We start from the raw sequence: 228543 nt of genomic DNA, 5'->3' as shown, positions 1-228543 counted from the left end.
CTTATCCCCCAGCACCAGTTTGTCGAAGTACAACGCCGTGAACGTGTTCTGCCACGGGCTGATATCCACGAAGCGCGCCGGAGTCGGGGCGGAGCTGCCCAGGGGGCTGCCGAGCAGTTGGTATTGCGCGCCGACCAGCGGGTCCTGGCCGTTGCCGATGTAGGTACTGGCCTGCAGTTCGCCACCGATGACGGTCGAGGTGGTTTTCCCGTAGTTCACCAGACCGCAACCGTTGTCGCCGAACAGATCCCACTCGGCGGGCATGTACGGGTCATGATTCGGATCGAAATTGCCTGGCACCTGCTGTACGTAGAGCGGCATTCCAGCCATGTACTGCGTCGATATGGCCCATGGCATCAGTCTGTCGGGGGCGTTGTGGGGGTCGACGTTGAAGTGCTTCATGAACGGCCAGTTGATGTCCGCCTTCACCGCGTCATACAGCGGGAACTTGTCATTGTTATTGGCCGTCGGCGGGTTCCAGAACATTTCGCCGTTGAGGTAGATGCGGGGAAAATTCAATATGCTCATGTCGTGCTCTCCTTAGCGTTTCCACTGGGCGTGTTTCAACGACCAGACAAAATCCAGTTTTTTGTAGCCGACGAAGGCCTTGTCCGGCAGCGGTGTAGTGGGGTAAGTGAGACCGCCTGAGCCCGGGATGGCGAAACTGAAGTAACCGTTATTCTTCGAGTAGGCGGCGGTGCCGTGGCAGGCCAGGCAGGACGATGTGTCCTGGAATGCCGACTCTAACTGCGAGTTCGCCAGGACCTGGGTCTTGGGTTGGAATTCCACGCCGATCAACTCGTATTTCGACAGCGTCGGATTATTAGCCTGGAACTGTGCGTTGACCGGTATGGCGTCCGCTGTCGGCCCGGTGCTATTTGTCATCGGCTTAGGCGGATAGTCCTTGGTCACGGTGTACTTGGGGTTGTTGAGGTTTTCGAAGGTGGTCCAGACCCAGTCGGCGTTCAGTTTGTTGACCACATGCAAGCCGCTCAACGCCGCATAGCCGACCCTGTACCCGGTGCCCACGGCGTAGTAGGCCTGGGCCACGTAGTAGCCATCTTTTTCCAGCTGCTTCTTGTAGGTAGCGTCCGTGCCGATCCACAGCCAGGCGGCTTTCAACTCCCAGGCCGTGGCCGGAAAGTTCAGGTTGCTCGTCAGCGCCTCTTGACCATCCACGTTGTAGACATTGGTTTTTACGATGTAGTCGTAGGTGTCCCGGCCCATCAGCAGTTGAAAGCGCACGACGTGACCTTGTTGTGCGGCAGGCACGGCGGTGCCGCCCATGGCCAGGCTCAGGCCGTCGACCTGCTGCACGGCGTTGATGTTATGCAAGACACGGTTCGGGTCCAGCCCCAGGGCTTTGGCTTGCCTGAGCACTTCGGCCGGCGGCGTCACGCGGCTGTCATACGAACCGGGGTTGGCGCCATTGGCCAGATAGACCTGATCGGAAGGCTTGAACAGCTCCCACTGACGGTTGTAGCCCCTGGCGTCGGACTGGTTCAAACAGACGAACCAGTTCCAGGCCATGGTCTCCGGGCTCTTGTTGAACGCGGTCCGGGTCTGCTCTGCGTTGTATCCGAATTGCAGGAAGTTACCGCAATCGAAGTTGTTGGTGTCCTGTGCCTGGGCCAATCCGGCCAGGGCACTTAGAACAGTGATGGAAATGGTTCGCCGCATGGAAGCTCCTTGGCATTCGCCGTATCGGCATGAGGGTGCCCCTGGAAGTGTTCCAGGAGCAGTTGCTTCACCGCCGTGGCCGCAAGGTGCTGTGGCAACGACAGATCACAATTGGTGATGAGCAGCGGGCCGGTCTCCGCGCTCGTCGGCAGCCGGCCGTGGCTGCCGCGGACCAGGCGGGTGTCCAGCGGAATCAGGTCCATGTAGTAGCGAAAGCCGAGCTTTTTCTGGAGCAGGCGGCGCGCCACTTTCAGTTTCGGGAAACGAATGGCCGGGTCGATGAACAGCTCGAGCGGGTCGTAGCCCGGCTTGCGATGGATGTCCACGGTGCGGGCGAAGTCGGGGGCCTTGCGATCGTCGAACCAGTAGTAGTAATCGAACCAGCAGCCGGCGGCGGCCACGGCCACCAGCTCGCCGCTGCGGGGATGATCCAGTTGCCAGGCCCGCTGTTCGGTTTTATCCAGCACCTGCTCGATGCCGGCCTGGCGTTGCAACAGCGCCTTGACCCGAGGGACGTCGCGCGCCTGCTTCACGTAGATGTGCGCGACCTGATGGTCGGCCACGGCGAACGCTGCACTGGCACCGGGATCGAGCAATTCCCAGGTCAGCGATTGGCGTACCTGCAACAGGCCTTCGGCACGTAACAAGCGGTTGATGGAAACCGATTGCGTGACGGCTTCGATCCCGTATTCGGACAGCAGCATCACCGCCGCGCCTTGCGCTTGGGCAAAGTCCAGCAGACGTCCCACTTCGCTGTCGATGGCCCGTACCTCGTCGGCAATCGACGGGTGATCGGGCCCGAGGCGTTGCAGGCTGTAGTCGAGATGGGGCAGGTAGATCAATTGCAGGTCGGGTCGGTCGAGCTGGAATTCGGCGATGGCACAATCGACGATCCAGCGGCTCGAGGCGATGCCGGCCGCCGGCCCCCAAAAGCCCGGAAAGGGAAATTCGCCGATCTGCTGCTCGATACGCTCATGCAACGAGGCGGGCGTCGAGTACAGGCCGAACACCTTGCGCCCATCGGCCGGGTAATGCGGCCGTGGGGTAATGGCGGCGTCCACGTCCGCGTACATGTTGTACCACCAGAACAACTGGCTGCAGCGAAACCCGGGGTGCTGGCGCTTGAGTGCCTGCCAGACCTTTTCCCCCTGGATCAGTGCATTGGGTTGCAGCCAGAAACGCACTTCGGCCTGGTCGCGAAAATACCAGCCGTTGCCGACGATGCCGTGTTCCGACGGTGCCAGCCCCGTGAGGATCGAGGCTTGCACGGTGGAGGTGACCGCCGGGAATACCGGTTGCAACGTGGCCATCTTGGCCGTTTTCAACAGGGCATTGATGCAGGGGGTAGCGGCACCCAGCAGCGCGGGGGTCAGGCCGACCACATTGATCAGCAGCAGCGGCTGACGCGCAGGATCAGAGGGCATCGGCGCAGGCCTCCAGTGCTTGGGGTTGCAACAACTGGCGCTGCCGCAACTGCTCCTCGACCCAATGCAGCTCCGCCGCGATGCCCTGGAGCTGGGCGTGCTCGGTGGTGGGCCGCAACTGGCTGGGCAGGACGCCCCAGCTGTAGGTTTCCACTTCCAGTACGGGGCGAAAATCCCCATGGTCGGCCAGGAAGTCGAAGGTTTGCGCCAGGGCGACCTGGCTGCCGCTGAGTTCGGGCAACAGCAGGTGTTCGCTGAATAGCGGAATGTGGAAGTGAATCCTCAGTTCGGAAGGGAAGGTGCCGTTCTGCTCAACATCGTCCAGGGCCGCAGGGAGGTCGGCCCAGGCCGATAACCGCTCCTGCCCATCGCGGGCTTTCACTTGATGCAGGTAGGTGGGTTCGGCAAATCCGCCCAAGGTCTTGAGCACCTGTTCGCGCCGAGCGCCGTCCTCAGGTAGCCGACAAATCAGCGCATTGGATAACTGGATCTTGCCAATGGGGACCTGGGCCCGACGCAATCGGTCCAGTGACTGATAGCAGTCTTCGAACATCACGGCCTGGTGGCAAACGTCAAAACACAGCGCCAGGTGTTCATGGTGTGGGTCGGTGGCTTGCCAGTGGCGGAAGAAGGCGATGGCCTGATCGGTGTTTTCCAGCACGCAATCGGGCTCCATCTCCAGGCAGACCACGATCTTCTTGCCCGTCTCCCGTTGCAGTTGGGCCAGCGCGGCGGTGAGTTCGCGCAATTGGTGCTCGGCACGTTGCTGTAGCGTTGGGTTCCAGTGGGCGGCATAGCCCAGCGGCACGCTGGAGATCACCCCCTGGGAACAGTCGGCTGGCAGGGCCTGGGCGAGAAACCGCGCCAGGTCGAGGCTGTACGCCAGCCGCTGCGGGTCGGCCCAACTGGGCAGGTAGACCTCGGCTTTCACCGCACCGTGGTGAAATTGGCCGTAGGGAAAGCCATTGAGCGAGGTCAGGCGTAACCCACTGCGTTGCAGCAGGTCGAGCAAATCCTCACGGGCCGACGCCTGTTGGAGTTCAGCGACGGCGAGGGCGCTGATCCACAGGCCGCTATCCTGCGTGTCCAGCCCGCGCAGTGCCCGTACGCTCTGGAAATGCCGCTCGATGGATGCGCGCAGCCCGTCCAGGTCACGGGTCGGGTGCACGTTGCTGCAATAGCCGATCTGCGTGGCCGTCCAACCCGTGCGGGCACTCATTTGATCACCGGCTCCTGGCCCCGCAAGGCCGAGTTGTCCTGCCACTGCCGCCGCTGATCGATGGGCAGTGGCGTGCCGACCAGGGCTTTGTCCAGCTGGCCGCTCTGGGCAAAAAAGTCTACCGGGTTGTGGAACAGCACCTGTTCGACCTGGGCTTCACTGAAGCCGGCGGCCAGCATCGCCTGACCGGTCTTGGGTACCTTGAGCGGGTCGCTGATGCCCCAGTCGGCGGCGCTGTTGACGACCATTTTTTCTGTGCCGTACTGCTGCAGCAGGGCGACCATGCGCTGCTCCGACATCTTGGTGTTGGGGTAGATGGAATGGCCGCGCCAGCAGTCGCTGTCCAGCACCAGGGGCAGGGTCAGTTCGTTGAGGTGGTCGATGATCACCAGGTGTTCGGCGATGCCGACCTCGCGAATGACGGCGAGCGTGCGTTTGGTGCCACCGATCTTGTCGCGGTGCGGGGTGTGCACCAGCACCGGCAGATTGAATTGCTTGGCCAGCTCCAATTGGGCGGCGAGAAAGCGATCTTCTTCCGGGGTGATGTCGTCGTAGCCGATTTCACCCACCGCCACCACCCCGTCTTTCACCAGGTAGCGCGGCAGAATCTCCAGCACCTCGTTGGCCACCGACAGGTCATTGGCTTCCTTGGGGTTCAGGCCGATGGTGCAGAAGTGGTGGATGCCAAACATGCTGGCGCGAAAACGCTCCCAGCCCAACAACGTGTCGAAGTAGTCGATGAAGCTACCGACGCTGGTCCTGGCCTGGCCCTGCCAGAAGGCCGGCTCGATCACCCCGGTGATGCCGGCGGCCGCCATGTTCTGGTAGTCGTCAGTGGTGCGGCTGACCATGTGGATATGCGGGTCGAAGTACTTGAGCATGGTGAATCCTCGTCAAAAAAACAGGGGGACGGTTGGGCATCAGTTCGGCGAAGCGTCGCCCAGGCGCTCGAGCCATGGCGGCGGCAAGCGTTGTTGCTGGCCCAGGCCGGCCAGGCGCTGGCGTTGCGCCGGGCTCAGCAGGTCGAAGGCAATCACTTGGGGCAGGCCGGCGGACACCGTTCGTTCGGCGGCGAGTTGTTCGTCCAACAGGTCGAGGGCCAACTGATTGAGGGTGACGCTTTGGCGTTGCGTCAGGCCGATCAGGCGTCGCACATCGAGGCCCATGCCCAGCGCTTTCAGCACCAGTTGGTTGAAGGCCTGTTCGTTGTAGTGACGGGACGGGTAGGCGGTGTCCAGGGCGAGGGCGGCGAATACCTGGCTGTTGCTGGTGCGCCCGGCCTGGCGTGCGAGTTCCACGCACTGCCCACGGCTATCGAGCCAGTCGAGGGCTTTCAGGATGGCAATCTTTTCCTGGTCATCGCCCCACCGGAACAACTGGTGCAGCAGGGGGACTTGCCCGGCGAGGGGCTGCAGTTCCAAGGCCTGGGCCAGCAGCAATGCCCGCGCCAGTTGGACGTTGCTCCAGCCGTCGGTGTCGGGCTGCGCGCGCTCCTTGAGGTGGCGCTTGCACTGGCTGCTCAGCAGCGCCGCGGTGCTGGCGTCCGGGCGCAGGGCAAGCTGCGCCTGGGCTTGGTGCCACCACTGCCGTTCGGTTTCATCGAGAGACTGGACGAAATTCCGGCGTTGTTCGTTCAGGCAGTCGTGGCGCATGTCGAGGTGCGCCGAGGTCGGTGCAGTAACGTCCGTGTTCATGTTGGTTTGATCCAGCGCTGGAAATGAGGAAGCAGGAAAAACACCAGGACACACAGCAGGCTGCCCAATGGCTGGTCAGCCACGGCCAGCACCAGGGCATCGAACAATGGCAGGGCTGCCAGGCCAGCGCCGATAAAGGCGCGGACCTGCCGTTGCCGGGGGGTGGCCAGGTTGCGCCAGTAGTGCCAGCCCAACCAGCCAAGCCATAACAGCAACACTGGCCAAAACCAGGCGTTGCCTGCATAAATCGCCAAGGCCAGCGGGCTCAGCATCAGCAGCAGGGGGAGGCGGCTGATCAGGTGGTTGCGGTGTTCCTGGCGAGCCAGGTAAGTCAGGCCGCTGATGTAGACACCCAGTAAAATCGCGCAGAGCCAGATCGGTTCTGGTGGCATCGCCAGGCTGGCCGCTGCGGTGAGGTAGAGCGTCGAGCGGCACGCTCCCATCAGCCAGACGCTGTGGGCGTATTTCTTGTGCAGCAGGTTGTAACCGAGGATGCAGCCTACCAATAGGGTGGCGCTGCCCAGCAGCCAGTGCGGTTGTTCGATCAGCCGACTCAGGCCCAGCAGCGAGGCCGCTGCCAGCACCAGCAACAACGCAGTGGCCAGCCGTACTTGCTGGCGGCTGACCAGGCCCAGGGTAATGGGGCGGGGATTATGGTGTTGTTGGTCCCAGTCGGCGTCCAACAGGTCGTTCAGCAGCATGCCGGCCAGATACAGCAGCGACAGTGCCGCCAGCAGCAGGATCCATACCAGGGAGGACGGCGGCGTCAAGGCTCCGGCGCTGCTGGCCAGCAGGGCGGCGGCGAGCGTGTTGGTCCACACCGTGGGCAGGTTGGACACCCGGCCGAGGGTCATCCAGGTCTTGAGGTTCAACGATGCCTGGCTCATTGCGCACAGCTCTCGTTCAGGGTGAGCGCAAGGTCGACCTGGGTGGACAGCCGCTGCAATGCCTGCTCCATTCGCGCGGTATCGATCTCATGCAAATCCACCGACTCGCCGATTCGGCTGAGCATGGGGATGGAGAGTTGCCCGCCCAAATGCTGGCGGAACTCCTCCAGGCCCAGCAAAACCTGGGAGCGCCCCAGTGCATCTTTCAAGGCCAGTTCCGGCGGGTTCAGGCAGAAGCCGAGCTTGAGCAGCAGGTGCAGCACCCGTTCGGTGTCGCCATCGCTCAACAACCCCAGGGCATTGGCATAGAGTCCATCCAGAGCCATGCCCACCGCGACGGCTTCACCGTGGCGCAGTCGGTGCTGGCTGAGATTTTCCAGTTTGTGAGCGGCCCAGTGGCCGTAGTCCAATGGCCGTCCATTGCCGCGCTCGAACGGGTCTCCGGCACCGGTGATGTGCGCCAGGTGTAATTCGGCGCAGCGGCGGATCGCATAGCGGCTGGCCGCGTGGTCGAAGTGGGCGAGAGCGTCGGCCTGTTGCTCCATCCACTGGAAAAACGCCTGGTCCTTGATCAGCGCCACCTTGACCGCCTCGGCCAGCCCGGCGATCTGGTCGCGTCGGGTCAGGCTGGTCAGCAATTGAAAGTCGTTGATGACCGCAGTGGCGGGGTAGAAGGCGCCCAGCAGGTTCTTCTGCCCAAAGGCGTTGATGCCGTTTTTCACACCGATACCGGCGTCGTTCTGGGCAAGCACTGTGCTTGGGATACGAATCAGGCGAATGCCGCGGTGGAAGGTGGCGCAGGCGTAGCCCACCGCATCGAGCACCGCGCCGCCGCCGAGGGCCAACACGTAGCAATGCCGGTCCAGGCCATGTTGCAGCATGTCGCTGTACAGCTGCTGCAATACCTGTGAATCCTTGCTCGCCTCGCCGGCTGGGACCGCGATGGGGGGCGCCTGCAGATGCAGGTCGGGAAAATGGTTGGCGAAGTAGGCATTGATCTGTTCCAGCAGTTGCGGGGCGCTTTGCAGCAACTGCTCATCGGCGAAGATCAACACCGTTACCGGACCCCTGTGCCCGGCCATGAGCTGGCGGTGCAGGCAGGGATTGAGTGGATCGAACAAATGGTCGGTGAACACCACCGGGTAGTCGTAGCTGACCTTGAAGCGCCCATGCAAAGGTTGCCCGGTGTCGTGCCGGCGAACGCTCTTGAACAGGCTGTATCCGGCGATGAACACCCCGGGCAATACCATGCTGGCGAGCAGGGTCACCAACAGCGCGTTCTGTTCGACGAGAAAGCTGCCAATGGCGCTGTAGGCCAATGCGAGGCCAGCATTGGCCAGGGTGGTGACCAGGATGAACGCACGCAGCGGATAGCGTTGCATGCCGGCGGCGACGACCGAAGTTTCGGCCAATACCGGGACGCCGCGCAGGCAGATCAGCGACAGCGTGCCCAACCGGTAGGCCAGTTGCCCCGGCTGGCGCTGATGCAGGCCCAGGCGGCCGGATAACAGACGCAAATAGCCGGCCCCCAGTGCATAGCCCAACCCGGCCCCCAGGCACAACCCGATGAAAATCGTCAGATAACCTCCCAGGCTGCCAAGCATGGCCACGGCCAGCAGCGCGACCATGCTCGATGGCACCGGCAGCACCACGTCCAGTGCCAACAGGACGATCAGCAGCAACGCCAGGTAGAGCTTCTGCGAAGGCGTGGAGGGCAAATACAGGTTGAGATGGGTCAGGAAGTCCTGGATCTGTTGTTCGAACAACAAGAAGCTGGCGATCACCAGGCCTGAAAAGCACACCAATGACAGCCAGAAATATCCGGCTGGTGCTTTTTGCGAGCGCAAACGATACCCACGGCTGTGCTTCATCAAGCATCCCTCTTGTCGTTATGACTGATTCCGTGTCAGTAATTGAAAGCAACGCCAACTATGTGTTTTAGGCCAATAGACGCTCTCGCCCGAGGGGCTGTTGTTTGCGGTTGATGATGTGGTTTGAGACAAATTTGAATCTAGACGGCCCGGATGTTTTTGCAAGGCCATTTGATGGCAATCTGCTTGGGGCGCGACTTCGCGCTTCAGGGCCTTGAATACCCGCGCAACTGCGCCGGGCTGACGCCTAGGCGTTGCTTGAACAGCGTGGTCATATGCGCCTGGGAGTTGAAGCCGCAGGTGTGCGCGATGTCGGTCAGCCGGGCGGTGGAATCACGCATCAACGCCCGTGCCTTGGCGAGGCGCCGGTCGATCAGGTAACTGTGTGGGCTTTTGCCGGTCGCCTGTTTGAATGCCCGCATGAAATACCCCTCGGACAAGCCAAGCAGTGCCGCCATTTCCTTTATCCCCAGCGGACCGTCGAGACCGGCGTCGATGAACTCGTCGAGCAAGCGCATACGGCCCCCCGTGATGGAGCCGTTGGAGTGTGCCGAAAATGCCTTGTGATCCTTCACGCGCTCAGCCAAACCGAGCGCCCAGGCCTCCCAGTCGTGTTCGGCGGTGGCGCGCAGTAATGCACTGCGCATCCTCAGCGCGAGGGTGGTGGCCAGCGGGTCAATACGATTGTTGAACGCATGTTCCCCCGACAACGCCATGCCGTCGGTGCGCACCACCCGCAGGTATTCACCGCCCCTGGGGGATTCGGAGAACACGTCGCATTCGGCGGGGACAAATGCCAGGCCGTTGGGTATCGCCTCGAAGGGCTGCACTCGATCGCTGCCGATAGCGTGCAGGCCGCGCTGGCTGTCGAAGGCAAAGCCGATCGCCGACTGAGTCGCGACATAACGGGTGGCGTAGGCGCAGCCGGGCAGCAATTCGATCGCCCAGGGTCCAGCCTCGATACGACGGACCGGTTCGGGCGGAGGCGGTTGTTGGCGGTTTCGACGGTTCATGAATCGCATAGTAGTGAAGAGCGGGCCTGAAAGTCAGGTCAGTTTTCTGAAAGCCCGCCGCAGTCGGGCCGATTAGGCTGGGTAAAAACCTGGAGGCCAATCATGTATACACTGACCCGCGACGCGATCGAACAAGCTGCCCGCCATCTCTACCAAGTCATGCCTGCCACCGCCCAGTATGCCTGGCCCTTGCTGGCTGAGCGGTTGGGTTGCACGGTGTGGGTCAAGCACGAGAATCACACGCCGATCGGGGCCTTCAAGGTGCGCGGCGGCGTGACCTTCGTGCATTGGCTCAAGCGCGAGCACCCCGAGGCGAAAGGCATCGTCACGGCAACCCGCGGCAACCATGGCCAGAGTCTGGCGTTGGCGGCCACTGCATTGGGTTTGAAAGCGTTGATCGTCGTGCCGCAAGGTAACTCGGTGGAAAAGAACAATGCCATGCGCGGTTTTGGCGGCGAGGTGGTCGAGTATGGCCGCGATTTCGACGAGGCCCGTGAAGAAGCCGAGCGCCTGGCCCAAGCGCATGGCCTCTACCTGGTGCCACCGTTCCATCCCGAGTTGGTCAAGGGCGTGGCGACTTATGGGCTGGAGCTGTTCAACGCCGTGCCGGAGCTGGACACCGTCTACGTGCCGATAGGCTGTGGCTCGGGGATTTGCGGGGTCATCGCCGCGCGCGATGCCTTGGGCTTGAAAACCCAGGTGGTGGGCGTGGTCTCCACCGAGGCTACGGCGGCGAAGTTATCGTTCGAGTCTGGAACGCTCTGTGAAACCGCTTCGGCGAATACCTTTGCCGACGGCCTGGCCGTGCGTAGGCCCATCCCCGAGGCCTTTGCCATCTACGGGGCCGCAGCGGCGCGAATCGTATCGGTCAGCGACGCTGAAATTGCCGCGGCCATGGGGGTGTATTACACCGACACCCACAACCTTGCTGAGGGCGCTGGCGCCGCAGCCTTGGCGGCGCTGATGCAGGAGCGTGAAACGATGCGAGGGAAAAGGGTGGCGGTGATTCTGTCCGGTGGGAATATCGACCGCTCGGTGTATGCGAAATTGATTGACTGAGCCAGGGTTTGCCACCGTGGCCCAAGATGCAGGAGCGAATTTAGATCGATTATTTCTTACGGTTATTTATATAGCTTTGTAAGGCATATCCATGACCGGAGAATCGATGCTGTCGTGGGTGACGCATCTGCAATGAAAGCATAGGGCATGCAGTAGCAGACGACTTTGTGCGCGTCGCTCCGGTAAGCCTGCTTGAACGTTCATTCCTGCTGTTCGATCGCCATCTTGTCGGGCCCGGACCAATCCTTAGAATCCGCCCCATCAACTTCGTCCGACTCTCGAACCTACAGGGAACCACACCATGATGAACGCCATGCAGATGCAAATGCCGATGAACGCCAACATGCCGATGATGCCGATGATGGGCATGCCGATGATGATGGCGACCATGACCTGCGAAATGATGGATGACGGCATGCTGTGCAAAATGATGCCCGCTGCCGGCATGGACATGGCCATGTTCAAGAACAGCGCCGACATGATGCAGATGATGATGAACTGCGGCATGCCGATGATGATGCACTGCGGCAACATGAGCATGATGTGCATGTCCCAGGCGAGCATGGCCATGCCGATGGCGAGCATGATGATGCCAATGCCGATGATGGGCATGCCGATGCCGTCGATGAAGTGCGTGATGGAATGCACGGTGATGGCTGACTGCATGATGTGCAAAGTCATGCCGATGGCCGGCATGAACATGGACATGATGAAGAACTGCTGCGCCTTGATGATGAAGATGATGAACGACTGCAGCATGCCAATGATGATGAGCTGCAACGGCATGCCGATGATGTGCTGCACCTGCTGATTCGTCGCGACTGGCACTATCCATTGTGGCGAAGGCAAATCCCCTCGCCACAATGCGGTGTATTCAGTCCAGGCGTTCCGGGTAGGTGACCACCAGATACGCCACCGCCTCACTGTCCGCCGGGTTGCGATAGCGGTGAGGCTGGTCAGCGTAGAACAGAATCGAATCGCCCGTGGAGAGCAGGTAGCGCTCGTCGTTGACGCTGATCTCCAGCACACCTTGGGACACCACCAGGTTTTCCTGGACGCCAGGCCCGTGCCCTTCGGACTGGTCTTCGCCCAAGGGGCTCAAGCGCAACTCGTAGAATTCCGACTGGCGTGCCACATCGAACGGGAACAGGGCGCGGCTGACGAACGCGCCATTGGCGCTGACCAGGCGTTTGCTCTGGCTGGCCGACAGCACCGCCACACCTTCGAAAGCCCGGTGTTCAAGGAACGCGGCGACCGACACCTTAAGGCCCTTGGCGATTTTGCACAGCACCTTGATCGACGGCACGCTGCGTCCGGACTCGATCTGCGCCAGCATGGCCCGGCTGACTCCGCATTGGCGGGCGAGGGCGTCGAGGGACAGGTGGCGCTTGCCGCGCAGGCGTTGCAGGTTCTGCGCGACCCGTTCGCAGATCGGATCTTCATCCAGGGCTTCGAGGTTGTTCAGGTCCACTTCGGGCTCGTCGGTACTCGCCAGAAAGCGCGAGGGTTCCTGGGCGTTCACGCGTGGTACGTCCTGGTCGATTGGGACGCCTGGACCCAATGGAACGCCTGGTAACCGGCATTACGCGCGTACATTTCCCACATGGTCCGGGCCAGTTGCTGGGCCTGCTTGCGTTTGCGCATTTGGACGAAGTCGATAACGTTGTCAGTCGGTTTCATAAGGCACTTCACTGTCGTGACCAATGGGACGGGATGAGCTGAGAGTACGTGGTTCTGTTTATAACCATAAATACTGATTGTTTATTTATTAATGTCTTTGTGTTCTTAGTGGCGCGTCTGATCAAATCACATGGGCGCGATGCAGTTCCGTCAGGGCCAGCGCCTTGAGTCGGGCCAGCAACGGGTCGCGCCGGTCGCGTGGGTGGTCCAGTTGCACCGCCAGCTCTTGGCGAATACTGCTGGGGCGGTTATCCATCACCAATACCCGGTCGCTCAGATACAGCGCCTCATCGACATCGTGCGTCACCAGCAACAGGGCGATGGCGTGTCGCTCGGCCAGTTGCAGCAACAGGTCCTGCAGTTTCATGCGGGTGAAGGCGTCCACCGCACTGAAGGGCTCGTCCAGCAACAGCACCCGCGGTCGCGAATACAAGCCGCGTGCAATCGCCACCCGTTGCGCCATGCCGCCGGACAACGCCTTGGGCAAGGCGTCGGCAAAACCGCTGAGGCCCACTTCCTCGATTAACTGCGCGACCCAGGCCTTGTCGTAATCGTTGTCATCACTGAAGCCGATGTTCTGTTGCACTGTCAGCCAGGGCATCAACCGCGGTTCCTGGAACACAAAGGCCAGTTGCTCGGTATGGCTGAGCAGTTGCCCTTCAAAGTCCTTCTCCAGGCCGGCGACGATGCGCAGCAAAGTGCTTTTGCCGCAGCCACTGGGGCCCAGCAGGCTCACGGTTTCGCGGGGTTGCAGTTGCAGGTGGATGTGATTGAGCACAGTGGTGGTGGCGAAGGTCTTGCGCTCGACGTGGATCTCCAGCAGGGCTTGGCTCATGGCTCACTCCTCGGTGCCGTTAAAGGTGTCGCGCCAGGCCAGGAAGCGTTTTTCCAGACCGGCCAGCAGGCCGTCGCTGAGCTTGCCCAGCAGGGCGAGCACGATGATTGCCGCCAGCACGATGTCCGGGCGCGAGGTTTCGCGGCCATCGCTGAGCAGATAGCCCAGGCCTTTGGTCGCGGCGATCAGTTCGGCGGCCACCAGGAACATCCAGGCCAGGCTCATGCCGCTGCGCAACCCGGTGAACAGGCCGGGCAGGGCGGCCGGCAGAAGAATCCGGCGCACCAGACGGCGGCGGTTGAAACCATACATATGGCCGACCTCCACCAGTTTGCGGTCGATGTTGCGAATCGCTGCCACGCCATTGAGGTAGACGGGGAAGAACGCACCGATGGCGATCAGCACCACTTTCGAGGTTTCGTCGATGCCCAGCCACAGCAGGAGCAACGGCACCCAGGCCAGGCTGGGGATCGAGCGCAGGCCGGCGAAGGTCGGTTCCAGATAGGCTTCGGCTTCGCGGCTCAAGCCAACCCAGGCGGCGAAGACCAAGGCCAGGCCGGCGCCGATGGCAAAGCCCAGCAGTACTCGCAACAGGCTGGCGCTGATGTGTTTCCACAGCGCACCTTCGGCCAGGTCGCCGAGGGTCAGGGCGATCTCGCTGGGGGCCGGCATCTGGTAGGCGGGCAACCAACCGATACGTACGATGATCTCCAGGAACACGATGATCAGCACCGGCAGGGCCAAGCCCTTGAGGCGCAGCCGCCAGCGGTCGGAGTTGAACAGAGGCGTTTTGCCCGCTGCGGGCAGGGCCAGGCGCGGGCTGGAGAGGTCTTTGCTGTTGCTGCTCATGGCGGTTCTCCGGCAACGCCGAATCCGCGCCAGGCGCGGATTGGTTGTCACCTGGGCAAGGGGTTATTGACGGGCCACGGCCTGCTGGCGGCCGGTGTCGAGCAGTTGATCGATCACCTGGTCCACATTCACCCCGCGGCGGACCAACTCCTCGGAAACGAGGATCGGTGCGGCAGCCTTGGAGGCCAGCACATCCTTGGCACTCAATTGCGGGCTGCCCAGGTCGGTGCGTGACAATTGCAGCCGGGCAACTTCCAATGGCAGTCCGGATGCGTCGGCCAACAATTTGGCCAATTCTTGCGGATGCTCCAGCGACCACGCCCGGGCCTGTTCGTAGGCGGAGAGCACGGTGTCGATGGTCTGCGGATGCTCCTGGGCATATTTCTCCGTGACGCTGACCACGCCGTAACTGTTGAAGGCGGGGTTGCGATACAGCAGGCGCGACCCGGCCTGTACTTCGCTGGCGGCCATGTGCGGGTCGAGGCCGGCCCAGGCGTCGACGTCGCCTTTTTCCAGGGCGGCGCGACCGTCCGGGTGTTGCAGGTGCACCAACTCCACATCGTCTTTTTTCAGCCCTGCCTGTTGCAGGCTGCGCAGGGTGAACAGATAAGGGTCGGTGCCCTTGGTGGCGGCGATCTTCTTGCCCTTGAGGTCGGCGATGGTCTTGATCGGTGAATCCTTGCGCACCACCAGGGCCGTCCATTCGGCGCGGCTGTAGACATACACCGATTTGATCGGACTGCCGTTGGCCCGGCTCAGCACGGCGGCAAGGCTGGCGGACGAAGCGAAGTCGACGCCGCCGCTGTTGAGGTATTCCAGGGAGCGGTTACTGCCCTGGCTCAGCACCCAGCTGACCTTGGTCTGGGGCAGGGCCTTTTCCAGATAACCGAAGTGCTTGAGCACCAGGCTGACCGGCGAGTAATAGGCGTAATCCAGATGCACTTCGGCCGGAGGGCTTTCTGCGGCCAGGGTCATGGACGGCAGGCCCAGCGCCAGGACGCAGGCGCTGATCAGGTATCTGGCGCGGGCCAGGGAGAAGCGGACGTCGGGTTTCATGGAAAAGCTCCAGACAAGGCGGCGAGAAGGCAATGTTCTTATTTCCGAAAGATCGGACCGCGAGAGAAATCCCGCTTGAAAGGAATATTGCAGGCTCTGTGCCACAGCCCGGGAAAGGGTGGTTTACGGGCGTTGCCATGGAATAAGGGCTTCAGGGAAATGTTGCCCAGCCAACAGTCTGTTGCCGCGCTGTTGCGCCATCAACATCGGCTGCCTGTGATCATGAGCTTATGCGATAAAAGAATTTAGAATGTGAATTACAAGGACGTTATGTTCTATGAAACTCACTCAGGAAAGTCTTCATGAAGGTCTCCCGATCCCTGCGCCGTCTGCTCCTCAGCACCTTGTTCGCCGCACCTTTGGTCCAGGCCGCCGAGCCGTTGGTACTGCACGTTGGCGACCAGAACTATTACAACGTACGGGCTTCGGTGGAGGCCTCGGGCGTGCTTGAAGGCGCTGCCTACCGTGTCGACTGGAAACATTTCCAGGCTGCCGCGCCGCTGGCCGAGGCGCTGAATACCGGCGACCTGGACCTGGGTTTTCTTGGCGATTCAGGTTTTCTGTTTTTGGCGGCCAAGCAGGCGCCAGTGAAGTTGATCGGGGTTTCGCGCCAGAACCCGGACACTATCGCGTTGCTGGTGCCCAAGGACTCGCCGGTCAAGACCATCGCCGACCTCAAGGGCAAGAAAGTCGCCTATTGGCCCGGTGCCTGGAGCCAGCAACTGACCTTGCGCGCCCTGGAGCAGGCCGGCCTGCCGGAGAATCATGTCGAATTCATCAAGCTGATGCCGATCGATGCGGCTGCGGCGTTGCCCCAGGGCAGCATCGATGCCTTTCCGGTGTGGGAACCCTATATCTCGCAACAGATCCTGTTTTCCGGCGCCCGGCCAATCCTGACGGCGAAAAACCTCATGCCCGGCCTCAGCGCCATTGCCGCTTCGACGTCGGCCATCGACAGTAAGCGCGAAGCCATCGCCGATTTCCTCGGGCGCGTGAAGCAAGCCCGCGCCTGGGTCGACAACCACACGGATGCATACGCCGACCTATGGGCGCAAAAAGCCAATCTCGACCAGAACGTCTCACGCCATTGGTTGCGCCGGGCCCACATGAGCGTCGGCCCGGTGGACCAACAGGCGGCCGCCGACCTGCAAAGCACGGCGGACTTCCTGTTCAAGGTCAAGGCGCTGCCGGCTCCGCTGGCTACCGCCGGGATTATCGACACGTCCTTCAGCCAGGCCTTGAGCGAATAAACCGGGTCATTCCGGATCAGGGCACCAGTACGGCTTTTGTGCTGCTGCCATGGGCGATCAGTGCGTACTGGGCCTTGCCGTCTGCCAGGGGGATTTCAAGGATATCCGTGGGGGCGTCGATGACGCCTGCCTCGAAGTGGCGGCCAAATTCTTCAAGCATCCGGGCGCAATCGGTATTGTCGTAGAGCAGCGAGTTCACGCCGATCAAGACGCCGCCTTTGCGATAGAGCGCCAGGGCAGGGAAGTGCACCATTCCATCTGGCGGGGCGGCAATGATCGCGATGCGACCGAAGTTGGCCAATGCCGATACCGCTTCTTGCAGCCAGAAACCGGTGGTGTCGAAGATGACCTGCGCGCCTGCGGGAAACACGGCTTTGACCTGCTCCGCAAGGTTGCCGGCTGCACTGGTCACGATGCTTTTTAGCACAAGTGCGCAGGTGTTGGAGCCTGACTGGGTCAGCCCGTCAGAGCTTGCTTGGGGCGATTGTGCCGCCGCCATCGCGAGCAGGCTCGCTCCCACAGTTTTCCGGGGTGATAGTGAGATTCGAGAGACACCCTCGATCCCCTGTGGGAGCGAGCCTGCTCGCGATCGCGGCGGCTCAGGTCGTAGGATTGAATGTTGCGCCGATGACTATGCCGCTTCCGCCGCCATCGCCGCCTTAACGCTGGGGCGTGCGGCTATTCGCGCCATGAACGAGGCCAGCACCGGCCAGTCCCCGATCTGGATATTGAATGACGGCAACCAGTTCAAGACGGTGAACAGATAGCCGTCGGCCAGGCCGAAGGTGCCCATCAGGTAATCCTGTTGTTCAAGCGCCTGGCTGAGGTAGTCCAGGCGCCTGAACAGTCTTGCCCTGAAGATGGCTTTGGTCGGCTCGGCGATATCGGCGTTGAATAGAGGGGCACATCCGCTGTGGATCTCGGAACTGATGAAGTTCAACCACTCCTGCAGGCGAACCCGCTCCCAGGTGCCATTGGCTGGTGCCAGCGTGTTTGCGGGGACCAGGTCGGCCAGGTACTGGACGATGGCGGGCCCCTCGGTCAGGACATTCCCGTTATCCAGCACCAAGGCGGCCACGTAGCCCTTGGGGTTGATGTCCAGGAAATCGAGGCCGTCGGCGGTTCGCTTGGTCTTGTTGTCGACTCGAATCAATTCAAAGGGCAAGCCCAATTCGCGCAGCACGATGTGTGGGGACAATGAGCAGGTCATGGGGGCAAAGTACAGTTTCATCATTTTCTCGAGGACGGGGGACGTGCCGCCAGAATCCATGAGGGAAGGAACATTTTCAAAGGACATCTTCAGTGCTAGCGTATGACAAAATCTCATGAGCAAGACGATCCTCCATGGCCAACCAAATCCCTTCCCTCAATGGCCTGAAAGCTTTCGAATCAGCCGCCAGGTACATGAGCTTTACCAAAGCCGCGCAAGAGCTGAATGTCACTCAAACAGCCATAAGCCACCAAATTCGCCGGCTCGAAGATGAGTTGGGCGTGCGCCTGTTCTTGCGGCTCAAGGATGGCCTGGCCCTGACAAACGAAGGTCATGCCTATTTTCCTGGCGTTCGTGCGGCGTTCCAGGAGTTGCGCTATTGCACGCAGACGTTGCTGGAGAGTCGCAATAACAGCGTGTTGACGATCAGTACCCTGGTTTCATTTGCCTCCAAATGGCTGTTGCCGCGCCTGGCGTCTTTCCAGCAGGCATTCCCCACTATTGATGTGCGCGTCACGGCGTCCACCGAATGGGTGGATTTTCGTCAGGGCGGCGTCGATGCGGCCATTCGCTACGGTCATGGGGGCTGGAAGGGGATGCGGGCCGACTGGCTGATGGCCGATGAAATCTTTCCGGTGTGCAGCCCCAGGCTGCTGCAGGGGCCAACGGCTTTGAAGAACCCGGAGGATCTGGCCCAGCACACGTTGTTGCAGGTTAGCGGGGTGACCGAAGACGACTGGAGTTCATGGTTGAGTGCCGCCGGCCAACCGAAAAAACTGGCCGAAGGCAGCCGGTTGACGTTCGACCTCGCCATGATGGCCGTGCAGGCTGCCGTAGACGGACTGGGGGTCTGCATCGGACGTTCTACTTATGTCGAGGATGACCTGAAGGCAGGACGACTGGTAGCACCCTTCGATCTGCGATTGAAGTCTGATCTCGGCTTCTATTTCGTGAGCCCCCATGACATGGCCGACTCCCCGAAAGTACAGGCCTTTAGAACCTGGTTGATGGATTCCGTGGGTTTTGGTGCAGAAAAGTGATTAAAGCGTACCGTTCAGTCTCCAGCCAGCGAGCCGATATAAATTAAGAAGGTCCGGTTACTTTCAGGGTCCACCGAGGGTACGTCATGTTTAATAAGAAACTAAAAAATGAACTGGCGGCTAGGACGGCCGAATTGGCAACATACAAGGGACTGGTTGGCGCCTTGGAGCGGTCGATGGCGGTTATCGAGTTCAGCCCCGATGGCAAGGTCCTTCGGGCGAACGAGAATTTCCTGAGCACGATGGGCTACCGTGCGGATCAATTGGCGAACCTGTCCCACAGGGATTTCTGCACCCCGGCGCTGGCGGGTAGCGCCGAATACCGTGAATTCTGGAACCAATTGCGCGCTGGCCAATTCGTTTCCGGTACGTTTCAGCGCCGCAGTGCGTCAGGCCAGAATGTATGGTTGGAAGCCAGCTATAACCCGGTAATGGACGAGCAAGGCCGCGTCGTGAAGGTGGTCAAGTACGCGCTGGATGTCACTGCCAGAGTGGCCAGTGAGGCCGAAACCCGTGGCCGGCTGGCTGCACTCGATCGTGCCATGGCGGTGATCGAGTTCGACCTGGGTGGCAACATCCTGACCGCGAACGACAACTTCATGAACGTCATGAATTACACATTGGCAGAGCTCAAGGGCAAGCATCACCGGATGTTCTGCGAGCCAAGCCTGGTGGGCAGCGCGGAGTACAGTGATTTCTGGCGTCGTCTCAACGCGGGTGAGTTTTTCAGCGGTCAATTCAAGCGTCTCGGCAAAAACGGCAAGGTCGTCTGGCTGGAGGCCAGCTACAACCCGGTCTACGACGCCGAAGGCAAGTTGTGCAAGATTGTGAAGTTCGCCAGTGACATCAGCGAACGGGTGGAGAAATTCGAAGAGGACTCCCGCGGCGCTTCCCGTGCGTATCACATCTCCGCCGAAACCGAACGGGTGGCCGAACAGGGCGCCCAGGTGATCCACCAGACCGCCAAGGAGATGCGCGAGATTGCCGACAACATCGGCGCCTCCGCGCGTCTGGTTGGGCAACTGGGGGCGCGTTCGGAAGAGATCACGGCCATCGTCAACACCATTCGCGGCATTGCCGACCAGACCAACCTGCTGGCCCTCAACGCGGCCATCGAGGCTGCGCGCGCTGGCGATCAGGGAAGGGGCTTCGCGGTGGTGGCCGACGAGGTCCGGCAACTGGCCGGGCGCACCAGTCGCTCCACCTCGGAGATTGCCGAAATGATCGGCATGATCCTCTCTGAAACCCGCGACGCCGTCGCGAGCATGAACGTGACCCATGAGGGCGCCTTGCGCGGTGTCACCCTGGCGGACCAGGCCGGATCGGTCATCGTGCAGATCCGGAACGGGACCACCGATGCCCTCGATGCGGTGAGCATGTTCGCGTCCAAGCTCGACGAGTCCGAGGTGATTCCCAAGACGGCTATCGGCTGGGTGGGTTGACGTGAGCTGAGGCCTCGCCCTTGCGATCCATGCGCTTGACCAATTCAAGCAGTACCGAGCGCAGCTCTGGTGGTCGCACGGGCTTGGCCAGCACCGAGATATTCAGGCTTTGCAGTGATTGGCGGATCCGCTCGATCTCATGCCCGGTGATGACCAGCGCCGGGACCTGCCAGCCGCGCTGTTCGCGTATCGCGGCGATGCACTCGGAGCCTGAGATTCTTGTGCCCAGGTCGAAATCGGCGATGACGATGTCGCAATCACTGGCCAAGCCCTCGCCGTCGCTGTGGGCCTCGACCTCGCAGCCCCATTTTTCCAGCAGCGCCGAGGTCGCCATCAGCACGTTGGCGTCGTCTTCTACCAGGCACACCCGCAAACCGTCCAGGCGATTCTGGACGGGCACGACCTTGGGCACTGTGATACGTGGTACCGCTGGTTCCAGGCCGCTGATCGCAACCCTGGTGCCTTGTCCGACCTTGGAGCGAATGAGTATGTCGACGTCGAGCATCTGGCTGATGCGCTTGACGATGGACAACCCCAGGCCGAGACCCTCGACATCTTTGTCGCGCACATGACGCACGCGGTAGAACTCCTTGAACACTTCGGGCAAATGTTCGGCGGCAATGCCCCGTCCCTTGTCGTAGATCACCACGGCCAGGCGCTTGCCCTGGCGACGTACGCCGATCAGCACAGGTTGGCCGGGTGCGTACTTGAGGGCGTTGGACAGCAGGTTCTGGACCATCGTGGTCAGCAAGCCGGGATTGACGTTGACCCAGTGAGGACAGGCGCGCAGACGTAGTTCCACGCCGGCCCAACGGGCCGCCTCGGTGTTTTGCTTGACCACGTCTTGCAGCAATTGGCCCAGGTGTACGGTGTCGGCCTTCGGCATCAGTTGGCCGTGATCCAGGGTGTAGATATCGAGGATCGAGCGGAACAGTTGCGATACGGTGTGCAGCGAGCGGTCGATGTTGTCCACCAGCCGCAACTCTTCCAGCCCCAGCCTGGCGTCACGCAGGCAGGCGGTGAACAGGCCGATGGAGTGGATCGGTTGGCGCAGGTCATGGCTGGCCTGGGCCAGGAACCGTGACTTCTCCTGATTGGCCGAAATGGCTTCTTCGGAGGCAATGCGTGTGCGCTTGAGCAAAATGTGCGCGTAGGCTGGCACCACGATGGTGGTGACGATCAGCATCAGGAACATGTAGGGCTGTGTACGCCAGAATGGGTTCAGCCAGAAAATCAGCACCAGGGTCGACAGCGCGATAACGGTTGCCAGCGCCAGGTAGCGCGAGCCGAAGCGCATGCCATTACCCAGCGTGACCCAGAGCAGCGCTGCGTAGATCGGCAGTGCGCTTTCACCTCCCAGCACCATGGCGAACGCGATGCCCGTGTAGTCATGCAGCATCGAGAAAAGGCGTCGCCAGAAGAAGTGTCCTGGCCAGCGCTTGATGATCATGCGCAGGAATACCGAGGCGACGATAAACGTCACGATGTAGACGATGATGGGCACGTAGCTTGTGGCACCACCGGGATGGATACTGGCCAATACGGCGATATACAGCAGCGCACAGGCGCTGACGATCAGGCGCAACGTGGCCTGGTCGAGTTCACTGTTCTTTTCCACTGGCTTTCGAACCTCATGAGCGTCTGATGCCTTGAGCAAGCGTAGCGGCTAGCCCATCCGTGCTATTCAGAATTGTTGCCCGAGCCGGGATACTCCAGGGGGTATTACCACTCAGGACGTCGGGAGAGTACATGAACGGAGTCGTTCGTTTTTTCAGTGTGATCAGTGCCACGATGCTCTGCGCTTCGGTGGCCCATGGGGGGAGCCAGGCGTGCACGATGGAAGGCGAGATGACCGTCATGGGGCAACACATCGAGGCGAAGGACTGCGTGCAGGCGAGCGATAAGCAGCCGGTGGCCAAGTTCCGCTCCAGCTGTGAATCCTTCGCCAACATGCCGGTCGCGCTTGGCGGCGAGGCGGGCAAGATCACCTACTCGCAAACCTGCCCGGAGAATCCCCAGGGCATTTGCTCGAATGTGAACGGGCAGGGCGTGGACTTCTATTACTACAAGCGTACCGCTGAACTGCTGGACAGTACTCGCAAGGGTTGTGCTTTGAGCGGGGGGACCTGGAAGGGGTGAGCGATGAGGGTTGGGGGCAGGCTTGATGCTGCCCCCAACGGGCAATGCCATTGCGTTAGTAGACCCTGTAGTACTTCACGACGTCATCGACGAAATAGATGGTCAATACCGAACCCTGGGTCTGGCTTTGGCCCGTTTTCGTGCCGGTCACGCTGCTCACGTCGTTGGCCACGGTTTGTGCCTTGGACAGTTGTGCCGAGGTGTCGTACATCTTCTGGCGCGTCTCGGTCGACACGTACTTATTGGCCAGCTTCATGTATTTATCCAGACCCTCATCACTCTTTTCATAGGTCCAGTTCGACTCGTTGCTGGTACTGGTCGAATTGAGTTCTTCATTGGTCGGCGCGCCGAACATCTGTGTGATCTGGCCTTTTGTCGTCTTGCCCGGAATGATCGTTTGCTTGAGGTAAGCGACGTCGTATTTCTTGGCGCCCTGATTCAAGGAGCTCATCAAGTTACCCAAGTCACCGGTGTTTGCACAACCGTTGAGTACGCCCGCCAGCACGCACAGCGCCAATCCATTTTTAAGTGTTTTTCCATATTCGAAGGACATGATGACTTACCTTGAGTTAATGTCAGGACCATTCCATTTCAACCGGGTGACGGTGAAGTTGACCCAGCATTGCGCCGCCTACCGATTTATTTGAGTAATAGGCTTCGCACGCCAAAACGTTTCAATAGGCACAGTGATACTGCACGGCGTATGGCGCGTTGGCTTTTATGTCTGGCTGTTCGAACAGCCTTTTTATGGAGCGTCCACAGCTTAGGGGGGAGTACTGGGGCGAAGCTATAGTACAAGTGTGCTATGGCCTTGGAGGCGGGCAAAGAGGATAACGCTCAATTAATATTGCGGCGGCATATATTTAATTGTCTTGTTTTTCCGACCATCCGCCATTACTGGGGAAATTGGAAAATTGCGCCGCGGCCGCCGCGCGCGTGGGGACACCCAGGGATTTGAGCAGGCTTGAGACATGGATGCGCACCGTGAAGGGGGAAATGCCCAAGTCCCGCGCGATCTCCTTGTTGGTCTTGCCGGCGGCGATCAAGCCAAGCACTTGCCGTTGGCGCGTGGTCAGTTGGGAAAGTGCATCGTCCAGGATCGAGTTTTCGGCCTGGTACTTCACCACCACTTCGCCTTCGCGTATTGCCATGATGGCGTCGGCAATACCGGCGGGGTCGATATTCTTGCCGATGAAACCATCGGCACCCAGGGCCATCACCTGGGAAATAACCTCGATGTCATCCACCATTGAAACCACGATGATCGAGGTGCGTTTGAATTCACTGCGCAGTTGGCCTATGACTTGCAAAGATTTGATCCCAGGGAAACGTAAGTCGAGTATCAGGGAGTCCACTTCCACCCCGGAGCGTGCCAGCGCCAATACTTCGTCCAGATTGCCAGCTTGTTCTATGGTTGCAGTTGGCAGAAGTCGTTCAATGGTCCTGAGCATTCCTTCGCGAAACAAAGGATGGTCATCTGCAACAATTACTCTGCACGTCATGCTTCAGATCCTTCTGATCTTCAAGTCCGCGAATCGTAACCTAAACTACCCCCTCGGGTTTCAAGTTTGATACAACCTTTCATGTTGGAATAATCCTGTGACCATGACGGAAAAGAATAGCGAGCTTGATCAGGCTACGTTGAGATTGACGGTCGGGGCCTGTGCTTCACTCTACGTCATAGTGGTGGCCTGTCTGGCCAGTGACTTCGATACCTACGTACCGATCCTCTGGTACATGACGTTTTTCTTCGGCGTCGCGGTCCCGCTGCGCATGGCGGTCAAGCACTGGCCCGGGCACTTCTTCCTGCGTCGGCTTTTTGCCATGACGCTGGATTATGCAAGCCTCGCCTTCGCCTTGATCGTGGGTGGAGAGGGCACGCTGCCGGTGTACGCGGCAGTGCTCTGGGTCACGTTGGGCAATGGCATGCGTTTCGGCTCGCGCTACCTGGCGCTGGCAACCGCTATCGCGCTGTCGACCTTGGGGGTGATTTTCCTGCTCACGCCGTTCTGGCGTGGCCAGCCCTACCTGTTCCTGACGTTGATCGTCACCACCATCGTGGTGCCTGCCTACGCGCATATCCTGCTGACCCGTACCCGCATCGCTTCGGAAGAGGCGATTGCCGCGAACCAGGAGAAATCCCGCTTCCTGGCCCAGGCCAGCCATGACTTGCGCCAGCCGATCCACTCGATCGGCTTGTTCACCGCCTGCCTGCGCGATGCCCGGCTGGGCCAGGAAGAGCTGCGACTGGTGGACAACATCGACCGTTCGCTGCATATCGTGTCGCAGCTGTTTCGTTCGATCCTGGACATCTACACCCTCGATAACGGGCAGCTTGAACCCCAGGCCGAACCCGTGCACCTGGGCGCGTTGCTCCAGGATGTGGTCAAGCAGAACACCGAAGCAGCACGCTGGGCTGGTGTCGAGTTGCGCCTGCGGCCTTGTCGGCATTGGGTCAACGTCAACGCTGGCCTGTTGGCGACCATGGTGCAGAACCTGGTCTCCAACACGCTCAAATATGCCCCCGGCCAACCGGTGTTGATCGGCGTGCGTCCGAAAGGCAGCGGCCTGGCCATCGTCATTTATGACAAGGGCCGAGGCATTGCCGCCGAACACCTGCCCGAAGTGTTCAAGGAGTTTTATCGGGTACGCCACGTCCGTGACAAGGATGTCGAGGGGCTGGGGCTGGGGTTGTCCATCGTCAAGCGAATCAGCCTCTTGATCAATCTGGACATCCAGCTGGACTCCCGGCTCGGCCAGGGCACGCGCGCCATGATCCAAGGACTGGAAAGGGTCGCGCCGAGGGCGGCGGTGGACCGGCCGGCGCCCACGCAAAGCCGTTTGCAAGGCTTGCGGGTGTGTCTGGTGGAGGATGACGCCAACGTGCTGATGGCGACGTCCGCGCTGTTGGAGAAATGGGGATGCGAAGTGGAAACCCACAGCGACGGGGTCGGTGTGACCAGTGACTGCGACATCATCATTGCCGACTTCGACCTGGGTACGAAGGTTTCGGGTTCCGAGTGTATTGCCGCGATTCGTGAACAACGGGGCTGGGAAGTCCCCGCCATGATCATGACCGGCCATGAAATCGAGAGAATTCGCCACGCGCTGCACCACATGAACATTTCGATCCTGGCCAAGCCCGTGCGCCCCCCGGAGTTGCGGGCGACCTTGCTCGAGCTGACCAAGACTTTCGCCAGCGTCAGGGCATGACCCCACCAAGCCATGCCAAGCACTCACCAGCCGGGTTTTCCACCATTCCATTTTATGAAACGGTGGATTGCAGTTTGTGCGTATTCCTGCGCGGTCGCTTTGGGCAGAAGATGACTCCAGCCAATTGCACACCTGTGCAGACGATGGCGGAGAATCCCTAACCGTAGCGCACTGGCGCAGGCGTTCATGCTGCGAAGCGCGAGGAGTAGCTGATGGACGAAGCCTTGCAAGCAAAAAACTCGCCCTGGCATGAAGGAGAGCTGGCGTTGCAGCGCTCCGTCGGAGCAGTCGACATGATGGCCAGTGTCGGTCAGCGGCAACTGGCGCGCACCTGGATGCCGGACCAGCATCGCGAGTTCTACGCCCAACTGCCTTTCGTAGTGCTGGGGGCAGTGGACCAGCAAGGCGACGTGTGGGCGACCTTGCGCGCAGGGCAACCGGGCTTCATGAACTCGCCCGATCCGCAGACTCTTCACATCAACCTCGAGCCAGAACCGAACGACCCGGCCCAGGAGGGCATGGGCGAAGGGGATGCCATCGGCATGCTGGGCATCGAATTGCACACCCGCCGCCGCAACCGCATGAACGGTGTCGTGCGTCGTCAGCTCGAGCCAGGGCTCGAAATTTCAGTGAGCCAGGCGTATGGCAACTGCCCTCGCTACATCAACCTGCGCCAATACCATTTTGTCGACGCACAGGCCGTCGCGCCGGTTCAATTGTCTGTGTCAGACCCGCAAGTCCGGCGCCTGGTGACGGCAGCCGATTCGTTCTATATCGCCACCTACGTGGTGCGCGATGGCGAGCGGCAGGTCGATGCTTCTCACCGGGGCGGCAAGCCGGGGTTTGTGCGCATGGATGAGGACGGCTCGCTGACCATCCCGGACTTCTCCGGCAACCTGTTCTTCAACACGTTGGGCAACATTCTGCTCAATCCACGGGCCGGGTTGGTGTTCGTCGATTTCCGGACGGGCGACCTGTTGCAAATGAGTGGCTCGGCGCAAGTCCTGTTGGATGACCCCGAGATCAGCGCGTTCCAGGGCGCCGAGCGGCTGTTGCGCTTCACGCCGCAACGCATCGTTTATCGCCCGGCGGCAATCGCACTGCGCTGGAAGGATCAGGACGAGGGCGAGTCGCCCAATTCAATGATGACCGGCAGCTGGGAGCAGGCCGCCGAGCGCTTGCAGGCCGAGGCGCTGCGTAGCCGCTGGCGCGCGTTGCGGGTTGCACGGGTGGTCGATGAAAGCCCCGGCATTCGCTCGTTCTACCTGCAGGCGAGCGATGGCCTGGGTTTGCCCCGGTTCGAAGCCGGGCAACATTTGCCGGTGCGGATCTTGCTGGAGGGACAGACCACGCCAGCGATCCGGACCTATAGCGTATCCAGTGCGCCGTCGGATGATTTCTTGCGTATCAGCGTCAAGCGCGATGGCTCGGTATCGTCCCACCTGCATGAGCGGGTGCAAGCGCTGCACGAGATCGAAGCGCGGGCGCCCCAGGGCCATTTCACCGTCCAGGCCACCGAGCGGCGTCCGTTGGTATTGCTGGCAGCGGGGGTGGGCATCACGCCGCTGTTGTCGATGTTGCGCGAGGTGGTTTACCAAGGGCTGCGCATCAGTCGCATGCGCCCGGTCTGGCTGGTGCAAAGCGCCCGTACGGTGGCCGACCTGGCTTTTCGCGACGAAATCGACGAGCTGGCCGCCCGCGCCGGCGACAAGCTGCAGGTTTTGCGCATGGTCAGCCAGCCGCCCACTGAGGCCGGCGGCGCCGATGGCTACGACCTGGCCGGCAGGATCGATGTGGAACTGCTCAAGAAGCTGCTGCCGCTCAACGACTACGACTTCTATCTGTGCGGGCCGGGCAGCTTTACCCAGGCGCTGTACGACGGGCTGCGCAAACTGCGCATTCCTGACGATCGCATTCACGCGGAAACCTTCGGTCCCTCCACGCTTGTACGGGATATCGAAGTCACTGTCCCGGCGCCACAGCAGGTGCCGGCCGCGAGTGAAGCGGTGAAGGTCTTGTTCGCCAGCTCCGGCAAGGAAGCGCGTTGGGAACCCGGCAGTGGGACGTTGCTCGAACTGGCCGAGGCGCGTGGCCTGAACCCGGAATTCAGTTGCCGGGGCGGCTCCTGTGGCACCTGCAAAACCCGCTTGAGCCGCGGCCAGGTGCATTACTTGAGCATGCCGGCCGAACCGGTTGGCGAAGGTGAAGTGCTGATCTGTTGCGCGGTGCCGGCCCAAGGGAGCGAGCCGTTGGTGCTTGAGGCCTAGTGGCCTGTGTGGCTAATTCGTGCACTCAACTTCGGCGCCACTCGAATTTGAGTACTCGAATTAACCGTACAGGCCACTAGTCTGGCGAGCCGACTGTTTCACCGGGTGAAATGCTGGATTGTAAAAGCTGGTTATTCCGCTCTGCGGCACGGGAGCAGAGGATAGCGCCATCGACGCGATCACCGCTTCGAGCCAAAAACAACACGGAGTACGTCATGTCTGAGAAAGCGATCAAACTTTATCGCCATCCGTTGTCGGGTCACGCCCATCGTGTCGAGCTGATGCTCTCGCTGCTGGGCCTGCCGACCGAGCTGATATTCGTGGACTTGATGAAAGGCGAGCACAAGACCCCGGAGTTCCTCGCCATCAACAGTTTTGGCCAGGTGCCGGTGATCGATGACAACGGCACCGTCCTGGCCGACTCGAACGCGATCCTGGTCTACCTCGCGACCAAGTACGGCAAGGGGCAATGGCTGCCCGCCGATCCGCTGGCCCAGGCCCGGGTGCAGCGCTGGCTTTCGGTGGCGGCGGGGCAGATCAACCAGGGGCCGGCCAACGCCCGCCTGATTACTGTGTTTGGCGCCGGTTATGACGCCGAGGACGCGATCAAGCGTTCCCACGCCCTGTTGCAAGTGATGGAGCGGGAGTTGGGACAAAGCCGGTTCCTGGCCGGTGAGCAAGCGACCATCGCCGACGTTGCCGCGTATACCTACGTGTCCCACGCGCCGGAGGGCAATGTCGCGTTGACCGAATACCCGAACGTCCGCGCCTGGCTGGGCAGCATCGAAGCCTTGCCGAATTTCGTCGGCATGCAGCGTACCGCCAAGGGCTTGCAGCAAGCCTGATTCAAGGCAAGGGGGCTTGCCGGGCGTCATCTTCCGGCAAGCCCCCTTGCGTTACCCGACAACGACATTCAATTCACCTACCCTCAATCAAGGCTGGATCGCCCATGGATCGCTTCCAGGAAATGCAGGTTTTCATGGCGGTTGCCGAGGAGGAGGGGTTCGCCGCCGCCGCCCGTCGACTGCGCATTTCGCCTCCGAGCGTGACGCGCGCCATTGCGGCGATGGAGGAGCGGATCGGCACCCAGCTGTTATCGCGCACCACCCGCAATGTGCACCTGACCGAAGCGGGGCAACGCTACCTGGAAGATTGTCGGCGGATCCTCAGTGAACTCGATGAAGCCGAGGAGGCCGCTGCCGGCAGCTACTCGATCCCCTGCGGGTATTTGACGGTCACCGCTCCGGTGCTGTTTGGCGAGTTGTACATCGCGCCCTTGCTGACGGATTACCTGGATCAGTTCCCATCGGTGCACCTCAACGCCTTGTTGGTCGATCGCGTGGTGAATATCGCCGACGAAGGCGTTGACGTGGCGATACGCATCGGCCATTTGCAGGAAAACAACCAGCACGCCATCAAGGTAGGAGAAGTGCGCCAGGTGATTTGTGGTGCCCCGGCTTACTTTCAGCGACACGGACGACCAACGCACCCAGGTGAGTTGAGCAAGGCCAATATCGTGATGTCTTCGGCCAGTCATCTGCTGAGCCACTGGCAGTTCATGGACGAGGCCAACTCGCTGAGCTTGCGCTTCGATCCGCGCCTGGTGGTGACTGCGAATCAGGCGGCGATCAATATCGCCTGCCAGGGCTGGGGCGTTACCCGAGTGTTGTCCTATCAGGTGGCCCGACAGGTCGCCGATGGTGAACTGGAAGTAGTGCTCAAGGCGTTCGAGCCGCCGGCGTTGCCGATTCACGTGGTGTATCAGAAGAGCAATCGAGTGCCGGCCAAGGTGCGCACGTTCGTGGACTTTCTGAGCGATCGATTGGGCGGCGACGTGACGCTCAAGCCTGTCGAAAGAGGCCTCGCCTGATGGCGCGTCACCACGAAATGCTGATGTTCCACGCACTGTCGCAATGCCCCAGCCTCGCCTCGGCAGCCCTGCGCCTCAACGTATCCGGACCGACCGTGATGCGCGCCGTAGCTCGGCTGGAGGCGCGACTGGGTGTGCAGTTACTGTCGCGAAGTACCCGCGGGGTGGTGCTGACAGAGGCCGGGGTCGGCTTCATGGCCGATTGTTCACGTATCCTCGAGGCCATCGATGAGGCCGAGGCATCTGCCAAGGGCTGGCATGTCCAGGCGCAGGGCAACCTGACGGTCCTGCTGCCCCTGCTGTTCAGCCGCTATGTCATGGCCCCGGTGTTGGCGGGCTATATGGACCAGTACCCTGAGATCAAGGTATTTGCCCACTACCACGATCGTTTTCCGAACATGCATGAGGAAGGGCTGGATGTGGCAGTGCTGGTGGGGCATCTCCCCAGTTGCTCATTGATCGCACGACCTGTCGGCAGCGTTCGCTCGCTTGTCTGTGCCAGCCCTGGCTATCTGGCGCTGCATGGTGAACCGGTTGTCCCGCAGGATCTGCACCATCATCGACTGATCGCCACGCAGGCCAACCAGGACTGGGTCCAGTGGCCCTTCCAGCACCAGGGCGAGGCCAACTGCCTCAAGGCACGCACACGACTCGACTGCGCCACACTACAGGCGGCCATCGACGCCGCGGCTCATGGTGCCGGGTTGACGCGCTGCTTGAGCTATCCGTTGTACGACTATCTGAGCAGCGGACGCTTGCGCAGGGTCCTGCAACCCTATGAACCGCCCTCTATACCGGTTCATGTGGTCTACCGGGAAAGACGCAAGGCGCCGATGCGTGTGCGCAGTTTCGTGGATTACATCGTCGAGCACCTGCGCGAGCACCCAGCCCTGCGCGCTGACGCTTCTTGAGTGTCAGTGGATCCCTCGGCGCACTCGTCCCGGGGCCTCACCGTAGATTTCCTTGAATTTCTTGCTGAACGCGGCCTGGGATTGGTAGCCAACCTGTACGGCGATATCGCTCAAGCCCAGGTGTGAATGGCTGAGCAGGCTGAAGGCCAACTCCATTCGCACTTGCGTCAACAGCACCCACGGCGAGACGCCGGCCACCTTGACGAACGCGCGCATGAAGCTGGCCCGGGACATGCTCGCGATGTCCGCCAGGCCTTGAATGGTCCACTCGTACGCAGGGTCCGCCAGCATCGCTTGCCAGGCCCGGCCCAGACGTTTATCGCCCAGCAGGGCCAGCGAGCCGCTGTCCTGCCCGTGGCTGGCCAGGTGCGCACGCAGAATCAGGGTGAACAGGGCCTGGGACAGGGCATCGAGCAAGAAGCGCGCGCCAGGCTTGTTTCCATCCGCTTCGCCGCGAAGGATCTCCACCAACGCCGGCAACGGCCCGTTGGCCGGTAATGCGCCGCTGGGAATCACTAGGTATTCGGGCAAGGCGCCGAACAGCAACGAAGCCCGGTTGAAGTGAAAACCACCGCAAAGCATATCCAGCTCCGCGCTGGCACCGCCAATGCGATGAATCGGCAAGGTGCCCCCGGTCACCACCCGAGGCGAGGTCGGCGTCACCGTTTTTCCCGGGCTGTGCATGACGTGTGGGGCGCCGCGCGGCAACAACAGGATGTCACCAGCGCGCATGGGCAAACGCTGCCCGTCGGCAAACTCGACGCGACATTCGCCGGCCAGCACGATGTGATAGGGCGCCGTGCCCAGGGCTTGTTGCTCGTGATCCAGGGCCCAGTCGCCCTGGAATTGACAGCGCAGGTCGAGGCTGCCGCGAACGTTGGCCAGGCTGATGAGTTTATCGATCGCATTCATTTGAGTGTTTCGCCAAAAAAACTGAGCGCATTGAGCAAACCCGAGTGACGCCAGGGTGGAAAACTGAGGGCGTCAAAACAGTACACCCAACCCACTCAGGAGTTAATGCCATGTTCAATAACTGGTCCGAATTGTTGCCCACCATCCAGAAAGCCTTTGGCGCACTGGGGCGCAGCAACCCGAAAATGGTCAAGGCCTATATGGCCCTAGGAGAAGCCGCCAGCGAAAACAATGTGCTCGATGCCAAGACCCGCGAGCTGATCTCGATCGCCATCGCCGTGACCACCCGCTGCGACGGCTGTATCGCCGCCCACACGGATGCGGCGATCAAGGCGGGGGCGAGCCGTGAGGAAGTCGCAGCGGCCCTGGCAACGGCGATCTCGTTGAACGCGGGTGCTGCCTACATCTACTCGCTGCGGTCGCTTGAAGCCTATGACACGCTGAAAAAGCCGGCGTGATTTGCACCCGATCCCCAGCCCTGGAGCCTGAACGGTACCAGGGCTTTTTTTGTGCTGTCCGCTGCGATTGTTTCAGGTGGCGCAATTGAGTCATGAGAATCCTGGGCATTCTCTAAAAATGGTTTGCCAGTGAAACTGATCCTGTCAGTGATTGACCGCCTCAGGTCGTCGCAGCGCTCTGCACACAGCAGGAGATTCCCATGAACGACGCTACTTGCACCGACAGCCTTTGGCCGGATACCTGCGTCACGATGTACCCAGAGCACGAAAGCGGATTCCTGTTGCCCCAATTGATGGGCGCCTTGGCAAGCGAGTCCGCCGGTCCCGTTTCCAATGGCCTGTGCCGGCGCCGCTCGAACGGCACCGTGCTGGCGAAGGCGGGCGCCTTTGTGATGCGGGTGCTGATTCATCGCGCGTCATGGCGGATGTAGATGCATCGTGTACGCCTATACAATGCCTGGAAATGCTCCAGGTGGTGGTCCCGATGTTGCTACGTCACTTGCGGTATCTGCTGGCGGTCGCTGACCACGGTGGCTTCACGCGCGCCGCCGAGGTGCTGCACGTCTCGCAGCCGACCCTGTCGCAACAGATTCGGCAACTGGAGGAAACCCTCGGTGTGAGTCTGTTCGACCGCACGTCTCGCACGGTCCGGCCGACGGATGCGGGCGCGGCCTATATCGAATGTGCCCGTCGGGTGCTGGTGGAACTGGCGGCCGGAAAGCGGGCGCTGCACGACGTCAAGGACCTCTCCCGCGGCACTTTGCGGCTGGCCATGACCCCGACGTTCATGGCCTACCTGGTCGGGCCGCTGGTGCGTGACTACAGCGCGCGATACCCGAATATCCATCTGCAGATCTTCGAGCTGTCGATGGTCGACATCGAGGCGGGGCTGGCCAATGACACCTTGGACATCGCCATCGCCTTCGATCAGGCCAGGCATGCCGATATCGAATCGATCCCGGCGTTCAGCGAAAACCTGGGGCTGATGGTGGGGCGCAATCACCCGTTATACGACTGCCAGGTCGCACTGACGGCTGAGCAGGTCGGGCAACTGGAATTTGCTTTGTTGACCCCCGGCTTTGCGACCCGTACGTGCATCGACGAATACTTCGCCCAGGCCCGGATCACGCCCAAAGTGAGCATCGAGGTCAACTCGGTCAACACACTGCTGGAAGTGATCAGGCATTCGGCCGTTGCCACCATTCTTCCGGAGCCCATCGCCACCCAGGAGCGCGCACTGCGCAAGCTGGCGTTGCTGGACGCGGCCCCTCGGCGTGGGGCCGCGCTGTTGCGGCGCAAGAACAACTATCACAGCGCGGCATCCATGGCCTTCATGGACATCATGCTGCAGTCGCCGTGCGGGCCGGCACGGCACACGCCTGAGGATTTGCAGCCAGGGGCCTGAAGCTGCGATTGTCGGCGTCCAGGGCATCGATGGATCCGGTCTCGATGTCGTAGACCCAGCCGTGCAGGTTCAGCAGGCCTTTCTCCTGGGCCAGCCGCACGCTCGGGTGGGTCTGGATGTTCGCCAATTGGGCGATAACGTTTTCACGCACCATCGAACTGACTTTCGCCGCATCATCGACGTGAGGTCGTGAGCCGTTGATGACCCTGGCCGACTCGGCGTGTTGCAGCCAACCGCTTACCGCTGGCAGATGATCCATGCAGGCGCATTTGGCGACGGCCGTCATCGCGCCGCAATCGGAATGACCACAGATTACGATGTCCTTCACGCCCAGTACCGCGACGGCATATTCCACCGTGGCTGAAACACCGCCCGGGTGTGGGCTGTAGGACGGCACGATATTACCGGCATTGCGGATCACGAACAGTTCGCCGGGTTCCTGCTGGGTCAGCAGCTCAGGCACCACGCGGCTGTCGGAGCAAGTGATGAACAAGGTGCCTGGGTGTTGTGTGGTGGCCAGGTGTTTGAACAGATCGGTCCGTTGTGGGAAGACCTCTTCCTGGAACTTCAGGAAACCTTCGATGAGCGCTTTCATGATGTTCGCCTTGTAATGAAATTGGAGATGAATAAAGCGACTGGCTGCGGGGAGCAGCCAGTAGCAAGATCGTTGAGTGGTTTGGCCGCAGCCTACAGGCCAATGACCGGTCAGAACGGACGCAGCGGCAGGAACTTGCCGTCCAGTGTGATCACCGCACGGGAGCCACCTTCCGGGTCCTCGACTTTCTTGATATCGAGCTTGAAGTTGATCGCGCTGATGATGCCGTCGCCGAACTGCTCATGGACCAACGCCTTGAGGGTGGTGCCGTAGATCTGGATCATTTCGTAGAAGCGATAGATCGTTGGATCGGTTGGCACACCGGCAAGGCTGCCGCGCAGGGGAATGATTTGCAGACGGGCTACCGAGTCAGCGGTCAGGTCAAGTTTCTCGCCAATCACCTTGGCCGCATGTTCCGGCAACGGATGCTGGCCGAGCAGGGCGGCGGTGACGTAGGCGAGGCTCAGGCCGGTTTCGTCGGCCAGGTCCTGCCAGGACAGGTTCTTGCGCGCCTTGGCATCCAGCACTTCGGTGGTCAGGGCCAGGCTGGTGTCGTTGTAGGCGTGGGACTGTTGCATGGCGTAGCTCCTATCGGTTTGGGGCGGGTTGATGTCGCTTGGGTGAAGCCATCATCTGCCGCTTGAGCTATAGCGTCCAAGACCGATATGCAATGCAATGTATTGGTGTTGCCTATGGATTGGGGCCGTCCCATGCTGGGAGAACTAACCCTTCATGCCGTTGTTCCTAATTGAATGCCAGGTAACGTGCGGATCGCTTCGATGGAAATGCCCGTTTGAAAACAAGGTCAGCAAAGCAGTGTTGAGTCTTGCCGCGAATGTGTGTGGACTGAAGCGGACACACCCTGCAAGCCAGGTTTCAGGAAGCGCCGAATAAGGTTTGCGTTACGTCTTGGCCGGCGAGTCGACCAGCCGGCAAGTCCCCAGGCAATAAAACACACCTCCGGCAACAATGAACAGGGCGAGCATGTAGAAGATGTAGTGGGGCGGCTGCGTTGCCAATACGACGCCACACAGCACCGGTCCGGAGGCTGCACCGAGGTTGCCAAGATTCTGCGCGGCGTAGTACATGCCGCGCAGGTGGTCGGGCGCGATGTTGTCGATGAACATGTATTCAGCGGGGAAGACGATGATCTCTCCGACCGTGAACACCGCCATGGCGAGCACCCAGAACACCAGGGTGTCGGCCAGGGCGAAGCCGGCCAGCCCGACGACGAACAGACTCAGCCCCGCCGCCAGCCACAGGTTCAGATGATGATGGGAAATCCTGCGACCAATGGGGTATTGCAGGCTGATCACCATCAGCGCGTTGGTTGTCACAATGGCACTGATGATGCTGTAGGTGAACTGGGCTGTTGTCGTGACCACCAGGTACTGTGAGAGATAGGCCGTGAACTGGCCGAAGACCACCGCGCTGAGCAGGCCGCCAAGGGTGAAGCACACCAAGCGGTAATCCCGCAGCAGGAGCTTGCCTACGGCCAGAAAAGGCACGGGTTTGTGACTCGTATCGACGACCGCCAGGTCTCTGTCGCCCCAGACGAAATAGACCAGGCAGAACCCGGCACCGAGCATGCCGGACAACAGGAATGGCAAGCTGATGTCCAGCTTGGCCACCCCCGCGCCAAGAAACGGCCCAACGGCGTAGCCGATGTTGGTCAGCGTGTATTTGATCGAGAACGCTTCGCTGCGATCGGCGACTGCAAGCAAGCTGCCAAACCCGGCCTTGACCGCGATATCGATGACGGCATAAGCCAGGTTGATCAGCACCAGGCAGCCGTAGAACGACCAGAGATCGCGGGCCAGGAACGTTCCGAGAAACGCCGCCGTGAACAGTCCGCTGAACCCCAGGATGAGCCGATGGCTGGACATATTGTCCACCAGGAAGCCGCCGTAGAGGCTCAACAGGGACCCGATGATCAATGTGCTGCCGATCACCAGGCCGATGTCGGCCACGTTCAATCCAAAGCTGTCCGACAGGTAAATGACCAGGTAGGGCAATGTGATTGCCCGGGCCAGCGTCAGGATGAGTGACGCTGAAAGCAGCAAATTGACTGACGTGGGATAGCGTTTAAGGGTAGCGAGCATCCTTGCCTCATACGACTGCGGGTGTTTATAGGGGATAGCGTCGTCTTGCGGACGAAAACGTAGCGGCCAAGCTTACTGAGGAATTCAGTTCTGATTTATGATGATTTTTCTTGTATTGAGTGAATTCAGTTCATGAATAAAGGATGGTCATGTTTTCCTCGGAGCGATTGAAGGGGATCGATGTATTTGTCTGTGTCGCCGAATCCGGCAGCTTCAAGGCCGCCGCCGAGCGGATGAGTCTTACCGGTTCTGCTGTCAGCAAAAGCGTTGCGCGCCTGGAGAGCCGGCTCGGGGTTCGCCTGTTCGACCGTACGACTCGGCAGGTTTCGCTGACCGATGCGGGGATCGCCTTCCTTCGCACCTGCACAGGCGTGCTTGCAGACCTGGAAGAGGCTGAATTGTCTCTGCACGCCGAAAACGCCGAGCCACGTGGCAGGGTTCGGCTCGACCTTCCCGGGGCCTTCGGCCGCTCCCAGGTGCTGCCTATCGTCTTGCGATGCTTGCAGGATTACCCGCAACTGGTGCCACACATTTCGTTCTCCGACGGCTTCATCGACCCTGTGCACGAAGGGCTGGATATCCTGATCCGTTTGGGCGGCGCGGATATTTGGCCAGAAACGTGGGGGCATCGTTACCTGGGTCGCGAATGGCATATTTTCTGCGCATCGCCGGCCTATCTGGCCGGGCATGGCACGCCCCTGGTCGATTTCGATCTGGAGCAGCATCAGTGCATCGCCTACGGTTGGCCGGACGGAAACGTCAGCCCTTGGAATTTTGCCGGGCGTCACCGGGGCGAAACGGTCAGGAAACAGGTAGCGCCAACGCTGGTGATGGGCGATGGCGAGGGCCTGGTGGTTGCGGTACTGGCCGGTTGCGGTATTGCGCAATTACCCTCGTGGTTGGTCCAGCGGCAACTGGACGAAGGGACATTGGTTCAAGTGCTGCCTCAGTTGGCAACTGATGGGATGGCGATCAATCTTGCCTGGCAGAAAAGCCGTGAGAAGCTTCCCAAGGTCGCTGCTTTATTGGAGGTGCTGACGGCCAGCCTGGCTCAGACGGTTGGGGGGGCAGGGGTAACGAACTCCGGCTATCAAGACTCACGCTCAGACGCTTGACGCCTGGCCTGCCGGGCTTCGGCACCGACGACCAGCCAGATGCCGATGGCGGATAGCGCCATGCCCGACGCCATCTGCCATGAAAGCGGTTCGTTGAACATGGCCCAGGCCCAGAGCATCGTAACGGGCGGGCTGAGGTACAGGACGCTGGCGACGCGGGTGGCCGTCGCGCGACGCAGGCACAGCCAATAGAGCCCATAACCGCCCATCGTCGAAAGACCCGCGGTCCACACTACGCTCAGTGCAAAGCCTGTGCTGGGCAGCGGGGCGAGGCTGCCATGGACGCCCTCGACCAAGGCGAAGACAAGGCCCGACACGCAACATTGCAACCACAGGTTGGACAGCAGGCCCAGTGATTGTTCGGCGGTCAGATTTTTCTGCCACAGGGTCGCGACGGCGAGCGAGAGCATGCCAAGCAACGGCAGGCCATAGGCCCACAACGGCGCGTTGCCCCACGCCAGCGCGCCCTGGGTCACCAGGATGACGCCGAGCAGGCCGATGAACAGGCCGACCCAGACCTGCCAGGCCAGTCGTTGTCTGAGCACGCCTGCGGCCAGCAGTGCCAGGCCCAGAGGCAACAGGTCGGCGACCAGCGCGGCCAGGCCCGCCGGTACACCGAGGGCAATGCCTTGGGTGATACCGGCCAGGTAGCCCGCCATAGCCAGCAAGCCGATGCCGGCATTTTTCAACAGCACCACACCTGAGGTTCGGCGTAGCTCCCTGGCGACGAAGGGGAACAGGACAAGCGTGACCACCACGCAACGCCAGAACACCACCAGCAATGCTGGCGCGTAATCGATGGAAAAGCGCGCGCCGATGAAGCCGGAGCTCCATGTCAGAAGCAAGCCTGCCTCGAGTAATGGCAATGGAATCAGCCAATACCAGGCGGGCCTGGGCAGGGACGTGCATGTCATCGATTTATTCGGGTTCATGACCACAGGCTACGAAACCCGGCTAATCTAATAAATAAAAATGTAGTGCATCAGTTATTCACGAAGATTGAATCATGACAGCCATACTCGATATCGACTTGATACGGACGTTTCACGCGGTGGCGCGGATCGGGAAATTCAGTGCGGCGGCAGAACAACTGCACAAAAGCCCGGCGGCGGTCAGCGTGCATATCCAGCGCTTGGAAGCGGTCGCTGGCGGGCGGTTGCTCAACCGGGACAATCAGTCGGTATCCCTCACCGCGTTGGGCAAGCGTTTGCTCGTCACGACCACGGAGTTGCTGAGCACCCATGACCGGGTGCTGGCCGACCTGCACGGAACCCGGTTGGCCGGACGCATTACCTTGGGCGTGCCGGATGAATACGCAGACCATGTCATCCGCGACATCCTCCCGACATTCGCCGCCGCATGGCCTAACGTGGTGCTGGAGCTCAAGACCGCGCCCAGCTATGCGCTACGTGACCTGGTGCAACGCGGCAAGCTCCAGGCAGCGGTCGTCGCGCAGCCGAAGGGTACGTTGAGCGCGGAGGCACAAGTGCTGGTTTCCACCACACCGGTCTGGGTCGGTCCGGTCCACACGACAGTGGCCTCGATGGAGCCACTGCCGCTGGCCGTGCATGCGGCGCAATGCCCTTATCGGCAAGCGATGATGGAGGCCCTCAGGCAAAGCGGCCGCAGGACCCGGGTCGTGCTGGAAAGCCCCTCCAACCAGGCCGTCAGGGCGTGCGTGGAAGCCGGGCTGGCGATCAGCCTGATAGACCGTGCGCGGGTGACGGATGCCATGCGGATCCTCGAAGACCTGCCGGCCATCGCGGAGCACGAGGTGGTGTTCATGCGAGCCCAGGCTTCACTGGGCGATGAAGCCGTGAGCCTGCTTGCCCGTGCCATGCAGCAATATTTCCGCCTGTAGGAACGTTGTGAGGGGCTGCACTGCAGCCCTCCACAATAAACGGATCAAGCCGACAACGGCGGCGTCCGAGGCGGGACCAGGCGTTTGGAGCCCGTCGCTTCAAAAGCCGAAGCCAGTTGCAACAGTCTCGAATCATCATAGGCACGGCCAGCAAACGTCAGCCCGACGGGCATGCCGATGTCCGCCATGACGCCCATCGGCACGGTGACCGTGGGCACGCCCAGATGGCGGATGGCGAGGTTGCCGTTGGCGACCCAGATCCCGTTGCTCCAGGCGATATCGGCAGACGCCGGGTTGACGTCCGCGTCCGCCGGCCCGACGTCGGCCACGGTCGGGAAGATCACCGCGTCCAGGCCCAGCCGCTGCATCCACTCTTCCAGATCGATTCGACGCGTCTCTTCAAGCCCACGCAGGCCGTCGGGCAGGGTAGGGATCTGGTCCCAGGGCGTAATGCCCCGTTGGGCCATCTTCACGTATTCATCCATGCCGGCGGCCAGATCGTCTTCCCGGTTGGGCAGGGTGCCGGGGTCGTGGGGGAAGATCTTCGGTCCGTCGACGTCGGCCAGGCGATTGAGCTTGGGATCACCGTTGGCCCGCAGGAAGTCATCGAATGCCCAGGCCGACAGGTCCCACAATTCGTGGTGCAGGAATTCCTTGGAAACCAGGCCGCGAGTAAACACCGTAGGGGCGCCGGGACGATCGCCCTCGCAGTTGGACACCAGGGGGAAATCCACCTCGACCACTTCGGCGCCGCAGGCCTCGAGGGCCTTGCGCGCTTGTTCCCAGAGGTCGATCACCGAAGGCCGGGTGACGATCCGCTGCCCCGTCGGGCCGCCGATGCCGGGAGTTGGGGCCGTGCCCGCTTCAGGATCGGCGTTGATGTACATCCGAGGCACGCCGAACCGAACGCCTGCCAACGCAGCCGGGCTGCTGGCAAGGCTCGGATACGAGGCAGGACGAACCGAGGCGACGCTCGGAATCGGTACCCAGGGTTGCAGGCGCCACAGGTCGCCACGGGTGTCCGGGTCATCGGCTACCACCACATCCAGCACTTCGAGCAGGTCGGCCATGGTCCTGGCGAAGGGCACGACGACGTCCATCGTCGGCGTCAGCGGCCAGTTGCCACGCACCGAGATCACGCCGCGCGACGGTGTATACGCACACAAGCCATTGTTCGACGCCGGACCGCGTCCGCTCGACCAGGTTTCTTCAGCCAGGCCGAAGGCCGCGAAACTGGCAGCGGTTGCCGTACCTGCGCCGTTGGAGGAGCCCGAGGCAAAGGGCGCGGTGAGGTAGTCGCCGTTGTACGGGCTCTCGGCCCGGCCATACACCCCGCGCTGCATGCCGCCGTTCGCCATGGGTGGCATGTTGGTCTTGCCCAGGCAGATGGCCCCGGCGGCGCGCAGCCGCTCGATGGTGAACGCATCGCGATAGGCGACCAGGTCCTTGAACGCCGGGCTACCGGACGCCGCGGTGAGCCCCTTGACCAAATAACTGTCCTTGGCCGTATAGGGAATGCCGTCAAGCGGACCCAGGGTCTGGCCGCTGGCGCGACGGGCATCGCTGGCCTGGGCCTCTTTCAATGCATCGGGGTTGCGAACCACCACCGCGTTGAGGGCCGTGGGCGTGTCGGGGCCGTCATAGGCATCGATCCTGGCGAGGTAGGCCTGGACAAGCGCCACCGCCGTCGTCTGGCCCGATTCCAGCGCAGCGCGCAATTGGGCAATGGAGGCTTCGGTGATTTCGATCATGTTGTTAGCGCCGCGGCAGAGGGATGGCGGGGTGGTCGGGTCCATTGAAGTTGCTCCTGACTCTTCAGGTCATCTCAAAGTGGATATTTATCGGTCTTTGCCACTGTACACCGGAATAGCGATAAGGGGCAGCTCAGATTTGGCAGGCTGTTTCTTGAGCGGGCGCAAATTTGCCACCTTCAGACTTCGTTAAGAAACGGCCCCGATACTTCCTCCCAATAGCCCGAGGGAGAACCTTGACCCATGTCCGATTTCGACTGGAACATCCATTTGCCGCTGGCCTTTGGCGACGCGGCTCCGCCGGCGCGCCATTTGCACCGGGCCCTGCCGGGACAACCTCGGCGAGCTGAATTCGAAGCGTTCATCCAGCAGCGCTTTCGCCAGGTCCATGGCGCCGATATTCGTCACTTCATGCCGGAGCTGTTCGGCCTCGACGATGTCCACGGCACGCTCTGCGCAGCGGCTGGCGTGCGCCGCGCCGCACAGGAGCCGCTGTTTCTCGAACATTACCTGGACGGTCCCATCGAGCCTTTGATCAGCGCCGCTGCCGAGCGTCCGGTGGACCGCGCCGGCATCGTCGAGGTGGGCAACCTGGCCGCCAGCGACACCGGTAGCGCCCGGCTGAGCATCATCGCGATCACTTATCTGTTGGCCATGGGCGGCCTGGAGTGGGTCGCGTTCACCGGCAACATCGGCCTGGTCAACAGCTTCCATCGCCTGGGGCTCAAGCCTGTGACCCTGTGCCCGGCCGACCCGCAGCGCCTCGGTGAGGACCGCCATCTCTGGGGCCGCTACTACGAGAGCCAACCGTGGGTTCATGTCGGCAACATTCGCGCCGGTTTCATTCATCTGCGCAATACCGGCCTGTTCAATCGCCTGGGACTGCCGACGGACCTTGGAGAAACCAGCCATGTCGCCTGAAATGGAACAGTTCAAGCGCACCCTGCGCGGTCACGCTGAACGCAGGGGCCATGTCGTGGCACTGTGGGGCGACGGCTCGCAGCTCGACTACGCAACGCTTTATTCCGAAGTGGTGTACCGCCAGCAACGCCTGCGCGACGAACACATCAGCGTTGTCGCCCTGGCCCTGGACAACGGTATCGAACTGATGCTCTGGGACCTTGCCGCACTGTTCGAAGGGCTGACCTGCGTCATCCTGCCTGGTTTTTTCAGCCAGGCTCAACGTCGACACTGCCTGGAACAAAGTCAGGCCGAGCGGGTGATTGCCGAGCCTGCGTTCGAAGCGGAGCTGCAAGCCGCCGGATACCAGCACGGCGGTGAATTCTGGCGGCGGCACTTCGATGGACCGAGCCGTCTGCCGGCGGGCACCGCCAAGCTGACGTTCACCTCCGGAACCACCGGCACCCCGAAAGGCGTCTGCCTGAGCGCCGACAGCCTGTTGCGGGTGGCCCGTGAACTGGAGCAGGCCAGCCAACCGGTCGAGGCCCGGCATCACTTGGCGTTGCTGCCCCTGGCGATTCTGCTGGAGAACCTTGGCTGCTACGCGGCGCTGTATGCCGGAGCCATGCTGAGCCTGCCCAGCCAGAAGACCCTTGGCATCCACGGCGCCAGTGGGGTCGATGCCACGCGCCTGCTGGGGTGCCTGGCCGAGCGTCGGGCGCACAGCCTGATCCTGGTTCCACAGCTGCTGTTGATGCTGGTCACGGCCGCCGAACAGAAGATGTTCAACCCGCACATCGTGCGATTCGCCGCCGTTGGCGGGGCGCGGGTGTCCCACGATCTGTTGCAACGGGCCCAGCGGGTTGGCCTGCCGGTGTTTGAAGGCTATGGGCTGTCGGAGTGCGCCTCGGTGGTCTGTCTCAATCGGCCCCAGGCTCATCGCGCTGGCAGTGTCGGCCAGCCGCTGCCCCATGTGGAGGTTCGCCTGGCCGATGACGGCGAAGTCATGATCAAGGGCTCGACCCTGCTGGGTTACCTGGGTGAGCCCCTGCACACCAGCGAGTGGTGGCCCAGCGGTGACCTGGGTGAATTCGACGAAGACGGTTTTCTTTACCTGCGCGGTCGCAAGAAGCACCAGTTCGTGACCAGTTTCGGTCGCAACGTGAACCCCGAATGGGTTGAAGCCGAACTCACCCAGGGCGGTGACATCGCCCAGGCCTTCGTTTATGGCGAAGCCTTGCCCCATAACCATGCGCTGCTCTGGCCCGTCCGCGCCGATTGCACTGATCAAACCCTGGAACTGGCCGTGGCCAAGGCCAACGACACGTTGCCCGATTACGCCCGGGTCCATCGCTGGACACGCCTGGATCAACCCTTCAGCGCTGCCAACGGCATGCTCACCGCCAATGGCCGGCCACGCCGGGACGCCATTGTCGAGCACTACCGGGCGCAGCTCACTTCATCTGTCTTGTCCGAGGAGTCCCCATCATGAGTTTTTTTGACACGTTGCAAGAAGCCACCCAGCAAGAGCGCCAGACCCTGTTCAATCTGCCGATCATCCGAGATGCCCTCGACGGCCAGGTCAGCCTGGCCAGTTACCGGGGGTTCCTGATCCAGGCGTACTACCATGTACGCCATACGGTGCCGTTGATGATGGCCTGCGGTGCGCGCCTGCCAACGCGCCTGGAATGGCTGCGCAAGGCCGTGTGCGAATACATTGACGAAGAGTACGGCCACGAGCAGTGGGTGCTGGATGACATCGCCGTGTGCGGTGGCGACAAGGATGCGGTGCGCAACGGTCAGCCATCGTTGCCTATCGAGCTGATGGTCAGTTACCTCTATGACTTGATCGCCCGAGGCAACCCGGTGGGCCTGTTCGGCATGGTCAATGTGCTCGAGGGCACCAGTATCGCCCTGGCGACCCATGCCGCCGACAGCATCCGCCAGCGCCTGGAATTGCCGCCCACGGCGTTCAGCTACCTCAGCTCCCATGGATCGCTCGACATCGAGCATATGCAGACCTATCGCGGCTTGATGAACCGATTGGACGATCCGGCGGACCAGGCTGCGGTGATCCATGCCTCCAAGGTGGTGTACCGGTTGTACACCGACATGTTCCGGGGCTTGCCTCGTGGCGGGGAGCATGAACATGCGCCTGTGTGATGCGCGTGTCGTGCTGACGGGGGCCAGCGGCGGAATCGGCCAGGCCATCGCCGCCGCCCTGTGCGCCAGTGGTGCGCGGGTGCTGGCTGTGGCCCGGCATCGTGAAGCCTTGCAGCCTTTGCTGGAGCGCTACCCGCAGCATTTGTTTTGGGTCGGTGCCGACCTGACCTTCCTGGCCGACCGACGCAAGGTGCTGGTCGCCGCCGAGGCCCAGGGTGGCATCAACCTGCTGATCAATGCCGCTGGCGTGAACCACTTCGCCATGCTCGAACAACTCGACGACAGTGAGATCAACGCCATGCTGGCGTTGAACATCAGCGCGCCGATCTGCCTGACCAAACTGTTTTTGCCGCTGCTCAAGCAGGCCGACAGCGCGATGGTCGTCAATGTCGGTTCGACCTATGGATCAATCGGCTACCCGGGCTATGCCAGCTACTGCGCGAGCAAGTTTGCCTTGCGCGGTTTTTCCGAAGCCTTGCGCCGAGAACTGGCCGACACCCGTGTCGGGGTGCTCTACGTGGCGCCCCGGGCCACCCGTACCGCGATGAACAGCCCGGCGGCCGATGCGCTCAACCAGGCGCTCAAGGCCAACGTCGACGACCCGCAAACCGTGGCGACCGCAGTGGTCCACGCCATCGTCGGTGACCGTCGCGAACTCTACCTGGGTTGGCCCGAACGTTTTTTCGTCGGCCTCAACAGCCTGCTGCCCAACCTGGTGGACCGAGGCCTGCGCAAGCAGTTGCCGCTGATCCGTCGCCTCAGTCACAAACCCGAAAACGAGCACCTCAAGCCATGAAAAAAATCCTCGCTTGCCTATTGATCGGCACCTTGAGCCAAAGCGTCTGGGCGTTGGAGGCTGCCGACCAGCAACGCCTGGGCGACATCCAGCAGAACTGGGCACACATTCAATACGAGTTGCCCGAGGGCCAACGGGCCGAGGCGTTCGAAAAACTCGCGACCCAGGCCGCGGCGTTCAAGCAGGAGCGTCAATCGCTGGCCGAAGCCTGGATCTGGTCCGGCATCGTCAACAGCAGTTGGGCCGGGGCCAAGGGCGGGCTCGGTGCGCTGGGCAAGGTCAAGGAAGCCAAGGGCGACCTGGAAAAAGCCCTGGCCCTGGACCCCAAGGCCTTGCAAGGGTCGGCCTACACCAGCCTAGGTGCACTCTACGATCGGGTGCCGGGTTGGCCCCTGGGTTTTGGCGATTCGGACAAGGCCGAGCAGTTGCTCAAGCAGGCCTTGCAACTCAACCCGAACGGCATCGACAGCCTGTACTTTTGGGGCGATCACCTCTACCGTCAAAAGCGTTACAGCGAAGCCAGGGCGGCGTTGCAAAAAGCCTTGCAGGCAGCGCCGCGGCCGGGTCGGGAAACGGCTGATGCTGGGCGCCGCAAGGAGATCGACGCTTTGCTGGTGGATGTGAACAAGCAACTGAACTGACAGGAGCGGGTGTGCGTTTATTACTGATCGAGGATGACGTGGCCTTGGGCGAAGGCATCCACCAGGCCCTGAGCCGTGAAGGCTATACCGTCGACTGGTTGCAGGACGGCAGCAGCGCCTTGCATTCGCTGCTCAGTGAAACCTTCGACCTGGCGGTACTCGACCTGGGTCTGCCACGGATGGACGGCCTGCAAGTGTTGCGGCGCTTGCGTGACAGTGGCTCCAACCTGCCGGTGCTGATTCTTACCGCCCGGGATGCCACCGAGGATCGGATTGCCGGGTTGGACGCCGGGGCCGACGATTATCTGGTCAAGCCCTTCGACCTGGCGGAACTCAAGGCCCGGCTAAGGGCCTTGTTGCGCCGTAGCGCCGGCCGCGCCCAGGCGTTGATCGAACATGCCGGCATCAGCCTGAACCCCGGCACCCAGCAAGTCAGCTACCAGGGCAAACCGGTGGCCCTGACGCCCAAGGAGTATCAGTTGCTCCATGAACTGCTCTCGCCGCCGGGCCGCGTCATGACCCGCGATCATCTGATGCAGTTGCTCTACGGTTGGAACGAGGAGGCCGAGAGCAATACGCTGGAAGTGCACATCCACCACCTGCGCAAGAAATTCTCCACCGACCTGATCCGTACCATTCGCGGTGTCGGTTACCTGGTGGAGGAGCATCGATGAGTTCGATCCGACGTCGCACCCTCACGTTGATCCTCGGCCTGCTGTTCCTTGGCCTGTTGATCATCACCGTGTTCAACCTGCATGACAGCAACCATGAAATCGCCGAGGTCTACGATGCCCAGTTGGCGCAGAATGCCCGGTTGTTGCAGGGCGTGATGCGCATGCCGATGGCGAGCAAGGAGCATGCCGAGCTGTATCAGGCGTTCAATTCGGCGTTGGGGCAGGCGGTGCCGAAAGTCGACGGCCATCCCTATGAGAGCAAGATCGCCTTTCAAGTCTGGAACTCACAAGGTTCGGTGCTGGTGCATACGTCCAGTGCGCCGTCTTTCACCTCGCCGCCGAGTGCGCCCGGTTTCAGTGAGATCGTGGACCAGAAGAACCGTAAGTGGCGGGCATTTGTCCTGGACGATGCGCAATATGGCTTGAAGATCTGGGTGGGTGAGCGCGACGACGTGCGCGCCGACCTGGTCGACCGGATTGTCCGTCACACCGTCGTGCCCAACCTGATCGGCAGCGTGCTGCTGGCCGCGGTGATCTGGCTGGCCATCGGTTGGGGGCTCAAGCCCCTGGTCGATATGGCGGCCAAGTTGCGCGCCAGGCATCCCGGCTCACTTGAACCCCTGCAAATGATGCCGCTTCCTACCGAGCTTGAGCCCATGCAGGCGGCACTCAACCGTGTATTGGCGCAGATCCAGGAGGTGATGGGCCGTGAGCGGCGTTTCATCGCCGATGCCGCCCACGAGATGCGCACGCCCTTGGCGGTGCTGCGGGTGCATGCGCAGAACCTGATGGAGGCGGGGAGCGAGCAAAGCCGTCGCGAGTCCCTGGAACACCTGATCGCCGGGGTCGATCGCACCACGCGCCTGGTCAATCAACTGCTCACCATGGCGCGGCTTGAACCGCAGACAGGCGTTCCGACGCCTGCGGTCATCGACCTGCCGGCCACGGTTCGTGCGAGCCTGGTTCAACTGACCCCCTGGTTGCTGAGCAAGGGACTCGAGCCGGTGCTGGATGTCAGCGATGATATCGGCCCGGTTCGCATCGACCCGGTGGCCATCGACATCGCCTTGAACAACCTGGTGACCAACGCGGCCAATTTTTCTCCGGCCAACGGCACGATTACCGTACGGCTGGCCAGGAAGGGCGACCACTACGAGCTGTCAGTCGAAGACCAGGGGCCGGGTATCGACGAGGCCGAGCGTGAGCGGCTTTTCGAACGGTTCTACAGCCGTGGCAACGACCAGGGGGCCGGGTTGGGGCTGACGATCGTACGCACTATCGCCGATCGCCTCGGTGGCCAGATTCGGCTGGAGAATCGGGCCGAAGGCGGGCTGTGCGCGACGTTGGAAATAGGGCGCTTTTAAACGATTTCCCGGTGCCATGACCGGTTGTCGCCCGGTTGGCCATTCAAGCAGGTGTATCGGCCGTAGATTGGTCGGCGAGAAAGGCGACTATCTCGCTGACGGTGCTGCGTGCAGTACGGGTAACGCCGATCAGAGTGGCGGAAGCCGACCCCGTCCACTCGCCGTAGCCGACCAGCCACAGCCTTGGCTCTTGTATCGAGTGGGTGCCCACGACCTCCACGCGGCCCTCGTTGTTGAGCACCCCAAGCGCATCAAGGTGCTGCAGGGCGGGCCTGAATCCGGTGCACCAGATCACCACGTCCACGACCGATTCGTGGCCGTCGGCCCAGATCACACCGTTGCGGGTAAAGCGTTCGAAAGGCCTGACGGACTGAAGCACGTTGCGTTCACGGGCTTCGATAACCGGCGGCACCATGACAATGTCGCCCAACCCTCCCACAGGCTGATCGATGACGCGACCTTCCTGCTGGGCCTTCCAGCGCTCGGTGGCACGCTCGAATAACACGCGCCCATCCACATCGTCGCCAAGGAACAGCGGCTCGACGGGCGTGACCCAAGTGGTCTCGGCGATTTTCGACACCTCGGCCAGAATCTGCGCCCCTGAATTACCGCCACCTACCACCAGGACTTTCTTGCCGGCGAAAGGGGACGCCTCGACATAGTCCGCCGAATGCAATTGCTGGCCGGCGAACAAGGCCGCATCAGGGTAGCGAGGGATGTAGGGGTTGCTCCAGGTGCCCGTTGCGCTGACCACGACCCGGGCGTCCCATTGCCTGTCCGATGCGTATACGCGCATGCCTGTTTCTGTGCGTTGCACACGGGTGACCTGTACCGGCCGCTCCACGGGAAATCGATAGCGCTGTTCGTACTGCTTGAGATAGTCGATCACATGGTCTCGCGACGGATAGCCATCCTGTGTGGGGGGCATCATCCAGCCAGGGATCGAACTCCAGGTAGCCGGGGAAAAGAGTCGCAGCGAGTTCCAGCCATGCCGCCAGGCGCCACCGGGTTCTTCCTGGGCATCGAGGATGACGAACGAGAGAGGCGTGCGCCGCAGGAAATAGGCCACCGCCAAGGCCGATTGGCCTCCACCGATGATGACAACGTCAAATGTATCGGGCTGTTCGCGGGGCATGACGCTGAGTCCTTTGGTTAAGGCTGAAAGAGAGTCCGTTGCAGAACTCAAAGGGTTCCAATGTCAGCTTTCATGGCAATTTCCCGATCAATGGACGCGCCGGGTTTCCAGCACGCCGAACAACAACATGCCCGCCAACATAGCCAGCATGAACACAAAGGCTTGCCAGTGTCCGGTCAGCAGGATGGCCACGGCGGGGCCAGGACAGATGCCGGCAATGCCCCAGCCGATGCCGAACACCAGGCTGCCACCGATCAGGCGCCGGTCCAGTTCTCGCTTGACCGGCAGCTGCATGGGGCTGCCCAGCAGCGCGTGCGTCTGTTGGCGCGCCCAGGCCAGCGGGACGATAGCGGTGCCAATCGCCCCGATCATCACCAACGCCAGGGACGGATCCCAGGTGCCGGCCAAGTCCAGGAAACCCAACACTTTCTTCGGGTTGGTCATGCCTGCCAGGAGCAGCCCCAAGCCGAAGAGCAGGCCGGCGATGAATGCAGTCAGTTTGCGCATGTTCACCCCCCCATCACATGACGCAGGACAAATACCGTGACGAAACCGCTGAGCATGAAACACGCCGTGGCAACCATCGAACGCGGCGAGAGGCGCGATATACCGCACACACCATGGCCACTGGTGCAACCCGAACCGTAACGAGTGCCGATACCCACCAACAGGCCGGCGACAGTGAGGCCGAGCCAGCCATTCTGGAACTCGAGCGGCGGCAGCGTCGCAAACACGCCCCATAACAGCGGCGCGACGAGCAGCCCCAGGAGAAACAGGGCTTTCTCGCCCAGCCCTTCGCTGCCACGCTGCAAAAGGCTGCCGATCAGCCCGCTGACGCCGGCGATCCTGCCATTGGCGACCACGAACAGGCTGGCCGCCAGGCCGATCAACATCCCGCCGGCAAGGGCTGACCAAGGCGTAAAGTTGAGCCAGTCAAGATTCATCAGCGTTCTCCAGCACACAAGTTCTGATATTCCAGTACGCGCTTCAACCCAGGACTCTTACCAGCAGGGCGGCCCTCTGCCAGCGTAGACAAAGGGCGAAGCCTCCTTGCAGATAGGGGGACGGCAACCTGGCAGCGACCAGGCGCTGCCCTGGGCATCGGGAGACAGGTCTAGCGAGAGGGCATGCCCATGTGTTCCTGATGCTGCATCATCTGCTCCATCATCATCTGTTGCATGCCCATGTACCTGTCCATCATGTACTGGTGCTGCTTCATCTGCTCGGGCGTCATCCGGGAATAGTGGCTGCCCATTTGTTTCCAACCCATCATCGGGCCGTTACCCTTCATGTGGCCGCCGCCCATCATGCCGCCCCCGCAGCACCCCATCATCCCATTCATCATCTGCATGCCTTGCTGCATCATCGCCTGGTGATCTTGCATGAGTTTCTGGCGTTGTGCCGGGTCGGTGGTGTTCTGGATCTGGCTCATTTGCTCCTGCATCTTCTTCAGGTTTTCCTGGGCCGTCGCCATCTGCTGATCAAATTGCTCAACGCTCATCGAAGGCTGAGTCGCCTTGGCGGCGTCCGTGTCTTGCTGGGCGAAGGTTAGCGTGGGAAAAAGCACTGCGGTCAGAGCGAGGGCGGCGAGTCTGGATGCGTTCATGATTCAGGTCCTTGCGGGGTCGGTGGGCAGGGGAGTGATCGTCACGGTTGACGATCGGACTCGGTTAAACGCAGTCGAAGCTGTTTTTCAATTTCGATGACGGCAAACAGCGCAATGCCCACCGCGATGATCAGCAGTCCGTCCTTGAACGGGACGGCTTGGGTCGCGAATACGGCTTGCAGCGGCGGGGCGTAGGTGATGGCGAACTGGGCGACGGTTACCACCGCGATGGTTGCCCATACAACCTTCGTACCTCGAAAGCCCTTCCAGGTCAGCGACGTGCCGTAGAGATTGCGGATAAAGAACAGATGGAAAATTTCCATCACGACCAAGGTGTTCACTGCCAGGGTGCGGGCCAGTTCGACCGGGTAGCCTCGGTCCAGGGCATAGGTAAAAATGCCGTAGACGCCGCACAGGAACAGAATGGAAACGAGCACCATATGCCAGACCAATGCGCCGCTGATCAACGGCTCCTGCCTTGAGCGCGGCGGCCTGCGCATGGTGTTGTCTTCGGTCGGCTCGAACGCCAGCGCGATACCCAGCGTGATGGCGGTAATCAGATTGATCCACAGGATCTGTATCGCCGTGACTGGCAATGTAAGGCCAAACAGCAGCGCGACAATCAAGGTCATTGTCTCGCCCGCATTGGTGGGCAACGTCCAGCTCAGTACTTTCTTGATGTTGTCATAGACCGTGCGTCCTTCACGCACAGCGGCCATGATGGAGGCGAAGTTATCGTCCGCCAATACCAGGTCCGCGGCTTCTTTCGCGGCTTCGCTGCCTTTGTCACCCATGGCGATACCGGCATCCGCGCGTTTGAGCGCTGGCGCGTCATTGACGCCGTCGCCGGTCATGGCCACGGTCATGCCATTGAGTTGCAGCGACGTTACCAGCCTGAGCTTATGTTCGGGGCTGGTGCGCGCGAAGATGTTCACCTGCTTGAGCGATTCCCTGAGGGTCGCATCATTCATGGCGTCCAGATCGTTGCCGGTCAGCACCTTGTCGGGGTTGTGCAGGCCGATCTGATAACCGATGGCGGAGGCGGTGCCGGCGTGGTCCCCGGTGATCATTTTCACCACTATGCCGGCCGCCTGGCATTGCTCGATCGCCTGGATCGTTTCCGGCCGGGGCGGGTCGATCATTCCCACCAGGCCAAGCAAGGTCAGTGTCCCCTGCACATCGGCAAACTCCAGGATGGCATGTTCGGGTGGGACTGACCTGACGGCGAGCGCCAATACCCGCTGGCCTTTGCGGGCAATGACATTGGCCTGTGCGTGCCAGTAGTCGGCATCGAGGGGTTCTGTTGTTCCCGTGCTGCTACGTTGGCGCGCGCACATGGTCAAAATCTGCTCCGGCGCGCCTTTGACATAAATCGCCGCTTGTCGGTCATGATTGTGATGCAGCGTCGCCATGAAGCGGTGTTTGGCGTCGAATGGAATGGCATCGGTGCGGGCCCAGGTACTTCGCTCCTCTTCGCCGTTGATGCCGGCTTTGGCGCCAAACACCAGCAATGCGCCCTCCATGGGATCCCCTTCGACCTTCCAGGTATCTTCGTGCTGCCTCAACCTTGCGTCATTGCACAGGCTGGTCGCGCGCCCCAGTTCGGCCAGCACCGGGTGGTGGGAAGTGTCGATCAACTGATCGGCAAGGTTCATGTTACCGGAGGGCTGGTAGCCGACGCCGTCGACCGTGAAGGTCAGGTCGCTGGTGACAACGGATGCCACCATCATTTCGTTACGGGTGAGGGTGCCGGTCTTGTCCGTGCAGATGACCGATACCGAGCCCAGCGTCTCGATGGCTGGCAGGCGCCGGACGATGGCGTTGCGACGGGCCATCGCCCGCACCCCCACCGCCAGCGTAATGGTAAGTACCGCCGGCAATCCTTCGGGGATGGCCGCGACCGACATTCCCACCACGACCATGAATATTTCGGTGAAAACGTAGTGCCCGACAAAGTGGCCATAAGCGAGTAACAGGCCGGCGATCAGTAAAATCAATATCGTCAGCCAGCGAGAGAAGACATCCATTTGCTGGATCAGGGGCGTCGTCAGGGGCTCCACTTGCGCGAGCAGGTTGCTGATGCGTCCGATTTCGGTCGATGTCGCGGTGGCGACAACGACCCCCGAGGCTTGTCCGCAGGTCACCAGGGTGCCACTGAATGCCATGCAGGCACGGTCGCCCAGGGCCGCCTCGATGCGCACCGGTTCGGTATTCTTTTCAGCCGGTGCGGATTCTCCCGTCAGAATGGCTTCCTGGACCTGGAGCCGATTGGCATGCAGCAGGCGCAGATCCGCCGGGACTTTGTCGCCGGCTTCCAGCAAGACGATGTCGCCGGGTACCAGTTCTTCGCCTGCGATGCCCAAGCGTTCGCCGGCACGGATCACCGTTGCACGTGGCGCCAGCATGTCGCGGATGGCGTCCATGGCCTTTTCGGCCTTGCCTTCCTGGACATAGCCAATGATCGCGTTGACCACCACGACGGCGAGAATGACCACCGTATCCCACAGGTGTTGCAGCGTTGCGGTGATGACGGCAGAACCGAGCAGTACATAAATCAGGATGTTGTGAAATTGCAGCAGAAACCGCCGCCACGCGGGCCGCCGGCCTGATGCGGACAACCGGTTGAAACCCGCGCGCTCAAGCCGGGCCTGGACTTCGGCAGTCTCCAGCCCGGCTTGCTCATCGACATCCAGGTGTTTGAGCACCTGTTCGGCGGGCAGCGAGTACCAGGCCAGGGCCTGTGGTGGCGTTGACGGGGGCAGCACTGGCGCATCGCTGGGTCGGTTCATCAGCCGCGTTCCTGTGGGCACGGAGCGGTTGTTCTACAGGCCATCGGCACGGGTCTGTCTTAGCCAACCTGCTGCGGCGCGATCACCCACACGCTGCATGGCATCTTGTACAGCAGGCCTTCCACGGTGCTGCCGATCAGCTTGTCCAAGCTGCCGTAGCGCACGCGCCCCATGACAATGACATCAATGTCATGGGACGTGGCGTAGCTGGCCAATACCTTGGCCGGGTCACCCATGATCATGCGCCGTTGGTCCGGGGCGATGCCATTGCGTTCGGCCAGTGCATCGAAGGCCGCGCCCTGGGATTCGTAGAGCTGGCGCGCCAGGGTCGAGGAGAAGAACATCGAGCCGTTGCCATAACCGTACTCAGCGGCGGTAATGGACGAAAGGTCATAGGCGTAGATGACTTCAAGCGTTGCGTCGCAGCTGGTGGCCAGCTTGTTGGCTTCGCTGAGGATCCGGTCATTGAGGCCTTCGTAGCGTCCGTCCTGATGAAACGGATCGACAGCCGCCAGGATCTTGCGCGGACGAGCGTGGACGACCTTGTTGACGAAGTGCAGGGGAACTTCGCATTCGCGCAGCAGATGCACGTCCAGCGGTGTGAACATCAATCGGGAAAACCAGGACTCAGGGTCTACCGACTTGATCAGCGCATCCATGGGCGCTTCCCTGAGGTGGACCAGGATCTCCTGCAAGGGGCGCTCGACCCACATCACTTCTGTCGTGACCTCGATACCGAGTTTGCGCAGCGGCCTGGCCTGTTCCTCCAGCCAGTGCCGATGGCGCTCAATGTAGCCCAGGCGCATCTGTTCCAGTGCCTGTTCGTTGACCAGGCCGGCCGTGGCCAGGCCTTCGAGGTAATCAAACGCTACAATATGCAGCGCGGCGCCTTCGGCCTTGGCCAGCGCGGCCGCCCGGTCGAACGCCGGGCTGTGTTCCATCAGGGGCGAGACGACCAGCATCAAGCGTGATTGCGTAGACATGACAAACCTCCCGGGCAAGGACCTGTTGGCACCGGGCGATTGTTCGCTCGGCGTGGTGTCTGAGCCTGATATTGATCGTCCAGCCCCACGGTAACTTTGATTTGCATCAAACTCGCCCCACAAGGGGGCGATAGCGCCGATATGTCGAGGCAACAGCGCGATGTTTGATCATGATCAATCCGCCCGACGCCAGAGCGGCGCAGGCTCGATTCTCACCCTGGTACCCAGGCTCATCACACAACGGGATCATTCGTCATGACCAAGATGAAAGCCGCAGTTTTCGTGGAAAAGAACCGAATCGTGCTGGAAGACAAACCCATCCCCGAGGTCGGGCCGCTGGATGCGCTGGTGCGCATTACCACCACGACCATCTGTGGCACCGATGTGCACATCTTGCGCGGTGAATACCCGGTGGCCAGGGGGCTGACGGTAGGTCATGAGCCTGTCGGCATCATCGAACGGCTGGGTTCCCAGGTGCGTGGTTTTGTCGAAGGCCAACGGGTGATCGCCGGCGCCATTACCCCCAGTGGCCAGAGCTATGCTTGTCTGTGTGGCTGTGGTTCCCAGGACGGCCCGGACACCCGCCACGGCTTTCGTGCCATCGGTGGCTGGAAGTTCGGCAACACCATCGATGGCTGCCAGGCCGAGTACGTACTGGTACCCGATGCGCTGGCTAATCTTTGCCCGATTCCCGACGGGCTCAGTGACGAGCAGGTACTGATGTGCCCGGACATCATGTCCACCGGGTTTTCCGGTGCCGAGCGCGGCGAAGTGAGCATCGGGGACACGGTCGCGGTGTTTGCCCTGGGCCCTATCGGCTTGTGTGCGGTGGCCGGTGCCCGGCTCAAGGGCGCGAGCACCATCATCGGGGTCGACGCAGTGGCCGAACGCATGAGCGTGGCCCGGCGACTGGGGGCCACCCATGTCGTCAACTTCAAGGACGGCGATGTGGTGGAGCAGATCATGGCCTTGACCGATGGGCGTGGTGTGGACGTTGCCATCGAAGCCCTGGGCACCCAGGGCACGTTCGAGTCGGCACTGCGAGTGCTGCGTCCTGGCGGGCGCTTGTCGAGTCTTGGGGTGTATTCCAGCGATCTGAAAATTCCCCTCGCCGCTTTCGCGGCGGGGCTGGGAGACTACAGCATCGTCACCACGCTTTGCCCTGGCGGAAAAGAGCGTATGCGTCGGTTGCTGGCGGTTGTAGCCAGCGGCTCGGTGGACCTGTCGCCGTTGGTCACGCATCGCTTCAAGCTTGACGACATCGAAGCGGCCTACGACCTGTTCGCCCACCAGCGCGATGGTGTGATGAAAGTTGCCATCACGCCTTGAACGGGATCAGGCCAGCTACAACGAGTTGTTCACTCTCGCCATCATTCGGCGTCGGGAGGCAGGTCATGATTATTCGGATAGAAGAGCAACAGCCAGGGACACTTTGGGTGGTGCATCTGGATGCCTGCCAGGTGGGTTTCAGCCGTCTGGGGGATGCTCAAGCATTTGTAAATAGATTGCAGGCTCGAATCGACGCGCCACATGCCTGGCCCTCGGTTGACAACCTTTCGCGACCAGGGGCGAGAGGTGGCGCCCGCGTAACGCCAGACAAAGTACCTGCTCAAGTTTGCCAGTAGAGTCATCATCATGATCGAGACCCTGGCCTTTGCTAACGCTGCTGCGGCATTGGGCATCGGCCTGTTGGTAGGGCTCGAACGCGAGCGACGCAAAGGTGAGGGCGACAGGCGCGATTTCGCCGGCCTGCGTACCTTTGCCGTCACCTCTTTGCTGGGGTATGTCACGTTCCGGGTCGGCGGCCCATTGTTGCTTGGGCTTGTCGCGCTTGCGCTGGGTGCCTTGGTGACTGCGGCGTATTGGCGAAACCTCGACAAGGACCCTGGTATCACCAGCGAGGTGGCGTTGTTTGCGGTGTTGGCATTGGGTGCGCTCTGCGTGAGCGTACCGGCGCTGGCAATAGCGATTGGCGTAGTGATGGCCGGCCTGCTTGCCAGCCGCCAGACGTTGCACCATTTCGCCCGCAGCCAATTGACCGCCGACGAGCTGCGCGACGGCCTGATACTGCTGATTGCCGTGCTGGTCGTGCTACCGCTGGCGCCGGACCGCTACCTTGGGCCATACAACGCAATCAACCTGCGCACCATCTGTGCCCTGACTGTCATGCTCATGGCCGTCGGGGCGCTGGGGCATGTCGCGGTGCGCACCCTCGGCACCCGCTACGGCTACCCCCTCGGCGCGATTGCCTCGGGGTTCGCCTCCGCCACGGCAACTGTTGCGTCCATGGGAAACATCGCCGCGAAACAGCCGTCCCATCTCAAGGGGTTGAGCGCCGCTGCGTTGTTATCCAACCTGGCGACCCTGGCTCAAATGGCGCTGATCCTCGGCGCTGTGGAACCCGCCTTGGTGCGTTGGATGTGGGGACCATTGCTCTGTGGCACGCTGATGACATTGCTCTGTGGCGGTGTGCTGATGTTTCCTCGCCCCAAGGGACGTGCCGATGAACCGATCAAGGCGGGTGGGGCGTTCAGCCTGAGATTGGCGTTGATGGTGACGCTCATGATGACCGGGATCACTGTCTTGTCGTCGGCGATGCTCGACCTGTTCGGACAGACCGGTGTGGTCGTGACTGCGATTTTCAGCGGGCTGGCCGATGCCCATGCTTCGACAGCCTCCATCGCTTCCCTGGCGAAGGCCGGGTTGTTGCCCTTCGACGGCATCGCCGTGCCGGTCTTAATGGCACTGAGCAGCAACTCCCTGAGTAAATGCGCGGTGGCCTGGTTCAGTGGCGGGCGCGGTTTCGCCGCCTATGTCATTTCCGGTCAGGTGCTGGTGACGCTGGCGATGTGGGCCGGGCTTGTGCTCCAACGCTTGTGAGCCCGACGTTCGACCTGAGTGATGGCAGTTTGATGAAGATCAAGTCCCGCGCCTGGCATGCGTTCATTCTGGAACCCTCAATCCCTTAAGTGGCAGCCGCCACGTGCCGAGGTGTTCCATGTCCCAGACTCAACGTTTGTTGCTATTGGCGCCTGATGCCATGATCCGTACGCCGGCGTTCGACCGCGCCACCGAACTGGCCCTGGCCCTGGATTTACCCCTGCATATCGTCGCGATCGATTACCTGGACTTGCTTTCGGTGGCCGGTCTTTTTGCGCCGGAGCAGGTCAAGCAAGCGCGCGAGGGCTACCTGGAAACCCATCGGCACTGGCTCTGGCAACAGGCTGAGCTGGCGCGTCGACACGGGGCGGAGGTGACCTGCGAGGTGGTTTGGGGCAAAGATCCCTATCAAGCCTTGCAGCACTACATCAAAGAGATGCCATTGGCATTGATCATCAAGGACGCCCAGCCGGAGCCGGCGATGAAGCGGATCTTTTTCACGCCGCTGGACTGGCGCTTGCTGCGTGATTGTCCGGTGCCGGTGCATCTGGTCACGGACGCCCGCCACCCCCGGCCCCGGCGGATCCTGGCGATTGTCGATGTGCTGCGCAGTGAAGACCAGGACCTGGTGTTCAACGACCGGATCGTCGACGCCGCCGTCAAACTGGCTGAACAGTGCAACGCCCAGGTCGAGTTGCTGCACGCTTTCGACTGGACGGCGGTGTACGCCTCGGACATGGGCATCGGCGCGCTGCCCCTGGCCACCGGGCTTTACGAAGCGCTGGGCGAGGCGCAGCACGAGGTATTCGAGTCCCTGGCCGAGCGCCATGGTGTCGAGCCGCGGCAACGTCATTTCATTGAAGGCACGCCATTGAACAGCATCTGCACGTTCGCCGCCGATCATCAGATCGATGTCATCGTCATGGGCACCACTGAGCATCGTGGCCTGGACCGGCGTTTGGGCACCACCGCCGAACTTATCTTGCAACGGGCGCCCTGCAGCGTGTTGGCGATCAAGCCGCAGGAGTAAGGAGATCAACTTCGCGCGGGGCCTCGATACGTGGCCCCGCGCCAATGTTGTAACTAGAGATAGAGACGGTGGATGACCTGGCGGGTGTCGTCGGGATCGGAACGGGTTTCAAAGCCCAGGCTGTGGGCCAAGTCGCGCATGGGAGCGTTGCTGGCGGCGTCGACGGAGTACATCTGGCGATAGCCGTTTTTCCGCGCGGTCTCGATCAAGTGCTCCATCAACAACGTCCCTAAGCCTAGGTGCTGCCAGGGATCGGCGACGGTCACGGCGCACTCGCATTCGTGCTCGCCGGTCGCGCAATAGCGGCTGACACCGATCTCGATCAACTCGCCGTTGTCATGGACCAAGGCGATGTAGGCCATGCGGGTCTTGCAATCGATATCCATCAACTGGTCGAGCATGGCCGTGCCTGGCTCATTTATTTGCGCCAGGAAACGCATGTGCCGGGACTCCGGTGACAGGCGCTTGATGAAGTCATATTCGCGCTGGCGGTCTTCATCGCGCAATGGCCTGATCAATACGTGACGGCCGTCCTTGAGTGCCTGGATCCAGTGCTTGCCGCTGATGCTGGCATACAGGGCGGCAGCGCGTTCGTTGTGGTCTTTGACAGTGAGCATGATGTGCTCCTCCTTCGGATGTGAACCTGTGGTGCGGCAAAAAAGCTACGCGTCCGATAGTGTTCTACGCCCGCGGCGGCAATTGATTCTGATCTGGATCAGTCCCCGCGTAGCCAACTGTCGATTGCCCCGCATTTGATTCAGATCAAACCGCTCGGGGCATCGATGAGCGCACGCTGCAGATCGCGCCGCAACGCGTCGGCGCGTGGTTTGCGACTCGAGGTGAACAACCCGATGGAGGTGTGTGATGGGGCAATACCAGCGCCTGCTCTTGATCGTCGAACCCGATCTGCATCCTTCTGCGGCGATGCGACGGGCCTGTGCCCTGGCCCGGGCCAGTGGTGCCGAGCTGCATTTATGCGCCTTCGTTCAGCCACCACCGCGTACCCATTTGTGGGGTGAGAAAATCGACCAGGCGACGATCCAGCGCTATTTGCACCGTTATCGTCGCTGGATGGCGGAGGAGGCCTCGCTGCTCAAGGAGGAAGGGCTGGATGTGACGACGCACGTGGTGTGGACCATTCATCCGCTGCTCGATATCCTGCGCTACGTCGAACAGTTCCAGCCCGACCTGTTGATCAAGGACGTCACTCTCGAACCTTTGCTCAAGCGTGTTTTCGCCACGCCGCTGGATTGTCATCTATTGCGCGACTGCCCGGTCCCCGTGCATTTGGTCAACCAGGCAGTACACGGCTTGCCGCGTCGGGTGGTGGCCGCGGTGGACCCCTCGGATCCCGAGGCCAATGCCTTGAACGAACGCATCGTCCACACGGCCGCTGAGTTGGCCCGGCACTGCGATGCTTCATTGCACCTACTTTATGCCTGTGACCTGTCGCCGGCCTTCAATGGGGAAACCTCGTTGCTGGCCGGGGCCTGGGATGACGACTTTGCCGACGCCTTGCGCGAATCGCTGCACGCGGCATTCATCAACCTCGCCGAGCGTTGCGAGGTACCGGCCGAGCGCCGGCACTTCGTTATCGGCCTGCCCGTGCCGGTGATTCATGAATTCCTCGAGGAATTCGAGGTGGACGTGGTGGTGATGGGGACCGTGCACCGCGCCGGGCTTGAGCGCATGATCGGCAGCACGACGGAGCGGGCCCTGTATTCGGTGCCGGGCAGCCTGCTGGCGGTCAAGGGATGAGCACGATAGCCCCGTTGAGCTGTCCGCTGCGCAGGTGCTCCAGGGCTTGGTTGGCTTGGATCAGCGGGTAGCAGGTGACCTTGCAGTGCACGGGCGTGCGCTGGATCTGCTGGAAAAACGCCACGCCGTCGGCGCGGGTCAGGTTGGCCACTGAACGCACGCTGCGCTCCTGCCACAACAGGCGATAGGGGAAGGCTGGGATGTCGCTCATGTGAATGCCGGCACACACCACGCAGCCGCCTTTGGCGGTGGCTTGCAAGGCCAGCGGCACCAGGGCGCCGACGGGGGCGAATATCAGGCTGGCGTCCAGCAAGTGTGGCGGCGCCTGGTCCGATGCCCCAGCCCAGGTCGCGCCCAGCGAACGGGCATACTCCTGGCCGCTGTCATCACCGGGGCGGGTGAAGGCATAGACTTGCTGGCCCCGGCCCACGGCGACCTGGATCGCCAGGTGGGCAGCGGCGCCGAATCCATAAAGACCGAGGTGAGGGGCGTTTTGCGCCATTTGCAAGGCCCGGAAACCGATCAGCCCGGCGCACAGCAGGGGCGCCGCTTCGGCGGCCTCCAGCGTATCGGGGACGGGGAAGCAGAACCGCGCGTCGGCGACGGTGTAATCGGCATAACCACCGTCCAACTGACAGCCGGTGAACAGCGCCTGGTCGCAGAGGTTCTCCCGGCCCGAGCGGCAGAATTCACACTCTCCGCAGGTCCACCCCAGCCACGGCACGCCTACCCGCTGGCCGACCCAGTCCGAGGCCACCTGCGCGCCAACGGCGATCACCTCACCGACAATCTCGTGTCCCGGCACTCGAGGCAATCGCGCCTGGGGCAGTTCGCCGTCAAACAGATGCAAGTCGGTGCGGCAGACACCGCAGGCTTGCACCTTGATCAGCATTTGCCCGGCGGCCGGCGTCGGTCGCGGACGTTCCTCCAGTAACAAGGGCTGGCCGGGTGTATGCAGGACCATGGCGCGCATGAGCATTCTCCTGTGTGAACGGGCCTGAGCATCGAGCAGGAACCTTGTATGACCTTAGCGTCCCTGGTTCTGATGTAAATCAAGTCGCGTTCATTGCGACGTTCCAGAATCAGGCATGGCAAGCCGTTCGAGAACGGTTCAAGCGATCAGGGTCAGCCGCCAACCCTGTTTTTTGCGGAGGACGTGATGAGCGAATTTCTCAGCCCCGATCAATTGGAAGGCATCGACGCCTACTGGCGTGCGTCCAATTACCTGGCCGTGGGACAGATCTACCTCAAGGACAACCCCTTGCTGCGCAGACCGCTGCAACAGGCTCACGTCAAACCTCGCTTGCTGGGGCACTGGGGCACGACGCCGGGGCTGAATCTGATTTACGTGCACCTCAATCACCTGATCAAGACCCATGACCTGAACATGATCCTGATCACCGGCCCCGGGCATGGTGGCCCGGCCATCGTCGCCCAGAGCTACCTGGAGGGCAGTTTCACCCAGTGTTATCCGTCGGTTGAGCAAAACGAAAACGGGATGCTGCGCCTGTTCCGGCAATTTTCCTGGCCTTATGGGTTGTCCAGCCATGTCTCGGCGCAGATTCCCGGATCCATCCACGAAGGTGGGGAGTTGGGTTATTCGCTAGCCCATGCCTATGGGGCGGCGTTCGATAACCCGGACCTGATCGTGGCCTGCGTCATCGGCGATGGCGAGGCCGAAACCGGTACGTTGGCGGCGAGCTGGCACTCCAACAAATTCCTCAACCCCAGGCGTGACGGTGCCGTACTGCCGATTCTTCATCTCAACGGTTTCAAGATCGCCAACCCCACGCTGCTTTCGCGCATCAGTGAGGACGAGCTGTCGGCCTTGATGTATGGCTACGGCTACGATCCCTATTTTGTCGACGGCGACGACCCGCAAGCGGTGCACCAGCAGTTGGCCAGGACCCTGGAGGGCATGTTGCTCAAGATTCGTAAAATCCAGCGCATGGCCCGCGTGGATTCGTCGGGACGTACGCCGGAGCGCCAGCTTTGGCCGATGCTGGTGTTGCGTACGCCCAAGGGCTGGACCGGTCCGAAGTTCGTCGATGGCCAGCCGGTCGAAGGCACCTGGCGCGCCCACCAGGTGCCGCTCAGCCACTTCGAGCAGCCCGTGCATCTGACGCAACTGGAACAGTGGCTGCAGAGTTACCGACCGCAGGAACTGTTCGACGACAACGGTGCGTTGCTACCGGACATTGCCGCATTGGCACCGACCGGTCATCGGCGCCTGGGCGCCAACCCCCACGCCAATGGTGGCGTGCTCCTCAAACCTTTGGAACTGCCCAGGTTTACCGATTACGCCGTGCCATTCAGTGCCGCCGGCAGCGTGCAGGCAGAGGCCACCCGGGTGTTGGGCGGCTTTGTGCGCGATGTGATGAAGCACAACCTGCGGGCAGGCAACTTCCGCCTGTTCGGCCCCGACGAAACGGCCTCCAATCGCCTCGATGCGGTGTATGAGGTCAGCGGCAAGACCTGGATGGCAGAGCTGGAGGCGGGCGATACGAACCTGGCGTGCGACGGCCGGGTGATGGAAATCCTCAGTGAGCAAGTGTGTGAAGGCTGGTTGGAAGGCTATCTGTTGACCGGCCGTCACGGGTTGTTTTCCTGCTATGAGGCGTTCATTCACATCGTCGATTCGATGTTCAATCAGCACGCCAAGTGGCTCAAGACCGCCGCCCAGATCCCATGGCGTGCGCCGATCGCTTCGCTCAATTACCTGCTCACGTCCCATGTCTGGCGGCAGGACCACAACGGTTTTTCCCATCAGGATCCGGGGTTCATCGACCTGGTGGCGAACAAGAGCGCCGGCGTGGTGCGCATCTACCTGCCGGCAGACGCCAATTGCCTGTTGTCGGTTGCCGATCACTGCCTCAAGAGCCGCGATTACATCAATGTGATCGTGGCTGGCAAGCAGCCGGAATGGCAGTGGCTGGACATCGATTCGGCTATCCGGCATTGCTCGATCGGGATCGGTCGCTGGGCCTTTGCCTGTCATGACGACGAGGACCCGGACGTAGTGATGGCCTGTGCCGGTGATGTGCCAACCCTGGAAACCCTGGCCGCTGTCACGCTACTGCGTGAATACGTGCCCGACCTGCGCGTGCGGGTGGTGAACGTCGTCGACCTGATGGCCCTGCAACCGCCGCAGCAACATGCCCACGGGCTCCCGGACGCCGAGTTCGATGAGTTGTTTACCGTGGATAAGCCAGTGATCTTCGCCTTCCACGGCTATCCGTCGTTGATCCATCGATTGGTCTACAAACGCCACAACCACGATAACTTCCATGTCCGCGGTTTCATGGAGGAGGGCGCTACCACTACGCCGTTCGACATGGCGGTGCTCAACCACCTGGATCGCTACCAACTGGCGCTCGATGTCATCCAGCGTGTGCCACGGTTGCAGGCGCTGGTTGACAGCGCCCGGGATCGCTACTGGGCAACCATGGAAAAGCACCAGCTGTACCTCATCGAGCATGGGCAAGACATGCCCGAAGTCTTGAACTGGCGCTGGACGCCGCCGCAATGACCACCTACACGCCTGACGGCATCGACGCTGTCGCGTAGCGTTCGAGCCTGATTTTGGAGAGCCATCATGAGCCAGTATCAACGTCTGCTGCTGATCCTCAATCCGGCACAGCGCCATTCGCCGGCCCTGCATCATGCCGCGGCCCTGGCGGCGGCCAGTGGGGCGCACTTGCATGTCACGGCATTGATCCCCTCGCTGGAGATCCTGTCGCTGCTTGAAGAGGAGCCGCGCGAAGAGGCGCGGCAGAACTACCTCCAGGACCATCGCCATTGGCTGGAGGATGAGGCGGACAAGATGCGGCGCCGAGGCCTGCGGATCACCACGGAAGTGGAATGGGCGCAGAAGATGAGCAAGCAGATCCTGCAACATGTCACGCAGATCCAGCCTGATTTGCTGATCAAGCAGGTGCAGCACGAGCCTTTGCTCAAGCGCGCATTTTTCACCCCACTGGACTGGCAACTGCTGCGCAACTGCCCGGTGCCGATGTATATGGTGGGGGCCACCGGTCATGCGCTGCCGCGCAAAGTGGTTGCGGCGGTGGACGCTTCCAGTGAATTTGCCCAGAACAGTGGGTTGAACGACCGGATCATTCGCCAGGCAATGGGGCTGGCCTTGCAGTGCGATGCCGAGCTGCATCTGGTTCATGCCTACGAGGTGTCGTCAGTCTATCTGGGTGATGTGGGCGGGGGCGGCCTGACGCTGTCGCAGCTGAGCAAGGCGCTGCGCAGGAGCCTGGAAAAAACCTTCCTGGAACTGGCGAACCTGTTCGGTGTACCGGCCGAGCGTCGGCATTTTCTATTGGGACATCCGGTTTCGGCCTTGAGTGAATTCGCCTTGGAGCACGAGGTGGATGTGATCGTCATGGGCCGATTCCAGCACAATGATCTGCATGGGCTGCTGGGCAGCACGACCGAGCATATTCTGTATCAGGTGTCATGCAGTGTTCTGGCGGTGTGATTCGCTGGGTTGTCGGCATAGTTCAGCCGCAAGCCGGGCAAACGATGTGACCAATACGCTGCCTATCGATTGTTCAGGAGTACCGTCATGCGCATGACCTTTCTCGGGGCCGCTGGCACGGTCACCGGTAGCAAATACCTGCTGGAACACGACGAACAGCACATCCTGATCGATTGCGGTCTGTTCCAGGGGTACAAGCAATTGCGCTTGCACAACTGGGATCCGTTCGAACTGCCAATGCGTGACCTGGACGCGATCGTATTGACCCATGCGCACCTGGACCACAGCGGTTATCTACCGGTGCTGGTGCGCAATGGTTATCGCGGTCCGATCTATGCTTCGCCGGCGACCTGTGAACTGGTGAAAGTCCTCCTGCGCGACAGTGCCCGCCTGCAGGAAGAAGAGGCCGAGTACGCAAACCGCAAGGGATTCTCCAAGCACGACCCGGCGTTGCCGCTGTACACCCTCGAGAACGCCGAGCGAGCCCTGAAATTGCTGCGGCCGATCGCATTCGAACATCCGGTGGAAATTGCCCGAGGGGTGACGATATTGCTGCGCCGCGCCGGGCATATCCTTGGTGCCGCCACCGTGCAGGTACAGGCCGGTGGCGTGACGCTGGTGTGCTCCGGGGACCTGGGACGGCCCGAGGACCCGGTGATGTTTGCCCCGCAGGCCATCGGGCAGGCGGATTATCTGCTGGTGGAGTCCACCTATGGCGACCGTCGACACCCGCGTGAATCGCCGGAAGACCAATTGGCCGATGTCATTACCCGCACGGCACTGCGGCGCGGCATTACCCTGGTGCCTTCGTTCACGGTCGGGCGCGCACAGCTGCTGATGTATCACCTGTATCGCCTGAAACAGCGCCACGCCATTCCAGACATCCCGATTTACCTCAACAGCCCCATGGCCATCGATGTCACCCGGTTGTATCAGCGTTTTGGCGATGAGCATCGGCTGTCCAGGGAAGAGTGCGAAGGCATGTGCCACATCGCCCATCCGGTGCGCTCGGCCAAGGACTCCATGGCACTGGACCTGCAACGCACCCCGGCGGTGATCATCGCCGCCAGTGGCATGGCCACCGGTGGAAGGGTACTGCACCACCTCAAGAGCCTGGCGCCCAACCCGATCAATACCTTGTTGATGCCGGGCTTCCAGGCGGGAGGCACGCGGGGTGCACGAATTGTGGCGGGTGAACCGGCAGTGCGCATCCATGGCAAGGACGTGCCGATCAATGCCGAGGTGGTGCCGATGCAGACGTTGTCCGCCCATGCCGATGCCGACGAAATCATGCAATGGCTGCGCGGGTTCAAGACCCCGCCACGGCATACCTATGTCGTGCATGGGGAGCCCAACGCCTCCGATGTCCTGCGCCATCGCATTCGCGACGAGCTGGGCTGGTCGGTGTCGGTGCCGGAGTACCGCGATAGCGTGGAACTCTGAGCCGTCGCCATCGCGAGCAGGCTCGCTCCCACAGGGGATTTGTGGTGGTTGCAGGATTTACCTTCACCGCCGCCCAATGTGGGAGCGAGCCTGCTCGCGAAGGGGCCGGTAACTGCAACGAGGCAGTCAGCCTGAAATTAGCCGAGCCATAAAAAAGCCCCTCGTCGTTGGCCGGCGAGGGGCGAGGTATCAAGCGTTTTCAGTCAGCCTTGATCGGCACGACTTTTTCCGCTTTCAGTGCTTCTGGTTTTTTAGGCAGCGTCAGCGTCAGTACGCCTTTGCTGAACTGGGCTTCGATCTTGTCGCTATCGATGCCTTTGGGCAGGTTGAACACCCGCTCGAAGGAGCCGTAATGGCGCTCGGACAGGTGATAACCTTTTTTGTTTTCTTCCTTGGCTTCTTTCTTCTCCCCCTTGATGATCAGGCTGCCATTGGCCAGGCGGATTTCGATGTCCTTCTGATCCATGCCAGGCAGTTCGGCCGTGATTTCAAAGCTCTTTTCCTTCTCACTGATGTCAACGGCCGGCAGGCTGCTGGTGGAGAACTCGCGGCGCCAGAAGGGCTCGACATCGAACAACCCGCGACTGAAGGGGGAAAGCCCTGTCCCTCGGTTGAAGTCATCGAACAGGCGATCCACTTGTTGGCGGAGTTTTTCCAGCGGATGCCAGAGGTCGGCCTTGGCGGGATGCTGGGCATTGTCTTGGGTGTTGACCGGCATTTTTTTCACTGAATTGGACATTTGATTTTCCTCTTTGGTGATGTCCGGATGGCCCTCGGCGCCATTGCCAGGGGCCGGTTCCGGACGGGTCAATGCACGCTTGCAAGCTTTTACAACGAGAGCTGGCCAGACCAGAGCATCCAACCGGCGAAGATCGCCGCCACCCAGATCACCAGTAGCAGGGCCCAGCCAAAACCGTTCAGGGCTTGGCCTGTCCTGGCCCGCTGAGCGCTCAGGTAGATCAACGAGCCTGGGGCGTAGAGCAGGGCACTGAGCAGCATGTACCGGGGACCGGCGGCGTACAGCAGCCAGACGCAATAGGCGGTGGCGACCAGGGCGATGGCCATGTCGCGCAGCTGCAGGCCGCGATGGCCGGCGTAGGTCTGGCCTTGCCAGGTCATCTTCAGCGCATACAGGCCGCTGAACAGGTATGGCAGCAGGATCATCGAGGTGGCGAGCGAAATGAGGGCCAGGTAGCTGGCGCTCGAATACAGCGTCAACAACAGGAACAACTGGATGCAGCCGTTGGTGATCCACAGTGCATTAGCGGGGGCACCCTGTTGGTTTTCCGAGGCCAGCAGACGCGGCATGACCTTTTCCTTGGCCGGGGTGAATACCGACTCAGCCGCCAGCAGGGTCCAGGCCAGCAACGCGCCGCCCACCGAAACGATCAGGCCAATGCTGATCAGTACCGCGCCCCAAGGCCCGGCCACTGCTTCCAGCACGCCAGCCATGGAAGGGTTCTTCAAGGCGGCCAGTTCGGGCTGTCTGAGGATACCCAGCGACAGCAGGGAAACGGCGATCAGCAGCAACAAGGTCAGGACGAAGCCGATTACGGTAGCCCGGCCCACGTCCGCCCGTTCGGCGGCACGGGCGGAAAATACGTTGGCGCCTTCAATGCCGATAAACACCCAGACCGTCACCAGCATGGTGCTCTTGACCTGATCCAGGGTACTGCCCAGGGCCGGCGTGCCCCAGAAGTCCACCAGGAAGATGTCTTTGGAGAAACCGGCGATCACCAGCCCAACGAACAACAGCAGCGGCACCACCTTGGCCGCCGTGGTCAGGGCGTTCGCCTTGGCGGCGGTGCGCATGCCGCGCAGGATCATCCAGTGCAACGCCCACAGCACTACAGACGCGCCGGCAATGGCCGCTTTGTTATTGCCTTCGCCGAACAGCGGGAAAAAGTAACTGAGCGCGGCGAACAGAATCACCAGGTAACTGACGTTGCCGATCCAGGCGCTGATCCAGTAGCCCCAGGCCGAATTGAAGCCGAGGAATTCGCCCCCCAGTGCCCGGGCGTAAGCGAATACACCATTATCGAGCTCAGGCTTACGATTGGAGAGCATCTGATAGACCAGGGCCAGCGACAGCATGCCCACACCGGTGATCAGCCAGCCGATCAGGATCGCCCCGGCGCCCGCACTGGCGGCCATGTTCTGGGGCAAGCTGAAAATGCCGCTGCCGATCATCGAGCCGACCACCAAGGCGATCAGCAAGCTCAACGACAAACGTTTGGGTTCGACCTTTCGCAAACTGCCAGCTAAAGGATGAGGGGTGACGGTCGGGATGACCGGTTCCGTGCCTTGCAGGTGCGTTGCCATGATTGAGCCTCCACGAGACGAAAGGTCCGAGACCGTCGCCCATGCGAACGTTCGAACGCTGGTATTAATCTCGGCGCAAAGGCTTCAGGAGGCATTGATTTAGATCAGAGGTCATGCACGGTGTGCGGCGGTGAACTTCAGAGTTCGGCGTGACGATGGCAACCGGCGACCTTTTGCTTGAGGCCGGGCAAGTCCAGGATCGTGACGTTGCGTCCATGCACGTCCACCAGTTCCTCCTGACGCAGGTGGGCGATGCATCGACAGATGGTTTCCAGGCGCAGGCCCAGATAGGAGCCGATGGCTTCCCGGCTCATGCGCAGCACAAACTCCCTGGAAGAGTAGCCGCGCATGTTAAGCCGTTGTGACAGGTTCAAGAGAAACGCGGCCAGGCGTTCTTCGGCGTTCATGTTGCCGAGCAGCAGCAACATGCTGTGGTCGCGTACGATCTCCTGGCTCAGCAGCTTGTTGAGGTTGTGCTGCAAGGATGGCAAGTCGTGGGCGAGTTTTTCCAGGTGGCTGAAAGGGATCGGGCAGACCTCGCTGTCTTCCAGGGCTATCGCATTACAGGCGTAATGGTCGGTGCTGATGGCGTCCAGGCCAAGCATTTCGCCTTGCATCTGGAACCCGGTGACCTGTTCGCGGCCGTCCACCGACAGGACGCTGGTCTTGAAGAAGCCCAGCCGCACCGCATACAACGAACGCAGTGGATCGCCGGTGCGGTACAGCGCCGTGCCCTTCTTGACCTTCACCCGTTGGGCGATCAGGGTATCGAGTCGCTCGACTTCACCGCCCGTCAGGCCGATGGGCAGGCATAGTTCAAGCACGCTGCAATTGGAGCAGGCGGTTTTGAGCGCGTGCACACGCAGAAGTCTGGGTTCGGTGTCGGCCATTGGGAAAACTCCTTTGACGGAGCAAGCATAGAAGACCCATCCCGCGGTGCCTGTTTTTTGTCCTCGAAAGGCATGCCGGCTGTCGATTGGCGCTGGGGCTGCTGAACGCGGCTTTTGTGAGAGGCCGATACGATCCGTCCGCAGGCAATGCGAACTGCGCGCAGGCAAACTCGTCTGAGGCGCTTGAGATACGCGGGCCCCAGGCCTGTCTGGCGTGGAAATTTGATATAAATCAACGCCTGGGCGGCCGGATCGGAGGAGGCTGGATCAATGCGAATGCACAGGGCTACGGCCGACGAAGCGGTTTAAACCCTGGCGTTTGCAACTGCACGGAGATGGGCGCATTCACTGACCCTCGTGGAAGTGTTCGTAACACAATGACAGGCATCATCGCCTGGGGAGGCTTTCCCATGAACCAGAGTCCCTCATTGCAAACCGTCTTGAAAGACAGATGCGCCGCGGGGCAAGGGCTGGTGGAACATTTGCTCAAGTACGCTCAAAGGCCGGAGGTCATCATCCTGGCTTTACCTCGCGGCGGGGTTCCAGTGGCTTATGAGGTGGCCACAGCTCTGAAGGTGGACCTGGACCTGATGCTGGTACGCAAGCTGGGCGTGCCCTCCAGGCCTGAGTTTGCCATGGGCGCCATTGCCGGCGGCGGCATACGAATCCTGAATGACGATGCGCTGCGTGCTCATTCGATCGATCAAGCCAGTTTTGACGCCGTGGTCGCGCGGGAAACCCAGGAGCTGTCGCGGCGTGAACAGGCATATCGGGGCACTCGTCCACCTGTGCAGCTCAAGGACCGAGTGGTGATCCTGGTCGACGACGGCCTGGCGACGGGGGCTTCGATGATGGCGGCGATCCACGCGGTGCGAATGCAAGCCCCTTCGCGCATCGTCGTCGCCGTGCCGGTTGGTCCGCTTGAAACGGTGGAGGCGCTGCGCAGCGAAGTCAATGAGGTGATTTGCCCGCTTATGCCTGACTGGATGGTTTCAATTGGTTATTGGTATGAGGACTTTTCGCAGACCTCGGATGAAGTCGTTGTCGATTTGCTGGCGAGAGCCTGGCAGCGAGAGGCCCATGACCACCATTCCAGCCGCTCGCCAGTTCCATAAAAGAGGCCCCTCGAAGAAGTTTCAGTGCCGCCGCCGGGTGCTTGATCGGTAAGAGCGGGGCAAAGTCTTCAGGGAGCAGGGTCTGCCTTTCCAATAGGCCCCATGTTCATTCAGTGGGGATGGCTACACTTCTGTGCAGCGGCAAAGACATGCCATTACCACCACGGAAGACTGATCATGATGAAAGGCTCTGCGTTCCAATCGCTCGGTTGCGCCGAGTGCCGTAACCATGAGGCGCTGGGGTTTGATTTCACCATGGCCTTCCAGCCGATCTTCAATGTCCGAACACGCGCCGCGTTTGCCTATGAGGCGTTGGTCAGGGGCGTCAATGGCGAGTCGGCAGGCTACATCCTGGGGTTGGTGAACGATGGCAACCGCTACCGATTCGATCAGGCATGCCGCGTGAAGGCCATCGAAGAGGCGGCAAGATTGGGCATTCTGGACATCCCCGATTGCTTGCTGAGCATTAACTTCCTGCCCAACGCGGTGTACCGGCCCGAGACCTGTATCCGGGCCACCCTGGAAGCCGCGCGCCTGACAAATTTCCCGCCAGACAGGATCATGTTCGAAGTCACCGAAGGCGAAAGGGTGGACGACCCGGATCATCTCAAAGCCATTTTCGCGGAGTACGAGCGTCAAGGCTTCACGACCGCCATTGACGATTTCGGTTCTGGCTATTCGGGCCTTAACCTGCTGGCCATGTTCCAGCCCCAAGTGCTGAAGATTGATATGGCGTTGACCCGCGCTATCGATCAAGACCCCGTCAAGCAAGCGATCGTTGAAGGCATCATTCTGGTCGCCAGGCGCCTGGGGATTCTGGTCATTGCCGAAGGTGTCGAGACCCGTGAAGAAAGCTCAATGCTTCTAGGCATGGGGATTGAGCTGATGCAGGGGTATTTATACGCAAGGCCTGAGGTCGGTCGTCTTGCGGTTGGGCGCTTCGATGAGTCTGCTGCGCGCGAGGCCTGACTGCTTTCTCTGCTGTGCTGGAGCCAGTGCACGCCGACAGATCGCTCTGTGAGGCAGACTACCCCGATACCGGATCATGACAGCAGACACACAGCTTGTTGCCGTCGAGGTCTCGAAAGTAGGCGCCGTAATAGTCGGGGTGGTAGTGGGGTCTCAGTCCCGGCGCTCCCTCACACGTTCCGCCCAGCGCCAAGGCTATTGCATGGCTGCTCCTGACGATCTCTCGGCTCGGCGCCAGTAGCGCCACCATCTGACCATTACCGGGCGAGTTTGCCTTGCCGTCAAAGGGTTTTCCAATCACGAAAATCGGCCGGGGAGAAGTTTCTGAAACCCAGCCGGCCCAACCTTTGGTGGCGTCGCAAAATTTCAACTTGAGACCCAGTCCGGTCATTATCTTTGCGTAGAAATCCAAGGCTCGGTCAAAGTCGGCGATACCTAAAAAGACATGAGAGAGCATGATGACTCACCATTTTGCCTATGAGAGCGAAGGAGTTTGGCGCGAAACGATAGACGGTGAAAGGGCTAGCTGCGGCGCAATCACCCACACGCTGCACGGCAGCTTGTCCAGCAACTCTTCCACGGCGCTAACGTCAGAACGGTCCCAGCTTGAGCGGGTACTCAATGACGATATACAGCCGGTCGATGTCATCGCCGCCCTGGCTGCTGTTGGCGCGATGGGTGACATGGGACAGTTGCAACGACAGGTCCTTGGCCGGGCTTGACTGCACGATGTAGTGCAGGTCCAGGTCGCGCTCCCAATGACGTCCGCCGTCCCCCTGTTGTGGACGGTAGTCGCCGGTGTCGCTATCGAACGGGTTGTAGGCACCGCCTTGGGGGGCATGGCTGCCGTCGATTCCGCGTCCAGTCACATAACGGGCCATGAAGCGCAGGCCGGGGATGCCCAAGGTGCCCAGGTCAAGGTCGTAGCGCGCTTGCCATGAGCGCTCGCCGGGGCCGTTGAAGTCGGCATATTTGATCGAGTTGGCCAGGTAGATGGAGTCGCCGCCGACGAAATCGAAGGGCGTGTCGCCGTTGATTTTCTGATAGGCCAGGGTGAACGCCTGGGCATTGAGCCGGTATTTGCCGCTCAGGCTATAGGCGGTGGTGTCGATGGCCCCGGCGACGGCCTTGCCATAGTCGCGGGTGTGGTAGAGGTTGCCGTCGAGGAACAGCTCGCCAAGCGTGGCGTGCAGATTGGCGTAGTACTGGCGCCAGGTATCGCTCAGTTCGGAGGCATAGAGCGCACCACCGAGGGCTTGGCCGGTGAGCAAGTCGGCGCCGATGAAATCGATGGCGCCGTGGCGCGTCGTCGCCCCATAGCCGGAAAAATCGCCCTTGCCGGTCGAGGCGTCCTGATTCTTGAACGCGCTGAAATGACCCGCTTGCAGGTCGATCCCTTCGAACTCTCGGCTGGAGAGCAGCAGGCCGCTGGCGTACTCCGGTTGCAGGCGCTTGTCCGCGGTGTCGAATACCGGACTTTCCACGGTCATTTCGCCGACCGCCAGGGTGGTGCGTGAGGTGTTGAATTTCAGCGCGCCGCCCGCGCTGGAGTACTGGTCTTCGCTTCGTCCATCCCCATCCAAGGGCAATAATCCCGTTCCGGAGTGCCCCTTGCCGCCGTCCAGTTTCAGTCCCAGGAATGCGTGGGCATCGATGCCTACGCCGATCGTACCGGGAGTGAAGCCGGACTCGAACGAAGCGATGAAGCCTTGGGCCCATTCCTGTTTGTAGCTTTTGCCCGCCGGGGCCTGGGTGCGATAGTCATTGTTGAGGTAGAAGTTGCGGCTGAGGACTTGCAGCGACGCCCCGTCGAGAAAGCCAGGTGCGCTTTGTGCGGGTTCTGCCGCCATCGCCGACGCGGTGCTGCCTGTGAGCACGGCGAGCAGCCAGAACGGCTTCAAGGTAGCGGTTGAGTATTGTGGTGCAGGCAACATGCTTCGTTTCCGTGTGAGATGGGTGGGCGAAGGGGGCTACGCACAGCCAGGTGTGTAGGGTTGAGCACGCAATTGCCGGCAACGCCAGGCAAATGGATTGATGCCTTCGCTGTGGGTGAAGATGTGGCAAAAGTGCGCCTGATCGCAGAACCCGCATTCCAGGCTGATTTGCGTCAGGGTCAGGTCGGTCTCCCGGATCAGTTGTTTGGCCCGGGCGATGCGCTGGCTACGGATCCAGGCCTGCGGGGACTGACCGGTGCTGCACTTGAAGGCTCGGGAAAAATGACTGCGGGACAGGGCGCAGGCCTTGGCCAGTTCAGCGATTTCCAGGGTGTCGCTCAGGCCGTCGAGAATCATTTTCTTGACCAGGCTTTCGCGCCAGGGAGACAGGCCACCAGTAGCGGGTTTGCGCGTTGGCTTGATGGGCACCTTGACGGTGGTGTGCGATGGATGAGCCATGACTAAGATTCCGTGTCACTGGGAAATGCCCGGCGCACCGCACGGTGGGTTGGCAGCTTCCCGCTTGAGAAAACAGGTCTGAGCAGAGGACTTCATTCTTGGGCGCGGAGCGCGGGCATGCGAGTTAAACGTTGTTAATTGCGTTCGGGTACGGCGGCCGAGCGCGCACTCATTCAGCACATGGCTGCAATTTTTGCGCTGTGAGGCGAGTGCATGATGACCTTCTCCGGCTGGCGCATGAGTAGCCGTTCTTCCGACTCGATCAAGGTGAAGGTATGAAGCATTCTCTGGTGTGCGCACTGCGCGGAGCGGGCCTGGCATTGGCGCTGACATCGTTGGGCGCCCTGGCCCAGGCGCCGCTGCAGGCCACTCAAGTCCCCGGTTATTACCGCCTGGCGGTGGGCGACTACGAAGTGACGGCGCTGTTCGACGGCTACAACGATCTGTCGCCCAAGCTGCTCGAAGGCCTGAGCCAAAGCCAGATCCGCGCCTTGCTCGCCCGTCGCTCGATTGAAACACCGGGAGTGCAGACCGCGTTCAACGCTTTTCTGGTCAATACCGGTCAGCAACTGATCCTGGTGGACACCGGTGCCGGCCAGTGCATCGGCGCCACGGCTGGAATGCTCTCGGCGAACATGCAGGCCGCCGGTTATCGTCCGGAGCAGGTCGATGCCATCCTGCTCACTCATTTGCATCTGGATCACGTGTGCGGGCTGGTCGACGACAAGCAGCAACCGCTGTTCGCCAATGCTACGGTCTATGCGGCGAAGGCAGAAGCCGATTACTGGCTCGATCCCCAAGCGATGGCCAAGGCACCCGCCGGTGCCCGGGAGTTTTTCAAGATCGCTCAGGATTCCACCGCGCCTTATGTAGCAGCCGGCCGCTTCAAGACCTTCGCCAGCGGCCAGTCACCGCTGTCCGGTGTCGATGCCGAGCTGGAGCCAGGGCACACGCCGGGCAGCACCACGTACCGCTTTACCTCCCAGGGCCAGAGCATCCTGTTCATGGGCGACCTGGTGCATAACCTGGCGGTGCAGTTCGAGCATCCCGAGGTATCGATTCGTTTCGATGTCGACAATAAACGGGCGATCAAGAGCCGGGCCAAGGTGTTCAACGAGGCAGCCACCGCCAAGACCTGGGTGGCGGCGGCACATCTGCCGTTTCCAGGCATGGGGCATATCAGTGCAGTGGGCGGGCACTTCCAGTGGGTGCCGGTCGAGTATGGGCCTTATCAACGGGCCGCCAAGGTGCCGATGATCGAATGAAATCCGATTGCTTGCGCCGATAAAACGGGCCTTTCTCCTGCCGGAGCAACTGCCCACCCTCAACACCCGGGGCTCGGCGTCAGCGTGTTTGGACCTGGGCCTGCAGGTGTCCACCGACAATGGATATTTCCTTGAGCTGCGAACCGTCGCGCACGACGAACAATGCGTCCATCCCGCGCTCTTGTGCCAAGCGGGGGCCGTGGGTTTCGCCCAGGACCATCAACGCTGTAGCCCAGGCGTCGGCGAGCATGCATGAGCTCGCCACCACCGTGACGGCCGCGAGGGCGTTGCACAGGGGCGCGCCGGTGGCCGGGTTCATCGTGTGGGCGAAGGACTGCCCCCTGACGTCGACCCAGTGTCGGTAATCCCCGGAGGTGGCGATAGCGGCGTCGCTGAGTTCCATCACCCCCATGACCTCACGCACGCCTCGACGGGGCTTTTCCATGGCCACGACCCAAGGCTGCCCATCCGGTTTGCTGCCGCGGGCGCGCATCTCGCCGTCAATGCCTACCAGGTAACGCGTGATGCCAAACCTGTCCAGGCAGCGAGCCATTTCGTCGACACCAAAGCCTTTGGCAATGCCGTTCAAATTGAGGTTCAGCTGGGCCTGTTTGCGCACCTGGTTGCGGTGAGAATCAACGACCAGCGCTGCACTGGTCGAGCGTCGAGTTGGCGCAGGCAACCCATCGAGCGCCTGTTCGGTGATGGACAGTTCGCCGGGACCGAATCCCCAGGCGTCGACCAGATCGCCGACGGCGATGTCGAAGGCGCCGCCCGATTGCCGGTTGACGCGCAACGCCGCAGACAGAACCGTGGCCAGTTCATCAGGCACGGTTATCCATTCCTGCAAAGGCGCGGCGTTGAGGCGATTGAGGTCGGAATCGGGTTTCCAGGTGGACATTTGCTGGTCCACCCGGGCCACGGCGCGTGTCAGGCTGTGACTGATTTGGCGGGTGTCGAGCTCGGGTCGGGCATAGAACAGGGCGGTATAACGGCTGCCCATAGTCTCGCCGTTCAAGCTGTAGCGCTGCCATTCAGTAGACGTCTTCACGGTAGCGTCCTTGTGCCTTGAGGGTTCTCACATTCAGGTGGAGCGGTGCCAGCACTTCGTCCAGGGCCAGCACCACCCCCTTGGCCATCTCGCGACCGCCGCATACCAATACCTGGGCGCCTTTTTCAATCAGCCGGCGCAAGACCTGGGCATCGCTGATCAGCCGGTCTTGTACGTAAGAACGGTCGCTGACCTGGGAAAAGGCCGCGTGCAATGCCGTGAGGCGATGGTCCGCCAAATAATGGTTGAGCTCGGACTCGTAAAGGAAATCCGAGGTCGGATTGCGCCCGCCCCAATACAAGTGCATAGGGTGATGGGCCTTGTTGTTGCGGATAAAACCGGTCAGCGGGCCGATGCCGGTACCGGCACCAATCAGGATCACCGGATGAGCGCCCGACGCGGGACGAAATTGCGGGTTGGGCTGGATAAAGGCCTCGATCGGCGCGCCGATGTACAAGCCGTGAAGATATTCCGAACACATCCCACCTTTGTGTTTGCGCACACAGATCTCCAGCACGCCGTCCCGTGAATCGCAGGCCAGGGAGTAGAAGCGTGGGACAGGGCTGCCCGGCGGCAGAATGCCAACCAGATCTCCCGCTTCAAAGTCCGGTAACTTTCCCGTCGCTTTGAAACGCAGTACGTGCGTAGGCGCCTCCACCTGTTCGCCGTAGGCAATGCGCTCGGCCAACACCAGTTGGTGGGTTTGTGGCTGCCGCGGGGTGTGGACCAGCGTCAGGTCTTGCCCCAGCACTTCGCCCAAGGCGTGCCCCCAGCGAGCAAACTCCTGGGAAGATTGGCGATTGATGGTTTCCAGCCCCATCAACGGTGTACCACCTGCCTGCAACAAGGCTTCCTGCACCTGATGGGCAAACTGACAGAACTGCGCAAACTGCCGGTCACCGAAACCCAGTATGGCAAACGGCTGGCCAGGTTTCAGGCCGGCGCTGGCCAGCCGTGCCAGGAACTGCGAAGCCGAGGCCGGAGCATTGCCGTCACCGTGGGTCGCGGTGAGGATGAACACCCGTTGAACGCTGATGTAGTCGTTGGTGTATTGATTCATCGCCGCGCTATGCACCCGGTGGCCTGCCTGGCGCAAGGCATCATGCAGGGCGCTGGCAAAGCCCCAGGTGGTGTTGGTCTCAGTGCCGACCAATATCACGCTGTCGGCGGTTTGCGCAGTGCTGTTATGGCGGATGTCCGGCCCGGCCTGGCGGCGACGCCACCACATCTGGATACCGGTGACGCTCATCAATGGCACGCAGAGCGCACAGGCGCCGAGCAACAGGCCCAGCCACCAGAGCCCTTCACCGGTGTGCAACTGATAGATCAATTCGTAGAGGTTGTGCATCGAACCGTGGGCTTGATAGGACAGCAGGGTGCCGCTGACCGGGTCCACGTAGCCGTAGCCCCGGGTCGTGCGCAGGGAAAACACGTCTTGCGGATTACTCGGGCTGGGGTAAACGAGCTCGCGCAAGTCATTCAGGTCGGTGGCCTGCAAGGCTTTCAGGCTCGCCACCGGCAAGGCCGGGCCTGCGCTGATGCGGTCGGGGAGCGCGGGCTCGATCTGACTGCCGTCGGCGATGAAATCGAAGGTCGTGGCACACATGTAGAGACCGCTCAGTGCCGATAACAGCAGCCCGAGTACCGCCAGGCGTCCGGCTTCAGCGTGCCAGCGCTGGCTGAAGTCGCCCCGCAATGGCCGCCACAGGTTGCGCCAGCCGCCTACCCGTCGAACCAGCAACAGCGCTCCAGACACTGCCAGCATCAGCATGAACAGCGCGCCGGCACCCGCCACCCCGTGGCCCGCTGTGCCAAGAAACAGCGAGCGGTGCAGGTCTTTCGTCCAGCGAGAGAAGGTGGAGGCCTCGTAAGGTGCTAGACCCTGTCCGGTCAGTGGATCGACCTTTTCGGCCCCGACCTGACCGGCCTGATTGAAGTAGACGATGACGGTCCCGGATGCTGTGCGCTGGATCTGTTCCACCCCCGGAAAGTGGTCGGCGACGCGTCCGGCCAACTGGCCGACATTGACTTGCCCGACCGCAGTGGAGGTGCCGTTCAGGCGTTCCAGGGCCGGATCGACAGACAATATCGCGCCGCTGATGGCCAGGAGCATGACCAACAGGGCGGCGAACAGGCCGGGCAGGGAGTGGAGCTGGCGAAGCATGTTGGGCCTCCGCAAATGACAGGTGCTACAGGTCGTAGGTAAAGGATTCGACGTAGGTATTGCCGGCCGCCGGCTTACCTGCACCCGCAGAGGTCAGAGGTACGCTGACATCGGCGCGGGCATCACGTTTGTCCTCCACGGCGCTGTCGATACGGATTTGGTAACCGGCATCAATCAGGGTGTCCGCCAGTTCGATGCTGACCTTGAGCGTGTCTCCACTGCCGACGCTGGCGCCGCTGACTCCATCGAACTCGCTCGGGCTCATCTTGCTACCACGGGCCCAGTCGGCCAGGTGCTTGTAGTACTTGGCCTTCTTGCCGGCTACCCAGAGGGTTTTCTGATACTGGCCTGTGGCATCTGTGAGGTAGATCGCCAGGTATGCGTCATTGCCGCTGTAGCGCTTGAGCTGAGTGGTCAGGGTCACTTCACGGGCCTGGGCCACCCCGGGTAGGGCGATGACGCCGGCCAGGCAAGTTGCAGCGATAATTTTTTTCATGGGATTTTCCTTTGGATCGTCACGTCGAGAGCTTGGCCCCGCTTGCTGACAGCAACCTGAAGCACAGCAAGACTCGTCGACAAAATAAATGAACGTCACTGGCCAGTCGGGTTGCCGAGGTAGTCCTTGGCGTCATCACCTTCCTGGAAGTAGATCTCGAGCTTGCGCAGGTGCAACGACGCCGGTGAGAAACTGGCTTCAATGGGATTGCCCTTGCGGTCCAGCCCCCTGAGCTCGTAACAACCGTCGTCAACCTTGATGCGCTGCACGCTCCAGCCGTATCGCTGTTCTACCTGCTGGCGCAAGGTTTCCCGTGGTTGCCAGTCGCTGACCGGTTCGCTGCAGTCGTCATCGGCCAAGGCGTAGCCATTGACCAGCACACTGACCAGCGCAGTGCCAGCGATAAAGCCTGATTTCATGATCTGTCTCCTGCCGGGGTTTCGTCGTTGGCATACCCTACGGTGCATTCCTGACAACCAGCTGAATCTTCAGATTCACGTCAGATAAGGCGGATAAGGTGCCGCACGACCACCATCACAGGAGCTCCCAGATGCGAGTTTTATTGGTTGAGGACGCGCCAAGGTTGGGGGAGGCGGTGCGCGAACAGATCGCCGATGACGGCCACGCGGTCGATTGGGTGCAATGTCTGGCTCATGCGCGCAACGGCGTACGCACGACGCCTTACGACCTGATCCTGCTCGACTTGATGCTGCCGGACGGTCGCGGACTGGACTTCCTGCGCCAGCAACGCGGCGCCGGAGATGTGACTCCGGTGATCATCCTGACTGCCCAGGACCAGATATCCGATCGCATCGCCGGCCTCAATGCCGGGGCCGACGACTACCTGGTCAAACCGTTCGATCTGTTTGAACTTTCGGCCCGTGTGGCGGCGGTGGCCCGGCGGTACAGTGGCAACCCCAACCCGCAGATCAGAATCGGCGAATTGCACATCGACATGAGTGCTCGGACGCTACAACGGGCCGGCGTGCCTGTGGACCTGACGGCGCGGGAGTGGGCGTTGTTCGAGGCTTTCATCCAGCGTCCCGGCGCGTTGCTGTCCAAGACGCAGCTTGAAGAGCGTCTGTACGCCTTCGGTGCGGAAATCGAGAGCAATACGATCGAGGTCTATATCAGCCGGTTGCGCAAGAAACTGGGTCGCGACTTCATTGAAACCGTGCGTGGCATGGGCTACCGGCTGTTATCCGCATGAGTACTTCGTTCAGCCTGCAAAAACGTCTTTGCCTCGGGTTGACGCTGGGCATGACCGTGCTTTGGCTTGCCGCGACCGTCGGCACTTGGCGGGTGGTGCAGCATGAGTTGGATGAGATGTTCGACAGTGCGCTGGCGGAAACTGCGCAGCGGATCCTGCCCCTGGCTGTACTGGAAATCAGCAATCGTGAGGACGCGGGCAAGACCCAACGGGTGGCGGCGTTGAAAATGCACAAGGAATACCTGACCTACGTGGTGCGCGATGCCCAGGGCAAGGTGCTGATGCAGTCTCACGACGCCAAGCTGAAAATCTTCGGCAAACAACCGGCAGAAGGTTTCACCACTTCGGGAAAATACCGCCTGTACGGCGCCAGTGCGCTACGCGAGTCGGTGTTCATCGAAATCGCCGAACCTCTCGGGCATCGCCGCGAGGCCGCGCGGGAAGCCTTGCTGGCTTTGCTGTTGCCGTTACTGGCGTTGATTCCCGTCAGCCTGGTGAGCACCTGGTTATTCGTACGCATCAGTCTGCACAGTGTGCTGGCCTATCGTCGTGCCGTGGAGGCCCGTGGCGCGGGTGATCTTTCACCGATCAAGGTGTCGCGCCTGCCAGCGGAAATCAATCCGCTGGCTGAGGCGGTCAATCATTTGCTGGAGCGCATGCGCAAGGCCTTGGAGGCCGAGCGCAGCTTCACCGCCAACAGTGCACATGAATTGCGCACACCATTGGCCGCGACTCTGGCGCAGATCCAGCGCTTGCATCGCGAAGCACCCGAGGGACCGCTGCGCAGCCGGGTGGAAAAAATCGAAAGTGCCTTGCGCGAATTGGCGCGCCTGTCAGAAAAACTCATGCAACTGGCCAAGGCCGAGGGGGGCGGGTTGTTGTCGCAAACGCACCAGGACCTTATTCCGCTGCTGGCCCATGGGGTGGACGAGTGGCGTCAAAGCAGCACTCGCCAGATCGAACTGCAACTCCCGGCCCAGACCTCTGTGTACTCGACCATAGACCCGGATGCTTTCGGGATATTGCTACGTAATCTGATTGAAAATGCACTGAAGCACGGTGCGGAGGATAAACCGATCGAAGTCATTCTGAATGACCGGGGGGAGTTGCGCGTGATCAATGGCGGGCCGGTTGTGCCCGTACCCGTCCTGCAGCGCCTGACTGAACGTTTTGTGCGAGGCGAGAGTCAAGCCCATGGATCGGGGTTGGGGCTGGCGATTGCCAAAACGATTGTGCAGGGGATCAATGGCCGAATCGAACTGTTGTCTCCGGCAAAGGATCGGCAGGAGGGCTTCGAGGTGCGGATCTGGCTACCGCTTGCCACCATGACAGGTGAGCAGACTGATGGCCATTTGTCAGCCAGCTAGCCTGCGCATTCTTGACAATCAATCTGCTTGGGCAAATACTCGCGCCCATATTCATATATATGACTAGATAACAAGGTGAATAAGGTCGATGAAAGCTCTCCCCAGCGATGTCCGTCTGCCGCTCTATCAACGCTTGCGCGACCAATTGGCCGAGCAGATCGCCAACAATCGCTGGCGCCCGGGGGAGGCGATCCCGACTGAGGCTGCGTTGTCGGCGGAGTATCAATTGTCCACCGGTACTGTGCGCAAGGCTGTCGATGCGCTGGTCAGCGAGGGCATCCTGGAGCGTCAGCAGGGGCGCGGCACTTTCATTCGCCGGCCGCAGTTCCAGTCGTCGCTGTTTCGTTTTTTCCGCTTTCAAAGTGCATCGGGCGAACGTCGGGTTCCCGAGAGCCGTATCCTGTCCGTGGAGCCGGTGGCCGCGCCTTCGGCGGTGGCCCAGGCGCTGGGGCTGCCGGTGGACGCACCGGTCATTCGCATTGTTCGAGTGCGTCTGCTGGAGGTGAAACCGGTGCTCGCCGAAGAAATCTGGCTACCCCGCAGCCGCTTCCAGCCCTTGCTCGAGATCGACCTGAGTCAACAGGGCCCGCTGCTTTATCCCATTTACGAAGAAACCTGTGGCCAGGTCGTCGCCTATGCCGAAGAAACCCTTACCGCCGAATCGGTGAATGAGGTGCACGCGCGGCTGCTGCATGTACCGGTCAACAGCCCCGTGGTGGTGATCGAACGCCTGGCACGGGACTACGCCGGCAATCCGCTGGAATGGCGACGCTCGCGCGGGCATGCCGAGCATTTCCGCTACAGCGTGGAAATTCGCTGACCCTGCCCGGCTAGGGCGTTCAGCGGCGCGCTGGTCGCCGCTGTCTTTATTGAATCGTTTGCCATCACTGGCCCTGTAGCGGCGCGGTTCGCTCTCGGCTGCCTTTTGTTTCACTCATAAGGATAAAAGACATGTTCAGTTGGTATCGCCAAGTCACTGCGCGGGAGCGCAAAACGTTCTGGGCCTGTTTCGGCGGATGGTCCCTCGACGCTCTTGAAGTGCAAATGTTCGGCCTGGCGATACCGGCGCTGATCGCCGCGTTCGCCCTGACCAAGGGCGATGCCGGGTTGGTCAGCGGCGTGACCCTGGTCACTTCGGCCCTGGGCGGTTGGGTCGGCGGGACGCTGTCGGACCGCTACGGTCGGGTGCGCACGTTGCAGTGGATGATCTTGTGGTTTTCGTTCTTCACCTTCCTGTCGGCGTTCGTCACCGGCTTCCACTCGTTGTTGATCGTCAAGGCGCTGCAGGGCTTCGGGATCGGCGGGGAGTGGGCCGCCGGTGCGGTATTGATGGCCGAGACCATCAATCCCAAATACCGCGGCAAGGTCATGGGCACCGTACAAAGCGCTTGGGCGGTGGGTTGGGGGCTGGCGGTCGGCGTCTTCACGCTGATCTACTCCCTCGTGCCGCAGGATATGGCCTGGCGGGTGATGTTCGTCGTGGGCCTGCTGCCGTCGTTCCTGATCATCTGGGTGCGGCGCAACGTTGAAGAGCCCGACAGTTTCCAGCGCCTGAAAAAAGACAACGTCATTCCCCAGAGTTTCTTCAAATCCCTGGCCGGCATCTTTCGTCCCGAGTTGATCCGTGTGACCTTGTTTGGCGGGTTGCTGGGGTTGGGTGCGCACGGCGGTTACCACGCCGTGATGACCTGGCTGCCGACTTTCCTCAAGACCGAACGCAACCTGTCGGTGCTCAACTCCGGCGGCTACCTGGCGGTGATCATCTTCGCCTTCTGGTGCGGTTGCGTGGTCAGCGGTTTGTTGATCGATCGCATTGGCCGGCGCAAAAACATCGTGCTGTTCGCGCTGTGCTGTGTGGTGACCGTGCAGTGTTATGTATTCCTGCCGTTGACCAACACCCAGATGCTGTTCCTGGGGTTCCCGCTCGGCTTCTTCGCGGCCGGTATTCCGGCGAGCCTCGGGGCGTTTTTCAACGAATTGTATCCGGCGGATGTGCGCGGCGCCGGCGTGGGGTTCTGCTACAACTTCGGCCGGGTGCTCTCGGCGGTGTTCCCGTTCCTGGTCGGCCACATGAGCGATTCCATGTCCTTGGGCTCGGCCATTGGCATCGACGCCGGGATTGCCTATGGCGTGGCGGTAATCGCAGCGCTTTGCCTGCCGGAAACCCGCGGCCGTAGCCTGGAAGCCACGGCTGCATCGGCGCCAGTGGTGCAGAGTAGTGACAGCCAGGGCGCCCGGGCCTGATTTTCCCTTATTGTCGATAGATGAAACCCATGTTTGATACCCGCACCACGCCGATTGCCGGCATTGACTGCCACGCCCACGTGTTCAGCCGCGAGCTGGAACTGGCCGCTGTCCGGCGCTACACACCTGATTATGACGCCACGCTCGCTCAATACCTGAGCCACCTGCACGCCCACGGCTTGAGCCATGGCGTGTTGGTGCAGCCGAGCTTTCTCGGCACCGATAACCGCTACCTGCTCGCTGCACTACGGCAAGCGCCGGAGCAGTTGCGCGGCGTCGTGGTGCTGGAGCGGGACGTCAGCCGCGCCGTGCTGGACGACATGGCCCGGCTGGGCGTGGTCGGTGTTCGCTTGAACCTGATGGGCAAAGCCTTGCCTGATTTTCGCGACGGTGCCTGGAACGGTTTTTTGGGTCACCTCGCGGAGCTGGATTGGCATGTCGAGTTGCATGCCAACCTGGCGGACCTGCCGGGGCTGATCGGCCAACTGCTGCCGTTCGGTATCCGGTTGGTGGTCGACCACTTCGGTCGCCCGGATGCGCGCCTGGGGCTGGATCAACCCGGCTTTGCCCGATTGATGGAGTTGGGACAAGGCGGGCAGGTCTGGATGAAGGTGTCCGGCATTTATCGATTGGGCGCAACGGCCCCGCAGAACCTTGAATTCGCCCGCGCCTCGTTGACGTTGCTGGAACAATCTTTCGGTCCCGAGCGCTTGGTGTGGGGCAGCGACTGGCCGCACACGCAGCATGAAGAAAGTGTCGGCTTTGAAACGGTCATGGGGCAGTTGCGCGCATTGCAGTGTTCGGCGTCACTGATGCATGCGTTAATGGTCCAGGCCCCCCAGGCATTATTCAGGTTTTGAGGCGCAAGGCCTGTGACGTCGAGTTTTCCTGAACTCGCCCGGTGAATAGGGATCTAGACTCCATTGAAGCCCTGTGAGCAGTAGCCGTATCCGTCTCTAGAAGGATTTGCGCGCTGGAAGCATCGGCCCAGGCTATGGCGGCCGGGGCGCAGGACAGCGAGGGCGTTTCAGCCAGGCGGTTTGAGGAAGACTGATGTCGAACATTGAAGAGCTACCCATGCAAGCGTGCACGGCAAGCGAGTATGAAAGCTTGATCGCGATGGGGACGAGCGCGCTCGATGCCATTCCTGGTGCGGTGTACCTGTGCGATCACCAAGGGTGGCTCGTCCGGTACAACAGCGAGGCGGCCGAGCTGTGGGGAAGGGCGCCAGCACTCGGAGAGAACGGCGACCGTTTCTGCGGTGCCTATCGCCTGTTCCTGACCGAGGGTACGCCGCTACCATTCGACCACTGCCCGACCGCCTCGGCGCTCAATACCGGCATAGCCTCGCGCAATCAGGAAGTGATCATCCAGCGTCCGGATGGTTCACGGTTCGTGGCGCTGATGAACATCCGCGCCCTCAGGGATCGGCGCGGCGTCGTCCAAGGGGTGATCAATTGCTTCCAGGACGTCTCGGTGCACCACGCCATGGCCGAAGAGCTTCGACGCAAGAGTGCCGACCTGGAAGACTTTTTCGAAAACAGTGCAGTGGGCCTTCATATCGTCAGTGGCGAGGGCATCATCCTGCGCGCCAACAAGGCGGAGCTGGCACTGCTGGGCTATTCGGCAGAAGAGTACATCGGCCGCCACATCACCGAGTTTCATGTCGACGAACCGGTCATCGGCGACATCCTCACCAAACTGGGCAGTGGCGATTGCCTGGAGAGCTACCCGGCGCGCCTGAGGGCGAAAGACGGCTCGATCAAGCATGTCACGATCACCTCGAACGGGCGTTTCGAGGACGGAAAGCTCTTCAACACCCGTTGCTTCACCATCGACAGGAGCTGCGTCCACGCGGCCGAGGTGGCGCGTAAGGACAGTGATGAGCGGCTTTCGGCGACCTATGAGGCAGTGACGATCGGGATTTCCGAGGTCGATATCGACGGTCGCTTGCTCCGGGTGAACGATGCCCTGTGCAACATGCTGGGGCGGTCGCGCGAAGAGCTCCTGTCGATGACGTTTCTGGACTACACCCACCCGGACTGTATTCAGCAGGATGCCGGGTTGTACGCCCGCCAGGTGGCTGGTGAGCTGGAAAACTACGTGCTACGCAAACGCGCCCTGAAGCCCGATGGCGAGGTGGTTTACCTCGACATCCACAGCTCGTCAGTGAGGGACGCCAACGGTACGTTTCGTTATGGCGTGCGGGTGCTGCAGGACGTCACGCTGGCGCGGCGGATGGAAAACCAGCTCCGCGAAAGCGAGCGGCATATGCGCAATCTGCTCGAAGCCTTGCCTGCCGCGGTGTACACCACCGACGCCGAGGGGCGCATCACGTTCTTCAATCGCGCCGCCGTCGAGTTGTCGGGGCGCACGCCGCAGTTGGGCGAGATGTGGTGTGTGACCTGGAAACTGTTCAATACGGACGGCACCGCACTTCCCCACGATCAATGCCCGATGGCGGTGGCGCTGAAGGAAAACCGGCCGATACGCGGCGTCGAGGCGGTTGCGCAGCGGCCGGATGGCAGCTATGTCCCGTTCACGCCGTTTCCCACGCCGTTGCATGACGCCGATGGAAATCTGGTGGGCGCCATCAACATGCTGGTCGATATTTCCGAACGCAAACAGGCGGAAAACCGCCAGAAGACGCTGATCGATGAGCTCAATCATCGGGTCAAGAACACCCTGGCCACGGTGCAATCGCTGGCGGCCCAAACGGCACGCAATGCGGAGGATGCGAAAGACGGCTACAGGCGTTTCGAGGCCAGGCTCCTGGCGTTGTCGCGGGCACACGATCTCTTGACCAAGCGCCATTGGGGGCAGACTCCGCTTCACACCCTAGCCCTTGAAGTGCTGATGCCGGTCTTTGGCCATGAACCTGGCCGCGTCGTGATCGAAGGTGCTTCTGCGGACGTCGGCACCCGGGTGGCGCTCAATCTGACGATGACCCTCAATGAACTGGCGATCAACGCGCTTAAATACGGGGCCATGTCAGTCGAAACTGGGACGCTTTCAGTTACCTGGCACCTGCAAGCCCAGGCAGAAGGAACGCTGCTGACCCTCGACTGGCGCGAACAAGGCGGGCCGCCCGTGTCACCCCCGGAACGGGAAGGGTTGGGTTCTCGCTTGATGAGGCGCTGCATCGAGCGTGACCTGGCGGGCAAGTTCGACCTCATCTACGCTCCGGAAGGCGTTTGCTGCCGCTTTTCGTTTCTGATTGGAGTATCTGGGGCATGACCCCATTTGCTGGGATCAGGGTGCTGGTCGTCGAGGACGAAGGCGCGATTGCCCTGTTGATCGAGGAGATGCTGGAGGAGCTCGGATGCGAAGTGGTGGCGTCAGTCGCCCGGCTCGCTGCGGCGTGTGACATAGCCGGTTCGGTGCGGGTTGACCTGGCGATCCTGGACGTCAACCTGGCTGGCGAGCGTGTTTTCCCTGTGGCCGAAATTCTTCGCGGTCGCAATATTCCCTTTCTATTCAGCACCGGATACGGCGCCAGCGGGCTAGCCGCCGAATACGCCGGGTGCCCGGTCCTGCACAAGCCATTCTCGGAAAGCGAGCTGCAGCAGAAAATCGCCGTTACGCTGACGGGTGCTCGCGAAAGCAGCCACGCGCCCAGCAGCGATGCCAACTGAGCCGCCGCCATCGCGAGCAGGCTCGCTCCCACAATGGGGCAACGGTGGATTGTGATGGAGTGGCCGCTACAAACCCTCTGTGGGAGCGAGCCTGCTCGCGATGACGGTGGCCTCTACGAGACGTTGCCTCTGGACTGTGCTAAATCTCTCACCGGCAATCAACGTCCCCAAACCCATTCAAGGAGTGATCATGAGTCTCCACGGTCATTACGATCCGCAGAACATCTTTGCGCTGATCCTTCGCGGCGATGCGCCGTGCTACAAGATTTACGAAGACGCCGATGTGTTGGCCTTCCTGGATATCTTTCCTCAATCGCGCGGCCATGTCCTGGTCATCCCCAAAGGCTCCCAGGCACGCAATATCCTCGAGGTCGAGCCCGCTGTCCTGAGCGCGATGATGTCTGCCGTGCAGCACCTGACGCGGATCATCGTGGACGAATTGCAGCCGGACGGGGTCCAGGTCGCGCAGTTCAATGGAGCCGTGGCCGGGCAAACGGTCTATCACATTCACATGCACATCATTCCTCGCTGGGAAGGTGAGGCGCCCGGTGTGCATGGCAGGGGCAAGGCTGATCCCGCGGAACTGGAAGCACTCCAGGCTCGCCTGGTCGAGCGCATTCGCTCAGGGGCGTGATACCGGACGGGGCACAGGCCGCATCAGCTGCCGTGCCCCTGGCTGTTGCGGACCAGCTCATAGGCCCGGCGTACCAATGGATTGACGGTATTTGGCCGAATCCAAAGGTAATAAGTCACGTCCGGCAGGCGCGGTAAACCATCGCTTTCCCCCAATACCCGCATATCCGGCCCGAGCATTTCCATGCTGCGGGGCGTGACGCCCAGCCCTGCGCGGGTCGCGGCCTTGATGCCGATCAGGTTCGAGGCCAGGTAGGCCTGGCGCCAGGGAATATTGGCGCGCTCGAGCGCTTCGAGGGCATAGCGGCGATAGATGCTGGGTTCGTCCACCAGGATCAACGGCAACGGCTCGCCGGGGTTGTGAAGGTACTGGGCCGAGCAGATCCACCACACCGGCGAGGTGCGCAAGGCGAAGCCTTCAAGGTTGGGATCCTGACGGGTGGAAATGATCATGTCGACCTTGCCGCGATGCAGGTCGTCCATCAGGAACGGGCTGCGCCCGACATCGATCTCCAGGCGCAGGCGCGGGGCCGAGCGGGCGATGTGGCTGAGGATCGGTGGCAGGATGGTGTCGGCGATGTCGTGGGGCGAACCGATGCGCAGCACACCACTGAGGCTGCTCTCACGCAGGGAACTGAGGACGTCATCATTGAGCGACAGCATCTGCCGCGCATGCCTTAGCAATTGCTGGCCCGCTTCCGTCAGCTGTTTTTGCCGCCCGCGCTTTTCGAACAAGCTCACCCCGACCTGTTGTTCCAGGCGTTGCATGTGCTGGGTCACCGACGATTGCGTGCGGGACAGTTGGGCGCCCGCTTCGGCGAAGCTGTGGTGATCGACCACGGCGATGAAGGTGCGCAGTAATTCGAGATCGAGGGTCGACATGGCGATTGCTTCATATCAAGGGTGCAAACCTAAACATTACAGAATTTTATGAATTGGTGGGAGGAATATGGTTCATGGCTTTCTGTGAACCAATAAAATAGCGGTTATGCGTTTTTTGCCTGAAAGCCAAACCTTGGAAGTTATAACGATATTAGATATTTGAATTTCCTTTGCCTTCGGGTGATACCTAGGATGCCCACTCATCAGGCCGGGGGACGCCGGCCATTCATGAGGGGAAATCCATGTTGCTCGAGCGCTCACCCGTAAAACGATTGCTGCCTGTCATGCTGGGCGCCTTGATCTCATTGTCGGCCGTCGACATCGTCCGGGCCGATGCCACCCTGGACAAGATCGAGCAACGCCACGAACTGGTGGTCGGCGTGCTGCTGTCCGGTGGTCCGTTCGGTGGCATCGACCCCTCCACCCAGAAACCGCGTGGCTTGAACGTCGATCTCGCCCAGGAATTGGGTCGGCAACTGGGTGCCGAGGTGCAATTGGTGCCGGTATTGCCTGCCAACCGCGTGCAGTTCCTGCAGCAGGGTAAAGTCGATCTGCTGATCGCCAATATGGAATGGACCGCCGAGCGCGGTGAAATCCTCGGGTTCGTGCCCACGCCGTTCTACCGCGTCGGTGGCACCGCGGCGGTACTCAAGGACAGTACGATCAGCCGCTGGGAAGACCTGAAGAATCAACCGGTGTGCACCTCCCAGGGCAGCAGCTATATCAAGCCGCTCACCGAGTTGGGCGTCGAGATCAAGGCCTTCAAGAGCTCCTCGGAATCACTCCTGGCGCTGCGGGGCAACAACTGCGTTGCCGCGGTGCACGACGCCACGCTGATCAATCCGCTGATTGCCGACAATGCCGAATGGCAGGGCTACCGCGCCCTGAGCCCGGAGTTGAACCCGGCACCCTCGGTGATCTGGACGCGCAAGGGCGAAAGCGATACCCAGGCCAGGCTCGATCCGATCATCAAGCAATTGCACCGCAGCGGCTGGCTGATCGAGGCCCAGACCCGTAACCGCATCACGCCGGCGTCACCGGCCTTGGTGGAGTTGCAGAAACAGTTCCAGGCCAACGGTGCCTGAGGACTGTCGCGCCTGCCTTCTCTCTCAACGACTGACGCTCAAGGTAATCACCCATGACTTCATTTTTCATCCCTCGAACCCTGGTCACCCTGTGCCTGGCATGGTCCATCGGATCGGCTGCCAGCCTGGCCCAGGCCGATGCCACGCTGGACCGGATCGAGCAACGTCACGCCATCAGCGTCGGGGTGATGCTCAGTGGCGCGCCATTCGGCACCATCGACCCCAAGACTGGCGAACACCTGGGCTACAACGTCGAATTGGCCCAGGGCATCGGCAAGGCGCTGGGCGTGGAGACCCAGACCGTATCGGTCCTGGCGCCAAACCGCGTGCAATTCCTGCAACAGGGCAAAGTCGACATCCTGATCGCCAACATGCAGTTCACCGAAGAGCGCGCTGAGATGCTCGACTATGTGCCCACGCCTTATGAGGAGGTCGGTGGGGCTGCGTTGATCCGCAAGGGATCGGGTATCAGCCAGTGGGCCGACCTCAAAGGCAAGCCAGTGTGCGTGTCCCAGGGCAGCAACTTCATCAAGCCCCTGCAGGAAACCTATGGTGCACAGATCAAGGCTTTTCGCAGTCAGTCCGAGTCGCTGTTGTCGTTGCGCGGCAATGGCTGCGTGGCCGCGGTCCATGTGAGTCCGACCCTGCATGCGCTGCTGAGCGAAGACGAATGGGCCGGCTATGAAATCCCGCTGCCGGGGGATCTGATCCCGTCGAATTCGGTGATCTGGCTGCGCAAGGGCGAGCACGATACCCAGGCGAAACTCGATGCCATCGTGCGCGACTGGCACCGCAGCGGCTGGCTGATCGAGTTGGGCGAGCGTACCGGCATGGCGCCGTCCCAGGCCCTGCGTGATCTGCATGCCAAGTACAGCAATGCCGCCCCTCTGGCCGCGCAACCATGAGCCAGTCGTTGTTTGCGGCGTTGCAGGCATTGGTGGGTGCCAGGCATGTGCAGAGCAGTGAAGAAGCCGCGCCGTACCTGACCGACAAGCAGGGCCGTTACGTCGGCCAAGTGATTGCCGCGGTACACCCGGCCAGCACCGAAGAGGTGGCTGCGGTGGTCCGGGCTTGCGTCGCGACCGATACGCCCGTGGTGGTGCAGGGCGGCAACACCGGACTGATGGGCGGCGCCACCCCGGACGCCAGCGGTCGCGCCGTGTTGCTATTGCTCGACCGAATGAATCGGGTACGTGCCGTGGACACCGACAACGACACCCTGACCGTCGAGGCGGGCTGCATCCTGCAAACTGTCCAGGAGGTTGCCCGTACGGCCGGTCGCTTGTTCCCTCTGAGCCTCGGCGCCGAAGGCAGTTGCACCCTCGGCGGCAACCTGGGTACCAATGCCGGCGGCACCGCAGTGCTGCGCTATGGCAATACTCGCGAGCTGACCCTGGGCCTGGAAGTCGTGACCGCCCAGGGTGAGATCTGGAACGGCCTGCGCGGCTTGCGCAAGGACAATACCGGCTACGATCTGCGGGACCTGTTTATCGGCAGCGAAGGCACGCTGGGCATTATCACCGCCGCGACCCTGAAGCTGTTTCCACTGCCCAAAGCCCAGGTCACCGCGCTATTGGCGTTCGACTCGTTGGAGCAGGCAGTGGCCTTGTTGTCTCACGCCCGCGCCGGTTTTGGGGCCAGCCTGACGGCCTTCGAGTTGCTCAGCGCCGAGTGCCTTGCATTATTGCGCGAGCAGTTTCCCGACGGTCCGCGGCCATTCTCCAGTGCTCGCCAGCCTTGGTTCGCATTGTTGGAACTGTCCGATAACCACAGTGAAAGCCATGCACGGGAAGTCTTCGAACAGGTACTGGGCGAGGCCTTCGAGCAACACCTGCTGGCCGATGCGCTGATCGCTGAAAACCTCGCCCAGAGCCAGGCGTTCTGGCAACTGCGGGAAAACATGAGCGATGCGCAAAAGCGCGCCGGGCGCAACATCAAGCATGACATCTCGGTGCCGATTTCCCAGGTCGCAGCGTTCGTTGCCCATACCGATGCGCTGCTGCAACAGCATTTCCCCGGTGTGCGGCACTACACCTTCGGTCATCTGGGCGACGGCAACCTGCATTACAACGTTGCCCATCCGCTGGATGCCACGGTTGACGCGCACATGGCCCATTACGCCGCCCTCAGCCGACTGGTCCACGACAGCGCCCACGCCCACGGAGGCTCGATCAGTGCCGAGCACGGCATTGGCCAGCGCAAGGTGAACGTGCTGGGGCGCTACAAAAGTGCGGTGGAGCTGGACCTGATGCGTCGGATCAAGCAGGCGCTGGATCCGCGCAATCTGCTCAATCCCGGCAAGGTCCTGGAGGACATGCGGCCATGACGCTTTACCTGTCCAAGCGCGTGCAGCGGGTTTCGCTGTCCGCCAATGCCGTCGCCAAGTCCCGGGCCACGGCCCTGCGTGAGGCCGGTCGCGACATCCTCGACCTGACCACCGGCGAGCCGGATTTCGATACGCCGGCGCCTATCAAGCAGGCCGCCTATGCCGCCATCGCGGCCGGCGCCACCAAGTACACGCCGACGCCGGGTGTAAAGGCCTTGCGTATGGCCGTGCAACACAAGCTGCGCACGGAAAACCAGCTGGACTATCCGCTGGCATCCATCGTGATTGCCAATGGTGCGAAACAGATCATCTTCAACGCCTTCGCCGCGACCCTCGATGACGGCGACGAAGTGCTGGTACCGACGCCTTACTGGCCGTCGTTCCCGGACAGCGTGCGTTTCAATGGCGGCGAACCGGTGTTCATCGAATGCGGGCTGGACCAGAGCTGTAAGCTCACGCCACAACAACTGGAGCAACACATCGGCGAGCGTACGCGCTGGTTGATCCTCAATAGCCCCGGCAACCCCAGTGGCGCGGTGTACAGCGAGGCCGAACTGCAAGGCTTGGCCCAAGTACTGCGGCGACATGCTCACGTACTGATTCTGCTGGATGAACTCTACGAGCACATTCGTTTCGACGGGCGCCCGGTCCAGAGCTTGCTCAACGTCGCGCCAGATCTGCAAGCGCGCTGCCTGCTGGTGGGCGGGGTGTCGAAGACCTATGCCATGACCGGCTGGCGCATCGGTTTCGGTGCCGGGCCGCAAGCGTTGACCGAGGCCATGACCGTGGTGCAATCGCAATCCACTTCCGGGGCTTCCTCGGTCGGCCAGGCAGCGGCGTTGGCAGCGTTCGAGGGTGGGCTGGATTTCCTCGCGGAACAGGTCGCGGCTTATCGTCAGCGCCGTGACGTGTTGGTGAGCAGCTTGCGCAATGTCGAAGGCCTTGAAGTCCTCGAGCCTCAAGGTGGTTTTTTCGTATTTGTGCGCTGCGCCGGGTTGTTGGGGCGCTATCGCCCGGACGGCCAGCGTCTGGAGCACGATGCAGACGTCGTCGAGTACCTGCTGGACGAGGGCGTGGCTGGCGTCGCGGGCGGTGCTTATGGCTTGTCGCCGTGGTTTCGCCTGTCCATCGCCACGGCGACCGCAACCGTTGCCGAAGCGGGCCGTCGCATTGCCCACGCTTGCGGCCGATTGAGGGACGAGCGATGAGCCATTGGCTGGAGCAGTTCGTCCATTGGAGCGCCGGGCTCGGCCTCAACTACAACTTTTTGCTCGATGCCTATCAGCGCGGCACGCTGGAGCAGGGCGCATTGACCACGGTGTTGTTGTGCCTGTTGACCATCGTCGGCAGCCTGCTGGCGGGCGTCGGCCTGGCGGCACTGTTGACCTCGGGCAAGCCCTGGCTCGCCAGGCCGGCGCGGGTGTTCATCGAAGTCACCCGCAACACGCCGACCCTGGTCCAGCTGTATTGCGCCTTCCTGGTGCTGAACATGCTGCTGACCGAGGCCGTCGGTGCGGCCAATCCGCTGACCCCCTTCGCCTGGGTGGTGATCGTGATCTCGCTGCACAAGGGCGCCTTCCATGCCGAGGCGCTGCGGGCCGGCATCGAGGCGGTGCCCGCGGTGACCCTGGAGGCCGCCAGTTCGCTGGCCTTCGACCACCGCCAATTGTTATGGAACGTGCAACTGCCCCTGGCCCTGCGTTTTGCCTTGCCGTCGCTGATCAACAACCTGATCGATCTGGTGAAAATGACCGCCGTGGCCTCGGCCATTGCCGTGGGCGACATCACCTACGCAGCCATCATGATCTGGACCCAGAGCGATAACGTGTTGGAGCTGATGATTCTGATCCTGGGGTTTTTCGGCTTGCTGAGTTTCACCGTCAATTGCGTGGGGCGCTACCTTGAAGCGCGCCTGAGGATGCCCGGCTATGGCCATTGATTCGTCTGTCATCGTGCCGCTGACTTGGCCGCGTCGACATTTCGGCAAGGTGCTGCTGGGGATCGGAGCGCTGTCCTGGCTGGCGTATTTCGCCCCGCACAGCCCGGTGTTCAAGGCCTTGCTGCAATGGTCACCGGCCCTGGCCGCAGGCTTCGGCCAGAATATTCTCATCAGTCTGCTGGCCATTGGGCTGGGTTCTGCCGTGGGGTTGGTGGTCGGCGCCATGGTCCTGTCGCCCCTGCGCTTGCTGCGCTGGCCGGCACGGATCTGGGTGCAGGTCTTGCGCAACGCGCCCTGGCTGGTGCTGATCTATTTCACCACCTATGTGTTCCCGTTCGAGATTCGTATCGGCCACGGCTATGTCTCGTTTCCCGACTGGATCAAGGTCACCCTCGGCCTGGCGTTGCCGGCCAGTGCCAACGTCGCGGAAATCTTCCGGGGCGCGATTGCCTCGATCCCCAGCACTCAATGGGAGGCCGCGCGCTCCCTGGCGTTCACCCGTGGACAGATTTTCCGCTCGATCATCCTGCCGCAGTGCTTCAAGCGCATGTTGCCGCCGTGGATGAACCTCTACGCGGTGATCACCATGGGCACCGCGCTGGCGTCCCTGGTGGGCGTGCATGACGTGATCGATACCGCGCAGATCGCCAGCAATACCGTGAACCAGACCGGCTTCACCGTGGTGATCTACCTGAGTCTGCTGGTGCTGTTCTTTGCCTATTGCTACCCGATTTCCCGCCTCACCCAATACCTGGAGCGACGTTATGCCTTCTACTGAAACCGTCGCCGAACCCCTGGTCAGCCTGCGCGACCTGCACCTGTCGTTCGGCAGCAACCCGGTGCTCAAGGGCATTGACCTGGATGTGCACCGTGGCGAGGCCGTGTCGATCATCGGCCCGTCCGGCTCGGGCAAGTCGACGATCCTGCGTTGCATTACCGGCCTGTTACAGCCCCAGCGCGGCAGCATTCGCGTCGGTGCCACCGAAGTCCACACCCTGGCCCAGGAAGCCCAGCGCATCGAGTTACGCAAGCGCGTGGGGTTTGTGTTCCAGCAGTACAACCTGTTCCCGCATCTGTCGGTGCTGGAGAACCTGGTGATCGCCCCGCGCAAGGTCCTGGGTCGCAATCGGGCCGACGCCGAGAAAGACGCCCGCGCCTTGCTCGCCAAGGTGCGCATGGAGCACAAGGCCGACGCCTACCCGGGGCAGCTCTCGGGCGGCCAGCAACAACGGGTGGCGATTGCCCGCGCCCTGGCGATGCGTCCGGAGCTGATTCTGTTCGATGAAGTGACCTCGGCCCTGGATCCGGAAACCGTCGGCGAGGTGTTGACGGTGATTCGCGAACTGACCGAAGAGGGCATGACCTGTGTGCTGGTGACCCACGAAATGCGCTTCGCCGAGGAGATCAGCGATGTCGTCTATTTCACCGAGAACGGTGTGATCGTCGAGCACGGTAGCGCCGCGCGGATTTTCCAGCACCCCACCAGCGAGCGTACCCGGGAGTTTCTGCGCCATGCCTTGGGTGATCCGGGGCGGCGGCCGCCCAGCGCCGATGATCCTTACCTGTTGACCAACCTGAGTCGCTACAGCCTGTCCGTTTAATTGTCTGTTCTGAACAATGGAGCCTGCCCATGAGCGTGTTTAGCCGTCCCGATGTCATCGAAGCTTTCCTGCAGAAAGTACGCGTCATCCATCAGCGCGGGGTCGATCGTGCCGCGCTGACTGAAATCGTTGGCCTGTTGGAGGGGCTGGCCGAGCGCCGTGACCTGTTCAACTTCGAAACCTTTCCGGCGCCGGTACCGGGGCAGGGCAGCACCGCGTTCCGCTATCGCCTCAATGACGATGGCGACACTCCGACGCTGTACCTGAACTCGCTGCTGCCGGGCAAAAGCACGATCCCTCACAACCACGAAACCTGGGCAATTATCACTGCGGTCGAGGGCCAGGAAATCAACTACGTCTACCAGCGCGACGACGAGGGGAGCGAACCGGGCTACACCACCCTGCATCTGGAAAAGGAAGTGATCGTGCAGCCCGGCACCTCGATTTCGTTCCTTGGGGAAGACCTGCATGGCATTCGGGTCGCCGGAGAACAGCCGACCCTGCATTTCCACCTGTATGGCTTGCCGCTGGAATCGCTCAATGGTCGCTATGGGGTCGAGGCCGATGGGCGGATTCTCAATTACAACGCCTCGCAAATGGCCCCGTCGATCAAGGCCTACGCCCACTGACGCCATTTCGTGCACCAGTCATTCCTTTATTCCAGCGGGACTCCCATGAGCCAGACCATAACTCCCGGACAACTGCAGCAGTGGTTGTTCGATGGGCAGGAAATCGCCCTGTTTGATGTGCGCGAGCACGGCCAGTACGGCGAAGCCCATCTGTTTTTCGGGGTGAACCTGCCCTATAGCCGATTGGAGTTGGAGGCGCGGCGACTGGCGCCCAACCCTCGGGTGCGGCTGGTGATCTATGACCAGGAAGGCGCGGATCTGGCGACGCGAGCGGCACAACGCCTGCAAGCGCTGGGCTACATCAATGTGTATAGCCTGGAGGGCGGCGCCGACGGTTGGCAGGCAGCCGGCTATCAGCTGTTTGCCGGCGTGCACGTACCGTCCAAGGCCTTTGGCGAACAGGTGGAGGCGGTCCGGCATACGCCTCACGTCAGCGCCCGTCAACTGGCGCAATGGCAGGCCCGGGGTGAACCCTTGGTGGTACTCGACGGCCGACCGTTGGAGGAGTATCGCAAGATGACCATTCCCGGTTCGATCTGTTGCCCGAATGGCGAACTGGGCTACCGCGTGCACGATCTGGTACCGGACGAGCAGACCCCCATCGTGGTCAATTGCGCAGGTCGAACCCGCAGCATCATCGGCGCCCAGACGCTGATCGACCTGGGGCTGAAGAACCCCATCTATGCCCTGGAGAACGGTACGCAAGGCTGGTACCTGGAAGACCTGCAACTGGAGCATGGTAGCGAGCGCCGCTATGCCGACCAGGTATCGGCCGCTACATTGCCGGCGCAGCGCTTGGCGGCGGCACGACTGGCCGAACGGGCCGGCGTGCCTAGCGTCGAGGCTACTCAGGTCGAGCAGTGGGCTGCGGACGCCGGACGCAGTCTTTTCCTCTGCGACGTGCGCACCGCTGAAGAATTTGCCGCCGGCACGCTGCCGGGAGCACAACACACGCCGGGCGGGCAGTTGATTCAATCCACCGACCTGTATGTTGGCGTGCGCCAAGCGCGGGTTGTGCTGTTCGATGACGACGGCGTGCGCGCACCGATCATCGCCAGTTGGTTGCGGCAGTTGGGGCATGAGGCTTTTGTATTGTCGGGAGGGCTGAGCAGTGGCTTGGCATTACCTGTTCCAGCAGTCGTCGCGCCTGAAAAACTGCCGCTGATCAGCGTGCGGACCTTGGCCGATGCCCTGAAGGATGACGCGGTGGCATTGATCGACCTGCGTTCGAGCAGCGCCTATCGCAAAACGCATATCGCCGGCGCGCGCTGGTCGATCCGGCCCTTGCTGGCCGCCGCGCTGGCAGATGAGCGACGGCCAGTGGTGCTGGTGGCCGATGATTCCCGGCTCGCCGCCTTGGCGGCGCTGGAGCTGCCGCACACGGCAGTCCGCTGGTTGTCCGACGGCGTGGATACCTGGCGTTCGGCAGGCCTTGCATTGCAAGAGGGTGCCCAGACGCTGCCAGATGAACAGTGTATCGATTTCCTCTTCTTCACCCACGACCGTCACGCTGGAAACAAGGACGCGGCGCGCCAATACCTGGCCTGGGAAATCGGCCTGTTGGCGCAGATGAGCGCAGACGAAGTCGCCAGCCTCAAGCCGCTGCAACCAGGGCCGCAAAACGTTGTCGGTGGGCTGGATCGCACCCGCCTGGTCCAGGGCGCGCGCCCGGAAAAAGGCAGCGGTGCCCGCTCGGTCAACGTACCGGTCAGCCGCCTGAGCACGGTGCTGTTCGACAACCTGGCACAGATGCGTGACGCCCGTTCCCGGCGCGACAGTGAGCGGGTCTTGAGTTATGGCGCCCGGGGCAATCCGACGGCCTTCGCCCTGGAAGACCTCGTCACGGAGTTGGAAGGTGGCTACCGCACCCGGCTGTTCGGCACTGGGTTGGCTGCCGTGGCGCAAACCTTCCTGGCCTACCTGCGACCTGGCGATCATGTGCTGATTACCGATGCGGTGTACGCACCGGTACGGCGCGTGGCCCGGGACTTCCTCGAAACCTTCGGCATAGAAGTCGACTACTTCGCCCCCGATGGCAGCGACCTGCCCGGACGGCTGCAAGCCAACACCAAAATGGTCTACACCGAAGTCCCCGGCTCATTGCTGTACGAGCTCTGCGACTTGCCAGCCATCGCCGCACTCTGCAAACCGCGGGGCATCCTGCTGGCAGTGGACAATACCTGGGGTTCGGGCGTGCTGTACCGGCCACTGACATTGGGCGCCGACATCTCGATCATGGCCCTGACCAAATACCTGAGCGGACACAGCGATGTGGTCATGGGCAGCGTTTGCACTCGGCAGGAGGCTTGGCCGGCACTGGCGGCCATGAGTGACACCTTCGGCAATACCGTCAGCCCCGACGACGCCTACCTGGTCCTGCGCGGCGCCCGTACCCTCGCGCCACGCCTGGATATACACGAGCGACAGGCGCTGGAAGTCGCCCGCTGGTTGCAGGCGCAACCGCAGGTCAAGCGGGTCTTCCATCCGGCACTGCCCGAGCATCCGGGTCACGCCCTTTGGCAGCGGGATTTCCAAGGCAGCAATGGGTTGCTGTCCTTCGAGCTTCGCGAAGCCGACGATGCGTACCTTGAGCGGTTCATCGACGCCTTGCAACTGTTCGGCCTGGGTGCGTCCTGGGGCGGTTATGAAAGCCTGGTGACCGTGGCAAATACAAGGGATCGCGAGAGCGCCGAGGATCGGGCGTTGAATCCGGTGGTGCGGTTGCATGTGGGGCTGGAGGAGGTGGGCGCGTTGGTCGAGGATTTGCGCAGGGGGTTCGTTACGGCAGAAGCTGGGTGAGATGGCGCGGCCGGCCAGCCGACCACGGTTAACGCGTTGAATAGCACAGGCATACTATATCGAGAACCCCATACCGAACTGCATCATGGCTTGGCTTTACACAAGCATTTGTACAAGGCGCGTTGCTAATGGCGACCTTCGGCATGGATATCAGTTCGAGGCAGGATATGAGGTTCTTGATTTGTGTTGGGTTGACGCTGACGCTTTACGGATGTGCCGGTTCTCCCTTGAGCAACCTGGTGACGAACCAGCGCTACCAGACGACGTCGGACATCACGGCATCGTGGGTGGGCGCGACCGAGGATGAATTGGTCATGTCATGGGGTACGCCGAAAGGTAGCCATGCATTGAGTGATGGTTCGAAGATCATCTCTTACAACTATGCATGGCTGACCAATGGCAGCCACTCTATGGAGTGGGGCTACATTCCCGATTATGCCCGTTGCGAGCAGAGATTCCTGGTTGAAAAGGGGATCCTCACCCGATGGTACTCCTCCGGCGACTGCCCCAAGAGGCCTGAAGGCACCAAGTTGATTCCCGGCGGCACCCCCATTCCCAAGCCGACGCTATGACAGCGATTGACCCGGGGCAAGCCGGAGGAGGTATCTCCTTGCTCAATTGAATCGAAGGCTGCCTGTCTCATCATTGCAGCGGAATATAGACATCCGTCTGCCATTGATCCTGCGGTGTTTCGGGATAGACGCTCAGGTAGTGGAAGAACAGGGGTTGGTCACGCAGTTCCTCGCCACTGACGGGCAGCCAGTCGCGGTAAATCGGATAGATCGTTTCGCCGATGTGGTCCGGTGACCCTGTATGTCGCACTACCGCACAACGACCGCCTGGAATGAGGCGCTCGTGCACGTCGAATTCGTTCGGCCCCACGGCCTCGTGAATCTCGCCGCAGATGGCGAAGCGGAATGCATGCGCAGGTGTTGTATCGGGATTGTTGTAGGGAATGCCGAAAGTGCGACTCGATATCACCGGCGACTGTCCGCTCTGCATGCGCCACTGGACAAACTTGCGCACGCTTTCATTGACGAGCCCGGTGGGGCCGCGGTGCTCCAGCGCTGCAACCTTGACTTCAGGGAACTCCACGATTCTTACTTGCATGATGATCGTCCTGGAAAAGTGAGGGATGGTGAATACCGCATTCCAGACCTGCCAGTTCGGCGCCTTCCTGAACGCACTAGGCGTCATGCCGAATGCGCGCCTGAATGCCCTGCAAAATGCCTCGGGACTTTCAAAGCCGGCAGCGAGTGCCGCGTCCAGTACCGAGTGATCGGGAAGGGCGGCAAAGTGATGCGCCGCCCTTCTCAGTCGCATCAATTGCACATAACGAGAGACGGGCACACCGATGAACGCTGTGAATTGTCGGTGAAAGTGAAAGGCCGAAAAGTTCGCCACATGGCTCAACGTCTTTACCGACAGGTCACCTTCGAGATTGGCCTCGATGTAGGCGAGCACAGTGTTGAAGCGTTCGGTATAAGCGCGATGGGTTGGTATGTCGGACACTGGCAAAGGCTCTTGGAAGTACGGTCGGCAATAGAATCGACGATAGCAGGGTGAGCGCGCCTAGCCGGATTTGCTCAAGGCAGGTTTCGGTTTGAGCAACGATCCCCCAGCAAACGCCATTTTCTTATCCCGCACAATACAATGGGCTACCAAATCCTTTCCCAACCGTTACCATTGCGCGCTCACCTCCCGACACCTCGGACTTCACTTTCATGAAATTGCGCCTGCTGACCGCTGCCTTGTTTTTCACTTGTACCCTGACTCACGCCGCAGAATCGAAACCCGTTCCCAAAGTCCTGGAAGAACAGATCGGGCACTTGGTGGCACTCATCAAGGACAGCTATGCCACCGGCTACCCTGAGGCGACTATGGTGCAGACCCTGGACACCGGCGAGGACAGCCAGGTCACCCTGGCGGTCTTCACCGTCGAGGGTTTCGGCATGGGTAACAACTACAGCCAATACCTGGCGGCCTTTACGCCCGAAGAGAATGAAGAAGGTGTGCCGCATTACAGCCTGTTGGATGTGATGCGCATCGGTGGCGACAGCTGGCGTGCCATCGACAAACTGGATGCCAAGCTGGTCAGCGACCCGGCAGGTGAGCAGACCCTGATCGACATTCCCGTGATGGAGAATACCGACGACGATGCGCCGAATTTCCCAAGCAGGGCTTCCGTGATTCACCTGTCCCTGGAAGGTTCACAGTCACTGCGATTGGTGGAGAAAAGGTAAGCCTCTCAGTTCAGTCGGATTTATGTGATTGCGATATGGGTGTTATGTAACTGGCGCGATTGATTGATCGTTATTGGCTGAAGAGGGGTTCCGACTGGAGTTGTGAGATTGGGCCGCTCCGGACAGGTCTGGAGACCTTCAGCCTCACAATTCCCATTTGAACCTGGCGTATCGCTGATTCTGCCGGTTGAGCCTTGAAGACCAACAGTACAGAACCGCTCTATGGATCATCCGCCACTTCCGCTCGGCTTCACGAAACAACGGACTGCCTCGACTGACGACTCAATCCAGGCGTCTTGCCGGTAATGCGCTTGAATGCGCGGCTGAAAGCAGCCTGAGAGGTATAGCCCAAGCGCTGCGCCACCTCTTCAATCGGTAGTCTTTCGAGCGTCAGCCACTGGCTCGCAAGCCGCATCCGCAATTCGGTGACGTAGCGTAGCGGGGCCATGCCAATCGTCATTTGGAAACGGTCGGCGAAGACCGAGCGCGAGGTGTTGCATTGCTCCGCCAACTGCGCAACGGTCCAGTCGCGCCCCGGTTGTTGATGCAGTGCCAGAAGTGCATTGGCCAAGCGTGGATCGCGCAATGCGGCGACCAGGCCAGAGGCATTGCCGCAGGCACACTCCACCCAGCCGCGAACGACCATGGCGGCCACCACGTCGGCCAACCGCGCGAGGATGCCGGCGAAGCCGATACGTGCGGCGCTGACCTCGCGCTCCATGGTGGTCAGGATAGGCACCAGCCCGGGGTAACGCTGGCCACCGGCATCAATCAGCATCAGGCCCGGCATCAGCCGGCCAAGGCCATGGATACTGCCCAGTTCAAACTCCATGCAGCCACTGAACAGAACGGTGGTCGGCGTGGGGCTGGCATCGGTTCCGGTATCCACCGCGCTGACAGCATCACCAAGGGGGGCGCCGTCTAGATGGTCGATGTCCTGAACAGGCACGTCCGCATGGGAAAGCAGCTGATGGGCCGCGCCATGTGAGATGAATACGGCGTTGCCGGCAGACAGCGCGTACGTCGTCCCGTCCTCCATCCGCAGCACCGCATTGCCGACCGCCAGGAAGTGAAACCAGGCATGCCCAGGTTTGTCGGCGAAGCTCAGGCCGAAGGCTGGACCGGCTTGGATACGCCGATACTCGACGCCACGCAGGCGCATGCCGCGCAACAGCTCATTGATGAGATCCGAGGAGAGAGCAAACTGATCAGTAGGCATCATTCAGGTGTTTCGGTCAAAAAGTCGAGGTTTTCGATCATAGATCATCCGGTTTCTCGCGCCTAGACTGCGGGTCGCGATTAAGATTGGGAGATCCGTGCAATGACTGACTGTGTTTGTAATGCCGTATCCGACAGCCGTCCCGGCGCCGGGCTGGATGTGGAACCTGCAACCCCCGCGTGGATGGCAGTCTTCTCGTTGGCGATGGGGGTGTTCGGATTGCTGACCGCTGAGTACCTTCCGGCCAGCCTTTTGACGCCGATGGCTACCGATCTGGGTGTGTCCGAAGCGCTGGCTGGCCAGGCGGTAACCGTGACAGCAGTGGTGGCACTGTTCGCTGGCCTGCTGGTGCCAGGCCTGACCCGCGGTATCGACCGTCGCTGGGTGCTGCTGGGTTTTTCCACGTTGATGATCGTATCCAATCTTTTAGTCGCCGTTTCCTCCAGTCTCGCGGTGCTATTGGTGATGCGTATCTTGCTGGGTATTGCCCTTGGCGGGTTCTGGAGCATGGCGGCAGCGGTGGCGATGCGCTTGGTACCGGGGGCTTTGTTGCCCCGAGCGCTGTCGATCATTTTCAGTGGCATTGCCGTCGGGACGGTGGTTGCGGTCCCGCTGGGCAGTTACCTGGGCGGGCTATATGGCTGGCGCAGCGCGTTCTTTGCCGCGGCGGCGGTAGGTGTGGTGACCCTGGCTTTCCAGTCGTTCACGCTGCCACGCCTTGCGCCGCGTACGCCGGCACGCCTGCGCACCGTACTCGAGGTGTTGCAACGCCCGGGTATCGCCATGGGTATGTTCGGCTGTGTGCTGGTGCACAGCGGCCACTTCGCGATGTTCACCTATGTTCGGCCATTCCTCGAGGGCACTACCGGCATCGGCCCGCAAGGGCTGTCGCTGATGTTGCTGGGTTTCGGTGTGGCGAACTTCGTTGGCACGTTGTTGGCCGGGTGGCTGCTTGAGCGTCGTCCACTGGCCACTCTGGTGTTGATGCCCGCGCTGGTGGGTGTTGCAGCGCTGGCGTTGGTGCTGTTGCCGGCCTCGGTGCCGGGGCAGGCGGTACTGCTGGCGATCTGGGGCCTGGCCTTTGGTGGTGTGCCAGTGGCGTGGTCGAACTGGGTCGCCAACGCAATACCCGATCAGGCGGAAAGCGCCGGGGGCATGGTGGTGGCGTCTGTGCAGTCGGCCATCGCAACAGGCGCGGCCGCTGGCGGTGCGATGTTCAGCCTCGGTGGCAGCGCAGGCGTATTCGTAGCGGCGGCCGTGCTGATGCTGCTGGCCGCGTTGCTGATTGCGTTGCGTGTGCGAGTCCCTTCTATCCGTGGCAGTGCCCAGGCCAGGCCGGCGCTGCACCTTTGATCCGGCTCCCCAAGCCGCTCCGATCCCGTCCGTAACCCGGAGATACAACATGAATAATACGACGTCCCACCAAGGACGCCTCAAATCCTTGCGCGCGGCAGGTATAGGCAATGCGCTCGAGTGGTTCGACTGGACGCTGTACGCAACCTTTTCGGTGTACCTGGCAAGCAACCTGTTCGACAAGACCGATGCCCGCTCGGCGATGCTCGCGACCCTTGCCGTGTTTGCGGTGGGGTTTGTCGCTCGTCCCATCGGCGGATGGTTGTTTGGCCGGCTGAGCGACCGATTGGGGCGCCGAACCATCATGGTGATCACGATGTTGCTACTGGCGATCAGCAGCCTTGGCATCGCGGTTATCCCTGACTACCAAAGCATTGGCCTGTATGCCTCGTTCGCGCTGCTGTTTTTTCGGCTCATGCAGGGGCTCGCCCATGGTGGTGAGACAGGGGTTTCCTACACTTATGTCGCCGAGATCGCCCCAAGCAAACACCGTGGCTTATGGTCCAGTTCAGTCTATGTTGGGGTGACGCTAGGGGTGATGGCGGCGACGGCCATGGCGGCGGCGTTGACCTGGCTGCTGGGCGCACAGGCCATGGGTGACTACGGCTGGCGGATCGGCTTTGCCATCGGTGGACTATTGGGTATCTATGCACTGTTTTTGCGCCGCGGTGCGCAAGAGTCTCACGTGTTCGTAGAGCAGCAGGGCCTGGCTCGGCCGCCGCGCAAATTGTCCAGGGGGGAGATGCTGCGAGTCGCGCGCAACATCGTCATGCTCGCAGCGGCCGCCAATGTCACCTACTACGCTTGGGTCACGTTTGGCGCTTCGACGGCGATCGCCCACGGCATGGACGCCACGGGTGCCTATATGGCCAGCCTCCTGGCGCAGATCCTCTGTGTGTGCTGGCTGCCAATCTGCGGAATGTTGTCTGATCGTTTCGGTCGCAAACCCATGGTCATTGCCTGGGGCCTGGGCGTGATCCTGCTGACTTATCCCATCTCGATAATGGTGACCACTGAACCCTACACGCTGTTCCTGGCTCAGGTCGTGGGCCTGGGTGCCTGGTCGTTGATCGCGGCGATTTTCCCCGCGGTGCTGTCGGAGCAGGTGCCGACCCAGGCGCGGGCGCAGGGCGTTGGGTTGGTGTCGTCGGTTTCGGTGGCGATCTTTGGCGGCACCGCCCCCTATCTGCATAGCTATCTGAGCGGCGCCGATCTTGGCTATCTGTACACCTGCTATCTCATGGGGTTGGGCCTGGTCACCGTCCTGGCAGGTTTTCTTATTGACGAAACGGCGGGTATCGATCTTGCGCACATCGAGGCGCCCGGCGCTCGAGTGGCTGCTGGCTCACGGCCGTCGATGGCCTCTCAGGATTAATCAATTGGCTTGCCGATCCGCGGGATCAAAGGAGTGCGATTCAATGAATTCAACAGACCTCAAGAACGCTACTGCACGAGGTGAACGACCGGGGGCGAGCGTGACCGTCAGCCAGACGTCGGGGCCACGTCAGGCCGCTCGCGAGATTTGGGTCGAAGTCCCTTCCGAGTCGGGCCCGGCAGCCGCTTGGTGCTACTCGGATCGCCGCTCCTATAGCCCGGGCGATTCGGTGCGCCTGTATCTGTCGTCGAACCGCCCGCAGGTGAGGCTCAGGATCTATCGTGATGGAGCCGTCGCTCGCACGCTGCATGAAACCGACAGCCTTGACGCTCGGTTCCTCCCGTTGCCCGAGCGTGCCTATGAGCATGGGTGCCAATGGCCCGTCTTTGTGCAATGGTCAATCCCGGCTGATGCCGAGCCGGGTGGTTATGTAGTGGAAGTGCGCGATAGCGCTGATAGCGTCCTCGGGCATCATCTGTTCATCGTCAAGACGGTGCGCAAGCGCGCCGAAGCCTTGGTGCTGGTCGCGGCAACATCGACCTGGGCCGCTTATAACGACTGGGGTGGCGCTAACCATTACTTCGGTCTGCACCCCGGCACGCCCCGCGGCCGCGCGCCGTTGCTGTCGGCACAGCGCCCCTGGGCGCGGGGACAGGTCTGGCTGCCCGAGGGTGCACCGCGTTCCGTCAACGCGACACGGCCACGCAAGCCCGGGCCGGCGCGCTACGAGTTCATCGAATGGGCATCCCTTAACGGCTACGCCAAGTACTACGCACTGGCGGGGTGGGCCTCCTACGAAAGACCTTTTGTTGTCTGGGCCGAACAGCAAGGCTACACGGTCGATATCCTGACCCAGGACGACTTGCATCATGACCCGCATGCGCTCGAGGGCTACACCTGCGCGGTGTTCGCGGGGCACGACGAGTACTGGACGCGGGAAATGCGCAACCATGTCGATGCCTTTGTCGAGGAGGGTGGCAAGGTCGCGCGCTTCGCCGGCAATTTCATGTGGCAGATTCGCCTGGAGGATGGGGGGCAGCGGCAAGTGGCCTACAAGTATGATGCTGGCGCGCTTGATCCTGTGGCAGCGACTGACCCTGGTCGGATGACGGGTGCCTGGGAAGATCCGAGGGTGGATCATCCCGGGGCGAGAACGTTTGGGGTCAATGCATTGCGGGGAATATACGGCGGCTTTGGGGCAATGGCACCGCGCAACCCGCGCGGGTATACCGTCTTCAGGCCTCAGCACTGGGCGTTTAGGGGCACGGGCCTGGGTTACGCGGACATGTTCGGAGACGAAGCCAACATTTTTGGCTATGAGGTGGATGGCCTGGAATACACTTTCGTCGAGGGGCTCCCAGAACCGCTCGGCACGGACGGTGCGCCCCGCGGATTGCAAATTCTTGCCATGGGCTGGGCGACCAATGCCGAGCACGGCCGCTGCGAGGATGCCTATTCATTCATGCTCGGCGATGGTGATGCCCGGTTTCGTGCTTCCATCCTGGCACCCGAGCTTAACGAGGCCAGCATCGATCGGCATAGTCGTGGGGCCGGCATGGTGGTGCATTTCCACAAAGGACGAGGAGAAGTCTTGACTGCCGCCACGTGCGAATGGGTCCATGGCCTTATGCAGGCAGATATTTACACCGTGATGATCACAAAAAACGTGCTCGATCGTTTCTTGCGCAATACGTAGGAGAGGCGCCGATTTCCTGGTCCTGTCCGAACAGTCCGACTGGGGGCGTGTAGCCTTGTACAACCGGTGGGCTTGACATCCCAGGGATATTGGAAGCGTCGCCGCATCCATCGCGGTACGTCCCATCACGACGAAAAGGAAGGTGCTCCATGCACAATGAAGAACTCAAGGCCTTATTCGACCAGCAAGCCGCCGGCTACGATAAGCAATGGGCGGGGATGGCACCCATTCGTGATGCCCTGTACATCCTGCTCGACGCTCTCTTCGCGCAGTTACCGGAGAATGCCCGGATACTCTGTGTCGGAGTGGGCACCGGTGCGGAACTGGTCCACCTGGCCGAGCGCTGCCCCGGTTGGCATTTCACTGCTGTCGACCCCTCGGGCACCATGCTCGATATCTGCCGGCAGAAAGCGCTACAAGGAGGCTTTCTTTCGCGTTGCAGCTTTCACCAAGGTTACCTTGACGCGCTGCCTGCCGAGCCTGGCCACGACGGTGCGACATGTTTTCTGGTGTCTCAGTTTTTGCTCGAGCCACAAGCCCGCATAGCGTTCTTCCACGAGATCGCCCGTCGGCTTAAGCCGGGCGGAGTACTGGCATCTGTCGATCTTGCCGCAGACATGGAATCGCCGGCCTATGAGACGCTGCTGCGCAATTGGATGACGTTGATGTCCTCGGCAGGCGTAACGCCGCAGATGCTGGAAAGAGCCCGTGCCGCCTACGCCCGAGACGTGGCTATCCTGCCGACACAGCAGGTCGCCGCCCTCATCGAGACGGCCGGGTTCGAGGCGCCGGTGCAATTCTTCCAGGCGGGGCTGATGCATGGGTGGTTTTGCCCGCGCAAGGCAGACATCGTCTTGAGTTAGGCGTGGCCTTCAACGCACGCGGTCGCGGCTTTGCGCGGCCAGGTCCAAGGCCTTTTGCATGTCCAATCGCGCCGAGCGGCCGACGTCTTTATCGTTGAGTTGGTAGCGGCGTTCCGACGGCAGGATGGGCGCGGTGAGGTCTTCGGCGTCCATCTGCTCGAAGTCGTGGTTGTCGCCGATGGTCATGGCGCTGCGGCGTAGCAGCATGCGCAGTTGTTCGGGCTGCAGTTGCGGGTTGATGGACAACATCGCCGCCAGCAGGCCCGCGACCATGGGGGTGGCGTAGGAGGTGCCGCAATGCACTGCGCTGTCCTGGTCGGCGCTGGTCGTCGAGGCGTGGGCGCAAGCGGCGGCGGTGATGTCGACGCGCATGTCGATGTTCGAGGAGCTGCGTTTGACCGCATAGGCCGGGTCGTCGACGCCGACATCGGTGTGCTCGCTGCGCTGGTGCCCGCCGACCACCAGCAATTGTTCGGTGATGAAGGAGGAGGGCAGGCGGTATTCATCGCTGCCCGAGAACGAAGATCCATTGCCGGCGGAGTTCACCACGATCACGTCGGGATGTTCCTTGCGCAACCAGAGGAAAAACTCCTCCAGCAGTTCTTCGTAGCCACCCATGGCAATGCCCGAGCGCAGCAGCGAGTCGACGTCATCGCCCTTGATGTCTTTGGCGCCGACGCGGTGGATGCCCCAGCTCCAGTTCAGCACGCGCACGCCGTCTTCCACGAGGTTGACCGAGGCGGCGATATTGGCGGTGATCCCGGCATCGGAATTGCGTTCGACGATGACCTCGAAGCCACCACTGGCCTTGTCCAGGCCACGGAGGAAGCCGGTGTTACCGCTGTCGTCCCAACGTGCGGCGAGGATGCCGGCGACGGTCGTGCCGTGGTTGTCCGGCTTGTCCGCGTCGCGCGCGTAGACACAGGTGCGCGGGGGCGAGCAGGCGCCGACGTTGTCTGCGAAATCCGTCGTGTCGAAATCCACATCGCGCTCGATCAGGCCGATGCGCACCGGTTGCGGTTGGATGGGCGGCTGTCGCCCGGGGATACGGCGTTGGTAATAGTTCACCGCGTCGAGAAAGCGATTCGCGGCCCACTCATCGGAGTCCAGGGCTGGCTTCTGCGGTTCTTCAGGATGGGCCGCGGCCTGCTCGGTTTCTTCGGCCGAGGACTCCTCGATCACCACAGCATCCACGCTGGTCTCGCTGCCCAGGCGCAGCACCAGGGCGTCGCGCTGCACCAGGTCCTTGGCCGGCAGGCGCAGCTGATACAGATTCAGGGGCGAGATGCTGCCGACCACTTTCGCCCCGTACTTCTGGGCCAGGCGCTCGGCTTCCTGGCGGCCATCACGGTCTTCTTCGACCAGCACGCTGACCAGGTCGACGTAAGTGGTCAGGCCGTCCATGTTCTTCGCCACTTCGTCCGGCCCGGCAGCCAGCACGTGACTGTTGCGCAGGGTCAGCCAGGCAGCATTACTGGCGCGCGGGCCGTCCTGCAGCCAGAGTGGGCCGCTCTGGTAATTGGCGCTGTCCAGGCGCAGGCGCAGGTTTTCCCCTTCACGCTGGACCGCATCTGTGGGTATCGCCTTTGCGCCCAGGTTCAATTGCGGCGTTCCGTCTCCCAGCCCGCGTACGGTCAGGCACCAGTCCTGGTGCTGGCTTTCCAGCAGGTCGCCGCAGCGGTTCAGGCTTTCCAGGCGCAGCGGTTCCGGCGCCGCGGCCGCTGTGCCGGCAGCCAAGGTAAACAACGTAACGAGGGCAACGGGTCGTAGGGGCATGAGCCAGATTTCTTTGCCGAGGGTCCTGTTGCTCCGACTGTTACGTTGCTCGCTTCGTTCAGCGGGATACGATACTCAGCGATGACTCCCCTGGTTCAGAAGCTCTCGAGGCGTGCTTCAACACCTGCTTGCCGCGCGAGTTCGATCATGGCTTCAACCTGGTCGGCATCGGTGATGAACCCCACGTATTCGTCGCCACCGGAGTCCAGGTGCAGGTAGCGTTTATCGAGCGCCGCCAGCCACTGGTCGAAACCCGCCAGCACCTGCGGCATCGATAGCGTGCCCTCATGCCGATAGGCGTAAGTCTCTTTCACCCCGCTGGCGCTGACCAGATAGGGCACCAGATACTCGAAACCATCGAAGCCTTTCCAGTCGACGCCGAGCAGAACCAAGTGTTCGAGCTTCTGCCCACGGTCTGCATCCAGCAATCCTTCCACCAGCGCCGTGGCAGGCTCCTGGCCCGAGCCGTAGATGCGCAGCACGCGCCTGACCAGCCTGGCACGTTCGGCTTCTGGCAGGCGGGCCAATAGGGCTTGGGCGAAGGCCTTGAGCCCGGAGCGATAGGGATGCAGCTCCCGCATGATCGCCGCGTCGCTGACAGCCGTTTCTTCCGGTGGCGGCAGGGTAAAGCGGCCGCCGAACAAGCGATCAAGAATGCCCATTTCCTTTCCTTAAGTCGTCCATTCTTTCCAGCCAAGCGTTATATGCGCTCAACGTGAACGCGATACGTGATGTCGCGATCAAAACTGTCTTCCGGGTTTTCGTAAGCTTCAAGCTCTTCCAAGAACCCTGTCCGCTCAAGGATCAGCAAATCCTCAAGGGTCCAATCGAACGGGAAGTCGCTGGTAAAGCTTTCACCTTGGTACTCAACCCAGTGAAAAACCGGGAAGGGCAGGTAACCGAGCCACTCTGATCGATAGGTGATCTCGTCGGATTCGCTACTCGTTACCACGGCGCGGATCTTGTGTTTGATAGCTTCCTGACGTTCATCCATGGTGTTTCGATCCTGATTGTTTACCACTGGCGCCCCAACCACCGCGCCTAGATAGACCTCTGGTTAACCCGCTTGGAGAGCGCTTCGGCGCTTTCCTTGCGCTCGGAGTAGCGGTCCACCAGGTAGCTTTCTCGGCCGCGCACCAGCAAGGTGAATTTCATCAGTTCCTCCATGACATCGACAACCCGGTCGTAATAGGAGGATGGCTTCATGCGCCCGGCTTCGTCGAACTCAAGGAAGGCTTTGGGCACGGAAGATTGATTGGGGATCGTGACCATGCGCATCCAACGACCGAGCACGCGAAGTTGGTTCACCGTGTTGAAGGATTGCGAGCCGCCGCACACCTGCATCACCGCCAACGTCTTGCCCTGTGAAGGACGCACCGCGCCCAGTGCGAGGGGGATCCAGTCGATCTGTGCCTTGAACACCGCCGACATCGAACCATGGCGTTCTGGCGAGCACCACACCTGGCCTTCCGACCACATCACCAGGTCGCGCAGTTCCTGCACCTTGGGGTGATCGACAGGCGCATCGTCCGGCAGCGGCAGCCCGGAGGGATCGAAGATTGCAGTTTCGGCGCCCATGAGGTCCAACAGGCGCGCCGCTTCGCGAGTCAGCAACTGGCTGAAGGAGCGCTCGCGGGTTGATCCGTATAGCAAAAGTATGCGCGGTTTGTGCTGTGGTTCTGCGCTTTTCGCGAGCTTTTCCGGTGTCGGTACGTCGAAGAGTGACAGGTCCAGATTTGGAAAATCATGCGGGGTCTCGCTTGAAAACTCGGTCATCACAAATTTCCGGAAGAGTGTTCGATATATGGAAAAATATATATTCGTATTTCCATATATTTATCGCAAGATACAATTTGACTGCCTGTCCGAATTTTTGTTGATGGCGAAGGGCTTCAAAGGGAGGTGGCAGCAGGAAGTTGACCCTGAAGAGCTAGGTTGAAACTTGAGATGGCAGCGAGGCGCGGCGGTTCTGACGCAGCGCTTCAAAGGTGCGCGGTAACGTGGATCAGCTTTCCGGGGACGCGACGGGGGCGTCGCTGGCTTCAGTCGCCAATTTCAGTCGGTCAGCTTTGCTGATGTACTTAGTCTTGCTTTTGGGGGCCAGCTTGGCACTGGCCTTTTTGGCGTTAGCCTTCAATAGCTGGTTTATTTTCTTGCGGCGATTCATGTTGTTTTGCTCGGTTTGTCAATTTCTTGATGTTATCAGCTTTGCGTTTTCTCAGGATTTTTCCTGAGGTTGGCAATGGGCTTCACGCGGCGCTCGATAATGATCGAGTCATTCGGGATCTCCAAGCGGATCGCCGTTTCCTCTGTGCGCATTTCAATGAGTGTCGAATTGCCAACGCCTCGGAAAATCACCGTCGCATTTTCAAAGCTTTTGTAGTTTTCCAAGGGGGAATCCTTGGGGGCGGGCAACAGGTTGGCGTAAGGTGGTTTTACCAGAATCGTTGCTCTTTCTATGCGTATTTGCGCGAAGCTCATCGCCGCTTGCAGCAAGTCTGAGGTCACGCCACCCATGAGCAGGGGCGTCAGCAGGATGACACCAGCGATCACCGTCCTGGTTTTCTTCAAACGTTTCATTTCGGCGTGGAGTTTCTCCACGGGATTTTCGGCGTCGGCGACCTCGGTTGCTGATGGCTGCGCCGCTTTTATTTTTTTGTTCTGCTCCAGATAGGCTGAGTAAACGATGTACTGGAAAATGGGCAGCAGGATGAGCTGAATGTGTTCCAGGGGAGCTCTGCGGGTCAGGAAATAAATGGTCACTGCGCCGCATACTCCAAAAAACACCGAGAAGAACGTTATCTTGGGGCGTTTGAATTCGAGTATCGGTTTCTTATCGCTGACTTTCCCCTGTAGCCAGGCGAAGCCTCTAAGCACGGGAATGAAGAGCGGGGAAAGCAACACCCCGGCCGCCGTAACGGAGATTGAAAAATAAACACAAACCAAGCCAAAGCAAAACGCCGCGACCAGAAATAACAAGCTGTCTCCAATGGATACACCCTGTGGGTAGTGCCCGTTGCTCAATAGATAACTGACGATGCAAGTGCCGCCAATCAATAATCCGATTTTTGCTGACAGGGAGAGCAGTTTTGTCGCGATATCAATCTGTTTTTCGAGTCCAGTAATTGCTTCCGGCATCATTGGCTCCTCCTTGATATTAAGCCCCAGACGGTCGTTTCTCGGACTTATCTGTCCGCAGATAGCATAGCGGTGCTTTCGTTCTTCGTGGCGGGTGAGTGCATGGAGGATTGGGGCGAGGCTGGCGAGTGCTTCCATGACATCCGGACGTAATCCGGGGCGCACTTGATTAGCGACGTCTAAAAGTTAAAGCGTCTTGAATGTTGGTCTTCAGACTGCCTTAAGACTTTATCCGCAGGCTGACAACATCGCTTCCCGGCGACCGGATTCGGGGCTGTCGAATGAGTCGGCAGTCCGTCAGACTTTCACGAGGCGCGTTATGACCCGCGATATTGCCGTTAGCCGTTATGGAAAGCTGTCAATGACCCTGCACTGGTTGATGCTGGCGCTGTTCGTTGGTGTGTATGCCTGCATCGAGATCAAGGGTTTGTTACCCCGTGGCAGCAGCGTGCGCAGCCTGTTCCTGGGGTTGCACGGGCTCTTCGGGTTGAGCATTTTTGCATTGGTTTGGGTCCGTCTGTTCGGACGCTTGACGCCGCGCCCGCCCGTCACACCCGCGCCGCCGGCCTGGCAGACGGGGGTTTCCCATTTAATGCATGTAGCCCTGTATGGCCTGATGATAGCGACTCCGGTGCTGGCCTGGTTGATGCTGGCCGCCGGAGGTAAGCCAGTGCCGTATTTCGGTTTCTTCTTGCCGGCTCCCGTGGCGGTGGATCCCGATTTGGCCAAACAGCTCAAGTATTGGCACGAATTGCTCGGCAGCAGCGGCTACTGGCTGATCGGTCTGCATGCGGCGGCGGGTCTGTTCCACCATTACTGGGTAGGTGACAATACTCTGGCCCGGATGCTGCCGGGGCGAAACCGCTCTTGATTACTCGGCTGGCGGGCGATGAATGCCGCGCTCGAAAATCCGCTCCTTGTCGAGCCGGCGGCAGTGGCCGGACCGAGCGTTGCGTGCCCGCCTGAAGAAGAGTTTGAACCGCACCCTAATGAAGGCCGGTTGGTATGCGCCCTGAAAGATTGGTATCCGCCGTTTCCAGGCTACTATCTGTACTACTCCAGCCGACGACAGCCTTCACCCGCGTTTGCATGGGGTGCCAATGCGTTGTGCAAAGCCATCCAAGAAAGGCGATTGAAAGTTCAGTGGGTGAACCAGGACTTGCGCATCGTCCCAGAGGCCAAGTTATCAAGTAGTCGCTTTCAGAACACGTTTCGTCGTCCATGTGCAATCGCCAACCCCCGGGAGTGGCAAGCTGTGAGGATGCCCCGGACCAGGTGCGCCAAAGACACCTGGCCGGAGAGCGAGAATGGCGATCGGATGTGCCACGCTACCGTGACGTGGGCCGGACGCCGCAGCCAAGACTCCGGACGGCCGCTGCTATACGGCGGTGTCGTTCGAGATGCCGAGGTACGTTTATGCCTGATGAGACGCTTCACCTGCCTTTGATCCATAGCGTGCTTGCGCGCGCAAAGGACACCCCCGGTGCCTTGCTGCCTATCCTCCATGCCATCCAGGCAGGTTGCGGGTATGTCCCCGACAGCGCCGTCCCGGAGATCGCCCACGCCCTCAACCTCAGCCAGGCTGAAGTGCGCGGGGTCATCAGCTTCTACCACGATTTCCGTACCACGCCGCCCGCGCGCCATACCCTGCGCCTGTGCCGGGCCGAATCCTGCAAGAGCATGGGCGCCGAAGCCTTGGCCGCGCAGTTGCGCGAGCAATTGGCGCTGGACGATCACGGCACCAGCGCCGATGGGAGCATCAGCTTGCGGCCAGTCTATTGCCTGGGCGCCTGCGTCTGCTCGCCGGCCCTGGAACTGGACGGGGAGTTGCATGCCCGGATCACGCCTGAACGTCTGCGTCAGTTGGTGAACGACTGTATGGAGGAGGGCGCATGCTGACGCTCTGTATCCCCCGCGATTCGGTGGCCCGTGCCGTGGGCGCGGACAAGGTGGCCGATGCGTTGGTCCGTGAGGCTGAACGCCGGCAACAGCCGCTGGAGGTGTTGCGCACCAGTTCCCGTGGCCTTTATTGGCTGGAGCCTTTGGTAGAGCTGGAGACGCCCGAAGGGCGCTTGGGTTTTGGTCCGGTCACGGCCCAAGACGTGCCGGGCCTGCTCGATGCGCTTGCGCATGATCCGGGCAGCCATCCTGCGGCCCTGGGGTTGGTGGAAGAGATTCCGTACCTGAAAAGCCAGCAACGCTTGTTGTTTGCCCGTGCCGGCATCACCCAGCCCTTGTCCCTCGATGATTACCGTGGCCGAGGCGGCTTCCTCGGCCTGGCCCGGTCCATCCAGATGGATGGCGCGGATGTCGTTGCCAGCGTGCTGGATTCCGGCCTGCGCGGTCGGGGCGGCGCGGCGTTCCCGGCGGGCATCAAGTGGCGTACCGTGCGCGATGCCGTGGGGGCACAGAAGTATGTGGTCTGTAACGCCGATGAAGGTGACTCCGGTACGTTCGCCGACCGCATGTTGATGGAAGGCGACCCCTTCCTGCTGATCGAAGGCATGATCATCGCCGGCATCGCCGTAGGTGCGACGATGGGCTACATCTACGTGCGTTCGGAATACCCGGCCGCCATCAGCACGCTGAACGAAGCGCTGGGCATTGCCCGTGACGCCGGTTACCTGGGGACGAACGTCAGCGGTAGCGGCTGCGCCTTCGACATTGAGGTTCGTGTGGGGGCGGGTGCCTATATCTGTGGCGAGGAAACGGCGCTGCTGGAGTCCCTGGAGGGCAAGCGCGGCACGGTTCGCGCCAAACCGCCATTGCCAGCCATTCAAGGCCTGTTCGGGCTGCCGACGCTGGTGCATAACGTGGTGACCCTGGCCTCGGTGCCGATCATCCTGGAGAAGGGCGCGCAGTTCTATCGCGACTTCGGCATGGGCCGTTCCCTGGGCACGATGCCGTTCCAACTGGCCGGTAACGTCCGTCACGGCGGCCTGGTGGAACGTGCCTTCGGCCTGAGTCTGCGCGAACTGGTGGAAGGCTATGGCGGCGGTACCGCCAGTGGTCGCCCGCTGAAGGCCGCACAGGTGGGTGGGCCGCTGGGCGCCTGGGTGCCGCCTGCGCAGTTCGATACGCCGCTGGACTATGAGGCGTTCGCCGCCATGGGCGCGATGCTCGGTCACGGTGGCGTGGTGGTTGCCGATGACAGCCTGGACATGGCCCAGATGGCCCGGTTTGCCTTGCAGTTCTGCGCCGAGGAGTCCTGCGGCAAGTGCACGCCATGCCGGATCGGCTCCACCCGTGGGGTGGAAGTGGTGGATCGCTTGATCGCCAGCACGGAAGTGGGTGCTCGCCAGGAACAGGCCCTGCTGCTGCAGGATCTGTGTGACACCCTGCAATACGGTTCGCTCTGTGCCCTCGGTGGGATGACCTCCTACCCTGTCGCCAGCGCCCTCAAGCATTTCCCTGCCGACTTCGGTCTGGCGACCACGGAGGCCGACCAATGATCAACATCTTCGACCCCAGCACCGATATCGACCTGGGCACCCCGGCGCGTGACAGCGACGTGCAGGTCAGCCTGACCATCGACGGGCGCGAAATCAGCGTTCCCTCCGGCACCTCGGTCATGCGTGCCGCCGCCATGCTCGGCACCACCATTCCCAAGCTCTGCGCCACCGACAGCCTGGAAGCCTTCGGCTCCTGCCGCATGTGCCTGGTGGAGATCGACGGCATGCGCGGCTATCCCGCGTCCTGCACCACGCCGGTCACCGATGGCATGGTGGTTCGCACGCAAACCTCCAAGCTCGCCACGCTGCGGCGCAACGTGATGGAGCTGTACATTTCCGACCACCCGCTGGACTGCCTGACATGTCCAGCGAACGGCAACTGCGAATTGCAGACCGTGGCGGGGCAGGTGGGCCTGCGTGAAGTGCGCTACGGCTACGAAGGCGCCAATCACCTGGCCGAGGCCAAGGACGTTTCCAACCCGTATTTCGACTACGACCCGAGCAAGTGCATCGTGTGCAGCCGCTGCGTGCGCGCCTGCGAGGAAATCCAGGGCACCTTCGCCCTGACCATCAGCGGACGTGGCTTCGATTCCCGGGTGGAAGCGGCCGGCGGTGACAACTTCCTCGATTCCGAATGCGTGTCTTGCGGTGCCTGCGTGCAGGCGTGTCCGACGGCGACTTTGATCGACAAGAGCGTCGTGGAGGTCGGCCAGCCGGAGCGCAGTGTCATTACCACGTGTGCCTACTGCGGCGTGGGTTGTTCGTTCCGCGCCGAGATGAAAGGCGAGCAACTGGTGCGCATGGTCCCGGACAAAAATGGCCAGGCCAACCACGGTCATTCCTGCGTCAAGGGCCGTTTCGCCTGGGGCTACGCCACGCACCCGGACCGCATCACCAAGCCGATGATCCGCAAGCACATCAACGACCCGTGGCAGGAAGTCAGTTGGGACGAGGCGGTCACTTACGCCGCCAGCGAACTTCGCCGGATCCAGCTCAAGTACGGGCGCGACTCCATCGGTGGTATCACCTCCAGCCGCTGCACCAACGAAGAAACCTACCTGGTGCAGAAACTGGTACGCACCGCGTTTGGTAACAACAACGTCGACACTTGTGCCCGTGTCTGCCATTCGCCCACCGGTTACGGTCTCAAGCAGACCTTGGGCGAATCCGCCGGGACCCAGAATTTCGACTCGGTGATGAAGGCCGACGTCATCCTGGTGATGGGTGCCAACCCCACTGACGCGCACCCGGTGTTCGGCTCCCAGCTCAAGCGGCGCCTGCGCCAGGGCGCACGGCTGATCGTCATTGACCCGCGTCGTATCGATCTGGTGGATTCGCCTCACGCCCGCGCCGACCTGCACTTGCAACTGCGCCCGGGTACCAACGTGGCGATGCTCAACGCGCTGGCCCATGTGATTGCCACCGAAGGCTTGATAGACCAGCCTTTTGTCGAGGCGCGCTGCGAGGCGGCGGACTTCGCTCGCTGGCGTGATTTCGTCAGCCTGGCGGAAAACTCCCCCGAGGTCCTGGGCCCGGTGTGTGGCGTGCCTGCCGAGCAGATCCGCGCCGCCGCACGGCTCTACGCCACCGGAGGCAACGCGGCCATTTACTACGGCCTCGGCGTCACCGAGCACAGCCAAGGCAGTACCTCGGTCATGGGCATCGCCAACCTGGCCATGGCGACCGGCAACATCGGTCGCGAAGGTGTCGGGGTGAACCCGCTGCGTGGACAGAACAACGTCCAGGGTTCCTGCGACATGGGCTCGTTCCCTCACGAGCTGCCGGGCTATCGGCATATTTCCAACGAAACGGTGCGCGCCCAGTTCGAACAGGCATGGAACGTGACCTTGCAACCCGATCCGGGCCTGCGCATTCCGAACATGTTCGAGGCGGCCCTGGACGGCACTTTCAAGGCGCTTTATTGCCAAGGCGAGGACATTGCCCAGAGCGATCCCAATACCCAACACGTGACGGCCGCCCTGAGTGCCATGGAGTGCGTGGTGGTGCAGGACATCTTCCTCAACGAGACGGCCAAGTTCGCCCACGTGTTCCTGCCGGGCAGTTCGTTCCTTGAGAAGGACGGCACCTTCACCAACGCCGAACGCCGCATCTCTCGTGTTCGCAAGGTGATGGACCCGTTGGCCGGCAAGGCCGACTGGGAAGCCACCATCGCCCTGGCCGACGCCCTGGGCTACAAGATGCACTACAATCACCCTTCGGAAATCATGGATGAAATCGCCCGCCTGACGCCGACCTTCACCCGCGTCAGCTACGCCGAACTGGATCGTCACGGCAGCCTGCAGTGGCCTTGCAACGATGCCGCGCCGGACGGTACGCCGACCATGCACATCGAGCAGTTCGTGCGCGGCAAGGGCCGCTTCATGCTCACCGGCTACGTGCCCACCGAGGAGAAGGTCAACAACCGCTATCCGCTGCTGCTGACCACCGGCCGCATCCTCAGCCAGTACAACGTCGGCGCCCAGACCCGGCGCACCGACAACGTGGCCTGGCACGAGGAAGACCGGTTGGAGATTCATCCAACCGATGCCGAGAACCGCGGGATTGTCGATGGCGACTGGGTCGGTATCGGCAGTCGTGCCGGGCAGACCGTACTGCGGGCGAAGGTGACCGAGCGGGTGGCGCCGGGTGTGGTCTACACCACGTTCCACTTCCCTGAATCGGGCGCCAACGTGATTACCACCGACAACTCCGACTGGGCCACCAACTGCCCGGAATACAAGGTGACGGCGGTCGAAATCGTGCGGGTCAGCCAGCCTTCGGAATGGCAGAAGCGTTACCAGGCCTTCAGTGATGAACAAAGCCGCTTGCTGAGGGAACGCCGCCATGCCGAAAAAGCCGAGGTGCGTCAATGAGTTCTGAAAGCCTGATCAAGATGGCCAACCAGATCGGTCAGTACTTCGCCAGCGAGCCAGACAAGGCGGTGGCGGTGCGTGGTGTGTACCAGCACATCAAGAGCTTCTGGACGCCGGCCATGTGTCGCGAGTTGATGGCCTGGCAAACGAAACATCCCGACGCTGTCCTGCACCCGCTGGTGTTGGCGGCATTGACGGAGTTTGAAAAAGCGGCCTAGTGGTAGGCGCAAAGTCCTGTAGAACCTGCACAGCCCCGACCGGCGCCCTCGTCAACGACGAAGGGAACCGGCCGGGGCTGCGTGCATTTCAGTTATTGGTTATTGACGGTGAAATAGGACGGCCAAGTGCATCCATGGGATGGGCGAGCCGGTAATCGGCGTCAACATTGACGAGCACATCAATTCAGTTGTGGTCTTGTTGCGAAGGGATCAGGCTTCGAGGCCGCGCCGCTCGATCACGCCAAACACATCCGCCACATCCTGCACCAGGATCCGGGCGACGTTGGTGATGGTGTTGATGTCGCTCGATGCCGAATCACGCAGGCTGCTGCAAGCGACCAAGGTCAGGTAATCGAGCGTGGCGTGCAGGCGTTCGCTGGCGCAGGCGTGGAGTTCGGGGAGTGGGGCTTGGGTGTCGATCAGCAGGACGGGGTGGGTGGTGGCGGTTTGGGTGAGAGGGGTGAAGCGGCTGGATGAGTGAATTGTCATGAGGTTGAATTCCTTTAAGAAAGAAGAAATGCCACCTTTTTGCTGCGAATCAAATGGGTGGCAGTTGCGCGAGGGTTCGCAGACCGAGGAAAGAATCCAAAAACTCGGCAGACCCGAAAGTCTCCCGCGCACAACCGCCATAAAATGAACGCGGGCAAGTTTGCCTGAATTTCATTTGACGGTATTAGATCTTTTTCATCAAGGGCTGCGAAACCCAGCCACCGGCCAAAGCCAGCGACGACCCAACTATAGAAGTCGATCCCGGCACCCACAACCGACCTGTAGGACGCACGTGCCTCCTGTGGCGAGGGGATTTATCCCCGCTCGGCTGCGCAGCAGTCGCAAAACCGGTACCTGCGGAGTACCTGGCGAAATAAGGTCGCTGGTTTGGGGCCGCTTCGCAGCCCAGCGGGGATAAATCCCCTCGCCACAGAGGTAAATTCCTACGAGTTTTTCAGAAGGCCAAATCACCGCCGGAGGGTGATTATTTTCCGGATTTCTAGCGACAGCCCCGAAAAAACGCCCTGATATCCTCCGCCAACAACTCCGGCTGTTCCAACGCCGCAAAGTGTCCACCTCGGGGCATCATGGTCCAACGCTTCACGTCGCAGCAGCGCTCCACCCAGCTCCTTGGCGGCATGGGTAGCTCCTTGGGAAACAACGCCACCCCAACCGGTGGCTTCACCCGTTCGCCGCTGTTGAACAGCAACGGCCGCTTGCTACCTTCCACATACTGACGAAACGACGAGCCGATGCAGTTCGTCAGCCAGTACAGGGTGACATTGGTCAGCAGCCATTCTCGATCGATGGCGGGGTTGGTATCGCACCAGGACAAGATCTTCTCGCCCATCCACGCCAAGAGTCCCGCCGGTGAATCATTCAGGCCCACGGCCAGAGTTTGCGGCTTGGTTCTCTGGAGGTGGGCATAGGCGCCTTCGGCATCGGCAAATGCCCCGGCACGTTGCAAAAACGCGGTTTCTGCCGCTGTCTGCGGGGGCTCGGTTTCGCCAAGGGGCGGGCGATAGGAACCGGGGATGTAATTGAGATGAATGCCGGTCACGCGCTCGGGAAAACGCACGCCCAGCCACGTCGACACGCCTGCACCGATGTCTCCACCCTGGGCGCCAAACCGCTTATAGCCGAGCCCCGTCATCAACTCACTCCACAAACCGGCCACTTCATAGGGGCCCATGCCAGGTTGCTGGAACGGCGCGGAAAAGGTGTAGCCGGGCAGCGACGGCACCACCACATCGAAGGCATCCGCAGCATCGCCGCCATGGCTGGCCGGGTCCGTCAGCAGCGGGATGATGCGCTGCATCTCGATGAAGGACCCGGGCCAGCCATGGGTGAGGATGAGAGGCATTGGATTCGGTCCGACGCCTCGCTGATGAATGAAGTGGACCTGCTGCTCGCCGATGTCGGCGACAAATTGCGGCAAGCGATTGAGCGCCGCTTCCTGGGCGCGCCAATCGAACGCGCTCGACCAATAGGCGAGAAGCTCCCCAAGCACGTCCATGTCGATGCCCTCGTCCCAACCTTGCCCGGCCAAAGGATCCGGCAACCGGGTGTTGCTCAGGCGATGCCGCAGGTCTTCAAGGGCGTGTTCGGGGATATCGATGGAGAAGGGGTTGATGAGCATGGGTGTTTTCGCCGTGATCAGGTGGCATCTACAAATGAAATGACATGCGTCGCAGAATCGTCCTGGACCTGCTGGAATCCGCAGCGCAGGTAAAATGCGGCTCCCTGCGGTGTATCCGTGGACAGGCGAACGACACGGAAATTCAGGGCCGCATATTCCAGAAGGTGTTGCACCAGAACCTTACCCACGCTCTGGCGCCTTGAAGCAGGTGCGACGTACACCCGGCGTAGTCTACCGGTATCCGGCCCTGCATAGGGATCGCAAGAAAGACCACCTATGGCAATCAGTTGCCCATTGCAGAAGGCTCCAAAAAGCCCTTCACCGGGGCGGTCGAACCGATTGGAGCCGTTTTTCCAATCTGTTACCAAACGGGTGAGGAACCTGAAACCCTCTGCAACTGCCTCGGTCTCCAACAGCGGGATTTGAGGAGCAAGGGCTGAGATCTGGTGTATCGCCAATTCACCGGTTGACCTGACCACTAGCGCCGTCCCGTGCGCGTACTCACATCCACCCACACCGCCAGCACCAGAATGCTGCCCTTGACGATCATCTGCCAGTAGCTGTCGACGTCGAGCATGGACATGCCGTTGTCCAGGCTGGTGATCACCAGCGCGCCGAGCAGGGCGCCGTAGACGGTGCCGGAGCCGCCGCGCATGGAAGTACCGCCGATGAAACAGGCGGCGATGGCGTCGAGTTCGCCCATGTTGCCGGCCGAGGGCGAGCCAGCGGCCAGGCGTGCGGTGTTGACCATGCCAGCGAGGGCGCACATCACGCCCATGATGCCGAAGATCCACAGTTTCACCGCTTGCACGTTGATGCCCGACAGGCGTGTGGCTTCCATGTTGCTGCCCACCGAGTAGACGCGGCGGCCGAACACGGTCTGGCTGGTGACGTAGCTGAACACGCCCAGCAGGATCAGCAGAAGCAGCACCGGCACCGGGATGCCATCGTAGCTGTTGAGGGTATAGACGAACCCGGCCAGCACCGCGCCGATCAGCACCACGCGCAATACGTCACGCACCAGTGAGTGCGCCGCCAGGCCATGCAGGGCCCGGTTGCGCCGCTGTTTCCAGGTCAGGAACAGGGTCAAGGCGAACAGCAGCACGCCGAGCCCGGTTCCGACCGTGTGCGGCAAGTAACCCTGGCCGACGTACACCAGCTCCGGTGACACCGGGGCAATGGTGGTGCCGCCAGTCACTCCCAGCAGGATGCCGCGAAAGGCGAGCATGCCGCCCAGGCCGACGATGAACGACGGGATGCGCAGGTAGGCGGTCATGTAGCCATTGCCTAAACCGATCACCAGGCCACACAAGGCCACCAGGCTCAGGTTCGCCAGCAGCGGGATGTGATAGACCACGTCGAGAATCGCCGCCAGGCCACCGAGCAGCCCAAGCAATGAACCCACCGACAAATCGATCTCGCCACTGATGATCACCAGCACCATGCCGCAGGCCAGGATCCCGGTGATGGACATCTGCCGCAGCAGGTTGGAGAGGTTGCGCGGGGTCACGAACCCGCCGTCGGTCTGCCAGCTGAAGAACAGCCAGATCACCGCCACGGCGATCACCAGGGCGAGCATTTTGTAGCGGCTGAAAAGTTGTTTGACCTGATTCATCTACGCGGACTTCCGAGCATTATTGTTATGGCCATCGGGCTGGCTGAGTGCGGCGGCGAGCACCTGTTCCTGGGTGAGTTCGTGGTTGATGAAGTCGCCGCGCAACTGGCCTTCGCCGATCACCAGCACGCGGTCGGATACCCCCAGCACTTCGGCCAGTTCCGAGGAGACCATGATGATCGACACGCCTTCGGCCGCCAGCGCGCCCATCAACTTGTAGATCTCATATTTGGCGCCGACGTCCACGCCGCGGGTCGGCTCGTCGAGGATCAGCACGCGGGGTTTGGTCAGCAGCATCTTCGCCAGCACGGCTTTTTGCTGATTGCCGCCGGAGAGGCTGGTGATCGGCAGGAACGGGCTCGCGGTCTTGAGGTGCATGCGCGAGATTTCCTTGTCGATGCTGCCCAGTTCGGCTTCGGCGTCGATGCGGGTCATTTTCGAATAGTTGTCCAACACCGCCAGGGTGATGTTCTGACCCACCCCCAGGTCGGGAATGATGCCTTGGCGCTTGCGGTCTTCAGGGACCATGCACAAGCCGGCACGGATCGACTTGAGCGGCGTGCGCGTGTCGATTTGTTGGCCGCCCAGCCAGACTTCGCCTTCGTAGCGCCCGGGGTAGGCGCCGAACAGTGCCGACACCAGTTCCGTGCGACCGGCACCGACCAGTCCGGCGATGCCGAGGATTTCCCCGCGCTTGAGCACGAACGAAATGTCGTCGACTCGTTTGCGCTTGGGGTTGTCGACGTCGTAGCAGGTGAAGTGGCGTGCTTCGAAAATCACCTCGCCGACCTCATGGGGTTCGGTGGGGTAGAGGTTGCTCATTTCCCGTCCGACCATCTGGGTGATGATCTTCGGAATGTCCATCTCGGTCATGGCGGTGGTGGCGATGTGTTTGCCATCGCGGATCACCGAGATGGTGTCGCACACGGCGGCCACTTCATCGAGCTTGTGGGAGATATACACGCAGGCAACGCCCTTGGCCTTGAGGTCGCGGATGATGTCCAGCAGCACCTCGATTTCCGAACGGGTCAGGGCCGAGGAGGGCTCATCGAGGATCAGCAGCCGCGCCTGTTTGTTCAACGCCTTGGCGATTTCCACCAACTGCTGGTAGCCACCGCCGTACTGGGAAACCGGTAGCGAGACGTTCATGTCCGGCACCTTGAGTTCACGCATCAGGGCCTCGGCGCGGTGAATCATCGCCGGGTAGTTCATGCGTCCGCCGGGCAGGGTCAGCTCGTGGCCCATGAAGATGTTTTCGGCCACCGACAGGTCGGGGACCAGGGTCAATTCCTGGTGAATGATGACGATCCCGGCGGCTTCGGTTTCGCTGATCGATTGCGCCTTGAGCGGCTGGCCGTCCCAGAGGATTTCGCCGTCCCAGGTGCCATACGGATAGACCGCCGAGAGGACTTTCATCAGCGTCGATTTGCCGGCGCCGTTCTCGCCGCACAGGCCGACGCACTCACCCGGCCGGACCTTGATGTCGATGCCATTCAGGGCTTTGACACCGCCAAAGGTTTTGACGATGCCGTTCATTTGCAGCAGGTAGTCGGACATGGCGAAGGCTCGAATAAAGAGGGCTCAGGCATCACCCCGATGCCAGTCAAGTCACAGGGCATGTGGGAGCGAGCCTGCTCGCGATGGCGATGGGTCAGCTGGCATCAATAGTGGATGTGCTGCCGTCATCGCGAGCAGGCTCGCTCCCACAGGATCTTTGCTTAACCAAAGATCCGTGCTTTGGTCACTGCCCGGCGATCTGCGCCTTGGTGTAGAACCCGTCCTTTTCCAGCAGGTCGATGTTGTCCTTGGTCAACGGCGTGGGGGTGAGCAGGATGGTATCGACCTTCTTGCTGCCATTGTCGTATTGCGAACTGAAGCTGGGTTTCTCGTTACGCGCCAGTTGCACCGAGAGCTTGGCGGCTTCGGAGGCAATCAGTTTCAGCGGCTTGTAGACAGTCATGGTCTGGGTGCCATCGATCACCCGCTTGACTGCGGCGAGGTCGGCGTCCTGGCCGGAGATCGGTACCTTGCCGGCCATTTTCTGCGCGGCCAGGGCCTGGATCGCGCCGCCGGCGGTGGCGTCGTTGGAAGCGACGATGCCATCGATCTTGTTGTTGTTCCGGGTCAGGGCGTTTTCCACGATGCTCAGGGCTTCGGTAGGGTTCCACTCCTTCACCCACTGCTGGCCGACAATCTTGATGTCACCCTTGTCGATGGCCGGTTGCAGCACTTTCATCTGGCCTTCGCGCAGGACCTTGGCGTTGTTGTCCGTAGGGGCGCCGCCAAGCAGGAAGTAGTTACCCTTGGGCGCCGCTTTCAACACGCCGCTGGCCTGCATCTCGCCGACTTTTTCGTTATCGAAGGAGATGTAGGCGTCGATGTCGGCATTGAGGATCAGGCGGTCATAGGACACCACCTTGATCCCGGCCTTCTTGGCTTCGGCGACGGCGTTGGTCAGCACGGTGGCATTGAACGGCACGATGACGATTACATCGACGCCACGGGAGATCAGGTTTTCGATCTGCGAGATCTGTTTCTGCTCGTTGGCATCGGCCGACTGGACGAAGACCTTGGCGTCGAGTTTTTCCGCCGCCGCGACGAAGTAGTCACGGTCCCGCGACCAGCGTTCCAGGCGCAGGTCATCGATGGAGAAACCGATCTTCGGGTGGGCCGCATCGGCCATGACCGGGAGAGACAGGAGGGCGAGGGCGCCGGCGAGTAACGTGCGTTTGAAGGTTTTCATGGTGGTGCGTCCTTTTATTGTTGTTTGAAAGACACTGCCTGACGATGAGCGTGGTACCGGGATAGAACTGTAGAGCGTTGCGGGGCGCCGTGGGCACAGATTTGTCGCGAGAATGTAACAGCCCCTGTGCCCCGGACATTGCCCGTTGTCAGGGGTAGATAAACCGATTGACCACGTTCTCGAGCATCTCCTGTCGACCGCTGACGGCCTGGGGATTCAGCTCGTTGGCGAAGGCATGCTCGGCCAGTGATTCAAGACTGAAATCACCGGCCAGTACCGCCTTGCCAAACGGTTGCTGCCAACCGGCGTAGCGCTGGTCCTTGAACTGTTGCAACTGATCGTTCTGCACCATGGCCGCCGCGCGTTCCAGGGCCAGGGCCAGGACATCCATGGCGGCGATGTGGCCGTGGAACAGGTCGAGTTCGTCCACGCTCTGGCGCCGGACCTTGGAGTCGAAGTTGAAGCCGCCATTGCTGAAGCCCCCGGCCTTGAGGATTTCGTAGGTGGCCAGGGTCATTTCCTCGACGCTGTTGGGGAACTGGTCAGTGTCCCAGCCGTTCTGCGGATCGCCACGGTTGGCGTCGATGCTGCCGAAAATTCCCAGCGAGACGGCGGTGGCGATCTCGTGATGGAAGCTGTGCCCGGCCAGGGTGGCGTGGTTGGCTTCGATGTTGACCTTGATCTCGTTTTCCAGGCCGTACTGTTGCAGGAAACCGAACACCGTGGCGCTGTCGTAATCGTACTGGTGCTTGGTCGGCTCCTGGGGCTTGGGCTCGATCAGCAGGTCGCCCTTGAAGCCGATCTTGTGCTTGTGCTCCACCACCATGCGCATGAAACGGCCCAGTTGTTCGCGCTCACGCTTGAGATCGGTGTTGAGCAGGGTTTCGTAACCTTCACGACCGCCCCACAACACATAGTTGGACCCTTTGAGGCGCTGGGTGGCGTTCATGGCGCTGAACACCTGGGCGGCGGCACAGGCGAACACTTCCGGGTCCGGGTTGCTGGCGGCGCCGGCGGCAAAACGCGGGTTGCTGAAACAGTTGGCGGTGCCCCACAGCAGCTTGATCCCGGTCTGCTCCTGATGGCGCTCCAGGTGGTCGATCATCTGGGCGAAGTTGTTACGGTAGTCCTTCAGCGAATGGCCTTCCGGGGCGACATCGGTGTCGTGGAAGCAGTAGTAGTCGATGCCCAGTTTGGAGAAGAACTCGAAGGCCGCTTCGGCCTTGCCGATGGCCAGTTCCATCGGATCCCCGGTGCGCTGCCATGGGCGTTTGAAGGTGCCGGCACCGAACACATCCGAGCCCGGCCAGACGAAGGTATGCCAGTAGCAGACCGCCATGCGCAGGTGCTCGCGCATGGGTTTGCCGAGCACCAGTTTGTTGGCGTCGTAGTGGCGGAAGGCAAGTGGCGAATCGCTGGCGGAGCCTTCGTAGCGAATCTTGTCGACACCGGGGAAGTACGGCATGTGCAGTTTCCTTTTTATTCTTGGCGGTGTCTCGATACTAACGCCGGCCCTATGGCTGCTGATTACGAAAATCACCAACGGGTCGTTCGATTTTGAGTATTGAGATTCGCTGGCTGCGCGCCTAGTCTGTGTTCATCGGCCCAGGGTTAAACCAATGAAAACCGTCCCGCCCGTTCACCGCATTGCCCTCCTGTTCAACGGCAGCAAGATCTACGACCGCGGCATCATCAGTGGCATCGGCAACTACTTGAGCAGCACGCGCGCGTCCTGGGACTTGTTCCTCGAAGAGGATTTTCTCTGCCGCTTGAAAGGCATCGAGCGCTGGCAGGGCGACGGGATCATTGCCGACTTCGACGACCCGCTGATTGGCGAGGCGCTGGCCGGGATCAAGCTGCCGGTGGTGGCGGTGGGCGGTTCTTATCAGGATGAACGCGCTTATCCGAAGGGCATTCCTTATGTCGCCACCGACAATGAGGCGTTGATGAAATTGGCCTACGAGCACCTGGTCGAGGCCGGGTTGACCCGTTTCGCCTGTTTCAGCCTGCCTGAAGCCCAAGCCAATCGCTGGGCCCAGGAGCGGGAAAAGGCCTTTCGCCGGCTGATGCAGCGCGATGGCCTGCACGCCGAGGTCTATCGCGGCATGGGCACCAGCGCACCGCTCTGGGACAGCGCCGTCGAACAGCAGATCGCCTGGCTGCAAAGCCTGCCCAAACCCATCGGCATCATCGCCGTCAGCGACGCGCGGGCCCGACAGCTGCTGCAAGCCTGCCTGACCGCCGGGATCGCCGTGCCCGAGCAAGTGGCGTTGATCGGCATCGACAACGACCCGCTGACCCGCAGCCTGACGCGGGTGCCGCTGAGCTCGGTGATCCAGGGCACCGAAACCATGGGCCGCACCGCCGCGCGCCTGCTCCATCAAATGCTGCACGGCATGCCGTCCACGGGCACACAGATTCTGATACCGCCTGATGCGATCAATGTGCAGGTTTCGAGCCTGCACCAGCCGTTGGGCAACCCATATGTGATGCAGGCAATGCTCTTCATCCGCCAATACGCCTGCCAGGGCATCAAGACTGCCCAGGTGGCGGCCTATGTGGGCGTGTCGCGCTCATCGCTGGAATCGCACTTTCGCAAGGAGCGCGGCTGCAGCGTCCACGACGAAATCCTGCGTTTCAAGCTGGCCGCTGCCGCCAACGGACTGGAAAACACCAACTCGCCGATTGCCGACATTGCCCAGAGTTGCGGTTTCAAATCGGCGCAGTACCTGCATACGGTGTTTCGCCGTGAGTTCGGCTGCACGCCTCGGGAATATCAGCAGGGGGCTAACGCGGCGACTCACTGATCCGCATTGTGGTTAGCGAGAGAGAAGTGCCGACAATACTTCTTTCAAGCCAACACGTCCTTTGCGCGGAATACCTTCGAAGCGAATCCAGCCTTCATTGAAGCCATGGAGCATCTGGATGCGCGGACTGGGGTTGCTCATGCCTTGAGAGCGGAACAGTGCCTCCCAGGTATCGCTGGGCACCACTTCCATTTTCACGGGTTTATCCAGCAGTTGCGAAAAAGCAGCGGCGATATCGTTGGGTGTAACCTGGTGCTCGGATTCCAGCTCGACGATTCGCTTGCCACACCAATCTTCCTGCAGCAGTTCGGCGCTTACCCTGCCGACGTCGGCGGTAGCGATCATGGGAACGGGCTTATCCAGTGGCTGGAGGAAGCTCGGGATCACGCCGCTGCTCTTGGCGGGCTCGATGTCCCACAGGCTGTTTTCCATGAACCAGGCTGGGCGCAGGAACGTGATGGGCAGGTCCAGCGTGCCAAAACTCTGCTCGAGGATTTGAAGCTGGTTCAGCAGATTTGGCTGACGTGCCTGGGCGCCAATCGTGGAGATGCACAGCACCTTTTCAGGCCGGGTTGTCTCAAGCGCTGTGCGCAGGTTTTCGATGATCTGGCGTGTCTGCGCAAAACCTTCGGAAGGATCGAAGTTGGCAGGCAACAGGATGAACACGCCAGTACTGGCACTGAAAGCAGGGATCAGTGTGTTGATGTCGTTAGCGTCAGCAATCGCGACTTCGCAACCTTTCGCGGCCCACGCTTTGCCTTTCTCAGCATCACGCACGATAACTTTGACTCGCTTGTCTGCAGCCAGCAGGTTGCGAGCAACTTCGCCACCTACCTGACCCGTAACACCCATAACCGTATACATACCAATTCCTCTTGAAGAGCGACCTGTTGCCGCTATGGGGGAATTATTGCGCTGGCTCCAAGCCTTCTTCGATATCATGAGTCGCATTGCTTATATGACGGAGAATCATCAATGAGCTTCGACGGGCGCTTGGTCAGCGGCATGGGGGTACTCTCGGCGGTGGTCGATAGCGGAAGTTTCGTCAAGGCTGCGGATGCGCTGGATATGACTCAGTCCGGGGTCAGCAGGGCAGTCGCGCGTCTCGAAGCGAGACTGGGAATTCGCTTATTCGACCGGACTACTCGCTCGGTGAAGCTCACAGATGAAGGACGCCGCCTTTACGAAGAAATAGCGCCATTGCTCGCCGGATTGGAGGAGGCGGCGACGGTCGCATCTGGCAGCGCTACGGCTGTACGGGGCAGGCTCAGGGTCAATGTTGACCCGTATTTCTCCAGGCTGATCCTGGCGCCCGCGCTTGGAAGCTTCATGGCAACCTACCCCGCGATCGAGCTGGATCTAGTGACCCGCGAGCAGATGGGGGATCTGGTGGCCGATGGTGTGGACCTGGCTGTGCGTTTTGGCGAGCAACCTTCCTCTTCACTGATCGGCAGGCAGTTGCTGCAAACCCGGGTGCTTACTGTCGCGTCCCCGGCTTACCTGGAAAAACACGGTCGTCCGCTGCATCCGTCCGAGCTCGAGCGCGCGGAGCATGTATGCGTGGACTTTCGAAATCCTCAAACAGGCAAGCCTTTCATTTGGGAATTCCATCGAGGTGCCGAGCGTTTGAGTGTCAAAACGCACGGAAGACTGATGGTCAATGATGTCGGCACCATGCACCGAATCTGTGAGGACGGTCATGCCGTTGCCCAGGTGTTGGAATTGGGTCTAGACGCTGCCCTACGTGAAGGACGGCTCATCGAGCTCTTTCCGGATTGGCCAGATGAACATTTTCCGCTCTACGCTTTGTACCCTTCAAGGCACTTGCCGCCGGCGAAGGTGCGAGCGTTCCTGGAGTTTGTGGTGGCGCTCAGTCGATAATAGGATCAATGATTTAGCGTCATTGAATATTTAACGAATACGATGTGCAGGCATGGACTGATGCTGGGCAGGGCTGCGGTAAGGGCGCAGGCTCATCGACTTATTAGGGAAGCATTGAATGGCGTTCAGGGTGTTGGTGGTCGGTGGGTATGGCAACTTCGGCAGCATCGTTTGCAGGCACTTGGTGGTGATGCCAGGTATAGAACTGGTGCTCTCGGGCCGTGATCCCAAGAAGTTGCTACGCAAAGTCGCTGAGTTGAAAACCCAATCGGGCACTGTTTGCGAAAGTTGGTGCGGCGATGCCCTGGGCCCTGAGTTCAAATCCGTCTTGGGCTCGATGAACATCCAGCTGGTCATCCATACCGGCGGGCCGTTTCAGAGCCAATCCTATGCAATGGCTGAGAGCTGTATCGACGCGGGTGTGAACTACTGTGACCTGTCCGACTCCAGGGCTTTCGTCACTGGCATTGGCGCTCTCGATGCCCGGGCAAAGCAGGCGGGCGTGGCGATCCTCAGTGGTTGCAGTTCAGTGCCGACGCTATCGGCCGCGATCATCGATCAGCAGCGCTATCGCTTTAAACGCATCGACTCGATTGAGCATGGGATTTCCTCTTCGGCCAAGATGCCCGGACTGTCCACCGTCGAAGGCGTCCTGGCCTACGCCGGCAAGCCGATCAAGCAGCTCAAGAACGGGCAAGTGCACGAGGTGTTGGGCTGGCAGGATCTTGAGCTGCGCAGAATGCCGCACATGGGCTCTCGCCTGTTGGCTAATGTCGACGTGCCGGACATGGATATCTTTGCCGGCCGTTATGGCGCACAAAACCTGAGTTTCAAGGCCGGTTCCGGCCTTAAGCTCGGTGGCCTGGCCAACTACCTGCTGGCCCAGGCACTGCGCAAAGGCATCGTCCGTGACCATGCCCCTTGGGCCGCAAGGCTTCATCGCTGGGGGTTGTGGTTCGAACGATTCGGCGATGGCAAAAGTGCGATGTACATCGATGTCCAGGGCATCGGGCCCGAAGGAGAACCGTTGTTCATGACGGCGCAGCTCACGGCCTTGAATGACAAAGGTCCGGAGATTCCCAGCTGTGCCGCCGTCGCCTGGGCTGCAAAACTCGCCCAGGGCTACTTGCCCGCACCCGGCGCCCGTGCGTGCGTCGGCGAAATCACCGTTGACGAATACATGGCCGCGATCAACGATCCGGAAAACCTGAGCCTGTCCGTGCACTTCTCTGACGGGCAGGGTTGACCATGCTCTACCTGTGCCTGAAGTACATTCACATCATCGCCGCTGTTTTCCTGTTCGGATTCGGCATGGGCTCCTACCTCTATCTGATCGCCGCCAGCCGCACGGCCAACCCTCAGGTGATTGCGCATGTGACCAGGACGGTCGTGCAGTTCGACACCTGGATTACCACGCCAGCCGGTTTTGTCCAGATAACGACAGGCTACCTGCTGATGAAACTTGCCGGGCTTCCCCTGACCACGGAATGGGTGCTGACCTCGCTGATCATCTTCCTGTGCGTGGGGGCGCTTTGGTTGCCGGTATTGGTGCTTCAGAAGCGGTTGTACGTGATGGCTTCAAGCGCGGTCGAGGCCGCAAAGGCGCTCGATGATCAGTACCTGCCCGTGTACAGAAAATGGTTCTGGTTGGGCATTTGCGGATTTTCGGGGATGTTTGTGATCGTGATGATCATGGTGACCAAGATGACGCCATGGCAGTTGGTTGGGTTATTGGGGTAGGAGGGCAATCAGATGGGCGCCTTCAAGAAACGTCGTTCATGATCTGGGTCCGGCAGAAGGCACGTATCGTATTTTCCGAAGAGCCGATAGCGATTCAACGCAACGCGGTCATAGGCCCAGTCGCGAAACGCGCGGGGGAATAGGCGCAACAGCTTTACCGGTCGCCAACGGGCGGGTAACTGAGCGGCGACTTCGAAAAATGCATCCGAACGCACCCAGTAGTGCTGATCGCGAATCACCGCCATGGTGTCGAATTGATCCTGAGGCAAGCCAGCCCAGGCCAGCAGCGCTTGGCCCGCGGGTGACTGCACAGCGGCTAGCCGCACGCGTCGGTCGCGGTCATGGTGAATCAAGAACCTCGCCCAACCATTGCACAGCTTGCAGACGCCGTCGAACAGGACCACTGTCTCGCCTGGCTCGAGCAAGGGCGCGGGTGAGGGGCGAGTTTGGGAGATGGGCATGAATGTGTCTACTTGGCGCCTGGTTACCCGGATAATACGCGTGTTCCAGCGTCACAGGGCGTCCCGAAGGGGGGCTCGACCATGATGATTTCAAGGGCATGATCCGATCCATGAGCGATGACACCTACACCCTGTACATGCGCTTCCAGACTCCCGATCCCGACATTGGCCCTCGGGCGCAGGTGCCGATGCTCCCCCAGGAGCAAGCCTGGGCGCGTGAGCGTGCGTCCATGCATCGCTTCAGTTGGATCGAGGTGCTGGTGCCGCCGTTGTGCCTGGGCCCGGTGTTGCCGGGCATCGTGTTTTTGCTGGGGCTGCTGGTCTATCAAGGATTATCCGCCCCAGGCGTCGACCTCGACCTGATCGCCGGAGCCTCCCTTGGTTGGCTCGTGCTCGCCACCTTGCTGTTCATGGCTGCGTGGATCCTGCACAACTTCTTGCGCGATAAGCGCGACCCGACCAAGCGTTATTGGCAATCGATGCCCGATCAAGGGATGGTCGAGCTCGAACACCATACCCTGGTTTCCGGCGTCAGCCTGTGGTCCAACAACTATGACCCGGACTGCAACACCCTCATGCAATGGAGCGACGGCAAGCTGAAATGCCTGCAAGACAGTGGTGTGTCGCAATGGATCCTGGCCCAGACCACGGCGGGGCATTGGCTGGTGCTCAAGGAGCAGTATCCGGGCGACTTCAGCTATGGGCGAGTAGGGCAAATGCCGGCGCCGGACAAGCTGCTGCGACCTCGCCAGCAACTGGCGATTGCTTTTGCCCCCGGCACGAACTTGCAGCTGGGCCGGCGTTTCGAGGGTGCGCCAATGCCATTGGTGGATACGCCGTACTGGATGTCTACCGATGAGCTCAGGCGCTTGGAAGAGGTCGCCCATCAGTGGAATTTTCTACCGCCGAACCGCTATGGGGTGGTCAATGACCAGGATGCCGCGTGGGTGCAGCGTTTGGTGAGCAGGGCGCATCCAGCCGGGCGCTAAAGCCACGTATCCACCACCCGCCGATCCAGTTCTTCCCAGTCCGCCATGCCCAATACCCGAGTGGTGTTCAACCCGCGCAGATAACCGCGCAGTTGATTGGCCGTGTCCCGCTTGAGCTCCGGGTCGGGTTCGGTGCCGCTCAACAACACGGTCTCGTACTGGACCAGGTAATCAGCCACCCGCTCACGGAAATCGGGCAATACCGCGTCGCGAATCAGATCAAACGTTCTCATTGGCTATACCTCATCAATCTTTCTCGGCCTGCAACTATTGCTAGGAGTAATAGTGACCATTACGAAATGCAAGTTCTGCTTTGCCGACAATCATTGGAAAATCAGCGCCATCGAATACGCAACCCAATATTTTTATTTTCAGGACCCAACCCATGCGCCGTTTATTTTTACTTCCCCTGGCGTTTTCCCCGTTGTTGCTGGCCGGTTGTGCCTCGGCGCCGAACGACCCGACCCTGACCTTGCAGACCAGCAAGACGCCGGCCCAATACGCTGAATGCGTCGTACCGAAATTGCAGGGCAGCGCCTTGAACCCGACGGTCTCGCAGACCCAGCGCAGCTACCGCATCGTGGTGCCGAGCAAAGTCGCGGCGGACAACGTGCTGGAAGCCTACAAGGCCGGCAGCGGCGGCAAGGTATTCATCTACGAGCGGCATTTGCTGGCCTCCAACCTCCTGCCCTCGAGTTTTGAACGCGCCGCGCAGGAATGCATCTGACCGGCCCGTAAACGCTTTTCACCGTGCTCCTTTGGTTGGCCGCAACCAACCAATTCCCTTGCCCCGCACCGCATTCGGTCGCGGGGCTTTTTTTGTCTGCTGGTTTCAGGTTCGCCAATCATCCGCCCGGATGAATTCAATGAGCGCTTTGAGGGCCGGTGGCACGTGGCGCCGGCTGGGGTAGTAAAGAAAAAAACGGCTTGGTGGGGCTTTCCACTGCGCAAGCAGTTCCGTGAGCTGCCCATTGCGGATGTCATCGCGCACCAGTTCCTCGTAGACGTAGGCAATCCCGGCACCATCTTTTGCCGCCTGGATCATCAGCCCATCGTCTTCAAGAATGAGCGGACCGGTGACGGACAAGCGGATCGGTTGCCCATCCGCCTGATACTCCCAGGCATAGAGTTTGCCGCTGGGAAAACGCCGGGCGATACAGGCATGGTCGAGCAAGTCCCGTGGAGCCTGGACGATGCCCTTTGTGCCCAGATAAGCCTGTGAAGCGACGGTCACGAACGATTGAGGAGGGCCGACAGGGACCGCAATCATGTCGCCGGCCAAGCTTTCGCCAAAGCGCACGCCAGCGTCAAACCCCTCGTTCACGATGTCGGTCAAGCCATCATCGGTGACCAGGTCCAGTTGAATACGCGGATACCTGGCCACGAATGGCGCGAGCACTTTCGCAAATACCGCACGCGCCGCCGGACGCGCCACGTTGAGGCGAAGCTTGCCGGCGGGCACTTCTTGCATCGAGGTCAGTTGCGCCAGCGCATCGGCAACCTGTTGCAGGGTAGGGGCCAGCGTTGCCAGCAGTTGGTGGCCGGCCTCGGTCGGGGTCACGCTGCGTGTGGTGCGGTTGAGCAGCCTGACACCCAGGCGTGCTTCCAGCGCCCGCATCGCATGGCTCAATGCAGAGGCCGAAACGCCACGCTCGTCAGCGGCCTTGCGAAAACTGCGATGGCGAGCGACGGCCGCAAAGGCGTCCAGTTCGGAAAGGTCGGGGTGCTTACTCATGAATCCTGTTCATTAGTTCAAGTGCGATTACCCATCTTATCGTCGTTAGATCGCTCGCGGATACTGCCCACATCATCTGTGGAGAACTCGCTATGCAAAAGAATCGCCTTGGATCATCGGACTTATTGATTTCGCCCATTGGCCTGGGAACCTGGGCGATTGCTGGCACCGGTTGGGAATACAGCTGGGGGGCGCAGGACGACGAGGACAGCCTGGCTGCCCTTGAATATGCCGTCGAGCGCGGTGTGAACTGGATCGACACGGCGGCGGTTTATGGCTTGGGCCATGCCGAGCAATTGGTCGGGCAACTGTTGCGTCGGGTGCCGGCGTCGCGGCGTCCGTTGGTATTCACCAAGGGCAGCCTGGTCTGGGACCCGGTCACCAAGGCGATCTCACACTCACTGGAGCCCCAATCGCTGCTCGCCGAGGTCGATGCGAGCTTGCGCCGGCTGCAAGTCGAAACCATCGATCTTTATCAGATCCACTGGCCGGCCTTTCCTGCCGACGGCGGCAGTGAAGGAATCGAGAGGGCGCTTTCAGCGTTGGCCACCGCCCGTGAACAGGGGAAAATTCGTGCTATCGGCGTATCCAATTTCGACGTTGCGCAACTCGAGCGCGCGCGAGCGGTGACTGAGATCGTTTCACTCCAACCGCCTTATTCCGCCTTGATGCGGGACATCGAGGACGACGTCCTGCCCTTTTGCGAGCAGGCCGGAATGGGTGTCCTGGCCTATTCCACCCTTCAATCGGGGCTGCTTTCCGGCAGCATGACGCGCGAGCGCATCGCCCAATTGCCCGACGACGATTGGCGCAAGGCCCGAAGCGCGGACTTTCAGGAGCCTCGCTTGAGCGCGAACCTGGCGCTGGTCGAGGTCTTGGCCGGTATTGGTGAACGCCACGGGGTGAGCGCGGCGGCAGTCGCCATCGCCTGGGTGTTGCGCAAACCAGTGGTCACCGGTGCCATCGTCGGTGCCCGCCGCCCCGCGCAGGTCGACGGGGTGGTTGCCGGCTCGGAGTTGCACCTCAGCGCCGAGGAAATCGCCGAGATCCAACCCTTCCTGCCCTTGGGTATGGGCACGAATGTCCCTGGGAGCGCTTGACCTTCATCGTGCAAACGTTCCGTTGAGCGGGTTTGACGCCTCGCTGCATAACCGGCACTATCTGCTCGTTTGTGATTATTAGTGCTCGTTTATGCAGGTTGTGATGTCATGACTTCTCCTCACGAAGCGTTCCCCGGCGAACGCCAGCAATTGATCAGCCAGCGTCTTGCCCGGTATGGCCGGGTGATCGCGGCCGATTTGGCCAGCGAATTCAAGGTATCCGAGCATTCGATACGGCGTGACCTGGGTGCACTGGCAGCGGCGGGGGTCTGCAAGCGCGTTTATGGCGGCGCAATACTCTTGCCCGCTGTCGAAGGGCCTTTGGACGTACGCGTGCGCAAAGACCCGGCGCGCAAGGGCAGTCTCGGCCAGGCGGCCGCTGCGCTGCTGCGCGCGGGCCAACACGTCTTCATTGACGTCGGCTCAACCAACCTGGCCGTGGCTTGCGCGATCGATCCGCAACTTCCGTTGACCCTCACCACCAATTCGCCACTGATTGCGGTTCAGTTGATGAAGCTGCCCCGCGCCGAGGTCATTTTGCTGGGTGGTCGCGTGAATCCAATCGCGGGCGGCGTGATCGGGTTGACGGCTGTCCAGCAATTGCGCCAGTTCAGTTTCGACGTGTGTCTGCTCGGCGCCTGCGCCATCGATCCGGACAACGGTGTCACGGCGTTCGGCCTGGATGACGCCGAGTTCAAGCGCGCGGTGGTCGCGGCAAGTGGACAGGTGATCGCGGCGGTGACCAATGAAAAGCTGTCCAGCGTTGCCCATTACCAGGTGGCCTCTTGCGAAGAAGTCACCACCCTGGTGGTGGAGCACGACGCGCCGAGTGAGCGACTGGAGCCCTTCTTCGGCCGGGTGAGCAACGTCGTGACGGCTGCCCGTTAACAGCGGCGGACCTGACGTCGTTGCCGCACTGCTGTTGCCGTATTGCACAAGACAATCGTATAGATACTGCAGGCCCCCATTGTCCGCCGGGCGATTTGCGTCTAGTTTGCTGCCCGATCACAAGTACAAAAATCAGGAGTCATCGATGCAACCGATTCGTCTCGGTCTGGTGGGCTACGGCAAGATTGCCCAGGATCAACACGTTCCAGCCATCCACGCCAACCCCGCATTCCAACTGGTGGCTGTCGCCACGCAGGGACAGCCTTGCGCCGGGGTGGAGAACTTCCGGTCCCTGGGCGAGTTGCTCGAGAACGGTCCGCAGGTCGACGCGATTGCGTTCTGCACGCCGCCACAAGGTCGCTTCGCCCTGGTACAACAGGCACTGGCGGCGGGCAAGCATGTCCTGGTGGAAAAGCCGCCGTGCGCCACCCTGGGGGAAGCCATGGCGTTGGTGGAGCAGGTCCGCGAGCAAGGCGTCAGCGGCCTGTTCGCCTGGCATTCGCGCTACGCACCGGGCATCGAAGCCGCCCGTGACTGGCTGGCGAGTCGCACCTTGCACAGCGTGCAGATCGACTGGAAGGAAGACGTGCGCAAGTGGCACCCCGGCCAGGCGTGGATCTGGCAACCCGGTGGCCTGGGCGTCTTCGATCCTGGCATCAATGCCTTGTCGATTGTGACCCATCTGTTGGCGCTGCCGCTGTTCGTGGAATCCGCCGAGTTGCGCGTACCGAATAACTGCCAGTCGCCGATTGCCGCCAGCATCAAGATGGCCGACGCGCGTCACCTCGATATCCGTGCGGAATTCGATTTCGACCATGGTCATGACGAACTCTGGAGCATCGAGATTCGCTGCGCCGAAGGCGTCCTGCGCCTGGACAACGGTGGTGCACTGTTGAGCATCGACGGCGTACGCCAGGCCGTATCCGAGGAAGGTGAATACGCTGCGGTGTATCGACATTTCCAGCAACTGATTGCCGATAAAACCAGCGACATGGACCTGCAGCCGTTGCGGTTGGTCGCGGACAGCTTCTTTGTCGGCAGTCGGACGGCGGTCGAGCCGTTCTATGATTAACCCAAGGAACCGCAGTTGAACGAACAGACATTGTCCATGCGCCTGGAGCGTGTGGCGGCGCATATGCCGGCAGGTGCGCGCCTGGCTGACATTGGCTCGGATCACGCTTACCTGCCGGTGGCCTTGCTGCGCCGTGGCGTCATCGCGGCGGCGGTGGCCGGCGAGGTGGCGTTGACACCGTTACGCGCCGCCGAGCGCACCGTGCGTGAGAATGACCTGGAGCAGCAGGTCAGCGTACGCCTTGCCAATGGCCTGGCGGCGATCGAGCCGGAAGACGGGATCACCGCGATCAGCCTCTGTGGCATGGGCGGCGAGACGATCCGCGACATCCTCGACAGCGGCAAGGCACGATTGAGCGGGCACGAACGTCTGATCCTGCAACCTAACGGCGGCGAGCAGCCGTTGCGCCAATGGCTGATGGAAAACGACTACCGCATCCTCTGCGAAGAAGTGCTGCGGGAAAACCGCTTCTACTACGAGATCATCGTCGCCGAGCGCGCCGGGCCGGTGACGTACACCGCCGAACAGCTGTACTTCGGCCCGCTGCAGATGCAAGCCCGCACCCCAACCTTCCTGGCCAAGTGGCAGCGCCTGCTGCGCCAGAAACAAAAGACCCTCGCCAGTTTCGCCCAGGCGCGGCAAACCGTGCCGGAAGAGAAGCTGCAGGACGTTGCGCGGCAGGTCCGGTGGATCACTGAGCTGTTGGCTTGAGTTGATCGAGGTGGAGGTGCCGACGTCATCGCGAGCAGGCTCGCTCCCACAAGAGGTTCTGTGGTGAGCCGGAATGCTGTGAACACCCGCAATTCCCTGTGGGAGCGAACCTGCTCGCGATGGGGGCATCAGTGACTTCACTGATTTGAGAAATATCGCCTTCTTCGGCTGCCCGTCTATCGACCCACCACCGGGTAGTGCTTGATGCGACACGGATGTGAGTTGCCGTCGCCTTTACAGATGCCATCCAGGTAGCGGTAGGCGATCTCTAGCGACTGTCCTTTCCGAGGCCATTGTCGGCGGGGGAGCGTGGTTTGGTAATCTGGGGTTTCCGGGGTGAAGGTGAGCAACGAGCCTTGCACAGGACACTCCACCGAGGAGGACTTCGGCGTGACTTTCATCACCTGCGCCTGGAGCTGCGGATAGGGTTGTTTCAGCACCTCGACGATACGCAGCTCCATGTGGCAGATCTGCCAAGTCGAGGCCTGGACGGGGGCGCACAGGAAGGGGAGCGTCAAGGCAAGCAGTCCGAGGCATGCTGCGTGAATTTTCATTGTTGCCCTTGTTTGAAGTGCTGAGGTACGTGAATCATAGCCTCGCCTTTGGCTGACTCAACCGTAAAGCCCCAGCAGTGAGAAGGACTTGTCAGTAGTCAGGGCAACCACTTCGGCCAGCGAATGCAGGAGCACCGGCACCAGCAGGCCACCGCTGACCACTCTGGCGACGGCGAACACGCTTCCACAGGCGAAGATCAACACGACAGTTATCCAATTCCCATACTGGATGTGCATGCCGGCGAAGATGGCTGAGGTGACGATGATCGCGATCCATGTCCAGGCACGGCTGTTCTCGCAGGGAAACAGTCGCAGCATGTAATGGCGGAAAAACAGCTCTTCGGCGATGGGCGGCAGCACGATCAGCGAGGCAACCTTGACCATGGCCTGCCAATTGTTGAGTCCATCCAGAAGCTCGGCCATGAACACTTCTCGCGGCAGCCCCAGCACGAGGATGGCAACCCCGAAAAGCAGGTAGGACCCAATGATGCCAAGCGCACCCCACTTGAGCGGTTTGCCTATGCAGTGACCACGCCATTGAGCACGCGCATCGGAGCGGTATTGCCAGGCGAAGAGGGCGAGGAGAACGAGCGCGGTGATACCGGAGGTGGTGGTGAACGTCAGGTAGGCCTGCATGTCCGTGGGTACGAAAAGGACCTCGGGCACTGCTGCCAGGAAGACTATCAGGGTGGCAAGAACGAACATCCCGAGCCGGGGAAAGAAGCGGTAGGGCGACAAAGTGGCAGCGGGAGCAAAGTCAGGGGCGGCACATAGGTTCGTCACAGTCACTCCATGAATGCAAAGAAAAAAGCATGATGCCAGTATTTTGAGGGCGTCAGGTACGCGTTCCCGCTGGGTTGATGGCGTCGTGATTCAATCCAGGCGGCGACATGAATAAGCGTGGGTTTGATAAGGGAACTCAATGTGCTTGCGCCCGCGTAGCGCCGGATGGTTTTGAATCAAGGCCAGTAGTTGATCCGCTACCTGTTTTTTCCCTGCGTCAGGCAGCGCTGCGATGAAACTCACCGACAGAAAGCGATCCAGGATGACCGTCTCGGGGCTGCCAACGTGGGTGTAACTAAAACAGGTCAGTTCGGGCTCCGAGAAGTAACGTCCGTTGAAGGGGCGTCGCCAGTTTCCAGTATGAAAGCGCGGGGTATCGCCTTCGAAGGGGGTGATGATTTTAGTGATGTCGGCCACCCAGTCCACTGACTCATCACGCACGTTCCAGATCAGGCCGAGTCGGCCGCCCGGTTTGAGTACTCGGTGAATCTCCTGGAGCGCGGTTTCATTCGCGAACCAGTGGAAGGCTTGGGCGCATACGAGCGCCTGCGCCGCCCCGGCCTCGAGGGGAATGGATTCGGCCGTTCCTTCCAGAATCCTGGCGTTCGGCAAATGTTTGGCAAACTCGATTCGCATCGCCTCGACCGGTTCGATGGCGATGGTATTGATCGTCATTGAGTCCAGCAGGCGAGTGAACTTACCGGTACCGGCTCCTAGCTCAATGACTGTCGATCCTGGGCTGATTTGCAGTGTACTGCTGAGCCATGCCTGTATTTCGCTTGGGTAGTCTGGGCGACCTTGGGTATAGGTGCCGGCTTCTGCTGAGTATCCTATCTGAGCGGCCTTATGGATAACTGTCATCTTCAGCGACCCTTCGGGTGGATGGGGGTAGATGGATTATGCGGTGTGTTCAGGTCGTCAGCTAGTTGATCCTTTTTTGTGCCTGGTCTCACGCGCTTGCGTTGGGGCAGATGGCTTGACTCACCCACATGGGTTACAAATCAGTTCACGCACATAGGTAACAGTTTTTAACTGGCAGGCTCGCTCTCACATGGATTTACGGGCGTTCACAGTCTCTGGACGCAACACAAAACCTGTGGGAGCGAGTTGCTCGCGAAGACGTCAGCACAGCCGATATCATCAGCCAACTGACCCTCCGTTACCGCAGCAATGGATATACACCAACCTACCTACTCAAAGCTGCTTCGACCCCCCGCCAATCTGCCAGACATACGGCGGCTCCGTCCCATTGATTTCCCAATCACCAATAATGCGCTCCTTGTAGATCAACGGATTGTGCGAAGCCGCGGTGCGGGCGTTGCGCCAGTGGCGGTCGAGGGCCTTGCTGGTGCTGGTGGCCGAGGCGCCAAGGGCGTTGAACAGGTCGCTGGTGGCGCGTAGCACCAGGTCGGAAATGACCACCTGGGCCTGGGCCGACTCCAGTTCGGCGGCGATGTTGGCGGTGTGTTCGGTCTCGGCGTTCTGACTGAAGCGGCTTTCATAGGCGCGCTGGGAGGCGCTCGCGGCTCGCAGGGCGGTGGCTTCGGCGGCATAGACCTGGGCCGAAGCCTTGCCGATCACTTGCTGCACCTGCACGTCCTGGCTCACTGCGCTGGCATTGCCGGTGCTGAAAATCCGTGTGCGTTTGCGCACTTGCTCGGTGATGTCGTGGACCGCGGCGCGGCCGGCGCCGGTCAATACGGCGAGCAAGACCAGTTGATAGAACGCAGTCTGGTATTTGAAGCGGGTGGAGAAGTCGATGAGGTTTTCCGCCTCGACCAGCGCATTCTCGAACAGCGACGTCCCACTGCCGGTGGTGCGTTGGCCAAAGCCGTCCCAGTCATCGCTTTGCTTGACGCCCGGCTGGTGCACGCGCACGGCGGCAATCACGTCGGCACCGTTGTCGTCGCGCTGGGCATACACGTCGATCCAGTCGGCGAAGATACTGCCGGTGCTGTAGTACTTGGTGCCGTTGACGACCCATTGATCGCCTTGCCGGGAAACCCGGGTAACCACTTCACCGATCTTCACGGCGCCGACTTCAGTCCAGGCATTGCCAACCAGTTCACCTTCGACGAAGCGCTTGAACCATAGGTCTTGCGGGCTGCTGGCGTGGGCATTGAGGCGGTCTTCGACAAATGCGAAGTGCCCGCGCAGGGCCTGGGGCAGGTTGGAATCGGCCTCGGCCAGCTCGATCAGCAGTTGCAATAGCTGTGGCAACGAGGCCCCGGCGCCGCCATATTCGACCGGTACGCGGATGGCACCAAAGCCTGCTTCTTTCAGCCATTTGACCTGTTCAAAGGGCAGGCTGCGCGTCTGCTCACGCTCCAAGGCGCCGGCCTGGATGCGTGCAAAGATCGGCCGAAAGCGTTCGGCCAGGGGCTCATAGTCGGTGCCGATGGAAAGAATCGGTGGCAGGTGTTGTTGCTGTGCGGTCATGGCGATGTTCCTTCTGACTGACGAGTAGACGGGCAGGGGAGAAACCTGCCGTTGCCAGTGGCCATTGCACAGTCCATGCCCGAGGCCAAACGCCCGTGAATACGGGGTTTGAACAGGGTTCATCAACGAAAGGGCTGCCCTTGCCGCGGACAATCTGTTGCGCAACTGTGTGCCGGGCAACAGTTGCTGCCACGGACATCGACGCGCCGGATGTTCGCTACGCAACAGTGGATCAACAGCTTGTCCGTCGAGCGACAGCAAAGTGATTGGGCTGTTCTTATAATCCATTGATTATTAAGGAAATATTTAGATGGCACGGTTGCTGCTCTATCCCTTGTGCAGACGCTGAGGTGGCGTCTCCAGGCATGGGGTAAGCGATGAGCAAGCAATTCAAAGTGGTGGCGGTGTCAGGCAGCGTGCAGCACCCGTCACGCACACTGGTCCTGCTCCAGGCGTTGGTGGAGCGGCTCGGGCAGCAACTGCCGATCGAGCTGCGCTTGATCGAGCTGGCCAAGGTCGGTCCACAGTTCGCCGGGGTGTTGCGTCGCGAGGCGTTGCCGGCTGCCGTGCAGGATGATTTGCAGGCCATTGAATCGGCCGACCTGCTGATCGCCGCAAGCCCTGTCTATCGGGCCTCGTACACCGGCCTGTTCAAGCATCTGTTCGATTTCGTTCATCACGAAGCCCTCAAGAACGTACCCGTGTTGCTGGCTGCGACGGGGGGCTCGGATCGCCATGCCTTGATCATCGATCACCAACTGCGACCCCTGTTCGGCTTCTTCCAGGCCCTCAGCCTGCCGGTGGGGGTCTATGCCAGCGAAACCGATTTCACCCATTACCGGATCTCCAGCCCACAGGTGCTGGAGCGTATCGAGCGCGCCGTCGAGTCGGCGTTGCTGAGCCTGGTCCCGAGCGCCCGACGCGACGCCAGCGCCGCTTGACCGATTTCTTCCTTTCAAAACGAGCCGTGGAGTACATGCAATGAGCCAGGACACGATCAAATTTGCCTACTGGGTGCCCAACGTCAGCGGTGGGCTGGTGGTCAGCAAAATCGAGCAGCGCACCGACTGGGGTATCGACTACAACCGCAAGCTGGCCCAGATCGCTGAAGCGGCCGGCTTCGACTACGCCCTGTCCCAAGTGCGCTTTACCGCCGGATACGGCGCCGAATACCAGCATGAGTCCGTGGCGTTCAGTCATGCCTTGCTGGCCGCCACCACGCGCTTGAAAGTCATTGCGGCGGTGTTGCCGGGGCCGTGGACGCCGTCGGTGTTGGCCAAGCAGATCGCAACCATCGATCAACTGACCGGCGGCCGGGTCGCGGTCAACATCGTTTCGGGCTGGTTCAAGGGCGAGTTCACGGCCATTGGCGAGCCGTGGCTGGAGCACGATGAGCGCTATCGCCGTTCCGAAGAGTTCATCACCGCGCTCAAGGGGATCTGGACCACCGACAACTTCACCTTCCGCGGTGACTTCTACCGCTTCCATGACTACACCCTAAAGCCAAAGCCGTTGCAGCAGCACCCGGAAATCTTCCAGGGCGGTAGCTCACGTGCCGCCCGGGACATGGCCGCCCGTGTCTCCGACTGGTATTTCACCAATGGTAATACCGTCGAGGGGATCAAGGCCCAGGTCGACGACATCCAGGCCAAGGCCGCGGTCAATAACCACAAGGTCAAGGTCGGAGTGAACGCGTTCGTCATCGCCCGCGACACCGAAGAGGAAGCGCGTGCGGTCCTTGCCCAGATCATCGACCAGGCCGACCCCGAAGCGGTCAATGCCTTTGGCGATGCGGCGAAACAAGCCGGCAAGTCCAGCCCGGAAGGTGAAGGCAACTGGGCCAAGTCCAGCTTCGAGGACCTGGTGCAGTACAACGACGGCTTCAAGACCAACCTGATCGGCACGCCGCAGCAGATCGCCGAACGCATCGTCGCGCTCAAGGCCGTGGGGGTTGATCTGGTGCTCGCAGGTTTCCTGCATTTTCAGGAAGAAGTCGAGTATTTCGGCCGCAAGGTCCTACCGCTGGTGCGTGAGCTGGAGCAACGCAAAGCGGCAGCCAAAACGGCGGCGGTCGCTTAGGCGCGGGAGGCAGCATGGGTACCTTCACCGACACCACCGTTGCGCTACCAGCCAGCTTGCCCCAGTGGTTGCAACAACAGGCGCAGTGGCATGGCGCGGATGTCGCGCTGCGCCACAAGCACCTGGGTGTCTGGCAGGAGTGGACCTGGGGGCTCGTGGCCGACGAGGTGCGCCGTTTGGCGAGCGCCCTGCAAGCCCGCGGTTTTTCCACGGGGGCGAGCCTGACGATCATCAGCCGACCCAGGCCGCAGGCGCTGCTTGCGGCATTGGCTGCGCAGTGGCTGGGTGGCGTGGCGAGCCTGTTCGACCCATTGGAGGCACGGGCCGAACAGGTGCAACTGCTCGGCACATTGCAGCCGGATTTCGTTCTGGTCGAGGGCCTGGAAGAAATGCTGCGTCTGCGTGCGGCGCAGGTGAACCCGAGCGTGCTGGTTTACCTCGACAAGCGTGGCTTGTCGGATTCGATGCCATTTGCGCAAGCGCTGGATTACGCCGCGTTGGTTGCCGAGCGGCCCACCGACGAACTGGCACCGCAAGGGCAAGTGCTGCAAACAGCGTTTGTCTTTTATCGCGGGGCGGGGCAGGCAATTGAAGAGCAGCGCGTCAGCCATGCCGAGCTGCTGCAGGAGGGCCAGCGGTTGGTTACGCGTGAAGGCCTGGGACGGCAAGAAGAGGCATTGGCCGCACGGGCGTTCGCCTCGGGCGGACAAGCCCGCTATTTGCTGGCGCCGTGGTTGATCGCCGGTTTTCGCCTGAACTTTCCTGAAAACCTGGCGACCCGTGATCGCGACCGCCGCGAGCTGGGCCCGACATTGGTGGCCGGGACGCGTGAAACCTACGAGCGCTTGTACCGTTATGCGTTGGAGCGTTTGCCGGAGTCGGGTAGTTGGTCGCGTCGGCTGGTGGATTGGGCGTTGGCGGCCCAGCCGGGGCTCCTGCAAAGGCAGCTGGGTGACTGGCTGGTTCGTCGGCCCTTGCGTGATGTGCTGGGTTTTTCCCGGACCCGCGCGCCGCTGCTGGTGGGGGATGCCTTGCCGCCCGAGACCCAGGTGTTTTTCCAGGCGTTGGGTATCCGGGTTCGCCAGTGGGGCGATACAGCCCACTGGGAAGCGCCGACGAACCTTGTGAAGCAAATCAACCCTGACTGGACCGGGCTCCAGTCGCAACCGGCCTAAGAGGAAACACCCCATGACCCGGACGGCCGCCACGCATTTGCTGGAGCTGGAACATATTTCACTGTCATTCAAAGGCGTCAAGGCGGTCACGGACATCAGCTTTCGCGTTGCCACTGGTGAGATCTGCGCCTTGATCGGCCCCAACGGTGCCGGCAAGAGTTCGCTGCTCAATGTCATCAGCGGTGTGTACCACGCCCAGGACGGGCGCATCCGTTTCGATCGACAGGAGCGGCGCCGGATGCGCCCCCACGATGTGGCGGTACGCGGCATCGCCCGGACATTCCAGAACATTGCGCTGTTCAAGGGCATGAGCGTGCTCGACAACGTGCTCACCGGACGCAACCTCAAGCGTCGCAGCAGCTGGGTCGAGCAAGCGCTGCGCATCGGTCGCGCCCGGGCCGAGGATGATGTCCAGCGCGAAGCGGCTGAACGCGTCATCGCGTTCCTGCACTTGCAGCCTTGGCGCGACGCGGTGGTGGGGACGTTGCCCTATGGCTTGCAGAAACGGGTCGAGTTGGGCCGGGCATTGGCGGCGGAGCCTCGGCTGTTGTTGCTGGACGAGCCCATGGCCGGGATGAATGCCGACGAGAAGCAGCAGATGAGTCGCTTCATTGTCGACATCAATCGAGAACTGGGCACTACCGTGGTGTTGATCGAACACGACATCGGGGTGGTCATGGACATCAGCGATCACGTGGTGGTGCTCGATTACGGTCGCAAGATCGGCGACGGCTCGCCCGAAGACGTACGGCAGAACCCCGAGGTCATTTCGGCCTACCTGGGCACTCGCCACTGACACCGGATATTCGACGCCTTCCCGCCAGGGAGGGCAGGCAAGTTGCGCCCGCAGAACAGGAACAGCTATGGAATTTTTCTTTGAAGTATTGATTGGCGGGTTACTGGCGGGGGTGATGTACGCCCTGGTGGCCATCGGTTTTGTGCTGATCTACAAGGCCTCCGGCGTGTTCAATTTCGCCCAGGGCGCGATGGTGCTGTTCTCGGCGCTGACCTTCGTCAGCCTGCTGGAACGCGGTGTGCCGTTCTGGCTGGCGTTCGTCATCAGCCTGGCGGCCATGGTGCTGATCGCCGTGGCGGTGGAGCGCGTGGTGCTGCGCCCGTTGGTCAACCGCTCGCCGATCACGCTGTTCATGGCCACCCTCGGGCTGTCCTACGTCATCGAAGGCTTCGCCCAGGCGCTGTGGGGCACCCAGGTGCATGGGCTGGAACTGGGCATCAGCGACGAACCGCTGGAACTGGGCGGCATGTTGTTGTCGCAGTTCGACATCTTTGCCGCGCTGACGGCGGCGTTCCTGGTGCTGCTGTTGTCCTGGCTGTTCAACAAGACCCGGCTCGGGCTGTCGTTGCGGGCGGTGGCCGATGACCCATTGGCGGCGTTGGCCGTGGGCATCCGCTTGCAACGGGTCTGGGTGGTGGTCTGGGCGGTGGCGGGGTTTGTCGGGCTGGTCGCCGGCCTGCTCTGGGGCGCTCGCCTGGGTGTGCAGTTCTCGCTCTCGCTGGTGGTGCTCAAGGCCTTGCCAGTGTTGATCATCGGCGGCTTCACCTCCATCAGCGGCGCGATTGTCGGCGGCTTGATCATCGGTGCGTCGGAGAAGCTGGCGGAGGTCTACCTCGGGCCCTTCATCGGCAGTGGCATCGAGAACTGGTTTCCCTACGTGCTGGCGCTGCTGTTTTTGCTGGTGCGTCCGGCGGGGTTGTTTGGCGAACGGGCGATCGAACGGGTTTAGGGGAGCGCATCATGTTTTATCGAGAAGCAGGCCAGTTCAATACCCGCTATGCCCAGGACCGTCGGGTCTTCGCGCTGCGCCAGGACCGTCACGGGCTGGCCGCGTTGCTGCTGTTTGCCTTCGTCGGGGTGCCCTGGCTGGGCAATGACTACTGGTTCAGCGCGATCCTGATTCCGTTCCTGGTGCTGTCCCTGGCCGGGTTGGGGCTCAATTTGCTCACCGGTTATGCCGGGCAGTTGTCCCTAGGTTCGGCGGCATTCATGGCGGTGGGGGCCTTTGCCACCTACAACCTCGAAGTGCGGGTCGCCGGCTTGCCGTTGCTGGTCAGTATTGCCCTGGGCGGGTTGATGGCGGCGCTGGTGGCGGTGCTGTTCGGCCTGCCGAGCCTGCGCATCAAAGGTTTCTACCTGTTGGTCTCGACCTTGGCTGCGCAGTTCTTCGTGACCTGGGCGCTGACCCGCTTCAGTTGGTTTTCCAATAACAGCGCCTCGGGCGTGATCAGCGCGCCGCGCCTGGAAATCTTCGGGGTCAACCTGGACGCACCGGCCGGCCGCTATCTGTTGACCCTGGGCGTGGTGGTGGCGCTGTTCTGGCTGGGCAAGAACCTGGTGCGCAGCGAGCTGGGGCGCAACTGGATGGCCGTGCGCGACATGGACACCGCCGCAGCGGTGATTGGCATTCCATTGGCGAAAACCAAGCTGCTGGCGTTCGCCATCAGTGGCTTTTTCCTCGGGGTGGCCGGCGCGCTCTGGGCCTTCGCTTACCTGGGGACAGTGGAGCCCCATGGCTTCGACCTCAATCGCTCGTTCCAGATCCTGTTCATCATCATTATCGGTGGCCTCGGCAGCCTGTTGGGTAACTTCCTCGGGGCGGCCTTCATCGTGCTGTTTCCGGTCTTGCTCTCGAACCTCGTGTCGCTGCTGCCCGGCGGGCTGGTGGACGCCGGCCAGGTGGAAAACCTGCAGAAGATGATATTCGGCGCCCTGATCATTCTGTTTCTGATCAAGGAACCAGAGGGCCTCGCGCGCCTCTGGCAGAGATTTCGCCAGCGCGCACGGCTGTGGCCGTTGCGCTACTGAGCGAACCGCACAACGCGGGTTTGCAGTCCCATTTTGTTGGCTCATTCATGGCTTATAACAAGGAAAATCCGATGTTCAAACGATCATTCGCCAGCAGCCTGACGCTGGCCCTGAGCCTCACCGCCACGGCCTTCACCGTCCAGGCGGACAACGAACAATACTTCCCGCTGCAAAGCTATCGCGTCGGCCCTTATGCGGCCGGTGGCACGGGTTTTTTCGGCGGCTTCATCGACTACCTCAAGTACGTCAACGCCAACAGCGGCGTGAACGGCGTCAAGCTGACCTGGAGCGAGTGCGAAACCGAATACGTGGTCGAGAAAGGTGTGGAGTGCTACGAACGCCTGAAGAAAGGCTTGAACGGCGCACCCGCGGCGGCCACCAACCCGCTGTCGGTGGGCATTGCCTACGCCACCCTGGACCGCTCGACCGCCGACAAACTGCCGTTGATCACCATCAACCACGGGCGCACGGATTCCACCGATGGCAGCGTGTTTCCCTACGTCTTCCCGTTGCAGTTGAACCCCTATTCGGAAGTGTCGGCGATCATCAACTACATCGGCCAGCGCGCCGGCGGGCTGGATAAACTCAAGGGCTTGAAGATCGTCACGCTGTATCACGGTTCGCCCTATGGCAAGGAAACCAATGAAGTCCTGCAAACCCTGGCCGACAAGTACGGCTTTACGCTGACCTTGCTGGAGGTGCCGCACCCGGGCAACGAGCAACAGTCGCAGTGGCTGAATATCCGTCGGGAAAAACCCGATTGGGTGATCCTGCGCGGTTGGGGGGTGATGAACCCGGTGGCGCTGAAAACCGCGCAGAAAGTCGGTTTCCCGGCCGATCACATCATCGGCAACATCTGGAGCAATTCCGAGGATGACGCCGCGCCGGCTGGTGCTGCGGCCAAGGGCTTCATCGCCATCACCACGCACCCCTCGGGCACCGATTTCCCGGTGTTGCAGGGCATCAAGAAACAAGTGGTCGACGCCGGCCAGGGCGACCTGGCCGACCCCAAGCGATTCGGCACGGTGTATTACAACCTCGGCGTGGTCAATGGCATCCTCAACGTGGAGGCGGTGCGCATTGCCCAGCAGAAGTTCGGCAAGCAGCCGCTGACCGGTGAGCAGGTGCGTTGGGGGTTCGAGAACCTCAAGCTCGACGACGCCCGACTCAAGGAACTGGGGGCGCTGGGGCTGGTGCAGCCATTGCAGTTGTCGTGCTCGGACCATGAAGGCGGGGGCGCGGTGCGCTTCCAGCAGTGGGACGGCAGCCAGTGGAAGCTGATCAGTGACTGGGTGCAGGCCGACCGCGCCTTGTTGCGGCCGATCATCGAAGCGTCTTCGCACCAGTACGCCCGGGAAAAAGGCATTACCCCGCGTGATTGCAGCAAGGAGTCCTGAGCACCCATCGAATCGTTTTGTGGCAAGGGAGCTTGCTCCCTCGCCACGGAACCCCTGGTAGCTCAGGTCGACAGATTGATCACCTGGCCATCCTGCGTGCTCAGCGCCGGGCGGCGTCGATTGACCACCAGCTCGCCAATCCTGATCAGCAACGTTCGCGTGACGTTTCGGCTCAGGCCCAACAGGCTGGCGGTGTGGACTTGGTTGCAGTTGGCATATCGATAGGCAGCGCGCAACAGCTCGGCCTCGACCTTTTCATACAAATCGCCATGCTCCTGCTCGAGCAGTTTCTCAAAGGCTTTATGCAACAGCTCCTCCGCACTTTGAGGCACAGATTGCGGTGGGTTGTCCTGGCGCTCGATACGAAAGTTCGACAGGTGCAAGTCCTGCGCGCCGATCACGTTGTGGCGGCAAATCAGCAGTGTGTGGTGGATGACGTTTTCCAGCTCGCGGATATTCCCCGGCCACGAATAGTCGAGCAATTTGCGCTGGGCCTGGGCATCCAGCGTCACTTCGCCGTGCCCGAGCCGGCGGCTGTACTCTGTAATGAAGTGGCGTATCAGCGGCAGGATGTCACCGGGGCGTTCGCGCAAGGGCTTGAGCACCAGGCTGACCACGTTCAGGCGGTAATAGAGGTCTTCGCGAAAGTGCCCGGCATTGATGGCTTTCTCCAACTGCACGTTGGTGGCCGCCAGCACGCGCACATTGATCTTGATGCTCTTGCGCGAACCCAACCGGACCACCTCGCGCTCCTGGAGAACCCGGAGCAGCTTGACCTGGATCGGCAGCGGCAAATCACCGATTTCATCGAGGAACAGGGTGCCGCCATCCGCTTCCTCGAACCAGCCGGCCTTTGCCGTCAGCGCACCGGTAAAGGCGCCTTTTTCATGGCCGAACAGCTCGGCTTCCACCAGGGTCTCGGAAAACGCGCCGCAGTTGACTGCAACGAACGGCTTGTGGCGACGGGCGCTGAGGTTGTGCACGTGGCGCGCAACCAGTTCCTTGCCCGTGCCGGTCTGGCCGATGATCAGCACGCTGGCGTCACTGGGCGCTACTTGTTGCAGATGAGCGAGCAAGGCACGAGAGGTAGGGTCTTCGAAAACCTGGGCCGTGGCACGAATGGAAGTGGCAAGGCCAGGGGAGGGAGGTAGCGTTAGAAGCTGCATGACGGTGGCCCGCTAATGAGATTGCCGTGACTGAAGTTGGGCGTGCCATCGCTCCTTGATGACAACACCGCAGGAAGCCATTGGGCTTGAGCTGTAATTTAAATGATCTAAAAAATATAAAACAAATAACCTTTAGTTATTTGCTTAGGGCTATCGTCCGCAGGGATGCAACGCGGGACTGGTAGCCGTGGTAGCGAAAATGGCAATTAATCAAAGTCACGGTAAAAAGTTTTATTGACTAAAAAATAACATCGAGTAATTATTTCCCTGCATCTGCTTTCACGCAGAGTCATTTCGCAGGGGCAACCCGATGAATCAGAACACTGCGCCTTCATTGGCCTGTCTTTACGTCGAGACTCACGAGTCGTCTGACACCCACACGGCGCCTTCGCTCATGCAAGGCTTTCCCGCCGAACCCCATCGTCGCGTCACTTGGCACAACTGGATGAGCCCGCCGTTCAACCAATGGGGGTTCCGCAACCTGGCGCGCTTGCGTCCTTCCATCGATGTGCAGGCCGGCACCGGGCCGGTCAGTGCCTTCAAGCAGGCACTCCAGCCGCTGGATGAGCTGCACTTCGACAGCGAGTGTGGCTTGAGCATCAGCGTGATCGACCACCTGATCGCCAGCCAGACCGATGCTTTCCTGGTCCTCAAGGGCGACACCTTACTGTTCGAGCGCTACTTCAACGGCCAGCGCCCCCAGGACCGACACATCATGTTTTCGGTGACCAAGTCGCTGATCGGGGCGTTGGGCGAGCAACTGGTCTGCGAAGGCCTGCTGGCCCCGACGCTGACCGCCGCCCATTACGTACCGGAACTGGCGGGCAGCGCGTTCGGCGATGCGACTGTGCGCCAGCTGTTCGACATGGCGGTGGCCGTCGATTACAGCGAAGTCTATGAGGATCCGGATTCAGAGAGTTCCCAATACGGTTATGCCTGCGGTTTCCAGCCGGCGCCGGCGCAGTACACGACGTTCGAATCCCTGTACCAGTATTTGCCGTCACTGAGGAAGCGCGGCAGTCATGGCGGCTTTTTCCATTACGTGACGGCCACCACCGAGGCGTTGGCCTGGGTCATGGAGCGGGCCTCTGGCAAGGCTTGCCACCAGTTGCTACAGGCAGTCTGGAGCCAGTTGGGCTGTGAGCGTGACGGCTATTTCCTGGCCGATCCCTGGGGCCGCAGCGTAGCCGGTGCCGGGTTCAGTGCGACCTTGCGTGACATGGCGCGTTTCGGTCGGCTGCTGGCCAACGATGGTCGCCAGGACGGGCGACAACTGCTTCCAGCGGAGGCGCTCGCCGCTATCGCCGCCGGGGCCGACCCCGCGATCTATGCCGCATGCGCCGACTTTTCGAGCTGGACCCCCGGCGCGTCCTACCGCAGCCAGTGGTATGTCTTCAACGACCACAGCCACGCGCTCATGGCCGGAGGCATCCATGGCCAATACCTGTTCATCGATAAGCCGTCTGGCGTGGTGATCGTCAAACAGTCGTCCCTGGACGATGCCGTCAGCCCATTCGATGGCGACAGCGTGCGCATGCTGCGTGCCATCGCAGCGCACCTGACACCCTGACTTCATCCGATAAGCACAAGAATCTTGCGTTCCGCTCACCTGGCCCAGCCAGGTGTTGGCGCGGTTTTGCGCGCCTTTCACTGCCCTGTAACAACAATAATCACACAGGAGCTCCATATGGTTTCCATGACGCGTTTGTCCCGAACGTTCCTCATGCTCGGGTTACCCTTGTCCGCCCAGGCTGCATGGGCGGGCTACACCTTCGAGGAGGGCAACCTCAAGGGCGAGGTCAACTTAACGGCCGGTGGCGCAGCCGTGTCCACCCGCAACGTCAACTTTGGTGGCGGCGTGGTGGATATGCGCAGCGGCAAGAATCGCGGCACGAAAATCGACTGGCAGGAGTTCTACGTCAAGCCAGGCGTCAAGTTGGAGTACGCCGTGCAGCCGGATTTCAGCCTGCTGGCCGGCGGCTCCCTGGTGGGGGCGACCACCTTCGGTGATGGCGATGCCGGTGGTTTCACCCGCAGTTCCGACGGCAAGGTGTCGACCGAAGAGTTCTATGGCGGTTTCCGCGCAGGGGAGTGGACGGTGACGGGCGGCCGCCAGAACTACATGATCGGCAACGGTTTCATCGTGATGGATGGCAACCTCGACCAGCTGAACGACGGTGCCTATTGGCTCGCCCCGCGTACCGCCTTCAAGGATTCGGCGGTGGTCGCCTGGGACCATGGCGCGTTGAAGGTCCAGGGCTTCAGCCTGGGAACCGACAGCGACCTGGGTGACTTTCGCATGAGCGGCGCGAACCTGGACTACAACCTCGACGACCAGGTGACGCTCGGGGCCACGGCGTTGAAGGTCAAGGCCATGGGGCCCAAGGGCAGTACGTTGCCGCGCCGCCGCGATGGCATGCTGGTGTACAACGTGCGGGCCTTGAACGCCAAGCTGCCGGGCATCCCGGACCTGACCCTCAACGCCGAATATGCCCTGGAGCGAGGCAGTGGCGAAGGCGTGGACTACGATGCCAAGGCCTGGTATGGCCAGGCCGATTACACCTTCGGCACACTGCCGCTGACCCCGGTCATTGGCTACCGCTACGCCAGTTTTTCCGGCGACGACAACCTTACGGATAACCGCCAGAAAGCCTGGGATCCGTTGAGCAAGGGCTTCGTCGACTGGAGCACCTGGCTGATCGGCGATGTCGTCGGCAACTACCTGCTGTTCAACAGCAACGAAAACGTCCAGCAGTTCTCGCTCAAGACCCACCTCAACGAAACCCTCACGCTCGGTGCGATCCACTACCAATTCTGGCTCGACGAAAAAAACTACATGGGGGCGGCCGTCAGCGACCGGCGTTTTGCCGACGAGAGTGTAGTCTTCCTGGATTGGGCGCCTTCGAAGTCGCTGTCCACCTCGCTGTCCTATAACTGGGTCAAGCCCATGGCAGCGGCCAAGCAGGTCTTCGGCGATGACCAGAAATTCAGCGCGCTGGAACTCTACTTCACCTACCGCTATTAAGTGCCGCGAGCCTTCGCGGCCGCGCTGGAGTGTTTGATCATGAGTACGTTTTTGCGTAACACCTTGCTGGGCGCTGTCGTTTCGATGCTGGTCAGTGGCGCAAGCCTGGCCGAAGAGCGGACGGTGCGAATCTACAATTGGATTGAGTACCTGCCGCCGGAAATCCTCAAGAGCTTCCAGGAAGAAACGGGCATCCGTCCCATCTACGACGTCTTCGACAGCGTCGAGACATTGGAGTCCAAGCTGCTGACCGGCAACTCCGGGTATGACGTGGTGTACCCGAGCAGTTCCAATGTCAGCCACCTGATTGCCGCTGGCGCCGTCCAACCCCTGGATCGCAGCCAATTGCCGAACTGGCAGCATCTGGACCCCGAGTTCATGAAGTCCCTGGAAGCGGTCGGCGATCCAGGCAACCGTTATGCGGCACCGTATCTGTGGGGCACGACCCTGATCGGCTACAACGTCGACAAGGTTCGGCAAGTGCTGGGCGCCGATGTGCAAATGAACACCTGGGACATCCTCTTCAAGGAAGAGAACATGGCCAAGCTGGCCAGTTGTGGTGTGGGTCTGCTCGACGCCGCCAACGAGATCGTGCCCATTGCCTTGCACTACGAAGGGCTGGACCCCAACAGTCAGAAACGCGAGGACTACCCGAAGGCGCAGGCGGCGATGCTCAAGGTTCGCCCCTACATCACCTATTTCAATTCGTCGCGCTATGGCATGGACCTGGCCAATGGCGAGATCTGTGTCGGCGTGGGCTGGTCGGGCGGCGTGGCGTTGGCCAAGCGACTGGCTGAAGACGCTGGGAAGGGAGTCAAGGTGGAAATGGCGCTGCCCAAGGAGGGCGCACCGATGTGGTCGGACGTCATGATGGTGCCCACCAATGCGCCACATGCCAAGGAGGCCTACGCGTTCATCAACTACATCTTGCGTCCGGATGTCATCGCACGGATCAGCAACAAGATCGGTTACCCCAACCCGAACAAGGACGCCACGGCGCTGGTCAATGCCGACATTCGCAACAACCCCGCCATGTATGTGCCGGACGAGGCACGCAAGACCCTGTTCGCCTTGGAGCCAGTACCCGCCGCTGTGGAACGGATCCGCACCCGTACCTGGATCAGCATCAAGACCCATCAGTGATCAGCGTGACCCGGCGTTGCGGCGCCGGGTCCGTATCGATGAGTGACTCGCTCAGGCGCGCATGCCCAGGAAGAGCAGTTCGGTGATACGTCGGACCTGGGTGGAGTGGGCCTCGATATCCGGCTGTTCCTGGTTGACCAGCCTGAACAGCTGCAAGTGCGAATAATCGTTCAACAGGAACGCAGCGAGGTCGACGTCCAGGTCGGCGCGCAACTTGCCAGCCTCTTGCAATTCCCTGATCAGCCCGCTGATCTCGGCCCTGAGCGCATCGTTCATGGCGCGATAACCTTCGGGCAACCCGTTGTCGCCACCGAACAGGATCAGCGGCAGCAACTCGCGCCACAGGCTTGGGTGCATGACTTCCAGCGCATAACCGGTAAGCAACCGTTCCAGATAACACAGCGCTTCGACCGGGTCCTCGATTTCAGGCATCTGGCTGCGGGTGTCCGTGAGTGCGCGCTGGTCGGCGTCGTGCAGGATTTCGAGAATGATCTCCTGCTTGTTGCCGAAGTACTTGAACACCGTGGGCGCCGATACGCCGGCCTGGCTGGCGATCTGTTCGATGGTGGTGTTCTGGAAACCCTGGCGCTCGAACAGTTCGACCGCTGCCTTGCTGATGGCTTGGCGGCGTTCGGCTTTTTGACGTTCACGCAGTCCGCTCACGGGAGGTCCTTGTCATTGAAATAAAAAAGAGGCGACCGGAGCAATGCCAGCCAGTTGCAGATCAACCTGTGGGAGCGAGCCTGCTCGCGATTGCACTGAAGCAGCCAACATTGACGTTGACTGACACTCCGCAATCGCGAGCAGGCTCGCTCCCACCGGTGTTATGGCGGATAACAATAGCGCCTGATGCCCCATGCAAAATACTTAACCCAGTAAAGTTTTTAAAGGGTTTATTTCATTGCGGTCCCTCAGGGCTCGGCTGGATGCCGCGGTCCAGACGCCTGGCATGAGGCAAAACGCCATGCCGTACTTGGCGACATCAGGCACAGAGGTGGCGCGTTCAGGTAACTGACTGGGGAGAAAACACAGGTAACGTGGCGCGACTTTTCACCGTAAATGCACGTTCGCCCGGGGTGGATCAACACTCCAAGAGGTGCCGCCTTCAGGAGGGGCGCGAAACCGGAAACACCGACTGTCCCTGCGCGCGTCTCAATGTTCGATCACAAGAGAATAAGAAAATGACCAGCCCCAGCTTCAAGGATTCGAACGGCCATCTGGCACAGGGCTTCAAGCCTCGTCACGTCACCATGCTCTCCATTGCCGGGATCATCGGTGCCGGTCTGTTCGTCGGATCGGGCCATGCCATCGCCGCCGCCGGCCCGGCTGTCATGCTGGCCTATCTGTTCTCCGGGCTGTTGGTGGTCCTGGTCATGCGCATGCTGGGCGAGATGGCGGTTGCCAATCCGGACACCGGCTCATTCTCCACCTATGCCGACCAGTCCATCGGACGCTGGGCGGGCTTCACCATCGGCTGGCTGTACTGGTGGTTCTGGGTGCTGGTGATTCCCATCGAAGCGTTGGCCGCAGGTCATGTACTCAACCAATGGTTTCCCGCCGTCGATGCCTGGCTGTTCGCCTCGGTATCGATCGTTCTGCTGGCCGTTACGAATCTGTTCAGCGTCTCCAAGTACGGCGAGTTCGAATTCTGGTTCGCCATGGCCAAGGTCGTGGCGATCATCGGTTTCATCTCCCTGGGTTTCGCGGTGCTGATGGGCTGGATTCCCGAGCGTGAAGCCAGCGGCCTGAGTCGGTTGATGGAGGAGCATGGCGGGTTCGCCCCCAACGGCCTGTCGGCGGTGGTGGGCGCGTTCATCACCATCATGTTCAGCTTCATCGGCACGGAGGCGGTAACGATCGCCGCCGCCGAATCCGATAACCCTTCGCGGAACATTACCAAGGCCACCCGTTCGGTGATCTGGCGTATCGGCGTGTTCTACCTGTTGTCGATCTTCGTGGTCATTTCCGTGGTGCCCTGGAACGATCCGCTCCTGGCTTCAGTGGGTTCCTACCAGCGGGCCCTGGAGCTGATGAACATTCCCCATGCCAAGTTCCTGGTGGATGTGGTGGTGCTGATCGCCGTGGCCAGTTGCATGAACTCTTCGATCTACATCGCCTCGCGGATGTTGTATTCCCTGGGGCGCCGTGGCGATGCGCCAAAGGCCGTGAAGGTGACGTCCTCGGCCGGTGTGCCACGGTCTGCGGTCATTGCCAGTACCGTGTTGGGCGCGGGTGTCACTTTGTTCAGCTACTTCATGCCCGCCGGCCTGTTCCAGTTCCTGCTCGCCAGCTCCGGCGCCATCGCCTTGCTGGTGTATCTGGTGATCGCTATCTCGCAACTGCGCATGCGCCGGATGTTGCAACGGCAGAATATCGAGCTGCCTTTCCGCATGTGGCTGTTCCCCTGGCTGACCTGGTTGGTCATCGTGTTCATCTCGGCCGCGCTGGCGGTCATGATGGTCACGCCCGAGCATCGGAGCGAGGTCAGTACCACCCTCGGCCTGGCGCTGGTCATTTCCTTTATCGGCCTGTTGACGTCGCGACATTCGCCCCAGCCTGAGCAGGTTGCATCCCTCGGTTAACCGTGCCGTTCTTACCCTGTTGACGCCACGTTACTGGCGTCAACAAAACCTCGTTTTGGGCCTGTTCAGGACGCAATAACCTCCGTCCTGAAGCGCGGCCCGTCCGCCTGTCACCCACTTGCAAGCCCACCCCTGCGAACCGGCACTAACCGGCGGCTGCGTTGTCAGTAATTGGCGCCTGTAGGGATGAGGATCGCCCCTGATAACAGCACGCCGACTGGACTGATTTTTCTCGAACAGTCTCGGGAAAAAGCCTCGCGATGGATTGCGTCCTGGACCGACCATTTCTCTTGCAGGCGATTTCCCATGGGGTTTCTACTCGATCCGCGTCATGACATCGATGCTGCCTTACTGAGCTATCGCCGGGTGTTCTGGGCCCTTGCATTGTTCAGTGGCGTGATCAATCTGTTGGTGCTGGTGCCGTCGCTCTACATGATGCAGGTCTACGACCGGGTCCTGACCAGCCGCAACGAAACCACCTTGTTCATGCTTACCTTGATGGCCCTGGGGCTGTTCATGTTCAGCGCCCTGATCGAGTGGGTGCGCGGCGAGGTGATGATTCGCATGAGCGCAGGTCTGGACGAAGCCTTGGGCGAGCGGATTTTCGACGCCGCCTTCGCCCGCAGCCTGCGCGAGCACAACGCCAACCCGGCGCAGGTGCTCACCGATCTGGCCACGCTGCGGCAGTTGATTACCGGGCAGGGCCTGATTGCCTTGCTCGACGCACCGTGGCTGCCGATCTTTCTGCTGGTGGCGTTCATCTTTCACCCCTGGTTTGGCGTGCTCACGCTGGTGCTGGCCCTGGTGCTGATCGGCCTGGCGCTGTGGGGCGAACTGGCGACGCGAGCACGGCTGGGGGAAGCCAATCGACTGGGGGTGCAGTCGTCGATCTATGTGAACAGCACGCTGCACAATGCCGAAGTCATCCAGGCCCTGGGCATGCTCGGACCGCTGCGTCAGCGGTGGAGCCTGTTGCAGCAACGGATCATCGCCGCCCAGGCCCACGCCAGCGACCGCAGCGCGCGTATCACCTCGACGACCCGTTTCGTGCGTATCTCCGGGCAGTCCCTGGCGCTGGGGTTGGGCGCCTTGCTGGTACTTGAAGGCCAGCTGTCGGCGGGCATGATGATTGCGATGTCGCTGTTGCTGGGGCGGGCCCTGGCGCCCGTGGAAATCGCGATCGGCTCGTGGAAGCAATTCAACGCCGGACGCCAGAGTTACCAGCGCCTGAGTCAACTGCTGGCCCAGCATCCGCGCGAACGCCTGCGCATGCCATTGCCGCCACCTACCGGCGCAGTGCGCCTGGAACAGTTGTATGTCGGCCCGCCGGGTGCTTCGCAGCCGATCCTGCGCGGCATCAATTTCAGTCTCGCCAAAGGCGATGTGCTCGCGGTGGTCGGGCCCAGCGCCAGTGGTAAATCGACATTGGCGCGGGCCTTGGTCGGGGTCTGGCCGGCCATGGGCGGGTCGGTGCGCCTGGACGATGCCGAGATCAGCCAATGGTCCCACGACGCCTTGGGCCCGTACCTTGGATACCTGCCACAGGACATCGAGCTGTTCGACGGCACGGTTGCCGACAATATCGCCCGCTTCGGTGAGCAGGACGCCGACAAGATCATCGCCGCCGGGCGTCATGCCGGCATCCACGAGATGATCCTGCGGTTTCCCAAGGGCTACGACACGCCGCTGGGGCCCGGCGGGCTTGGCTTGTCCGGTGGGCAAAAACAACGCCTGGGCCTGGCTCGCGCGCTTTACGGGCGGCCGTCGCTGATCGTGCTCGATGAACCCAACTCCAATCTCGATGACGCCGGGGAGCTGGCGCTGATGCAGGCCATCAACGCGCTCAAGGCGGCCGGCAGCACCGTGGTGTTGATTACTCACCGGCCCAGTGTGCTGGCGGTGGTCGATCACATCCTGGTGCTCAAGGACGGTACTCAACAGGCGTTCGGCCCACGGGACCGAGTGCTCAAGGCATTGATGCCGGGGCCGAGACCGGCCGCGGTCAGGGAGGCTGGCGAAGATGCGTGATCTGATTCCCGAGGCACAGACCTACAGCGAGCACGGGCTGAGCGTGCGCAGCACCACGACGCTGCCCAGCGCCAGTACCGACGCCGGAAGCGCAGCACGTTATGGCGTCGGATTCCTGGTCCTGACCCTGGGTGGTTTCCTGCTCTGGGCCTGCCTGGCACCGCTCGACCAGGGCGTGGTGGGCAGCGGTACCGTGGTGGTGGCGGGGGAGCGCAAGGCCGTGCAGTCGTTGATCGGCGGGGTGGTGGAAAAGCTGCTGGTCAGCGATGGCGACCGCGTCACCCAGGGGCAATTGCTGGTACAGCTCAATACGGTGCAGGCGCAGTCGCAATTGGACGTGACCCTGGGCAAGCTGCTCAATGATCGCAGCATCGAAGCGCGCTTGATTGCCGAGCGCCTGGGCAACGCCGAAATCCAGTGGCCTGCGGAACTGTTGGCGCGTGCCGACGAACCGCGTGTCAAGGCGGCCATGGCGTTGCAGAGCCAGTTGTTCATCACCCGTCGCGCGGAGCTGGGCAGCCGCTTGCAGATCATCGAGCACGAAGCCGCGGCCTTGCAGCAACAATTGCTTGGCTACGAAGGCGTCAAGCGCAACTACGACGCGCAGATGCGTTTCCAGCAGCAGGAACTCGAAGGCCTGCGTGACCTGGCCCGCGAAGGCTACGTTCCGCGCAACAAACTGTTCGAGGCCGAGCGCAACGCGGCCCAATTGGCGGGGCAGATCGCCTCTGGCGTGGGCGATGTCGGCAGGACGCGCCAGGCGATCAACGAAAGCCGACTCAAGGCCTTGCAGGCACAACAGGAATTCCGCCGCGATGCCGAAACCCAGCTCAGCGAAGTGTCTGCCGAGGCGGCCGGCTATGCCGATCAGATTCGTGCCTTGCAGTTTGAAGTCGACAACGGTGCGATCCGTGCGCCAGTGGCCGGGCAGGTCATGGACGTGAGTATTCATACGGTCGGCGGCGTTGTGCAGGCCGGGCAGACCCTGATGCAGGTGGTGCCGCTGGATGCGCCGATGGCGATCACTGCTCGCTTCGAGCCGCTGATGGCCAACAAACTGCGCCCGGGCCTGCCGGTGCATGTGCATTTCACCGCGCTGCAACGGGTGGATACGCCGACGGTCACCGGTACGGTGACGACGGTGTCGGCGGACCAGTTGATCAATGAACAGACGCACCAACCGTACTTCTCGGCCAAGGTCGAGATTCCCGCCGACACCGTGGCTGCGTTGCAGGGTGCCGGCTTGCTGGTGCGCCCCGGCATGCTCGCCGATGTCACGGTAGTGACCGGCGAACGCACCTTGATGAATTACCTGATGAAGCCTTTGCGTGAACGCTTGCTTGCAGCCTTCAAGGAGGAATGAGCGTGGTCGACCGTAGCCGCTACCGTTTGCGTGTGTTGCTAAGCCTGTGTACCGGGTGGGCGGCGATCAATCCCGTGTGGGCCGCCGAGGGTGGCCTGAGCCTGACCGCCGCCTACGATGCCTCGCGCCTCAACGATCCGACCGTGCAATCGGCGGCCCACGCCTTCGAAGCTTCACGACATGAAGAGGACATCGGTCGCGGTGGGCTTTACCCGCAGGTGTCATTGACCTCGCGCTACGGCTATGGCGGACGTACCGATGGCGGTGACGACAGCACCTACGTCAACAGCAACGATTACCAGGCGAACAACGTCACTCTGGCGGCGCAGCAGCCGCTTTACGACAAGGCCCGCTGGGCGGCGTACCAGGAGGGCAAGGCACGCGGCCAACTGGGCACCCAGGTGTTCGACGTGGCCGGCCAGACCCTGTATGACCGGGTGGCGAAGGGGTATTTCGACGTCGCCCGGGCCGAGAACGAAATCAAGTTGATCGCCCAGCAAAAGGCCGCCATCCAGGGTTTGGTCGTTCAAAGTAAAAAGCTCTATGAAGGCGGGCAGGGCGCGATCACCGATATCGACGAAGCCCAGGCGCGACTCGATCTGGTGCAGGCCCAGGAGGCTGAAGCCCAGGCGCGCCGGGTGGCTGCTTTGCGGGCGTTGTCCGGGCGTGCCAGCGTGCCCATCGATGACATCTTGCCGATGCGCGAAGAACTGACCACCGGCAGCCCGATCCCGCCGGAGCAGGATTTGTCGTACTGGACCGCGATAGCCCGCCAAGCCAGCCCCGAGCTGGCCGCCCGGCTGGCGGCGGTGAAAGTTGCCGAGGCCCAGGCCGACAGCCAGCGCGCCGGGCACTATCCAACCTTGTCGCTGACCACTCAGTTGACCCGCCGGGAAACCCGTCAATACCAGGAACTCGACCCGCGCCAGGACACCTACTACGTCGGCGTGCAGTTGGACATTCCGCTGTATCGCGGCGGGGCGGTACGAGCCTCGGTGGCCAAGGCCGAGGCGCAACTGGCCGGCGCCCAGTCCGACTACGACGTGCAACGTCAACAACTGGCCGAGGATATCGAGACCGACTACCTGGGCGTCGTGGCCGGGTTTGCCAAGAGCAAGGCGATGCAGCGGGCGGTTGAATCCAACCAGCGAGCACTGGCCTCGACGGAAAAAGGCTTCCAGGGCGGCGTGCGCTCCACGGTGGACATCCTCGATGCCCAGCAGCGGCTGTTCCAGGCCCGTCGAGACCTGCTCAACACCAAGCTCGACATGCTGCAGAGTTATGTGAGCCTGCACACCCACACCGGCCAGATGAACCGCGCGGTGCTGGAGCAGGTGCAAAGCCTGTTCTAGACAATCCTTATCCCTCGCCACAGAAACGGTCCAGGCCTTGTGCTTGCCTTCAACCTTTCAGGCACAACACGACCCTCTGTGGGCTTGTCCTGGATTTTTCAGGCACAGCACGACCCCTGTGGGAGCGGGCTTGCTCGCGAAAGCGGTGGGTCAGTCAGCATCCATGTTGAATGTGCCGGCGCCTTCGCGAGCAAGCTCGCTCTCACAGTTTTGATCTGTGGTTGACCTGGATTTTTCAGGCACAGCACGACCCCTGTGGGAGCGGGCTTGCTCGCGAAAGCGGTGGGTCAGTCAGCACCTTTGTTGGATATGCCGGCGCCTTCGCGAGCAAGCCCGCTCCCACATTTTTGATCTGTGGTTGACTGGATTTTTCAGGTACAACGCGACCCCTGTGGGAGCGGGCTTGCTCGCGAAAGCGGTGGGTCAGTCAGCACCTTTGTTGGATGTGCCGGCGCCATCGCGAGCAGGCCCGCTCCCACAGTTTTGATCTGCGGTTGACCTGGATTTTCAGGCACAGCACGACCTCTGTGGGAGCGGGCTTGCTCGCGAAAGCGGTGGGTCAGTCAGCACCTTTGTTGGATGTGCCGGCGCCATCGCGAGCAAGCCCGCTCCCACAGTTTTGATTTGCGGTTGACCTGGATATTTCAGGCACAGCACGACCCCTGTGGGAGCGAGCCTGCTCGCGATAGCGGTGGGTCAGTCAGCACCTTTGTTGGATGTGCCGGCGCCATCGCGAGCAGGCTCGCTCCCACAGTTTTGATCTGCGGTTGACCTGGATTTTCAGGCACAGCACGACCTCTGTGGGAGCGGGCTTGCTCGCGAAAGCGGTGGGTCAGTCAGCATCTTTGTTGGATGTGCCGGCGCCATCGCGAGCAGGCTCGCTCCCACAGTTTTGATCTGTGGTTGACCTGGATTTTTCAGGCACAGCACGACCCCTGTGGGAGCGGGCTTGCTCGCGAAAGCGGTGGGTCAGTCAGCATCTTTGTTGGATGTGCCGGCGCCATCGCGAGCAGACTCGCTCCCACAGTTTTGATCTGCGGTTGACCTGGATTTTTCAGGCACAGCACGACCCTTGTGGGAGCGAGCCTGCTCGCGATAGAGGTGGGTCAGTCAGCATCTTTGTTGGATGTGCCGGCGCCATCGCGAGCAGGCTCGCTCCCACAGTTTTGATTTGCGGTTGACCTGGATTTTTCAGGCACAACACGACCCCTGTGGGAGCGAGCCTGCTCGCGATAGAGGTGGGTCAGTCAGCACCTTTGTTGGATGTGCCGGCGCCATCGCGAGCAGGCTCGCTCCCACAGTTTTGATCTGTGGTTGACCTGGATTTTTCTGGCACAGCACGACCCCTGTGGGGGTGGGCTTGCTCGCGAAAGCGTTGGGTCAGTCAGCACCTTTGTTGGATGTGCCGGCGCCATCGCGAGCAGGCTCGCTCCCACAGTTTTGATCTGCGGTTGACCTGGATTTTTCAGGCACAGCACGACCCCTGTGGGAGCGGGCTTGCTCGCGAAAGCGGTGGGTCAGTCAGCACCTTTGTTGAATGTGCCGGCGCCTTCGCGAGCAAGCCCGCTCCCACATTTTTGATCTGCGGTTGACCTGGATATTTCAGGCGCAACACGACCCCTGTTGGAGGGGGCTTGGCTCAGGCGGTGAAGTCGCTGGCGTGCAGCTCCTTGACGCCCACCAGTTCGAATTCGAACTCGGGGGTGGCGTCGGCGTTGGTACTGCCGTAGAGAATGCCATCGGCAAAGCGCAGCTGGCCGGTGGCGTTGGTGGCGTCGAAGGCGTTGCTGCCGATGAATGTGAAGGCATCGACCGTGGCGGTCAACGGGTTGGCGTCCAGACCGGTGAGGTCCAGTTTGTCGAACTCCGCACTCTTGAAACCGTTGATCACATCGCGCGAAGCGCCGACGCCCATGTCCGCCAGCGCACCAAAGGCGTAGGTGTCGGCGCCCGTGCCACCGGTGAGGTTGTCGGTGCCTGCGCCGCCGATCAACCGGTCATCGCCCGAGCCACCTACCAACGTATCGTTGCCTGCACCGCCGTCGAGGACGTTCGCCGCGCTGTTCCCCGACAGTGTGTCGGCGTAGGCGCTTCCTTTCAGGTTCTCGATGAATTTCAAGGTATCGAGCCCGGACCCCACGGTGTTTTGCTGCGCAGACGTCGAGAGGTTCACGGTCACACCGGAGAGGGCGCGCTCAAAGCTCGCCGTGTCAATGCCGTCGCGGCCATCCAGGACATTGTTGCCGGCGCCAGCGAACAGCGTATTGTCCAGCGCGTTACCCGTGCCATTGGCGGCACCGGTGCTATCGACATACAGGTTTTCGACGTTGCTGCCCAAAGTATAGGTCGCCAGGCTGCTGTGCACGCTGTCGACCCCGCCGGTCACCGTATTGCTGTTGGTTTCGATCACGCTGTCGTCGGCATTGTCGACAAAGTAGGTATCGTTGCCGTCGCCACCGCTCATGCTGTCGGCCCCAGCGGCGCCGTCGAGCACGTTGTTGGCGGCATTGCCGGTGATGAAATTGCGCCGTTCATTGCCAGTGCCGTCGATGTCCGACACACCGGTGAGCACCAGGTTTTCGAGATTGGCCCCCAGCGTCCAACTGACCGAGGCCTGCACCGTATCGATCTGCGCGGTCGAGGTGTTGGTTTCCACCACGCTGTCGAAAGCATTGTCGACCACGTAGATGTCGTTGCCATCCCCCCCGGTCAGGGTGTCGGCGCCGAGATCGCCATCCAGGGTGTCGTTGCCCGAGCTGCCCACCAGGGTGTCGTCCTGGTCGGTGCCAGAGATCATCCCTCCTTGGTTCTGGGCGTTGTCGAAGATGTCCTGCACGCTGTTGTTGTCGTTGGGGTTGCCCTGGAAGCCCAGGTCATCGGCGATGTAATCCGCCAGGCGCTGGCCGACGATTTCCGCCGATTCTTCGTGCAGGTGCCAGACGTCATCGGGGTACACCAGTGGATCGACTTCGTAGCGCAAGGGCAGGTCGGTGTAGTCCACCGCCAGCTTGACGTCGGCGCGCTCGGCGGCCATGGCTTCCTGGGCGGCGCGGACATAGCCGACGCCCTCGACAATGGACGCGATCTTCTCTTCCGAATAACCCCGGGCCCGGGCCGCATCCTCTGAGTAATGACCGGTTTCCATCAGGTACACGCTGAAATTGCCGAACTGGGCATGCAGGTAATCGAACACTTTCAGGGTCGCGGCTTTGTACGCCGCCGCGGCGGCGACCTTGTCTGTGGCGCGGGCGATTTCCTGGGCGGCTTCCTCGCCCTGGCCCCAGATAATGCCCATGGTGACGTTATCGATCGACTGCAGTTCAGTGCGCTGGTCGCGCAGCAACGTCACCGCCCGCAATAGCGCCGGCCCGGGTTGGTTGGTGTCGGTCAACCACCAGCACAGCTTGAGTTCCTCGGCGCTGAGTGTGGACAGGCCGTTGACCGTGCTGCCACCAACGGCGATGTCGATACCGTTGCCATCGGCATCGGTGAACTGGCTGCGCACGTCGTAGGTGGTGTAGCGGTCCAGGTCTTTGACCAGCATCGAGGTGCCGGATTGGTCGTCGTCCTCGGTCATGCGCAGCAGGCGTGCATTGGATTGGCCGAGGGTTGGCAGGTAGAGAATATCCTGCTGGGCACGCTCGCCGAAGACGAAGTCGTTGGCGGTGAGGGTGTTGAGATAGTTGCCGTTGAGGGCTATCTCGAAGCGATTGCCATCGGCGTCGGCTTCGGCGGACTTGACGTAGGTCTTGTCGCCGGCCGAGTTCAGGGTCATGTACAACGTGTGGTTGCTGCCATCGCCGAGGCCGAGAAAGCCCAGCCCCGAAACGTCGATTTTGTCGACGCCTACGGTGAAGTCATAAATCGTGTCGGTGGCCGTGACACCACCGGTGTCGTAGTCGCGGTAGCTGTCGGACAGGTTGTTGTAGCGAAACGTGTCGGCGCCATCGCCACCGTACAACGAGTCCCGTCCGGCACCGCCATCGACGATGTCCGCGCCGGTGCCGGCCTTGATCGTGTCGTTGCCGCCGAGGCCGAGGATCAGGTCCGCGCTTGCCGTGCCGTTGAGGGTTTCGGCATTGTTGGTGCCGGTAATGGTGTTGGCGGGCGCGTCGGCCACCACCAGGGTGAAGTTGTCGCTGACCGAGGCGCCTGAAGGATCGGTGGCCTTGACCAGTACGTCGTAGTTGCCCGCCGCGGTGCTGGTTGGCGTGCCGCTGAAGGTCAGGTTGGTGGCATTGAAACTCAGCCAGGCGGGCAGGGCGTTGCCGTTGGCGAGGGTCGCGGTGTAGGTCAGCACATCCTGGTTGGCGTCGGTGAAACTGTTGCTCGCCACGGTGTATTTGAATGGCGTGCTTTCACTGGCGTTCTGGTCCAGGAGTGGGGTGGACACGACCGGCGCCACGTTGGTGGGGTTGGTCTGGTCGGCAAAGACGAAATGATTGGCCGTCAGGCTGCTGACGAAGTTGCCCGCCATCGAGATCTCGAACCGGTTGCCGTTCGCGTCGACCGTGAGATCCTTGAGGTAGGTGCGGTTGGTCGACGAACTGTAAGTGACCTGCAGGGTGCCGTTGAGCCCGTTGCCCAGGCCGGTATAGCCGAGGGCCGACACATCGATCTTGTCGGCGGCCACATCGAAGTCGAGGATCTGGTCACTGGCGCTGGTGGAACTGGTGCGGTAGCTGTCGAGTTTCGAGGTGTAGCGGAACACATCGGCCCCGGTGCCACCGGTGAGTTTGTCGACTCCGGTACCGCCGACCAGGATGTCGTTGCCGGCGCCGCCATTGAGGGTGTCGTTGCCCGCGCCACCGAACAGTTGTTCATTGGCCGCGGTGCCGGTCAGCGTGTCGTTGTTCGGCGTGCCATTGATCACGATGGCGCCGGGGGCGTCTTGCACGGCGAGGGTAAAGCTGTCGCTGACAGTGGCGTTGCTGCCGTCGGTCGCGGTGACCTGGATGGCGTAGGTGCCCGATGCGGTGTCGGGTGGCGTGCCGCTGAAGGTGCGCGTGGCGGCATCGAAGGTCAGCCAACTGGGCAAGGCGCTGCCATTGGCGAGCTTGGCGGTGTAGCTCAGGCTGTCGTTATCCGGATCGGTGAAGCTGGTGGCCGGCACTACGTAGCTGAACGGGGTGTTTTCGCTGGCGTTCTGATCCACCAGCGGTGTAGCCAGCACGGGCGCCTGGTTGGTCGGCGACGTGGTGGCGAAGACGAAGTTGGCGCTGGTCAGGGTGTTGAGGTAATTGCCGTCCAGCGCCACTTCGAAGCGGTTGCCATTGGCGTCGGCCTCCAGGGATTTGATATAGGTCTTGGTGCCGGCACTGTTGAGCACCAGGTACACGGTGTTGTTCTTGCCGTCTCCCAGGCCGGTGAAGCCCATGGCCGAGAGGTCGATCTTGTCGGCGCTGACGTTGAAATCGGTGATCAGGTCGCCCAGGTTGGCGCCGCCGGTGTTGTAGTTGCGGTAGCTGTCCAGGCGGTTGGCGAACACGAACGTGTCCGCCCCGGCGCCACCGGTGAGGGTGTCCATGCCGGCACCGCCGTCGAGCTTGTCGTCGCCGGTGCCACCACTGAGGCTGTCATTGCCCGCCAGGCCGAGCAGGGTGTCGGCCGCATCGCTACCCAGCAGCGAGTCGCTGCCGCTGGTGCCGGTGATCACGCGATTGAAGATGAAATTACTGGCGGTCAGGGTGCTGGCCAGGTTACCCGTCAGAATCAGTTCGAAGCGGTTGCCACTGGCGTCGGCGTCGAAGTCCTTGATGTAGGTGCGGTTGTTGCTGGCGCTGTAGCTGACCTGCAAGGTGCCACCGCGGCCATTGCCCAGGCCGGTGAAACCGAGGCCGGCGAGGTCGATCTTGTCCTGGGTGACGTCAAAGTCGGTGATGGTGTCATCGAAGCTGGTGGTTGCGTTGCGGTAACTGTCCGACTGCGCGACGAACCGGAAGGTATCGGCCCCGGTGCCACCAGTGAGTTTGTCGATGCCTGCGCCACCGACGAGGATATCGCCGCCTGCCGCGCCATTGATGGTGTCGTTGCCCGCACCGCCGTAGAAAATCTCGCTGGCGGCACTGCCGAGCAGGGTGTCGTTACCCGCCGTACCTTGCACGGTAGTCATTGGCACCGTGGCGCTGACATAGCTGCCGTCGCCATAGACCAGCGTGGCGCCCTTGCTCGTGTGGCTGATGGTGTTGGCGATGATGGCGTTGCGGTCGGTACCGTCCTCGTTGCGCTCGGCAACGCCATAAGTCGACAGATCGCTGCCGCTGATGATGTTGCCTTGGATGAGGTTGTCGCTGCCGTTGAAGTACTTGCCGGACACACCCAGGGTATCGTCATAGGACTGGATGATGATTTCCGGTACGGCACTGCCCAGGGCGTTGTTGTTGAGGGTGTTGTCGATGACGTCGACGTGGTTGCTGCCGTAGATGCGGATCCCGGCGCTGGTGTTGTCATGGATGTCGACGCCAGTGACGGTCACTTCGCTGGAGAGCTTGATCAATACGCCTTCGGCGCCGTTGCCATACACCTCGCCGCCAGTGATGGTGATGTTGCTGGGCGAGGGGATGTCCTCGCTGCCGCGCTGGATCACGATGCCATTGCCGCCATTGTCGTAGGCGACGTTATTGGTCATGGTGAAATCATGGGTGCTGGTGACGATGTTGAAACCGTGACGGTCGTTATCGTAGGCGACGTTGTTTTCGAAGGTACTGTCGCTGAGGAAGTCGGCGACGAAGCCGTCCAGGCCGTTGCCGTGGGACACGCTGTTCTTGATGACCATGTTGACGGTTTGCTCGTGGGGGTCGAAACCGTACCCGGAGCAATCCTTGATCTCGACGCCGTCGAGGGTGACGTTGGAGTCGTAGCCTTCTTCGCCGGGAATGTAACCGTTGAACCAGCCGTCGACCTTGCCGGTGGTGCTGTCGCGGTTGCCGTCGATGGTGAGGTTGCTGACCCCGAAGTCGTGGGTTTCCTCGCCGTAGGCCGAGCGGATGATCCCGGTGATCTTGGTGTCCGAGCCATCGACCAGCTTGACCGTGGTTTCACCCATGCCGTCGCCGTACAGGTAGACGTTGCTCTTGAGCATCAGGCAGCCATCGGAAGGTTCCTCTCCCCCCGAAACGATGTAGGTGCCGGCCGGCATATACACCTGGCCTCCACCCGCAGCGGCCGCCGCATCAATCGCACTCTGAATGGCTGCCGTGTCGTCGGTGATGCCATCTCCTTTGGCGCCAAAATTTTGTACGTTGAAAATCATGAGCTTATCTCCGTATCAGGCTTAAACCTCGGTAGACGCCAATATTCCATCGACGACCTCGGTGTTATGACCCAACGGAGCGCAAAAGTTGTGACCGAATATCGGGGAAAGTGTCAAAAAGCCGGACTAACTGATCAGCGGTTGTGTGGAGTATGCGTGCGAGCAACGTTCCGTTGACGCTTTCAAGGCCGAACGGTGCCCCTTGTGGGAGCGGGCTTGCTCGCGAAGGCGGCGAATCAGTCGCCATTGCCATGACTGACACACCGCTTTCGCGAGCAAGCCCGCTCCCACAGGTTCCGTGGTGACTGATGGGAGTTTCCTTGATTGGCATCAACCCCGCTTCGGGGGCCGCACGATAACCTCGAGTAAACCATCGCCCCGATGAAGAGGGCGGCTGAGGAAGCCCATGAGTTATCCGCTGTTTCTGACCTTGCACCTGTTTGCCGCGCTGGTTTTCATCGGCACGGTTTTCTTCGAAGTCCTGTTCCTCGAGAGCATTCGCAAGCAACTGCCGGCCAAGGTCATGGTGTTGCTGGAGCAAGGCATCAGCCGCCGTGCCCGGCAATTGATGCCGTGGGTGCTGCTGGTGCTGTTCAGTGCAGGCATCGGCATGGTCTGGCTGCGGTATTGGCCGCTGCTGTCGTCACCGATGCAGTCATCCTTCGGTTTGCTGCTGGGGCTGAAAATTCTGTTGGCGGGCAGTGTGCTGGGGCATTTCCTCTGGGCCATGTGGCTGTTCAGGAGCGGGCGCATGAACGCCCGCTACGTGCACATCATCCATACCAGTGTGTTCCTGCACATGGTCGCGATCGTGCTGCTGGCCAAGGCCATGTTCTACGCCACCTGGTAAGCGTTGGCGTGGTTCCAAGGCGCTTGATACAGGTCAAGGTGCCCCGCTGGGTTACCCCGCAAACTGCTTGCGCACAGCCACTCGGAGATTGTCATGTTCGACCCGTTCCATGCCCTCGGTGAGCGACCCTCGGGACGTGCCCCTGTGGTGGCTGATTTGGATTGTCCGGTTGGTACGCATAGATTCCACGCAGGCATCGGTTCGCTCGACCTGCTTCGAGGGTTGCGCAGCAGTCGCCAGAAACGACGGCCCTTGTCCCTGGCGGTGCACCTGCCTTCGCGCTTGCGTCTGGCGTCGTGTTCGCCCCTTGCCAGCGATTGCCGGTGCGGCGAGATCGAGGGCTATCTGCAACGCCTGACCTATGAAATGGGCCTGGTCAGTTGCCACCTGGGCGCAGGCCGACGCGTCGAACAGTTTTGCCTGACCGGTGGGACGCCGGTGATCGCCCATTTGCAGAAGCTGATGAGTGACCTGCGCAAGCGTTTCGATTTCAGTGAATACGACGGCGGCGATCACAGCATCGAAGTGGACCTGCACCACACGGACTGGTCGACCATGGGCCTGATCCGTGACCAGGGGTTCACCCACGTCAGCATCGGCGTGCCCGACATCGGCCTGGACAGCGATCTGTCGGTCGATTGCTACCAGAACCCGGCACCGATCCATTCGTTGATCGACGCGGCGCGCACGTTTGGTTTTCGCTCCATCAACATCGACTTGGGTTACGGTCACGCCTGGCAGACGCCCAACAGCTTTGCCCTGAAACTGGCGACGCTGATCGAACTGGAGCCGGACCGGCTGCACGTTTTCGACTATGCCCACGCGCCTTATCGTTATCGTTCGAAGACCGCCGGTGCCGCCGATGTCTTTTGCAGCCCCGCCGACAAAGACGCCATGCGCCGCATCTGTTGTGAACAACTGATCGGTGCCGGTTATCACTACATTGGCCTGGGCCAGTTCGTCAGGGCCGACGATGACCTGGCGGTGGCACAGGAGCATGGACGTCTGCATCGCAATTGCCAGGGTTTTACCCGTCACGGCTGCTGCGATCACGTAGGGTTCGGGTTGGCCGCCATCACTCAGATCGAGCACCTCTACGTACAGAATACCGACGACCTTCTTCACTATTGTCAGCAATTGGATGCCGGGCAATTGCCGGTGTGTCGCGGTTGGCGCTGTGAGGCGCAGGATCAGGTCAGGGCGAGCGTGACCGAGCAACTGTCCTGTGATCTGGAGCTGGATATCCTGGGCATCGAGGCGCGTTTCGGCCTGGTGTTTCGCGAGCATTTCGCCTCTGTCTGGCCGCAGTTGGAAGCGTTGCATGACCAGGGATTGATCGAACTGTCGAGCCGGTTTATCGGCATCCTGCCCGCCGGGCGCTTGAACGTGGATGCGATCTGCAATCTGTTCGACTCAGGACCGGTTGACGCAAGCCCACTCTCTTTTGAAAAGTTGAACCCATCATGAATGCCGCATCCGGTTTCAATCGTGCCCTGGTGGAGAAATACGACCGCCCGGGGCCGCGCTACACCTCCTATCCGACGGCCCCGCAGTTCCACCAGGCCTTTGCCATGGATGAGTACCGCCAGGCTGTCCAGCGCAGTAACCAGGCGCCATTGCCCAAGCCGTTGTCGGTGTACATCCATATCCCGTTCTGCCAGAGCCTCTGCTACTACTGCGCGTGCAACAAGATCATCACGCGCAAGGCTCATCGCGCCGCCGAATACCTGAGCTACCTCAAGCGTGAAATTGCCCTGCAGGCGGCCTTGTTCGATCGCTCGCGCAAGCTGACCCAGCTGCATCTGGGCGGGGGCACGCCGACATACCTGACCCATGAACAACTGGCCGACCTGATGGACTGCCTGCACCAGGCATTCGACATGGACGACAGCGACGCCCATGAGTTTTCCATCGAGGTCGATCCCCGGACCATCGATGCGCAACAGATCCAGGGTCTGCGCCAGTTGGGGTTCAACCGCCTGAGCTTCGGCGTCCAGGATTTCGATGCCCAGGTGCAGATCGCGGTCAATCGGGTGCAAAGCGAAGCCCAGGTCGTCGAGCTGGTGGAGGCCGCGCGCCTGGCGCGCTTCAAGTCGGTCAGCGTCGATCTGATCTATGGCCTGCCATTGCAGACCATCGCCAGTTTCGATGTCACCTTGAGCAAGATCATCGCCCTGCGTCCAGACCGGATCGCGGCCTACAGCTATGCCCACCTGCCACAACGGGTGCGGGCGCAACGGATGATCCGGCCCGAAGACATGCCGCCGCCAGAGCGCAAGTTGGAGTTGTTGGAGTTGACCATCAATCGCCTGACCGAAGCTGGCTATGTCTACATTGGCATGGACCACTTTGCCTTGCCGGATGACGAATTGGTACGCGCCCGCGCCCAAGGCAGCCTGCAGCGCAATTTCCAGGGTTATTCCACCCACGCCGACTGCGACCTGATTGGCCTGGGGGTGTCCTCGATCGGCAAGGTGGGCGACAGCTACAACCAGAACGTCAAGGAGCTTTCCCAGTATTACGCCCGGTTGGATCAAGGCTTGCTGGCGGTGCAACGCGGCTATCGCTTGAGCGATGATGATCGGCTGCGGCGCGAGGTCATCAGCGAACTGATGTGTCACGGGCGCATTGATTTCGGCGCCATCGAGAGCGCCCATGGCATTCGGTTTACCGAGTACTTCGCCGACACCCTGGACCGGCTCCAGGAACTGGTGTGCGATAGCCTGCTGGACCTTCGCGACGACGAGTTGGTGTTGCTGCCCCAAGGGCAATTGATGATGCGCAACGTGGCCATGGCTTTCGACGCATACCTGGGGGCGGACCAGTCGGTTCAGTATTCGCGCACAGTCTGAGGTGGGCGCGGCGGGCTGATATGCCTGTGGCGAGGGGATTTATCCCCGTCGGGCTGCGAAGCAGCCCTAGGAATGCTGATTGCATGAACCTGACACACTGCAACGTCAGGTCTCGGGACTGCTGCGCAGCCCAACGGGGATAAATCCCCTCGCCACAGGTGACTCATTTCCTTTGTCGAGAGCGCTCCCCGGGCTGCAAGGCCCTTTTCAGGAAGGGCGCTGTCCGGCTTTCTCGACAGGCCGCGACTTTCCCTGGAGCCCCGCAGGCCACGACGCTCCCACCTTGGGATCCCGCGCCCGGGCCGATATCGATGACCCAGTCACTCTGGGCCACTACGCGCATGTCATGTTCCACGACCACCACCGTGTGGCCTTCATCCACCAGGCGATTCAACTGCACCAGCAAGCGGTCCACGTCCTGGGGATGCAGCCCGTTGGTTGGCTCATCCAACACATACAAGGTCGCGCCCCGGGCCTTGCGCTGCAGTTCTGTCGCCAGCTTTATCCGCTGGGCCTCGCCGCCGGACAGTTCCGTGGCCGGTTGGCCCAGGCGCAGGTAGCCCAGCCCGATATCCTGCAACACCTGCAATGCGCGCCTGGCCGCAGCTTGCTCGGCAAATACTTCGAGTGCCTGGTTTACGGTCAGTTGCAGTACCTGGGAAATGTCCAGGCCCTGCCAGCTCACCGCCAGGGTCTGCGGGTTGTAACGCGCGCCATGGCAGGTGGGGCAGGGGGCGTACACGCTGGGCATGAACAGCAATTCGACACTGACGAAGCCTTCACCTTCGCAGGTCTCGCAACGGCCCTTGGCGACGTTGAAGGAAAACCGCCCGGCATCGAATCCCAATTCCCGCGCCTGCTCTGTCGCGGCGAACAGTTTGCGCACGTGGTCGAACAAGCCGGTGTAAGTGGCGAGGTTGGAGCGCGGTGTGCGACCGATGGGTTTCTGGTCCACCTGAACCAGCCGCTTGACCGTATCGAGCCCGGCGACAACGCGCCCGGTGCTGGTTTGCACCGGTTCGTCTTCCAGGCTTTGCTCATCGGCTTCGACGTTGGGGCTGGCCTGCCCCAGATGGGCGCCGACCAGGTCCAGCAGGGCCTGGCTGACGAGGCTGGATTTGCCCGAGCCAGAGATACCGGTCACGGCAGTGAAGCAGCCCAAGGGAAAGGCGGCGCTCAGGTTGTCGAGGTTGTTACGGGTGATGCCTTCCAGGCGCAGCCAATCCCTGGGTGTCCGTGGGCTACGCGCCGCAGCCTGCTCTTCGTCAAAGAGGTAGGCGCGGGTTCGTGATTCAGGCACTTGTCCAAGACCCGCCGGCGGACCGCTGTAGAGCACTTTCCCGCCTTGTTCGCCAGCGTCCGGGCCGACGTCGATGAGCCAGTCGGCGCGGCGCATGGTATCGAGATCGTGCTCGACCACAAACACGGAGTTACCGGCTGCCTTGAGGCGTTGCAGGGCGCCAAACAGGGCTTCGCTGTCGGCCGGGTGCAGGCCGGCGGAGGGCTCGTCCAGCACGTAGATCACGCCGAACAACTGGGAATTGAGCTGGGTTGCCAGGCGCAGGCGTTGCAGCTCGCCGGAGGACAGCGTCGGTGTGCTGCGCTCCAGGGCCAGGTAACCGAGGCCCAGGTCGATCAGGGTGACGATGCGTTCCAGCAGCTCGGCGGCGATGCGTTGGGCGGCCAGGCGCTTTTCCAGGGAGAGGTTGGGGGTGTGGCGGGCGTCGGGCCCGCCCGCGTGAGGGCTCTCGCCCCTGGCGGCGCGTTGCTCACGGGCTTCTCGGGTTTGCCGGTGGCTGAGGACGTCCCCCGTTTCTTCGGCCTGTTCAAGGTAGTCGGGCGCCAAGACACCCTTGAGCACCTCGGCCAGTTCCAGCAACGGCAGATGTGACAGTTCGGCGATGTCCAGGCCGGCAAAGGTCACGGTCAGCGCCTGGCGTTTGAGGCGCTTGCCCTCGCACACGGGGCAGGGGCTGGCACGCATGTATTGCGCCACGCGTTTGCGCATCTGGGCACTTTGGGAGTGCATGAAGGTGTGCAGCAAGTAACGTCGGGCGCCGCTGAACGTGCCCTGGTAACTGGGTTCGAGCTTGCGTTTGAGGGCCGCCCGGGTCTGGGCCGGGGTAAGCCCGGCGTACACGGGAACGGTGGGTGTTTCTTCGGTGAAAAGAATCCAGTCGCGCTGCTTTTTTGGCAAGTCGCGCCAGGGAATGTCGACGTCATAGCCCAGGGTCACCAGGATGTCCCGCAGGTTCTGGCCCTGCCAGGCCATGGGCCAGGCCGCCACCGCGCGCTCACGGATGGTCAGTGACGGATCGGGCACCATGGACGCTTCAGTCACTTCGTAGACGCGTCCCAGGCCATGGCATTCCTGGCAGGCTCCTTGCGGCGTATTGGGCGAGAAATCCTCGGCATAGAGCATCGGCTGGTCGGCAGGGTAGCTGCCGGCGCGAGAGTAGAGCATACGAATCAGGCTCGACAGAGTCGTGACGCTGCCCACTGACGATCGAGCGCTGGGTGTGCCGCGCTGTTGCTGCAACGCCACCGCCGGCGGCAGGCCTTCGATGCTGTCTACATCCGGCACTCCCACCTGGTCGATCAGGCGCCGTGCGTAGGGCGCGACGGACTCGAAGTAGCGACGCTGGGCTTCGGCGTAGAGCGTGGAGAAGGCCAGAGACGACTTGCCGGAGCCCGACACACCGGTGAACACCACCAAGGCATTGCGGGGTATGTCCACGTCGACATTCTTGAGATTGTGTTCGCGGGCGCCACGTACCCGGACGAATCCGGTGTCTTCAGGCGATGGGGTGGGGGGGCCGGAGCGTGGGGGCATGGAGCGTTCCTTGTTTGCGTCTGCTCAACGCGTTGAGGCTTCTAGCGAAACGGCGTCACCCGGAGAATGGAACCTGAGTCACAGCATTGATATCTATGCGACCGGGTTTGTCGATTCTCGTGCAATAAAAATTTAATCCGAAGCGAAGAGATGAGAAAAGCTTAGAAATTGTCCTGGAAACGGAGCATTGATGCCTCGATCATCATTTTCCCGTTCAAGATGGCGCCCCAGGCCCACTGTGTTTCCAGTCTGCCGCACCGATCAATCTTCCTCGGCCGCACCCGGCATCCCACCAGATTACCCGCAGCAAAGGCGCTTGTTGCGCGATCAGGATCGCTTGTGTCGGGTCGCTTTCAACGAAGTGCGTGCACCCTAACTGTACGCATGCCCGGGCTTTGTAGAGGGCAACCTGTTCTGGGCTGTCGTTGCACGAGCGGGTATCTCTCATGATCAACGGTGTCTCGCCATGGCCGTGCTGGCTTAGCCAGGCTTGAGTACGAACGCGATCCATCTCCGGGCGCCCGGTGATAATCGCCTTCACCCGCCCCAGAGGTGGTAGCTGCTTGAAGGGCTCGAGGCGGTCGCGTTCGCCAAGCGCCGCGCTCAAGTCAGCCGCATAACGTTGGAGCGGGATATCCGGAAGCAGTATTCCGTCGAGGTCGATGGCGTACACGTCGTAATCATGGTCATGAGCCATCCTGCCGGTACGCCCGCCACCGGTGTCGTTCCAGCGATCGCGATAGGCGCAGGTAAGGGCTTGGCGCTCCCAAGGGAACTGCAAGAAATACCCCCGCCCGTCCAGCCCGTAATCGGGGCGTATGCCGCTTAGGTCGTCAAAGCCGACAGTGAAAATCCTCACGATCAATCCCCTGCGCTGCAAGAACGCCAGGCAGTCCTTCAGGGTGTGCCCGGTGCCAGCGATGTCTTCACAGAGCAGCACCTTGCTGCCTGGAGGAGGAAGGGGGATCGACGAGTCCCAAATCACGCTCCTATCGACCCGGTAATAGCGCAAAAAGGCCGGTTCAACGCCCGTGGCATGGGAGACCATCAGCGCTAGGGGGCCTCCACCTCGCAATATACCGATGATGCTACTGAACGCCTCTTCGAGAAGCCTAGGCTGTATCGACGCGACCAAGCGATCGATGTGCTCATACGAGATAGGCAGCACGGGTGTGCGCACGTGCGATTTCTGGACAGGCACTGTTTTATCCAATGATGGAAGCGAGTCGTTCGATGGGTGCTTGATGGCCCTACGGCGTCGTGAACAGGGCTATGGAGTCGGCACAGGGTTCGATGTCCAGTCGTTTGACTCACCACCGTCTGCGTCTACAAAGGAAAGTCTGGAGGACAGATCGCGATACTCGCCCTGGGAGTGTCGCGCTTCTTCGGAGAGCTCCGACAACGCCGCTTGGCCATGCTTGTCGACCAGCTCCAAAATCGCGTCGAGCGCCGCACGGGTCTCTGGGCTGAGCGCTTGATAAGCCTCGGCGCCGGCCTTGATCGCTGGATTATCGGGTTCGTCGGGTTCGCCGCGACTCAGTCTGGTATCGGAAGGTCGGTTGATTGTTTCCAATGAAGTGTCGGTCAGCGCCAACGAATCCAGGCTGCTTCGCTTGGGACGAGAAGCGCTGATTCCAGCGTTCCGCTCCGACGGCAATGCGTCGAGTTTGCGCCGGGTATCTTGTTCCTGCTGATCAACTTTTTCTTGTTTGTACTTAAGGGCTTTACGTGCCATGCCGATAGGGGTGTAAAGCGCACTCAAGGCGGCCATTGCTTTCGCCTCCAGTGGACCTTTGCCCTTACGAAGGGCCATCTGATGGCGCGCGGATAGGGCAGAACGTTCTAAAAATTTGGCATCATTAATCGCGCTTCTCCATAGTTCAGGTTCTGATTTTTTTTCTGCGGCAGGCAATTGCTGGTTTTCCTGCACGTGACGTTGGTATTGCTTGCGAACGTTTTGTTTATCCAGTTTTCGACCAACGAACTGTTCATCGACTTTCTCAATCTGCTCTAGAGCATATTCGCTTAGCTTGGGCAGTTTCTGCTTATGGGATCCAGCACCCGGCATCGACAATAGAGCATTGAGTTTTTTTGATTTTTCCTTTGCCTCCGGATGAGGTTCAGTCGAATGCTTGGCTTCCTTCGACCGTTCCATGAGCACGACGGTTTCGATGGGGCCCGATGCATAGGATTTATGTTTGAGCTCAAAAATGTCGTAGCGCTGTTGCTCATTCTTTCTTGCGTGCACGAGCAATTCGCCCGGACTGGTATTTCCTTGACTGAGCAATAGCTTGAATGTTGCCTCGCTGTGCTCAGTTGAGTAGAGGTTCAGCGTCCCATCGGCAATGGCGTTGGCAGCCATTTCGGTAATCGCCGACCGAATCATGTCCGGGGAGGTTTCCTTAAAAGCATCAAGGGTCTTTTTACTCAAATGTGCGGGTGAAAGTTTATCGACGTGCTCGGTTTGAGCCGAAGTCTTGGCAGACTCGATGGCTTGCCCATGCGGCAAGTGACCAAGGAACACGGAAGAGCTACTTGCACCCGATATCATTTGATTCTCTCCTCATGCGCGTGTGCAAATTGGTTCGATCAGATGAGTGGTCAATAGTGTTATGCCGGTTCCCACGTCAGCCGGATAAATGTGCACCGTATAAGTCGGCGAAGATTTACTCGGTCGATCCACCGGACTGAATTCGCCGGTGCTCGGCAACCCCTTTCAATAAATCCAGATCAGACTGGGAAATATGACTGCCACGCCGACTGCCTTGGCCGGACGCTATACTCCCGTGACGGGTGTCAGGGGGTGAAAGAGTCGACGACTGACTACTGAGCTTGCGATCGATCTCTTGACTGCGGTTGGCGACGTTGGTCTTTAATTTGTCATCAAACCAACGCCTGTTTCCGACCAGCACATAGCCTGTATGTTCGCTTGCGTGAGTGTCACGCGCCTCCTCCAGGAAATCGTTTAACGTGACCTTGTCAGGTATGACTGCAATGGCGCCAAATTCGCCCATTGCTTGCGGAGCAATGACAGTAGCTGGAAGGTTACTGTGCATGTTTGTACTTGGGTTGCCTTCGTCCGAGCCATGATGAACCAGGTTCCAGTCTGATGGATCATCAACATTCAGTTGTGTTTTCAACTCGCCGCGTAATGAGTGGTTGATGTCGTCAATGACTCGTTCCTCGAGGCGGGTGACATAATCAACAGTCGGGGCGGCACCCGTCGTATCTTTGACGGCGACATTTTCAAATTTCGATCGAAGGTGGGCGACGCCAAGATCGGTGGGCTGCTCGTTTGGCGCAGCTGGTTTTACCGAGCCTCGTCGTTGACTCTGATGCGGGACGTCATCCCATTGCGACATCAAAAACAGCAAGTCGTAGTCAGCGGTGAAGGGAAGAGCAGGCTTGCCGTGAGGTTGAACCTTCGGCGCCAGCACTTCAATAGCCTGACCGTCCGTGGCTATTCGATAGGTGCCGTTTGCGGTTTCCTCAGCAGTGAAGATAAACGCGGTCCCATCTTCCCTGGTACTTGCGAACGCAGGCGTAACAAGCGGTCTTATCAAATTATGTTGCTTCAGGTAATCCATGCGTGCTGCGGGCAGTTCCAAAGGCACTTTAACCGCGTGGCCGCTTGCCACGCACTGCTCGATCTGCAGATTCGCTTTCTCCAGGTCGGCCGGTGTCATGCCGCCTTTTCCACTGAGCTGCTGATTTGCCGGAATAAAACCGAACAGCGGGCCGACTATGGAACTCTTCCCTTTTATATTCAGCCCCTTGGTTGGATAGCCCATCTCTATCAGCTGTGCGTTGTGTGGATCAACAGGGCGGAAAGCGATAATGCATCGATGCTTCCGAGCGATGTCATGGAGCTGATGCAAGTGCTTCGCACAGATGCCTGTTTGCTGGCTGACTTTATCGATATCGTCGCGGACGACCTCAGTCAACGGGCGGGCAGAAACTGATGTGGCATGCTTGGCCTCAGGTGCTGTTGCTGAGGTAAAGCTGAACGTTGGGTTCCATTGAACCGGGTCTAAGCGACTCATTCCATCCGCTTCCAGAGTTTTAGTTCTCGAGTAAGTGGCGATTTCAGGCATGTTGGTTCCGCAAGCTTCGGGCATTTGCTCCTTGCCTCAGGCAGCGGCAGCCGGTTCTGAATGGAAGTCGCGTGGATATGACGCCCTCGTTTCGTTCGAGCATGTCCGGCAACAAGGCACGATCAATACGCGCGGCGGGAAACGGGTTCAGATCCAGCTCGCATTACCAGTGCTCCTCATCCAGTGCAGCAACCTGGCCGGCAACGAGAGACTGGCTCGACAGGCCTGAGCAGGCTTTCTATGCGGGGTCATGCTTCTGGTTGGAAACCGTGGGTGATGGCACAAAAAAACGCGCCCCGAAGGAGCGCGTTAAAAATTGGCTGGATGCGGCCAACCAAAGGAGCTCATGACTGGACTTGCGCGGCTGTTTGATCGGCGGGCCAATGCAATCGCACGCGTGTGCCATAAATCTCTGGTGTTCAGAAACGTGATTTTCGCCCTCTGCTTTCAACCAGCGGCAGCAGGGAACGGACGGCATCGCTGCGCAGGTAAAGCGAAGCCCAGGCCGCAATGCCCAATAGCCCACTGATGATCTGCGAGGCGGAGCCGAATTCTCCCAGGCGCAAATGGGTGCAAATGGCACCACCCAGGAATCCTGTCACCAGTATTGCGCCCAACACGGCGGTTCTCGGAATCACGTAGAGCACCGTGCAAACCAGGATGATGCTGCCAATGACAGAGGAGAGGTGACCGGGGAATCCGGTCAGCTCCATGTTTTTTGCGAGGACTTGGGGCGCGAAAATATTCACACCGGCATCGGCAAGTAATGCCAACGCCACCAGAGCGCCCAGGACTCTGCCGGTCCAGTGCGCGATGCTGGTTTTTTTATGCATATCTGAAATCATGATCAGGACCGTGGTGAAACTCATTGGGTGGGTTGACGCACACCTGTTTAATTCAAGCAAGGCCCGGTTCCCCCGCAGGGTTCGGCTCGAAGCAGCCCTCGGCGGGTGGCTGGCTCGAGCAGAGTCACCGGCGCCTGCTGACACTCAAAGCTCGTAAGTGGACCGTATAGCCTCTACGGCCCGCTCGCCGATCACGACACACGGGGCCATCGTATTGCCGCTGGTGACATGCGGCATGATGGAGGCATCGGCAATGCGCAGGCCCTGGACGCCGTAGACGCGCAGTTGACCATCGACCACGGACATCGCGTCCTGGCCCATTTTTGCCGTACCGCATTGGTGCCAGTAAGTCACGGCCGCGTTGCGCGCGTAGTGTTCGAGCGATCGGGTGGTCAGTTTTCCAGGCAGGCTTTCACCTTTGACCAAGCCCTTGAAGGAGGCCTGCGTCCCCAGCTCCTGGACAAAGCGGATGTTTTCCAGCGCGTTGCGCAGATCGGTCGGATGCGACAGCGTGTTGGCTTCGATGATAGGGGCATCGGTCACATTCGGGCCGCTGAGCTTGACCCGTCCGCGGCTTTCCGGGTGGGCAAGGCCGGCGAACATTGTCCAGCCATGTGCGGGAACGCCAAGTGAGGCGTTCTCTGCGCTGGGCACTGGAAATTCAACTTGGCAGTGGAACATGTCGGGAAGATGCAAGGCGCTTTCGCTGCTCCAGTAGAGCGTCGCCTCCGAGCCGCCGTAACCCACCGGTTGTGGAGCCGCGTATTCGAAAATAACGGCAAAGGACACGTGGTCCTGATGATTGGCGCCAACGCCGGGGAGATGCTGGACGAGCGGAATACCATGGCGCTGCAGTTCCTCTTCCGGCCCCACACCAGACTGCATCAGAACCTTGGGCGTGTTGATCGCCCCCAACGAAAGAATGACTTCGTGATCGGCGAAAAAGCATTCGATCTGCCCATCTTTTATGGTTTGCACGCCGATGGCGCGTTGGTCCCTGAACAGCACGCGGCTGACAAGCGTATCGGTCAGCACGGTGAGGTTGGGCTGGCCACAGCGTGGAGCGACGTAGGCGCGGTAGATGGAATTACGCCGGCCATCCTTGACGATGAGATCGTTCAAGGCTGCACCTCCACGGCCCTCCATCATGATGCCGTTGGGATTTTCAAAAGCTGGTATACCCATGCCGGCAGCCGCGCTGATCATGGCGTTGGCAATCGGCTGGGCGTCTCGCAAAGGCGCGACATGAACCGGTCCGCCCTTGCCGCGACGCACCGGATCGCAGGTGCCTCGATAGTCTTCCACGCGTTGATAAATTTTCAGGACCGAGGCGTAGTTCCACGCCGGGTCGCCACTGAGTGCGGCGAAGTCTTCCCAATCGTTTTTGTGGCCGCGGGCCCACAACATGACATTGACGCTGGACCCACCGCCCAAGCCGCGGCCCATATTCAGCGGGATTTTCCGGTCGTTGAGATGAGGGTTCGCGGCGCCCACGAAGTTCCAGTCGCGCTCGGTACCCAGGTTCAGTGGCCAGTTCCCCGGTTCCAGCACGTGGGGGTGGTCATCGCTGCCGCCTGCCTCGATGAGCAACACCTGTACCTCGGGATTCTCGGCCAGGCGTCCGGCCACGACGGAGCCGGCGGTTCCCGCCCCGCAGACGATAAAATCGAAATGATGCTTTCTCAGCTCTGGATTCATAGGCATGAGCGAGGTTCCTTGGTCGGTGTGGTACCGCTCGCCAGATTCAAGCGTCGATCAAGGGGCAAAATCATTGCTGGGGAGAACATACGGTGAATCTCGCTAGGGTATTGATGGGTGAAGCCGGGTGCGGTGAGGGGGCAATCGACTGCCGTTTTGTTTGTCGGGCAATGAGTGACGGCAGGCGGGCAAAAGGTTCCAACGGATGTCTGCCGTCAGCTGGATAGCAGGAGGCGAAGCTCTATCTCGTCAGATGCGACGAGCGTTGCGAGAGAGGTGCGTTGTATCCAAGCTTCCGGCCACCCAGTTCTGAAACCGGTGGCGATCCATTCAGATGCAGCGCACTTCCCTCGACCTCAGCGCAGAAGGGGCCTGGGATTACTGGCTCTTCTGGACAGCCTGGATGATGACTTTTGCAACATCGGCCGGGCGCGATTGCTGCGGCACGTGGCTGGCGTCGATTTCGGTGACCTTGGCACCGATTTTCTTGGCGAAAGCCCGCTGCAGATCAGGCTGGATCATCCGGTCTTCCTTGGCCACGACGTACCAGGATGGCTTGCCTTTCCAGGCGGCGACGCTGGTTTTGTCATCGAATGCCGAGGCGCGGATCGGCCCTTGCGTCGCCGCCATTACCGCGGTTTGTTGTGCGGAAAGATCCTGGGCAAAACCAGTGGCCATGCCCTCGGCGGTCATGTACAAGAAACCGTTTTTGTCGGCGGCAATGTCTTTCACGCCGGACGGAGCAGGGTAGTCCTTGCCCAGGTCCTTGCTGGCTTGACCGGCATCCGGAGCGAACGCGGCGACATACACCAGGCTGCGTACTTTCTTGTCGGTGCCAGCCTCGCTGATGACGGTGCCGCCCCAGGAATGGCCGACCAATACGACGTCGTTCTCCTGGTTGTTCAGCACACGCTGCGTAGCGGCGACATCGTCAGCCAGCGAGGTCAACGGGTTTTGTACCACGGTGACCTTGATGCCTTCCGCCTGCAGCAGCGGGACGACCTTGCCCCAATCGGAGCCATCGGCGAAAGCGCCATGGACGATGACGACCGAAGGTTGCTGCGTCGCGGCATGTACTACGCCGCCGAACAAAGAACAGCTCATGGCGAGTGTGAGGGCAAGGGCCTTGGGTTTGAACATGATGCGATCTCCTGTAGGGGGTGAGCGCAGTTTCAGCGATACTCGGCGGCTGAGGTATCGGTCATTTATCCGAGGCCATCAACCATGTTCAATCGGATGTTCGGAGGAAACGACATGTCGGCAGGTGACTGTATCGAATTGGAAGACGCGATCCTGGCGTTGTCCATGGTTGGCGACCTGAGCATGGGCCAGCCGTTCGATCAGTCGCGCCGCACCGCCCGCTTGGTGCAGATGTTCGCGCAGGCGTGCAATGGTGCTGGCGAGCACACCGAGATCGGACGCCAGGTGGCCTTGCTGCGCTGGTCAGGGTGCACCGCCAATGCGCAGGGTTTCACCCAACTGCTGGGCGATGACGTCGAGGGCCGCAACGCGATGCTGACGAATACCCTCAGTGCAGCGGGCCAGCGAGCGATGCGCAGGTCCACGCCGCTGGCACAGATTCATTGCGAGGTGTCCGGCGATATCGCCCATACACTGGGTTTGAGAACCGAAGTCGAACACGGGCTACGTCATGTGTTCGAGCAATACGACGGCGAGGGAAGACCATCCGGCCTGCGTCATCCGCAGGTGCCGGAGGTGGTTTATCAGGTGCTGCTGGCAGGCGATCTGGAGATCCTCTCCCGCAGGCACGGTCTTGAGGCGGCATTGCAGTGGATCGCGAGCAAAAGCGATCGACGCTATCCAGCCGCGCTCGCCGCCGAAATGCTGCAGCACGCCGAAGCTTGGCTCGCACAACTGCGCGAGCCCCAGGTTGCCGCTTCGCGGCAAGCCGCATCATCGGTGCCGTTGACCCTGGTCGGCGATGTGATCGATCTCAAGCTGCCGTGGCTGTCTGGGTATTCGCGACGCTCTTCGGAACTGGTTCAAGAGGCCGCCAGACTTTGCGGACTATCAGAGGCATCGGTAGACCATCTCGGCCAAGCGGCGCTGGTCCATGGCCTTGGCCGCGCAGCGGTGCCCAATCGGGTCTGGAATACCCCGGGTGCATTATTGGACGGTGACCTTGAGCAGGTGCGGCTGGTGCCTTACTGGACGTCGCGGGCCTGTAGCCAGATACCAGCGCTGACAGTGTCGGGCCAGATAGCGGCTCACGCCTACGAGCGACTGGATGGCAGTGGTTACTTCCGTAGTCTCAACGCTGACGCGCTGCAAAGCGAACATCGTTTGCTCGCCGCGGCCCTGGCCTGGCAAGCGTTGCTGAGCGAGCGACCTTGGCGGCCGGCCTTCAGCCAGGACGCCGCCACCCGCCTGTTGCTGGATGAGGCGGACCAAGGACGCTTTGAGCCTCGAGCCTGTCAGGCAGTCATCGCGGCGGCGCGCGGGGATGCGACGATGGCGGTCTGCAGGCCGAGCGGCGGCTTGCTTTCCGAGCGGGAAACGGAAATCCTGCGGCGCATCAGCGCGGGGGGAAGCAACAAGGAAGTGGCGCGCCAGTTGGGCATCAGTCCGAGTACGGTCCGCACCCATGTGGAAAGCGTGTTCCGTAAGCTTCAATGCACCACTCGGGCGGCTGCGACGCTCAAAGCCCTGACGCTAGGGTTGATTTGAGGCCGAGCAACATTGGCTGAGATCTCCTGCCGGCAGCGCGCTCTGAAGTATGTTGAAACATCGGGAAATTAATCTTTTGATTCAATTGCTTGAGCGTATTTTCGGTCTCGGCAGGTGCGCTTGCGCGTGGTCGGAAAAATGCCTGAGTAAGCGGGTTCCTAATTTTATTGTGTTTAGATCAATTTATTTGAAATAAAAATAGTTTATCTGATGAGTCGAGAAATATTGTTTCGTATTTGACTGAAAAGATGCAACACGCTTTCTGATAAATCTATTTAAGATGAAGCAGCAGACCTGTCGACCGAGCATGAATAATAAATAACCAGGAGCTGAGCATGATGGACCTGAACGGTTTTAGTTGCCTGTCAAGCGATGCCGAGAGGCATTCCATGGCAGCTCATCATGTCTGGCTCATTCCCGGGGCGCTTCCAGACGACGGTTTTGCAAAGAAAGCCAGGGTGCCTCATTGGACCGTCGGTGCCTGCGGCCAGCCCGATGGACATTCCTCGGCAGCTCAGGGATTGGTCCAGTCTTATGATCGGCTCGATGGCCGCGGCTATATTCGCGGCTTCGAAGGCGATTCAGGGCTGATTCGCTATCGACTGCGAATTGCAACGTTGACTTTGCAGGCATTGCGCAGCCAGCAACCGCGGCAACTCGACTTGAGCGCCGATGACACTCGCGCCATGGCCCAACCCAGAACGAACGGCAGTGCGCTTTCCGAGCGTGAAGCACAAATATTGCGCTGCATCAGTGAGGGTCGCAGCAACAAGGAAGTGGCGCGTCAGCTTGGAATCAGTCCGAGTACGGTGCGCACTCACGTTGAAAACATGTTCCGCAAGCTGCAATGCACCACACGCGCAGCTGCCACGCTCAAAGCGCTGAGCCTGGGGTTGATCTGATTCAGGGCGGAATCTGCGGCGACGACACCTGGCGTCGTATGACCGTGTGGATAATATTGAATGTCACGCATCCTGGGCGCCGATGTGCGGCTGGATGCCCGCGGGTTTTAATATCGGTATCCGGCCAAGCTGGGAAACGGCCATGGATGTATCAAGGACGGCGGCACGCCTGTTCCGCAACGATTGAAAGAGTATTGGCGCACGAAAGATCAGAGGGCGAACCTGGCGACAGGTTTGCTATCCGGGATCAGGCAGCGCAAATAGGTGCAGATTAATGGGAGTGGGCGCGATGGATGTGATGTCACAAGCAGCAGCCTGGATCAAGGAGCCTTCGGCGGATGTCGGGGTGGTTATTGTCATCAGTGCGTCGTTACCCAAATACATCATTGATCAGGTGCACGTCGCCTTGGACGATTGGGACCAGGTTGCGTATCTGGCGGTCCAGCGTCCAGCGGAATTGATGCTCGACTGGCTGCAGTCAGGGGCGAAGCCGACGCAGTCGGGGACGCCTTCTCGCGGTCAGGCGAGACAGTTGCTAAGCCCTGTGTGTCCAAATTGTTTTTTGTTGGATGTCGAAGTCGACGCGATCCCAAGCCTCGCCTGGCTGGGATCGGTCTGTGGTCACAAGCTGCGAGTCCTTGAGCTGAGCCTCGATGGGCTGTCCCATGTGGAAATGGACCAACAGGTCGAGCGGATTCTGTCGGCCGCTCGGACTCTGGCCCGATGCCTGCTGCAAGAGCGATGCGTGCTCTAGCGTAGGACGTCGTCGCTGTACCTTCGAAACACTTCCTGAACCACGCGGGAGTTGTTCATGAACTCGTTCGCCCTTCAACACGATGGTGTCGGACGTGTGCGCCGAGGCGATTGCCCGGTACGCCATCGATGTGGACGGCCTGGCACCGTGGGAGGTGTGAGCAGGGGAGCGTCAGCAAACTTCAGCCGGCAGCGCTGGGGTGCTGTGTCTGCCGGTTGAAGTGTCCAGTTATCCGGAGGCTATCGAGCCGCGTCACTTTTGCGGGAAAGCTCCTGGTGGTTGTGGGTCCGGCACGTCATCAGAACCCTCACCCAAGCGCGCGGCAACTTGCTTGATGGCAAGCTCGGTGAGTTCAGTCGGCATCTGGGAGGCTACTTGCAACCCCCCTCGGACACGATGGTAGGTATTTTCTGCAACCCTGCCCCAGGTTCCCGGCATGGAGCCGTGCGGTAAATCGGCTCGGTCGGGTGATCGGATGTTCTGGATTGCCGTTTGTGTGCGTGGGAAGTTGGACGTGGGTACTTGAGCGGGGGCGCCCGGTCCAGGGAGCTCCTGCGTTTTTCGCTCCTTTTCAAGCGCCGCCAGACGAGCCTCGGTTTCAGCGCCCGCCTGAAAGCTCGCATAGGCCGGAATAAGGAGAGCAGGCGAGCCCAATGCGGCCAAAAGCACCTGGCCAAACTGCTGCGCCGGCGTGTCTGAGCCAATGGCCCGTGCCGCTGAGCTGACGCCCATGGCGCTGCCCAACCCGGCAAGTGAGCCGTAGGTTTTACTGAACAGGCTTTGACGAACCTCAGGATTGCTCGGATCGCTGGCCAACACCGCGTCCGAAGCCGCTTTTGCCAGGCGATTCGCCAAAGGTTTGTCGACGTCCTTAAAGGTGTGGGTCGGCAATTCACGTCCGCGTCGATCAGGAACGGTGCTGCGCAGCTGCGCGCCCGATTGTACGCCGCCCATGATCAAGCCACCCGCCATGGAGGCCAGCGTGCGGGAACCAAACTGCTCTACTGGGATATGCGGCTTGGCTAGCCCTATGCCTTTGCGAATACCTTGTGCCAGGCCAAACGCGCCGAAGGCTTCAGCCTCGCCAATGCCGGTTCCATTCTTGTTGGCTTGCTGGGCGTTGAGATGGCGACCGCGCAGTTCATCAACCTCCTGCATGGCGGCGTCTTTTTGCTCTGCGGTCAGGGGCTTGAGCTCGCCATCGACAATAGCCCGGGGATTCGGGTTTGGAATGACCTCTGACGCTTTCACCGGTTTAAGCGCCCACCCCCCCATCATCTCCTGACTCATGGGCTTGAGCAGGTTGGTGCCTACTTCATGTGCCGCCGCCATCACGGGCGCGGTAGCGAATGCCTGGGCCTTCAGGTCGGGGACCGCAGACTCTACGACCGCGCGCGCGAAGCCGAACGCCAGGCCCGACGCGAGCATTTGTGGCACGGCGCCTGCGGCGGCGGCCTTGGCAGTCGCTACCCAGCCGTCGTTGTGCTGATGGAGCTTCTGAAGCTCGGCGGGAAGTTTGGCGTTATCCAGCGCATCTTTGAATTCGCCATCGACTGAGGTGTGCTCGACCAAGTCACTGAGCATCGTGCTGATATGTTCCCAGTCCTCTGACGGTTGCTTCAATTGCTTCAGCGCGCTGACCGTTGCGTTCGCTTTGGTCAAGGCCGTTTTCAACGCGTCTGGTATCTGGTTCACGGTCTGTTGGGCATGAAGCGCGAAGGCGTTTTCGCTACGTTCTATGTGCTGTCGGTCGGCAGCCGACAGCTGTGGATCGGTCAATGCCTGTTCGTAGAGAGCGACGTGTGCGCCAAGCAAATCAGTTTGCGCGCGCACTGCCTCTGTCAGCACCTTGTGGTAAGCCTCCAGGTCCGGTGGATTTTGTGGATCCTCAGTCAGTTTTTCCAACTCGTGGATCAGTGTCTGTTGCGCTTGCTTGGCGTCGTCCAGCAAGCGTCCGGTCATGGATTCGGGCGCTTTTCCATTGGCTTTCGCAAATAGCTTGTCACTTATGTCGGCGTAGGGAGTACTGGGGTGTTCCTGCAGATATTTACCTTCCAGAACCATACGCTGCTTGGCTATCGCGGTGTCAAAGCCGGACCGCCCCAGTTGGGGTGCCAACAACGCGGCCTCCCTGGCTAGCGCGGGGGAGGGCTGTCCTGGTTGTGGCGACTGATGAGCTTGGGGAGCTGGGTTGTTGACGGGCGCGCGAGGGCGCATGGGCGTCAATGCGATATCTGTCCGCGGTGTGGACGGTGATTGTGTTGGGGTGAAGGGAAAAAAATTTCCTGCGGGTAGCGTCGGGCCTAGCATAAATCCCCCAGATTCGTGCGCGCTGAAGGCGCGCGTTTTGCGCCTTCAGCGAGAAAGTAGTTGTGCTGCCATGATTGCGCATACTCAGCGATATGCCCCAGCAACTGCACGAACTGTGGTGCACCGATCTGGGTCAACTCGACTGTGCAACTGAACTGTACTTGGCCCGTGTCGTCGTTGTGTGAAAAGCAACAGGGACGGTCTCCGTTGAATAAATGAAAATTGACGTTCATAAGCTGAAGTAGGATGGCATCTCTGCGTCGATCCGGTAACGGGCCGAAGTCTGCGTGAATCATGACGGTATCGGCTAAGTTGGCAAAACTGAAGGCAATGCCTTTCACGTTTAGCTGAACCAGATCTAGATCAATCGCAGCCACAGGGATCTGCGAAAGCTGACAGATATCTGTAACCAAACGATGGTAGCGCTCATTACTCATTTTTTATTCTCTGAGCTGTTTGAAGGTGAAACAGTTGTTATTTTTTTGCGTCGAGCTGTCTCAAGTACTGAGTGGTGCATGCCATCGACCAGGTTCCATGTTTTTTTCGAGAATAACGTCAAACGTAAAATGTTTATCGAACTTTCTCGAGGGCTCCGGTCAAACCCCGTTGTATCCAAACTGTGAAGTAATCCCATTAAATGAGCGTCGGCGATTGACAGGGTTTGGGCGAGCGGTATTCTCTGCCGCCCTAAAGCACCAGTTGTTGAATGGCTTTCAAGAAGAAGCACTGACAGCGACCAGAGAAACTGGTCGGTACGATAGTGCCAAGTTGCTATTCAAATTGTTTCGAAAAATATCACCTACGCTCGATGGAATAACTGATCGCAGCGCGCGTCACACACGCACTTTTGGATCTGCCGTGGCATTTGATCAATAAATAGACTGTAAGCGCAGTGCGCGTGCAGCCGCCAGGCTTGGTGTAACGGGTCTGTCCGACCTGCGATCATAACTAATGATCGCGCAGCTTATGGTCATGCTTCGCCTCGTGCTTGCAGCGGGGAGGCGAAGTATGGCCGATCACGGAGTATTTATGAGTGTGTGCGATTACTTTTACTGCGGACCTGACAACATTGCCGAAGCACCTGATATCAAGGTCATCGCCCAAAGTACTTCGCTGCTTGGCGTCGATTTGCTGCTCACGGGGGAGACCGGTACCGGCAAGGACACCCTGGCCCAGCGTATTCATTCAATGTCGGGGCGCAAGGGGGCCTTTGTCGCGATGAATTGCGCGGCAATACCGGAGTCATTGGCCGAAAGTGAGTTGTTTGGTGTGGTCAACGGTGCGTTCACGGGCGCCAACCGTTCGCGCAAGGGCTACATCGAGGCCGCGCAGGGCGGAACTCTGTACCTCGATGAAATCGACAGCATGCCGCTCAGTTTGCAGGCCAAGTTGCTGCGTGTCCTTGAGGTGCGAGCGATTGAACGCTTGGGCTCTACCACGGTCATTGCGCTGGATATTTGCGTGATCGCATCCGCTCAGCGGTCGTTGGCTGAGTTGGTGGACCGGGGGGAGTTCAGGCGGGATCTGTATTTTCGGCTCAACGTGTTGACGATTCAGTTGCCAGCGCTACGCGATCGGCGCGATGACATTGTTCCGCTATTTTCCCAGTTCGTAGCCGCGGCTGCGCAGGATCTGGGGTGTGCGCCTAAAACAATATCGCCGGAACTAATGCAGGCGCTCCTGAGTCATCCCTGGCCAGGCAATATTCGCGAATTGAAATCGGCGGCCAAGCGATTTGTTTTGGGGTTGCCGTCGTTAACCCTAAGCTCAGGCTCGGAGCGCGAGGGGCGGACGCTCAAGGCGCAAATGCGGGCCATCGAACGTGTTCTTATTCAGGAAGCCCTCAAGCGCCACGGGCATTCGATTGATGCAGTAAGCGTGGAATTGGGCATCCCACGTCGAACGCTCTATCACCGCATCAAGTCGCTAGACGTATTTGGCAAGGGCTCTGCACTTGAAAAAAATCTGGAACCTGATTTGGAGAACTTTCCACCCATTATTACCTAGCAATTTCGCTAGCGTATGAGGAGTCTTTACCATGGGCGGAAAAATCTCGGCTAATAACCCCTTTGCCAACATTACTAATACCATCGGTAGTGCGGCAAACGCGGGTATCAATGCATTTCAGGGCGGTAAACAAGAGGCCAATAACGTTAAAGGCAACGCCGCGCAGCAGTCTCAGGCGACGAATATGTCTGGAGGGGGGGACGCCGCGTCTGCACAACTGGCAGCGATGGAAAGTATGGACAAAAAACAGGCTCAAATGATTGCGCTGCAAAACAAAGCGGCTGAGCAGAACTTGATGCAGAATACCTTGGCTTCTATCGCTGGCGCTCAAGCCGATACGGCGAACAAATCTATTTCCAACGTTGCTCAGACGATGAAAGGCATTAGCTATTAAGAGCCTCCGCCCGACCGCGTCTAGCGGGTAAGGGCTTAATATTAATGAGAGTCTAAAAATGCTGAATTCTATTATAGGCTTGGCAGCCCCCGCTTTAGGCGGATTGGGTGCTCCTGGTGTTTCTCCGTCTAAGAATACCGGTTCATCCAACGCCTCGCCTTCCTTGACAGGCGTCATTACGGAGTTAGCCAACTCCATGATGCCAGGCGGGAAAGTGGATCTTAATAGTCCCCTGGGAAAGATGGTGCAGGAAAAACTTTCCGAAAATAAGGGGAAGAGTGCAATGGGGTTGGCAGAGAACCCTCAAGAGACCCTGAAAAATGCCCTGATGGACATTGTTAAAGACAAGATGGGTAGTAACTTTGTCGCCAATGCTGGAAGCCGCGACAGTAAGGAACTCATGGGCCAGGTTATGAGTGGGTTGAGCCAATCCGCACTGAATAACGCACTGCAGCCCAAGGGCGATGGCACGACGTTTTCCAAGGCTGACAAACCGTTGCTTCAGCAAGTAGCTGACTATATGGATAAAAACAAGGCCACTTTCGGAGCGCCCGATTCTGGCTCATGGAGTAAGGAGCTGGATGAGGACAATTATCTCTCCCCGCGTGAAACCGGTCCATTCAAGCAGGCGCTCGAACAGATCTCTCAGCAGATGGGGGGCGGAGCGAATAGAGCCTCGGAGAATGACGGCATGATGAGCGGCGGGCAGGGTGGTTTAGGGAGCAGCCCTGCGCCATCGGGTGGGGGCATGAGTGAATTGGAGCAATTGCGCCAGATGCTAAACACCGACGAGGGTATGAATGTCTTCCAACAAGGATTGCAGTTGGGCTTGGGAATTGCTTCCGGCACGCAACCTGGTCTTCAGATGAGTCAAGGCGCGCATTCAGCTTCTCAGGCTGCTCAAAACGTCCTTGATGTGATGCGCGCGAGCGTAACTTAAGCCCTGCAACGCCAGTTTTATCCCATCGTCTACGTTCTACAGGAGAAAGTCAGGTGACCATTTCCAACGTCAATTCGTTCAGGGGCGCCGTACCTGATCATGAGCTGGAGATGGTCTCCGCTCCCGCTCAGGCTGATGTCGATCTGTTTGACAGTGCCATGCGCGACAATCACGAACCCGCTGGCCTGGCAAGTAGCCTGATTAGCGCGATTTCGGATCGCCTCACTGGCCAAGCCGAACTGTCGCATCAGGCTGAGCGCGCGATGAAGTCCGCATCCGTTTCAACGGATCCGATGGATATATTGAAAATGAGTGGAACCCTTTCCCAGTATTCATTGCAAACGGCGCTCACCACCAAGGTCGTGAGTAAAGGCGCACAAGTGCTCGATAAACTGACCAATCTGCAATAGGTTCTTCGTGAAAGTACCCGGCTTATTAACGGTCCTGGCTTTTCTGGCGCTCGCCGGATGCAGCGACGACACCGTATTGTTCAGCGGCATGACCGAGCAGCATTCCAATTCGGTGATCGCCAAGTTGGCCCAGGAACACATAGCAGCCCGTAAGCAGATGGAAAAAGCAGGCGTCACCGTAATCGTCGCCAATGGTGATGTGAACCGTGCGGTGAGGGTGCTGGATGCTGCAGGTCTGCCTCATCAGACACGGACCAGTCTCGGTGAAATATTCAAGAAAGAAGGGGTCATCTCCACACCCCTGGAAGAACGCGCCCGCTACATCTATGCGTTGTCACAAGAGTTGGAATCCACGCTGTCCCAGATCGATGGCGTCATCGTGGCTCGCGTGCATGTCGTCTTGCCAGAGCGCATCGCGCCGGGAGAACCCGTTCAGCCGGCATCCGCGTCGGTATTTATCAAATACGCGGCGTCGGCGCTGGATCCGGACAGTGTCCGTGGGCGTATCCAACAGATGGTTGCCAGCAGTATCCCGGGGATGAGTCAGGAGAGCAGTGCCACAAAGAAATTTTCGATTGTATTCGTGCCATCGGTGGAGTTTCAGGACCCGGAACATCTTGTGCCATTCGGACCGTTTCTCATTGATAGCGAAGATGCCGCCTTCTGGTGGGTAATGGTGATCGCCTTGCCGCTGTGCCTGGTGTCTGTGGCGGGGGGCGCGGTCCTGATGATGCGTCCGGACTGGCGCCAGGCATTGTTTGCCCGCTTGCGCGCCAGGCGTCGGCCAACCGGTTTGCCCGCACAGCTATGACCGATGAGGAGTGGGTCGGGTGGTGGTGCTGTACGTGGCGCTGGATGCACCCAAGCTGGAAGTCCAGCGTATGGGAGCAGAGGGGGATTGATTTTGATGTTTGCATTGGCGTCCGGCGCAGCCGACACGACGCCTTGCTGACCTTGCTAGGCATCGTTCCCTCTGCGCCGCCCGAGCCAGAGCCCAACGTTATCGAATGGCTGTCGCTGACAGAAGAGCAACGTTTGCACGCTTTGGCGCTGGTGCGCGCAATCTGTTTTGCCGCGCCAAATGATCAATTGTCCGATGAGCAGTGGTCTTGGTGTCGTGGTATAGCCAAGGCGCTACGGCCTGGGCTCTGGTTGATTGATGGCGTCACTGACCCCCGCGCAATGCTGGCCGGCTGGCTGGGCGAGCGGTGCTGGTCTCGCCTGCGGCTGTTGTGGGCACCCGAGGAGGCACTAGAGCCTGCTTTTAACGTTCCCGCTCGCAAACTCGATGCGCTGTGGCGGTCTGTGCTGTGGAGGATTCGGGCATGACAGATATGCAGGTTGAACGACAAAAATGTTGATCCGACGAAATTTGTCCTTGGGCGATCCCGAGCTGGGAAGCACGTTGATCGTCCGTCACGAACAGTTCGCTGACTACCGTGCAGCTGTCGATGTGATCTCGCGAGCACGAGCCGAAGCGGATGCATTGCTGCTGGAGGCAGAAAACCTGCGGCAGGACTATCTGGATCGAGCGCTGGCTCAGTTCTGGGACCAAGCCAGTAGTTTGTTGGAGGCGCTGGAGGCAGAGCGCCAACAATGCAGGAGCAATGTGGTCGAGGTGTGCCGGGATTTATTGAATGTCGTCATCGGCCGACTGTTCGATGAATGCCCTCCCAGGGAGCGTATCAGGATTCTGCTGGAACATCTGGCGGCTAGCCAGGCGAACGCGGCGGGTAGCGCCACTTTGAAGTGCCATCCCGAGCTCTCTGACGAAGTGCAGGCTTGGCTTGAAGCCAACAATAATTCGCGTCTGTGGCAGTTGAGAGAAGACATCACAATGCCGGTCCAGTCCATTCGCCTGAGCGCCGACGCCGGCGAATACGAGGTTGATTGGATCAGCTTACAGCGCTCATTTCAGGCCACCGCAATATAACGTTTCGGCAATCCCATCATCTTTCAAAGTCGCCCATTCTTTTGGAACCAGCAAGAGCGGCGCCGCCACTCATATTGCGTAAATTCCCAAGGAGATGCCTACATGATCAACTTTAAATCCATCCAAAGTCAGTTGGAGAAAAACTTCTCCAATGCCCATGAAAAGGCGAATGAGGCAGCGCTGGCTGCTGCTGATACCGGCAACATTGAAGACATCAGAGCCTTCGCTCAAGCGAGCCAATCCGTGGCCACCGCGACCGTTGTCATGGGCGAGGGCATGCGCGCTCATCACGGCATGACCAAAGCGATCATCGATGGAATTCAGTGATTTCCGCGCGCGACTGAACCTATGGCTCGATGAGCCTTCGGTCGCCCATCTGGACTGCTGGGTTGACGATGCGAATCTGCAGCTTGCCTGGGTAGAAGGGGGTATCCGCTGCAGCATCGACGTGCTGGATCCATTTGACGCCAGCGCTCCTGATCGATTGATGGGCATCCTGGGGCAGGGCGGCGCCAGCGTCGCATGCCGTTGTCCGGGAGCGTTGGGTACCGACCCGCAAAGCCAGTGTCTGGTGCTGGTGCACTGGATGGCCCCGCCGAGTTCGGTCGAGGCCTTGCTGGGGGTGTTACAGACCTTGGCCAATCAGCGCGCAGCCATGCTTAGCCTGATGCATAAAACCTTATTTGACTCGCTTTCGGCCGAGTCCCTTCTAGCAACTAATTGGCACACTGGAGTGTGATATGCGTAAGGCCTACCGGTGGTTACCGTGGCTGTTAATGGGGCTGAGCGCTCCGGCGTTCGCGGCGATACCGCCAGCGTGGAAACAAACGGCCTATGCGTTCGACGCGCAACAGACCGAGCTTTCAAGCGTTCTTGAAGCATTTGCCCGAGAGTTTGGCGTCAATCTTGAGATGGACCCTCTTGAAGGCGTCGTTGAGGGGCGTATCCGCGCCGACAATCCGCAGGCGTTTCTTGATCGATTGGGCCAGCAGCATCAGTTTCAGTGGTTTGTCTACAACAATACCCTGTACGTCAGCGCGGCCCGCGACCAGATAACCGAGCGAATCGAGGTATCCCCGGACGCCGTAGATGACCTCAAAGGCGCACTGACTGAACTCGGCTTGCTCGATTCCCGATTTGGTTGGGGAGTCCTGCCGGACGAAGGCGTGGTGTTGGTCAGCGGACCTGCGCGGTATGTTCAGTTCATTCGCGACTACAGCAGCAACGTCGATAAACCAGAGGAAAAGCAGGACGTCGTGGTGTTGCCCTTGCGTTACGCGAACGCCGCCGATCGCACCATCAGTTACCGTGATGAACAACTGACGGTTTCAGGGGTGGCCACGATCCTCAAGGAGTTGCTGGACAGCCGCTCGCAAGGCGGCTCGGGTAGCGTCTTCAACGTGTTGCAAGGCGCCGGACTCGGAACTGGGGCAAGCGGCGGAAGCAGCTTTGCGGGTACGCCGAGCTTGCTGAGCGGTCTGGCCGATGATCAGTTGCAGCAAACCCTGGATCGCGTGATTGCCGGCGCCGACGTCGGCGCCCAGAGCAAGGGCGGTTCCGCTGGCAGGTCGCGAATACGGGTCGCCGCCGACGTACGCAACAACGCGGTGCTTATCTACGACTCACCCAAGCGCAGGGCCTTGTACGAGAACCTGGTCAGGCAGCTTGATGTGCCGCGTAACCTGATCGAAATCGACGCGGTGATCTACGATATCGACCGCGACGAGTTGAACGAGTTGTCCAGCAACTGGAATGTCTGGGCCGGTGGGACCAACGTCAGAGGGTCCTTGCTTGAATCAGGCAGCTCCACGCTGTCGGCCGAAAACGCCGGACGGTTCGCCCTGGCGGTCCGTACGCTGGAAGCCAAGGGGGCGGCGACAGTGATCAGCAACCCTTCGATCCTCACCTTGGAGAACCAGCCCGCTGTCATCGATTTCAGCCGGACCGAGTTCCTCACCGCGACGGGGGAGCGTGTTGCCGATATCCAGCCGATTACTGCCGGTACCAGCCTGCAAGTGGTTCCACGCTCGATGCAGCACAATGGCAAGACGCAGGTGCAGTTGATCCTCGATATCGAAGACGGACAAGTCGAAGCATCGCTGCTCGATGACACCAAACCCAGCGTGCGTAACGGCAGCGTCAGCACTCAGGCGGTCATCGCCGAGCGTGGATCGTTGGTCGTTGGTGGTTTTCATTCTCTGCAATCGAGCGACAAGGTAAGCAAAATCCCTTGGCTCAGTGACATTCCGCTCATTGGCAAATTGCTGTTCACGTCCAGTAGCCGCAGCACCAACAAGATAGAACGCTTGTTCATTCTTACGCCTCGGTTGGTGGGTAACCAGGTTGACCCGGCCCGGTATGTAGAAACCGGTAACCCGGAAGATATCGATTCCGCCGCCCAGCGGATCGACGGGCGCCATGGCGATGGGCAACCCACTCGCGTTGATATTCAGCGCGCCTTCACTCAGTTGTTGAGTGATGTGCAACCGACTGGTTTTACCCCGAGTAACGAGCCTTTATTCACGCCGGCCACTTTATGCGCGACGCAACAGGGCCTGGTCATCGACGCCGATCGCAGCCAGTGGTATGGGCGCAACGCCTGGAGTATTGGCGTGGTGGTCGCGCGCAATACGGGTGACAAACCGCTGCGTATTGATGAAAGCAGTTGTGGCGGGCGCTGGGTGCTGGGTGTCAGTGCATGGCCTCGCGCTTGGTTGCAGCCTGGGGAACAAAGCGAAGTCTATGTCGCGGTGCGTAATCCCCAGTCGCTCAAGAGCAACGCGACCTTTCGCGAATCATTACTCAAGGAGGCAAGCCGATGACCAAGATGAACTGGGCTGCGTTCGGCCTTCTGTGTGTGATGCTCTCTGGTTGCTCGACGACCTCGGGCGGCTGTTCGGGACGGTCCTGCGACCGTCCCGACTCCAATAACCGGGAGCTGGTGATCTGGTGGCCAGCGGACATGCGTACTGGCCTGGAAAATCCGCAGGACACCGCGGACTACACTGTCGTGCCACTGCGGGATTGAGCACCATGATACAAGTCTCGGGGAAAGCGGAGTTCTACGAACGGGTGGCTGCTGGGCAAACAGCGGTATGGCCGGTAGCAGCGGGTGTTTCTTTCGTGAGTCGCCATGAGCACCATGATTGGGGTATAGCGTTGCACATCGACAGTCGTGCGCTGCAGCCCCAGCAATTGCGTGAGGCGCTGGAGCGGCGCTTCACGCAATCCTACCTGTTCCCTGACTATTTTCTGTTTCTCGATGCCCACCGCGATTTCGTCGTCTGGCATGCGGTGCCGTCATCCTCCCATGGTTGCGCGGTGCTCGATAATATCTGCCAGCATCAATTGCTATTGGCAGGTTTGAACCCCCTGGACTGACCATCCATCAACTGCGCCAGTAGTGACCGCTGGCGCAGTTTCCCTTCCTTTTGCGACTCTTGAACTGTCGGCCGCGCGGCGCGGCGTTGCGGTTCAAGCTGGCTGTTGCCCGGCAGCAGCCGTCGCCGCTTGTTTGTCGACAGCCTTGCGCACACTCGCGTGGGATTGGAACGTTTGATTGACGGTGCGATAAGCCAAACCCATCGCCGCTGCGGTCCCCATATTCCCGAGAAAGCCGGAGAGGGCGGACGGAACCTTGTCGCGCAGTGCTTCGCCGGTGGCCATATTGATTGCGCCAGCCAGGCTGGCCCAGGCGACTCGGGCGGGGGATTGGTCCAAGACCCGGCCATAATCCTTGAGCGGCAGGTTCGGCTTCAACTCCTGGTTGGTGCCCACCTGGCGCGTGTCGAAATGCCGCTGCAGATGGTTGTCGAGGGTCGCGACAACGGTGTTGAATGCCGCGCGCGTGCCGGCGAGGGATTGAATGGAAGAGGCCAGTGCTTCGCCCAACAGCGGTTGCTGATCCGGCCCGAGCAGTGCCGGACTCGTCAACGTCTGGCCCGGTGGCAAGACTTGTTCACTGATGGAGTCGAGCATGAACCCCATGCTCAAGGTCATGGCACCGTAGGCCCAGCCGAGCGTCGGCATATTATCCTCGTCGACCCCGTAGGTCTTGGTATCGTCCTGGGGGGCGGTCATGCTGAAGGTGGCCTGCATGGTTTCGCGAGAAAGGGCATAAATCATGTCGCGTAGCTGAGTGGCCAAAACCCTCGCGCTCAGCGCACCGTCACCACGTGCGGCGCCCATGGCGCCCATACCCAGATAAAGCGCCTCAGCGACGACCTGGTTGCGTGTGATATTGCGCGAATCGCGCTTCATCTGCAGGCGCAGCGTGTCTTGTTTATCGGGCGGCAGAGCGTTCCATTTCGCTTCGCTAAGGGCGAAGTGCCCGCGTACCGCATCGCTGGAGTCGGCGGCGAGACGATCCAGGCGCGGTTGGCGTACGTAGAGCTGGGTGGCAATGATCGTCAGTGAGACAGCGGCCTGCAAAGCCAGCATCGCCCCCGGGCTTTTTTTCGCGAGCCCCTCGTTGAGCGAACTGTAGGCATGCATGAACGCCAACTCGCGAAGATAGGTAGGCGCTCCGCAGTTGACCATCTGTTGGACCGTATGGCCTGCAGCGGCAAGCGTTGTGCGGGAGGAAGGCAAATTGGCCGCGCTGTCGCTCAACGCGAGCTTTGCTCCGCGTTCGACCTTGTTGCCCAGGGCCACGCCGTGTTCCTTGGCGCTTTCCCAGAGCGCACCCGTGGCTCTGCCTGCCGGCACCAGATAGTCGCGATGGAAGGCCTGGCTCAGTCCTGTCACATGTGCGAGGGCGCGGGAAGTGAAGTCAGGCAAGTGAGCGGGTGCCTCGCCGCGCTCTAAAGCATCAATATCAGCGGTGCGATGTCGATGCCGCAGCTCGATTTGCGGTTCTGGCAGGATACGTCCCAGGTTAGGTGCTATCGGGTCCATGCGATGTTCCTTGCTGGGCGAATGGCCGAGGTCTGCATGAAGCTATCGGCCAGTTGACCAAAATCCAGCAGCCATTCGGCAAATGCCTGGCCGTCCAGCCCCGTGCTGTTCCAGCGCGCCTGTAACGCGCTGCCGTGTGGCGCGAGGACCACGGCAGATTGGGTCAGCATCATCAGGTGCAGGTTGGCCAGTAGCGCGCGTTCGCGTTGCGTCGCCGTGTTCAGCGAAGTCGACAGCGGTGTACTGATCAGCAGATGTTGGCGATCACTGTCAGCGATCACTTCATAGGCACGACCGTTGGCCTGAATCACGCCGACAGTCAATATCTGCTCGAAGGGCGGGGCGCAGATGTCCAAGTGCTGCAGCGCAGCGATCAGTAATGGACGGTGCCATTCCCGGTTCATCGCCGCCTGTGCCTGTTGCCGCGCGTGCTCATCTTGCCTCGGTGCCGTGGTGACCGGCCGAGGTGCACCGCTTTGGTTGCCTTGAAGCGCGGTGGCACCCGCCACGAGGCTTTCGGCGACGGACAAGAGATGGCTCAGTTCATCGGCAAGCATTTCACGCTGATGTTGCGGCTGCGAGATAAGGCGCAGCACGAGCACAGCGTCACCGCTGTCGTTCAGACTGACGCAGCTACTGCTCATTGCCGATATGGCGCAATTGGACCGCAGCAGCAACTCGCTCCAAACCTCAACCGGCAAACCGTTGGGGCGTGGCAGAAGACCCAACACCACCCACTGCTGCACAGGCGACGTCTGCCAGAGCGACAATTGCAAGGTCAGCCCCGGCAACGACAGTTGGGCGCTATGGGAGAACGCTCGCGCCTGTACAGAGGGAATGCCGAGCCGCTCAGCGGCCTCCAACAACCATGTGTTCGTTTGCTCTGAGAGCGGAATTGATCCCGGAGATTGGGAACGCGAACTCGACGAATGCATGGGGTAAACTTCCAGAAGTTTTGACCACCATTAAAGCGCGCAGGTATTAAAGTTTTATGACTGGGAGGGCGGGTCAGTGGGTTTCGAGCTGGATGATTTCCTCGGTGACTTCATCAAGCTGGCGAATGACCTGATAGATATGGGCAACTTCCAGCAGCGTGTCGCGCGGTATATGGCGACCCGTGCGAACGGTGTACAACGCACGCGCCAGCCAGACACATTGGACCACGGGAATCTTGGCGTTCTGGGCGCGCTTGATCAGGGCCAGCGCATCATCGTCTTGTCCTTTGCAATGAATCAGCGGCAACGGCGTCTGGCCTGGTCGGTAGTACAGCGCCACGGCGTAGTGGGTCGGGTTGACCAACAGCAGGTCGGCATCCTCCACCGGCCGGGGGGCGGTGCTGGGTTCGGAGTTGAGCAGTTCGTGCGCCAGCTGACGACGATGGCCTTTGACGTGCGGATCGCCTTCGGACTGCTTGTATTCCTGCTTGATGTCTTCGTGGCTCATGCGCAGTTTCTTGGCGTGAAAATATTTTTGCAGGGCAAAGTCGACCATGCCGATCACCAGCAACAGGCCCAAGGTGTTGCGCAAGATGTTCTGAAACACCTCCAGCAACGAGCGCCAGTAGGTGACCAGATCGGTGTCGGCCAACAGCACCAGCTTGCCCAGGATAGGCATGATCGAGACATACAGAATGACCGCAATGGCCAGCGCTTTGAGGACGCTCAGCAGCAGGTTCATCAGATTCTGTTTAGAGAACATCTGCTTGATCTGGCCGATTGGATTGAGCTTGCCGAGATCGACCTTCAGGGCCTTGGGCGCAAAGAGGAAGCCGATCTGCATCCAGGTGCCGGCCAGACGTATCAGGATCGCCACGCCGACGCTGGCGACGATGAAGGAAACAAGTGTCCACAGCGCTGTGCCGCTGAGCTCAATGGCAGTGCTGGCGAAGGGTTCGTTCAGGCGTCGCAAGGGTAATTCGGTGAGGTGCTGCAGGCGTGTCATGCTTTCCTCGGCCATGCCCAGGCAGACTTCGCTGACCACCATCAGCACCAGCAGTTTGGCCAGGTCCTGGCTCTGTCCAACCTGGCCTTTTTCCCTTGCGTCGCGTTCTTTTTTTGGCGTCGCCTTTTCGGTTTTTTCGCTCACGGCACTTTTACCAACAGGTTCAGCAGAAATTTCAAATCGAACCAGCGTCCGACCTCGGCGTTACCCAGATCGAGCAGTGTGGGCATATACACCAGCAGAAACAGCAAACCGATAACGCTCTTGGCCGGCATCGCCAGAATCGAAACATTCAGTTGCTGGGCATAAAGACCGACGATGGCGAAAGCGGCCTCAATCAGCAGCAACAGGCCTATGAACGGCGCCGCGTAAAGCAATGCGTGTTGCATGGTCCTGTTCAGCTCGCCAAGCAGTATGTCCAGCCCCTCTACCGTCATGATCGGCATCCATGCGGTGGGCGGCCAAATGATGTAGCTGTCCCAGATGACCTGGGTAATCAGCGAGAGGCCGCCGGACAGGATGACCAGCATGATCAGCACTTCCTGCAGCAACTCGCCCAGTGGCGTCGCGTCGGGCCCCAGGGAAGGGTTGATCTGGCCGCCGCTGAGGGCGCCGCGCTGGCTGTCGAGCAAGGCACCTACCGTCGCGAACATCCAGAAAGGCATATACAGCAGTAACCCCAACAGAACGCCCAGGACCATTTCCTTGAGCAACAGACCGCCGATCATCAGCCAGTTTTCATGTTGTCCGGACAACACCCGACCGATGCTCGGCGCTGGAACCATCGCAACCGCGCAGGTCACGGCGTAACGCAGCGGCCCCTTGAGGTATTTGAAGCAAAACGCTGGCACCAGCATCATGCACGGCAGGATCCGGGCCATGGCTAATGCGATACCGAGCATCAGTTCGAACAAATACTCGGCATTGAATGGCATCAGACGGCGCCTCCGGTGCGCGCGATCAGGTCGAACGCCGTGTTGATGAACAGGATCAATTCGACACCGATCCAGCGGCCGGTCGCCGCCAGGGTCACGCCCACGGCGACCAGCTTGATACCAAAGGGCAGGGTCTGGTCCTGGATCTGCATCAAGGCTTGCACGAGAGACGTCAACACGCCCACCAGCACCGCGACCAGCAGCGGTGGCGCGGTAAGAATCACCACCAGATACATGCCCTGTTTGAACAACTCCAGTGCTTCCACGGCAGCCTCACAGATAGGAATAGAACAGACTGTCGAGTAACCGCGTCCAGCCCTGGACAAGGACGAACAGCAGCAGTTTGAGCGGCAGCGATATGGTCATGGGCGAGACCATTTGCATGCCAAGCGCCAGTAGCAGGTTGGACACGATCAGATCAATGACGATGAACGGAATGTAAATCAGAAAACCGATCTCGAACCCGGCCTGCAGCTCCGACAATACGAAGGCAGGAATCGCCAGCAGCAGATCCTTGCTGCTGGCTTTTTCGGCCAGTTCCGCAGGCCACATACGATGGGTGTTGTCGACCAGATGAGTCAGGACGTCCGGATCGGTGTTACGGCTCATGAAGTTTTGCAGCGGGGCGATGACCGTGTTCACGCTGGCTTGAAGTTGTTCGGTAGTGCCTATCTGCAGAGGATTTTCAGCCACCCGTTGCTGGATTTCATAAGCCACCGGAGCCATCACGAACATCGTCGCCGCCAGGGCAATGCCGTACAACGCCATATTGGGCGGAACCTGTTGAACGCCGATGGCATTGCGCGTTATCAGCAACACCATGGAGATTTTCAGAAATGCGGTGCAGACAATCAAAAACAACGGGATCAGCGAGAGCGCACCCAGAAACAGCGCGAGCATGATCGGGTTCATGCCATCCAGAATCATTGATCAAATACCAAGCGAGTGATTTGCATGCCCAAGCGTCCATCCACGTCTACCAGCTCACCGTAGGCGACCACCCGCTCTTCATGGCACAACGTCGCTGCGCCCGGCGCCATGCCCGTGACATCCACCACGGAACCGGCCGCCAGCCGGCCGAGCGCTTCGAGGCTCAGCTTCACTTCGCCACACCGTACGGTCAACGCCAGGGGCACGCCGGACAAGGGCGATGACGGCTGCGTCGCAGCGTCTTGCGGGAGGGCGTCGTCTGGCTGCGCCGAATCGAGCCGTTCCTGCTGGTCGTCGTTCGCTTCCTGGGCCGCCAAATCATCGTCATTGTCGAACTCGTACAACGGTTCTTCATCCTGCAGTTCATTGCTCATGAATGGAGCCTTCTTCGTGAATCAGCCTGAGCTGTAAGTGATCATTCCGGTCTTCGCTACAAACCGCCCACCGCTGGTTGCCCAGTTGCAGGTTTCCCCGACCTTGAACGTCGAAGACCGCCTCGGCAGGCAACAACACATCGCCTGGACGTAATGAGCGCAGCTGATTGACCAGCAAATCCATGCGCCCAACGATGACCGGATGAGCCACGACCCAACTCCCAGGCACGGTTTGTTCGATAAATCGCCACGGTGCGTCATTGAGTACCTGCAGCAGTGATTCGACGCCGAGGCTTAGCGTTCCGTAGGCTTTCTCGCCATTGCGCTCGATGAGCACGCGACAATCCCAGCGCTCATCCAGTACCGGCTCGTCGGCCAATGGCGCCAACGGTGCGAGCAGGTCGGACAGCACCGGCGCCATCCGTTGATTGATCAACTGCCAATACCACGCTTGCTGCGGCTCGACGGTGAGAACGGGCACTTCACCGCACAGACTCAGCAGCGCATCGGCGTTCGACAACAGCAGGGGGCCGTGTCGGCTGGACAAGCCTATCCAGCGCTCATCGGCAATGGCGCCGCAGGGCGTCAGCGGACCGAGCGTCATGCGTATCTTTTCAGTTCCACTGATGAACTCGAGGAAACGGCCGCGCCCCAAGGCCCGAGAGGCCATTGCGGCTGTGCTCGACAGGCGTCGCAGGCTGAGTTTTTTCATGCAGGCCCCGTCGGCTGTAATCTCAGCTCGACCTCATGGTCCAGCGCCTCGGCGAACGCTTGCTGGCAGGCGCCATGGTGCTTGGTCAGTCGCTCCAGGACGTCTGCGCGTTCCAGACCAAGCTCGATGTCCCAATGGCTGTCTCGTTTCTGGGCACGAATCTGGACCTTGCCCAGATTGGGCATGAGCAGGGTGGCGCTGAAAGGACGGTTGCCGTGTTGCGGCAACTGCAGCGCCAGCTCATCAATCAACTGTGTCGGTATGCCGTCGAGCGGCGCGAACATCGAGAACGTGCTCGCACCATTGCCCGAGCTGCCCTCGTCGTCCGAATGGGCGGGCGGCGGTGGCACAAGCATCTGCATGAACAACATCGCATCGGCGTCCAGCGGCCTGACCCCGTCGTTGGCCGATCTGACCTCGACCGGACGGTTGCGCTGGACCTCGGAGCCTTTGCTCGACGGCGCCGGGGATGCCGCGGCAGTGGGTTTTGCTGTAGGCGTGGCAGGTGCCTGTGGAGCAGGGCGTTGGGGTGGCGTGTGCTTGATGGGGGTAGTCATGTCTCACTTATTCCTCACTGAGTGTCTCGCTCATGCAGGCGAGTTTTTCCACCGCGCGTTGCCGTGCCTTGACGTCCAGTTGTGCTTGTTGCAACGACTGCTCCTGCGCTTCGATGTGCAAGCGCAACTGGCTGACGTCCTGGCGGATCTGGGCGAGGCGATCAAGCATGCGTCGCTCCTTTTCGTGCCAGCGGTCGATATCAGCCAGTTCCAGAGTGGTTTGCAGGTGGGTATCGGCTAACGATCGCCGCTGGCGCTTCTGATTGGTACGCTCCTGGTTCATTGAGCTTTCGCTGGCCAGCAGTTGCTCGCGCAACCTCGCCACCTCTCGTGCAAGGCGTGCACGGGTACGTTCGGCACTGGCCTGGCGGTGCTGACGCAAAGGGCCGAGCAGGCCGATGACGCGCTCCAGCGCCTGGCGCTCCGGGTCCGTATCGAGATCTTCGTCCAAGGTCAGTCCACCAGCTGCGAGGTAATGTGATTGAGTTGGGCGAGTGTTTCTTCAAGCGCTACCGGCCCGCGCAGGTCCTGGCGCAGGAAGCGGTTGATGCTGTCGTTCAGTTGTACCGCCAGATCAGTGACCGGGTCGGCGCCGGCCTGGTATTCACCCAGGCGCAGGAGCATTTCCACCTGCTTGTAGGCCGCCATCAACTGGCGCAGACGATTATTGGCCTGGACATGCTCGCGGCTGGTGACGTTGCCGAGGATCCGGCTGATGCTCGCGGACACGTCAATGGCCGGATAGTGTCCACGCTCGGCCAACTTGCGCGACAGCACAATGTGCCCGTCCAGCAGCGACCTGACTTCGTCGGCGACGGGGTCGTTCATCGAGTCGGCCTCGATCAGCACGGTGTAGATGGCGGTGATCGAGCCGTTCTCGCTCATGCCGGCGCGCTCGACCAATTGCGGTAGCAGGGTGTAGACCGAGGGGGGCAGGCCGCCGCGTCCGATCGGTTCCCCGGCGGCGATGCCGATTTCGCGTTGAGCACGGGCGAAACGGGTGAGCGAGTCAATCAGCAAGAGCACTTTCATACCGCGCTGACGGTAGGCTTCGGCGATAGCGGTGGCGGTGAAAGCGGCGCGCGCACGCTCCATGCTGGAGCGATCCGAGGTGGCACAGATCAGGACCGAACGTTGGCGTAGTTCATCATCCAGTTCATGGTCGAGGAACTCGCGCAGTTCCCGTCCCCGTTCGCCGATCAGGCCGAAAACGATGACGTCGCAGTCCATGTTCCTGGCCATTTCCGCCAGCAACGTGGTCTTGCCGCAGCCCGCTCCGGCGAACAATCCGACACGCTGCCCTTCGCCCAATAGGATGGCGCTGTCGATGGCGCGAATACCGGTGGGCAGCGGGTTGCTGATGCGTGGTTTTTGCATCGGCGGGAGGGCATCGGCAATCACCGCCGTGGTGCTGCGACCATCATGGACATCGGCAAAAGCGCCGAGGCCGTCGCCCAGCAACGGTCGACCAAAACCATCGAGCACGCTTCCGAGCAACTGGTCATCCACCCCTATGCGGTGAGCCATCCCAAGCGGTTGGATGCGGGCCCCGACTTGAATGCCGGCAGGGGTGCCCAGGGCACTGAGCAGCGTGCATTGGTCAGTAAAGCCGACGATCTCCGCCAGCATTGAGCTGCCGTCCGCCTTGCTGACCTCGCAAAGATCGCCAATCTTGGCCGCCGGCACCTGGCACTCCAGCAGTATCCCGCTCACCGCCGAAACCTTGCCGCTGATTCGCACGGCCGAACAACTGGCCAGCCGTGCGCGTTGTTGTCGAGCCCATTGTTCAAGCGCATCGGTCACCAGCTCACCTCAATATGCTGGTCACCATCGAAGATGATTTTGTGCTCTTCTATCCGCGTCAGACGCAGGCCCTGCACCACATCGCCAACATAAATCTGCACGCCGTCGGCGGTCACCAGGTGAGCGTTGTTGCCAGCGATAATTTGCACCAGGGTGAACGGCAAGCTGGTCCCGACGATGCCGACCTGATCGATCAATGGAACGGTCGTGGGATAGCGCTCTTTGAAACTCTTGAGCATTCGCTGGTAGACCTCCAGCGCTTCCTCCTTGAGGTTGCCTTTGAGCACCAACCCTTCGTCAAGATTCTCGACGGTGACCTCCGTGAGCAGGCGTTCTGCCAATTGAGTGGTCAGGAGCCGGCGGATCTGTTCCCGATCTTTCAGGCTGGTGCTATCGGAGGATCGGGCGGAACCAGTCGCCGGGGAGGGCTGCGTCGGACTTTGAGGCGCCTTGGCCGCGGTAACCTTGACGGCGCTCGGCGGGGCTTCGGACTGGCTAAGGCCCCAGGCGCCACCGACCAGGCCTACGACCACGCCAGCGATCACCGCCGATATCAGCTTCAAGGATGGCACGCCTGGCATCGGTTTACGCGCGGGAGACGCTGACGGCTGAGGCGGCTGGCCGTTGGCATCCGCAGGTGTGGCCAGAGCCGGTACGTCAGGCCAGGGCTCTTCGGCGGATGCCAGGCACAGCCAGACGTTTGCGACGGCGAACGGTTGGTTCGGCGTCAATGTAATAGCGTTTGACGCACGGCCTTCGTCGTCGTTGATCGGCATCTGTTCGGCAGCCAGGTTCCAGCCTTCCTCGGTTCTGCTCAACCGACAGTGGAGCGAGGCGATGCCCGGGTCGTATAGCGCCAGATCATGGTCGTCGTTGGCGCCGATCACCCATTGGTCACCGACCAACGGCAATGCAGCGCCCTGGTGCAGCCCATTCAATACACGTAGTTCAAACATCGCGAAGGCACTCGACATCAAGCCGCATAGTCGTCTTCCAAGGGCAAGAATTCATTTTCCAGGTCGAAACGGCCGAGGACCTTCACCTCGGAGGCATTGGTGATCTCGGCAAAGGAGAGCACCGGCACGTGATGGAACTCGTCCTGCAATAACGTCCGTAGCGGAGCGCGCAGATCCTGGGCGACCAACATCACCGCGCGTTCTGACGATCGCTGCGGGAAAGCCATGCGCAATTGTTGAACCAGCATCAGGCTGGATTCGCTGTTCAGGGCAAAGAACGTCTCGGTTTGCGTCTGACGCAGGCTGTCACGCAGGATGCCTTCGCTCTCAGGGGTGAATAGCCAGACGAGCAATCCCTCCTGGCTGCAATACTGGTTATAGATCAGCGACTTGAGGGCGATACGTACATAATCGGTGAGGGCCAGGACATCGCGCTCATGTTGCCCATGTTCGATCAAGGTTTCGGCGATCACCCGGATACCGCGCAGGGGTACGCATTCTGAAGCCAACCGCTGCAGCACCTGAGAAAAACGCGCGAGAGGCATGACGCGCTGCAGTTCCTGCGCCAGTTCCGGTTGTTCTGTTTCCAGCCAACCGAGGATCGCTTTGGTTTCCTGCAGCCCGATGAATTGCGGCCCGCAAATCTGCAGGGCGCGCTCCATGCGTTCGATAATCAGCGTACTGGGGCTGATGGGCTGCGCATTACTGTTGTTCAACAGCTCCGCATCGCTGGGTACCCAGATCCATTGGCTTTCCTGCCGTTCCGAACTGCCTTTGCTGTATTGCTGGTCGTTCTCGATGGCCTGCGAGGAGCCATCGATAGCCACCAAGGTCTCGCTGAACGTGGCCCTGAGTACGGGGACCTCATACACCGTGAAGCGGAACTCATCCGGCTCCAGATGCGCCTGGTATTCGATGATGAACGAGGGCAGCGTCAGCCCGAAGTTCACCACCAGGCGATTGCGCCGTTGACGAATCTCGCTGACCAGGGCCTCGATCCGCTCAAGACTCTGGCTGGGATGAAATTGCAGGACAAACTGGCGGCTGGGCAGGAACATTCGCAGGTCTTCCTGTCCGTTATTTTCCGGAGTTGTCGGGGCGGCTTGATCTTGATTGCCCTTGGGCTTGGCGCGATTGATCTGCAACAGGCTGCCGCCACAACAGATGATGGCGATCGTGACGAACACCATGGTCGGCATCCCGGGCATGGCGGCGAAGCCGAGCATCGCCGCCGACGCGATGATCCAGGCCTTGGGCTGGCTGGTGATCTGTTCGGCAATTTCACGGCCGATATTGGCCGGCCCGACGGCATCTTCGTTCGGCACGCGAGTGATGATCATGCCGGCCGTCACGGAGATCAGCAGCGCGGGGATCTGTGCAATGAGGCCGTCGCCGATGGTCAGTACCGAATACAGCTGCACTGCATCGCCGGCAGTCATGCCGTGTTGTATAACGCCAATGGTGATACCACCAATCATGTTGATCGCGACGATGATCAGGCTGGCGATTGCGTCGCCGTTGACGAACTTCATTGCTCCGTCCATTGCGCCAAACAGCTGGCTTTCCTTGCCAAGCTCCGAGCGCCTGCGCTTGGCCTCGTGGACGCTGATGAGGTTGGCACGTAAGTCGCTGTCGATCGACATCTGTTTACCGGGCATGGCGTCAAGCGTGAAGCGTGCGCCTACTTCGGCCACCCGTTCCGAACCCTTGGTGATGACCATGAAATTCACCACCGTCAAAATCATGAAAATCACCATGCCGACCGCCAGGTTGCCGCCTACCACGAATTGTCCGAACGCTTCCACGATGTGGCCGGCGTCCTGGTCCAGCAGAATCAGCCGGGTCGTGGCAATCGACAGGGCCAGGCGAAACATGGTTGTGATCAGCAGCACCGAAGGGAACGTCGAGAAGGCGAGTGGGCGGGGCAACTGCATGGCCAACATGATCAGCAGACAAGAGATGCAGATGTTCACCGCGATCAGAATGTCCACCAGCCAGGTGGGTATCGGGGTAATCATCATGAACACAATGGCCAGCACGATAAACGCACCGACGACTTCTGAGCGGCGCATCGCCGCGAGTGCCAAACGGTTCAGCAGGTCGATAATCAGATTCATCAGGCCGGGTTCCCCTTGAGCTGGTTTTGCTCTTGCTGAGTGAGTTCGGCCATCAGCAACAACAGGTTCCCCAAAGCATTCTGCCGGGACTTGATGTCTTGCCACAGCAAGATAGGCAGCTGTTGGAGCATCGGGCGCAGGCCGTTGAGAAATGACAACTGATGCTTGAGTTGCGCGCCGCCGATAAATTGCGTGAGTTGCAAGGTTTCCTGCAGGTTCATGCCCTTGCCCGAGAGTACGAGCAAGTGTTTGAGAAATGTCGGTGCGCTCACCTGCAGTTGCGGGTTCTTGTCACGCATGCGCCCGAGCAGGTGTTCGCAGCTTTTAAGCAGAGTCGATACATGCCTGGCGGTATTTACGCCATGCATCAAGGTACGTAATTGCTGGCGAGGGCTCGATGGGTTGACTGAGGCAAGGTCGTCGGCAATGGCACGACGCAGGTCGCGCAAGGTCGGCTCGAACTGTGCTTCGCCATCCTCTTGACCCAGTAGCGTGTCGATGAGGCTGGATATGGTGGGCTGGCCTACGACGCCGTTGTAATACAATTCCCGCAGAGTCTTGCGTCGCTGCGAGTCCAGCCCCGATCTGGAAAAGGCCCGGGCAGTATTGATACCCGCGCGGGCTCTGTTGCCATGGCGCTGCCTGAGTGCGCTGGCGTGATCCGACAGCGCCTGGTGCTCATCCCGGGCACCCTCGTGATGCGCTTGCTTCATGGCTGCTTGCAGCATGACGTGTGCTTTGGCCGGGTCCCCGCCAGCGAAAGCGAGCACCCGGCCAAGCATCGACTCATCAGGGCGTTGACGTTTCAGGGTCTGGCGCAGGGTACGCACTGCTTCATCCAGCCTTTTGTCATTACTGCCCATCAGCATCTGATAAAGCTCACCGAGCTTCATCGCCTTTGATTGCAAGACGGTACCGCCGATGATCAGCTCACGCTGGCTGAGCTCTTTGCTTTGTTGGATCAATGCCGAGGTGAATCGCGCCACCTGTTGTGGCGTGGTGCCCTGGTCTTTTGCGATTTGCGATGCGGTCTGCGTAACGGATAACGCTGGGCGGGCGCTTGCCGGATTGACCGAATGAATCGCGACTGGGGTGAAACCGGGGATTTTCATGGGACGGCATCGATGCAAAGAGTCATGGGCAATGAGTGGCGCAAACCCGCTATCGGGTTCCTGAACTCAGAGCTTTCGCGCGGGCGTGCATAAATGCGCGACGACTTCGATCGGTTTATGCAAAAGATTGCACGAACAGAAAGAATCTTAAAAAAATCTTCATGAAGAACAGTGGTTTAGATCGCGCAAACGGTTGGCACGCATATCGCTCTTACAGCCGGACTTACCGCCAAATGGTTATTGTCCATGTGTGTAATCAACTCGATCACGTATCCGGCTCCGGCTTCTCTCCTTCGTCAGCTCGATCGCAGGATGGTGCAGAAGGTGCGGTTGTTTATCAGGGCAAAGGTCGCGAACCCTGATGATGCGGAGGATCTGCTTCAGGCAACCTTCCTCGAAGCGCTACGTAACGAGCACAAGTTTCGGCACGACTCGCTGCTGCTGACTTGGCTCTGCGGCATTGCATTCAACCTCATTCGCAGTCATTTCAGGCGCCTCTACAACCAGCCGTTTCATGACGACCTGCAAGAATGCGGCGTATTGGAAATGGCCGACAGTCGCGATGTTGTGTCCGAGGTTAGTGGCTTGCGTCAGTTGGTGCGGGTCTTTCGTGCGATGGAAAGCTTGCCGCCGAATATGGAGGAGGTGATTCGAGTCGCGATGGAGATGGAAGGTAATTACCTGGAGACCGCCGCTCGGCTGGATATACCGGTTGGCACGGTGCGTTCGCGCCTGTCGCGGGCCCGCGAGCAACTCAAGCGGCGAGTCTCCAGCGAGTACTGAGCCCGAGCGGATCTGCGCCACGGCGATAAGAACAGGGAACCTCTTTCGCCTCTGGTTCCACGCATTATTTAGATCCCATCTTCAAGGAGTGCCCGGTATGCGAATTTGCATTGCTTACAGCCAGGGGCCTGATGGCAATTCGAAGGCCGGCCAAGTTATCGCACGGATCCCGAACTGGACATTCGAGACGTCGTCGGTAAGCTCCGGGAATGTGCGCGCGAACCTGGCTTCCAGCCGGACATTGCTGGTATTCAGGCCAATCGGCATTGAGCTGGCATTGCAGGAAGCGACCAGAGCGCTCATCGAAAAATCGCCTTCGGCCAAGCGTCAGTTTGCTCGACTGATGAGGCGATTATTCGATACCGGCCCTGTTTCGCAGCCCATACATCAAAGCGCTTTGCCTGAGCACAAGGCCTTCGAACCGATCGCCACCCTACCAGCGAACCTGGAGCATTGATTTTGAGCCTGTCTATCTCTCCCATTCGTAGCTCCACCCCCGACACGCTCCTTGCGCCTGAAAACCACAATGAGCGGTTTAATCGGCACGCCGGTTCAAATCCCGCGGTGGCTGGCGATATGTTCGCGGCTCGCCCCGAGCGGCCGATCAATTTCGGCCCGCCTCCGGAGGTGCCTGACGGGCCTGTGTCCGCACAGAAGAGTGGTGCCGAGCAAACCGACCTGATGATGCAACTGATGGAAGTCATCATGAAGGCCATCATGCAGTGGCTCCATTCCTTGATGAATCAACAGGAAGAGGGCGGGGGAGGTGGGATTGCCAAACCGGGGCCTCAACCCCGCAACACGTTGATGGCGCAACCGGGCGGTTCCGCCGCGCCTGGCGTTGGAGTCAACAATGCCCAGGCCGGTGGTGTGGCAGGCAGTCCGGCCTTGAGTGGTCAGGGTGGGTTGCACTTGCCCGCGCAACTGGAGCCGTATCGCCAGGATATCGTGGATGCCTCCAATGCCACGGGTGTTCCAGGCAACGTGATAGCAGGGCAGATCTGGGCGGAGTCCAGAGGCAACCTGAATTCCAGCAGCACCAATGTCAACGGCAAGACCGACGCTGGCTTGATGCAAGTCAACGCCGACACCTTCGCTCAATTGAAGAGGGACAATCCGGCGCTACTTGGCAATGCCGACGTCAACAACCCCCGGGACAACATCATGGCGGGTGCCCTCTATTTGCGCGATCAGACCAATGCTTTCGGTGGCGACATCGGCGCAGGACTGCGCGCCTATAACTCCGGTCCCGACAAGGTGAATCGCAACGATTTGGCGGATACCGGAGGGGTAGGAGATCCCGGTTATCCGGCCAACGTATTGAAATTCGCCGAGATCATTGGAAGCGGCAGAGGTGAACTGCCTGGCTGATAGACACGTCGCGTTTGCGCAGAACATAAACCCGCATGTAAGGAGTAGCACCTCATGGAAATCAATAGAGCCGGCTCGCCCGTGCCACTGCGCACTCTAGAGAGCCATCACGTTAACGAGGCGCGATCAACGCATCTGGAGCGAACCGGGGATGTCTCGTCCGTTAATGGAGACAACTCTCCAGAGTTGGCCGCGTTGAAGGACAAACTTAAGGACCTGTTCGAACCCCACCGGACGGCTGAGAACCATGAGGCCATCGATGCCTTGATTCATGATCGGGCCGTTGAATTGAAGGAAATGGGAGAGACGCCGGAGACGGTAGAGGCGTTGCTCGACAAAGCGGCGCGCATGGATCGTGTAACGGCTCCGGTGCAAGGTGGGTTTGCTTCCGTACCCTTTGCGGCGGCCTCGGTTATTTTGGACAAGGTGCCCGAGGTGACGGCTCATGTTGCCGATAATCCAGCCTTGACCGGCTTTGTGGCGGGCTCCTTTTCCGGTGCGATGGATGCAGTAGGCGGTGGTCTGCTGGCGAGAGCCACGCACGACACTTATTGGCTAAAGCCGCCGCCGGAAACCCTGGAGCCGGTGATGCAACAAGCACTAACCAGCAAAAAGGAGGAAACCAGGGTGAGTAACGCTGGGGAATCTGCGCTGTCCTGGCAGACCTTCAGTGTTCGCAATGCTGTGCGCTTGGGAGTAGCGGGCGTCATGAATGCCACAGTCGGACCGAAGGCTGCCTCGGCGGTTGATACGGCTATCGCCTCAGCGGGAGGTTTGGCTGCCGGCGCGGGTTATGCCCATCTTATGAACAAAAACGACTTGCAGGCCCATCGTGCCGGGCCCGCCTATCTTTTAGGTCGTACCGACTGGAAGACCCAATATCAAGCGCTGAAAGAAAGTACAGCACTGAGCCCGTTGGCAAACGGTGCCAAACGTCTGGCCAAGCTTCCCGTGGACACCATTACCGATACGGCAAAAGCTTTGAGTGGCGCGTTATCCTTTCCAAGTATGGTCTCCAACGCAGGCGTACTGGGTGGCGGTTTCGCTCTGGCATCGCTGGCTCGCGATGCGGCCAAAGACCTGGCAACCCAGAAAGGTCTGGGGCCAGGAGCGGTCGCTGTGGTAGACCACACGGTTAACCTCGCCATGTCGGCGCTTACTTTTGGTTCATATGGGGTGGCCGGTGTTGCAACAGAGCCCCTCAGCGATGCGGCCGTAAAAGTATTGCAAGAGGATGTTCCCGCCAAAGCGCAGGAAGTTGCTGATGCAACTCTCGAGGCCGGCAAGGCGCTGGCGCGAGACGCTGTCACTACGGCGAGAGAAATAACGGACCGCGTGCTGGAGCATCGCAGGCTCAGAGAGGGGGGCGATGCGACGGAGAATCCCGTCTGATTCATGCGTCTCGGATGATGTCGATAGGCGGCAGTCAGGTGCTGCTGATTGGATAAACACTGAGGCATATTAACTATGCGACGACTACGTTCCTTCATTCATTAACAAATGGGTGATATATGAAGAAAGCAACTTTTAAAGCTGTTGGTTCAGTTAAAACCTACCTGGTGCTGGCTATCTCGGCGGCTGGGCTCGCTTCTCGAACCGTAATGGCAGCCGTTATTAGCCCAGGCTGGTAAATACCCAATTTCCAGTGCTATGAGTACGCGCTTGGCATTCATGCCAAGCGTTTTTTTGTCGCAGCAAAATGGCGGGCCATTTTTAACGCTGTAAATACCTGGGTAAATGCAAGGCGTCAGGGTGATAGGCATCATCCTGTATTTTTAGCCTCAGATGTCCTTTATGTTATGCAGATCCGATCTGCCTATCTAACCCAGCGTTGAAGCTGATTCAGTCTGGCCATAAGCTCAGGCTGCTCTATGGCAGGCAGCGAGGCAACTTGTCGGGTCGCGGAAGATAACGGGTTGAACATAGGAATTGAAGGTGTGTAGTTCGTTTCATATAAGCGTTCCATTGCGCTTATATGTTGCTCGATCGCGGCGCCTCGACCTTCCGCGGGTAGATGTTGCAACCCATGTAGGTTCATATGCCTCAAGGTCCAGGCCATCTGTTCTCGTGTTGTTGGCGTCATTCTCATGGGCTGGGCCGACGTGACGACATCGCGCAATTTGCTTGATGCAGCCGAGCCTGTAGTGGCCAAGACCGACGCACGTGTGAGGTTCAACAACGGCGCTACTGCGCTCGCGAGTTTCATGCCTTGCCGGGGTGAAGTATCAATTAATGATAGAGACTGCTCGATCGTTTTTTTCAAATGCTCAATGTCTCGAGTTCCGTCGCTTAACTCTGAAAGTTGGCGTTGCAAATAGGTTGTCAGGTGGCGACTCAGTTCTTCGTGATCTGCAGGGTGGAGGGATGAGGCTAATAACCTTAAGGCATCGTCTATTGCCTGTGGGGCAGCGCGTCCATGACCAGCATTGAACTGGCGGGACAATTGCTGCAATTGGTCATGCTCCCGGCCGGCGTTGGGTAAGGTCTGGTGATAAGCGCGCGCTGTCCTGGCGAGCGCAGCCTTGTCTCTCGCAGGCAAATGATCGGCCACCTCCAAAAGGATATCTTGCGGAGCATTGCTCAAAGGGCCGGGCCGGAGTGAGTGACCTGTAGATGAATGTTCAAACTGAATACCCGTCAAGAGTGACGCGCGTGGATGGTTCGCAGGGGCATCCGGTCGTGCCGGCGCTGTTTGTCTTCCGGTATGTTGCACATCGTGTGGACGAGCAGCTGGGGCGGCGGCTGGAGCTTCTGGCGGTAATGGATCGATCAAGGTGGTATCGCTATGATTCCTGTGCACGCCGGAAATGGAATTACAGTTACCCATTGTGATTACTCCCTGTGTATCAAATCCAATGAGTGGTTCCAGATTCTCTGCGAGTTCCCAGATGTCAGCTCGAATTCCAGGCGGGGTATATATCCCACCGGTGAGGCATATCGATGCTCATACTGAACCCCATGTGAATCAGCATGAAGCTAGCCACACGGCCGCTCAGTCGCTTTGTGCAAGGCCGCATCAATCCTTTCGGGCCGGGTTGCGCTCGACCAGCCATTTCATTGCCCCGTATCTTCAGTCAAAGGGGCGCCGCCAAAGGCGAATAACTTCGTGCATACAATCTGTTACCGAGCACTTTGAGGACGGCGTTGCGCATCGGAGTCGGCCACGCCCGCATCTTATCCCGGGCTGCACATTGCTTTTGCGTCCATTCAACGCGGTGTCTGCGTCTGGCGGCGTAAGTCGCGAGCGCGCCATCCGGGCTCCCTGCTGCGGCGATAGATTCTGCCAATACCAGCGCATCCTCAAGAGCCATGCCCGCGTTCTGCGCCATACTCGGTGAGGCTGCGTGAGCCGCATCGCCAATGAGTACAACTCGTCCCTTTACCCAATCGTCCATGACGACTTGTTCTATTTTGCTGAAATGCACCAGAGTGCCTTCAGGTATCTGCGTAATGAGCGGCAAAATAGGACCGGAAAAATCGTTGAACAGTGCTGGCAGCGATGCTTGCGCAGTGGTGCTCTGAATGTCCTGGAAGGCGAGCGCGGTGTCGGCGTATACATAGATGTCATTGGCGTTTACCGGAATTGCGAGCAAAGCTTTGCGATGACCCAGCATCGCCGTCCAGCTATCAATCGCTGTGGTGTTGCGCGTGATGAAGCGCCAGCTGACATTACCGACGTAGGTCGGATTGATCGCCGGGAACAGCATGCCGCGTACCGATGAACCAATACCGTCAGCACCGATGACAATGTCATAAGTGGAGGATGAGCCATCGGAAAAGCTCACCTGGCATATCGTGGCTGATAGCTTGATCGCTTCTACCGCCAATCCAAAACGTAGATGAGTCCGAGACAAGGATTGACGCAGAATACCGTGCAATCCAGCGCGAGGAAGTGAGAGGCAGGGCCCACATGATCCCCACACGTCTTGGGTCTGTGTCACAGATAACTGCCTGCCGTTTTTGTCGAGGATGCTTTGGGTGCGGATGACGGCGGCGGCACTTTGAACACGGTCGAGCAGGCCCAGTTGCTTGAGCGCACGGCCAGCGTTTCCCGGCAGGAACAGTCCTGAGTCACCAGAGATTTCGTCAGGGCGGCGTTCAACCAGATCTGCCTGGTAGCCTTTGAGCTCAAGCGCTCTGGCCATGGCAAACCCGGCGATTCCGCCACCGACAATCAAAATTTTCATCCGCAAGCCCTTAGTCATGTTAAGTCTTTGTAGCAATAGCCGAAGTTGGCAATTTATTGCGTCGGTGTAATGCAATTATCAGGTAGGGGGTGCTTCTCAGGCTTGACGATGAATGGAACTTCATCCATTTCGAAGGGCTACACGTTGATTACCCTTCTCCAAATTCATCCGAGTAGGGCAGCAATTAACTTCGCAACGTTCGGCGAGGCAGGTGAATGCCCTTTATCCTTCAAACACGCTAACCAAATCGATGAGTGGTTCCACCGCTACAAGGAGTTCCTTGCATTGTGTGAACGCAAGCGCTTTCTCGGCAGCGCCCGCATAAAATATGCAGTGTGCGGGAAGGCTCCCCTCGGAATGCCATGGTATGCATGGCCAGAACAACGCAGATTCGCAAAGATAGTGGGAATGGCGAGCTTAATATCGCGTGTGATATCCCTGATGCGGCTCATGAGTTGAACGACAAGATGATGGCTAAGGTGTTTTCGAAAGTTCGGAGTGTTGTGCTGAAACGTCTCGGGGGATATCAAATCTCCTGGATTGGTCAATTTGCTATGAGGCGGTAGCGCCTGAAGAAAAAGAGTCCATGTCCTCAAGTTGATTTCAATCAAGGCCTGGGCGGGGTAGCGGGTCCTACCATGATCGCCAAGATCCTGTCCTTAAGCCCTGGCGTTCATGACCCCTTTCTTTGTGATGCTGCACCCATCCCGCTTCTGGCTCCATGGGCTGTTTGTTCTCCTGCTGTTGACCGCAAGTCTCGCCCAGGCCAAGGACTACGGTGATATCCAGCAACAGCGCATCCATTACCTCCTGAGCACGGTTGATTCGATCTCCGAACCCGACGGCGCTTTCAAGGTGCGCAAGCTGTCCGCTGCCGGCAAGGTCCTGGGTTATGTGTTCCAAAGCCTGGACGTGGTGGACATTCCCGCCTATTCAGGCAAGCCAATCAATGTCCAGGTGATCCTCGATCCGGCTGGTGTGATTCTCGATGCCTATGTGCTCGAACACCATGAGCCGATTCTGCTGATTGGCATCGCTGAAGAAAAACTGCATGCATTCAGCGCGCGCTACAGCGGCATCAAGGTCAACCAGCGGGTGGTGGTGGGGCATTCCAGCGACCCGAATGCCGTGACGGTGGATGCCATTGCGGGGGCCACCGTCACGGCGATGGTAGTCAACGAGGTCATCATGCGTGCCGCCCACGATGTCGCGGTGTCCTTGGGCCTGGTCAAGGGTGATGCCGGGTTGGCCGTGGCGCCAGCCCGTGTGCGCGAGGATATCTACGAGCCTGCCGACTGGAAGGCCCTGACCGGCAACGGCGCTGTACGTCGCTTGCACCTGACTCGCGGTCAAGTGGACGCCACCTTCAAGGGCACCGAGGCCGAACAGGTCGAAGTCGCCAGCGCCGAACAGGCCGACGATACCTTTATCGACCTTTACGTGACGCACCTGAACCCGCCCACCATCGGCCGCAATCTGTTGGGCGAGGCGCAATACCGCGCGCTGATGAGCGAGCTCAAGCCAGGCGAGCAAGCCATTGCCGTGATGGGCAGCGGGCGCTATTCCTTCAAGGGCTCGGGTTATGTGCGCGGCGGCATTTTCGACCGGGTGCTGTTGCGCCAGTTCGGCGATGTCATCAGCTTTCGCGACATGGACTTTCAACGCTTGGATGACGTGGCCGTCGAGGACATGCCGGCGTTCGATGAAATGGCGATTTTCATCGTCCGCGCCTCGCACCGCTTCGATCCCGGCTCGCCCTGGAGCCTGGAGCTGCTGATACGCCGCCAGACCGGGCCGGTCAGTGGCATCTTCAGCAGCTTCGAGCTGGCCTACCAACTGCCCGAACCGTACCTGGAGCGGCCATTGCCGACCGCTGAGCAACTGGCGGCCGCCGAAGAAGCCAGCCGGCCGATGTGGCTGACGCTCTGGTATCAGAAAGGCGTCGAAATCACGGTCCTTGGCATCGCCCTGCTGGTGCTGACGGCGATCCTGTTTTTCCAGGATTTACTGGCCCGGCGGCCAACACTGTTGCATTGGGTGCGCCGCGGTTACCTGGTCTTCACCGTGGTGTTCCTTGGCGGCTACGCCTTGGCGCAACTGTCGGTGGTCAACGTGTTGACGTTCGTCCACGCCTTGTTCGAAGGCTTTCGCTGGGAACTGTTCCTCACCGATCCGCTGATCTTCATTCTCTGGGTGTTCACCGCGGGCAGCATTCTGCTCTGGGGGCGCGGGGTGTTCTGCGGCTGGTTGTGTCCGTTCGGCGCGTTGCAGGAGTTGATCAACGAACTGGCGCGCAAATTCAAGGTGCCGCAATACGAACTGCCATTCGCCGTTCATGAGCGACTGTGGGCGATCAAGTACATCATTTTGCTGGTGCTGTTTGGCGTTTCGCTGGAGTCCATGGCCACCGCCGAACGGCTGGCCGAAGTCGAGCCCTTCAAGACCGCCATCACCCTCAGGTTCGACCGCCAGTGGTGGTTCGTGGCCTACGCAGCGGGCCTGCTGGTGATCAACCTGTTTACCCGCAAGGTCTATTGTCGCTACGTCTGCCCGCTGGGCGCGGCCCTGGCGATGCCGACCCGACTACGGCTCTTCGACTGGCTCAAGCGTCGCAAGGAGTGTGGCAATCCCTGCCAACTGTGCGCCAAGGAATGCGAGATCCAGGCGATTCATCCCGATGGCCGGATCAACGCCAACGAATGCCATTACTGCCTCGACTGCCAGATGACCTGGCACAACGAAAACAAATGCCCGCCGCTGATCAACAAGCGCAAGAAGCGCGGCAAGGCGACCGTGACCGATCCGCAACTGATTCCCGTGGTGCAGGTGAACCCGGCGCCTTGAGGCACCCCAATGGCCTGTCCCTTGACCATTTCATTCTTCATGGAGCACACAGCATGAGCGATAAAAAAAACCAAACCCCTGGCGCGGCGGAAGAACCCAGGGGGGTCAGTCGGCGCACTTTTCTCGGCACCGGGGCGGTAACGGGGGCGGTACTGGCCGGCGCAACCGCGCTGGGAGCCGGGACGTTCACCCGTGAGTCCTGGGCTGCGGCGGCCAAGGAGGCCAAATCCAAGATCCACGTCGGGCCTGGGGAGCTGGACGAATACTACGGTTTCTGGAGCGGCGGCCACCAGGGCGAGGTGCGGGTGCTGGGTGTGCCATCGATGCGTGAGCTGATGCGCATCCCGGTGTTCAACGTCGACTCGGCCACCGGTTGGGGCTTGACCAACGAAAGCAAGCGCATCCTGGGCGACAGCGCCAAATACCAGAACGGCGATTGCCACCACCCGCACATCTCCATGACCGACGGCAAGTACGACGGCAAATACCTGTTCATCAACGACAAGGCCAACTCCCGCGTCGCGCGCATCCGCCTGGACATCATGAAGTGCGACAAGATGCTCACGATCCCCAATGTGCAAGCCATCCATGGCCTGCGCCTGCAAAAGGTGCCGTACACCAAGTATGTGTTCGCCAATGGCGAGTTCGTGATCCCGCATCCTAACGACGGCCATACCTTCGACCTGCAGGACAAGAACAGCTTCACGATGTTCAACGCCATCGACGCCGAGAAGATGGAGATGGCGTTCCAGGTGATCGTCGACGGCAACCTGGACAACACCGATGCCGACTACACCGGCAAATATGCCGCGAGCACCTGCTACAACTCCGAGAAGGCCTACGACCTGGGCGGCATGATGCGCAACGAGCGCGACTGGGTGGTGGTGTACAACATCCCGCGCATCGAGGCAGCGATCAAGGCCGGCAAGTTCATTACCCTGGACGGCTCCAAGGTCCCGGTGGTCGATGGTCGTAAAGTCGATGACAAGGACTCCGAATTCACCCGCTACATCCCAGTGCCGAAGAACCCCCACGGTTGCAACACTTCGCCCGACGGCAAATATTTCATCGCCAACGGCAAGCTGTCGCCAACCGTCTCTATGATCGCCATCGATCGCCTCGACGACCTGTTCGCCGACCGTCTCAAGGACCCTCGTGACGTCATCGTCGCCGAGCCGGAACTGGGCCTGGGGCCGTTGCACACCACGTTCGACGGACGCGGCAACGCCTACACCACCTTGTTCATCGACAGCCAGGTGGTGAAATGGAACATGGAGGAGGCCGTTCGCGCCTACAAGGGCGAGAAGGTCAACTACATCAAGCAGAAACTCGATGTGCAGTATCAACCTGGTCACAACCATGCCTCCTTGACCGAGTCCAGCGATGCAGACGGCAAGTGGCTAGTGGTGCTGTGCAAGTTCTCCAAGGACCGCTTCCTGCCCACCGGCCCGCTGCACCCGGAGAACGATCAATTGATCGATATTTCCGGAGAGGAAATGAAATTGGTGCACGACGGCCCGACTTTCGCCGAGCCTCATGACTGCATCCTCGCCCGGCGCGACCAGATCAAGACCCAGAAAATCTGGAACCGCAACGATCCATTCTTCGCTGACACGGTGGCCCGGGCGAAGAAAGACGGCATCAACCTGGAAACCGACAACAAAGTCATCCGCGACGGTAACAAGGTGCGGGTGTACATGACCTCGATGGCGCCGGCTTATGGCCTGACAGAGTTCACCGTCAAGCAGGGCAACGAGGTAACCGTGACCATCACCAACATCGACCAGATCGAGGACGTGACCCACGGCTTTGTCATGACCAACCATGGCGCGAGCATGGAGATCAGCCCGCAACAGACCTCGTCCATCACCTTCACCGCCGACAAGGCCGGCTTGCATTGGTACTACTGCAGTTGGTTCTGCCACGCCCTGCACATGGAAATGGTCGGGCGCATGTTGGTCGAAAGGGCCTGAGTCGGCTCGACAAGGAGATAGATGCAATGACCGGGAACAAGCCGCAACCTGCGGGCCGAGCTCGCCAACCGGTCATTGCGCTGGTGCTTTGCCTGTTATCGGGCGGCGCGTTCGGCGCGCCGCAGCCGATCGCCGATCTGCCTTTGCAGGCCGAGGGCGATCAGCAATGGCGCCTGCCTGCGGGCCAGTACCGGGGTTCGTTCAGCATTGACCAGCCCATGACCCTCACGTGTGCGCCGGATGCGGTATTCCAGGGCCAGGGTGAGGGTAATGGGTTGATCATTCGCGCCCCGAACGTGCGGATCCAGGGATGTACGTTCCTGGACTGGGGCCACGACCTGACGGCCATGAACGCGGCCGTCTTCATCCAACCGGTCGCCCAAGGGGCCGTGGTTCGTGGCAACCGGATGCAGGGCCAGGGCTTTGGTATCTGGGTCGATGGCACGCGGGACGTCAGCCTGATCGACAACCGTATCCAGGGCGACCCCAACCTGCGCTCCCAGGACCGCGGCAACGGCATCCATTTGTATGCGGTACGCGGTGCCCGGGTCATTGGTAACCAGGTGCGCGAAACCCGTGATGGCATCTACATCGATACTTCCAGCGGCAACCTGCTCCAAGGCAATACCCTGGAGGACCTGCGCTACGGCGTGCATTACATGTTCGCCAACGATAACCGCCTGCTGGACAACGTCACCCGGCGTACCCGCACCGGTTACGCCTTGATGCAGAGCCGCCAACTGACGGTCATCGGCAATCGTTCCGAACAGGATCAGAACTACGGGATCCTGATGAACTACATCACCTATTCGACCCTGCGCGACAACTTCGTCACCGATGTGCGCGACGGGTCTACCGGCGACACCATGATCACTGGCGCCGAGGGCAAGGCCCTGTTCATTTACAACTCGTTGTTCAACCGCATCGAAGGCAATCACTTCGAGCGCAGTGCCGTGGGCATCCACCTCACGGCCGGCTCGGAGGACAACCGCATCGCCGGCAATGCCTTCGTCCACAACCAGCGCCAGGTCAAGTACGTTGCCACGCGGTTGCAGGAATGGTCGGCGGATGGGCGCGGCAATTACTGGAGCGATTACCTGGGCTGGGATCGCAATAGCGACGGCCTGGGCGACGTGGCCTATGAACCCAACGATAACGTCGACCGCCTGCTGTGGCTGTATCCCCAGGTGCGGTTGTTGATGAACAGTCCGGGAATCGAACTGCTGCGCTGGGTGCAGCGAGCCTTTCCGGTGATGAAATCTCCCGGGGTGATGGACAGTCATCCGCTGATGGGAACGCCTGTCCAGCCCCCGCAACGCAACAGTGCCCAGGAGGACGCGTCTTGAACGTCGTCGAGATCGAAGGTGTCAGTCAGCGCTATGGCGATGTCACGGTGCTGCGCGGGCTGGACTTAAACCTGGCCCAGGGCGAGGTGCTCGGCCTGTTCGGGCACAACGGTGCGGGCAAGACCACCACCATGAAGTTGATCCTCGGTTTGCTGCGGGCCAGCGAGGGCGAGGTGCGTGTCTTCGGGCGCGCGCCCAGCGACCCGAGCGTGCGGCAGATGCTCGGTTATCTGCCCGAGAACGTCATGTTCTATCCGCAGTTGAGTGGGCTGGAAACCTTGCATCATTTTGCCCGGCTCAAAGGCGCCGCACCGGAGCAGGTGGAGCGTTTGCTGGAAGAAGTCGGCCTGGCGGACGCGGCCCGGCGGCGGGTGAGAACCTATTCCAAGGGCATGCGCCAACGCCTCGGCCTGGCCCAGGCACTGCTTGGCCAGCCGCGCCTGTTGTTGCTGGACGAACCGACGGTCGGGCTGGACCCCATCGCCACCCAGGACCTCTATCAATTGCTCGACCGCCTGCGCTGGCAGGGCACCAGCATCATTCTGTGTTCTCACGTCTTGCCGGGCGTGGAAGCGCACATCAACCGCGCCGCGATCCTCACCCGAGGTCGCCTGTTGGCCCTGGGCAGCCTGGCCCGGTTGCGCGAGGACGCTGGGCTGCCAACGCTGATCCGCGCCTCGGGCCTGTCCCGGGCCGACTGGCTTCGCCAGCATTGGCGCAGCGAAGGGCACGCCACCCAAGGTTGGGGCGCCGAAGGGGTGCAGGTGTCGGCGCCGGATGGCAGCAAACTTAAATTGCTGCGCCAACTATTGGCCCAGGATGACCCGACGGACGTCGAGATCAAGCCGCCGTCCCTGGAGGATTTGTACCGGCATTACATGGTCCGTGCCGCAGCCGAGGAGGCCAGCCTATGAATCCGGTCTGGAACATGGCCCGCAAGGAATTCAGCGATGGCTTGCGCAATCGCTGGTTGTTGGCGATCAGCCTGTTGTTCGCGGTGCTGGCGATCGGCATCGCCTGGCTCGGCGCGGCGGCGTCCGGTCAACTGGGGTTTACCTCGGTGCCCGCCACGGTGGCCAGCCTGTCCAGCCTGGCGACCTTCCTGATGCCTTTGATTGCCTTGCTACTGGCCTATGACGCGATTGTCGGGGAGGACGAGAGCGGCACCTTGCTGCTGTTGCTGACCTACCCGTTGGGGCGCGGCCAACTGCTGCTGGGCAAGTTTGTCGGTCACGGCCTGATCCTGGCCCTGGCCACCTTCATTGGCTTTGGTTGCGCGATGCTTGCCATCGCCCTGTTGGTGGACGATGTCCAACTGAACCTGCTGCTCTGGGCTTTCGGTCGGTTCATGATGTCCAGCACGCTGCTGGGCTGGGTTTTCCTCGGGCTGGCCTACGTGCTGAGTAGCTTGTCGGCAGAAAAATCCACCGCGGCCGGATTGGCCCTTGGGGTCTGGTTTTTCTTTGTGCTGGTGTTCGACCTGGCCTTGCTGGCGTTGCTGGTGCTGAGCGAGGGGCGGTTCAGCCCGGAGCTGTTGCCATGGCTGTTGCTGTTCAACCCTACCGACGTGTATCGGCTGATCAACCTGTCCGGGTTCGATGCCGCGTCCAGTGGCGCCGCGGTGCTGACCCTGGGCAGCGACTTGCCGGTGTCGGGGCCTTTGCTCTGGCTGTGCCTGGGCCTGTGGATGGCGGTTCCGTTGTGGCTGGCCTATCGGTTGTTCAATCGCCGGTGCCCGTGAATTTCTAAACTTGATCAAGGGAGCATGCAACGATGAACAGGGCGTATTTCAAGACGGGCCGCCTCATGGCCGGGTTATTGATGTGCCTGGCGCTGGCCGCTTGCGGCAAGGCTGAGCCACCGGCGACCAGTGAGGCGACGCTGGCGTTTCATCCCAGCGATGAGTGCCATGTGTGCGGCATGGTCATCACCGACTTCCCCGGTCCCAAGGGCGCGGCGGTCGGAGCCGATGGCGTGAAGAAATTCTGTTCGCCGGCGGAGATGCTGGGCTGGTGGTTGCAGCCGGAAAACCATCGGGCCGACGTCAAGCTGTATGTCCACGACATGGGGCGCAGCCATTGGGACACACCGGATGACGCCCACCTGATCGATGCCCGGACCGCCTACTTCGTCATCGGCAGCGGGCTCAAAGGTGCCATGGGCGTCGTACTGGCTTCGTTCTCCGACCCCCAGGCAGCACAGAAACTCGCCAGCGATACCGGTGGCCGGGTGTTGCGCCTGGAAGACATCGACCAGAAACTGTTGGGGCAGGCGAGCGCCATGGCGCCGATGAACCACTGATATAGCCTGCATACCGAACTGCTTTTGTGGCGAGGAGATTTATCCCCGCTGGGCTGCGAAGCAGCCCCGAAACCAGACACCGCGGTGTGTCTGGTTGACTGCATTCAATTTGCTTGGGGCTGCTTCGCAGCCCAACGGGGATAAATCCCCTCGCCACAGCATCAACTTTCTCATCCCATGGAAGCGTCCACCCGCTACCCAAGTAGCATTCGTCGACCCGGCGCGGCTTCGTACACTCAGGGCTCCTATCACGCACCCGCCGGAGGCGAAGATGCAGCAGGCCCAGAGCGAAGGTGTGGTGAGCGCCATGTCCCAGGCCACGGACGTCCAGCAGGTGGCCCAGGAGTTGGCGCGGCAGTTGTTGCACCCGTACCTGGGCTTCGTGCTGTTTTTCTGTTCCGCCGAATACGATTTGCCGGCTCTCGGCCAGGCGTTGTCCCAGAGTTTCGGCGGGATTCGCCTGGTGGGCTGTACCAGCGCCGGTGAAATCACCTCCCAGGGTTACGGGCGCAATTGCGTGACGGCGGTGGGGTTCGATCATCGGCACTTTTCCATTGCCGCCGAGCTGATCGGCGAAATGGAGCACTTCAGCCTGATCGACGCCCAGCAAATGGTCGAGCGCCTGGCGAGCGGCTGCCGCAGCAACGCCTTGGCGCCGATCAAGGGCCACAGTTTCGCCTTGACCCTGCTCGATGGCCTGTCCAGCCGCGAGGAAATGGTGTTGGCGGCGTTGAGCGCGGCGCTGGGGGACATCCCGCATTTCGGCGGTTCGGCCGGCGATGACAACTACCTGACCCACACCCATGTGTACTTCGAAGGCCAGTTCCATAGCGGCGCGGCCGTGGTGTTGCTGATCAACACCTGGCTGGAGTTCGAAGTGTTCACCACCCATCACATCCTGCCCCGGCAAGAGAAGTTGGTGGTGACTGGCGCCGACAGTGCCTCGCGACGGGTCTATGAGCTCAACGCCGAGCCCGCTGCCGAAGAATACGCCCGGCATATCGGCGTGCCAGTGAGCGCACTCGACTACCGGGTCTTCGCCGCCCATCCCCTGGCGGTGCGCATCAACGACCAGTACTACGTGCGGGCCATCCAGCAGGTGCACCCGGACCTGAGCCTGAGTTTCTACTGTGCGGTGGAAAACGGCATCGTCCTCACTGCGATGACCCCCGGCCCCTTGCTGCATAACCTGCAAGCGCTGTTCGACGGTTTGCAGGCTCGCCTTGGCGACTTGCTGCTGACCATCGGCTGCGATTGCTTCCTCCGGCGCCTGGAGCTGGAAGATCGCGGCGGCCTGGAGCAGATCGGCCAATTCCTGCGCGAACAACGGGTGATGGGGTTCAACACCTATGGAGAACAGTTCAATGGCATGCATATCAACCAGACGTTCACCGGAGTTGCCATTGCCCGACATCGCGTCCCCGGACATCGCTGAGCTGCAGGCCCAGCTCGCCAGCCTGCAGCATGAAAACCGCAAGTTGCGGCGCATCAACGAGGCGCTGATCGAGCGGGTGGAGTCCGGCGTAACCCGAGGCAACGACCCCTATGCGGCGTTCCAGCACTCGGTGGTGCTGGCCGAACAGGTGCGCGAGCGCACCGACGCCCTGAACCAGGCCATGGCCGAGCTCAAGGCCGGCAATCACTTGCTGGGCGAGGCGCGGCTGCGGGCGGAAACGGCTCATCGGCACTTGATCGATGCGATCGAAAGCATTTCCGATGCCTTTGTGCTGTTCGACGAACAGCAACGCATCGTCCTGTTCAACAGCCGCTTCAAGGCCTTCTGGGCCAACAGTCGGGTGCGCATCATCGCTGGCATGCGTCTGTCCGAGGTCAAGCGCCTGATGACCGCCAACGGGCTGTTCAGCGAAGAACCCCGCGGCCAGGCCGATGAGCATGTGCTGTATCGCTTGCAGAACGGGCGTTGGCTGCAAGTCAGCGAGCGGCCGACCCAGGAAGGCGGACGGGTGATCCTGTTCACCGACATCACCGACGTCAAGCTCAGTGAAACCGTGCGTCGCGAGCAGGCCATCGCGCAGAAGTCCCACCTGTTGCAGCGGGCGGTGGACAACCTGTCCCAGGGCGTGGCGATGGTCAACGCCCAGGGTGTGCTGGAGCTGTGGAACCGGCGCTTCCTCGAACTCAGCGGTCTGGCGCCGGTGGCGGCCCACCGGCCGTTCAATGAAGTG

The 228543-nt window shown here is 60.7% G+C and carries 210 protein-coding genes and 3 pseudogenes (2 of these 213 cut by a window edge); 118 read left to right on the top strand and 95 right to left on the bottom strand.

Annotation, left to right across the window (positions count from 1 at the left end):
- From AC30D9_RS03170 to AC30D9_RS03130, 9 genes are all read right to left on the bottom strand, one after another.
- Positions 1-528, bottom strand: partial view of a hypothetical protein gene (locus AC30D9_RS03170; protein WP_134924646.1) — the start only. It extends 1860 nt beyond the left edge of the window; 528 of the gene's 2388 nt are visible here — the first part of the coding sequence; the start codon lies at positions 526-528; its stop codon lies beyond the left edge, outside the window.
- A gap of 12 nt (positions 529-540) precedes the next feature.
- The gene (locus AC30D9_RS03165) at positions 541-1680 is read right to left on the bottom strand and encodes a hypothetical protein (protein ID WP_134924645.1); all 1140 of its coding nucleotides are present in this window, start codon (positions 1678-1680) and stop codon (positions 541-543) included.
- Positions 1650-3104 carry an alkaline phosphatase family protein gene (locus AC30D9_RS03160; RefSeq protein ID WP_490143401.1) on the bottom strand — a complete coding sequence of 485 codons (1455 nt, stop codon included), beginning with the start codon at positions 3102-3104 and terminating at the stop codon, positions 1650-1652. Before AC30D9_RS03160 ends, AC30D9_RS03165 begins: the two co-directional genes overlap by 31 nt.
- Positions 3094-4323: a metabolite traffic protein EboE gene (eboE, locus tag AC30D9_RS03155; protein ID WP_490143400.1), complete on the bottom strand. Its 1230-nt coding sequence runs from the start codon at positions 4321-4323 to the stop codon at positions 3094-3096. Before eboE ends, AC30D9_RS03160 begins: the two co-directional genes overlap by 11 nt.
- A complete protein-coding gene (locus tag AC30D9_RS03150; protein ID WP_134924642.1) occupies positions 4320-5204 on the bottom strand; it encodes a TatD family hydrolase in 885 nt (294 codons plus the stop codon). Before AC30D9_RS03150 ends, eboE begins: the two co-directional genes overlap by 4 nt.
- A gap of 39 nt (positions 5205-5243) precedes the next feature.
- Positions 5244-6017, bottom strand: a complete 774-nt coding sequence (locus AC30D9_RS03145; protein WP_307571988.1) for an EboA domain-containing protein — start codon at positions 6015-6017, stop codon at positions 5244-5246.
- Entirely contained in the window at positions 6014-6904 is an 891-nt protein-coding gene (locus AC30D9_RS03140; protein ID WP_490143399.1) for a UbiA family prenyltransferase, read from the bottom strand. The genes AC30D9_RS03145 and AC30D9_RS03140 overlap by 4 nt, the downstream gene beginning before the upstream one ends.
- On the bottom strand, positions 6901-8775 hold the full coding sequence (locus tag AC30D9_RS03135; RefSeq protein WP_490143398.1) for a 3-dehydroquinate synthase: 1875 nt from the start codon (positions 8773-8775) through the stop codon (positions 6901-6903). The genes AC30D9_RS03140 and AC30D9_RS03135 overlap by 4 nt, the downstream gene beginning before the upstream one ends.
- A 206-nt stretch (positions 8776-8981) precedes the next feature.
- Positions 8982-9797, bottom strand: a complete 816-nt coding sequence (locus tag AC30D9_RS03130; protein WP_134924639.1) for a helix-turn-helix transcriptional regulator — start codon at positions 9795-9797, stop codon at positions 8982-8984.
- Between the two features lie 93 nt (positions 9798-9890).
- Between AC30D9_RS03130 and AC30D9_RS03125 the strand changes: the two genes are divergently transcribed.
- On the top strand, positions 9891-10847 hold the full coding sequence (locus AC30D9_RS03125) for a threonine dehydratase (RefSeq protein ID WP_490143397.1): 957 nt from the start codon (positions 9891-9893) through the stop codon (positions 10845-10847).
- A gap of 301 nt (positions 10848-11148) precedes the next feature.
- On the top strand, positions 11149-11658 hold the full coding sequence (locus AC30D9_RS03120) for a hypothetical protein (protein WP_167659325.1): 510 nt from the start codon (positions 11149-11151) through the stop codon (positions 11656-11658).
- A 63-nt stretch (positions 11659-11721) separates the two neighbouring features.
- Here AC30D9_RS03120 and AC30D9_RS03115 read toward each other — a convergent pair whose 3' ends face one another.
- The 5 genes from AC30D9_RS03115 to AC30D9_RS03095 all read right to left on the bottom strand — a co-directional run bounded on the left by AC30D9_RS03115 (position 11722) and on the right by AC30D9_RS03095 (position 15267).
- Complete coding sequence (locus AC30D9_RS03115) at positions 11722-12312, bottom strand: helix-turn-helix domain-containing protein (protein ID WP_162893907.1); 591 nt, start codon at positions 12310-12312, stop codon at positions 11722-11724.
- Positions 12313-12365: 53 nt separating this feature from the next.
- Positions 12366-12527: a hypothetical protein gene (locus AC30D9_RS03110; protein ID WP_162893838.1), complete on the bottom strand. Its 162-nt coding sequence runs from the start codon at positions 12525-12527 to the stop codon at positions 12366-12368.
- Between the two features lie 121 nt (positions 12528-12648).
- On the bottom strand, positions 12649-13362 hold the full coding sequence (locus AC30D9_RS03105) for an ABC transporter ATP-binding protein (RefSeq protein WP_134924636.1): 714 nt from the start codon (positions 13360-13362) through the stop codon (positions 12649-12651).
- Positions 13363-13365: 3 nt separating this feature from the next.
- Positions 13366-14211 carry an ABC transporter permease gene (locus AC30D9_RS03100; RefSeq protein ID WP_490143396.1) on the bottom strand — a complete coding sequence of 282 codons (846 nt, stop codon included), beginning with the start codon at positions 14209-14211 and terminating at the stop codon, positions 13366-13368.
- 63 nt (positions 14212-14274) lie between these two features.
- Positions 14275-15267: an aliphatic sulfonate ABC transporter substrate-binding protein gene (locus AC30D9_RS03095; RefSeq protein ID WP_490143395.1), complete on the bottom strand. Its 993-nt coding sequence runs from the start codon at positions 15265-15267 to the stop codon at positions 14275-14277.
- A 302-nt stretch (positions 15268-15569) separates the two neighbouring features.
- Here AC30D9_RS03095 and AC30D9_RS03090 point away from each other — a divergent pair, with 302 nt between their 5' ends.
- Positions 15570-16517 (top strand): ABC transporter substrate-binding protein, encoded by a 948-nt coding sequence (locus tag AC30D9_RS03090; protein WP_307571996.1) that lies wholly within the window; start codon positions 15570-15572, stop codon positions 16515-16517.
- A 16-nt stretch (positions 16518-16533) separates the two neighbouring features.
- Here the strand turns inward: AC30D9_RS03090 and AC30D9_RS03085 are convergent, their stop codons facing one another.
- Positions 16534-16929 (bottom strand): hypothetical protein, encoded by a 396-nt coding sequence (locus AC30D9_RS03085; RefSeq protein ID WP_373459170.1) that lies wholly within the window; start codon positions 16927-16929, stop codon positions 16534-16536.
- Positions 16930-17148: 219 nt separating this feature from the next.
- Positions 17149-17748, bottom strand: coding sequence for a glutathione transferase GstA (gene gstA, locus AC30D9_RS03080; RefSeq protein WP_307571997.1), 600 nt, complete (start codon positions 17746-17748; stop codon positions 17149-17151).
- 113 nt (positions 17749-17861) lie between these two features.
- On the opposite strand from gstA, the gene AC30D9_RS03075 reads away from it, so the two are divergent.
- The 3 genes and pseudogenes from AC30D9_RS03075 to AC30D9_RS03065 all read left to right on the top strand — a co-directional run bounded on the left by AC30D9_RS03075 (position 17862) and on the right by AC30D9_RS03065 (position 20209).
- Complete coding sequence (locus AC30D9_RS03075) at positions 17862-18767, top strand: transcriptional regulator GcvA (RefSeq protein WP_490143394.1); 906 nt, start codon at positions 17862-17864, stop codon at positions 18765-18767.
- An 86-nt stretch (positions 18768-18853) separates the two neighbouring features.
- Positions 18854-19621 (top strand): annotated as a pseudogene (locus AC30D9_RS03070) (PAS domain-containing protein); the annotation flags it as partial.
- The gene (locus tag AC30D9_RS03065) at positions 19595-20209 is read left to right on the top strand and encodes a methyl-accepting chemotaxis protein (protein WP_432421865.1); all 615 of its coding nucleotides are present in this window, start codon (positions 19595-19597) and stop codon (positions 20207-20209) included. The pseudogene AC30D9_RS03070 and the gene AC30D9_RS03065, both read left to right, overlap by 27 nt.
- Here the strand turns inward: AC30D9_RS03065 and AC30D9_RS03060 are convergent.
- Entirely contained in the window at positions 20190-21827 is a 1638-nt protein-coding gene (locus AC30D9_RS03060) for an ATP-binding response regulator (RefSeq protein WP_490143393.1), read from the bottom strand. The genes AC30D9_RS03065 and AC30D9_RS03060 overlap by 20 nt on opposite strands.
- Positions 21828-21958: 131 nt before the next feature.
- Between AC30D9_RS03060 and AC30D9_RS03055 the strand changes: the two genes are divergently transcribed.
- On the top strand, positions 21959-22348 hold the full coding sequence (locus AC30D9_RS03055; RefSeq protein WP_307571999.1) for a hypothetical protein: 390 nt from the start codon (positions 21959-21961) through the stop codon (positions 22346-22348).
- 55 nt (positions 22349-22403) lie between these two features.
- Here AC30D9_RS03055 and AC30D9_RS03050 read toward each other — a convergent pair whose 3' ends face one another.
- A complete protein-coding gene (locus AC30D9_RS03050) occupies positions 22404-22901 on the bottom strand; it encodes a hypothetical protein (protein ID WP_134924629.1) in 498 nt (165 codons plus the stop codon).
- A 310-nt stretch (positions 22902-23211) separates the two neighbouring features.
- Positions 23212-23850 carry a response regulator gene (locus AC30D9_RS03045; protein ID WP_134926650.1) on the bottom strand — a complete coding sequence of 213 codons (639 nt, stop codon included), beginning with the start codon at positions 23848-23850 and terminating at the stop codon, positions 23212-23214.
- Positions 23851-23953: 103 nt separating this feature from the next.
- Between AC30D9_RS03045 and AC30D9_RS03040 the strand changes: the two genes are divergently transcribed.
- From AC30D9_RS03040 to AC30D9_RS03020, 5 genes are all read left to right on the top strand, one after another.
- Positions 23954-25561, top strand: a complete 1608-nt coding sequence (locus tag AC30D9_RS03040) for an ATP-binding response regulator (protein WP_307572001.1) — start codon at positions 23954-23956, stop codon at positions 25559-25561.
- Positions 25562-25773: 212 nt separating this feature from the next.
- Positions 25774-27828, top strand: a complete 2055-nt coding sequence (locus AC30D9_RS03035) for a 2Fe-2S iron-sulfur cluster-binding protein (RefSeq protein WP_490143392.1) — start codon at positions 25774-25776, stop codon at positions 27826-27828.
- A 215-nt stretch (positions 27829-28043) separates the two neighbouring features.
- Positions 28044-28673 (top strand): glutathione S-transferase family protein, encoded by a 630-nt coding sequence (locus AC30D9_RS03030; RefSeq protein ID WP_490143391.1) that lies wholly within the window; start codon positions 28044-28046, stop codon positions 28671-28673.
- Positions 28674-28777: 104 nt separating this feature from the next.
- Positions 28778-29698, top strand: coding sequence for a LysR family transcriptional regulator (locus tag AC30D9_RS03025; protein ID WP_490143390.1), 921 nt, complete (start codon positions 28778-28780; stop codon positions 29696-29698).
- Positions 29698-30609, top strand: a complete 912-nt coding sequence (locus tag AC30D9_RS03020; RefSeq protein WP_490143389.1) for a LysR family transcriptional regulator — start codon at positions 29698-29700, stop codon at positions 30607-30609. Before AC30D9_RS03025 ends, AC30D9_RS03020 begins: the two co-directional genes overlap by 1 nt.
- A gap of 3 nt (positions 30610-30612) precedes the next feature.
- Here AC30D9_RS03020 and AC30D9_RS03015 read toward each other — a convergent pair whose 3' ends face one another.
- The gene (locus AC30D9_RS03015; RefSeq protein ID WP_490143388.1) at positions 30613-31521 is read right to left on the bottom strand and encodes an AraC family transcriptional regulator; all 909 of its coding nucleotides are present in this window, start codon (positions 31519-31521) and stop codon (positions 30613-30615) included.
- Between the two features lie 110 nt (positions 31522-31631).
- On the opposite strand from AC30D9_RS03015, the gene AC30D9_RS03010 reads away from it, so the two are divergent.
- The 3 genes from AC30D9_RS03010 to cynR all read left to right on the top strand — a co-directional run bounded on the left by AC30D9_RS03010 (position 31632) and on the right by cynR (position 33384).
- Positions 31632-31979, top strand: a complete 348-nt coding sequence (locus tag AC30D9_RS03010) for a carboxymuconolactone decarboxylase family protein (RefSeq protein WP_060741839.1) — start codon at positions 31632-31634, stop codon at positions 31977-31979.
- 200 nt (positions 31980-32179) lie between these two features.
- Positions 32180-32410, top strand: coding sequence for a hypothetical protein (locus tag AC30D9_RS03005; protein WP_490143387.1), 231 nt, complete (start codon positions 32180-32182; stop codon positions 32408-32410).
- A gap of 53 nt (positions 32411-32463) precedes the next feature.
- Positions 32464-33384 (top strand): transcriptional regulator CynR, encoded by a 921-nt coding sequence (gene cynR / locus AC30D9_RS03000; RefSeq protein WP_490143386.1) that lies wholly within the window; start codon positions 32464-32466, stop codon positions 33382-33384.
- Here cynR and AC30D9_RS02995 read toward each other — a convergent pair.
- The 3 genes from AC30D9_RS02995 to AC30D9_RS02985 all read right to left on the bottom strand — a co-directional run bounded on the left by AC30D9_RS02995 (position 33320) and on the right by AC30D9_RS02985 (position 36081).
- Complete coding sequence (locus tag AC30D9_RS02995) at positions 33320-33979, bottom strand: carbonic anhydrase (protein ID WP_490143385.1); 660 nt, start codon at positions 33977-33979, stop codon at positions 33320-33322. The two genes, cynR and AC30D9_RS02995, sit on opposite strands and share 65 nt — an antisense overlap.
- A gap of 110 nt (positions 33980-34089) precedes the next feature.
- Positions 34090-34557 carry a cyanase gene (gene cynS, locus AC30D9_RS02990; RefSeq protein WP_490143384.1) on the bottom strand — a complete coding sequence of 156 codons (468 nt, stop codon included), beginning with the start codon at positions 34555-34557 and terminating at the stop codon, positions 34090-34092.
- Positions 34558-34881: 324 nt separating this feature from the next.
- Positions 34882-36081 (bottom strand): MFS transporter, encoded by a 1200-nt coding sequence (locus tag AC30D9_RS02985; RefSeq protein ID WP_307572011.1) that lies wholly within the window; start codon positions 36079-36081, stop codon positions 34882-34884.
- A 149-nt stretch (positions 36082-36230) separates the two neighbouring features.
- Here AC30D9_RS02985 and AC30D9_RS02980 point away from each other — a divergent pair, with 149 nt between their 5' ends.
- Entirely contained in the window at positions 36231-37196 is a 966-nt protein-coding gene (locus tag AC30D9_RS02980) for a LysR family transcriptional regulator (protein WP_490143725.1), read from the top strand.
- Here AC30D9_RS02980 and AC30D9_RS02975 read toward each other — a convergent pair.
- Entirely contained in the window at positions 37172-38128 is a 957-nt protein-coding gene (locus AC30D9_RS02975; RefSeq protein ID WP_490143383.1) for a DMT family transporter, read from the bottom strand. The genes AC30D9_RS02980 and AC30D9_RS02975 overlap by 25 nt on opposite strands.
- Positions 38129-38202: 74 nt before the next feature.
- Here AC30D9_RS02975 and AC30D9_RS02970 point away from each other — a divergent pair, with 74 nt between their 5' ends.
- Positions 38203-39057 carry a LysR family transcriptional regulator gene (locus AC30D9_RS02970; protein WP_490143382.1) on the top strand — a complete coding sequence of 285 codons (855 nt, stop codon included), beginning with the start codon at positions 38203-38205 and terminating at the stop codon, positions 39055-39057.
- Between the two features lie 44 nt (positions 39058-39101).
- Here the strand turns inward: AC30D9_RS02970 and AC30D9_RS02965 are convergent, their stop codons facing one another.
- Complete coding sequence (locus AC30D9_RS02965; protein WP_490143724.1) at positions 39102-40808, bottom strand: amidase; 1707 nt, start codon at positions 40806-40808, stop codon at positions 39102-39104.
- 243 nt (positions 40809-41051) lie between these two features.
- Between AC30D9_RS02965 and AC30D9_RS02960 the strand changes: the two genes are divergently transcribed.
- Genes AC30D9_RS02960 through AC30D9_RS02930 form a run of 7 tightly spaced genes read left to right on the top strand, consistent with a single transcriptional unit; the run spans position 41052 to position 47346 of the window.
- A complete protein-coding gene (locus AC30D9_RS02960) occupies positions 41052-41729 on the top strand; it encodes a thermostable hemolysin (RefSeq protein ID WP_307572014.1) in 678 nt (225 codons plus the stop codon).
- Positions 41719-43200 carry an AMP-binding protein gene (locus AC30D9_RS02955; RefSeq protein ID WP_307572015.1) on the top strand — a complete coding sequence of 494 codons (1482 nt, stop codon included), beginning with the start codon at positions 41719-41721 and terminating at the stop codon, positions 43198-43200. Before AC30D9_RS02960 ends, AC30D9_RS02955 begins: the two co-directional genes overlap by 11 nt.
- Positions 43197-43871, top strand: a complete 675-nt coding sequence (locus tag AC30D9_RS02950) for an iron-containing redox enzyme family protein (protein ID WP_134924617.1) — start codon at positions 43197-43199, stop codon at positions 43869-43871. The genes AC30D9_RS02955 and AC30D9_RS02950 overlap by 4 nt, the downstream gene beginning before the upstream one ends.
- Complete coding sequence (locus AC30D9_RS02945; RefSeq protein WP_232201024.1) at positions 43858-44667, top strand: SDR family oxidoreductase; 810 nt, start codon at positions 43858-43860, stop codon at positions 44665-44667. The genes AC30D9_RS02950 and AC30D9_RS02945 overlap by 14 nt, the downstream gene beginning before the upstream one ends.
- Positions 44664-45308 (top strand): tetratricopeptide repeat protein, encoded by a 645-nt coding sequence (locus AC30D9_RS02940; protein ID WP_232200962.1) that lies wholly within the window; start codon positions 44664-44666, stop codon positions 45306-45308. Before AC30D9_RS02945 ends, AC30D9_RS02940 begins: the two co-directional genes overlap by 4 nt.
- An 11-nt stretch (positions 45309-45319) precedes the next feature.
- Entirely contained in the window at positions 45320-45982 is a 663-nt protein-coding gene (locus AC30D9_RS02935; RefSeq protein WP_109753070.1) for a response regulator, read from the top strand.
- Complete coding sequence (locus AC30D9_RS02930) at positions 45979-47346, top strand: sensor histidine kinase (protein WP_307572016.1); 1368 nt, start codon at positions 45979-45981, stop codon at positions 47344-47346. Before AC30D9_RS02935 ends, AC30D9_RS02930 begins: the two co-directional genes overlap by 4 nt.
- A gap of 43 nt (positions 47347-47389) precedes the next feature.
- On the opposite strand, the gene AC30D9_RS02925 is transcribed toward AC30D9_RS02930, so the two are convergent.
- From AC30D9_RS02925 to AC30D9_RS02900, 6 genes are all read right to left on the bottom strand, one after another.
- Positions 47390-48481 (bottom strand): ArsO family NAD(P)H-dependent flavin-containing monooxygenase, encoded by a 1092-nt coding sequence (locus AC30D9_RS02925; protein ID WP_490143381.1) that lies wholly within the window; start codon positions 48479-48481, stop codon positions 47390-47392.
- Between the two features lie 87 nt (positions 48482-48568).
- The gene (locus AC30D9_RS02920; protein ID WP_134924614.1) at positions 48569-48988 is read right to left on the bottom strand and encodes a DUF6691 family protein; all 420 of its coding nucleotides are present in this window, start codon (positions 48986-48988) and stop codon (positions 48569-48571) included.
- Positions 48989-48990: 2 nt separating this feature from the next.
- Entirely contained in the window at positions 48991-49425 is a 435-nt protein-coding gene (locus AC30D9_RS02915) for a YeeE/YedE family protein (RefSeq protein WP_490143380.1), read from the bottom strand.
- 170 nt (positions 49426-49595) lie between these two features.
- Entirely contained in the window at positions 49596-50087 is a 492-nt protein-coding gene (locus AC30D9_RS02910) for a hypothetical protein (RefSeq protein ID WP_134924613.1), read from the bottom strand.
- Positions 50088-50128: 41 nt separating this feature from the next.
- Positions 50129-52876 (bottom strand): cation-transporting P-type ATPase, encoded by a 2748-nt coding sequence (locus tag AC30D9_RS02905; protein WP_490143379.1) that lies wholly within the window; start codon positions 52874-52876, stop codon positions 50129-50131.
- A gap of 59 nt (positions 52877-52935) precedes the next feature.
- On the bottom strand, positions 52936-53859 hold the full coding sequence (locus tag AC30D9_RS02900) for a universal stress protein (protein WP_134924611.1): 924 nt from the start codon (positions 53857-53859) through the stop codon (positions 52936-52938).
- Positions 53860-54114: 255 nt separating this feature from the next.
- On the opposite strand from AC30D9_RS02900, the gene AC30D9_RS02895 reads away from it, so the two are divergent.
- From AC30D9_RS02895 to AC30D9_RS02885, 3 genes are all read left to right on the top strand, one after another.
- Entirely contained in the window at positions 54115-55188 is a 1074-nt protein-coding gene (locus AC30D9_RS02895; RefSeq protein WP_134924610.1) for an NAD(P)-dependent alcohol dehydrogenase, read from the top strand.
- 306 nt (positions 55189-55494) lie between these two features.
- On the top strand, positions 55495-56739 hold the full coding sequence (locus tag AC30D9_RS02890; RefSeq protein WP_490143378.1) for an MgtC/SapB family protein: 1245 nt from the start codon (positions 55495-55497) through the stop codon (positions 56737-56739).
- Positions 56740-56857: 118 nt separating this feature from the next.
- Positions 56858-57769, top strand: coding sequence for a universal stress protein (locus AC30D9_RS02885; RefSeq protein ID WP_134924607.1), 912 nt, complete (start codon positions 56858-56860; stop codon positions 57767-57769).
- A gap of 53 nt (positions 57770-57822) precedes the next feature.
- Here the strand turns inward: AC30D9_RS02885 and AC30D9_RS02880 are convergent, their stop codons facing one another.
- Positions 57823-58386 (bottom strand): GNAT family N-acetyltransferase, encoded by a 564-nt coding sequence (locus AC30D9_RS02880; protein WP_134924606.1) that lies wholly within the window; start codon positions 58384-58386, stop codon positions 57823-57825.
- A gap of 247 nt (positions 58387-58633) precedes the next feature.
- Here AC30D9_RS02880 and AC30D9_RS02875 point away from each other — a divergent pair, with 247 nt between their 5' ends.
- Positions 58634-59527, top strand: coding sequence for a universal stress protein (locus AC30D9_RS02875; RefSeq protein ID WP_307572022.1), 894 nt, complete (start codon positions 58634-58636; stop codon positions 59525-59527).
- Here AC30D9_RS02875 and AC30D9_RS02870 read toward each other — a convergent pair.
- A complete protein-coding gene (locus tag AC30D9_RS02870) occupies positions 59517-60500 on the bottom strand; it encodes a zinc-dependent alcohol dehydrogenase family protein (RefSeq protein ID WP_490143377.1) in 984 nt (327 codons plus the stop codon). The two genes, AC30D9_RS02875 and AC30D9_RS02870, sit on opposite strands and share 11 nt — an antisense overlap.
- A 186-nt stretch (positions 60501-60686) precedes the next feature.
- Between AC30D9_RS02870 and AC30D9_RS02865 the strand changes: the two genes are divergently transcribed.
- The 3 genes from AC30D9_RS02865 (at position 60687) to AC30D9_RS02855 (ending at position 65456) form a co-directional block, all read left to right on the top strand.
- Positions 60687-63056 (top strand): phosphoketolase family protein, encoded by a 2370-nt coding sequence (locus tag AC30D9_RS02865; protein WP_490143376.1) that lies wholly within the window; start codon positions 60687-60689, stop codon positions 63054-63056.
- Positions 63057-63122: 66 nt separating this feature from the next.
- Positions 63123-64013: a universal stress protein gene (locus AC30D9_RS02860; protein WP_134924603.1), complete on the top strand. Its 891-nt coding sequence runs from the start codon at positions 63123-63125 to the stop codon at positions 64011-64013.
- An 87-nt stretch (positions 64014-64100) separates the two neighbouring features.
- The gene (locus tag AC30D9_RS02855) at positions 64101-65456 is read left to right on the top strand and encodes an MBL fold metallo-hydrolase RNA specificity domain-containing protein (RefSeq protein ID WP_490143375.1); all 1356 of its coding nucleotides are present in this window, start codon (positions 64101-64103) and stop codon (positions 65454-65456) included.
- Positions 65457-65655: 199 nt separating this feature from the next.
- Here AC30D9_RS02855 and AC30D9_RS02850 read toward each other — a convergent pair whose 3' ends face one another.
- The 3 genes from AC30D9_RS02850 to fnr all read right to left on the bottom strand — a co-directional run bounded on the left by AC30D9_RS02850 (position 65656) and on the right by fnr (position 68668).
- Positions 65656-66195 (bottom strand): Hsp20/alpha crystallin family protein, encoded by a 540-nt coding sequence (locus AC30D9_RS02850; protein ID WP_134924601.1) that lies wholly within the window; start codon positions 66193-66195, stop codon positions 65656-65658.
- 89 nt (positions 66196-66284) lie between these two features.
- Complete coding sequence (arcD, locus tag AC30D9_RS02845; RefSeq protein WP_490143374.1) at positions 66285-67778, bottom strand: arginine-ornithine antiporter; 1494 nt, start codon at positions 67776-67778, stop codon at positions 66285-66287.
- Between the two features lie 137 nt (positions 67779-67915).
- A complete protein-coding gene (gene fnr / locus AC30D9_RS02840) occupies positions 67916-68668 on the bottom strand; it encodes a fumarate/nitrate reduction transcriptional regulator Fnr (protein WP_134924599.1) in 753 nt (250 codons plus the stop codon).
- A gap of 410 nt (positions 68669-69078) precedes the next feature.
- Here fnr and AC30D9_RS02835 point away from each other — a divergent pair, with 410 nt between their 5' ends.
- A complete protein-coding gene (locus tag AC30D9_RS02835) occupies positions 69079-69783 on the top strand; it encodes a phosphoribosyltransferase (RefSeq protein ID WP_134926646.1) in 705 nt (234 codons plus the stop codon).
- Between the two features lie 177 nt (positions 69784-69960).
- A complete protein-coding gene (locus AC30D9_RS02830; protein WP_307572029.1) occupies positions 69961-70752 on the top strand; it encodes an EAL domain-containing protein in 792 nt (263 codons plus the stop codon).
- Between the two features lie 58 nt (positions 70753-70810).
- Here the strand turns inward: AC30D9_RS02830 and AC30D9_RS02825 are convergent, their stop codons facing one another.
- From AC30D9_RS02825 to AC30D9_RS02815, 3 genes are all read right to left on the bottom strand, one after another.
- Positions 70811-71209: a VOC family protein gene (locus tag AC30D9_RS02825; protein WP_307572030.1), complete on the bottom strand. Its 399-nt coding sequence runs from the start codon at positions 71207-71209 to the stop codon at positions 70811-70813.
- 133 nt (positions 71210-71342) lie between these two features.
- Positions 71343-72686 (bottom strand): OprD family porin, encoded by a 1344-nt coding sequence (locus tag AC30D9_RS02820; RefSeq protein WP_490143373.1) that lies wholly within the window; start codon positions 72684-72686, stop codon positions 71343-71345.
- Positions 72687-72722: 36 nt separating this feature from the next.
- Entirely contained in the window at positions 72723-73145 is a 423-nt protein-coding gene (locus AC30D9_RS02815; RefSeq protein WP_307572032.1) for a helix-turn-helix domain-containing protein, read from the bottom strand.
- A 275-nt stretch (positions 73146-73420) separates the two neighbouring features.
- Between AC30D9_RS02815 and AC30D9_RS02810 the strand changes: the two genes are divergently transcribed.
- Positions 73421-74410, top strand: coding sequence for an MBL fold metallo-hydrolase (locus AC30D9_RS02810; RefSeq protein ID WP_307572033.1), 990 nt, complete (start codon positions 73421-73423; stop codon positions 74408-74410).
- 79 nt (positions 74411-74489) lie between these two features.
- Here the strand turns inward: AC30D9_RS02810 and AC30D9_RS02805 are convergent, their stop codons facing one another.
- The 4 genes from AC30D9_RS02805 to AC30D9_RS02790 form a co-directional block, all read right to left on the bottom strand.
- On the bottom strand, positions 74490-75461 hold the full coding sequence (locus AC30D9_RS02805; RefSeq protein ID WP_490143372.1) for an FAD:protein FMN transferase: 972 nt from the start codon (positions 75459-75461) through the stop codon (positions 74490-74492).
- Entirely contained in the window at positions 75445-77625 is a 2181-nt protein-coding gene (locus tag AC30D9_RS02800) for a PepSY domain-containing protein (RefSeq protein ID WP_490143371.1), read from the bottom strand. The genes AC30D9_RS02805 and AC30D9_RS02800 overlap by 17 nt, the downstream gene beginning before the upstream one ends.
- A gap of 25 nt (positions 77626-77650) precedes the next feature.
- Complete coding sequence (locus tag AC30D9_RS02795) at positions 77651-78121, bottom strand: DUF2271 domain-containing protein (protein ID WP_307572036.1); 471 nt, start codon at positions 78119-78121, stop codon at positions 77651-77653.
- 95 nt (positions 78122-78216) lie between these two features.
- On the bottom strand, positions 78217-78540 hold the full coding sequence (locus AC30D9_RS02790) for a PepSY domain-containing protein (protein ID WP_307572037.1): 324 nt from the start codon (positions 78538-78540) through the stop codon (positions 78217-78219).
- A 131-nt stretch (positions 78541-78671) separates the two neighbouring features.
- Between AC30D9_RS02790 and AC30D9_RS02785 the strand changes: the two genes are divergently transcribed.
- The 8 genes from AC30D9_RS02785 (at position 78672) to AC30D9_RS02750 (ending at position 87211) form a co-directional block, all read left to right on the top strand.
- On the top strand, positions 78672-79331 hold the full coding sequence (locus AC30D9_RS02785) for a response regulator transcription factor (protein ID WP_307572038.1): 660 nt from the start codon (positions 78672-78674) through the stop codon (positions 79329-79331).
- On the top strand, positions 79328-80698 hold the full coding sequence (locus AC30D9_RS02780) for a sensor histidine kinase (protein WP_490143370.1): 1371 nt from the start codon (positions 79328-79330) through the stop codon (positions 80696-80698). The genes AC30D9_RS02785 and AC30D9_RS02780 overlap by 4 nt, the downstream gene beginning before the upstream one ends.
- A gap of 88 nt (positions 80699-80786) precedes the next feature.
- The gene (locus AC30D9_RS02775) at positions 80787-81518 is read left to right on the top strand and encodes a GntR family transcriptional regulator (RefSeq protein WP_134924593.1); all 732 of its coding nucleotides are present in this window, start codon (positions 80787-80789) and stop codon (positions 81516-81518) included.
- 131 nt (positions 81519-81649) lie between these two features.
- Positions 81650-82942: an MFS transporter gene (locus tag AC30D9_RS02770; RefSeq protein WP_134924592.1), complete on the top strand. Its 1293-nt coding sequence runs from the start codon at positions 81650-81652 to the stop codon at positions 82940-82942.
- A gap of 29 nt (positions 82943-82971) precedes the next feature.
- Positions 82972-83802 (top strand): amidohydrolase family protein, encoded by an 831-nt coding sequence (locus tag AC30D9_RS02765; protein ID WP_134924591.1) that lies wholly within the window; start codon positions 82972-82974, stop codon positions 83800-83802.
- A gap of 193 nt (positions 83803-83995) precedes the next feature.
- A complete protein-coding gene (locus AC30D9_RS02760; RefSeq protein WP_490143369.1) occupies positions 83996-86179 on the top strand; it encodes a PAS domain-containing sensor histidine kinase in 2184 nt (727 codons plus the stop codon).
- Complete coding sequence (locus AC30D9_RS02755; protein ID WP_490143368.1) at positions 86176-86577, top strand: response regulator; 402 nt, start codon at positions 86176-86178, stop codon at positions 86575-86577. Before AC30D9_RS02760 ends, AC30D9_RS02755 begins: the two co-directional genes overlap by 4 nt.
- Positions 86578-86767: 190 nt before the next feature.
- The gene (locus tag AC30D9_RS02750) at positions 86768-87211 is read left to right on the top strand and encodes an HIT family protein (protein WP_134924588.1); all 444 of its coding nucleotides are present in this window, start codon (positions 86768-86770) and stop codon (positions 87209-87211) included.
- Positions 87212-87234: 23 nt separating this feature from the next.
- Here the strand turns inward: AC30D9_RS02750 and AC30D9_RS02745 are convergent, their stop codons facing one another.
- Entirely contained in the window at positions 87235-88092 is an 858-nt protein-coding gene (locus AC30D9_RS02745; RefSeq protein ID WP_134924587.1) for a LysR substrate-binding domain-containing protein, read from the bottom strand.
- Positions 88093-88334: 242 nt separating this feature from the next.
- On the opposite strand from AC30D9_RS02745, the gene AC30D9_RS02740 reads away from it, so the two are divergent.
- The 10 genes from AC30D9_RS02740 to AC30D9_RS02695 all read left to right on the top strand — a co-directional run bounded on the left by AC30D9_RS02740 (position 88335) and on the right by AC30D9_RS02695 (position 99043).
- Complete coding sequence (locus AC30D9_RS02740; protein ID WP_134924586.1) at positions 88335-89177, top strand: transporter substrate-binding domain-containing protein; 843 nt, start codon at positions 88335-88337, stop codon at positions 89175-89177.
- A 53-nt stretch (positions 89178-89230) separates the two neighbouring features.
- Positions 89231-90082: a transporter substrate-binding domain-containing protein gene (locus AC30D9_RS02735; protein ID WP_134924585.1), complete on the top strand. Its 852-nt coding sequence runs from the start codon at positions 89231-89233 to the stop codon at positions 90080-90082.
- Complete coding sequence (locus tag AC30D9_RS02730; RefSeq protein WP_134924584.1) at positions 90079-91503, top strand: FAD-binding oxidoreductase; 1425 nt, start codon at positions 90079-90081, stop codon at positions 91501-91503. Before AC30D9_RS02735 ends, AC30D9_RS02730 begins: the two co-directional genes overlap by 4 nt.
- Positions 91500-92711, top strand: a complete 1212-nt coding sequence (locus AC30D9_RS02725) for an aminotransferase class I/II-fold pyridoxal phosphate-dependent enzyme (protein ID WP_490143367.1) — start codon at positions 91500-91502, stop codon at positions 92709-92711. The genes AC30D9_RS02730 and AC30D9_RS02725 overlap by 4 nt, the downstream gene beginning before the upstream one ends.
- Entirely contained in the window at positions 92708-93442 is a 735-nt protein-coding gene (locus AC30D9_RS02720; protein ID WP_109753047.1) for an amino acid ABC transporter permease, read from the top strand. The genes AC30D9_RS02725 and AC30D9_RS02720 overlap by 4 nt, the downstream gene beginning before the upstream one ends.
- Positions 93432-94220, top strand: coding sequence for an amino acid ABC transporter permease (locus AC30D9_RS02715; RefSeq protein ID WP_134924582.1), 789 nt, complete (start codon positions 93432-93434; stop codon positions 94218-94220). The genes AC30D9_RS02720 and AC30D9_RS02715 overlap by 11 nt, the downstream gene beginning before the upstream one ends.
- Entirely contained in the window at positions 94207-95043 is an 837-nt protein-coding gene (locus tag AC30D9_RS02710) for an amino acid ABC transporter ATP-binding protein (protein ID WP_134924581.1), read from the top strand. Before AC30D9_RS02715 ends, AC30D9_RS02710 begins: the two co-directional genes overlap by 14 nt.
- 29 nt (positions 95044-95072) lie before the next feature.
- Positions 95073-95672: a cysteine dioxygenase family protein gene (locus AC30D9_RS02705; RefSeq protein WP_134924580.1), complete on the top strand. Its 600-nt coding sequence runs from the start codon at positions 95073-95075 to the stop codon at positions 95670-95672.
- A 45-nt stretch (positions 95673-95717) separates the two neighbouring features.
- Positions 95718-98471 carry a cystathionine beta-lyase gene (gene metC, locus AC30D9_RS02700; protein WP_490143366.1) on the top strand — a complete coding sequence of 918 codons (2754 nt, stop codon included), beginning with the start codon at positions 95718-95720 and terminating at the stop codon, positions 98469-98471.
- A gap of 128 nt (positions 98472-98599) precedes the next feature.
- Positions 98600-99043, top strand: a complete 444-nt coding sequence (locus AC30D9_RS02695; RefSeq protein ID WP_490143365.1) for a hypothetical protein — start codon at positions 98600-98602, stop codon at positions 99041-99043.
- 70 nt (positions 99044-99113) lie between these two features.
- On the opposite strand, the gene AC30D9_RS02690 is transcribed toward AC30D9_RS02695, so the two are convergent.
- The gene (locus AC30D9_RS02690; protein ID WP_490143364.1) at positions 99114-99983 is read right to left on the bottom strand and encodes an AraC family transcriptional regulator; all 870 of its coding nucleotides are present in this window, start codon (positions 99981-99983) and stop codon (positions 99114-99116) included.
- A 212-nt stretch (positions 99984-100195) separates the two neighbouring features.
- On the opposite strand from AC30D9_RS02690, the gene AC30D9_RS02685 reads away from it, so the two are divergent.
- Positions 100196-100714, top strand: a complete 519-nt coding sequence (locus tag AC30D9_RS02685) for a hypothetical protein (protein ID WP_490143363.1) — start codon at positions 100196-100198, stop codon at positions 100712-100714.
- 250 nt (positions 100715-100964) lie between these two features.
- Here the strand turns inward: AC30D9_RS02685 and AC30D9_RS02680 are convergent, their stop codons facing one another.
- Positions 100965-101933: an AraC family transcriptional regulator gene (locus AC30D9_RS02680; protein WP_134926645.1), complete on the bottom strand. Its 969-nt coding sequence runs from the start codon at positions 101931-101933 to the stop codon at positions 100965-100967.
- A gap of 102 nt (positions 101934-102035) precedes the next feature.
- Here AC30D9_RS02680 and AC30D9_RS02675 point away from each other — a divergent pair, with 102 nt between their 5' ends.
- From AC30D9_RS02675 to AC30D9_RS02660, 4 genes are all read left to right on the top strand, one after another.
- The gene (locus AC30D9_RS02675) at positions 102036-103286 is read left to right on the top strand and encodes an MFS transporter (RefSeq protein ID WP_490143362.1); all 1251 of its coding nucleotides are present in this window, start codon (positions 102036-102038) and stop codon (positions 103284-103286) included.
- Positions 103287-103335: 49 nt separating this feature from the next.
- The gene (locus AC30D9_RS02670; protein ID WP_490143361.1) at positions 103336-104661 is read left to right on the top strand and encodes an MFS transporter; all 1326 of its coding nucleotides are present in this window, start codon (positions 103336-103338) and stop codon (positions 104659-104661) included.
- Positions 104662-104704: 43 nt separating this feature from the next.
- Complete coding sequence (locus AC30D9_RS02665) at positions 104705-106357, top strand: N,N-dimethylformamidase beta subunit family domain-containing protein (protein ID WP_490143360.1); 1653 nt, start codon at positions 104705-104707, stop codon at positions 106355-106357.
- A 149-nt stretch (positions 106358-106506) separates the two neighbouring features.
- The gene (locus AC30D9_RS02660; RefSeq protein ID WP_307572048.1) at positions 106507-107220 is read left to right on the top strand and encodes a class I SAM-dependent methyltransferase; all 714 of its coding nucleotides are present in this window, start codon (positions 106507-106509) and stop codon (positions 107218-107220) included.
- A 9-nt stretch (positions 107221-107229) separates the two neighbouring features.
- Here AC30D9_RS02660 and AC30D9_RS02655 read toward each other — a convergent pair whose 3' ends face one another.
- From AC30D9_RS02655 to AC30D9_RS02630, 6 genes are all read right to left on the bottom strand, one after another.
- Positions 107230-108996: a S8/S53 family peptidase gene (locus tag AC30D9_RS02655; RefSeq protein WP_490143359.1), complete on the bottom strand. Its 1767-nt coding sequence runs from the start codon at positions 108994-108996 to the stop codon at positions 107230-107232.
- Positions 108997-109091: 95 nt separating this feature from the next.
- Positions 109092-109658 (bottom strand): DUF6630 family protein, encoded by a 567-nt coding sequence (locus tag AC30D9_RS02650; RefSeq protein WP_307572050.1) that lies wholly within the window; start codon positions 109656-109658, stop codon positions 109092-109094.
- A gap of 38 nt (positions 109659-109696) precedes the next feature.
- Positions 109697-109990: a hypothetical protein gene (locus AC30D9_RS02645; protein WP_490143358.1), complete on the bottom strand. Its 294-nt coding sequence runs from the start codon at positions 109988-109990 to the stop codon at positions 109697-109699.
- A gap of 47 nt (positions 109991-110037) precedes the next feature.
- Entirely contained in the window at positions 110038-110772 is a 735-nt protein-coding gene (gene arsH / locus AC30D9_RS02640; protein WP_490143357.1) for an arsenical resistance protein ArsH, read from the bottom strand.
- A 229-nt stretch (positions 110773-111001) separates the two neighbouring features.
- Positions 111002-111163, bottom strand: a complete 162-nt coding sequence (locus tag AC30D9_RS02635) for a DUF2986 domain-containing protein (RefSeq protein ID WP_116832582.1) — start codon at positions 111161-111163, stop codon at positions 111002-111004.
- A 35-nt stretch (positions 111164-111198) separates the two neighbouring features.
- Entirely contained in the window at positions 111199-112272 is a 1074-nt protein-coding gene (locus tag AC30D9_RS02630) for a hypothetical protein (protein WP_490143356.1), read from the bottom strand.
- A 181-nt stretch (positions 112273-112453) separates the two neighbouring features.
- Between AC30D9_RS02630 and AC30D9_RS02625 the strand changes: the two genes are divergently transcribed.
- From AC30D9_RS02625 to AC30D9_RS02600, 6 genes and pseudogenes are all read left to right on the top strand, one after another.
- The gene (locus AC30D9_RS02625) at positions 112454-113005 is read left to right on the top strand and encodes a cytochrome b (protein WP_134924569.1); all 552 of its coding nucleotides are present in this window, start codon (positions 112454-112456) and stop codon (positions 113003-113005) included.
- A gap of 57 nt (positions 113006-113062) precedes the next feature.
- Positions 113063-113251: pseudogene (locus tag AC30D9_RS02620) on the top strand (LysR family transcriptional regulator); the annotation flags it as partial.
- A gap of 299 nt (positions 113252-113550) precedes the next feature.
- On the top strand, positions 113551-114033 hold the full coding sequence (locus AC30D9_RS02615; protein WP_307572053.1) for a formate dehydrogenase subunit gamma: 483 nt from the start codon (positions 113551-113553) through the stop codon (positions 114031-114033).
- The gene (locus tag AC30D9_RS02610) at positions 114027-115586 is read left to right on the top strand and encodes a formate dehydrogenase beta subunit (protein WP_307572055.1); all 1560 of its coding nucleotides are present in this window, start codon (positions 114027-114029) and stop codon (positions 115584-115586) included. The genes AC30D9_RS02615 and AC30D9_RS02610 overlap by 7 nt, the downstream gene beginning before the upstream one ends.
- A complete protein-coding gene (gene fdhF, locus AC30D9_RS02605) occupies positions 115583-118459 on the top strand; it encodes a formate dehydrogenase subunit alpha (protein ID WP_307572056.1) in 2877 nt (958 codons plus the stop codon). The genes AC30D9_RS02610 and fdhF overlap by 4 nt, the downstream gene beginning before the upstream one ends.
- Positions 118456-118677 carry a formate dehydrogenase subunit delta gene (locus AC30D9_RS02600; protein ID WP_134924566.1) on the top strand — a complete coding sequence of 74 codons (222 nt, stop codon included), beginning with the start codon at positions 118456-118458 and terminating at the stop codon, positions 118675-118677. The genes fdhF and AC30D9_RS02600 overlap by 4 nt, the downstream gene beginning before the upstream one ends.
- Before the next feature lie 210 nt (positions 118678-118887).
- Here AC30D9_RS02600 and AC30D9_RS02595 read toward each other — a convergent pair whose 3' ends face one another.
- From AC30D9_RS02595 to xylA, 7 genes are all read right to left on the bottom strand, one after another.
- A complete protein-coding gene (locus AC30D9_RS02595) occupies positions 118888-119166 on the bottom strand; it encodes a fructose-bisphosphate aldolase (RefSeq protein ID WP_307572057.1) in 279 nt (92 codons plus the stop codon).
- 499 nt (positions 119167-119665) lie between these two features.
- Positions 119666-120805 (bottom strand): epoxide hydrolase family protein, encoded by a 1140-nt coding sequence (locus AC30D9_RS02590; protein WP_490143355.1) that lies wholly within the window; start codon positions 120803-120805, stop codon positions 119666-119668.
- A 17-nt stretch (positions 120806-120822) separates the two neighbouring features.
- Positions 120823-121284, bottom strand: a complete 462-nt coding sequence (locus AC30D9_RS02585; protein ID WP_307572059.1) for a GNAT family N-acetyltransferase — start codon at positions 121282-121284, stop codon at positions 120823-120825.
- Entirely contained in the window at positions 121284-122420 is a 1137-nt protein-coding gene (locus tag AC30D9_RS02580) for a sugar ABC transporter permease (RefSeq protein WP_307572060.1), read from the bottom strand. The genes AC30D9_RS02585 and AC30D9_RS02580 overlap by 1 nt, the downstream gene beginning before the upstream one ends.
- Positions 122421-123977: a D-xylose ABC transporter ATP-binding protein gene (gene xylG, locus AC30D9_RS02575; protein ID WP_134924561.1), complete on the bottom strand. Its 1557-nt coding sequence runs from the start codon at positions 123975-123977 to the stop codon at positions 122421-122423.
- 184 nt (positions 123978-124161) lie between these two features.
- The gene (gene xylF, locus AC30D9_RS02570; RefSeq protein ID WP_109753000.1) at positions 124162-125163 is read right to left on the bottom strand and encodes a D-xylose ABC transporter substrate-binding protein; all 1002 of its coding nucleotides are present in this window, start codon (positions 125161-125163) and stop codon (positions 124162-124164) included.
- A gap of 148 nt (positions 125164-125311) precedes the next feature.
- Positions 125312-126628, bottom strand: a complete 1317-nt coding sequence (xylA, locus tag AC30D9_RS02565; RefSeq protein WP_307572061.1) for a xylose isomerase — start codon at positions 126626-126628, stop codon at positions 125312-125314.
- A gap of 154 nt (positions 126629-126782) precedes the next feature.
- Here xylA and AC30D9_RS02560 point away from each other — a divergent pair, with 154 nt between their 5' ends.
- Complete coding sequence (locus tag AC30D9_RS02560; RefSeq protein WP_232200919.1) at positions 126783-127970, top strand: XylR family transcriptional regulator; 1188 nt, start codon at positions 126783-126785, stop codon at positions 127968-127970.
- Between the two features lie 12 nt (positions 127971-127982).
- On the opposite strand, the gene AC30D9_RS02555 is transcribed toward AC30D9_RS02560, so the two are convergent.
- On the bottom strand, positions 127983-128834 hold the full coding sequence (locus AC30D9_RS02555; protein ID WP_307572063.1) for an NmrA family NAD(P)-binding protein: 852 nt from the start codon (positions 128832-128834) through the stop codon (positions 127983-127985).
- A 111-nt stretch (positions 128835-128945) separates the two neighbouring features.
- Here AC30D9_RS02555 and AC30D9_RS02550 point away from each other — a divergent pair, with 111 nt between their 5' ends.
- From AC30D9_RS02550 to AC30D9_RS02540, 3 genes are all read left to right on the top strand, one after another.
- Positions 128946-129851 (top strand): LysR family transcriptional regulator, encoded by a 906-nt coding sequence (locus AC30D9_RS02550; protein WP_490143354.1) that lies wholly within the window; start codon positions 128946-128948, stop codon positions 129849-129851.
- A 118-nt stretch (positions 129852-129969) separates the two neighbouring features.
- A complete protein-coding gene (locus AC30D9_RS02545; protein ID WP_490143353.1) occupies positions 129970-131097 on the top strand; it encodes a saccharopine dehydrogenase family protein in 1128 nt (375 codons plus the stop codon).
- A gap of 2 nt (positions 131098-131099) precedes the next feature.
- Complete coding sequence (locus AC30D9_RS02540) at positions 131100-131591, top strand: DUF2269 family protein (protein WP_490143352.1); 492 nt, start codon at positions 131100-131102, stop codon at positions 131589-131591.
- Between the two features lie 8 nt (positions 131592-131599).
- On the opposite strand, the gene AC30D9_RS02535 is transcribed toward AC30D9_RS02540, so the two are convergent.
- Positions 131600-132052 carry a thiol-disulfide oxidoreductase DCC family protein gene (locus tag AC30D9_RS02535; RefSeq protein WP_490143351.1) on the bottom strand — a complete coding sequence of 151 codons (453 nt, stop codon included), beginning with the start codon at positions 132050-132052 and terminating at the stop codon, positions 131600-131602.
- A 110-nt stretch (positions 132053-132162) separates the two neighbouring features.
- Between AC30D9_RS02535 and AC30D9_RS02530 the strand changes: the two genes are divergently transcribed.
- A complete protein-coding gene (locus tag AC30D9_RS02530; RefSeq protein ID WP_490143350.1) occupies positions 132163-133041 on the top strand; it encodes a hypothetical protein in 879 nt (292 codons plus the stop codon).
- Here the strand turns inward: AC30D9_RS02530 and AC30D9_RS02525 are convergent.
- Positions 133038-133274, bottom strand: coding sequence for a hypothetical protein (locus AC30D9_RS02525; RefSeq protein ID WP_134924554.1), 237 nt, complete (start codon positions 133272-133274; stop codon positions 133038-133040). The two genes, AC30D9_RS02530 and AC30D9_RS02525, sit on opposite strands and share 4 nt — an antisense overlap.
- A gap of 152 nt (positions 133275-133426) precedes the next feature.
- On the opposite strand from AC30D9_RS02525, the gene AC30D9_RS02520 reads away from it, so the two are divergent.
- Positions 133427-133768 carry a YajG family lipoprotein gene (locus tag AC30D9_RS02520; protein WP_134924553.1) on the top strand — a complete coding sequence of 114 codons (342 nt, stop codon included), beginning with the start codon at positions 133427-133429 and terminating at the stop codon, positions 133766-133768.
- Between the two features lie 105 nt (positions 133769-133873).
- Here AC30D9_RS02520 and AC30D9_RS02515 read toward each other — a convergent pair whose 3' ends face one another.
- Positions 133874-134776: a LysR family transcriptional regulator gene (locus AC30D9_RS02515; protein ID WP_490143349.1), complete on the bottom strand. Its 903-nt coding sequence runs from the start codon at positions 134774-134776 to the stop codon at positions 133874-133876.
- 92 nt (positions 134777-134868) lie between these two features.
- Here AC30D9_RS02515 and AC30D9_RS02510 point away from each other — a divergent pair, with 92 nt between their 5' ends.
- From AC30D9_RS02510 to AC30D9_RS02495, 4 genes are all read left to right on the top strand, one after another.
- Positions 134869-135876, top strand: coding sequence for an aldo/keto reductase (locus AC30D9_RS02510; RefSeq protein WP_490143348.1), 1008 nt, complete (start codon positions 134869-134871; stop codon positions 135874-135876).
- Between the two features lie 108 nt (positions 135877-135984).
- A complete protein-coding gene (locus AC30D9_RS02505; RefSeq protein WP_490143347.1) occupies positions 135985-136764 on the top strand; it encodes a DeoR/GlpR family DNA-binding transcription regulator in 780 nt (259 codons plus the stop codon).
- Positions 136765-136909: 145 nt separating this feature from the next.
- Complete coding sequence (locus AC30D9_RS02500; protein WP_134924549.1) at positions 136910-137836, top strand: Gfo/Idh/MocA family protein; 927 nt, start codon at positions 136910-136912, stop codon at positions 137834-137836.
- Positions 137837-137851: 15 nt separating this feature from the next.
- A complete protein-coding gene (locus tag AC30D9_RS02495; protein WP_307572073.1) occupies positions 137852-138547 on the top strand; it encodes a tRNA (adenine(22)-N(1))-methyltransferase in 696 nt (231 codons plus the stop codon).
- A gap of 176 nt (positions 138548-138723) precedes the next feature.
- On the opposite strand, the gene AC30D9_RS02490 is transcribed toward AC30D9_RS02495, so the two are convergent.
- From AC30D9_RS02490 to AC30D9_RS02475, 4 genes are all read right to left on the bottom strand, one after another.
- Positions 138724-139101: a hypothetical protein gene (locus AC30D9_RS02490; protein WP_307572074.1), complete on the bottom strand. Its 378-nt coding sequence runs from the start codon at positions 139099-139101 to the stop codon at positions 138724-138726.
- 57 nt (positions 139102-139158) lie between these two features.
- Positions 139159-139884: a CPBP family intramembrane glutamic endopeptidase gene (locus tag AC30D9_RS02485; protein WP_307572075.1), complete on the bottom strand. Its 726-nt coding sequence runs from the start codon at positions 139882-139884 to the stop codon at positions 139159-139161.
- A 90-nt stretch (positions 139885-139974) separates the two neighbouring features.
- Positions 139975-140745, bottom strand: a complete 771-nt coding sequence (locus AC30D9_RS02480) for a class I SAM-dependent methyltransferase (RefSeq protein ID WP_307572076.1) — start codon at positions 140743-140745, stop codon at positions 139975-139977.
- A gap of 333 nt (positions 140746-141078) precedes the next feature.
- Positions 141079-142323, bottom strand: a complete 1245-nt coding sequence (locus tag AC30D9_RS02475) for an acyl-CoA dehydrogenase family protein (protein ID WP_307572078.1) — start codon at positions 142321-142323, stop codon at positions 141079-141081.
- Positions 142324-142700: 377 nt separating this feature from the next.
- Between AC30D9_RS02475 and msuE the strand changes: the two genes are divergently transcribed.
- From msuE to AC30D9_RS02440, 7 genes are all read left to right on the top strand, one after another.
- A complete protein-coding gene (gene msuE / locus AC30D9_RS02470) occupies positions 142701-143264 on the top strand; it encodes an FMN reductase (RefSeq protein ID WP_109752984.1) in 564 nt (187 codons plus the stop codon).
- A gap of 40 nt (positions 143265-143304) precedes the next feature.
- Positions 143305-144402: a dimethylsulfone monooxygenase SfnG gene (gene sfnG / locus AC30D9_RS02465; RefSeq protein WP_490143346.1), complete on the top strand. Its 1098-nt coding sequence runs from the start codon at positions 143305-143307 to the stop codon at positions 144400-144402.
- 14 nt (positions 144403-144416) lie between these two features.
- Complete coding sequence (locus AC30D9_RS02460) at positions 144417-145577, top strand: AMP-binding protein (RefSeq protein ID WP_490143345.1); 1161 nt, start codon at positions 144417-144419, stop codon at positions 145575-145577.
- Positions 145578-145590: 13 nt separating this feature from the next.
- Complete coding sequence (locus AC30D9_RS02455) at positions 145591-146373, top strand: ABC transporter ATP-binding protein (protein WP_307572082.1); 783 nt, start codon at positions 145591-145593, stop codon at positions 146371-146373.
- Between the two features lie 67 nt (positions 146374-146440).
- The gene (locus tag AC30D9_RS02450; RefSeq protein WP_109752980.1) at positions 146441-147322 is read left to right on the top strand and encodes a branched-chain amino acid ABC transporter permease; all 882 of its coding nucleotides are present in this window, start codon (positions 146441-146443) and stop codon (positions 147320-147322) included.
- A gap of 11 nt (positions 147323-147333) precedes the next feature.
- Positions 147334-148401 (top strand): branched-chain amino acid ABC transporter permease, encoded by a 1068-nt coding sequence (locus tag AC30D9_RS02445; protein ID WP_134924540.1) that lies wholly within the window; start codon positions 147334-147336, stop codon positions 148399-148401.
- 71 nt (positions 148402-148472) lie between these two features.
- A complete protein-coding gene (locus AC30D9_RS02440) occupies positions 148473-149798 on the top strand; it encodes an ABC transporter substrate-binding protein (protein ID WP_490143344.1) in 1326 nt (441 codons plus the stop codon).
- A gap of 62 nt (positions 149799-149860) precedes the next feature.
- Here AC30D9_RS02440 and AC30D9_RS02435 read toward each other — a convergent pair whose 3' ends face one another.
- A complete protein-coding gene (locus AC30D9_RS02435) occupies positions 149861-150964 on the bottom strand; it encodes a sigma-54 interaction domain-containing protein (protein WP_490143343.1) in 1104 nt (367 codons plus the stop codon).
- Positions 150965-151274: 310 nt separating this feature from the next.
- On the opposite strand from AC30D9_RS02435, the gene AC30D9_RS02430 reads away from it, so the two are divergent.
- The 3 genes from AC30D9_RS02430 to AC30D9_RS02420 all read left to right on the top strand — a co-directional run bounded on the left by AC30D9_RS02430 (position 151275) and on the right by AC30D9_RS02420 (position 155132).
- The gene (locus tag AC30D9_RS02430; RefSeq protein WP_490143342.1) at positions 151275-152534 is read left to right on the top strand and encodes a serine hydrolase domain-containing protein; all 1260 of its coding nucleotides are present in this window, start codon (positions 151275-151277) and stop codon (positions 152532-152534) included.
- 117 nt (positions 152535-152651) lie between these two features.
- On the top strand, positions 152652-153989 hold the full coding sequence (locus AC30D9_RS02425; protein WP_490143341.1) for an alginate export family protein: 1338 nt from the start codon (positions 152652-152654) through the stop codon (positions 153987-153989).
- Between the two features lie 39 nt (positions 153990-154028).
- Complete coding sequence (locus AC30D9_RS02420; RefSeq protein WP_307572088.1) at positions 154029-155132, top strand: polyamine ABC transporter substrate-binding protein; 1104 nt, start codon at positions 154029-154031, stop codon at positions 155130-155132.
- Positions 155133-155183: 51 nt separating this feature from the next.
- Here AC30D9_RS02420 and AC30D9_RS02415 read toward each other — a convergent pair whose 3' ends face one another.
- Entirely contained in the window at positions 155184-155795 is a 612-nt protein-coding gene (locus AC30D9_RS02415; protein ID WP_490143340.1) for a TetR/AcrR family transcriptional regulator, read from the bottom strand.
- Between the two features lie 518 nt (positions 155796-156313).
- Here AC30D9_RS02415 and gabP point away from each other — a divergent pair.
- The 4 genes from gabP (at position 156314) to AC30D9_RS02395 (ending at position 162457) form a co-directional block, all read left to right on the top strand.
- Positions 156314-157714, top strand: a complete 1401-nt coding sequence (gabP, locus tag AC30D9_RS02410; protein ID WP_307572089.1) for a GABA permease — start codon at positions 156314-156316, stop codon at positions 157712-157714.
- A 306-nt stretch (positions 157715-158020) separates the two neighbouring features.
- Positions 158021-159742 (top strand): type I secretion system permease/ATPase, encoded by a 1722-nt coding sequence (locus AC30D9_RS02405; protein WP_490143339.1) that lies wholly within the window; start codon positions 158021-158023, stop codon positions 159740-159742.
- The gene (locus AC30D9_RS02400; protein ID WP_134924530.1) at positions 159735-161105 is read left to right on the top strand and encodes an HlyD family type I secretion periplasmic adaptor subunit; all 1371 of its coding nucleotides are present in this window, start codon (positions 159735-159737) and stop codon (positions 161103-161105) included. Before AC30D9_RS02405 ends, AC30D9_RS02400 begins: the two co-directional genes overlap by 8 nt.
- A 2-nt stretch (positions 161106-161107) precedes the next feature.
- Positions 161108-162457, top strand: a complete 1350-nt coding sequence (locus tag AC30D9_RS02395) for a TolC family outer membrane protein (protein ID WP_307572091.1) — start codon at positions 161108-161110, stop codon at positions 162455-162457.
- A 1639-nt stretch (positions 162458-164096) separates the two neighbouring features.
- On the opposite strand, the gene AC30D9_RS02390 is transcribed toward AC30D9_RS02395, so the two are convergent.
- Entirely contained in the window at positions 164097-169709 is a 5613-nt protein-coding gene (locus AC30D9_RS02390) for a putative Ig domain-containing protein (RefSeq protein ID WP_490143338.1), read from the bottom strand.
- A gap of 406 nt (positions 169710-170115) precedes the next feature.
- On the opposite strand from AC30D9_RS02390, the gene AC30D9_RS02385 reads away from it, so the two are divergent.
- The 3 genes from AC30D9_RS02385 to hemN all read left to right on the top strand — a co-directional run bounded on the left by AC30D9_RS02385 (position 170116) and on the right by hemN (position 173411).
- Positions 170116-170559 carry a CopD family copper resistance protein gene (locus tag AC30D9_RS02385; RefSeq protein ID WP_134924528.1) on the top strand — a complete coding sequence of 148 codons (444 nt, stop codon included), beginning with the start codon at positions 170116-170118 and terminating at the stop codon, positions 170557-170559.
- A 93-nt stretch (positions 170560-170652) separates the two neighbouring features.
- Complete coding sequence (locus tag AC30D9_RS02380) at positions 170653-172026, top strand: oxygen-independent coproporphyrinogen III oxidase (RefSeq protein WP_490143337.1); 1374 nt, start codon at positions 170653-170655, stop codon at positions 172024-172026.
- Complete coding sequence (gene hemN, locus AC30D9_RS02375) at positions 172023-173411, top strand: oxygen-independent coproporphyrinogen III oxidase (RefSeq protein ID WP_134924526.1); 1389 nt, start codon at positions 172023-172025, stop codon at positions 173409-173411. The genes AC30D9_RS02380 and hemN overlap by 4 nt, the downstream gene beginning before the upstream one ends.
- A 163-nt stretch (positions 173412-173574) precedes the next feature.
- On the opposite strand, the gene AC30D9_RS02370 is transcribed toward hemN, so the two are convergent.
- From AC30D9_RS02370 to AC30D9_RS02340, 7 genes are all read right to left on the bottom strand, one after another.
- Positions 173575-176244, bottom strand: coding sequence for an ATP-binding cassette domain-containing protein (locus tag AC30D9_RS02370; protein WP_490143336.1), 2670 nt, complete (start codon positions 176242-176244; stop codon positions 173575-173577).
- A gap of 214 nt (positions 176245-176458) precedes the next feature.
- The gene (locus AC30D9_RS02365) at positions 176459-177412 is read right to left on the bottom strand and encodes a phosphoribosyltransferase (RefSeq protein ID WP_490143723.1); all 954 of its coding nucleotides are present in this window, start codon (positions 177410-177412) and stop codon (positions 176459-176461) included.
- A 102-nt stretch (positions 177413-177514) separates the two neighbouring features.
- On the bottom strand, positions 177515-178795 hold the full coding sequence (locus tag AC30D9_RS02360) for a hypothetical protein (RefSeq protein ID WP_490143335.1): 1281 nt from the start codon (positions 178793-178795) through the stop codon (positions 177515-177517).
- Positions 178796-178910: 115 nt separating this feature from the next.
- A complete protein-coding gene (locus AC30D9_RS02355) occupies positions 178911-180338 on the bottom strand; it encodes an anthrax toxin-like adenylyl cyclase domain-containing protein (protein WP_490143334.1) in 1428 nt (475 codons plus the stop codon).
- A gap of 419 nt (positions 180339-180757) precedes the next feature.
- Positions 180758-181183, bottom strand: a complete 426-nt coding sequence (locus AC30D9_RS02350) for a DoxX family protein (RefSeq protein ID WP_490143333.1) — start codon at positions 181181-181183, stop codon at positions 180758-180760.
- 144 nt (positions 181184-181327) lie between these two features.
- Positions 181328-182887: a GMC family oxidoreductase gene (locus AC30D9_RS02345; protein ID WP_490143332.1), complete on the bottom strand. Its 1560-nt coding sequence runs from the start codon at positions 182885-182887 to the stop codon at positions 181328-181330.
- Between the two features lie 372 nt (positions 182888-183259).
- The gene (locus AC30D9_RS02340) at positions 183260-184021 is read right to left on the bottom strand and encodes an alpha/beta hydrolase (RefSeq protein WP_134924521.1); all 762 of its coding nucleotides are present in this window, start codon (positions 184019-184021) and stop codon (positions 183260-183262) included.
- A 114-nt stretch (positions 184022-184135) separates the two neighbouring features.
- Between AC30D9_RS02340 and AC30D9_RS02335 the strand changes: the two genes are divergently transcribed.
- The 4 genes and pseudogenes from AC30D9_RS02335 to AC30D9_RS02320 all read left to right on the top strand — a co-directional run bounded on the left by AC30D9_RS02335 (position 184136) and on the right by AC30D9_RS02320 (position 187225).
- A complete protein-coding gene (locus tag AC30D9_RS02335; protein ID WP_490143331.1) occupies positions 184136-185569 on the top strand; it encodes an HD domain-containing phosphohydrolase in 1434 nt (477 codons plus the stop codon).
- A 389-nt stretch (positions 185570-185958) separates the two neighbouring features.
- A complete protein-coding gene (locus AC30D9_RS02330; protein WP_490143330.1) occupies positions 185959-186471 on the top strand; it encodes a LuxR C-terminal-related transcriptional regulator in 513 nt (170 codons plus the stop codon).
- A gap of 31 nt (positions 186472-186502) precedes the next feature.
- Positions 186503-186619 (top strand): annotated as a pseudogene (locus AC30D9_RS02325) (1-aminocyclopropane-1-carboxylate deaminase); the annotation flags it as partial.
- Between the two features lie 141 nt (positions 186620-186760).
- Positions 186761-187225 (top strand): transketolase, encoded by a 465-nt coding sequence (locus tag AC30D9_RS02320; protein WP_134924517.1) that lies wholly within the window; start codon positions 186761-186763, stop codon positions 187223-187225.
- A 252-nt stretch (positions 187226-187477) separates the two neighbouring features.
- On the opposite strand, the gene AC30D9_RS02315 is transcribed toward AC30D9_RS02320, so the two are convergent.
- Both AC30D9_RS02315 and AC30D9_RS02310 read right to left on the bottom strand, forming a co-directional pair.
- Positions 187478-189346 (bottom strand): hypothetical protein, encoded by a 1869-nt coding sequence (locus tag AC30D9_RS02315; RefSeq protein ID WP_490143329.1) that lies wholly within the window; start codon positions 189344-189346, stop codon positions 187478-187480.
- A 182-nt stretch (positions 189347-189528) separates the two neighbouring features.
- Positions 189529-189972 carry a CesT family type III secretion system chaperone gene (locus AC30D9_RS02310; protein WP_490143328.1) on the bottom strand — a complete coding sequence of 148 codons (444 nt, stop codon included), beginning with the start codon at positions 189970-189972 and terminating at the stop codon, positions 189529-189531.
- Between the two features lie 592 nt (positions 189973-190564).
- Between AC30D9_RS02310 and AC30D9_RS02305 the strand changes: the two genes are divergently transcribed.
- The 12 genes from AC30D9_RS02305 (at position 190565) to AC30D9_RS02250 (ending at position 198600) form a co-directional block, all read left to right on the top strand.
- Entirely contained in the window at positions 190565-191542 is a 978-nt protein-coding gene (locus tag AC30D9_RS02305) for a sigma 54-interacting transcriptional regulator (protein ID WP_307572430.1), read from the top strand.
- A gap of 31 nt (positions 191543-191573) precedes the next feature.
- On the top strand, positions 191574-191936 hold the full coding sequence (locus AC30D9_RS02300; RefSeq protein ID WP_307572104.1) for a type III secretion system major pilin HrpA: 363 nt from the start codon (positions 191574-191576) through the stop codon (positions 191934-191936).
- Positions 191937-191994: 58 nt separating this feature from the next.
- Positions 191995-192876, top strand: a complete 882-nt coding sequence (locus AC30D9_RS02295) for a hypothetical protein (RefSeq protein ID WP_307572105.1) — start codon at positions 191995-191997, stop codon at positions 192874-192876.
- A 53-nt stretch (positions 192877-192929) separates the two neighbouring features.
- Positions 192930-193286 (top strand): type III secretion system inner rod subunit SctI, encoded by a 357-nt coding sequence (gene sctI, locus AC30D9_RS02290; protein WP_307572106.1) that lies wholly within the window; start codon positions 192930-192932, stop codon positions 193284-193286.
- Positions 193287-193293: 7 nt separating this feature from the next.
- Positions 193294-194097 (top strand): type III secretion system inner membrane ring lipoprotein SctJ, encoded by an 804-nt coding sequence (sctJ, locus tag AC30D9_RS02285; RefSeq protein WP_490143327.1) that lies wholly within the window; start codon positions 193294-193296, stop codon positions 194095-194097.
- A 44-nt stretch (positions 194098-194141) separates the two neighbouring features.
- Positions 194142-194615, top strand: coding sequence for a type III secretion protein (locus tag AC30D9_RS02280; RefSeq protein WP_490143326.1), 474 nt, complete (start codon positions 194142-194144; stop codon positions 194613-194615).
- Between the two features lie 25 nt (positions 194616-194640).
- Positions 194641-195219 (top strand): HrpE/YscL family type III secretion apparatus protein, encoded by a 579-nt coding sequence (locus tag AC30D9_RS02275; RefSeq protein ID WP_307572109.1) that lies wholly within the window; start codon positions 194641-194643, stop codon positions 195217-195219.
- 102 nt (positions 195220-195321) lie between these two features.
- The gene (locus AC30D9_RS02270) at positions 195322-195546 is read left to right on the top strand and encodes a type III secretion protein (RefSeq protein WP_490143325.1); all 225 of its coding nucleotides are present in this window, start codon (positions 195322-195324) and stop codon (positions 195544-195546) included.
- A complete protein-coding gene (locus AC30D9_RS02265) occupies positions 195533-195958 on the top strand; it encodes a type III secretion protein (RefSeq protein WP_490143324.1) in 426 nt (141 codons plus the stop codon). Before AC30D9_RS02270 ends, AC30D9_RS02265 begins: the two co-directional genes overlap by 14 nt.
- A gap of 1 nt (position 195959) precedes the next feature.
- Positions 195960-198041 carry a type III secretion system outer membrane ring subunit SctC gene (gene sctC / locus AC30D9_RS02260; protein ID WP_490143323.1) on the top strand — a complete coding sequence of 694 codons (2082 nt, stop codon included), beginning with the start codon at positions 195960-195962 and terminating at the stop codon, positions 198039-198041.
- Positions 198038-198247 (top strand): HrpT family type III secretion system protein, encoded by a 210-nt coding sequence (gene hrpT, locus AC30D9_RS02255; RefSeq protein ID WP_025213875.1) that lies wholly within the window; start codon positions 198038-198040, stop codon positions 198245-198247. The genes sctC and hrpT overlap by 4 nt, the downstream gene beginning before the upstream one ends.
- Positions 198248-198252: 5 nt before the next feature.
- Positions 198253-198600 carry a type III secretion protein HrpV gene (locus AC30D9_RS02250; protein ID WP_307572113.1) on the top strand — a complete coding sequence of 116 codons (348 nt, stop codon included), beginning with the start codon at positions 198253-198255 and terminating at the stop codon, positions 198598-198600.
- Positions 198601-198693: 93 nt separating this feature from the next.
- On the opposite strand, the gene AC30D9_RS02245 is transcribed toward AC30D9_RS02250, so the two are convergent.
- The 14 genes from AC30D9_RS02245 to sctW all read right to left on the bottom strand — a co-directional run bounded on the left by AC30D9_RS02245 (position 198694) and on the right by sctW (position 211552).
- Positions 198694-200115: a hypothetical protein gene (locus AC30D9_RS02245; RefSeq protein WP_490143322.1), complete on the bottom strand. Its 1422-nt coding sequence runs from the start codon at positions 200113-200115 to the stop codon at positions 198694-198696.
- Positions 200103-200981, bottom strand: coding sequence for a hypothetical protein (locus AC30D9_RS02240; RefSeq protein WP_490143321.1), 879 nt, complete (start codon positions 200979-200981; stop codon positions 200103-200105). Before AC30D9_RS02240 ends, AC30D9_RS02245 begins: the two co-directional genes overlap by 13 nt.
- 142 nt (positions 200982-201123) lie before the next feature.
- Positions 201124-202200, bottom strand: a complete 1077-nt coding sequence (gene sctU, locus AC30D9_RS02235; RefSeq protein WP_307572116.1) for a type III secretion system export apparatus subunit SctU — start codon at positions 202198-202200, stop codon at positions 201124-201126.
- A complete protein-coding gene (gene sctT / locus AC30D9_RS02230) occupies positions 202197-202991 on the bottom strand; it encodes a type III secretion system export apparatus subunit SctT (RefSeq protein WP_307572117.1) in 795 nt (264 codons plus the stop codon). Before sctT ends, sctU begins: the two co-directional genes overlap by 4 nt.
- On the bottom strand, positions 202991-203257 hold the full coding sequence (gene sctS, locus AC30D9_RS02225) for a type III secretion system export apparatus subunit SctS (protein ID WP_092164917.1): 267 nt from the start codon (positions 203255-203257) through the stop codon (positions 202991-202993). Before sctS ends, sctT begins: the two co-directional genes overlap by 1 nt.
- A gap of 7 nt (positions 203258-203264) precedes the next feature.
- Positions 203265-203918 carry a type III secretion system export apparatus subunit SctR gene (gene sctR / locus AC30D9_RS02220; protein WP_092475365.1) on the bottom strand — a complete coding sequence of 218 codons (654 nt, stop codon included), beginning with the start codon at positions 203916-203918 and terminating at the stop codon, positions 203265-203267.
- Positions 203915-204295, bottom strand: coding sequence for a FliM/FliN family flagellar motor switch protein (locus AC30D9_RS02215; protein WP_307572119.1), 381 nt, complete (start codon positions 204293-204295; stop codon positions 203915-203917). The genes sctR and AC30D9_RS02215 overlap by 4 nt, the downstream gene beginning before the upstream one ends.
- Positions 204285-205007 (bottom strand): type III secretion system protein, encoded by a 723-nt coding sequence (locus tag AC30D9_RS02210; protein ID WP_490143320.1) that lies wholly within the window; start codon positions 205005-205007, stop codon positions 204285-204287. Before AC30D9_RS02210 ends, AC30D9_RS02215 begins: the two co-directional genes overlap by 11 nt.
- Positions 205004-205564, bottom strand: coding sequence for a type III secretion system HrpP C-terminal domain-containing protein (locus AC30D9_RS02205; protein ID WP_490143319.1), 561 nt, complete (start codon positions 205562-205564; stop codon positions 205004-205006). Before AC30D9_RS02205 ends, AC30D9_RS02210 begins: the two co-directional genes overlap by 4 nt.
- A gap of 7 nt (positions 205565-205571) precedes the next feature.
- The gene (locus AC30D9_RS02200; protein ID WP_307572122.1) at positions 205572-206015 is read right to left on the bottom strand and encodes a type III secretion protein; all 444 of its coding nucleotides are present in this window, start codon (positions 206013-206015) and stop codon (positions 205572-205574) included.
- Positions 206016-206017: 2 nt separating this feature from the next.
- Positions 206018-207367: a FliI/YscN family ATPase gene (locus AC30D9_RS02195; RefSeq protein ID WP_307572123.1), complete on the bottom strand. Its 1350-nt coding sequence runs from the start codon at positions 207365-207367 to the stop codon at positions 206018-206020.
- Positions 207364-208323, bottom strand: coding sequence for an FHA domain-containing protein (locus AC30D9_RS02190; protein ID WP_490143318.1), 960 nt, complete (start codon positions 208321-208323; stop codon positions 207364-207366). Before AC30D9_RS02190 ends, AC30D9_RS02195 begins: the two co-directional genes overlap by 4 nt.
- A 17-nt stretch (positions 208324-208340) precedes the next feature.
- Complete coding sequence (gene sctV / locus AC30D9_RS02185) at positions 208341-210440, bottom strand: type III secretion system export apparatus subunit SctV (protein ID WP_307572431.1); 2100 nt, start codon at positions 210438-210440, stop codon at positions 208341-208343.
- Positions 210440-211552, bottom strand: coding sequence for a type III secretion system gatekeeper subunit SctW (sctW, locus tag AC30D9_RS02180; RefSeq protein ID WP_307572125.1), 1113 nt, complete (start codon positions 211550-211552; stop codon positions 210440-210442). Before sctW ends, sctV begins: the two co-directional genes overlap by 1 nt.
- 246 nt (positions 211553-211798) lie before the next feature.
- On the opposite strand from sctW, the gene AC30D9_RS02175 reads away from it, so the two are divergent.
- The 4 genes from AC30D9_RS02175 to AC30D9_RS02160 all read left to right on the top strand — a co-directional run bounded on the left by AC30D9_RS02175 (position 211799) and on the right by AC30D9_RS02160 (position 215098).
- Positions 211799-212335, top strand: coding sequence for an RNA polymerase sigma factor (locus tag AC30D9_RS02175; RefSeq protein WP_307572126.1), 537 nt, complete (start codon positions 211799-211801; stop codon positions 212333-212335).
- Positions 212336-212432: 97 nt separating this feature from the next.
- Positions 212433-212792 carry a hypothetical protein gene (locus tag AC30D9_RS02170; protein ID WP_490143317.1) on the top strand — a complete coding sequence of 120 codons (360 nt, stop codon included), beginning with the start codon at positions 212433-212435 and terminating at the stop codon, positions 212790-212792.
- Positions 212793-212794: 2 nt separating this feature from the next.
- Complete coding sequence (locus tag AC30D9_RS02165) at positions 212795-213706, top strand: transglycosylase SLT domain-containing protein (RefSeq protein WP_490143316.1); 912 nt, start codon at positions 212795-212797, stop codon at positions 213704-213706.
- Between the two features lie 54 nt (positions 213707-213760).
- Positions 213761-215098, top strand: coding sequence for a hypothetical protein (locus tag AC30D9_RS02160; RefSeq protein WP_490143315.1), 1338 nt, complete (start codon positions 213761-213763; stop codon positions 215096-215098).
- Between the two features lie 424 nt (positions 215099-215522).
- Here AC30D9_RS02160 and AC30D9_RS02155 read toward each other — a convergent pair whose 3' ends face one another.
- Both AC30D9_RS02155 and AC30D9_RS02150 read right to left on the bottom strand, forming a co-directional pair.
- Entirely contained in the window at positions 215523-216533 is a 1011-nt protein-coding gene (locus AC30D9_RS02155) for a hypothetical protein (protein ID WP_490143314.1), read from the bottom strand.
- 247 nt (positions 216534-216780) lie between these two features.
- Entirely contained in the window at positions 216781-217911 is a 1131-nt protein-coding gene (locus AC30D9_RS02150) for an FAD-dependent monooxygenase (RefSeq protein ID WP_490143313.1), read from the bottom strand.
- A 657-nt stretch (positions 217912-218568) separates the two neighbouring features.
- On the opposite strand from AC30D9_RS02150, the gene nosR reads away from it, so the two are divergent.
- The 8 genes from nosR to nahK all read left to right on the top strand — a co-directional run.
- Positions 218569-220737: a transcriptional regulator NosR gene (nosR, locus tag AC30D9_RS02145; RefSeq protein WP_490143312.1), complete on the top strand. Its 2169-nt coding sequence runs from the start codon at positions 218569-218571 to the stop codon at positions 220735-220737.
- Between the two features lie 53 nt (positions 220738-220790).
- Entirely contained in the window at positions 220791-222710 is a 1920-nt protein-coding gene (gene nosZ / locus AC30D9_RS02140) for a TAT-dependent nitrous-oxide reductase (RefSeq protein WP_490143311.1), read from the top strand.
- Positions 222711-222736: 26 nt separating this feature from the next.
- Entirely contained in the window at positions 222737-224056 is a 1320-nt protein-coding gene (locus AC30D9_RS02135; RefSeq protein WP_490143310.1) for a nitrous oxide reductase family maturation protein NosD, read from the top strand.
- Positions 224053-224970, top strand: a complete 918-nt coding sequence (locus tag AC30D9_RS02130) for an ABC transporter ATP-binding protein (RefSeq protein ID WP_307572135.1) — start codon at positions 224053-224055, stop codon at positions 224968-224970. The genes AC30D9_RS02135 and AC30D9_RS02130 overlap by 4 nt, the downstream gene beginning before the upstream one ends.
- Positions 224967-225797, top strand: a complete 831-nt coding sequence (locus AC30D9_RS02125) for an ABC transporter permease (RefSeq protein WP_490143309.1) — start codon at positions 224967-224969, stop codon at positions 225795-225797. The genes AC30D9_RS02130 and AC30D9_RS02125 overlap by 4 nt, the downstream gene beginning before the upstream one ends.
- Positions 225798-225829: 32 nt before the next feature.
- Positions 225830-226357: a nitrous oxide reductase accessory protein NosL gene (locus tag AC30D9_RS02120; RefSeq protein WP_307572137.1), complete on the top strand. Its 528-nt coding sequence runs from the start codon at positions 225830-225832 to the stop codon at positions 226355-226357.
- Positions 226358-226628: 271 nt separating this feature from the next.
- Positions 226629-227792, top strand: a complete 1164-nt coding sequence (gene nosP, locus AC30D9_RS02115) for a nitric oxide-sensing protein NosP (protein WP_134924516.1) — start codon at positions 226629-226631, stop codon at positions 227790-227792.
- On the top strand, positions 227722-228543 hold the 5' portion of the coding sequence (nahK, locus tag AC30D9_RS02110) for a hybrid sensor histidine kinase/response regulator NahK/ErcS' (RefSeq protein WP_373459176.1). Its footprint extends 1821 nt past the window's final position; the window shows 822 of its 2643 coding nt (coding positions 1-822); the start codon lies at positions 227722-227724; its stop codon lies off the right edge, out of view. The genes nosP and nahK overlap by 71 nt, the downstream gene beginning before the upstream one ends.

The organism is Pseudomonas sp. DF11 (genome assembly GCF_058148565.1).
The sequence above is the reverse complement of the archived record's forward strand: the minus strand, read 5'-3'. Positions and strand labels throughout refer to the sequence as shown.

Bases quoted from the DNA above. Each gene is read 5' to 3' on its own strand.
- AC30D9_RS02675 (WP_490143362.1), top strand. From the start codon at position 102,036: ATGACTGACTGTGTTTGTAATGCCGTATCCGACAGCCGTCCCGGCGCC.
- AC30D9_RS02830 (WP_307572029.1), top strand. From the start codon at position 69,961: ATGATGAAAGGCTCTGCGTTCCAATCGCTCGGTTGCGCCGAGTGCCGT.
- AC30D9_RS03045 (WP_134926650.1), bottom strand. From the start codon at position 23,850: ATGACGTGCAGAGTAATTGTTGCAGATGACCATCCTTTGTTTCGCGAA.
- AC30D9_RS02380 (WP_490143337.1), top strand. From the start codon at position 170,653: ATGTTCGACCCGTTCCATGCCCTCGGTGAGCGACCCTCGGGACGTGCC.
- AC30D9_RS02525 (WP_134924554.1), bottom strand. From the start codon at position 133,274: ATGAGAACGTTTGATCTGATTCGCGACGCGGTATTGCCCGATTTCCGT.
- AC30D9_RS02780 (WP_490143370.1), top strand. From the start codon at position 79,328: ATGAGTACTTCGTTCAGCCTGCAAAAACGTCTTTGCCTCGGGTTGACG.
- AC30D9_RS03040 (WP_307572001.1), top strand. From the start codon at position 23,954: ATGACGGAAAAGAATAGCGAGCTTGATCAGGCTACGTTGAGATTGACG.
- AC30D9_RS02590 (WP_490143355.1), bottom strand. From the start codon at position 120,805: ATGCTCATCAACCCCTTCTCCATCGATATCCCCGAACACGCCCTTGAA.
- sctW (WP_307572125.1), bottom strand. From the start codon at position 211,552: ATGAAAATCCCCGGTTTCACCCCAGTCGCGATTCATTCGGTCAATCCG.
- AC30D9_RS02490 (WP_307572074.1), bottom strand. From the start codon at position 139,101: ATGAAAATTCACGCAGCATGCCTCGGACTGCTTGCCTTGACGCTCCCC.
- AC30D9_RS02715 (WP_134924582.1), top strand. From the start codon at position 93,432: ATGGCCATTGATTCGTCTGTCATCGTGCCGCTGACTTGGCCGCGTCGA.
- AC30D9_RS02330 (WP_490143330.1), top strand. From the start codon at position 185,959: ATGGCAGCTCATCATGTCTGGCTCATTCCCGGGGCGCTTCCAGACGAC.
- AC30D9_RS02860 (WP_134924603.1), top strand. From the start codon at position 63,123: ATGAGCCAGTATCAACGTCTGCTGCTGATCCTCAATCCGGCACAGCGC.
- AC30D9_RS02835 (WP_134926646.1), top strand. From the start codon at position 69,079: ATGAACCAGAGTCCCTCATTGCAAACCGTCTTGAAAGACAGATGCGCC.
- AC30D9_RS03130 (WP_134924639.1), bottom strand. From the start codon at position 9,797: ATGCGATTCATGAACCGTCGAAACCGCCAACAACCGCCTCCGCCCGAA.
- AC30D9_RS03120 (WP_167659325.1), top strand. From the start codon at position 11,149: ATGATGAACGCCATGCAGATGCAAATGCCGATGAACGCCAACATGCCG.
- AC30D9_RS02190 (WP_490143318.1), bottom strand. From the start codon at position 208,323: ATGTTTGAACTACGTGTATTGAATGGGCTGCACCAGGGCGCTGCATTG.
- AC30D9_RS03015 (WP_490143388.1), bottom strand. From the start codon at position 31,521: ATGAATGCGATCGATAAACTCATCAGCCTGGCCAACGTTCGCGGCAGC.
- xylG (WP_134924561.1), bottom strand. From the start codon at position 123,977: ATGTCCGACTACCTGCTGCAAATGAACGGCATCGTCAAAACCTTTGGC.
- AC30D9_RS02980 (WP_490143725.1), top strand. From the start codon at position 36,231: ATGTTTTCCTCGGAGCGATTGAAGGGGATCGATGTATTTGTCTGTGTC.
- AC30D9_RS02725 (WP_490143367.1), top strand. From the start codon at position 91,500: ATGACGCTTTACCTGTCCAAGCGCGTGCAGCGGGTTTCGCTGTCCGCC.
- arcD (WP_490143374.1), bottom strand. From the start codon at position 67,778: ATGGCAACGCACCTGCAAGGCACGGAACCGGTCATCCCGACCGTCACC.
- AC30D9_RS02275 (WP_307572109.1), top strand. From the start codon at position 194,641: ATGTTGATCCGACGAAATTTGTCCTTGGGCGATCCCGAGCTGGGAAGC.
- AC30D9_RS03095 (WP_490143395.1), bottom strand. From the start codon at position 15,267: ATGAAACCCGACGTCCGCTTCTCCCTGGCCCGCGCCAGATACCTGATC.
- AC30D9_RS02985 (WP_307572011.1), bottom strand. From the start codon at position 36,081: ATGCTCGCTACCCTTAAACGCTATCCCACGTCAGTCAATTTGCTGCTT.
- AC30D9_RS02905 (WP_490143379.1), bottom strand. From the start codon at position 52,876: ATGAACCGACCCAGCGATGCGCCAGTGCTGCCCCCGTCAACGCCACCA.
- AC30D9_RS03135 (WP_490143398.1), bottom strand. From the start codon at position 8,775: ATGAAGCACAGCCGTGGGTATCGTTTGCGCTCGCAAAAAGCACCAGCC.
- AC30D9_RS02920 (WP_134924614.1), bottom strand. From the start codon at position 48,988: ATGCGCAAACTGACTGCATTCATCGCCGGCCTGCTCTTCGGCTTGGGG.
- AC30D9_RS02705 (WP_134924580.1), top strand. From the start codon at position 95,073: ATGAGCGTGTTTAGCCGTCCCGATGTCATCGAAGCTTTCCTGCAGAAA.
- AC30D9_RS03025 (WP_490143390.1), top strand. From the start codon at position 28,778: ATGGATCGCTTCCAGGAAATGCAGGTTTTCATGGCGGTTGCCGAGGAG.
- xylF (WP_109753000.1), bottom strand. From the start codon at position 125,163: ATGAAAACCTTCAAACGCACGTTACTCGCCGGCGCCCTCGCCCTCCTG.
- AC30D9_RS03160 (WP_490143401.1), bottom strand. From the start codon at position 3,104: ATGCCCTCTGATCCTGCGCGTCAGCCGCTGCTGCTGATCAATGTGGTC.
- AC30D9_RS02740 (WP_134924586.1), top strand. From the start codon at position 88,335: ATGTTGCTCGAGCGCTCACCCGTAAAACGATTGCTGCCTGTCATGCTG.
- AC30D9_RS02540 (WP_490143352.1), top strand. From the start codon at position 131,100: ATGCTCTACCTGTGCCTGAAGTACATTCACATCATCGCCGCTGTTTTC.
- nosR (WP_490143312.1), top strand. From the start codon at position 218,569: ATGACCCCTTTCTTTGTGATGCTGCACCCATCCCGCTTCTGGCTCCAT.
- AC30D9_RS02770 (WP_134924592.1), top strand. From the start codon at position 81,650: ATGTTCAGTTGGTATCGCCAAGTCACTGCGCGGGAGCGCAAAACGTTC.
- AC30D9_RS02455 (WP_307572082.1), top strand. From the start codon at position 145,591: ATGACCCGGACGGCCGCCACGCATTTGCTGGAGCTGGAACATATTTCA.
- AC30D9_RS02600 (WP_134924566.1), top strand. From the start codon at position 118,456: ATGAGTTCTGAAAGCCTGATCAAGATGGCCAACCAGATCGGTCAGTAC.
- AC30D9_RS02155 (WP_490143314.1), bottom strand. From the start codon at position 216,533: ATGGGTAACTGTAATTCCATTTCCGGCGTGCACAGGAATCATAGCGAT.
- AC30D9_RS02580 (WP_307572060.1), bottom strand. From the start codon at position 122,420: ATGAATCAGGTCAAACAACTTTTCAGCCGCTACAAAATGCTCGCCCTG.
- AC30D9_RS02650 (WP_307572050.1), bottom strand. From the start codon at position 109,658: ATGGGCATTCTTGATCGCTTGTTCGGCGGCCGCTTTACCCTGCCGCCA.
- fdhF (WP_307572056.1), top strand. From the start codon at position 115,583: ATGATCAACATCTTCGACCCCAGCACCGATATCGACCTGGGCACCCCG.
- AC30D9_RS02515 (WP_490143349.1), bottom strand. From the start codon at position 134,776: ATGAGTAAGCACCCCGACCTTTCCGAACTGGACGCCTTTGCGGCCGTC.
- arsH (WP_490143357.1), bottom strand. From the start codon at position 110,772: ATGACCGAGTTTTCAAGCGAGACCCCGCATGATTTTCCAAATCTGGAC.
- AC30D9_RS02970 (WP_490143382.1), top strand. From the start codon at position 38,203: ATGACAGCCATACTCGATATCGACTTGATACGGACGTTTCACGCGGTG.
- nosP (WP_134924516.1), top strand. From the start codon at position 226,629: ATGCAGCAGGCCCAGAGCGAAGGTGTGGTGAGCGCCATGTCCCAGGCC.
- AC30D9_RS02925 (WP_490143381.1), bottom strand. From the start codon at position 48,481: ATGCCCCGCGAACAGCCCGATACATTTGACGTTGTCATCATCGGTGGA.
- AC30D9_RS02975 (WP_490143383.1), bottom strand. From the start codon at position 38,128: ATGAACCCGAATAAATCGATGACATGCACGTCCCTGCCCAGGCCCGCC.
- AC30D9_RS02890 (WP_490143378.1), top strand. From the start codon at position 55,495: ATGATCGAGACCCTGGCCTTTGCTAACGCTGCTGCGGCATTGGGCATC.
- AC30D9_RS02850 (WP_134924601.1), bottom strand. From the start codon at position 66,195: ATGTCCAATTCAGTGAAAAAAATGCCGGTCAACACCCAAGACAATGCC.
- AC30D9_RS03100 (WP_490143396.1), bottom strand. From the start codon at position 14,211: ATGAGCAGCAACAGCAAAGACCTCTCCAGCCCGCGCCTGGCCCTGCCC.
- AC30D9_RS03090 (WP_307571996.1), top strand. From the start codon at position 15,570: ATGAAGGTCTCCCGATCCCTGCGCCGTCTGCTCCTCAGCACCTTGTTC.
- AC30D9_RS02440 (WP_490143344.1), top strand. From the start codon at position 148,473: ATGTTCAAACGATCATTCGCCAGCAGCCTGACGCTGGCCCTGAGCCTC.
- AC30D9_RS03010 (WP_060741839.1), top strand. From the start codon at position 31,632: ATGTTCAATAACTGGTCCGAATTGTTGCCCACCATCCAGAAAGCCTTT.
- cynR (WP_490143386.1), top strand. From the start codon at position 32,464: ATGTTGCTACGTCACTTGCGGTATCTGCTGGCGGTCGCTGACCACGGT.
- AC30D9_RS02335 (WP_490143331.1), top strand. From the start codon at position 184,136: ATGTCGGCAGGTGACTGTATCGAATTGGAAGACGCGATCCTGGCGTTG.
- eboE (WP_490143400.1), bottom strand. From the start codon at position 4,323: ATGAGTGCCCGCACGGGTTGGACGGCCACGCAGATCGGCTATTGCAGC.
- sctR (WP_092475365.1), bottom strand. From the start codon at position 203,918: ATGATTCTGGATGGCATGAACCCGATCATGCTCGCGCTGTTTCTGGGT.
- AC30D9_RS02750 (WP_134924588.1), top strand. From the start codon at position 86,768: ATGAGTCTCCACGGTCATTACGATCCGCAGAACATCTTTGCGCTGATC.
- AC30D9_RS02660 (WP_307572048.1), top strand. From the start codon at position 106,507: ATGCACAATGAAGAACTCAAGGCCTTATTCGACCAGCAAGCCGCCGGC.
- AC30D9_RS02500 (WP_134924549.1), top strand. From the start codon at position 136,910: ATGCAACCGATTCGTCTCGGTCTGGTGGGCTACGGCAAGATTGCCCAG.
- AC30D9_RS02735 (WP_134924585.1), top strand. From the start codon at position 89,231: ATGACTTCATTTTTCATCCCTCGAACCCTGGTCACCCTGTGCCTGGCA.
- AC30D9_RS02685 (WP_490143363.1), top strand. From the start codon at position 100,196: ATGAAATTGCGCCTGCTGACCGCTGCCTTGTTTTTCACTTGTACCCTG.
- AC30D9_RS02775 (WP_134924593.1), top strand. From the start codon at position 80,787: ATGAAAGCTCTCCCCAGCGATGTCCGTCTGCCGCTCTATCAACGCTTG.
- AC30D9_RS02955 (WP_307572015.1), top strand. From the start codon at position 41,719: ATGTCGCCTGAAATGGAACAGTTCAAGCGCACCCTGCGCGGTCACGCT.
- AC30D9_RS02965 (WP_490143724.1), bottom strand. From the start codon at position 40,808: ATGATCGAAATCACCGAAGCCTCCATTGCCCAATTGCGCGCTGCGCTG.
- AC30D9_RS02545 (WP_490143353.1), top strand. From the start codon at position 129,970: ATGGCGTTCAGGGTGTTGGTGGTCGGTGGGTATGGCAACTTCGGCAGC.
- AC30D9_RS03140 (WP_490143399.1), bottom strand. From the start codon at position 6,904: ATGAGCCAGGCATCGTTGAACCTCAAGACCTGGATGACCCTCGGCCGG.
- AC30D9_RS03105 (WP_134924636.1), bottom strand. From the start codon at position 13,362: ATGAGCCAAGCCCTGCTGGAGATCCACGTCGAGCGCAAGACCTTCGCC.
- AC30D9_RS02635 (WP_116832582.1), bottom strand. From the start codon at position 111,163: ATGAATCGCCGCAAGAAAATAAACCAGCTATTGAAGGCTAACGCCAAA.
- AC30D9_RS02450 (WP_109752980.1), top strand. From the start codon at position 146,441: ATGGAATTTTTCTTTGAAGTATTGATTGGCGGGTTACTGGCGGGGGTG.
- AC30D9_RS03145 (WP_307571988.1), bottom strand. From the start codon at position 6,017: ATGAACACGGACGTTACTGCACCGACCTCGGCGCACCTCGACATGCGC.
- AC30D9_RS02800 (WP_490143371.1), bottom strand. From the start codon at position 77,625: ATGCTTCGCCAGCTCCACTCCCTGCCCGGCCTGTTCGCCGCCCTGTTG.
- AC30D9_RS02510 (WP_490143348.1), top strand. From the start codon at position 134,869: ATGCAAAAGAATCGCCTTGGATCATCGGACTTATTGATTTCGCCCATT.
- AC30D9_RS02340 (WP_134924521.1), bottom strand. From the start codon at position 184,021: ATGTTCAAACCCAAGGCCCTTGCCCTCACACTCGCCATGAGCTGTTCT.
- AC30D9_RS02680 (WP_134926645.1), bottom strand. From the start codon at position 101,933: ATGCCTACTGATCAGTTTGCTCTCTCCTCGGATCTCATCAATGAGCTG.
- AC30D9_RS02535 (WP_490143351.1), bottom strand. From the start codon at position 132,052: ATGCCCATCTCCCAAACTCGCCCCTCACCCGCGCCCTTGCTCGAGCCA.
- AC30D9_RS02875 (WP_307572022.1), top strand. From the start codon at position 58,634: ATGGGGCAATACCAGCGCCTGCTCTTGATCGTCGAACCCGATCTGCAT.
- AC30D9_RS03075 (WP_490143394.1), top strand. From the start codon at position 17,862: ATGGCCAACCAAATCCCTTCCCTCAATGGCCTGAAAGCTTTCGAATCA.
- AC30D9_RS02125 (WP_490143309.1), top strand. From the start codon at position 224,967: ATGAATCCGGTCTGGAACATGGCCCGCAAGGAATTCAGCGATGGCTTG.
- AC30D9_RS02695 (WP_490143365.1), top strand. From the start codon at position 98,600: ATGGCGACCTTCGGCATGGATATCAGTTCGAGGCAGGATATGAGGTTC.
- AC30D9_RS02475 (WP_307572078.1), bottom strand. From the start codon at position 142,323: ATGACCGCACAGCAACAACACCTGCCACCGATTCTTTCCATCGGCACC.
- AC30D9_RS02855 (WP_490143375.1), top strand. From the start codon at position 64,101: ATGCGCATGACCTTTCTCGGGGCCGCTGGCACGGTCACCGGTAGCAAA.
- AC30D9_RS02300 (WP_307572104.1), top strand. From the start codon at position 191,574: ATGGGCGGAAAAATCTCGGCTAATAACCCCTTTGCCAACATTACTAAT.
- AC30D9_RS02425 (WP_490143341.1), top strand. From the start codon at position 152,652: ATGGTTTCCATGACGCGTTTGTCCCGAACGTTCCTCATGCTCGGGTTA.
- AC30D9_RS02900 (WP_134924611.1), bottom strand. From the start codon at position 53,859: ATGTCTACGCAATCACGCTTGATGCTGGTCGTCTCGCCCCTGATGGAA.
- AC30D9_RS02795 (WP_307572036.1), bottom strand. From the start codon at position 78,121: ATGAAAAAAATTATCGCTGCAACTTGCCTGGCCGGCGTCATCGCCCTA.
- AC30D9_RS02760 (WP_490143369.1), top strand. From the start codon at position 83,996: ATGTCGAACATTGAAGAGCTACCCATGCAAGCGTGCACGGCAAGCGAG.
- AC30D9_RS02730 (WP_134924584.1), top strand. From the start codon at position 90,079: ATGAGCCAGTCGTTGTTTGCGGCGTTGCAGGCATTGGTGGGTGCCAGG.
- AC30D9_RS02885 (WP_134924607.1), top strand. From the start codon at position 56,858: ATGTCCCAGACTCAACGTTTGTTGCTATTGGCGCCTGATGCCATGATC.
- AC30D9_RS02610 (WP_307572055.1), top strand. From the start codon at position 114,027: ATGCTGACGCTCTGTATCCCCCGCGATTCGGTGGCCCGTGCCGTGGGC.
- AC30D9_RS03005 (WP_490143387.1), top strand. From the start codon at position 32,180: ATGAACGACGCTACTTGCACCGACAGCCTTTGGCCGGATACCTGCGTC.
- gstA (WP_307571997.1), bottom strand. From the start codon at position 17,748: ATGAAACTGTACTTTGCCCCCATGACCTGCTCATTGTCCCCACACATC.
- AC30D9_RS03020 (WP_490143389.1), top strand. From the start codon at position 29,698: ATGGCGCGTCACCACGAAATGCTGATGTTCCACGCACTGTCGCAATGC.
- AC30D9_RS02645 (WP_490143358.1), bottom strand. From the start codon at position 109,990: ATGGATGAACGTCAGGAAGCTATCAAACACAAGATCCGCGCCGTGGTA.
- AC30D9_RS02430 (WP_490143342.1), top strand. From the start codon at position 151,275: ATGAATCAGAACACTGCGCCTTCATTGGCCTGTCTTTACGTCGAGACT.
- sctT (WP_307572117.1), bottom strand. From the start codon at position 202,991: ATGCCATTCAATGCCGAGTATTTGTTCGAACTGATGCTCGGTATCGCA.
- AC30D9_RS03035 (WP_490143392.1), top strand. From the start codon at position 25,774: ATGGACGAAGCCTTGCAAGCAAAAAACTCGCCCTGGCATGAAGGAGAG.
- AC30D9_RS02670 (WP_490143361.1), top strand. From the start codon at position 103,336: ATGAATAATACGACGTCCCACCAAGGACGCCTCAAATCCTTGCGCGCG.
- AC30D9_RS02810 (WP_307572033.1), top strand. From the start codon at position 73,421: ATGAAGCATTCTCTGGTGTGCGCACTGCGCGGAGCGGGCCTGGCATTG.
- AC30D9_RS02950 (WP_134924617.1), top strand. From the start codon at position 43,197: ATGAGTTTTTTTGACACGTTGCAAGAAGCCACCCAGCAAGAGCGCCAG.
- AC30D9_RS02555 (WP_307572063.1), bottom strand. From the start codon at position 128,834: ATGTATACGGTTATGGGTGTTACGGGTCAGGTAGGTGGCGAAGTTGCT.
- AC30D9_RS02785 (WP_307572038.1), top strand. From the start codon at position 78,672: ATGCGAGTTTTATTGGTTGAGGACGCGCCAAGGTTGGGGGAGGCGGTG.
- AC30D9_RS02745 (WP_134924587.1), bottom strand. From the start codon at position 88,092: ATGTCGACCCTCGATCTCGAATTACTGCGCACCTTCATCGCCGTGGTC.
- AC30D9_RS02790 (WP_307572037.1), bottom strand. From the start codon at position 78,540: ATGAAATCAGGCTTTATCGCTGGCACTGCGCTGGTCAGTGTGCTGGTC.
- AC30D9_RS03165 (WP_134924645.1), bottom strand. From the start codon at position 1,680: ATGCGGCGAACCATTTCCATCACTGTTCTAAGTGCCCTGGCCGGATTG.
- AC30D9_RS02520 (WP_134924553.1), top strand. From the start codon at position 133,427: ATGCGCCGTTTATTTTTACTTCCCCTGGCGTTTTCCCCGTTGTTGCTG.
- AC30D9_RS02310 (WP_490143328.1), bottom strand. From the start codon at position 189,972: ATGAGTAATGAGCGCTACCATCGTTTGGTTACAGATATCTGTCAGCTT.
- AC30D9_RS02270 (WP_490143325.1), top strand. From the start codon at position 195,322: ATGATCAACTTTAAATCCATCCAAAGTCAGTTGGAGAAAAACTTCTCC.
- AC30D9_RS02215 (WP_307572119.1), bottom strand. From the start codon at position 204,295: ATGAGCAATGAACTGCAGGATGAAGAACCGTTGTACGAGTTCGACAAT.
- AC30D9_RS02305 (WP_307572430.1), top strand. From the start codon at position 190,565: ATGAGTGTGTGCGATTACTTTTACTGCGGACCTGACAACATTGCCGAA.
- AC30D9_RS02960 (WP_307572014.1), top strand. From the start codon at position 41,052: ATGTCCGATTTCGACTGGAACATCCATTTGCCGCTGGCCTTTGGCGAC.
- AC30D9_RS03050 (WP_134924629.1), bottom strand. From the start codon at position 22,901: ATGTCCTTCGAATATGGAAAAACACTTAAAAATGGATTGGCGCTGTGC.
- cynS (WP_490143384.1), bottom strand. From the start codon at position 34,557: ATGCAACAGTCCCACGCCTACAACGACACCAGCCTGGCCCTGACCACC.
- AC30D9_RS02280 (WP_490143326.1), top strand. From the start codon at position 194,142: ATGCACCCAAGCTGGAAGTCCAGCGTATGGGAGCAGAGGGGGATTGAT.
- sctV (WP_307572431.1), bottom strand. From the start codon at position 210,440: ATGAATCTGATTATCGACCTGCTGAACCGTTTGGCACTCGCGGCGATG.
- AC30D9_RS02595 (WP_307572057.1), bottom strand. From the start codon at position 119,166: ATGACAATTCACTCATCCAGCCGCTTCACCCCTCTCACCCAAACCGCC.
- AC30D9_RS02720 (WP_109753047.1), top strand. From the start codon at position 92,708: ATGAGCCATTGGCTGGAGCAGTTCGTCCATTGGAGCGCCGGGCTCGGC.
- AC30D9_RS02995 (WP_490143385.1), bottom strand. From the start codon at position 33,979: ATGAAAGCGCTCATCGAAGGTTTCCTGAAGTTCCAGGAAGAGGTCTTC.
- AC30D9_RS02420 (WP_307572088.1), top strand. From the start codon at position 154,029: ATGAGTACGTTTTTGCGTAACACCTTGCTGGGCGCTGTCGTTTCGATG.
- xylA (WP_307572061.1), bottom strand. From the start codon at position 126,628: ATGCCGTACTTCCCCGGTGTCGACAAGATTCGCTACGAAGGCTCCGCC.
- metC (WP_490143366.1), top strand. From the start codon at position 95,718: ATGAGCCAGACCATAACTCCCGGACAACTGCAGCAGTGGTTGTTCGAT.
- sctC (WP_490143323.1), top strand. From the start codon at position 195,960: ATGCGTAAGGCCTACCGGTGGTTACCGTGGCTGTTAATGGGGCTGAGC.
- hrpT (WP_025213875.1), top strand. From the start codon at position 198,038: ATGACCAAGATGAACTGGGCTGCGTTCGGCCTTCTGTGTGTGATGCTC.
- AC30D9_RS02825 (WP_307572030.1), bottom strand. From the start codon at position 71,209: ATGCTCTCTCATGTCTTTTTAGGTATCGCCGACTTTGACCGAGCCTTG.
- AC30D9_RS02940 (WP_232200962.1), top strand. From the start codon at position 44,664: ATGAAAAAAATCCTCGCTTGCCTATTGATCGGCACCTTGAGCCAAAGC.
- nosZ (WP_490143311.1), top strand. From the start codon at position 220,791: ATGAGCGATAAAAAAAACCAAACCCCTGGCGCGGCGGAAGAACCCAGG.
- AC30D9_RS02765 (WP_134924591.1), top strand. From the start codon at position 82,972: ATGTTTGATACCCGCACCACGCCGATTGCCGGCATTGACTGCCACGCC.
- AC30D9_RS02630 (WP_490143356.1), bottom strand. From the start codon at position 112,272: ATGGAAGCACTCGCCAGCCTCGCCCCAATCCTCCATGCACTCACCCGC.
- AC30D9_RS02160 (WP_490143315.1), top strand. From the start codon at position 213,761: ATGGAAATCAATAGAGCCGGCTCGCCCGTGCCACTGCGCACTCTAGAG.
- AC30D9_RS02445 (WP_134924540.1), top strand. From the start codon at position 147,334: ATGTTTTATCGAGAAGCAGGCCAGTTCAATACCCGCTATGCCCAGGAC.
- AC30D9_RS02945 (WP_232201024.1), top strand. From the start codon at position 43,858: ATGCGCCTGTGTGATGCGCGTGTCGTGCTGACGGGGGCCAGCGGCGGA.
- AC30D9_RS02530 (WP_490143350.1), top strand. From the start codon at position 132,163: ATGAGCGATGACACCTACACCCTGTACATGCGCTTCCAGACTCCCGAT.
- AC30D9_RS02245 (WP_490143322.1), bottom strand. From the start codon at position 200,115: ATGGACCCGATAGCACCTAACCTGGGACGTATCCTGCCAGAACCGCAA.
- AC30D9_RS02400 (WP_134924530.1), top strand. From the start codon at position 159,735: ATGCGTGATCTGATTCCCGAGGCACAGACCTACAGCGAGCACGGGCTG.
- AC30D9_RS02915 (WP_490143380.1), bottom strand. From the start codon at position 49,425: ATGAATCTTGACTGGCTCAACTTTACGCCTTGGTCAGCCCTTGCCGGC.
- AC30D9_RS02615 (WP_307572053.1), top strand. From the start codon at position 113,551: ATGCCTGATGAGACGCTTCACCTGCCTTTGATCCATAGCGTGCTTGCG.
- AC30D9_RS02710 (WP_134924581.1), top strand. From the start codon at position 94,207: ATGCCTTCTACTGAAACCGTCGCCGAACCCCTGGTCAGCCTGCGCGAC.
- AC30D9_RS02295 (WP_307572105.1), top strand. From the start codon at position 191,995: ATGCTGAATTCTATTATAGGCTTGGCAGCCCCCGCTTTAGGCGGATTG.
- AC30D9_RS02865 (WP_490143376.1), top strand. From the start codon at position 60,687: ATGAGCGAATTTCTCAGCCCCGATCAATTGGAAGGCATCGACGCCTAC.
- AC30D9_RS02210 (WP_490143320.1), bottom strand. From the start codon at position 205,007: ATGAAAAAACTCAGCCTGCGACGCCTGTCGAGCACAGCCGCAATGGCC.
- AC30D9_RS02120 (WP_307572137.1), top strand. From the start codon at position 225,830: ATGAACAGGGCGTATTTCAAGACGGGCCGCCTCATGGCCGGGTTATTG.
- AC30D9_RS02480 (WP_307572076.1), bottom strand. From the start codon at position 140,745: ATGACAGTTATCCATAAGGCCGCTCAGATAGGATACTCAGCAGAAGCC.
- AC30D9_RS02390 (WP_490143338.1), bottom strand. From the start codon at position 169,709: ATGATTTTCAACGTACAAAATTTTGGCGCCAAAGGAGATGGCATCACC.
- AC30D9_RS02265 (WP_490143324.1), top strand. From the start codon at position 195,533: ATGGAATTCAGTGATTTCCGCGCGCGACTGAACCTATGGCTCGATGAG.
- AC30D9_RS02880 (WP_134924606.1), bottom strand. From the start codon at position 58,386: ATGCTCACTGTCAAAGACCACAACGAACGCGCTGCCGCCCTGTATGCC.
- AC30D9_RS02505 (WP_490143347.1), top strand. From the start codon at position 135,985: ATGACTTCTCCTCACGAAGCGTTCCCCGGCGAACGCCAGCAATTGATC.
- AC30D9_RS02815 (WP_307572032.1), bottom strand. From the start codon at position 73,145: ATGGCTCATCCATCGCACACCACCGTCAAGGTGCCCATCAAGCCAACG.
- AC30D9_RS02250 (WP_307572113.1), top strand. From the start codon at position 198,253: ATGATACAAGTCTCGGGGAAAGCGGAGTTCTACGAACGGGTGGCTGCT.
- msuE (WP_109752984.1), top strand. From the start codon at position 142,701: ATGAGCAAGCAATTCAAAGTGGTGGCGGTGTCAGGCAGCGTGCAGCAC.
- sfnG (WP_490143346.1), top strand. From the start codon at position 143,305: ATGAGCCAGGACACGATCAAATTTGCCTACTGGGTGCCCAACGTCAGC.
- AC30D9_RS02460 (WP_490143345.1), top strand. From the start codon at position 144,417: ATGGGTACCTTCACCGACACCACCGTTGCGCTACCAGCCAGCTTGCCC.
- AC30D9_RS03110 (WP_162893838.1), bottom strand. From the start codon at position 12,527: ATGAAACCGACTGACAACGTTATCGACTTCGTCCAAATGCGCAAACGC.
- AC30D9_RS02625 (WP_134924569.1), top strand. From the start codon at position 112,454: ATGACCCGCGATATTGCCGTTAGCCGTTATGGAAAGCTGTCAATGACC.
- AC30D9_RS03125 (WP_490143397.1), top strand. From the start codon at position 9,891: ATGTATACACTGACCCGCGACGCGATCGAACAAGCTGCCCGCCATCTC.
- AC30D9_RS02655 (WP_490143359.1), bottom strand. From the start codon at position 108,996: ATGCCCCTACGACCCGTTGCCCTCGTTACGTTGTTTACCTTGGCTGCC.
- AC30D9_RS02385 (WP_134924528.1), top strand. From the start codon at position 170,116: ATGAGTTATCCGCTGTTTCTGACCTTGCACCTGTTTGCCGCGCTGGTT.
- AC30D9_RS02550 (WP_490143354.1), top strand. From the start codon at position 128,946: ATGAGCTTCGACGGGCGCTTGGTCAGCGGCATGGGGGTACTCTCGGCG.
- AC30D9_RS02345 (WP_490143332.1), bottom strand. From the start codon at position 182,887: ATGCCTATGAATCCAGAGCTGAGAAAGCATCATTTCGATTTTATCGTC.
- AC30D9_RS02910 (WP_134924613.1), bottom strand. From the start codon at position 50,087: ATGAACGCATCCAGACTCGCCGCCCTCGCTCTGACCGCAGTGCTTTTT.
- AC30D9_RS03150 (WP_134924642.1), bottom strand. From the start codon at position 5,204: ATGCTCAAGTACTTCGACCCGCATATCCACATGGTCAGCCGCACCACT.
- hemN (WP_134924526.1), top strand. From the start codon at position 172,023: ATGAATGCCGCATCCGGTTTCAATCGTGCCCTGGTGGAGAAATACGAC.
- AC30D9_RS02360 (WP_490143335.1), bottom strand. From the start codon at position 178,795: ATGATATCGGGTGCAAGTAGCTCTTCCGTGTTCCTTGGTCACTTGCCG.
- AC30D9_RS02355 (WP_490143334.1), bottom strand. From the start codon at position 180,338: ATGCCTGAAATCGCCACTTACTCGAGAACTAAAACTCTGGAAGCGGAT.
- AC30D9_RS02435 (WP_490143343.1), bottom strand. From the start codon at position 150,964: ATGCAGCTTCTAACGCTACCTCCCTCCCCTGGCCTTGCCACTTCCATT.
- AC30D9_RS02150 (WP_490143313.1), bottom strand. From the start codon at position 217,911: ATGACTAAGGGCTTGCGGATGAAAATTTTGATTGTCGGTGGCGGAATC.
- AC30D9_RS02560 (WP_232200919.1), top strand. From the start codon at position 126,783: ATGAAAACCGTCCCGCCCGTTCACCGCATTGCCCTCCTGTTCAACGGC.
- AC30D9_RS02320 (WP_134924517.1), top strand. From the start codon at position 186,761: ATGGATGTGATGTCACAAGCAGCAGCCTGGATCAAGGAGCCTTCGGCG.
- fnr (WP_134924599.1), bottom strand. From the start codon at position 68,668: ATGGCCGACACCGAACCCAGACTTCTGCGTGTGCACGCGCTCAAAACC.
- AC30D9_RS02930 (WP_307572016.1), top strand. From the start codon at position 45,979: ATGAGTTCGATCCGACGTCGCACCCTCACGTTGATCCTCGGCCTGCTG.
- gabP (WP_307572089.1), top strand. From the start codon at position 156,314: ATGACCAGCCCCAGCTTCAAGGATTCGAACGGCCATCTGGCACAGGGC.
- AC30D9_RS02205 (WP_490143319.1), bottom strand. From the start codon at position 205,564: ATGACTACCCCCATCAAGCACACGCCACCCCAACGCCCTGCTCCACAG.
- AC30D9_RS02895 (WP_134924610.1), top strand. From the start codon at position 54,115: ATGACCAAGATGAAAGCCGCAGTTTTCGTGGAAAAGAACCGAATCGTG.
- AC30D9_RS02870 (WP_490143377.1), bottom strand. From the start codon at position 60,500: ATGCGCGCCATGGTCCTGCATACACCCGGCCAGCCCTTGTTACTGGAG.
- AC30D9_RS02175 (WP_307572126.1), top strand. From the start codon at position 211,799: ATGTGTGTAATCAACTCGATCACGTATCCGGCTCCGGCTTCTCTCCTT.
- AC30D9_RS02370 (WP_490143336.1), bottom strand. From the start codon at position 176,244: ATGCCCCCACGCTCCGGCCCCCCCACCCCATCGCCTGAAGACACCGGA.
- AC30D9_RS02170 (WP_490143317.1), top strand. From the start codon at position 212,433: ATGCGAATTTGCATTGCTTACAGCCAGGGGCCTGATGGCAATTCGAAG.
- AC30D9_RS03055 (WP_307571999.1), top strand. From the start codon at position 21,959: ATGAACGGAGTCGTTCGTTTTTTCAGTGTGATCAGTGCCACGATGCTC.
- AC30D9_RS02665 (WP_490143360.1), top strand. From the start codon at position 104,705: ATGAATTCAACAGACCTCAAGAACGCTACTGCACGAGGTGAACGACCG.
- AC30D9_RS02405 (WP_490143339.1), top strand. From the start codon at position 158,021: ATGGGGTTTCTACTCGATCCGCGTCATGACATCGATGCTGCCTTACTG.
- AC30D9_RS03030 (WP_490143391.1), top strand. From the start codon at position 28,044: ATGTCTGAGAAAGCGATCAAACTTTATCGCCATCCGTTGTCGGGTCAC.
- AC30D9_RS02350 (WP_490143333.1), bottom strand. From the start codon at position 181,183: ATGATTTCAGATATGCATAAAAAAACCAGCATCGCGCACTGGACCGGC.
- AC30D9_RS02135 (WP_490143310.1), top strand. From the start codon at position 222,737: ATGACCGGGAACAAGCCGCAACCTGCGGGCCGAGCTCGCCAACCGGTC.
- AC30D9_RS02820 (WP_490143373.1), bottom strand. From the start codon at position 72,686: ATGTTGCCTGCACCACAATACTCAACCGCTACCTTGAAGCCGTTCTGG.
- AC30D9_RS02755 (WP_490143368.1), top strand. From the start codon at position 86,176: ATGACCCCATTTGCTGGGATCAGGGTGCTGGTCGTCGAGGACGAAGGC.